195 protein-coding genes and 1 riboswitch (1 of these 196 only partly in view) are annotated in these 228,638 nt (G+C 65.4%); of the genes, 118 read left to right on the plus strand and 77 right to left on the minus strand.

Going from position 1 to position 228,638, the window contains the following annotated elements:
* Window positions 1–92 precede the first annotated feature (92 nt).
* Window positions 93–611, plus strand: coding sequence for a YqgE/AlgH family protein (locus ACLIMP_RS06410; protein WP_491716055.1), 519 nt, complete (start codon window positions 93–95; stop codon window positions 609–611).
* A 25-nt stretch (window positions 612–636) separates the two neighbouring features.
* Here ACLIMP_RS06410 and ACLIMP_RS06415 read toward each other — a convergent pair whose 3' ends face one another.
* From ACLIMP_RS06415 to ACLIMP_RS06435, 5 genes are all read right to left on the minus strand, one after another.
* Window positions 637–1,224, minus strand: coding sequence for a nucleotidyltransferase family protein (locus ACLIMP_RS06415; RefSeq protein ID WP_324698252.1), 588 nt, complete (start codon window positions 1,222–1,224; stop codon window positions 637–639).
* On the minus strand, window positions 1,221–2,222 hold the full coding sequence (locus ACLIMP_RS06420; protein ID WP_324698254.1) for an XdhC family protein: 1,002 nt from the start codon (window positions 2,220–2,222) through the stop codon (window positions 1,221–1,223). The genes ACLIMP_RS06415 and ACLIMP_RS06420 overlap by 4 nt, the downstream gene beginning before the upstream one ends.
* A gap of 1 nt (window position 2,223) precedes the next feature.
* On the minus strand, window positions 2,224–2,826 hold the full coding sequence (locus ACLIMP_RS06425; RefSeq protein ID WP_185997970.1) for a TetR/AcrR family transcriptional regulator: 603 nt from the start codon (window positions 2,824–2,826) through the stop codon (window positions 2,224–2,226).
* 91 nt (window positions 2,827–2,917) lie between these two features.
* Window positions 2,918–3,454: a murein L,D-transpeptidase catalytic domain-containing protein gene (locus tag ACLIMP_RS06430; protein WP_231636079.1), complete on the minus strand. Its 537-nt coding sequence runs from the start codon at window positions 3,452–3,454 to the stop codon at window positions 2,918–2,920.
* A 302-nt stretch (window positions 3,455–3,756) separates the two neighbouring features.
* Complete coding sequence (locus tag ACLIMP_RS06435; protein WP_324698257.1) at window positions 3,757–5,001, minus strand: polyhydroxyalkanoate depolymerase; 1,245 nt, start codon at window positions 4,999–5,001, stop codon at window positions 3,757–3,759.
* A gap of 189 nt (window positions 5,002–5,190) precedes the next feature.
* On the opposite strand from ACLIMP_RS06435, the gene ACLIMP_RS06440 reads away from it, so the two are divergent.
* The 8 genes from ACLIMP_RS06440 to ribA all read left to right on the plus strand — a co-directional run bounded on the left by ACLIMP_RS06440 (window position 5,191) and on the right by ribA (window position 14,408).
* Window positions 5,191–7,041, plus strand: a complete 1,851-nt coding sequence (locus ACLIMP_RS06440; protein WP_324698259.1) for an ABC transporter transmembrane domain-containing protein — start codon at window positions 5,191–5,193, stop codon at window positions 7,039–7,041.
* A gap of 129 nt (window positions 7,042–7,170) precedes the next feature.
* Window positions 7,171–9,336, plus strand: a complete 2,166-nt coding sequence (locus tag ACLIMP_RS06445) for a M13 family metallopeptidase (RefSeq protein ID WP_324698261.1) — start codon at window positions 7,171–7,173, stop codon at window positions 9,334–9,336.
* A gap of 75 nt (window positions 9,337–9,411) precedes the next feature.
* Window positions 9,412–10,224, plus strand: a complete 813-nt coding sequence (locus ACLIMP_RS06450; RefSeq protein WP_054439948.1) for an undecaprenyl-diphosphate phosphatase — start codon at window positions 9,412–9,414, stop codon at window positions 10,222–10,224.
* Between the two features lie 15 nt (window positions 10,225–10,239).
* Complete coding sequence (gene ppk2, locus ACLIMP_RS06455; protein WP_054439951.1) at window positions 10,240–11,034, plus strand: polyphosphate kinase 2; 795 nt, start codon at window positions 10,240–10,242, stop codon at window positions 11,032–11,034.
* A gap of 146 nt (window positions 11,035–11,180) precedes the next feature.
* Window positions 11,181–11,348 (plus strand): 50S ribosomal protein L33, encoded by a 168-nt coding sequence (gene rpmG / locus ACLIMP_RS06460; RefSeq protein WP_039391223.1) that lies wholly within the window; start codon window positions 11,181–11,183, stop codon window positions 11,346–11,348.
* 60 nt (window positions 11,349–11,408) lie between these two features.
* A complete protein-coding gene (locus ACLIMP_RS06465) occupies window positions 11,409–12,065 on the plus strand; it encodes a LolA family protein (protein ID WP_324698266.1) in 657 nt (218 codons plus the stop codon).
* Window positions 12,066–12,522: 457 nt separating this feature from the next.
* On the plus strand, window positions 12,523–13,329 hold the full coding sequence (gene xth, locus ACLIMP_RS06470; protein WP_443478118.1) for an exodeoxyribonuclease III: 807 nt from the start codon (window positions 12,523–12,525) through the stop codon (window positions 13,327–13,329).
* On the plus strand, window positions 13,278–14,408 hold the full coding sequence (gene ribA / locus ACLIMP_RS06475; protein ID WP_082370482.1) for a GTP cyclohydrolase II: 1,131 nt from the start codon (window positions 13,278–13,280) through the stop codon (window positions 14,406–14,408). Before xth ends, ribA begins: the two co-directional genes overlap by 52 nt.
* Window positions 14,409–14,521: 113 nt before the next feature.
* On the opposite strand, the gene ACLIMP_RS06480 is transcribed toward ribA, so the two are convergent.
* The 6 genes from ACLIMP_RS06480 to ACLIMP_RS06505 all read right to left on the minus strand — a co-directional run bounded on the left by ACLIMP_RS06480 (window position 14,522) and on the right by ACLIMP_RS06505 (window position 17,739).
* Window positions 14,522–14,821, minus strand: coding sequence for a hypothetical protein (locus tag ACLIMP_RS06480; RefSeq protein ID WP_054439957.1), 300 nt, complete (start codon window positions 14,819–14,821; stop codon window positions 14,522–14,524).
* A gap of 63 nt (window positions 14,822–14,884) precedes the next feature.
* Window positions 14,885–15,244, minus strand: coding sequence for a hypothetical protein (locus ACLIMP_RS06485; protein ID WP_054439959.1), 360 nt, complete (start codon window positions 15,242–15,244; stop codon window positions 14,885–14,887).
* A gap of 76 nt (window positions 15,245–15,320) precedes the next feature.
* Window positions 15,321–16,268, minus strand: coding sequence for a right-handed parallel beta-helix repeat-containing protein (locus ACLIMP_RS06490; protein ID WP_324698269.1), 948 nt, complete (start codon window positions 16,266–16,268; stop codon window positions 15,321–15,323).
* Window positions 16,269–16,335: 67 nt separating this feature from the next.
* Window positions 16,336–16,605 carry a hypothetical protein gene (locus tag ACLIMP_RS06495; protein WP_324698271.1) on the minus strand — a complete coding sequence of 90 codons (270 nt, stop codon included), beginning with the start codon at window positions 16,603–16,605 and terminating at the stop codon, window positions 16,336–16,338.
* A complete protein-coding gene (locus tag ACLIMP_RS06500) occupies window positions 16,602–16,811 on the minus strand; it encodes a type II toxin-antitoxin system antitoxin (RefSeq protein ID WP_324698273.1) in 210 nt (69 codons plus the stop codon). Before ACLIMP_RS06500 ends, ACLIMP_RS06495 begins: the two co-directional genes overlap by 4 nt.
* Window positions 16,812–16,824: 13 nt before the next feature.
* A complete protein-coding gene (locus tag ACLIMP_RS06505; RefSeq protein ID WP_054439968.1) occupies window positions 16,825–17,739 on the minus strand; it encodes an SPFH domain-containing protein in 915 nt (304 codons plus the stop codon).
* A gap of 287 nt (window positions 17,740–18,026) precedes the next feature.
* On the opposite strand from ACLIMP_RS06505, the gene ACLIMP_RS06510 reads away from it, so the two are divergent.
* From ACLIMP_RS06510 to ACLIMP_RS06520, 3 genes are all read left to right on the plus strand, one after another.
* Complete coding sequence (locus ACLIMP_RS06510; RefSeq protein WP_054440127.1) at window positions 18,027–18,212, plus strand: DUF465 domain-containing protein; 186 nt, start codon at window positions 18,027–18,029, stop codon at window positions 18,210–18,212.
* 71 nt (window positions 18,213–18,283) lie between these two features.
* Complete coding sequence (locus tag ACLIMP_RS06515) at window positions 18,284–19,267, plus strand: TerC family protein (protein ID WP_185997960.1); 984 nt, start codon at window positions 18,284–18,286, stop codon at window positions 19,265–19,267.
* Between the two features lie 44 nt (window positions 19,268–19,311).
* Window positions 19,312–19,860, plus strand: coding sequence for a pseudouridine synthase (locus tag ACLIMP_RS06520; protein ID WP_185997959.1), 549 nt, complete (start codon window positions 19,312–19,314; stop codon window positions 19,858–19,860).
* A 22-nt stretch (window positions 19,861–19,882) separates the two neighbouring features.
* Here the strand turns inward: ACLIMP_RS06520 and nadA are convergent, their stop codons facing one another.
* The 3 genes from nadA to ACLIMP_RS06535 form a co-directional block, all read right to left on the minus strand.
* On the minus strand, window positions 19,883–20,869 hold the full coding sequence (nadA, locus tag ACLIMP_RS06525; protein WP_054439973.1) for a quinolinate synthase NadA: 987 nt from the start codon (window positions 20,867–20,869) through the stop codon (window positions 19,883–19,885).
* Between the two features lie 112 nt (window positions 20,870–20,981).
* A complete protein-coding gene (locus tag ACLIMP_RS06530; protein WP_324698279.1) occupies window positions 20,982–21,701 on the minus strand; it encodes a hypothetical protein in 720 nt (239 codons plus the stop codon).
* A 76-nt stretch (window positions 21,702–21,777) separates the two neighbouring features.
* Window positions 21,778–22,665 (minus strand): MBL fold metallo-hydrolase, encoded by an 888-nt coding sequence (locus tag ACLIMP_RS06535; RefSeq protein WP_324698281.1) that lies wholly within the window; start codon window positions 22,663–22,665, stop codon window positions 21,778–21,780.
* A gap of 62 nt (window positions 22,666–22,727) precedes the next feature.
* On the opposite strand from ACLIMP_RS06535, the gene glpK reads away from it, so the two are divergent.
* Window positions 22,728–24,206, plus strand: a complete 1,479-nt coding sequence (gene glpK, locus ACLIMP_RS06540) for a glycerol kinase GlpK (RefSeq protein WP_324698282.1) — start codon at window positions 22,728–22,730, stop codon at window positions 24,204–24,206.
* Here glpK and ACLIMP_RS06545 read toward each other — a convergent pair.
* Entirely contained in the window at window positions 24,172–24,672 is a 501-nt protein-coding gene (locus ACLIMP_RS06545; protein WP_054440131.1) for a DUF1465 family protein, read from the minus strand. The two genes, glpK and ACLIMP_RS06545, sit on opposite strands and share 35 nt — an antisense overlap.
* Before the next feature lie 136 nt (window positions 24,673–24,808).
* Window positions 24,809–25,006, minus strand: a complete 198-nt coding sequence (locus tag ACLIMP_RS06550) for a YdcH family protein (protein WP_054440133.1) — start codon at window positions 25,004–25,006, stop codon at window positions 24,809–24,811.
* A gap of 222 nt (window positions 25,007–25,228) precedes the next feature.
* Here ACLIMP_RS06550 and ACLIMP_RS06555 point away from each other — a divergent pair, with 222 nt between their 5' ends.
* The 5 genes from ACLIMP_RS06555 (at window position 25,229) to tilS (ending at window position 31,125) form a co-directional block, all read left to right on the plus strand.
* On the plus strand, window positions 25,229–25,384 hold the full coding sequence (locus ACLIMP_RS06555; protein WP_082370483.1) for a DUF465 domain-containing protein: 156 nt from the start codon (window positions 25,229–25,231) through the stop codon (window positions 25,382–25,384).
* Between the two features lie 220 nt (window positions 25,385–25,604).
* A complete protein-coding gene (gene ptsP / locus ACLIMP_RS06560; protein ID WP_054439983.1) occupies window positions 25,605–27,881 on the plus strand; it encodes a phosphoenolpyruvate--protein phosphotransferase in 2,277 nt (758 codons plus the stop codon).
* A gap of 223 nt (window positions 27,882–28,104) precedes the next feature.
* Window positions 28,105–29,037, plus strand: coding sequence for a helix-turn-helix domain-containing protein (locus ACLIMP_RS06565; RefSeq protein WP_443478119.1), 933 nt, complete (start codon window positions 28,105–28,107; stop codon window positions 29,035–29,037).
* Between the two features lie 140 nt (window positions 29,038–29,177).
* Window positions 29,178–30,125: a tetratricopeptide repeat protein gene (locus ACLIMP_RS06570; RefSeq protein ID WP_324698289.1), complete on the plus strand. Its 948-nt coding sequence runs from the start codon at window positions 29,178–29,180 to the stop codon at window positions 30,123–30,125.
* Window positions 30,106–31,125, plus strand: coding sequence for a tRNA lysidine(34) synthetase TilS (tilS, locus tag ACLIMP_RS06575; protein ID WP_443478120.1), 1,020 nt, complete (start codon window positions 30,106–30,108; stop codon window positions 31,123–31,125). The genes ACLIMP_RS06570 and tilS overlap by 20 nt, the downstream gene beginning before the upstream one ends.
* A gap of 38 nt (window positions 31,126–31,163) precedes the next feature.
* On the opposite strand, the gene ACLIMP_RS06580 is transcribed toward tilS, so the two are convergent.
* Both ACLIMP_RS06580 and ACLIMP_RS06585 read right to left on the minus strand, forming a co-directional pair.
* The gene (locus ACLIMP_RS06580; RefSeq protein ID WP_054439992.1) at window positions 31,164–31,805 is read right to left on the minus strand and encodes a L,D-transpeptidase family protein; all 642 of its coding nucleotides are present in this window, start codon (window positions 31,803–31,805) and stop codon (window positions 31,164–31,166) included.
* A 134-nt stretch (window positions 31,806–31,939) separates the two neighbouring features.
* A complete protein-coding gene (locus ACLIMP_RS06585; RefSeq protein WP_443478161.1) occupies window positions 31,940–32,539 on the minus strand; it encodes a TetR/AcrR family transcriptional regulator in 600 nt (199 codons plus the stop codon).
* Between the two features lie 193 nt (window positions 32,540–32,732).
* Between ACLIMP_RS06585 and ACLIMP_RS06590 the strand changes: the two genes are divergently transcribed.
* From ACLIMP_RS06590 to ACLIMP_RS06675, 18 genes are all read left to right on the plus strand, one after another.
* Window positions 32,733–35,081 (plus strand): TonB-dependent receptor, encoded by a 2,349-nt coding sequence (locus tag ACLIMP_RS06590; RefSeq protein ID WP_443478121.1) that lies wholly within the window; start codon window positions 32,733–32,735, stop codon window positions 35,079–35,081.
* Between the two features lie 89 nt (window positions 35,082–35,170).
* A complete protein-coding gene (locus ACLIMP_RS06595; protein ID WP_324698295.1) occupies window positions 35,171–36,040 on the plus strand; it encodes an alpha/beta fold hydrolase in 870 nt (289 codons plus the stop codon).
* Window positions 36,041–36,116: 76 nt separating this feature from the next.
* Complete coding sequence (locus tag ACLIMP_RS06600; RefSeq protein ID WP_231636089.1) at window positions 36,117–37,322, plus strand: spinster family MFS transporter; 1,206 nt, start codon at window positions 36,117–36,119, stop codon at window positions 37,320–37,322.
* Between the two features lie 274 nt (window positions 37,323–37,596).
* Window positions 37,597–37,755, plus strand: coding sequence for a hypothetical protein (locus ACLIMP_RS06605; RefSeq protein WP_156336725.1), 159 nt, complete (start codon window positions 37,597–37,599; stop codon window positions 37,753–37,755).
* The gene (locus ACLIMP_RS06610) at window positions 37,752–39,095 is read left to right on the plus strand and encodes an AtzE family amidohydrolase (protein WP_324698297.1); all 1,344 of its coding nucleotides are present in this window, start codon (window positions 37,752–37,754) and stop codon (window positions 39,093–39,095) included. The genes ACLIMP_RS06605 and ACLIMP_RS06610 overlap by 4 nt, the downstream gene beginning before the upstream one ends.
* An 11-nt stretch (window positions 39,096–39,106) precedes the next feature.
* Window positions 39,107–40,474, plus strand: coding sequence for an NCS2 family permease (locus tag ACLIMP_RS06615; RefSeq protein WP_054440136.1), 1,368 nt, complete (start codon window positions 39,107–39,109; stop codon window positions 40,472–40,474).
* The gene (locus tag ACLIMP_RS06620; RefSeq protein ID WP_207906125.1) at window positions 40,474–41,400 is read left to right on the plus strand and encodes a 5'-methylthioadenosine/S-adenosylhomocysteine nucleosidase; all 927 of its coding nucleotides are present in this window, start codon (window positions 40,474–40,476) and stop codon (window positions 41,398–41,400) included. The genes ACLIMP_RS06615 and ACLIMP_RS06620 overlap by 1 nt, the downstream gene beginning before the upstream one ends.
* A 4-nt stretch (window positions 41,401–41,404) precedes the next feature.
* The gene (locus ACLIMP_RS06625; RefSeq protein WP_324698299.1) at window positions 41,405–42,988 is read left to right on the plus strand and encodes a gamma-glutamyltransferase family protein; all 1,584 of its coding nucleotides are present in this window, start codon (window positions 41,405–41,407) and stop codon (window positions 42,986–42,988) included.
* On the plus strand, window positions 42,982–44,292 hold the full coding sequence (locus tag ACLIMP_RS06630; protein ID WP_443478122.1) for an allantoate amidohydrolase: 1,311 nt from the start codon (window positions 42,982–42,984) through the stop codon (window positions 44,290–44,292). The genes ACLIMP_RS06625 and ACLIMP_RS06630 overlap by 7 nt, the downstream gene beginning before the upstream one ends.
* A 43-nt stretch (window positions 44,293–44,335) precedes the next feature.
* Window positions 44,336–45,541, plus strand: coding sequence for a pyridoxal-phosphate-dependent aminotransferase family protein (locus ACLIMP_RS06635; protein WP_324699007.1), 1,206 nt, complete (start codon window positions 44,336–44,338; stop codon window positions 45,539–45,541).
* Window positions 45,542–45,555: 14 nt separating this feature from the next.
* Window positions 45,556–46,437 carry an allantoinase PuuE gene (puuE, locus tag ACLIMP_RS06640; RefSeq protein ID WP_324699008.1) on the plus strand — a complete coding sequence of 294 codons (882 nt, stop codon included), beginning with the start codon at window positions 45,556–45,558 and terminating at the stop codon, window positions 46,435–46,437.
* Window positions 46,434–46,814 (plus strand): oxalurate catabolism protein HpxZ, encoded by a 381-nt coding sequence (gene hpxZ, locus ACLIMP_RS06645; RefSeq protein WP_324698303.1) that lies wholly within the window; start codon window positions 46,434–46,436, stop codon window positions 46,812–46,814. The genes puuE and hpxZ overlap by 4 nt, the downstream gene beginning before the upstream one ends.
* A complete protein-coding gene (gene uraD / locus ACLIMP_RS06650; RefSeq protein WP_324698305.1) occupies window positions 46,811–47,251 on the plus strand; it encodes a 2-oxo-4-hydroxy-4-carboxy-5-ureidoimidazoline decarboxylase in 441 nt (146 codons plus the stop codon). The genes hpxZ and uraD overlap by 4 nt, the downstream gene beginning before the upstream one ends.
* Window positions 47,248–48,675, plus strand: coding sequence for an NAD(P)/FAD-dependent oxidoreductase (locus tag ACLIMP_RS06655; RefSeq protein ID WP_324698307.1), 1,428 nt, complete (start codon window positions 47,248–47,250; stop codon window positions 48,673–48,675). The genes uraD and ACLIMP_RS06655 overlap by 4 nt, the downstream gene beginning before the upstream one ends.
* A complete protein-coding gene (gene uraH / locus ACLIMP_RS06660) occupies window positions 48,672–49,004 on the plus strand; it encodes a hydroxyisourate hydrolase (protein ID WP_132469494.1) in 333 nt (110 codons plus the stop codon). The genes ACLIMP_RS06655 and uraH overlap by 4 nt, the downstream gene beginning before the upstream one ends.
* A gap of 36 nt (window positions 49,005–49,040) precedes the next feature.
* Complete coding sequence (gene guaD / locus ACLIMP_RS06665) at window positions 49,041–50,327, plus strand: guanine deaminase (protein WP_324698309.1); 1,287 nt, start codon at window positions 49,041–49,043, stop codon at window positions 50,325–50,327.
* Complete coding sequence (locus tag ACLIMP_RS06670; protein WP_324698311.1) at window positions 50,324–51,343, plus strand: adenosine deaminase; 1,020 nt, start codon at window positions 50,324–50,326, stop codon at window positions 51,341–51,343. Before guaD ends, ACLIMP_RS06670 begins: the two co-directional genes overlap by 4 nt.
* Window positions 51,340–52,446 (plus strand): nucleoside hydrolase, encoded by a 1,107-nt coding sequence (locus ACLIMP_RS06675; protein WP_324698313.1) that lies wholly within the window; start codon window positions 51,340–51,342, stop codon window positions 52,444–52,446. Before ACLIMP_RS06670 ends, ACLIMP_RS06675 begins: the two co-directional genes overlap by 4 nt.
* 58 nt (window positions 52,447–52,504) lie before the next feature.
* Here the strand turns inward: ACLIMP_RS06675 and ACLIMP_RS06680 are convergent, their stop codons facing one another.
* Both ACLIMP_RS06680 and ACLIMP_RS06685 read right to left on the minus strand, forming a co-directional pair.
* Window positions 52,505–53,038, minus strand: a complete 534-nt coding sequence (locus ACLIMP_RS06680) for a phosphoribosyltransferase (protein ID WP_054440022.1) — start codon at window positions 53,036–53,038, stop codon at window positions 52,505–52,507.
* Window positions 53,039–53,150: 112 nt separating this feature from the next.
* Window positions 53,151–54,071 carry a LysR family transcriptional regulator gene (locus ACLIMP_RS06685; protein WP_054440025.1) on the minus strand — a complete coding sequence of 307 codons (921 nt, stop codon included), beginning with the start codon at window positions 54,069–54,071 and terminating at the stop codon, window positions 53,151–53,153.
* A 307-nt stretch (window positions 54,072–54,378) separates the two neighbouring features.
* On the opposite strand from ACLIMP_RS06685, the gene ACLIMP_RS06690 reads away from it, so the two are divergent.
* The 4 genes from ACLIMP_RS06690 (at window position 54,379) to ACLIMP_RS06705 (ending at window position 60,828) form a co-directional block, all read left to right on the plus strand.
* On the plus strand, window positions 54,379–55,464 hold the full coding sequence (locus ACLIMP_RS06690) for a purine nucleoside permease (RefSeq protein WP_443478123.1): 1,086 nt from the start codon (window positions 54,379–54,381) through the stop codon (window positions 55,462–55,464).
* Entirely contained in the window at window positions 55,461–57,023 is a 1,563-nt protein-coding gene (locus ACLIMP_RS06695; RefSeq protein WP_324698318.1) for an adenosine deaminase family protein, read from the plus strand. Before ACLIMP_RS06690 ends, ACLIMP_RS06695 begins: the two co-directional genes overlap by 4 nt.
* A 131-nt stretch (window positions 57,024–57,154) precedes the next feature.
* Window positions 57,155–59,650, plus strand: a complete 2,496-nt coding sequence (locus ACLIMP_RS06700) for a TonB-dependent siderophore receptor (protein WP_443478124.1) — start codon at window positions 57,155–57,157, stop codon at window positions 59,648–59,650.
* Between the two features lie 68 nt (window positions 59,651–59,718).
* The gene (locus tag ACLIMP_RS06705) at window positions 59,719–60,828 is read left to right on the plus strand and encodes a purine nucleoside permease (protein ID WP_324698322.1); all 1,110 of its coding nucleotides are present in this window, start codon (window positions 59,719–59,721) and stop codon (window positions 60,826–60,828) included.
* On the opposite strand, the gene ACLIMP_RS06710 is transcribed toward ACLIMP_RS06705, so the two are convergent.
* Entirely contained in the window at window positions 60,804–61,706 is a 903-nt protein-coding gene (locus tag ACLIMP_RS06710; RefSeq protein WP_443478125.1) for a LysR family transcriptional regulator, read from the minus strand. The genes ACLIMP_RS06705 and ACLIMP_RS06710 overlap by 25 nt on opposite strands.
* Window positions 61,707–61,824: 118 nt before the next feature.
* On the opposite strand from ACLIMP_RS06710, the gene ACLIMP_RS06715 reads away from it, so the two are divergent.
* Entirely contained in the window at window positions 61,825–62,985 is a 1,161-nt protein-coding gene (locus tag ACLIMP_RS06715; RefSeq protein ID WP_054440029.1) for an isovaleryl-CoA dehydrogenase, read from the plus strand.
* 101 nt (window positions 62,986–63,086) lie between these two features.
* Here ACLIMP_RS06715 and ACLIMP_RS06720 read toward each other — a convergent pair whose 3' ends face one another.
* The 5 genes from ACLIMP_RS06720 to ACLIMP_RS06740 form a co-directional block, all read right to left on the minus strand.
* Window positions 63,087–63,941: an acyl-CoA thioesterase gene (locus tag ACLIMP_RS06720; protein WP_185997936.1), complete on the minus strand. Its 855-nt coding sequence runs from the start codon at window positions 63,939–63,941 to the stop codon at window positions 63,087–63,089.
* Entirely contained in the window at window positions 63,934–64,347 is a 414-nt protein-coding gene (locus tag ACLIMP_RS06725; RefSeq protein WP_185998849.1) for a MerR family transcriptional regulator, read from the minus strand. The genes ACLIMP_RS06720 and ACLIMP_RS06725 overlap by 8 nt, the downstream gene beginning before the upstream one ends.
* A 71-nt stretch (window positions 64,348–64,418) precedes the next feature.
* On the minus strand, window positions 64,419–66,128 hold the full coding sequence (locus ACLIMP_RS06730) for a long-chain-fatty-acid--CoA ligase (RefSeq protein WP_054440032.1): 1,710 nt from the start codon (window positions 66,126–66,128) through the stop codon (window positions 64,419–64,421).
* Window positions 66,128–67,426 (minus strand): OmpP1/FadL family transporter, encoded by a 1,299-nt coding sequence (locus ACLIMP_RS06735; RefSeq protein ID WP_185997935.1) that lies wholly within the window; start codon window positions 67,424–67,426, stop codon window positions 66,128–66,130. The genes ACLIMP_RS06730 and ACLIMP_RS06735 overlap by 1 nt, the downstream gene beginning before the upstream one ends.
* A gap of 59 nt (window positions 67,427–67,485) precedes the next feature.
* The gene (locus ACLIMP_RS06740) at window positions 67,486–67,932 is read right to left on the minus strand and encodes a DUF2147 domain-containing protein (protein ID WP_054440036.1); all 447 of its coding nucleotides are present in this window, start codon (window positions 67,930–67,932) and stop codon (window positions 67,486–67,488) included.
* A 188-nt stretch (window positions 67,933–68,120) separates the two neighbouring features.
* On the opposite strand from ACLIMP_RS06740, the gene ACLIMP_RS06745 reads away from it, so the two are divergent.
* The 3 genes from ACLIMP_RS06745 to ACLIMP_RS06755 all read left to right on the plus strand — a co-directional run bounded on the left by ACLIMP_RS06745 (window position 68,121) and on the right by ACLIMP_RS06755 (window position 73,441).
* The gene (locus tag ACLIMP_RS06745) at window positions 68,121–69,257 is read left to right on the plus strand and encodes a thiolase family protein (RefSeq protein WP_324698331.1); all 1,137 of its coding nucleotides are present in this window, start codon (window positions 68,121–68,123) and stop codon (window positions 69,255–69,257) included.
* A complete protein-coding gene (locus ACLIMP_RS06750) occupies window positions 69,254–71,581 on the plus strand; it encodes a 3-hydroxyacyl-CoA dehydrogenase/enoyl-CoA hydratase family protein (protein ID WP_324698333.1) in 2,328 nt (775 codons plus the stop codon). Before ACLIMP_RS06745 ends, ACLIMP_RS06750 begins: the two co-directional genes overlap by 4 nt.
* 69 nt (window positions 71,582–71,650) lie before the next feature.
* Entirely contained in the window at window positions 71,651–73,441 is a 1,791-nt protein-coding gene (locus tag ACLIMP_RS06755) for an acyl-CoA dehydrogenase C-terminal domain-containing protein (RefSeq protein WP_324698334.1), read from the plus strand.
* A 77-nt stretch (window positions 73,442–73,518) separates the two neighbouring features.
* Here ACLIMP_RS06755 and ACLIMP_RS06760 read toward each other — a convergent pair whose 3' ends face one another.
* The 3 genes from ACLIMP_RS06760 to ACLIMP_RS06770 all read right to left on the minus strand — a co-directional run bounded on the left by ACLIMP_RS06760 (window position 73,519) and on the right by ACLIMP_RS06770 (window position 75,891).
* Window positions 73,519–74,190: a cytochrome b/b6 domain-containing protein gene (locus tag ACLIMP_RS06760; RefSeq protein ID WP_324698336.1), complete on the minus strand. Its 672-nt coding sequence runs from the start codon at window positions 74,188–74,190 to the stop codon at window positions 73,519–73,521.
* Window positions 74,187–74,696 carry a c-type cytochrome gene (locus ACLIMP_RS06765; protein ID WP_207906124.1) on the minus strand — a complete coding sequence of 170 codons (510 nt, stop codon included), beginning with the start codon at window positions 74,694–74,696 and terminating at the stop codon, window positions 74,187–74,189. The genes ACLIMP_RS06760 and ACLIMP_RS06765 overlap by 4 nt, the downstream gene beginning before the upstream one ends.
* Window positions 74,697–74,817: 121 nt before the next feature.
* Window positions 74,818–75,891 carry a 4-oxalomesaconate tautomerase gene (locus ACLIMP_RS06770; RefSeq protein WP_054440045.1) on the minus strand — a complete coding sequence of 358 codons (1,074 nt, stop codon included), beginning with the start codon at window positions 75,889–75,891 and terminating at the stop codon, window positions 74,818–74,820.
* 102 nt (window positions 75,892–75,993) lie between these two features.
* Between ACLIMP_RS06770 and ACLIMP_RS06775 the strand changes: the two genes are divergently transcribed.
* The 14 genes from ACLIMP_RS06775 (at window position 75,994) to ACLIMP_RS06840 (ending at window position 89,372) form a co-directional block, all read left to right on the plus strand.
* On the plus strand, window positions 75,994–77,148 hold the full coding sequence (locus ACLIMP_RS06775) for a LysR family transcriptional regulator (RefSeq protein ID WP_054440047.1): 1,155 nt from the start codon (window positions 75,994–75,996) through the stop codon (window positions 77,146–77,148).
* A 78-nt stretch (window positions 77,149–77,226) separates the two neighbouring features.
* Window positions 77,227–78,090, plus strand: a complete 864-nt coding sequence (locus tag ACLIMP_RS06780) for an NAD(P)-dependent oxidoreductase (RefSeq protein WP_324698339.1) — start codon at window positions 77,227–77,229, stop codon at window positions 78,088–78,090.
* Between the two features lie 2 nt (window positions 78,091–78,092).
* The gene (locus ACLIMP_RS06785) at window positions 78,093–79,118 is read left to right on the plus strand and encodes an amidohydrolase family protein (protein ID WP_054440050.1); all 1,026 of its coding nucleotides are present in this window, start codon (window positions 78,093–78,095) and stop codon (window positions 79,116–79,118) included.
* Window positions 79,115–79,567, plus strand: coding sequence for a protocatechuate 4,5-dioxygenase subunit alpha (gene ligA, locus ACLIMP_RS06790; protein WP_324698341.1), 453 nt, complete (start codon window positions 79,115–79,117; stop codon window positions 79,565–79,567). The genes ACLIMP_RS06785 and ligA overlap by 4 nt, the downstream gene beginning before the upstream one ends.
* Before the next feature lies 1 nt (window position 79,568).
* Complete coding sequence (locus tag ACLIMP_RS06795; RefSeq protein ID WP_324698343.1) at window positions 79,569–80,468, plus strand: class III extradiol dioxygenase subunit beta; 900 nt, start codon at window positions 79,569–79,571, stop codon at window positions 80,466–80,468.
* Window positions 80,469–80,533: 65 nt separating this feature from the next.
* Window positions 80,534–81,490, plus strand: a complete 957-nt coding sequence (locus tag ACLIMP_RS06800) for a Gfo/Idh/MocA family oxidoreductase (protein WP_324698345.1) — start codon at window positions 80,534–80,536, stop codon at window positions 81,488–81,490.
* 2 nt (window positions 81,491–81,492) lie between these two features.
* A complete protein-coding gene (locus ACLIMP_RS06805; protein ID WP_324698347.1) occupies window positions 81,493–82,482 on the plus strand; it encodes an aldo/keto reductase in 990 nt (329 codons plus the stop codon).
* A gap of 51 nt (window positions 82,483–82,533) precedes the next feature.
* Entirely contained in the window at window positions 82,534–83,439 is a 906-nt protein-coding gene (locus ACLIMP_RS06810; RefSeq protein ID WP_054440056.1) for a formate/nitrite transporter family protein, read from the plus strand.
* A gap of 38 nt (window positions 83,440–83,477) precedes the next feature.
* Complete coding sequence (gene fdhD / locus ACLIMP_RS06815; RefSeq protein WP_324698349.1) at window positions 83,478–84,314, plus strand: formate dehydrogenase accessory sulfurtransferase FdhD; 837 nt, start codon at window positions 83,478–83,480, stop codon at window positions 84,312–84,314.
* Window positions 84,315–84,406: 92 nt separating this feature from the next.
* Window positions 84,407–85,621 (plus strand): toxic anion resistance protein, encoded by a 1,215-nt coding sequence (locus tag ACLIMP_RS06820; protein ID WP_054440060.1) that lies wholly within the window; start codon window positions 84,407–84,409, stop codon window positions 85,619–85,621.
* A 5-nt stretch (window positions 85,622–85,626) separates the two neighbouring features.
* Window positions 85,627–86,349 carry a hypothetical protein gene (locus ACLIMP_RS06825; protein ID WP_054440062.1) on the plus strand — a complete coding sequence of 241 codons (723 nt, stop codon included), beginning with the start codon at window positions 85,627–85,629 and terminating at the stop codon, window positions 86,347–86,349.
* Window positions 86,342–86,980, plus strand: coding sequence for a YqiJ family protein (locus ACLIMP_RS06830; protein ID WP_324698352.1), 639 nt, complete (start codon window positions 86,342–86,344; stop codon window positions 86,978–86,980). Before ACLIMP_RS06825 ends, ACLIMP_RS06830 begins: the two co-directional genes overlap by 8 nt.
* Before the next feature lie 165 nt (window positions 86,981–87,145).
* The gene (locus ACLIMP_RS06835; protein WP_054440066.1) at window positions 87,146–88,837 is read left to right on the plus strand and encodes a flotillin family protein; all 1,692 of its coding nucleotides are present in this window, start codon (window positions 87,146–87,148) and stop codon (window positions 88,835–88,837) included.
* Window positions 88,838–89,003: 166 nt separating this feature from the next.
* Window positions 89,004–89,372 (plus strand): EthD domain-containing protein, encoded by a 369-nt coding sequence (locus tag ACLIMP_RS06840; RefSeq protein WP_324698355.1) that lies wholly within the window; start codon window positions 89,004–89,006, stop codon window positions 89,370–89,372.
* 30 nt (window positions 89,373–89,402) lie between these two features.
* Here the strand turns inward: ACLIMP_RS06840 and ACLIMP_RS06845 are convergent, their stop codons facing one another.
* Window positions 89,403–90,194: an SDR family NAD(P)-dependent oxidoreductase gene (locus ACLIMP_RS06845; RefSeq protein ID WP_324698357.1), complete on the minus strand. Its 792-nt coding sequence runs from the start codon at window positions 90,192–90,194 to the stop codon at window positions 89,403–89,405.
* Window positions 90,195–90,395: 201 nt separating this feature from the next.
* On the opposite strand from ACLIMP_RS06845, the gene ACLIMP_RS06850 reads away from it, so the two are divergent.
* From ACLIMP_RS06850 to ACLIMP_RS06865, 4 genes are read left to right on the plus strand one after another with little or no spacing between them, the layout of a single operon-like run.
* Window positions 90,396–91,139, plus strand: coding sequence for an SRPBCC family protein (locus tag ACLIMP_RS06850; RefSeq protein WP_132469489.1), 744 nt, complete (start codon window positions 90,396–90,398; stop codon window positions 91,137–91,139).
* Window positions 91,136–92,005 (plus strand): FAD binding domain-containing protein, encoded by an 870-nt coding sequence (locus ACLIMP_RS06855; RefSeq protein WP_324698360.1) that lies wholly within the window; start codon window positions 91,136–91,138, stop codon window positions 92,003–92,005. The genes ACLIMP_RS06850 and ACLIMP_RS06855 overlap by 4 nt, the downstream gene beginning before the upstream one ends.
* The gene (locus tag ACLIMP_RS06860) at window positions 92,002–92,505 is read left to right on the plus strand and encodes a (2Fe-2S)-binding protein (protein ID WP_324698362.1); all 504 of its coding nucleotides are present in this window, start codon (window positions 92,002–92,004) and stop codon (window positions 92,503–92,505) included. The genes ACLIMP_RS06855 and ACLIMP_RS06860 overlap by 4 nt, the downstream gene beginning before the upstream one ends.
* Window positions 92,502–95,252 (plus strand): xanthine dehydrogenase family protein molybdopterin-binding subunit, encoded by a 2,751-nt coding sequence (locus ACLIMP_RS06865; RefSeq protein ID WP_324698364.1) that lies wholly within the window; start codon window positions 92,502–92,504, stop codon window positions 95,250–95,252. The genes ACLIMP_RS06860 and ACLIMP_RS06865 overlap by 4 nt, the downstream gene beginning before the upstream one ends.
* Before the next feature lie 215 nt (window positions 95,253–95,467).
* Here ACLIMP_RS06865 and ACLIMP_RS06870 read toward each other — a convergent pair whose 3' ends face one another.
* Window positions 95,468–96,346 carry a hypothetical protein gene (locus ACLIMP_RS06870; protein ID WP_324698366.1) on the minus strand — a complete coding sequence of 293 codons (879 nt, stop codon included), beginning with the start codon at window positions 96,344–96,346 and terminating at the stop codon, window positions 95,468–95,470.
* 627 nt (window positions 96,347–96,973) lie between these two features.
* Window positions 96,974–97,444, minus strand: a complete 471-nt coding sequence (locus ACLIMP_RS06875) for an Lrp/AsnC family transcriptional regulator (protein WP_324698368.1) — start codon at window positions 97,442–97,444, stop codon at window positions 96,974–96,976.
* Between the two features lie 98 nt (window positions 97,445–97,542).
* On the opposite strand from ACLIMP_RS06875, the gene putA reads away from it, so the two are divergent.
* On the plus strand, window positions 97,543–101,136 hold the full coding sequence (gene putA / locus ACLIMP_RS06880; RefSeq protein WP_324698370.1) for a trifunctional transcriptional regulator/proline dehydrogenase/L-glutamate gamma-semialdehyde dehydrogenase: 3,594 nt from the start codon (window positions 97,543–97,545) through the stop codon (window positions 101,134–101,136).
* A 77-nt stretch (window positions 101,137–101,213) separates the two neighbouring features.
* On the opposite strand, the gene ACLIMP_RS06885 is transcribed toward putA, so the two are convergent.
* The 9 genes from ACLIMP_RS06885 to ACLIMP_RS06925 form a co-directional block, all read right to left on the minus strand.
* The gene (locus ACLIMP_RS06885) at window positions 101,214–102,428 is read right to left on the minus strand and encodes an MFS transporter (RefSeq protein WP_324698372.1); all 1,215 of its coding nucleotides are present in this window, start codon (window positions 102,426–102,428) and stop codon (window positions 101,214–101,216) included.
* A 204-nt stretch (window positions 102,429–102,632) separates the two neighbouring features.
* Window positions 102,633–103,433 carry a phosphoadenylyl-sulfate reductase gene (locus ACLIMP_RS06890; protein WP_324698374.1) on the minus strand — a complete coding sequence of 267 codons (801 nt, stop codon included), beginning with the start codon at window positions 103,431–103,433 and terminating at the stop codon, window positions 102,633–102,635.
* A 25-nt stretch (window positions 103,434–103,458) separates the two neighbouring features.
* Entirely contained in the window at window positions 103,459–103,893 is a 435-nt protein-coding gene (locus ACLIMP_RS06895) for a DUF934 domain-containing protein (RefSeq protein ID WP_054440087.1), read from the minus strand.
* A complete protein-coding gene (locus ACLIMP_RS06900; RefSeq protein WP_185997912.1) occupies window positions 103,886–105,520 on the minus strand; it encodes a nitrite/sulfite reductase in 1,635 nt (544 codons plus the stop codon). The genes ACLIMP_RS06895 and ACLIMP_RS06900 overlap by 8 nt, the downstream gene beginning before the upstream one ends.
* Window positions 105,520–105,816: a DUF2849 domain-containing protein gene (locus ACLIMP_RS06905; RefSeq protein ID WP_054440091.1), complete on the minus strand. Its 297-nt coding sequence runs from the start codon at window positions 105,814–105,816 to the stop codon at window positions 105,520–105,522. Before ACLIMP_RS06905 ends, ACLIMP_RS06900 begins: the two co-directional genes overlap by 1 nt.
* Window positions 105,813–106,583, minus strand: a complete 771-nt coding sequence (cobA, locus tag ACLIMP_RS06910) for a uroporphyrinogen-III C-methyltransferase (RefSeq protein WP_054440094.1) — start codon at window positions 106,581–106,583, stop codon at window positions 105,813–105,815. Before cobA ends, ACLIMP_RS06905 begins: the two co-directional genes overlap by 4 nt.
* Before the next feature lie 91 nt (window positions 106,584–106,674).
* The gene (locus tag ACLIMP_RS06915) at window positions 106,675–107,343 is read right to left on the minus strand and encodes a hypothetical protein (RefSeq protein WP_324698378.1); all 669 of its coding nucleotides are present in this window, start codon (window positions 107,341–107,343) and stop codon (window positions 106,675–106,677) included.
* A 4-nt stretch (window positions 107,344–107,347) separates the two neighbouring features.
* Complete coding sequence (locus tag ACLIMP_RS06920; protein WP_443478126.1) at window positions 107,348–107,731, minus strand: heavy metal-binding domain-containing protein; 384 nt, start codon at window positions 107,729–107,731, stop codon at window positions 107,348–107,350.
* A 104-nt stretch (window positions 107,732–107,835) separates the two neighbouring features.
* On the minus strand, window positions 107,836–110,637 hold the full coding sequence (locus tag ACLIMP_RS06925; RefSeq protein ID WP_443478127.1) for a bifunctional diguanylate cyclase/phosphodiesterase: 2,802 nt from the start codon (window positions 110,635–110,637) through the stop codon (window positions 107,836–107,838).
* 194 nt (window positions 110,638–110,831) lie between these two features.
* Here ACLIMP_RS06925 and ACLIMP_RS06930 point away from each other — a divergent pair, with 194 nt between their 5' ends.
* The gene (locus tag ACLIMP_RS06930) at window positions 110,832–111,533 is read left to right on the plus strand and encodes a helix-turn-helix domain-containing protein (RefSeq protein ID WP_324698380.1); all 702 of its coding nucleotides are present in this window, start codon (window positions 110,832–110,834) and stop codon (window positions 111,531–111,533) included.
* Between the two features lie 319 nt (window positions 111,534–111,852).
* Window positions 111,853–112,746, plus strand: a complete 894-nt coding sequence (locus ACLIMP_RS06935) for a GGDEF domain-containing protein (RefSeq protein WP_231636085.1) — start codon at window positions 111,853–111,855, stop codon at window positions 112,744–112,746.
* A 6-nt stretch (window positions 112,747–112,752) separates the two neighbouring features.
* Here the strand turns inward: ACLIMP_RS06935 and ACLIMP_RS06940 are convergent, their stop codons facing one another.
* The 3 genes from ACLIMP_RS06940 to ACLIMP_RS06950 all read right to left on the minus strand — a co-directional run bounded on the left by ACLIMP_RS06940 (window position 112,753) and on the right by ACLIMP_RS06950 (window position 116,462).
* Window positions 112,753–113,802, minus strand: coding sequence for a mechanosensitive ion channel family protein (locus tag ACLIMP_RS06940; protein ID WP_324698383.1), 1,050 nt, complete (start codon window positions 113,800–113,802; stop codon window positions 112,753–112,755).
* Entirely contained in the window at window positions 113,799–115,013 is a 1,215-nt protein-coding gene (metC, locus tag ACLIMP_RS06945) for a cystathionine beta-lyase (protein WP_324698385.1), read from the minus strand. The genes ACLIMP_RS06940 and metC overlap by 4 nt, the downstream gene beginning before the upstream one ends.
* 135 nt (window positions 115,014–115,148) lie before the next feature.
* Complete coding sequence (locus tag ACLIMP_RS06950; RefSeq protein ID WP_443478128.1) at window positions 115,149–116,462, minus strand: hypothetical protein; 1,314 nt, start codon at window positions 116,460–116,462, stop codon at window positions 115,149–115,151.
* Window positions 116,463–116,654: 192 nt separating this feature from the next.
* Between ACLIMP_RS06950 and queF the strand changes: the two genes are divergently transcribed.
* The gene (queF, locus tag ACLIMP_RS06955; RefSeq protein WP_185997907.1) at window positions 116,655–117,116 is read left to right on the plus strand and encodes a preQ(1) synthase; all 462 of its coding nucleotides are present in this window, start codon (window positions 116,655–116,657) and stop codon (window positions 117,114–117,116) included.
* A gap of 171 nt (window positions 117,117–117,287) precedes the next feature.
* Here the strand turns inward: queF and ACLIMP_RS06960 are convergent, their stop codons facing one another.
* Window positions 117,288–117,554, minus strand: coding sequence for a hypothetical protein (locus ACLIMP_RS06960; protein ID WP_324698389.1), 267 nt, complete (start codon window positions 117,552–117,554; stop codon window positions 117,288–117,290).
* A gap of 117 nt (window positions 117,555–117,671) precedes the next feature.
* Between ACLIMP_RS06960 and ACLIMP_RS06965 the strand changes: the two genes are divergently transcribed.
* On the plus strand, window positions 117,672–119,231 hold the full coding sequence (locus ACLIMP_RS06965; protein ID WP_054440105.1) for a bifunctional GNAT family N-acetyltransferase/carbon-nitrogen hydrolase family protein: 1,560 nt from the start codon (window positions 117,672–117,674) through the stop codon (window positions 119,229–119,231).
* A gap of 9 nt (window positions 119,232–119,240) precedes the next feature.
* Here the strand turns inward: ACLIMP_RS06965 and ACLIMP_RS06970 are convergent, their stop codons facing one another.
* Window positions 119,241–119,804 carry a nucleoside 2-deoxyribosyltransferase domain-containing protein gene (locus tag ACLIMP_RS06970; RefSeq protein WP_324698391.1) on the minus strand — a complete coding sequence of 188 codons (564 nt, stop codon included), beginning with the start codon at window positions 119,802–119,804 and terminating at the stop codon, window positions 119,241–119,243.
* Between the two features lie 50 nt (window positions 119,805–119,854).
* The gene (locus ACLIMP_RS06975; RefSeq protein ID WP_443478129.1) at window positions 119,855–121,510 is read right to left on the minus strand and encodes an alpha-amylase family glycosyl hydrolase; all 1,656 of its coding nucleotides are present in this window, start codon (window positions 121,508–121,510) and stop codon (window positions 119,855–119,857) included.
* A gap of 277 nt (window positions 121,511–121,787) precedes the next feature.
* On the opposite strand from ACLIMP_RS06975, the gene ACLIMP_RS06980 reads away from it, so the two are divergent.
* The 5 genes from ACLIMP_RS06980 to glgX are packed head-to-tail and all read left to right on the plus strand — an operon-like array spanning window position 121,788 to window position 130,921.
* Window positions 121,788–124,169, plus strand: a complete 2,382-nt coding sequence (locus ACLIMP_RS06980; RefSeq protein ID WP_443478162.1) for a glycogen/starch/alpha-glucan phosphorylase — start codon at window positions 121,788–121,790, stop codon at window positions 124,167–124,169.
* Window positions 124,166–126,340 carry a 1,4-alpha-glucan branching protein GlgB gene (gene glgB / locus ACLIMP_RS06985; RefSeq protein WP_324698393.1) on the plus strand — a complete coding sequence of 725 codons (2,175 nt, stop codon included), beginning with the start codon at window positions 124,166–124,168 and terminating at the stop codon, window positions 126,338–126,340. Before ACLIMP_RS06980 ends, glgB begins: the two co-directional genes overlap by 4 nt.
* A gap of 27 nt (window positions 126,341–126,367) precedes the next feature.
* Window positions 126,368–127,630, plus strand: coding sequence for a glucose-1-phosphate adenylyltransferase (gene glgC, locus ACLIMP_RS06990; RefSeq protein ID WP_132469479.1), 1,263 nt, complete (start codon window positions 126,368–126,370; stop codon window positions 127,628–127,630).
* Between the two features lie 16 nt (window positions 127,631–127,646).
* Window positions 127,647–129,110 (plus strand): glycogen synthase GlgA, encoded by a 1,464-nt coding sequence (glgA, locus tag ACLIMP_RS06995; protein ID WP_324698396.1) that lies wholly within the window; start codon window positions 127,647–127,649, stop codon window positions 129,108–129,110.
* Window positions 129,107–130,921 (plus strand): glycogen debranching protein GlgX, encoded by a 1,815-nt coding sequence (glgX, locus tag ACLIMP_RS07000; protein WP_443478130.1) that lies wholly within the window; start codon window positions 129,107–129,109, stop codon window positions 130,919–130,921. The genes glgA and glgX overlap by 4 nt, the downstream gene beginning before the upstream one ends.
* Here glgX and ACLIMP_RS07005 read toward each other — a convergent pair.
* The 3 genes from ACLIMP_RS07005 to ACLIMP_RS07015 are packed head-to-tail and all read right to left on the minus strand — an operon-like array spanning window position 130,905 to window position 134,335.
* Entirely contained in the window at window positions 130,905–131,978 is a 1,074-nt protein-coding gene (locus ACLIMP_RS07005; RefSeq protein ID WP_324698397.1) for a glycosyltransferase family 4 protein, read from the minus strand. The two genes, glgX and ACLIMP_RS07005, sit on opposite strands and share 17 nt — an antisense overlap.
* A 4-nt stretch (window positions 131,979–131,982) precedes the next feature.
* On the minus strand, window positions 131,983–132,840 hold the full coding sequence (locus tag ACLIMP_RS07010) for a hypothetical protein (protein ID WP_054440112.1): 858 nt from the start codon (window positions 132,838–132,840) through the stop codon (window positions 131,983–131,985).
* 28 nt (window positions 132,841–132,868) lie between these two features.
* Entirely contained in the window at window positions 132,869–134,335 is a 1,467-nt protein-coding gene (locus tag ACLIMP_RS07015; protein WP_324698399.1) for an oligosaccharide flippase family protein, read from the minus strand.
* Between the two features lie 774 nt (window positions 134,336–135,109).
* Between ACLIMP_RS07015 and ACLIMP_RS07020 the strand changes: the two genes are divergently transcribed.
* A complete protein-coding gene (locus ACLIMP_RS07020; protein WP_443478131.1) occupies window positions 135,110–135,787 on the plus strand; it encodes a sugar transferase in 678 nt (225 codons plus the stop codon).
* Between the two features lie 83 nt (window positions 135,788–135,870).
* Here the strand turns inward: ACLIMP_RS07020 and ACLIMP_RS07025 are convergent, their stop codons facing one another.
* The 7 genes from ACLIMP_RS07025 to ACLIMP_RS07055 all read right to left on the minus strand — a co-directional run bounded on the left by ACLIMP_RS07025 (window position 135,871) and on the right by ACLIMP_RS07055 (window position 145,756).
* Window positions 135,871–137,088 carry a glycosyltransferase family 4 protein gene (locus ACLIMP_RS07025; RefSeq protein WP_324698403.1) on the minus strand — a complete coding sequence of 406 codons (1,218 nt, stop codon included), beginning with the start codon at window positions 137,086–137,088 and terminating at the stop codon, window positions 135,871–135,873.
* Between the two features lie 25 nt (window positions 137,089–137,113).
* Window positions 137,114–137,662 (minus strand): polysaccharide biosynthesis/export family protein, encoded by a 549-nt coding sequence (locus ACLIMP_RS07030; RefSeq protein WP_324698405.1) that lies wholly within the window; start codon window positions 137,660–137,662, stop codon window positions 137,114–137,116.
* A gap of 29 nt (window positions 137,663–137,691) precedes the next feature.
* Window positions 137,692–138,816, minus strand: a complete 1,125-nt coding sequence (locus tag ACLIMP_RS07035) for a glycosyltransferase (protein ID WP_324698407.1) — start codon at window positions 138,814–138,816, stop codon at window positions 137,692–137,694.
* Complete coding sequence (locus ACLIMP_RS07040) at window positions 138,813–141,044, minus strand: GumC family protein (protein ID WP_324698409.1); 2,232 nt, start codon at window positions 141,042–141,044, stop codon at window positions 138,813–138,815. The genes ACLIMP_RS07035 and ACLIMP_RS07040 overlap by 4 nt, the downstream gene beginning before the upstream one ends.
* A gap of 28 nt (window positions 141,045–141,072) precedes the next feature.
* Complete coding sequence (locus ACLIMP_RS07045; protein ID WP_443478132.1) at window positions 141,073–142,326, minus strand: outer membrane beta-barrel protein; 1,254 nt, start codon at window positions 142,324–142,326, stop codon at window positions 141,073–141,075.
* Window positions 142,327–142,556: 230 nt separating this feature from the next.
* A complete protein-coding gene (locus tag ACLIMP_RS07050; RefSeq protein ID WP_443478133.1) occupies window positions 142,557–143,918 on the minus strand; it encodes an HlyD family type I secretion periplasmic adaptor subunit in 1,362 nt (453 codons plus the stop codon).
* Window positions 143,915–145,756, minus strand: coding sequence for a type I secretion system permease/ATPase (locus ACLIMP_RS07055; RefSeq protein ID WP_324698419.1), 1,842 nt, complete (start codon window positions 145,754–145,756; stop codon window positions 143,915–143,917). Before ACLIMP_RS07055 ends, ACLIMP_RS07050 begins: the two co-directional genes overlap by 4 nt.
* A 291-nt stretch (window positions 145,757–146,047) precedes the next feature.
* Between ACLIMP_RS07055 and ACLIMP_RS07060 the strand changes: the two genes are divergently transcribed.
* The 3 genes from ACLIMP_RS07060 (at window position 146,048) to ACLIMP_RS07070 (ending at window position 149,140) form a co-directional block, all read left to right on the plus strand.
* On the plus strand, window positions 146,048–147,499 hold the full coding sequence (locus tag ACLIMP_RS07060; RefSeq protein ID WP_324698421.1) for a TolC family protein: 1,452 nt from the start codon (window positions 146,048–146,050) through the stop codon (window positions 147,497–147,499).
* A gap of 101 nt (window positions 147,500–147,600) precedes the next feature.
* Complete coding sequence (locus ACLIMP_RS07065) at window positions 147,601–148,173, plus strand: acyltransferase (protein ID WP_292636229.1); 573 nt, start codon at window positions 147,601–147,603, stop codon at window positions 148,171–148,173.
* A gap of 58 nt (window positions 148,174–148,231) precedes the next feature.
* Window positions 148,232–149,140: a glycosyltransferase family 2 protein gene (locus ACLIMP_RS07070; RefSeq protein WP_324698424.1), complete on the plus strand. Its 909-nt coding sequence runs from the start codon at window positions 148,232–148,234 to the stop codon at window positions 149,138–149,140.
* A 22-nt stretch (window positions 149,141–149,162) separates the two neighbouring features.
* Here the strand turns inward: ACLIMP_RS07070 and ACLIMP_RS07075 are convergent, their stop codons facing one another.
* A complete protein-coding gene (locus tag ACLIMP_RS07075; RefSeq protein ID WP_443478134.1) occupies window positions 149,163–150,914 on the minus strand; it encodes a sensor domain-containing diguanylate cyclase in 1,752 nt (583 codons plus the stop codon).
* A 277-nt stretch (window positions 150,915–151,191) separates the two neighbouring features.
* Between ACLIMP_RS07075 and ACLIMP_RS07080 the strand changes: the two genes are divergently transcribed.
* The gene (locus ACLIMP_RS07080) at window positions 151,192–152,490 is read left to right on the plus strand and encodes a hypothetical protein (protein WP_324698428.1); all 1,299 of its coding nucleotides are present in this window, start codon (window positions 151,192–151,194) and stop codon (window positions 152,488–152,490) included.
* Between the two features lie 31 nt (window positions 152,491–152,521).
* On the opposite strand, the gene ACLIMP_RS07085 is transcribed toward ACLIMP_RS07080, so the two are convergent.
* From ACLIMP_RS07085 to ACLIMP_RS07115, 7 genes are all read right to left on the minus strand, one after another.
* Window positions 152,522–153,304, minus strand: a complete 783-nt coding sequence (locus ACLIMP_RS07085; RefSeq protein ID WP_324698430.1) for an EF-hand domain-containing protein — start codon at window positions 153,302–153,304, stop codon at window positions 152,522–152,524.
* 261 nt (window positions 153,305–153,565) lie between these two features.
* The gene (locus ACLIMP_RS07090) at window positions 153,566–156,766 is read right to left on the minus strand and encodes an autotransporter outer membrane beta-barrel domain-containing protein (RefSeq protein WP_324698432.1); all 3,201 of its coding nucleotides are present in this window, start codon (window positions 156,764–156,766) and stop codon (window positions 153,566–153,568) included.
* Between the two features lie 66 nt (window positions 156,767–156,832).
* Entirely contained in the window at window positions 156,833–159,229 is a 2,397-nt protein-coding gene (locus ACLIMP_RS07095; RefSeq protein ID WP_443478135.1) for a TonB-dependent receptor, read from the minus strand.
* Between the two features lie 41 nt (window positions 159,230–159,270).
* On the minus strand, window positions 159,271–160,221 hold the full coding sequence (locus ACLIMP_RS07100; RefSeq protein ID WP_324698436.1) for a FecR family protein: 951 nt from the start codon (window positions 160,219–160,221) through the stop codon (window positions 159,271–159,273).
* 54 nt (window positions 160,222–160,275) lie between these two features.
* Window positions 160,276–160,812 carry an RNA polymerase sigma factor gene (locus tag ACLIMP_RS07105; protein ID WP_443478136.1) on the minus strand — a complete coding sequence of 179 codons (537 nt, stop codon included), beginning with the start codon at window positions 160,810–160,812 and terminating at the stop codon, window positions 160,276–160,278.
* Window positions 160,813–160,901: 89 nt separating this feature from the next.
* Window positions 160,902–161,075, minus strand: coding sequence for a hypothetical protein (locus ACLIMP_RS07110; protein ID WP_156336406.1), 174 nt, complete (start codon window positions 161,073–161,075; stop codon window positions 160,902–160,904).
* Window positions 161,076–161,248: 173 nt separating this feature from the next.
* Window positions 161,249–161,677: an organic hydroperoxide resistance protein gene (locus ACLIMP_RS07115; protein ID WP_054434663.1), complete on the minus strand. Its 429-nt coding sequence runs from the start codon at window positions 161,675–161,677 to the stop codon at window positions 161,249–161,251.
* A gap of 112 nt (window positions 161,678–161,789) precedes the next feature.
* Here ACLIMP_RS07115 and ACLIMP_RS07120 point away from each other — a divergent pair, with 112 nt between their 5' ends.
* From ACLIMP_RS07120 to ACLIMP_RS07130, 3 genes are all read left to right on the plus strand, one after another.
* Window positions 161,790–162,248: a MarR family winged helix-turn-helix transcriptional regulator gene (locus ACLIMP_RS07120; protein ID WP_185997885.1), complete on the plus strand. Its 459-nt coding sequence runs from the start codon at window positions 161,790–161,792 to the stop codon at window positions 162,246–162,248.
* Window positions 162,249–162,371: 123 nt separating this feature from the next.
* A complete protein-coding gene (locus tag ACLIMP_RS07125; protein ID WP_324698442.1) occupies window positions 162,372–164,879 on the plus strand; it encodes a TonB-dependent receptor plug domain-containing protein in 2,508 nt (835 codons plus the stop codon).
* An 8-nt stretch (window positions 164,880–164,887) separates the two neighbouring features.
* Complete coding sequence (locus tag ACLIMP_RS07130) at window positions 164,888–166,018, plus strand: cytochrome-c peroxidase (protein ID WP_324698444.1); 1,131 nt, start codon at window positions 164,888–164,890, stop codon at window positions 166,016–166,018.
* On the opposite strand, the gene ACLIMP_RS07135 is transcribed toward ACLIMP_RS07130, so the two are convergent.
* Window positions 166,005–166,364, minus strand: coding sequence for a hypothetical protein (locus ACLIMP_RS07135; protein WP_324698446.1), 360 nt, complete (start codon window positions 166,362–166,364; stop codon window positions 166,005–166,007). The genes ACLIMP_RS07130 and ACLIMP_RS07135 overlap by 14 nt on opposite strands.
* A 56-nt stretch (window positions 166,365–166,420) precedes the next feature.
* Here ACLIMP_RS07135 and ACLIMP_RS07140 point away from each other — a divergent pair, with 56 nt between their 5' ends.
* The 7 genes from ACLIMP_RS07140 (at window position 166,421) to ACLIMP_RS07170 (ending at window position 175,958) form a co-directional block, all read left to right on the plus strand.
* On the plus strand, window positions 166,421–167,176 hold the full coding sequence (locus ACLIMP_RS07140; protein ID WP_324698448.1) for an energy transducer TonB: 756 nt from the start codon (window positions 166,421–166,423) through the stop codon (window positions 167,174–167,176).
* 315 nt (window positions 167,177–167,491) lie between these two features.
* The gene (locus tag ACLIMP_RS07145; RefSeq protein WP_132469033.1) at window positions 167,492–168,304 is read left to right on the plus strand and encodes a ferredoxin--NADP reductase; all 813 of its coding nucleotides are present in this window, start codon (window positions 167,492–167,494) and stop codon (window positions 168,302–168,304) included.
* Window positions 168,305–168,428: 124 nt separating this feature from the next.
* The gene (locus ACLIMP_RS07150) at window positions 168,429–169,040 is read left to right on the plus strand and encodes a TetR/AcrR family transcriptional regulator (protein WP_054440163.1); all 612 of its coding nucleotides are present in this window, start codon (window positions 168,429–168,431) and stop codon (window positions 169,038–169,040) included.
* Window positions 169,041–169,573: 533 nt separating this feature from the next.
* Window positions 169,574–169,993 carry a hypothetical protein gene (locus ACLIMP_RS07155; protein ID WP_054440165.1) on the plus strand — a complete coding sequence of 140 codons (420 nt, stop codon included), beginning with the start codon at window positions 169,574–169,576 and terminating at the stop codon, window positions 169,991–169,993.
* 50 nt (window positions 169,994–170,043) lie between these two features.
* Window positions 170,044–171,279: an efflux RND transporter periplasmic adaptor subunit gene (locus ACLIMP_RS07160; RefSeq protein ID WP_491716056.1), complete on the plus strand. Its 1,236-nt coding sequence runs from the start codon at window positions 170,044–170,046 to the stop codon at window positions 171,277–171,279.
* Window positions 171,280–171,345: 66 nt separating this feature from the next.
* Window positions 171,346–174,531: an efflux RND transporter permease subunit gene (locus ACLIMP_RS07165; RefSeq protein ID WP_443478137.1), complete on the plus strand. Its 3,186-nt coding sequence runs from the start codon at window positions 171,346–171,348 to the stop codon at window positions 174,529–174,531.
* Between the two features lie 17 nt (window positions 174,532–174,548).
* Complete coding sequence (locus ACLIMP_RS07170) at window positions 174,549–175,958, plus strand: TolC family protein (RefSeq protein WP_324698456.1); 1,410 nt, start codon at window positions 174,549–174,551, stop codon at window positions 175,956–175,958.
* Between the two features lie 77 nt (window positions 175,959–176,035).
* On the opposite strand, the gene ACLIMP_RS07175 is transcribed toward ACLIMP_RS07170, so the two are convergent.
* Both ACLIMP_RS07175 and ACLIMP_RS07180 read right to left on the minus strand, forming a co-directional pair.
* Window positions 176,036–178,471: a TonB-dependent receptor gene (locus tag ACLIMP_RS07175; protein ID WP_185997877.1), complete on the minus strand. Its 2,436-nt coding sequence runs from the start codon at window positions 178,469–178,471 to the stop codon at window positions 176,036–176,038.
* Between the two features lie 267 nt (window positions 178,472–178,738).
* Window positions 178,739–180,073 (minus strand): MFS transporter, encoded by a 1,335-nt coding sequence (locus ACLIMP_RS07180; RefSeq protein WP_443478138.1) that lies wholly within the window; start codon window positions 180,071–180,073, stop codon window positions 178,739–178,741.
* 195 nt (window positions 180,074–180,268) lie between these two features.
* Here ACLIMP_RS07180 and cyoA point away from each other — a divergent pair, with 195 nt between their 5' ends.
* The 18 genes from cyoA (at window position 180,269) to ACLIMP_RS07270 (ending at window position 199,468) form a co-directional block, all read left to right on the plus strand.
* A complete protein-coding gene (cyoA, locus tag ACLIMP_RS07185) occupies window positions 180,269–181,579 on the plus strand; it encodes a ubiquinol oxidase subunit II (protein ID WP_324698460.1) in 1,311 nt (436 codons plus the stop codon).
* A 7-nt stretch (window positions 181,580–181,586) separates the two neighbouring features.
* On the plus strand, window positions 181,587–183,593 hold the full coding sequence (gene cyoB / locus ACLIMP_RS07190) for a cytochrome o ubiquinol oxidase subunit I (RefSeq protein WP_054440174.1): 2,007 nt from the start codon (window positions 181,587–181,589) through the stop codon (window positions 183,591–183,593).
* 21 nt (window positions 183,594–183,614) lie between these two features.
* A complete protein-coding gene (gene cyoC / locus ACLIMP_RS07195; RefSeq protein ID WP_132469107.1) occupies window positions 183,615–184,238 on the plus strand; it encodes a cytochrome o ubiquinol oxidase subunit III in 624 nt (207 codons plus the stop codon).
* Window positions 184,238–184,615, plus strand: a complete 378-nt coding sequence (gene cyoD, locus ACLIMP_RS07200) for a cytochrome o ubiquinol oxidase subunit IV (RefSeq protein ID WP_054440178.1) — start codon at window positions 184,238–184,240, stop codon at window positions 184,613–184,615. The genes cyoC and cyoD overlap by 1 nt, the downstream gene beginning before the upstream one ends.
* Before the next feature lie 37 nt (window positions 184,616–184,652).
* Window positions 184,653–185,396 carry an SURF1 family protein gene (locus ACLIMP_RS07205; RefSeq protein WP_443478139.1) on the plus strand — a complete coding sequence of 248 codons (744 nt, stop codon included), beginning with the start codon at window positions 184,653–184,655 and terminating at the stop codon, window positions 185,394–185,396.
* The gene (locus ACLIMP_RS07210) at window positions 185,384–186,712 is read left to right on the plus strand and encodes an ATP-binding protein (RefSeq protein WP_132469036.1); all 1,329 of its coding nucleotides are present in this window, start codon (window positions 185,384–185,386) and stop codon (window positions 186,710–186,712) included. Before ACLIMP_RS07205 ends, ACLIMP_RS07210 begins: the two co-directional genes overlap by 13 nt.
* Window positions 186,709–187,260, plus strand: a complete 552-nt coding sequence (locus tag ACLIMP_RS07215; protein ID WP_054440180.1) for a response regulator transcription factor — start codon at window positions 186,709–186,711, stop codon at window positions 187,258–187,260. Before ACLIMP_RS07210 ends, ACLIMP_RS07215 begins: the two co-directional genes overlap by 4 nt.
* 87 nt (window positions 187,261–187,347) lie before the next feature.
* On the plus strand, window positions 187,348–188,283 hold the full coding sequence (locus ACLIMP_RS07220) for a LysR family transcriptional regulator (RefSeq protein ID WP_054440382.1): 936 nt from the start codon (window positions 187,348–187,350) through the stop codon (window positions 188,281–188,283).
* A 101-nt stretch (window positions 188,284–188,384) separates the two neighbouring features.
* A complete protein-coding gene (locus tag ACLIMP_RS07225) occupies window positions 188,385–189,620 on the plus strand; it encodes an amidohydrolase family protein (RefSeq protein WP_324698467.1) in 1,236 nt (411 codons plus the stop codon).
* A gap of 15 nt (window positions 189,621–189,635) precedes the next feature.
* On the plus strand, window positions 189,636–191,159 hold the full coding sequence (locus ACLIMP_RS07230) for a bifunctional 3-(3-hydroxy-phenyl)propionate/3-hydroxycinnamic acid hydroxylase (RefSeq protein ID WP_420719876.1): 1,524 nt from the start codon (window positions 189,636–189,638) through the stop codon (window positions 191,157–191,159).
* On the plus strand, window positions 191,156–191,587 hold the full coding sequence (locus ACLIMP_RS07235) for a GlcG/HbpS family heme-binding protein (protein WP_185997873.1): 432 nt from the start codon (window positions 191,156–191,158) through the stop codon (window positions 191,585–191,587). The genes ACLIMP_RS07230 and ACLIMP_RS07235 overlap by 4 nt, the downstream gene beginning before the upstream one ends.
* On the plus strand, window positions 191,584–192,468 hold the full coding sequence (locus tag ACLIMP_RS07240; protein ID WP_324698472.1) for a VOC family protein: 885 nt from the start codon (window positions 191,584–191,586) through the stop codon (window positions 192,466–192,468). Before ACLIMP_RS07235 ends, ACLIMP_RS07240 begins: the two co-directional genes overlap by 4 nt.
* Before the next feature lie 46 nt (window positions 192,469–192,514).
* Window positions 192,515–193,348, plus strand: a complete 834-nt coding sequence (locus ACLIMP_RS07245) for a fumarylacetoacetate hydrolase family protein (RefSeq protein ID WP_324698474.1) — start codon at window positions 192,515–192,517, stop codon at window positions 193,346–193,348.
* Window positions 193,349–193,408: 60 nt separating this feature from the next.
* Window positions 193,409–195,745 (plus strand): TonB-dependent receptor, encoded by a 2,337-nt coding sequence (locus ACLIMP_RS07250; protein WP_324698476.1) that lies wholly within the window; start codon window positions 193,409–193,411, stop codon window positions 195,743–195,745.
* An 83-nt stretch (window positions 195,746–195,828) separates the two neighbouring features.
* Window positions 195,829–196,821 (plus strand): MBL fold metallo-hydrolase, encoded by a 993-nt coding sequence (locus tag ACLIMP_RS07255; protein ID WP_185997869.1) that lies wholly within the window; start codon window positions 195,829–195,831, stop codon window positions 196,819–196,821.
* On the plus strand, window positions 196,818–197,273 hold the full coding sequence (locus ACLIMP_RS07260; RefSeq protein ID WP_324698478.1) for a hypothetical protein: 456 nt from the start codon (window positions 196,818–196,820) through the stop codon (window positions 197,271–197,273). The genes ACLIMP_RS07255 and ACLIMP_RS07260 overlap by 4 nt, the downstream gene beginning before the upstream one ends.
* Window positions 197,270–198,130, plus strand: a complete 861-nt coding sequence (locus tag ACLIMP_RS07265; protein WP_132469037.1) for an alpha/beta hydrolase — start codon at window positions 197,270–197,272, stop codon at window positions 198,128–198,130. Before ACLIMP_RS07260 ends, ACLIMP_RS07265 begins: the two co-directional genes overlap by 4 nt.
* Before the next feature lie 12 nt (window positions 198,131–198,142).
* A complete protein-coding gene (locus ACLIMP_RS07270) occupies window positions 198,143–199,468 on the plus strand; it encodes a glycoside hydrolase family 1 protein (protein ID WP_443478140.1) in 1,326 nt (441 codons plus the stop codon).
* A gap of 126 nt (window positions 199,469–199,594) precedes the next feature.
* On the opposite strand, the gene ACLIMP_RS07275 is transcribed toward ACLIMP_RS07270, so the two are convergent.
* Genes ACLIMP_RS07275 through ACLIMP_RS07290 form a run of 4 tightly spaced genes read right to left on the minus strand, consistent with a single transcriptional unit; the run spans window position 199,595 to window position 204,223 of the window.
* Complete coding sequence (locus tag ACLIMP_RS07275) at window positions 199,595–200,371, minus strand: DeoR/GlpR family DNA-binding transcription regulator (protein WP_054440198.1); 777 nt, start codon at window positions 200,369–200,371, stop codon at window positions 199,595–199,597.
* On the minus strand, window positions 200,344–201,645 hold the full coding sequence (locus tag ACLIMP_RS07280) for an MFS transporter (protein WP_156336735.1): 1,302 nt from the start codon (window positions 201,643–201,645) through the stop codon (window positions 200,344–200,346). Before ACLIMP_RS07280 ends, ACLIMP_RS07275 begins: the two co-directional genes overlap by 28 nt.
* 2 nt (window positions 201,646–201,647) lie before the next feature.
* A complete protein-coding gene (gene lldD / locus ACLIMP_RS07285) occupies window positions 201,648–202,796 on the minus strand; it encodes an FMN-dependent L-lactate dehydrogenase LldD (RefSeq protein WP_324698483.1) in 1,149 nt (382 codons plus the stop codon).
* Window positions 202,796–204,223 (minus strand): FGGY-family carbohydrate kinase, encoded by a 1,428-nt coding sequence (locus ACLIMP_RS07290; protein ID WP_324698485.1) that lies wholly within the window; start codon window positions 204,221–204,223, stop codon window positions 202,796–202,798. The genes lldD and ACLIMP_RS07290 overlap by 1 nt, the downstream gene beginning before the upstream one ends.
* 125 nt (window positions 204,224–204,348) lie before the next feature.
* On the opposite strand from ACLIMP_RS07290, the gene ACLIMP_RS07295 reads away from it, so the two are divergent.
* The 5 genes from ACLIMP_RS07295 to ACLIMP_RS07315 all read left to right on the plus strand — a co-directional run bounded on the left by ACLIMP_RS07295 (window position 204,349) and on the right by ACLIMP_RS07315 (window position 213,399).
* On the plus strand, window positions 204,349–206,460 hold the full coding sequence (locus ACLIMP_RS07295; protein ID WP_443478141.1) for a bifunctional rhamnulose-1-phosphate aldolase/short-chain dehydrogenase: 2,112 nt from the start codon (window positions 204,349–204,351) through the stop codon (window positions 206,458–206,460).
* An 82-nt stretch (window positions 206,461–206,542) separates the two neighbouring features.
* Entirely contained in the window at window positions 206,543–207,835 is a 1,293-nt protein-coding gene (locus tag ACLIMP_RS07300) for a sugar isomerase (RefSeq protein ID WP_324698489.1), read from the plus strand.
* A 156-nt stretch (window positions 207,836–207,991) separates the two neighbouring features.
* Window positions 207,992–211,411, plus strand: coding sequence for a glycosyl hydrolase (locus tag ACLIMP_RS07305; RefSeq protein ID WP_443478142.1), 3,420 nt, complete (start codon window positions 207,992–207,994; stop codon window positions 211,409–211,411).
* Between the two features lie 157 nt (window positions 211,412–211,568).
* The gene (locus tag ACLIMP_RS07310) at window positions 211,569–212,576 is read left to right on the plus strand and encodes an LLM class flavin-dependent oxidoreductase (protein WP_324698493.1); all 1,008 of its coding nucleotides are present in this window, start codon (window positions 211,569–211,571) and stop codon (window positions 212,574–212,576) included.
* Between the two features lie 16 nt (window positions 212,577–212,592).
* Window positions 212,593–213,399, plus strand: a complete 807-nt coding sequence (locus ACLIMP_RS07315; RefSeq protein WP_324699011.1) for an IclR family transcriptional regulator — start codon at window positions 212,593–212,595, stop codon at window positions 213,397–213,399.
* 18 nt (window positions 213,400–213,417) lie between these two features.
* Here the strand turns inward: ACLIMP_RS07315 and ACLIMP_RS07320 are convergent, their stop codons facing one another.
* Both ACLIMP_RS07320 and ACLIMP_RS07325 read right to left on the minus strand, forming a co-directional pair.
* Window positions 213,418–214,488 carry a glycosyltransferase family 4 protein gene (locus ACLIMP_RS07320; protein WP_185997863.1) on the minus strand — a complete coding sequence of 357 codons (1,071 nt, stop codon included), beginning with the start codon at window positions 214,486–214,488 and terminating at the stop codon, window positions 213,418–213,420.
* Window positions 214,485–215,390 carry a UDP-2,3-diacylglucosamine diphosphatase gene (locus ACLIMP_RS07325; RefSeq protein ID WP_324698496.1) on the minus strand — a complete coding sequence of 302 codons (906 nt, stop codon included), beginning with the start codon at window positions 215,388–215,390 and terminating at the stop codon, window positions 214,485–214,487. Before ACLIMP_RS07325 ends, ACLIMP_RS07320 begins: the two co-directional genes overlap by 4 nt.
* Before the next feature lie 184 nt (window positions 215,391–215,574).
* On the opposite strand from ACLIMP_RS07325, the gene ACLIMP_RS07330 reads away from it, so the two are divergent.
* Window positions 215,575–216,249, plus strand: coding sequence for a response regulator transcription factor (locus tag ACLIMP_RS07330; RefSeq protein WP_054440211.1), 675 nt, complete (start codon window positions 215,575–215,577; stop codon window positions 216,247–216,249).
* Between the two features lie 117 nt (window positions 216,250–216,366).
* Here ACLIMP_RS07330 and ACLIMP_RS07335 read toward each other — a convergent pair whose 3' ends face one another.
* From ACLIMP_RS07335 to ACLIMP_RS07345, 3 genes are all read right to left on the minus strand, one after another.
* Complete coding sequence (locus ACLIMP_RS07335) at window positions 216,367–216,942, minus strand: TMEM165/GDT1 family protein (RefSeq protein ID WP_054440213.1); 576 nt, start codon at window positions 216,940–216,942, stop codon at window positions 216,367–216,369.
* 89 nt (window positions 216,943–217,031) lie between these two features.
* Window positions 217,032–217,163: riboswitch (yybP-ykoY riboswitch) on the minus strand.
* Between the two features lie 108 nt (window positions 217,164–217,271).
* Window positions 217,272–219,974, minus strand: a complete 2,703-nt coding sequence (locus tag ACLIMP_RS07340; protein ID WP_324698499.1) for a TonB-dependent receptor domain-containing protein — start codon at window positions 219,972–219,974, stop codon at window positions 217,272–217,274.
* Between the two features lie 102 nt (window positions 219,975–220,076).
* A complete protein-coding gene (locus ACLIMP_RS07345; RefSeq protein ID WP_054440217.1) occupies window positions 220,077–221,693 on the minus strand; it encodes a beta-helix domain-containing protein in 1,617 nt (538 codons plus the stop codon).
* A gap of 296 nt (window positions 221,694–221,989) precedes the next feature.
* On the opposite strand from ACLIMP_RS07345, the gene ACLIMP_RS07350 reads away from it, so the two are divergent.
* The 7 genes from ACLIMP_RS07350 to ACLIMP_RS07380 all read left to right on the plus strand — a co-directional run.
* Entirely contained in the window at window positions 221,990–222,364 is a 375-nt protein-coding gene (locus tag ACLIMP_RS07350) for a tetratricopeptide repeat protein (protein WP_185997860.1), read from the plus strand.
* Window positions 222,365–222,641: 277 nt separating this feature from the next.
* Window positions 222,642–222,947, plus strand: coding sequence for a TrbC/VirB2 family protein (locus ACLIMP_RS07355; RefSeq protein ID WP_324698502.1), 306 nt, complete (start codon window positions 222,642–222,644; stop codon window positions 222,945–222,947).
* A 9-nt stretch (window positions 222,948–222,956) separates the two neighbouring features.
* Window positions 222,957–223,238 carry a VirB3 family type IV secretion system protein gene (locus ACLIMP_RS07360; RefSeq protein ID WP_054440221.1) on the plus strand — a complete coding sequence of 94 codons (282 nt, stop codon included), beginning with the start codon at window positions 222,957–222,959 and terminating at the stop codon, window positions 223,236–223,238.
* Between the two features lie 48 nt (window positions 223,239–223,286).
* Window positions 223,287–225,728: a VirB4 family type IV secretion/conjugal transfer ATPase gene (locus tag ACLIMP_RS07365; RefSeq protein WP_324698504.1), complete on the plus strand. Its 2,442-nt coding sequence runs from the start codon at window positions 223,287–223,289 to the stop codon at window positions 225,726–225,728.
* A gap of 7 nt (window positions 225,729–225,735) precedes the next feature.
* Window positions 225,736–227,013, plus strand: a complete 1,278-nt coding sequence (locus ACLIMP_RS07370) for a TrbL/VirB6 family protein (RefSeq protein WP_324698506.1) — start codon at window positions 225,736–225,738, stop codon at window positions 227,011–227,013.
* Window positions 227,010–227,873 carry a TrbG/VirB9 family P-type conjugative transfer protein gene (locus ACLIMP_RS07375; protein WP_324698508.1) on the plus strand — a complete coding sequence of 288 codons (864 nt, stop codon included), beginning with the start codon at window positions 227,010–227,012 and terminating at the stop codon, window positions 227,871–227,873. The genes ACLIMP_RS07370 and ACLIMP_RS07375 overlap by 4 nt, the downstream gene beginning before the upstream one ends.
* A 3-nt stretch (window positions 227,874–227,876) precedes the next feature.
* A protein-coding gene (locus ACLIMP_RS07380; protein ID WP_324698510.1) for a TrbI/VirB10 family protein crosses the window boundary here: on the plus strand, window positions 227,877–228,638 show its 5' portion. Its footprint extends 336 nt past the window's final position; only the first 762 of its 1,098 coding nucleotides appear in the window; the start codon lies at window positions 227,877–227,879; the stop codon falls past the right edge of the window.

Here is a 228,638-nt window from a genome sequence, read left to right on the forward strand (position 1 = left end):
GAAAGCGCAACCGGCTTGCCGTCCCCTGCGAAGCGCTTACATTTGCCGGTGTGACAGAGAAACAATACTTATCCGGGCGACTCCTTCTCGCGATGCCGGGCATGTTCGACCCCCGCTTCGATCACACTGTAAGCGTGCTTTGCGTGCACGACGAAAGTGGCGCTCTGGGCATCGGCGTCGGCAGGCTGCGCGAAGGCGTGCGCTTCCATGAAATCCTGGAGGAACTGGGCATCGATCCCGGCGTCGCCCCCGATTGCGAGGTTCACGACGGCGGCCCTGTGGAGCCGGGCCGGGGCTTCGTGCTGCACTCGACCGATTGGGGCGGGAGCGACACCGTGGAAGTGCAGCCGCTTTGCGCGCTTTCGGCCTCGATGGACGTGCTGCGCGCGATTGCCGAAGGCCGTGGACCGAGCCGGTGGCTCATGGCGCTCGGCTATGCGGGGTGGGCGCCCGGTCAGCTCGAAGGCGAGATGCGGCAGCACGGATGGCATGCGGCCGATCCGCATCCGGAGATCCTGTTCGATACGCCGGTCGATTCCCGCTGGACCGCGACCTGGCGGGCGGAAGGGATCGATCCGGCGCTGCTGTCGAGCCAGACCGGCCGCGCCTGATCGCCTGTCTTGCGGCTGTCCCGGATCAGGTCCGGGCGGGCGAAGGGGGCGTGCTTTCCGAGAGGGCGGAGAGATCCTCCGGGCGATCGATGTCGAGATGGATGGCGGGATCGTCGCATTCCACGAAGATTACATCGTCGCGGCCGCGCAGCAGCCGTCCGGCGCCTTCGTCTCCGGTCAGCCCGGCAAGCTCCGGCAGAAGCCGCGCGGACAGCAGGACCGGATGGCCTGGACGGCCCTGGCGGCAAGGCATCGCAGCGGCGCCGCTTCCCAGCGCATCGGCAAGACGGGCGGCCTCGCCGTGAGGCAGGCGGGGCATGTCGCCCAGGAACACGAAGACATCGCAGGGTTCGCCGAGAGCCGCGATGCCGGCCTTGAGGGAATCGGAAAGGGCATCGCTCTCCACGCGCAGCACCTCTACCGCCGGCGCGCCGTCCCACGTTCCGCAATCGAGGTCGGGGCGGGCGACGATGAGAATGCGCGACACCGGCGCCGCGCGCGCGGCGTGGACCGCGTGAAACAGCAGTGGCTCGCCCTCGAACGGTGCCGACAGCTTGTCGCCCCCGAAGCGGCGCGACGATCCTGCGGCAAGGACGATCGCCGCCCGGTTCATGCGCGTTCCCGCGCCGGGTTCAGGGCCTGCATGATCTCTGCCATGATCCCCGTCGCCACTTCCCAAGGCGATTTTCCGAGACCGGGTACACCCGGCGAGAGGTGAAGCCGGTCCAGTTCCTCCGGCGTGGCGCCCGCGGCGCGCAAGGCGCCGAGCCTTGTCTCCGCGCGCGATCTGGCGCCGATCATGGCGACGTAACCGGCGCCGCCCCGCAGCGCGGCAAGGCAGCCGCCGAGGTCGTGGTGATCCTCATGCGTGGCGCCGAGGTAGGCTGTCCAGCGATCGACGCCGAGTTCATCGAGCGCAGTGGTGGGATCGGCGCGCAAGTAGCGCGAAACCGGGAAAGGCGGCGGCTGGTGCGGCCCGTCCGGCCGGAGCAGGATCGTCTCGAACTGGGCGAGCGCGCCGAGCTGTGCCGCGGCCAGAGCGCCGGGATCGCCGCCGGAAACGACTAGGCGGCGGGGCGGATCGTAGCGGCGCGAAAGCAGGAAGGGTTTCTCCTCCACGGCCAGCAGGGGGCCTTCGTCCACCGTGACCCATTGCCGCGTGCCGTCGCTGTGCCAGCGGCAGCTCCGACGTTCGGCGGCATGGCGCAGCAATTCGGTGGCCGCCGGACTATCCGGGGCGATGCGTTCGACCATGACGTGGAGCGCGCCGCCGCAGCGCAGGCGGATGTCGATCCACGGGCTTCCGGCGCCGTAATGGAGGTGCCGGGGCTCACCATCGGCCAGGACCTGCGCGGCGTGGCTGGCCACGTCGCCTTCGATGCAGTCTCCCGAAAAGTAGCCGCTGGCGGCAATGTCGCTCCCGCCGCCGGCATTCTCCGGCGCGACGAACAGCATTTGCGCACCGGGGCCGCGCGGGGCGCTGCCGCCGACCCGATAGAGCGTGGCAAGGGCGACGGGATGCCCGGCACCGAAAGCCTCCGCCAGTGGTCGCCGAATGTCGTCGATCCAGCCGAACAGCGGCCAGTCCGCACTGTCGATGCTACCGCTCACGTCATCCTGCCGAGGCGCGTGCCTCTACGCGGTCGCCGACCAGCGGCGCGATCACCAGGCGGTGGAGGATGCGGGCCGTGGCTTCCGGGGTCTGGTCCTCTCCATGCGTGAGCCACCAGGCGAGGATGTCGATCGTCGAACCGGTACCATGGATGACCCCCAGGTCCTGTGGCAACCAGTCCGCCGGATTGGCGACGCCTTCGATGAGGCGGCGGGCTTGCCGGATGAACTCATCGCGCACGATGCCCGCGGCGCCGCCTGCCAGAAGCGCGGACCACAAGGCCTTGTGCTGGCCGACGTGGCTGCAGAGCGCCAGAGTGGATTCGTAGCTGTTCGAGGCGTGGAGGATCGGGATCGACAGCGCCAGCAGTCCGGCGATTTCCTCGGAGGCGACATCGCCCAGCAGCGCTTCCTTGGTCGGGTAGTGACGGAAGAAGGTGGCATAGCCGGTGCCGGCACGGGCCGAGATTTCGCGGATGGTGATCTGGTCGAAGGCCTTTTCCTCAAGCAGCGAAAGCATGGCCGCGTTGAGCGCCTTGCGCGAGCGTACCTGCCGCGCGTCGGTAGGCGCGTCTTTCCTGAATCCCGCGAGATTTCCGTTCATGATCGATCCGTAACACCCTGCTGCAAGGGTGTCTAACCCGCCTGCGCAGACTTCGACATGGCGGATTTCGGCATGAAGCCATGAATGGGGTTCAATATTCCCCGATGCGATCCGCGAAGAGCAGGCGCCCGCCCGAGAGGTGCCACAGCGCCTCGTTGAAGTCTGCATTGCTCATGGCGAAGCAGCCTTCGCTGCGGCCGAGCTTGCCCCATTTCTCGATCATCGCGGCATCGACGTACCACGCCGGATGCATCACGATGGCGCGTTCGAGCGCCATGGAGTTATCCGGGTCAAGCCCCTTGAGGCGGATCGAAGTGCCGTATTTGCCGGTGTACCATTCGCAGGTGAGGAACGCCCCGCGCGAAGTGGCTTCCGAGCCGGGCATGTTCGAGAAGCTCTGCAACCAGCCGCTGTGCGCCGGGTCCGATCCGCGCCCGTGGGCCAGCAGGAAAGAGCGCACCGTCCCGTTCTCGATATTGACGAAGTGCAGGCGCGGTTTCCACGAAGGCTGGGCGAAATCGGCGATACCGACGAGATCGGTGCGCCAGATATGGCCCTGCGTCCGCTGGACCTGCTGCGTGGCGACATCGAGGACGCGGCGCTGATATGGCGTGAGGGCGCTCGGCACCGCGGCAACCGGGCCAATCTGTCCCGAAGCTGTTCCTGCCAAATTTTCCGCTGCCAGCACACGCGAAGGTATTGCCAGGCTTGCGCCCGCAACCAATCCGCCCATGAGGACAGCACGCCGACCCAACGTCTGTTCCATCGCAGTAAGTTAACTCAATTGGATCGGAAGCGCCAGTTACTCCGACAGGAAGAGTTCCCGGCGCGAAGGCGGGCCATCGTATCGTTCCCACGATTCGCCGATTGCGGCGAGTCGCCGGGTGGGCAGATGCCGTGCGAACCCGCCCGGCACCTGCCAGCGATTCGTCAGGCCACGACCTTGAGCGGCTTGCGGGAATGCTGGTGGATCCAGTCCTCCAGCACCGGCGCGATCCGGGTGCGCCACTTGCTGCCGTTGAAGATACCGTAATGTCCGACATTTTCGGCCAGCACGTACTTCTTGCGGCTCTCGGAAAGATGCGTCGCCAGCGTGAGCGCTGCCCTGGTCTGGCCAATGCCCGAGATGTCGTCCCGCTCCCCCTCGACTGCCAGCAGCGCGGTATCGCGAATGGCCGAGGGATCGATTCGCTCACCGCGATGGACGAATTCGCCCCTGGGCAGCGAATGCTTCTGGAACACGTGCTCGATGGTCTGGAGATAATAGTCGGCGGTCATGTCGCAGACCGAGCGATACTCGTCGTAGAATGCCTTGGTCGACGCCGCGCCCTCGCCGTCGCCTTCGACAAGGTGCTTGAACATGCCGTAGTGGCTCATCATGTGGCTGCCGAGATTCATCGCCATGAAGCCGGCCAGTTGCAGGAAGCCGGGATAGACCCTGCGGCCGGCCCCCGGATAGGCCAGCGGCACGGTGGCGATGACGTTGTTCTCGAACCAGGAAAGCGGCTGGTCCATGGCGACGTCGTTGACGCTGGTGGGCGCCTCGCGGGTGTCGACCGGGCCGCCCATCATGGTGAGCGTTGCCGGGCGGCAGGGATGCTCCTGCTTGCCCATGATCGCCGCAGCGGCGAACGCCGGGACCGAGGGCTGGCACACTGCGAGCATGTGCGTGCCGGGGCCGATATGTTCGAGGAAACCGATCAGGTAATCGATATAATCGTCAAGGTCGAAGTGCCCGGCGGCGGCGGGGACCATCTTCGCGTCGGCCCAGTCGGTGATGTAGACCTCGCAGCTTTCCACCATCCGCGCCACGGTGCCGCGCAGGAGAGTGGCGAAGTGGCCGCTCATCGGGGCGACGATCAGCAGCTTGGGCGCATCCTTGGGCAGGCCGGGATGATCGAAGCGCAGCAGGTTCCCGAATGGGCGGTGCAGCACGATCGATTCGGTGACGGGCCAGGTCTTGCCACCGGTGGTCACGTCCTCGATGTCGAAAGCGGGCTTGCCGCGCGGGGCGGCGGCATGGGCGAAGACGTCCAGTGCGGAGGCCATCACCGGGCCGAATCCGAAGTAACCCATCGGCAGCGCAGGGTTGGCAAGCAGTTCAGCGCCGACCGAGGCCCATGCGGCGGCGCCGCTCAGCATCGTGCGCTGCAATTCGTAGGCATTATAGAGCAAGGTGCGTCTCCCGGACGGTGAAGCGACCCTTCCGTCCTGCAAAGGTTATGAAAGCCATTTGGGGCCGAAACGTTACCGGCGCAATGCGGCGCACCCGATTTCGGCATTCGAGCCGCCCGATCACTCTGATCGTAAAGGCGCTTTTCATATATCTTTTCCTGAAGCCATGGACAGGATAAGGCCGCGCGCATGGACGCCAACGCGGGGCAGGCAGGATTGCCTGAGAACGAGAACGCCACCACCGATGCCAAGGCTCCGCGCCGAAGGAGCCTTGGGGCGCTGCGCATGGTCTGGCGGGAACTGTTCCACTATCCCGGCCGCATGGCGGTTGCGGGGCTCGCGCTGCTGACCACGGCAACTTCGACCCTCGCGATTCCCTATGGGTTCCGCCAGATCGTCGACCAGGGCTTTGCGCAGGGCGCCGACCCTTCGGCAATCCGCTGGTGGTTCATCATGCTGCTGGGCGTGGTGATCGTGCTTTCGGTGGCCACGGCGGTGCGTTTCTACAGCGTTTCCTGGCTTGGTGAGCGCGTGGTGGCGGACGTTCGCCTGCGCGTGCAGAGGCACCTGCTCACGTTGTCGCCCAGTTTCTTCGAGGAAAACAGCCCCAAGGAAATCGCGTCCCGGATGACGGCGGACACCGCGATCATCGAAACGGTGGTCGGCACCACGGTCTCTGTCGCGCTGCGCAATGCCATCATGGCGGTGGGCGGGGTGATCTACCTCTTCATGCTGGCGCCGCACCTGACGCTGGGGCTCGTCGTCGCCATCCCGGTGGTGATCCTGCCGATCGCCGCCTTCGGCCGCCGCCTGCGCACCGTGGCGCGGGCGAGCCAGGATCGCGTGGCCGATATCGGCGCTACCACCAGCGAAGTCTTCGGTGCACTGCGGGTCGTGCAGGCCTTCAACCAGGAAGGCCGCGAGATGGAACGCTTCGCCGGCGCAGTGGAGCGCACGTTCGAGACCGGAAAGCATCGCATCACCATTCGCGCCGCGATGACGGCGGTTATCATGTTCCTGATCTTCGGCTCCATCACCGTCATCATGTGGCGCGGTGCCATCGGCGTTGCCGAAGGTTCCATCACGGGCGGTACGATCGCCGCTTTCGTGGTGACGGCCGGCATCGTGGCGGGCGCCTTCGGCTCGCTCACCGAAGTCTACGGCGATCTCGTGCGCGGCGCCGGCGCGGCCAGCCGCCTTGCCGAACTGCTGGGCGAGATGCCTGCGATCACCGCTCCCGCCCGCCCGCAGGCGCTTCCTCTGCCGGCGCGCGGCAAGCTGGCCTTCGAGCGCGTGACCTTCCGCTACCCTTCGCGCCCGGAAATGGCGGCGCTGCATGATTTCAGCCTGTCGATCGAACCGGGCGAGACGGTGGCGATCGTCGGCCCTTCCGGGGCCGGCAAGTCCACGCTGTTCCAGCTCGCCGAGCGGTTCTACGATCCGCAGGGCGGGGCGATCAAGATCGACGGCGTCCCGCTGACTTCCGCCGATCCCGGAGAGATCCGCCAGCGCATCGCACTGGTGCCGCAGGAGGGTGTACTGTTCGCCGCCTCCGCGCGCGACAACTTGCGCTACGGCAACTGGAAAGCGGACGACGAGGCCATCTGGGCCGCCGCGCGCGCCGCCAATGCCGAGCGTTTCCTGCGCGAATTGCCGCAGGGGCTCGATACTTTCCTTGGCGAGGACGGCGCCCGCCTGTCCGGCGGCCAGCGTCAGCGCGTGGCGATTGCCCGCGCGCTGCTGCGCGACGCGCCGATCCTGCTGCTGGACGAGGCCACGAGCGCGCTTGATGCCGAAAGCGAGCGGCTGGTGCAGGACGCTCTCGAACACCTGATGGAGAACCGCACGACTCTCGTCATTGCGCACCGCCTCGCCACCGTGCGCAAGGCGGATCGCATCGTCGTGATGGACGGAGGGCGGATCGTTGAACAGGGCACGCACGAAAGCCTTGGCCAGGCCGGCGGGCTCTATGCGCGGCTGGCTTCGCTGCAATTCGATATGGATACCGCATCGGCCTTCGCGCGTTCGACGAACGCCTGACCTGCGACGACGAACGACATTTCAGGGCTGGCGTTGCCGAATATGGCAATTATGTTGCGCCGCTATCGACGGGCCGTTCCGGTCCGTCGCCAGACCGTTCGTGTCATTGCAATTCAGAAAGGTGGGACCATGACCCGCATTCTCGGCCGGGTGCTCGCTTCGACAGCGCTCGTTTCCGCATTGAGCTTTTCCGCTGTTCCGGCTCTTGCCGACGCTCCGGCGCCGGCGTCGGCAGGCGCGTCCTCCGATGCGATGCAGTTCGATCCCGGCAAGATGGATTGGGGCAAGGCCGGCATCCAGACCCAGTGGCAGGAAAAGACCGCCAGGCCCGGCGCGGACTTCGACAAGTTCGTGAACGGCAAGTGGGAAGCCGCTGTCGTGCTCCCGGCCGACCGCACCAACTGGGGGTCGTTCACCGCCCTGCGTGACCTTTCGGAACAGCGCGTTCACGGAATCATGGATGGCCTGATCGCCTCGAAGCCCGCCGCCGGTACCGACGCTGCCCGCGTCGAGGCGGCCTATGCGGCCTTCATGGACGTTGATGCGATCAACAAGGCCGGGCTCTCTCCGGCGCAGCCTTACCTCGAACGCATCTTCGCGGCCAAGACGCCCGACGACCTGATGAAGATCTTCGCGGCCCCGGGCTTCGCCTCGCCGCTCGGCGCTTATGTGACGGCCGATGCCAAGCAGAGCGATGTGAATGCCTTCGAAGTCGGCGTCGGCGGTCTCGGCCTGCCTGACCGTGACTATTACCTGAAGATCGACAAGCGTTCGCAGGACATCCGCGCCAAGTATGTCGAGTATCTGACCTTCGTCCTCGGCAAGGCCGGTTATGCCGACCCGTCGAGCGCCGCCAAGGCCGTGCTCTCGCTGGAAACCCGGCTGGCGCAGGCAGACTGGGACCGCGCAGCCAGCCGCGATCCGGACCTGACCTACAACAAGCTTTCCGTCGCCGAGTTCGAGGGCCTTGCCGCACCCGGCCTGATGCGTACTTTCATCGAGACGATGGGCGCCGGGAAGGCCGCCTATATCCTCGTCGATCAGATGCCGCCCACGGCCGAGGAACTGAAGGTCGCCCGCATCGATCCCGCCAAGGCGCAGACGCTGTTCGGCGGTGGTGTGCCGGAAGTCGCCCGGCTGGTTTCCGAGGTTCCGGTCTCGACATGGCAGGCCTGGCTTGCCGCGCACTTCCTGCGCGGCCATGCCTCGGTTCTTCCCACCGACATCGATGACGCCACCTTCGCCTTCTACGGCAAGACCATGAGCGGCCAGCCGGAGCAGCGCGCCCGCTGGAAGCGCGGCGTCGCCGCAGTCGAAGGCATGGCCGGTGAACTGGTCGGCAAGATCTACGCCGAGAAGTACTATCCGCCCGAAGCGCAGGCGGCGATGACCGACCTCGTCTCGAACTTGCGCAAGGCCATGGCGGTGAACCTGCAGAGCCTCGCCTGGATGGGCCCGGAAACCCGCAAGGAAGCCGAAGCCAAGCTCAATGCCTTCACCCCCAAGATCGGCGCGCCTGCGAAGTTCAAGGAATACGAGGGCCTGACCTTCTCGGCCACCGATCCGCTCGGCAATGCCATTGCCGCGGGTTCGTGGGAGAACGACGACCAGATGAAGCGCATCGGCCAGCCGGTCGACAAGACCGAATGGTTCATGCTGCCCGAGACGGTCAACGCCTACTACAACCCGCCCTACAACGAGATCGTGTTCCCCGCCGCCATCCTCCAGCCGCCGTTCTTCAACGTTTCGGCGGACCCCGCGGTCAATTATGGCGGCATCGGCGCGGTGATCGGCCACGAGATGGGCCACGGTTTCGACGACCAGGGCGCCAAGTCGGACGGCACCGGCAACCTGCGCGACTGGTGGACCCCGGCCGACAAGGCCAACTTCCAGAAGCTGCAGGACAAGCTGGAAGCCCAGTACAACAGCTTCTGCCCGTTCGACGACGGCAAGACCTGCGTCAACGGCAAGCTGACCATGGGCGAGAACATCGGCGATCTCGGCGGTCTCAGCCTCGCCTACCGCGCCTACAAGCTCTCGCTGAACGGCAAGGAAGCCCCGGTGATCGACGGCCTGACCGGCGACCAGCGCTTCTTCATGGCCTGGGCGCAAGTGTGGCGCAGCAAGTACCGCGAGGAATCGGTGCGCCAGCAGCTCATCACCGACCCGCACTCGCCGGCGCATTACCGCATCAACGGCATCGTCCGTAACTTCGACGAATGGTACAAGGCGTTCGACGTGAAGCCGGGGGATGCTCTCTATCTTCCGCCTGCCGAGCGCGTGCGTATCTGGTGATTTTTATCGCCTAAATGCCTCATGCCGCACGCTTCGGGTTGACTTGCCCGGTGTGTGCGGCATGACCTCTCGCCGATGAGCTTGACCCTAACCGCGATCCTCCTCGGCATTGTCGAGGGCCTCACCGAGTTCCTGCCAGTCTCTTCGACCGGGCACCTCATTCTTGCCACGCAGCTGTTCGGGTACGACGCTTCGCAGTGGGCAACCTTCAACATCGTGATCCAGCTCGGCGCGATCCTGGCTGTCATCGTGCAGTTCTGGCGCACGTTCTGGGCGGTGGGCGTGGGTCTGCTGCGGCTTGACCCGGTATCGATCCGCTTCGTGCGCAACGTGTTGCTGGCCTTCATCCCCTCGGCGGTGCTGGGCCTGATCCTCAAGGACCATATCGAGGGCCTGCTGGGCGAGCCTTCGGTCGTCGCCTGGGCGCTGATCGTGGGCGGCATCGCCATCCTCGCCATCGAGAAGGTGGCAAAGCCCGGTCCGCTCACCGGCGTTGCCGAGCTGCCGATGGTGAAGTGCATCGGCGTGGGCATCGCGCAGTGCCTTGCCATGGTGCCGGGTGTCAGCCGTTCCGGCGCGACGATCATGGGCGCGCTGGCGATGGGCGTCGAACGCCGTACTGCGGCGGAATTCAGCTTCTTCCTTGCCGTTCCCACGATGATGGGTGCCTCCACGCTCGAACTGCTGGGCGCGCGCGAACAACTCATGGCGGGCACGGGCCCGGTCGGCTGGGGCGAGATCGGCATCGGCTTCGCCGTTTCGTTCGTGGTGGCGCTGGTCGTCATCAAGGCCTTCATGGCCTTCGTCAGCCGCTCGGGCTTTGCACCGTTCGCCTGGTATCGTATCGTCGCCGGCGCACTCGCGCTCTTCCTGCTTTCGCGGGTCTGATCAGGGGTTTGAACCATGGCCGAGAACGATCACAGGAAGCTCGGCCGCAAGGAATACGAAAAGCTGCTGGAGCCGATGCAGGAGGAGCTTGTGGGGATGGCCCGCTGGGCTTCCTCCACCGGCGCCCGCATCGTGGTCCTGTTCGAGGGGCGCGATACGGCGGGCAAGGGCGGGGCGATCAAGGCCGTAGGCGGCCAGCTCAATCCGCGCCAGTGCCGCACCGTCGCCCTCACCGCACCGGGCGAGCGGGAGCAGGGCCAGTGGTACTTCCAGCGCTATGCCGAACATTTGCCGACGCGGGGCGAAATCGTCCTCTTCGACCGCAGCTGGTACAACCGTGCCGGCGTGGAGAAAGTCATGGGTTTCGCCACCGGCTCGGAAGTGAAGCGCTTTCTCCAGCAGGCCCCCGTGTTCGAGCGGATGCTCGTCGATGACGGTATCCTGCTGTTCAAGTACTGGCTCTCCTGCGATCAGGAGAAGCAGGAGGAGCGCCTTCACGAACGGCTCGACGATCCGCTCAAGCGCTGGAAGCTGTCGCCGATCGACGTGGCGGCGCGTGAGAAGTACGAAGAATATACCAAGGCGCGCGAGGTCATGCTCAAGGCCACGCACAAGAAGCACGCGCCGTGGACGGTGGTGGACTTCAACGACCAGCGAATCGGTCGACTCACGCTGGTGCGCGATCTGCTGGACCGGCTGCCCGATACCAAGGTCGAGCCGCAGACGATCAAAATGCCGAAACTGAATCACTCGCCCTACAATGAGAAATTCGGCGTTCTGAAGCCGATCACGCCTTTCGACACGGAGTAAGTCGGGCCTCTTCCGCTTGACTTTGGGCTGTCACTATCGCATGGGCCGCAACCTTGGGGGGCGGCGCTCGATTGCCGCCCTGAAATTTTTCAACGGAACATGCCGGCCGGCCAGGGCGGCTGAAACGAGAGATACAGGAAACCGCCATGGCGAAGCCCGCAACCGTCAAGATCCGTCTTGTCTCGACCGCCGACACCGGCTTCTTCTACGTCACGAAGAAGAACCCGCGCAACACGACCGAGAAGATGAACTTCCGCAAGTACGATCCCGTCGTGCGCAAGCACGTCGAGTTCAAGGAAGCCAAGATCAAGTAAGGTTTTTCGGAACCTTACAATTCAGGGGCGGTTCAAGCCTGCAAACCCAATGGGAGCATCATGAACCGCACCTTCAAGATCTTTCGCTCTTGCGTAGGCGCGGCCAGTTTGGCCGCGCTTTCCGTTCCTGCCCTCCTTCCGGCGACGCCCGCACTGGCCGCGCCATCCGATGATTCGGCGCAGTTGAGCCAGGCCGTCGAGGCGCTGCGCGCGATCTCGACGATGAAGGCCGATTTCGTCCAGACTGACCGTAACGGCCAGAGCCTGACCGGCCAGTTGACGCTGATGCGTCCCGGCAAGATCCGCTTCCAGTACGAGAAGAGCGCCCAGTTGCTGATCGTCAGCGACGGCAAGGCGCTGACCATGATCGACTACTCGGTGAAGCAGGTACAGCGCTGGCCGATCAGCAATACTCCGCTGGGACCGATCATCGACCCCCGGCGCGACATGACGAAATACGGCACGGTCCGGCAGACCGGCAATCCCAATGTCGTCAGCATCGAGGTCCGCGATCGTTCGCACCCGGAATACGGCGTCATCACCCTGATCTTCACCCGCAAGGCTTCGGCGCCGGGTGGGTTGGAGCTGAGCTACTGGGTCGCGCTCGATTCGCAGAACAAGCGCACCACGATCTCGCTTTCGAACCAGCGCTATGGCGTGCCGGTTGGCGATGCGGACTTCCGCTGGAACGACCCGCGTCCCCGCAACCGTCGATAGAGTGCAACGCTTTGTCGCGAGCTGAGTGCTCCGTGCGACGGAATGCGACACTTTTCTGAATTCCGTTCACTTGGCAGCAAGCCAACAGCGCCTAGATTGAAATGGTCAGAGCGGTTCGAGGCGGGTTTCCCCCCTGTTGCCCACGCCTCCCACAGGGCCCTCTGATTTAGCGTGACGAACGCTTACATGAACCCTCGGTCCTCTGCCCCCGGACCGAGGGTTTTTGTTTTTCTGGCTGCTTTTTCCGCCCAGCGGGGCTGCGAACGCTACCGCTCTGCGCTTCCGGTGCTCACGGCCATCAAGGCCGCTCCGCTCCGGTTCTCAATCGGCAGCATTCTCGCTCCCGCCGGACGAAAAAATCGGCCAGAAAAACGCGCTCGTGATTTGGGTCATATGTTGCCCGCGAAGGCAGGGGGCCCGCTTTCTTGCGGCGTGGCTCTGGAAATTCGCCAAGGGCATGCCTAAAGCCTGCGGCATGAAGATCGCCACCTGGAACATCAATTCTGTCCGCCTTCGCATCGACCAGGTCGAGCGTTTCCTGACCGAACAGTCGCCCGACGTTCTTTGCCTTCAGGAGATCAAGGTCGCCGAGCCGCTTTTTCCGCACGAGATGTTCGAGCGACTCGGCTACACGCACCGGGCGATCCACGGGCAGAAGGGCTACCATGGTGTCGCCACCGTCAGCCGCGTGCCTTTCACCGAGTTCAGCCGGCATGACTGGCAGGACAATGGCGAAGCCCGCCATGTCGGCGTGGAGCTTCAGGGCGCCGGGCAGGGGATGATCCTCGAAAACGTCTACATCCCCGCAGGCGGCGACGTGGCCGACCGTGAGGTGAATTTGAAGTTCGGTCAGAAGCTGGACTTCCTCGAACGGATGACGCGCTGGGCCGACAAGGTCGACCGGCCGACCCTGATCGTCGGCGATTTCAACATCGCCCCGCTGGAATCGGACGTCTACAATCACAAGGCGCTGCTCAAGGTCGTCAGTCACACGCCGGTCGAGGTTGAGACGCTGACCCGTTTCAAGGATGCGCACGGCTGGGTCGATCTCGGCCGGGAGTTCATTCCCGCGCCCGAACGCAACTATTCCTGGTGGTCCTACCGCAGCTATTGGCGCCAGAAGGACCAGGGGCGCCGGCTCGACCACATGTGGGCCTCTCCCGATCTCGCGAAGCAGGCGCGTGCACACAGCTTCGTGGAGGAAACCCGCCGCTGGGAGCAGCCCAGCGATCACATCCCGCTTATTACGGAGTTCGCGCTCTGAGCGCGGCGCAACCTTCGGCCGGGGCTCGCCGTGTCGCACTGGCGCTCGATGCGCTGCGTCACGGCTGGGCGATTCGAATCGGTGACGGCCAAGGCGGGGGCGCCATCCTGTTGCCGGCCGAAACCGGCTTCGCGCCGGGGGTAACCGCGCCGCGGATGCTGATCTCGGCCGCCCGCGCGGTGACGCTCAAGCTGGCCAACCAGCGCGAGGCCGCCGTGCCCGAGGCACCGGTGCTGATTCGTGCTGCCGAGCCTTTCGATCTGGAAACCGCCCGCGCGGTGGCCGATCCCGCGCTGGACCTCGCCCATCCGATGAAGGGGCCGTTCGCGGCCGAGCACATCGGCGACATGGACATGGCCCGCGCCGCAATGGAGCTGGCACGCCTTGCGGGCATCCTGCCCGCATTCCTGATCGCACCCGAACTGGGCGGTGAGGTGCAGCCCGTTTCGCCGGCCGATCTGGCCGAATGGAAGGATACCGACCGGCTTGCGATCGCTTCGCGTGCGCGCCTGCCGGTTGCCGCGTGCGAGGAGGCCGAGATCGTTGCCTTCCGCGCGCTCGATGATCTTCGCGAGCATGTGGCCCTTGTGATCGGCACGCAGGACGGCGATCGCGCCCCACTGGTGCGGCTTCATTCGGAATGCCTGACCGGCGATATCCTGGGCAGCCTCAAGTGCGATTGCGGGCCTCAGCTCGATGCCGCCCTGCGCGCCATGGCCGATGAGGCGAAGAACGGCGGCTGGGGCGTGCTGCTCTATTTGCGTCAGGAAGGGCGCGGGATCGGCCTCGTCAACAAACTGCGGGCCTATCGTCTGCAGGATCTCGGTTATGACACCGTAGATGCCAACAACCGGCTGGGCCTGCCGACCGAGGCGCGCGATTTTCCCGTGGCGGCGCGGATGCTGGACCTGCTCGGCGTATCGTCGATCCGGCTGATGACCAACAACCCCGCCAAGGTCTCCGCGCTAGAGGGTGTCGGCGTGGACGTGGTCGAGCGGGTTCCGCATCAATTGCCGGCCAACCCGCACAATGCGCGCTACCTGGAAACCAAGCGCGATCGCACGGGGCATATCCTCTGATTCGTCCGCCCGGGTGCGATCCGGGCGAACATACCGTCAATGCGGCGGTGCATCCGAAAAAAGGCCGGGGCGCGAACGAGGGGTGAGGGGGATGCCGCGCCCCGGCACCGTCGTCAGGGGATCATGAGTACGATCGATCCGACCACGGCTGCGACCGCGCCTATGAACAGGGCTGCCTTGCCGATGTCGCTCGGCTTGAAGCGGTCCTGATGCTGGGCGCGGTAGTCCTGGTATTGCTGTGAGATTTCCGGCGTTCCGGCGAGAATGCCGAGGTCCAGAGAACTGGCCCTGCGCTTGAACCAGATGTCGATTTCCTGAAGTTCCGCTTCGGTCAGCGCCGGATAGCGGGATAGCAGCGCGGAGATGCGCTCTCGATCTTCAACGCGCGCGGCGTCGCTGATTTCTGGTGACATGGTATGACCCTTGATCTGCATTCGTGTGCGGCGCGCGTCTGGGCGCGCCGGGCGAGGAGCGGATCAGGCCAGCGGCGGTGCGGTGCTGTCGGGAACCCGTGCGGGGTGGTGGCGCGGCGGGGGGCCGCGCACATCGGGTTGCAGGTGCCTGGGCGATGCCGGAACCAGCGTTGTCAGCCGGACGACGGCAATCTCGCGGATGGCTCTTGGCGGCGCGGGCGGCATCGGGACCGCCTGTACATGGCCTGCTTCGACACGGCGGCCGGAAGTCAGCGCAAGATCAAGCGTGGCCGCGCTGAACGCCGATCCTTGCGTGCGTTCCAGGGGTGCGCGAATCGGATCGCCGGCCTGAAGGCCGATCGCGGCCAGCAGGAGAAGCGCCCAGAAGTGAAAGCGCGGGAACGAGGCGAAGCCCAGGGGCATGTGATTTAGCTAGGGGTTCGCGGCGCGCGTGACAAGCCGGCGGCACGGCATCCATCGGCCCGGGCGATGCAGGGGCTCAGCGTTTCTCGTAACGGACCAGTCCGGTGCCGAGCGTGTTGGCACCCAGTTTCACCGCATCGCCCGACCAGTCGGCCACGAAGGCGCTCTTGCGGTCGATACCGGGTGCGAAGCGGGCGTTGTTGCCGTCCACGACCAGCCCTTGCGAGGTGTGGTTGCGGTGTTCGGCGGCGACGGCGATGAAGGCGGAGTAGTTCTCCTTGTCGCGCCCCTGGACGAACCAGTTGTCCACGACGCGCCCGGTTGCACCGTCTGCCAGGTCGATCATGTAGTTGGTGGAGCGACCGGCCGCATCGTCGAAGCTGGAATCGAGCACTTCGATGCGGGCGGCGCGGCTTTTGAGGTAATGGCCGCCGGTGCCTGCCTCGAACCGGCTGCGGGTGACGGACAGCGCGCCGTAGTTGCCGACATAGATCGAGTGCGCGCAGCCCGACCCCTCGCAAGTGCCGAGGCGCGAAAAGGTCGACTTGTCGATCGCGATTGAGCCTTGCGGATCGTCGCCGGTCAGCAGGCCCTGTTCGCTGTCGCGGAACCAGGCCTGCGATATCGAGAGGTTGCCGTGTTCGAGGCGCACGCCGGCGCCATTCTTGTCCGAAACGCGAATATTGGCAAAGACCATGCCTTCTATCCGGGCGTTGCGCCCGCGCAGGACCAGTGCGGCCTTGTCCTCGCAGGCGACCCCATCAAGCACCGACTGGCCGGGAGCCTGCGCCTGGTAAGTCACGTCCCCCTTGCCCTGCACCGCGCAGTCGGCAAACCGCATGGAGGCGAAGCGGATGGTTCCGCGCCCTTCGCCGATGGCGTCCACCGCATCCTGAAGGCGCGTGTAGCTGCGGCCGGTTTCGACCACGGTGTACGGCGCGCCTTGCCCGAAAGACAGGGTGGCGGGAAGGGCGGTCAGCAGCAGGGCGCCGGAGGCGAGAGCGAGTCGAACTAGGCGGTTCATGCCCCTGCCTAGCGCGGCGGAAGCGCCTCTGTGTTAACGGCTTTTGCTGCGTCCCGGAACAGGACGGTCAGTCGCGCTTGCCGGAGCGCCACTTCCATCCGCCGCGTGTGCGCTTTGCCGCGATGACGACGAACAGTCCCGTCACGAGCAGGAACAGAGCTAGGGCGGCCATGCGCGCGCCTGTGGTGCCGGCACGGTTGAGCAGCGCGATTCCGGCGACCGAGGCCACATAGAGCAGCAGTAGCGCCCAGCCCTGCCATGCGATCGGCACGCCCGCGCCGTAGCCGAAGCGCTTGGGCGCGAACCAGGCGCCGTCTTTCGTCGATTCGTGCATCATGCTTCGTCCTCCTGAACCGGTGGCCGGCCGCGCCGGGCCGGCTCGCTGGCCTCGACCTTGATCCCGCGCCGGGCAAGCGCTTCGCGCAGCAGCACCTCGACCTGGGCGTTGACCGAACGGAAATCGGCTGCGGCGCAGCGCTCCAGTGCGGTGTGGAGCACCGGGTCGAGCCGCAGCGCGAACGCCTTCTTGCCGGGACTGGCCATTCGCCCGAAAGCCTTACTGGTAGAGCGTGCCGGTATTGACCACCGGCTGCGTGTCACGTTCGCCGCAGAGCACCACCATCAGGTTGGACACCATCGCTGCCCGGCGTTCGTCGTCGAGTTCGACCACGTTCTTTTCCGAGAGCTGTGCCAGCGCCATCTCCACCATCGAGACCGCGCCTTCCACCAGCTTGCGGCGCGCGCCGATCACGGCTTCGGCCTGCTGGCGGCGCAGCATGGCGCCGGCAATCTCGGGGGCGTAAGCCAGGTGGGTGAGGCCGCATTCGTCCACGGTGAGGCCGGCGACGTGCAGGCGCTCGATCAGTTCGGCCCGCAATTCGGCGTTCACTTCGGCATGGCTGCCGCGCAGGGTGATCTCGGCATCCTCGACATCGTCATAGGCATAGCGCGAACCGATCGAGCGGACCGCCGCCTCGATCTGCACGTTCACGAACGCTTTGTAGTCGTCCACGTCGTAAAGTGCCTGAGCGGTGTCCGCGACGCGCCAGACAACGTTGGTGGCGATTTCGATCGGATTGCCGCGCAAGTCGTTCACCTTGAGCTTTTCCGAAACCACGTTGTTGGCGCGAACCGAAATCCGGCGTTTTGCCATCCACGGCCAGACCCAGCGCAGTCCGGCGGCGCGGTCGGTACCACGGTATGAGCCGAACAGAGTGATCGCGGCCGCCATGTTGGGCTGGATCATGTAGAACCCGGAGGCGATCAGAATTGCCACCACAACGAGCGGGACGATCAGGGCGAGGGTTGCGAACACCGTGCCCGCCGCGGGATCGTTGCTGCCCGCGAGCATGGCGATGCTTGCCACCGCCAGCACCAGAAGCGCGACGAGAACCGCCAGCATCAGATATCCGCTTATGCTCGAAGCCACCGATTCCCGGCTGGAATTGATGGGCAAATGCGACTCGGACATCGAAAACGCTCCCTTGAAAGTGATATCACTTTAATATCAAATGTGCACATTCGGTCAAGCGGGGTTGAAAAACAGACGATTCGCCGCTATCTGGGCGTTGCGGGCCGGGCCCCTCTGGCGCGGCGTCGGTCGTGGTTTCATCCACGCGGGCGCCTCGTGATGTCGGACCGCATCGGGTGAAACCGATGCAGGTTCCGGGGGTCTTCCAAGCCCAAAATAGCTCCGGCACAGGAACCTTGCTTCGGGTCATCCGATCGAACCAACTCAAGTTCGATAGGGTTTTGACAATGACCGATCATATGTTCCGACTGCTCGAGCGCCATCAGAAGCTCGATGCCCTGCTGCGTTTCGCGCAGGGCAGGCCCATCGCCGATCCTCTCGAGATCGCGAAGCTGAAGAGAAGGAAACAGGAGTTCAGGGGCAGGCTGGCACGGTTGCTACTCCCCCCCAGCGCCGTTGCGCACAGCCTGTAACCCTTGCGCCGGCGTGATCCCCCCCCTTTTCGCGCCGGCGCTTCCTTCTTCTCCTGCTTCAGGTGATCGCCGTGGATTTTCTTTTCTATGACTGGTTGGGTACGCCCGCCTGGTTCTGGCTGGCGTTTGCCGGCCTCGTTTTCGTACTGACCGCGTTCGATCTCGGCTTCCTGCACAAGGAAGACCGGGAAATGGGCATTGCCGAATCGCTGCGGCTCTCGGTCTTCTACATTGCCATCGCCTCGGTTTTCGGGGCGTGGGTCTGGTGGGCCAAGGGCTCGGAAGACGGCATTGCCTATTTCACCGGCTACTTCATCGAGAAGGCGCTCTCGATCGACAACGTCTTCGTGATCTCGATGATCTTCGGCTTCTTCGCGATTGCGCCCAAGTACCAGTACCGCGCGCTTCTCTGGGGCATCATGGCGGTGATCGTGCTGCGCGGACTGATGATCGCGGGCGGCGTGGCGCTCGTGTCGCAGGCGCACTGGGTGATGTACATCTTCGCCGCGTTCCTCGTGTTTACCGGCGTGAAGATGCTGTTCGCGAAAGAGCAGGATCCCGATATCGGCAACAACCCCGTGATCCGCTGGATTTCACGCCACATGCGCGTGACCAAGGCGCATCACGCAGAGCACTTCTTCGTGCGCGAGAGGAATGAGGCAGGCAGGCTCGTCTGGGCGGCCACGCCGCTGTTCCTGGCGCTGGTCATCATCAACCTGGCCGACCTGGTGTTCGCAGTGGATTCGGTGCCGGCGATCTTCTCGATCACGACCGACACTTTCATCGTCTATACCTCGAACATCATGGCGATCCTCGGCCTGCGCGCGCTATACTTCGCGCTGGCGGCGATGGTGCACCGTTTCCATTACCTGAAGTATGCCCTCGCACTCGTGCTGGTGTTCATCGGCGCCAAGATTCTCGTTGCGGACTTCGTGATGGGCGGGGCGAAGTTCCCGCCGCTGATCAGCCTGGGCGTCACGTTGGCGCTGATCGCGGGCGGCGTGGGCTGGTCCTTGTGGAAGACGCGCGGGGAGGAGCCCCGGATCGGACACTGACGCGTGGCTATGAACGGATGAGGCGCCCTGCTAGGGCATAGGCCATGGCGCGCCTCATCCTGTTCAACAAGCCCTACGATGTCCTCTCGCAGTTTACGGATGTGCGCTCGCCCACGCCGCGCGCAACTCTTTCGGACTATATCGACGTGCCCGGAGTCTACCCGGCAGGCCGGCTTGACCGTGACAGTGAGGGATTGCTGCTGCTGACCGACGATGGGCGGCTCCAGTCACGGATCGCCGACCCGAAATTCAAGATCGCCAAGACCTACTTCGCACAAGTTGAAGGAGAGCCCGATGAGCCTGCTCTGGAAGCGCTGCGCAAGGGGGTGATGCTCAACGATGGGCCGACCCGCCCGGCAAGGGCAAAGCGTCTGGACGATCCGCAGCTCTGGCCGCGCAATCCGCCGGTGCGTTTCCGCAAGACGGTGCCGGACTGCTGGATAGAGCTGTCCATCACGGAAGGTCGCAACCGGCAGGTGCGCCGCATGACCGCGGCGATCGGCCATCCCACCCTGCGCCTCGTGCGCCAGCGGGTGGGCGAGTGGGCGCTGGATGGCCTCGCGCCGGGTGAATGGCGCGAGGTTTCTGTCTGACGACCTGAGTGCGCGTGGACGCTCAGCGGGTGCCGAGATCGCCCTTGCCCACCGTGCCGCTGGCCATTTCCAGCATTCGGTCGAGGCTGCGCTTGGCATCGAGGCGGAGCTGTTCCTCAATCTCAATGCGTGGCTCCAAGTCGCGCAGGGCGACGTAGAGCTTCTCCATCGTGTTGAGCGCCATGTAAGGGCAGATGTTGCAGTTGCAGTTGCCGTCCGCACCCGGCGCGCCGATGAAGGTCTTGTTCGGGATCGCGAGCTGCATCTGGTGAATGATGTGCGGCTCGGTGGCGACGATCAGCGTATCACCGGGAATCGTCTTCGCATACTGAAGGATGCCGCTGGTCGAACCGACGTAATCGGCATGGTCGACGATGTGCGGGGGGCATTCCGGATGCGCGGCGATCGGCGCCGTGGGATGTTGCGCCTTGAGCTTGAGCAGTTCGGTTTCCGAAAATGCCTCATGCACGATGCAGACGCCGGGCCAGAGCAGCATTTCGCGGTCGAACTTGCGGCTGAGGTAGCCGCCGAGGTGGCGGTCCGGGCCGAAGATGATCTTCTGGTCGGCGGGAATCTGCTGGAGGATCGTCTCGGCGCTGGAACTGGTGACGATGATGTCGGACAGCGCCTTCACCTCGGTCGAGCAGTTGATGTAGGTGAGCGCGATGTGATCCGGATGCGCTTCGCGGAAGGCCTTGAACTTCTCCGGCGGGCAGGAATCCTCAAGGCTGCAACCGGCTTCGAGGTCGGGCAGGACCACGATCTTGTTCGGCGAGAGGATCTTGGCGGTTTCGGCCATGAACTTCACGCCGCAGAAGGCGATCACTTCAGCGTCGGTTTCGGCGGCCTTGCGGCTGAGTTCGAGACTGTCGCCCACGAAGTCGGCAATGTCCTGAAGCTCGGGGCGCTGGTAGTAATGCGCGAGGATGACCGCGTTGCGTTCCTTGCGCAGCCGTTCGATTTCGGCGCGCACGTCGATACCGGAAAGGTCGGCGGGCATTACGGTCATGGTATCCCTCTGTCTGGTCGCTCCGGTCACCTGCCGGAATCCGGCTGCCGGGATTTGCGGCCTATCTAGGGATGCTTGCCGTAATGCCCAAGGGAAATATGCGCCTCCCCGGTCAATCGCTGGCGAGGGCTATCCGGCCGACGAAATCGCCCCACCACGGCATGACCGCCAGCAGTTCCACCAGAACGTGCGTGAGGACTGCGCAGATCGCGACGGCCAGCGTTGCCGGATGTGTACGGCCCGTCGTTTCGCGGTCATGGCGCGCGACGATCGCCACGACGCCAAGCTGGATCGCCAGCGAGAGCCATTCGCCCCAGGGCATGATGAAAGGCATCGGCAGTACCCGGCCCAATGCGGGGTCCAGCAGGATCACGGTCGATCCCAGCATGAGTCGCCGGTGCCAGTCCGGTTGGCCGCGCCGGGATACGGCCATCGTCACGAGCAATGCGAACATCGTCACGCTGACGATGCCGAGCGCAAGGAAGTAGGCCGGGCTGAAGAACGGCGGTTGGATGCCGAGCCTGATCGCCGTCACGTTGAGCGTTATGACCAGCACGAAGATCAGCGGCACCATCACCGCGCTGGCCCAGCCGAGTCGGCGGTGGAGGGCTATCCCGCCATGTCCGGCGAGTAGCGATTGGGTCACCAGCAGGCCGAGCCACGCCAGCATCGCCGCGCCGTGCAGGTGCATGACAAGTGGAGCATGACGATAATCGGCCATGCCTCTAAGTGCGAACTGCGCGAAAGCCAGGACGATGAAGGCCGACAGGCCGATCGCCATTTTCTGCCAGAACGACAAGGTGCCAAGGCGCACGCGATGCAAAGTTGCCATGAAGATTTCCCCGCCATCCCAGGAGTGGCGGAGTTTTAATGGATGTTCTCAAGTAAAAATACGGTAATTCCACAGATTACTGTAATTTATCCATCAGAGACCATGCCTCTTCATGGCGCTTTACGAGGTTTCGTCTTTCCAGATCAAGGAGATGCGCCAGCACCGAGCGCCCGGCGGCAGGCCAGAGCCTTTCGTCCACGCCCTTGTACATGAGCGGTACCATCTCGGCGATGGTCTCTCGGCCGGCCTCGATCTGCCTGAGTATCTGCCGTTCGCGCTGGCGGCGATGGCCGATCATGCCGCGCACGAGCTGGCGCGGCTTTTCCACGGCGGGTCCGTGGGCGGGGAAGTAGATCGCGTCCTGCTCCCGCTCGTAGAGCTTCTGGAGGCTGGCGAGATAAGCGGTCATGTCGCCATCCGGAGGGGATACGACGCTGGTGGACCAGCCCATGACGTGATCCCCGGTGAACATGGCCCCGGTTTCGGGCAGTGCGAAGCACAAGTGGTTCGAGGTGTGCCCGGGTGTCGCCACGGCTTCGAGCGTCCAGCCCTCTCCCGAAATCGTTTCGCCGTCCGCCAGAACACGGTCGGGGCGATAGTCGGGGTCGAAGGCGGCGTCGGCGCGGGGGCCGTCGTCATCGAGCGTCAGCGGTGCGCAGCCGACGATCGGGGCGCCGGTGAGTGCTTTCAACGGCACGGTGGCCGGCGAATGGTCGCGGTGCGTATGCGTGCAGCAGATCGCGGCGATCCGCGCCTTGCCCACGGCTTCGAGGATCGCTTCGATATGCTCGGGATCGGCGGGACCGGGATCGATCACCGCTACGTCCGCGCCGTCGCCGACGAGATAGGTCTGGGTGCCGGTATAAGTGAACGGCGAAGGGTTGCGCGCCAGCACGCGGCGCACCAGCGGGGCGATCCGCTCGGATACGGCATAGGGCTTGTCGATGTCTTTCAGCGCGTCCATGTGGCCGATATGGTCATTCGCCGGGCATGTGTCGAGACGCCCGGGTGGGGAGAGAAGCAGGCATGGCGTCCGAAGCCGAGTTGATTCTGGTCATCGATGCGGGGACGACCTCGAACCGGGCCATGGTCTTCGCGCCTGACGGAGCCTTGCGGGCGCTGACCCAGCGGCAATTGACGCAGCACTATCCGCGCGCAGGCTGGGTCGAGCATGATGCCGAGGAAATCTGGCAGGGGGTGCTTGCCTGCGCCCGGCAGGCCGTGGCGCAAGTGGGCGGCGCGGCCCGGATCGCGGCGGTCGGCGTGACGAACCAGCGCGAAACGGTGGTTGCCTGGGACAAGAAGAGCGGCGCCCCGCTCGCCCGCGCTCTGGTCTGGCAGGACCGGCGCACCGAACCGGCCTGTGCGCAGCTGCGCCGGGACGGGCACGAGGCGGTGGTCCAGGCCCGCACCGGCCTGCTGCTCGATCCTTATTTTTCCGCCACGAAGATGCGCTGGCTGCTGGATGAAGTGCCTGAAGTCCGTGACGCGGCAGATGCCGGAAGGCTGGCTTTCGGAACCGTCGATTCATGGCTGTTGTTCCGCCTTACCGGCGGCGCGCACCTGACAGATGCCACCAATGCCAGCCGCACCGCGCTTTTGCCGCTTGAGGGCGCTTGCTGGGACGAGGCGCTATGCGACTTGTTCGGGGTGCCGCGCGCGGCCCTTCCCGAAGTCTGCGACAGCGCGGGAGACTTGGCCATGGTTGAGGCGCAGTGGTTCGGCGCGGCCGTACCCGTCACCGGGATCGCGGGCGATCAGCAGGCGGCAACGCTGGGGCAGGGCTGCCTTGCCCCCGGCGCGACCAAGGCGACTTACGGCACCGGTGCTTTCGTGCTGGCGAACATGGGCGACAAAGTGCCTGCCTCGCGTCACCGCCTCCTGGCGACAGTGCTGTGCCAACTTGGCGGCGTGCGGACTTATGCGCTCGAAGGTTCGGTCTTCGTGGCGGGTAGCCTTGTGCAATGGCTTCGCGACAGTCTCGGCCTGGTCGATGCTGCGGCCGAAACCGAAGTTCTCGCCCGCTCGGTGCCGGATTGTGGCGGCGTGGTCATCGTACCGGCGCTGTCGGGATTGGGGGCGCCGCACTGGCGGGCGGAGGCGCGGGCTTCTATCACCGGGCTCTCCTTTGCCAGTTCGCGCGCGCATCTGGCCCGTGCGGCGCTGGAGGCCATGGCGATGCAGACCCGCGACCTTGCCGAAGCGTTCGCCGCAGACGGTGCGCGCTGGACTTCGCTCAGGATCGATGGCGGCATGAGCGCAAACGACTGGATGGCGCAGGATATTGCCGATGTGCTCGACCTCACGGTGGAGCGTCCGGAATTCGTCGAAACCACTGCGCTTGGTGCTGCGGTGCTGGCTGCGCACGGCGCGGGGCTGTTCCCGTCGTTGGAGGCAGCGGTAGAGGCCATGGGCGGAAAGCGCCGGGCATTTTCGCCCGATATGGCGGGAGCGGTGCGCGACGAGCGCGTCAGGTTGTGGGAAAAGGCGCTGGCTTCGGTTTGAGCGTATCGGCGAGCCGGCGTTCGATCCGTTCGCGCAGGCGCTCGATCCCGCTGGGCTCGGCCTCTTCGGTGAGCCGCCAGCGCTGGTCCAGCCTCATGAGCCGGTCGTAGAACCGGCGGGTCGTTTCCACCAGTTCGGCAACCTGCGGTTCGAGCAGGGCGAGCTGGGCGGGTTCGGAGTTGCGCAGCATGGACGAAAGCCGGCCATGGCGGCGAAGCTGGAATTCGGTAAGTTCGCCCATGAAGTACGCCCGGTGGTTCAGCAGCCAGGCAATCGCGTGCATCATGCGGGTGGTGGTGCGCAGGCCCTCGCTCGAGAGCGCGACACGGGCGAGATCCTCTTCCGCCATCGAGCCTTCAAGGCGGCGCGCCAGCGTGAAGGCGTGGCGCACCTCGTCCGAAAGCACCAACGCCTCGCAATAGAGCGCCTCGACGATGCGCGGGTTTATGGTCGCGGAATTGGGCATCGGCATTCATATTTCGGAACAGCGAGTCCCGGGCAACTGGCCGAATGCCATTTTCCGAAGCAAATCCGGGCGTTGTCCCCGTTCGGCACGCTTTTCCGAACCTGGCGTCCGGTTCGCCTTGTCGTGATTGTGCCAGTCAGGCGATGATGTCGGGGATCAGATAATCTTCGATCACCGAAATCTGGTCCTTGAGCCTGAGCTTGCGCTTCTTGAGGCGGGCGATCTGCATCTGGTCGCCGGCACCAGCGGCGTTCAGCGCATCGATCGCGGCATCGAGATCGCGGTGTTCAATCCTGAGAATTTCCAGGCGCTTGCGCATTTCCTCTTCGGTCACGCCGGAATTCCCTGTCATCGAATGGCTGTCATCATTGCGTCTTTCGCCGCCTCCCGCTTGACGCAGCAGGCGTGCGATTCACCGATATGTAGCATTAGCGGTCTTCGCAAGATGGGCAGGATGTGGTTCCATCCTTTTTGCGCCGCATCGATGATGCCGAGTCGCCAACAATGGTCGCCGGCAAGGATACGGCCCACCCCCCGGAAAAGAGGAGAACCGTCCATGGATAGTTCGCACGTCAGCGCCTTGCAGCTCAAACATGCCGGAATCGAAAGACAGATTCATGACGAGTTGAGCCGACCCATGCCTGACGCCGTCATGATCCAGGCCCTCAAGAAGCGAAAGCTGAAGCTGAAGGAAGAACTCTTGCGTCATTGAGCCGGCGCGTCCCCCACGGGTCTGCCTGAAGGGACCGGGCGCCGCTCCAGAGGTGCCCCCGGTGCGTCGACGCATCGGGGGTGCTGCGCAAATGGGGGGATGCTGCGCGAATGATCGCCGGAGCGCGGGCTTGATCGCTGTGCGCGCCAAGGCGAACTAACTGATCTTTTAACCGCACGCTGCGTTCCCAAAGCGGACTCTTTGGGTTACTCGGGTTGCCATGACCAGCGGAGCCGTAGAAGCAGCACGAAACATCCTCACCCGCCTCCATGAGGTCATGGCGTCGCGCAACCACGCGCAAGCCAAGCTGAATACCGTGGTGGAAGTGATCGGCGAATGCCTCAACAGCGAGGTCTGTTCGATCTATCTCCTGCGCGAGGGGATGCTGGAACTTTTCGCCACGCGCGGCCTGGCCCAGGAAGCCGTCCACGTTACCCGCATGGCCATAGGCGAAGGCCTTGTTGGCATGATCGGGGAACGGATCGAGACGCTCAACCTCGCCGAAGCCGCCACTCATCCGGACTTTTCCTATCGCCCGGAAACCGGGGAAGACCGTTTCCACTCCTTCGCAGGCGTGCCGATCGTGCGGCGCGAACGCGCCGTGGGCGTGCTCTGCGTCCAGCACGTAGAGCCGCGCCGCTACGAGGAAGTGGAGATCGAGGCGCTTCAGACCGTCGCCATGGTCCTGTCCGAAGTCATCACCAATGCCGACCTCATCGACGAGGTGGATGTTCATGCCCTCGGCTCCGCGCAGACGGGGCCGGAGCAATTGCGTGGGCTCACGCTGGTGAAAGGTCTTGCCTCGGGACAGGCCGTCTATCATCAGCCGCGCGTCAATATCGAGCATGTCGTTGCCGAGGATACCGAGGCGGAGCGGCAGCGCGTTATCCACGCCTTCGACAAGATGCGCGAACAGATCGACCGGATGGCCAGCCAGGCCGAATTCGGCATGGGGGGCGAGCATGAGGAAGTGCTCGAAACCTACCGCATGTTCGCTTACGATGAAGGCTGGACCCGGCGGATCAACGAAGCCATCGATTCCGGCCTCACCGCAGAAGCCGCGATCGAGCGCGTGCAGCAGCGCACCCGCATGCGCATGCGCCAGATCGACGATCCGCTGCTGGCGGACCGCATGCACGATCTGGAGGATCTGGCGAACCGCCTGTTGCGGATCGTGTCCGGCCAGATGGGCACGGCTGCATCGATGGGCCTGCGGAACGACGCGATCCTGATCGCGCGCAATCTCGGCCCGGCCGAACTGCTCGAATACGACAAGCGCCGCCTCAAGGGCGTGATCCTGGAGGAAGGCTCGCTCACCAGCCATGTGGTGATCGTCGCGCGGGCCATGGGCATCCCGGTACTCGGCCGTGTGCGGGGCCTGCGCGGCGTGGTGAGGGAAGGCGACCAGCTCCTGCTCGATGCCGACCAGGCCAGCGCCATGGTGCGCCCTCCGGCCGGCGTGGTCGAGGCGTTCGAGGCCCGCTTCGCCAAGAGCCGGCAGCGCCAGGCGGCCTATGCCGCCCTGCGCGAAGTCCAGCCCACCACGCTGGACGGCACGCGCATCCAGGTGATGATAAACGCGGGGCTGCGCGACGATATCGCCAATCTCGCCATGACCGGGGCCGACGGCATCGGCCTGTTCCGCACCGAGTTCCAGTTCTTGGTATCGGCCACGCTACCCTCTCGCGAACGCCAGACCCGCCTGTACCGCGATGTCATGGAAGCGGCGGGTGACAAGCCGGTGAAGTTCCGCACGGTCGACATCGGCGGTGACAAGACGCTGCCCTACCTGCGCCACGACGACGGCGAGGGGGAGGAGAACCCGGCGATGGGCTGGCGCGCGCTGCGCGTTGCCCTCGAACGCGAGGGATTGCTCAAGGTGCAGGCCCGCGCGCTGCTTGAGGCGGCTGCCGGTCGCACGCTTCATGTCATGTTCCCGCTGGTGGCCGAACCCTGGGAATTCGACCAGGCCAAGGCCGTATTCGAAAAGCAGCTCGCCTACTTGCGCGGCCAGAAGAAGCTGCTGCCCGAGGCGATCCACTACGGCATCATGCTGGAAGTGCCTGCGCTGGCCGAGCAACTCGATCTCTTGGCGCCGAAGATATCGTTCCTGTCGATCGGGACCAACGATCTCACGCAGTTCCTCTTCGCGGCCGACCGGTCGAACCCCAAGCTGGCCGAGCGCTATGACTGGCTGAGCCCGGCGATCCTGCGCTTCCTGCGGCGCGTTGTGCGCAGCCTTGAAGGGCATGACGTGGAAATTGCGGTCTGCGGCGAAATGGGCGGGCGCCGGCTGGAAGCTCTCGCGCTGCTGGGGCTGGGAATCAGGCGCCTTTCGATCACGCCGGCCTCGGTCGGGCCCACCAAGGACCTCGTCGCGAAGGTCAATCTCGCGGAGATCAGCGCGGCGATGGAGCAATGGCTTGCCGCGCCGCCAGCGGACATGCGCGCGACGCTCACGGCCTGGGCTGTGGAGCGGGATATCCCGGTGGACTGAACGGAGCCGTGGATCGAACGGGGCAGCAGGCTGATCCCACGGGATTTTGCACCGTGGTGCGATTGACACGAAGGAGTCTTGCGGGAATGCTACTCGCCGTACACGGGGTCGCATCCACCGCAAAAAATTCGAACAATCGCCCGCGTCGTGATTGACTTTGGATTCTCGCGCGGTTTGGTAGATTCCGTTCATCATCAGATTTACCAGTCCCTTCGGGAGCGGAATGGAACACGTTGAAAATCAGGGCCCGTCCGAAGGTTTGGCCAGTGTCTCGGCCGGCGGCTCGGCGTCCACCGTCGGTGCGACCTTGCGCAAGGCGCGCGAAGCCAAGGGCCTGAGCCTTCCTGACATCGCCGCGCAGACCCGCATCGCCGAGCGTCATCTTGCCGCGATCGAGGAAGATCGGCTGGGTGACCTTGCCGCACGGACTTATGCGGTGGGCTTCTCCCGCACATATGCCCGCGCGCTCGGGCTCGATGACAAGGCCATTGCGGAGCAGGTGCGCCGGCAGCTTGATGCTGAAGGACACAGTCGCGAACCGGTCATGGTTCCGCATTTCGAGCCGGGCGATCCCGCGCGCGTGCCTTCGGTGCGCCTCGCCTGGGTGGCCGCCGCCGGAGCGCTGGTGGTCATCGTGCTGCTGCTGGTGTTCTGGAGCAGCTATCTCGCGCCTGAAGGCAAGTTGCCCGACCTGATCTCCGATGCGCCCAAGCCTGCTCCGAGCGCAGTCGTGGCCGCGAAGCCCGCTGCGCCTGCGGTGCAGCCCACCAACGGTCCGGTGGTGCTAGCTGCCACGGTCGAGGGCGTCTGGCTGCGTGTCACCGATGCCAAGGGCAAGCTGGTGGAGAAGGTGCTGAAGCAGGGTGAAACCTGGACCGTGCCCGAGGGCGCGCAGGCTCCGCAGCTTCGTACCGGCCGTCCCGATGGGCTGGCGATCACGGTCGGCGGAAAGGCCATTCCGGCGCTCGCGGCCAAGCCGATGACGATGTCGAGTGTTTCGCTGGTTCCTGCCGACCTGCTGGCGCGTGGACAGGCCGGGGCGCCGGCAGGCGCAACCGGAATCGCCGCTCCAACGGCTGCGGTTCCCACTGCCGGGCCTACTGTCGGGCCGAATGCGGGACAGACTGCCGCGCCGCTTTCCACGACTTCCCAATAGGCCCGCCTCGACAAGGGGGCGGGGCTTGCGGCACATCGGTCGCAAGACAATTCTGGTTAACGAGCGGTTCTGTCGCGCCCCTGCATGGCGTGACGGAACGCGATGGGCGCGGGGCGCCCCGATACGGAGTAGACCTGGCGATGAATCGTTCCCTTGTGGCAATCCGCTCGATGCGCCTGGCCGCGACGAGTGCCGTTGCTTTGGCGCTGGTCGGCATGAGCCTGCCGGCCCAGGCCCAGGAATCCACGGATTCCCGCCTCAAGAAGGTGGAGTCCGAGGTTCGCGCACTTCAGCGCAAGGTGTTCCCGGGCGGAGACGGCAAGTTCTTCCAGCCTGAAATCACGCCCGGCACGCCGGTGCCTGCCCCGGCACCGGGCCAGCCCGCGACCACGCCGGTCAGCGATATTCTTCTGCGCATGGATTCGATCGAGGCGCAGATCCGCGGTCTGACCTCGCAGGTCGAACAGAACACCAACCGCATCAACCAGATTGAGGCGCGCCTTGCCGCAGGTGTGCCGGCTCCGGCGCCTCTGTCGGGGGGCCCTGCCGCGCAGTCCAATCTCAATGCGATGAGCGGCGGGGCCAGCCCCGCGCCGACTTCGACGACTCCTGCCGCGCAGCCCTCCACGCCGCGTCCGGCGGCACCGTCGAACTCGCGGATCGAGGCGGTGAAGGCTATCGTGAAGCCGCAGTCCGCCGATCCGGGCGATGACGAGTACAGCTACGGCTTCCGTCTCTGGGAAGCGAAGTTCTATCCCGAAGCACAGCAGCAGCTGAAGCTCTACCTTGAAAAGTACCCGCGTCATGCCCGCGCGAGCTGGGGCCGCAACCTGCTGGGCCGTGCCTATCTCGATGACGGCAACCCTCTGGAGGCCGCCAAGTGGTTCGTCCAGAACTACCAGACCGACAAGCGGGGCGATCGTGCGCCTGACAGCCTGCTCTATCTCGCCGTGTCGATGAAGCAGCTCAAGGACAACAAGCGGGCCTGCATCGCTCTCGCCGAGTTCAGCGAGACTTACGCCAGCGAGGCCGCCGGTCGCCTGAAGGGCACGTACGATTCCACGCGCAATGGACTTGGCTGCGCCTGACCCGATGCTGATGCCGACGCCCGAAGCCGTTGCACGGTTTCGGGCGGGGCTGGCTGCGATCTGGGGCGAAGCGATCGATGAGCCGCGGGCGCGGCTTGCGGTTGCGGTTTCCGGCGGGCCGGACAGTACGGCCTTGCTGCTGCTGGCGCAGGCCGCCTTGCCCGGCCGGATCGAGGCCGCAACCGTCGACCATCAGCTTCGCGCTGCGAGCGCGGCGGAAGCTGCGGCGGTCGCAGCGCTCTGCGCCCGGCTCGGCGTGGCTCATGCAACGTTGCAGGTTGAGGTTTCGCCCGGCAACGTACAGGCCGAGGCCCGCGCCGCCCGCTATGCGGCCATGGCGGAATGGATCGCGGAGCGCGGTCTCGCCGCGCTCACGACCGCGCATCATGCCGACGATCAGGCCGAGACCCTGCTTATGCGCCTCAACCGGGCGAGCGGGGTCAGCGGCCTTGCCGGAACGCGCGGGCGGGGGCAGGTGCCGGGAACCGCCATTCCCCTGCTGCGCCCGGTACTGGGCTGGCGGCGGGAGGAACTGGCCGAGGTGGTAGCGGCCGCGGGCGTCGTTCCGGCGGAAGACCCCAGCAATGCCAACGACCGGTTCGACCGCGTGCGCATCCGCAAGGCGCTTGCTTCGGCCGACTGGCTGGACGTTGCCGCCATTGCCCAGAGCGCGGAACATCTTGCCGAGGCCGATGCTGCGCTGGATTGGATGGCGGCACTGGAATGGCGGTCCTGCATCACCCGAGAGCCCATGGGACTGCGCTACCGCCCGCAGGCGCCGCGCGCGGTGGTCCTGCGCGTGCTGGCGCGCTGCGTGGTCGAACTTGGCGGCGAGGAGCCGCGCGGAAGCGCGGTGGCGCGCTTGCTGGTAAGCTTGCAGGAAGGGCGGCCCGCCTCGATCGGAGAACTGGTCGTGCGGCCCAATGCCGGCGGCTGGAGTTTTGCGAAGGCGCCCGTTCGGGCAGCGAAGAGAACCCGGCCGGTGAAGAGCGAGGGTTAGGTTTCCGGTCAGCGAGTGCCGGTGACGCGAAGGATGCCTTAGCCGCCGACCAGGTTGTCTCCAAGCCCGACCTGCTTTCCACGGGTGATGTAGACCTTGTCGCCGATCTTCGTCGTCGCGAAAAGCTTGGCGGCGAAATCCTCGGGCATTCCCACGCAGCCATGGCTGGCATAGCCCAGTTCGACCTTGGAGCCGTGAAGGGTGATGCCGTCGTCGGTCAGGCGCTGCATGTAAGGCATCGGCGCGCCGGTGTAGATGTTGGAGACGTGGTCCTTGTCCTTCTGGGTGATCGGGAACACGCCGAGCGGGGTGGGCTTGTCCTCCGTGCCGAGCAGGACCGCGGTTGTGCCGATCTCGTAGCCGCCTCGGAAAACCGAGAGGACGCGTGCTTCGAGATCGACGGTGACGACGATGGGCCCGGCGGGAACTTTCGCCTCGTCCCAGTGCCATTCGCCATACTTGATCGGCCCTTCGATCGGCAGGATGTGCTTTATGACGAAGGGTTCGTCCCTGGCGGCAGGCGATGGGGACGGTACCGGTGGCGGAGTTACCGGTGCGGGCCGGGCAACGACAGGGGCAGGCGTGTGGTCACGGGCTGTCTGGCGCGAGGTGATGATGAACACGCCCACGATCACGGCGATGGCCAGCAGGCCCGAGGTGAGCAGAAGGCGGGGTGTCACCTGGCGGGAAATCCTGTGGTTGAGGCGCTTGTCACGTCGTTATCATCGCGCAGGAGGTGGGCGAGCGCCAGTGCGGCTTCAGCGGTGTCCCGCAAGGGGACTTGGCCGGGCTGAAAGTTAACGCGGGGAAGGCGTCATTCCGGGCCGGGCGCGGCGATCCCGGAGCGGAGGATCGAATTCGCCAGATCGGCCAGTTCCTCCGGCGTACCGTCGTTTGACCATACGGCATAGCGCAGACCGAGAAACACATTCATGCCCATGATCGCCCAGGCATGGGCTTCCCCAAGACCTTCGCGCAATTCCCCCTTGCTTGCACCGTCGGCGAGTCGTTCGCGGATGCGGCGGGCGGTCGATTCGTAGTGGATGCGGAAACTGGCGGGATCGACGAATTCGCTCTCGTCGATGATCCGGTAGATTTCCTTGTGTTCGCGGGCAAAGCGCAGGAACGCGGTCAACGCCGCCTCTTCCGCTTCCAGCGCAGGCATCGGCTCGGCAAGCGCTTCGCGCGCGGCCTGCCGGACCTTGCTGCTGAGGTCGTCCACCAGCGCGCGGAAGATTTCATCCTTTGAATCGAAGTACGTATAGAAACTGCCGAGCGCCGTGCCCGCCCGTTTGGTGATCCCGGTTATCGAGGCTTCGTGAAAGCCGCGTTCGCCGAACTCCACGGCGGCCGCATCCAGCAGCTTGCGCAAGGTTCGCCGGCCCCGTTCGGTACGCGGCACTTTGGCCGAGATCGCCGGTTCGCGCCCCGCATCCTGCCGGCGGGATTCTTCCCTGGGTTCGGGCAGAGGGGGCTGGGTGTCATCTGTGATCACAAGAGCACAGCTAGACCCAGATCGGCAGCTTGGCAAACCTTCAATGTTGAAACACGGTTCAACTTTCAATATCAGGGGCGGACAACAACAAGGTTCATTGGGAGTAACGGGGATGCAGCAGGTGCGATTCCGCAGCATGGGTTCGAGTTGTCTGGCGCTGGCCGCCGCGATCGGCGTTGCCGTTCCCGCCCTGGCTCAGGAGCAGGGGCGTCAGTCGGCCGAGGCATCCCGTTCCGGCGAGGAAGTGAGCGTGGGCGAGATCGTCGTCACCGCGCGCCGCCGTGAGGAGCGCCTCGTCGATGTGCCGATCGCCGTGACCAGCTTCAGCGGGGAGCAGCTTGCGAAGTCCGGCGCGATCGACATCACCGACATTGCCCAGTCCACCCCGAACGTGACACTGGAAGTTTCGCGCGGCACCAATTCCACGCTTTCCGCCTTCATTCGCGGCATCGGCCAGCAGGACCCCGTCTCGGGCTTCGAGCAGGGCGTGGGCATCTATCTCGACGACGTATACCTGAACCGCCCCCAGGCCGCCGTGCTCGACATCTACGATGTGGAACGGATCGAGGTGCTGCGCGGACCGCAGGGCACGCTTTACGGCCGCAACACCATCGGCGGCGCGGTGAAGTATGTGACGAAGTCGCTCCCGGACCGGTTCTCGCTCAAGCTTCGCGGCACTTACGGAACGTATGACCAGGCGGACGGCGTGCTGACCGTTTCCGCTCCGATCACGGATATCCTGCGGGTCGGTGGATCGGTGGCGCGCCTGTCGCGCGGCGGTTTCGGCAAGAACCTGACCACCGGCGAGGACAACTACAACAAGGATATCTGGGCCGGACGCGGCACTGTGGAGATCGGCGGCAACGGCCAGCCGGTCCTGATCCGTATTTCGGGCGACTACACGCGCGACAAGTCCAATTCACGGGGCGGTCACCGGTTGATCCCTGCCCTGGTCTCGGGCACGCCGGTGCTTGACGATGTGTTCGACAGCCAGGGTGGCCTCGACGATCCCCGGCAGGACGTGAAAGCCTATGGCCTTGCCGTCAACGCCAGTGCCGAACTGACCGATGCCCTGACGTTCCGCTCGATCAGTGCCTGGCGCAAGGACAAGAGCGCTTCGCCGATCGATTTCGATGCGCTGCCCGCCGTCGATGTCGATGTGCCGGCGTTCTACAACAACGAGCAGATCAGCCAGGAATTCCAGCTGCTTTATGATAACGGCGGCTGGCTCCAGGGCATGATCGGCGGCTATTATCTCGCGGCCAAGGCCGATACCGCCTTCGATGTGCGACTTTTCACCACGCTGAACGGGCTTACCGCCTATACCCAGGCCGATGTCGATACCGATACCTGGGCGGTCTTCGGTGACTTCACGTTCGACTTCACCGACCAGCTCAGCCTCGCGGTGGGTGGGCGCTACACCTGGGACCAGCGCAAGGCGCAGATCCTCCGTCAGAACTATCTCGGCGGCGGATCGCCCGTGTTCGGCGGGCTTGGCGTGCCGTTCGGGGCGCCGAGCACGGACTTTTCGGGCAAGGCGACCTTCAAGAAGTTCACGCCGCGCGCCTCGCTCAGCTTCAAGCCGACGCCCGACCACAACCTCTACGCCAGCTTTTCGCAAGGCTTCAAGGGCGGCGGCTTCGATCCGCGCGGTGTCGGCGTGAACGCGCCGACCACCAACCCCAGCGGCATTCCGAGCGATGCTGAGATCGCCAGCTACCTCAGCTTCAAGCCGGAATCGGTCGATAGCTATGAGCTTGGCTACAAGGGCAACCTGTTCGGCGGCGGCCTCTATATTGCGCTGGCGGCGTTCCACATGGACTACAAGGACGTCCAGGTTCCCGGATCGGCGGGCTGCACGGTGGGCGGGATCGCAACGTTCTGCGGTGTCATCACCAATGCCGGCAAGGCCAAGATCGACGGTATCGAACTGGAGGCGAATGCCCGTCTCGGCCAGAATCTGGCAAGTTCGGGCGACAGGGTGAACCTGTCGGGCTCGCTGGGTTACATCAATGCGCGCTACAAGGAATATATCACGCAGGTTCCCGGTGTCGGCCCGGTGGACGTTGCCGATGCCCGCAAGGTGCAGAACACCCCCAAGTGGAACGGCAGCGCGACGCTGGCCTATACCTCCCCGGTGGGCGATGGCGACGTTTCGCTGAACACCACGCTGTCTTACCGCAGCAAGACCTACCAGTTCGAGATTCCCAATCCCTATATCGACCAGAAGGGCTATGTCCTGCTCGACGCCAGCCTCGTCTATACCGCTCCGGGCGGTCGCTGGAGCCTTGGCGTTCACGGCAAGAACATTTTGGACAAGGAATACAAGACCTCGGGCTATACCTTCGTCGGCACCGGCGCGGACGGCAGCCTGATCCCGACCCTGGGCAAGGAAGGAACCCTGACCGCGTTCTACGGCAACCCCCGGCAGGTCTTCGTGACCGGAACGCTGGAATTCTGATCGCGCCCGGCGGCCTCGGATTTCCCCGGTCTTGCGGGGAGACCGAGGCCACCCGTTCGGCCCGGCAGCGGTGAAAGGACTAGCTTTCGATGGAATATCGCCTCCACCGCTACCGCAGCGCCTGCGGGAGGCTCGATCTTGTCGCGCGCGACTATCCGGCGGCGGAGGCCGGGGCGCCGGTTCTGCTGATGATGCACGGCCTGACCCGCAACAGCGCGGATTTCGAGCCCTTGGCGAGGCATCTCGCCGGGCGCTACCGGCTGGTCGTGCCGGACCAGCGGGGCCGCGGGCTTTCGCAGTGGGACCCCGATCCCGCGCAGTACCGGCCCGACGTCTATGCACAGGATATGCTGGCGCTGCTTGGCGGGCTCGGCATTGCGCGGGCCTGCCTTGTCGGCACTTCGATGGGCGGGCTCATGGCCATGGTGATGAACGCGCTGCGGCCCGGGCTCGCCAGCGGATTTGTGTTCAACGACATCGGTCCGGTCCTCGATCCTGCGGGACTTGCGCGGATACAGGGCTATGTCGGGCCGGGCGGGGCGATGGCTTCGTGGAAAGAGGCGGCGGCGCGGTGCAGGGCGATCAACGCGGTGGCCTTCCCCGATTTCGGCGGCGGGGACTGGCTGGCCTTCGCCCGGCGCACTTGCCGGGAGAATCCCGGGGGGACCGTCTCGTTCGACTATGATCCCGCCATTTCCAGAAGCATGGACGGTGACACCCCGCCAACCGTGCCGCCGGACCTCTGGCCCTTGTGGGACCTGCTGGGCGCCGCGCCGGTGCTGGTGGTGCGGGGGGCGCTGTCCGACCTGCTCGGAATGGAAACCGTCCGCGAGATGGCGCGCCGTCACTCCGGCCCTTATGCCCATGTCGAGGTGCCGCGCGTCGGCCATGCCCCGATCCTCGACGAGTTGCCCGCACTGGCTGCAATCTCGGCGTTTCTCAAGGAATACGTAAGCTGACATGAGCGGCACAGAACACGGCCAGAACGGCACCGAAACGGTACACAAGTCAACCTCGTCCCGGCTGGTGCTGGCGATGCTGCTTCTGGTCTACATCTTCAATTTCGTGGACCGCCAGATCCTCGCCATCCTTGCCGCGCCGATCCAGAAGGAGCTTGCGCTCGACGATGCGCAGATGGGCATGCTGGGAGGTCTCGCCTTCGCCATGCTCTATTCCACGCTGGGGGTTCCGCTTGCCTGGCTTGCCGATCGGACCAGCCGGTCGTGGGTCATCACCGGTTCGCTGGTGATCTGGAGCCTGTTCACCGCGCTGTGCGGTGCGGCCACCGGGTTCTGGCATATCTTCCTTGCCCGGCTGGGCGTGGGCGTGGGCGAGGCTGGCGGCGTTGCGCCGTCCTATGCGGTGATCGGCGATCATTTCCCGAGCGAGCGGCGGGCTTTCGCGCTTTCGGTCTATTCGCTGGGGATTCCGCTGGGATCGGCGGCGGGCGTGCTGGCGGGCGGCTATGTTGCCGCGCGGGTGGACTGGCGGGCGGCCTTCGTCGCCGTTGGGCTGGCCGGACTGCTGATCGCGCCGCTGTTCAGGCTGGTGGTCAGGGACAAGCCCCGTCCCGCCCGCGCCGCGCCCGCCGTTCGTTTCGGCGAAGTGGCCGCGCTGCTCGTGCGCAAGCGGGCGTTCTGGTTGCTGAGCTTCGGCGCCGCGTCCAGTTCGATGCTGGGCTACGGCCTTGCCTTCTGGCTGCCGAGCCTGCTCCAGCGCAGTTTCGGGCTCGATCTCGTGCAGACATCGTGGTTCATCGGCGCGGTCCTGCTGATCGGGGGGACGGTGGGGGTGCTTGCGGGCGGCCTGCTGGCGGATCGTCTCGGCAAGGCCGACCGCGCCTGGTACGGCCGTGTTCCGGCCCTGGCCTATGTCGTTGCGGTGCCGCTTTTCGCGGGCGGAATCTGGACGTCCAGCGTGGCGCTTGCCTTCGCATTGTTCATCGTCCCGCAGGCGCTCGCCTATGTCTGGCTCGGCCCGGTGACGAGCGCGGTCCAGCATCTTGTCGAGCCGCCCGCCCGGGCGACTGCCTCGGCGCTGTTCCTGCTGATCAACAACCTGATCGGCCTTGGCGGCGGCATCTACGCGCTGGGTGCGCTGTCAAAGACGCTGGCACCGGTTTATGGAGCAGAATCGCTGCGTTATTCCATGCTGCTGGGGCTTGGCCTCTACCTGCTGGCGGCGGTGCTCATGAGCCTGGCCGGACCGGCGCTGCGGCGGGAATGGGTCGCCGAGAACTAGGGCGCCGGGCGGGATCGCCCGCAGGTTCCCGCGCAAGCCGGAGCGGCCGGTTTGCAGGCCGCTCTAATTTTTGCAACGATCCATCCCGATCATAGCGTTTGATCGAACACTGGCCAACGGGCAGAGCCTTGGTCATGTCGCGTGTCCTCCCGTTCCGAAACCCGGAAAACCTCCCGAACCCGCTTGTCCGTCCCAGGCCCGCCGGGCATGATCGCGCGGTGTCCGAGGTCCGTGCCCGTCGGCGCGGCGGGCGCTGCTGAGGAGGCCGTTTTTCGTGTCCGACCGTCCCGCGATTCCCCTGACCCTCGAAGAAGTGGCGCGTGCTGCCGACCAGCGCGGGCTCGTCGTCGCGCCGGCCTGCATGGCGGGCGTCATGACCAATCTCGCGCTGCTGGCGCGCCATGCCGAGACCCTTCGCGGGACGACGAAGTGAAATCCGCCCGCGAGATTGCCGAGGCCGTTCGCAGCGGCCGGACAAGCGCCGTGCAGGTGGTGGAGCAGTGCCTTGCCGCGCTGCCCGCCCCCGGCGCCGATCCGCTGGTGGCGATCACGCGGCTGCTGCCCGCGCGTGCCCTTGCCGAGGCGGCGGCGGTCGACGCCGCGATCGCGGCGGGCAAGGACCCCGGACCGCTCGCCGGTGTGCCTTACGGGGTGAAGGACCTGTTCGACGTGGCCGGGCTGCCGACCACGGCGGGCTCCTCGATCTATGCCGAGGCGCCGGCCGCGCTTGCCGATGCCGAGGCTGTTGCGCGGCTGCGCTCTGCCGGCGCGGTGATGGTGGCCACGCTCAACATGGACGAGTTCGCCTACGGCTTCGCCACGATCAACGCGCGCCACGGCACCACCCGCAATCCTCACGATCCCTCCCGCCTTGCCGGCGGTTCCTCGGGCGGCTCGGCGGCGATGGTCGCGGCCGGGCTGCTCGCGTTTTCGCTGGGATCGGACACCAACGGCTCGGTGCGCGTGCCCGCCAGCCTCACCGGGATCTACGGGCTTAAGCCTTCGCATGGCGACCTTCCGCTGGCAGGCGTGTTTCCCTTCGCCGAGAGTTTCGACGACGTGGGGCCGTTCACCGCCACAGCGGCGGACATGGCGCTCGTGTGGGAAGTGCTATCGGGCCGCAGCGCGCAAGACGGGGATCGTCCGCTGCGCCTCGGCCGTCTGGGCGGCCGCTTCCGCGAGAATGCCGATGCCGACCAGCTCGCCGCGATCGACGCCATCGCGCCCGATGCCCCGCAGGTCGAACTGCCGGACATCGCCCGCGCCCGTTCGGCGGCGTTCCTCATTACCGCCTTCGAAGGCGGCAACCTCCATCGCCATGCCCTGACCGAACAGGCCATGGCCTTCGATCCCGCAACGCGGGACCGTCTCCTCGCAGGTGCGTTGCTGCCCCGCGCGCTCTACGAGGAGGCGGTAGCTTTCCGCCATGCCTTCCGGGAACGGATCGCCTTGATGATGGCGGATTTCGATGTGCTGCTGGCGCCCGCAACGCCTTGCGCGGCCCCGCTCATCGCAGATCCGCGCATCGAGATCGACGGCGCGCTTTCGCCCGCGCGGGCGGATCTGGGCATTCACACGCAGCCGATCAGCTTCACCAGCCTGCCCTCGCTTGCCGTGCCGCTGCACCGGCCGGGGCGATTGCCGCTGGGCCTGCAACTGATCGGCGCGCCGGACGGGGAACCGGCCCTGCTGCGCTGCGCCGCGCAGCTTGAACGACAGGGAATTATCGGGGTGAGCGAGCCCATCCGCTCGCTGCAAGGGGCAGACAGGTGACACAAGTGGACATGACGGCGGACGACGAACCGGGCACGCCGCCCGCAGGACCCGGCGCGGGCGCGCTGGAGCGCTGGTTTTCGCTGAAGGAGCGCGGCACCACCGCCCGTACCGAGGTTCTGGCGGGCGTGACCACGTTCCTGACCATGGCCTATATCGTGCTGGTCAATCCGGCGATCCTGGGCACGGCGGGAATGCCGGTCGCCTCGGTCGCGGCCGCAACCTGCTTTGCCGCCGCCTTCGCCTCGATCCTGATGGGCTTCGTGGCCAATACGCCGCTGGCGCTGGCGCCGGGCATGGGGCTCAACGCCTATTTCAGCTTCACCGTCGTCCAGCAGATGGGCGTGCCCTGGCCGGTGGCGCTGGGCTGCGTGTTCATATCGGGCGTGGCGTTCCTCGTCCTGACCGTTACCGGCGTGCGCCAGCTGATCGTCGCCTCGATCCCGCAATATCTCTTCGCGGCGGTGGCGGGCGGCATCGGCCTGTTCATCGGCTTCATCGGCTTCAAGGATGCCGGCATCGTCGTTGCCAATCCCGCGACTTTCGTGGCGCTCGGCGATCTCAAGGCGCCCGGCGCGGCGCTGGCGCTGATGGGGCTGGCGGTGATCGGCGCGCTCAGCGTGTGGAACGTGCGCGGGGCGATGCTGATCGGCATCCTGGCGACCAGCGTGGTCGGCTGGCTCTGCGGGATGGTCTCGGTCTCGCCGGAACCCTATTCGCTCGAAGCCCTGACCGGCACGGCCTTCAAGCTGGACCTTGCGGGCGTCTTCGGCCTTTCCGGCAGCCATGGCCTGGGTCTGCTGGAGATCCTTTTCGTGTTCCTCTTCGTCGACCTGTTCGACAATATCGGAACCCTCGTGGCGGTGACCAAGCGCGCCGGGCTGATGGACGAGAACGGCCGCATCCCGCGCCTCAACCGCATCCTCATCACCGATGCCACCGCCACCATCGTCGGCTCGATGGCGGGCACCAGCACGGTGACCTCCTATGTGGAAAGCGCGGCGGGCGTGCAGGAAGGCGGGCGCACCGGCCTGACCGCCGTGGTCACCGGCCTGCTGTTCCTGGCCACCATGTTCGTGGCGCCTTACGCCCAGCTCATTCCCCTGGCGGCAACCGCGCCCGCGCTCATCATCGTCGGCGGGCTGATGCTGCTGCCGCTGACCGAGGTGGAATGGGAAGATCCGCTGGCGGCGATCCCCGCCTTCCTCACGGTGGCGATGATCCCGCTCACCTTCTCGATCGCCAACGGCCTCGCCTTCGGCATCACCGCCCATGCCGGGCTCAAGATCGTGCGCGGCACCATCGAGAAGAAGGACTGGTTCCTGCTGGTGCTGGCCCTGCTGTTCATCGCCCGCTTCGTCTGGATGGGAGCCGCCTGATGCGCGCCATTGCAATGTTCCTCGCCCTTGCCGCCGTCTGCGGCGCCGTTCCCGCCGAAGCGAAGCGGCTTGACGATACGCCGCGCACCGTGGTGATGACCGCGTTTTCGCCCGAATGGGACGCACTCGCCCCGGCCATCAGCAAGCCGCGCGAATACAAGGTCAACGGGCTTACCTTCCTCACCGGCAAGCTGGAGGGCAAGCCGGTGGTGCTGATGGCCAGCGGCGTGTCTATGGTGAACGCGGCGATGAACACGCAGCTCGTGCTGGATCGCTTCAACGTGCGCCGGATCGTCTTTTCCGGGATCGCCGGCGGCGTCGATCCCGAACTGTCCATCGGCGACGTGGTGGTGGCGCAGGACTGGGCCCAGTATCTTGAGGTTTCCTTCGCGCGCCAGACCGAACAGGGCTGGGTCGTGCCCGAGGAAGTCGATGCCGGGGCGCCGAAGAACTGGAACATGATGTTCCCGCGCGGCGTGCGGCTGGGCAATGCGGCGGAACCGATGCAGCGGCACTATACGATCGCGGTCGATCCCGGCCTCGTCGATCTTGCCCGCAAGGTCACGTCCGAAGTCACGCTGCGCCGCTGCGCCAAGGATGGTCCGCCCGAGCAGGCCGGGCCGTGCCTGCCGCAGACGCCGCGCATCGTCGTGGGCGGAACCGGGGTGAGCGCGGGCGTCTTTGCCGACAATGCCGAGTTTCGCGGCTATCTCCAGCAGGCCTGGCACGCCCGCGTGCTCGACATGGAAAGCGCGGCGGTGGCGCAGGTCGCTTATGCCAACCGGGTGCCGGCCATCGTGTTCCGCAGCCTTTCCGATCTCGCCGGGGGGGATGCCGGGGCGAACCAGATGAATGCCTTCATGGCGCTGGCCTCGGTCAATTCCGCCCATGTCGTGCGCGCCTTCGTCGCCGCGCTGCCGGACTGAGGCGATGGAACTGACGACGGTTACCGGAACGCGCGGCATCGTCACGGCGCCGCATCGCGTTGCGGCCGAAGCGGGGCTGGCGGTGCTGATGGACGGCGGCAATGCGGTGGAGGCTACCGTTGCGGTGGCCGCCACGCTGGCGGTGGTCTATCCGCACATGACCGCGATCGGCGGAGACGGTTTCTGGCTGATCCGCGAACCGGACGGCGCCGTGCATTCGGTACACGGCTGCGGCGGCGCGGCGGGCAGCGCCGACCTTGCGCTCTATGCCGGGCTGGACGCGGTGCCCACGCGCGGGCCACTGGCGGCCAACACGGTGGCGGGGACGATTTCCGGCTGGGCGGCGGCGCTGGAAACCTCGGGAGGGACACTGCCGCTCGAACGCCTGCTGCGCGATGCGATCCGGCATGCCGGGGAAGGTGTGACCGTGACCGCCGGGGGCGCTGCGATCGCCGCTGGCAAGGGCGCCGAACTGCGCGCCGCGCCGGGAGCCTATGCCGCGGTGTTCGAGCCGGAAGGCCGCCCGCTTGCCGAGGGTGACGTGCTGCGCAATCCCGCGCTTGCCGAAACCTTCCGCACACTGGCGAGAGAGGGGCTGGACAGTTTCTACCGGGGCGAACTGGCCGCCGCGATCGCCGAGGACCTTGCCGCGCTGGGCAGCCCCGTTTCGGCGGCGGACCTTGCCGCGCATCGCGCCACCCGGCCGCAGCCGCTTTCCGTCCCCATCCGCGGCGCGCGCCTCTACAACAGCGCCCCGCCGACGCAGGGCTTCGCCTCGCTGGTGATCCTTGCGCTGTTCGACCGGCTCGCCGCCGATGGGCCGGACGGTTTCGCCCATGTCCACGGGCTGGTCGAGGCGACCAAGCAGGCCTTCCTGCTGCGCGACGCGCACGTGGGCGATCCGGCCTATACCGATTACGATTTTCAGGCCCTGCTTGACGATCCGCAGGCGCTTGATGCCATGGCGGCGCGGATCGATCCGGCCCGCGCGCTGCCCTGGCCGCAGCCGCCGCAGTGGGGCGATACCTGCTGGTTCGGCGCGGCGGACGGGGAAGGGCGCGTGGTCTCCTCCATCCAGTCCACCTATTTCGAGTTCGGTTCCGGCCTGGTGCTGCCGCGCAGCGGGATCGTCTGGCAGAACCGGGGCAGCTCGTTCCGTCTGGCCGAAACGGGGTGGAATGCGCTCAAGCCCGGTCGCAAGCCGTTCCACACGCTCAACCCCGCGCTCGCCGTGTTCGAGGACGGGCGCGTCATGGCCTATGGCACCATGGGGGGCGAGGGGCAGCCACAGACGCAGGCGGCGCTGTTCAGCCGCTATGCCCGCTACGGCGCCGACCTCCAGGCCGCGATCAGCGCGCCGCGCTGGCTGCTGGGCCGGACATGGGGTGAGGCGACGACCTCGCTCAAGCTGGAGGACGGTTTCGACGAGGCGCTCTACGCCGCGCTGGCGCAGGCCGGGCACGACGTCGAGCGGGTCGGCCCGCCGACCGCGACGATGGGCCATGCGGGCGCCGTGGTACGTCTGCCCGGCGGCACGTTCGAAGGCGCCACCGACCCTCGCAGCGATGGCGGCGTGGCCGCATGGTAGAGGCCGGCGGAGCCCGCGCCGTCGCCCGCTGCGATGCCCTTGGCGCGGCGCCTTACAGCGAGCTGGAGCAGGGCCTCTATCGCGGCTACCTGACCCCGGCCTACCATGCCACGGTGGACCTCGTCGGCGCGTGGATGGTCGATGCGGGGATGGATGTCGATCTCGATGCGGCCGCCAATCTCCATGGCCGCTACGAAGGCGAGGCGCCCGGCGCCCCGGCGCTGGTGATCGGCAGCCACCTCGATTCCGTGCGGGACGGCGGCTGCTACGATGGCCCGCTGGGGGTCATGCTCGGCATCGAATGCGTCGCCGCGCTCAACGAGCAGGGCCGCCGCCTGCCTTTCGCCATCGAGGTCTACGGTTTCGGGGACGAGGAAGGCTCGCGCTTTCCCGCCGCCATGCTGACGAGCCGCGCCGTGGCCGGAACGCTGGACGTCGATCTCGGCGCGATTGCCGATGCCGAGGGGGTGTCGATGGAAGTGGCGCTCGGCTCGTTCAAGACCGATTATGACGTGGTGACGGCCAAGACGCCGACGAACACCTTCTCGACACGGACCTACCGCGCCGCGCGCCGCGCGCCGGAAGACATCGTGGCCTATCTCGAAGCCCATATCGAACAGGGTCCGGCGCTGGAGGCGGAAGGGCTGGCGCTTGGCACCGTCACCGGGATCGCCGCGCAATTGCGCTATGCCGCCACCGTGCGCGGCATGGCGGGCCACGCGGGCACGAGTTCGATGCCGCTGCGCCGCGATGCGCTGGCCGGGGCGGCCGAAATGGTGCTCGCGATCGAGGAGATCGCCCGCGCGGATGGATCGGATCTCGTCGCCACCGTCGGCAGGCTGGAGGCCATGCCCGGCGCTGCAAACGTGATCCCCGGCGAAGTGCGCTTCACCATCGATGTGCGCTCGGGCGAGGCGGCCCGGCGGGACCGTGCGGCGGGGGAAATTCTCTCGCGGCTGGAGCAGATCGCCTCGAAGCGCGGCCTCGTGCTCGATCTGGCGCTGGTCCACGACCTGCCTGCCAGCCCTTGCGATCCCGTGCTGATGGACCTTCTGGACGCGGCCATGATCGAGGCTGGCCAGCCGGTGCGCCGTCTCGTCTCGGGTGCGGGGCACGATGCCATGGTCATGGCATCGCTCTGCCCCACGGCGATGCTGTTCATCCGCTGCAAGGACGGCGTGAGCCACAATCCCGCCGAGCATGTCGAACCCGCCGACGCCGATGCGGCGCTGCGGGTCATGCGGGGCTTCATCGAGAAACTGGGCCAGAAACACTTGGGAGACAGCTTTGCCGACCGAACTTGATCCGCTGCTCTTCGGCGAGATCGACCCGCCCCAGCGCCTGCTCATGGGGCCGGGGCCGATCAACGCGCACCCCCGCGTGCTGCGGGCGATGAGCGCGGACCTGCTGGGCCAGTTCGACCCGGAAATGACCGGCTACATGAACCAGGTCATGGCGCTCTACCGTCCGATCTTCGGCACGCGGAACCAGTGGACCATGCTGGTGGACGGCACCGCGCGTGCGGGGATCGAGGCGGCGCTGGTCAGCCTCGTGGCGCCGGGCGACGTGGTGCTGGTGGTGAACTTCGGGCGTTTCGGCCTGCTGCTGGCCGAAATCCTCACCCGCATCGGCGCGGTGATCGAGACGGTGGACGCGCCCTGGGGCGAGGTCGTGCCGCTGGAACGCGTGGCCGAGGCCATCGCCCGCTGCCATCCCAAGGTTGTGGCCACCATTCACGGCGACACTTCGACGACGATGGCGCAGCCGCTCGACGGCTTCGGCGAACTCTGCCGCCAGGCGGGCGCGCTCAGTTATGTCGATGCCACGGCGACCATCGGCGGCATGGAACTGGCGGCGGACCGCTGGGGCGTGGATGTCGTCACCGGCGGCTTGCAGAAGTGCATGGGCGGCCCCTCCGGCTCGGCGCCGATCACGATTTCGGACAAGGCGGCCGAGCACATCGGACGCCGCCGCCACGTGGAACAGGGCATCCGCCGCGACGACATCGTGGACGGGCAGGGGCCGCGCATCGGTTCCAACTATTTCGACCTTGCCATGGTGATGGACTACTGGTCGGACAAGCGGCTCAATCACCATACCGAGGCGACCTCGATGCTCTATGCCGCCCGCGAATGTGCGCGCATCGCATTGGGGGAAGGGCTGGAGGCCCGCTATGCCCGCCATGCCGCTGCGGGCCGGGCGATGGCGGCGGGGCTGCGCGCCATGGGGCTCTCGCTGTTCGGCGACGATGCCCACCGGATGACCAACGTCACCGGCGTGTTCATTCCCGAAGGCGTGGACGGCGAAGCGGTGCGCATGGCGATGCGGCAGCAGTTCGAGATCGAGATCGGCACCGCCTTCGGTCCCCTGCAGGGCCGGATCTGGCGGATCGGCGCGATGGGGTACAATGCCATGAAGCACAAGGTGCTGCTGACCTTGGCGGCGCTGGAAGCGTGCCTCGGCATGGAAGGCTTCAGGCTGCCGCCGGGCAAGGCGGTTCCGGCGGCCATGGCTGCATGGGACTTTCCGCAAGTTGGGGAGCAGCGGGCATGAGCAAGGGGGCGGACATGGCCCGCGATCTCGTCGGCTATGGCCGCACGCCTCCCGATCCGCAGTGGCCCGGCGGGGCGCGCGTGGCGGTGCAGTTCGTCATCAACTACGAGGAAGGCGCGGAGAATTCCGTCCTCAACGGCGACGAACGCTCCGAGGCCTTCCTCAGCGAGATGGTCGGCGCGGCCAGCCATGCCGACCGGGCGATGGCGATGGAGAGCCTTTACGAATATGGCAGCCGCGCAGGGTTCTGGCGGCTGCACCGGCTGTTCACCGGGCGCGGGTTGCCGGTGACGGTGTTCGGCGTGGCCAGGGCCATGGAGATGAACCCCGAAGCCGTCGCCGCGATACTGGAGGCCGGCTGGGAAATCGCCAGCCATGGCCTGCGCTGGATCGATTACCAGAACGTGCCCGAAGCGGTGGAACGCGCTCACATCGCCGAAGCCATCGCGCTTCACGAAAGGCTCACCGGCAGCCGCCCGCTCGGCTGGTATCAGGGCCGCACCTCGCCCAATACCGCGCGGCTCGTCGCCGAGGAGGGTGGCTTCCTCTACGATGCGGACAGTTATGCCGACGACCTGCCCTATTGGGACAGGCGGCACGGCAAACCGCAGCTCGTGGTGCCCTATACGCTCGACGTGAACGACATGAAGATCGTGGCGCTCAACGGCTTTACCGAGGGGGAGCAGTTCTTCCGCCACATGCGCGACACTTACGATCAGCTTCGCGAGGAAGGCGGGCGGATGATGTCGGTGGGCCTGCACGGCCGCATTGCCGGCAAGCCCGGCCGCGCCCGCGCCGTTGCCCGGTTCCTCGATCATGTCGTCGCCAGCGGTGACGGATGGGTTGCCCGGCGCATCGATATCGCGCGCCACTGGCAGGAGCGTTTCCCGGCATGAAGATCGACGATCCCGTGCTTCACGCCGAAGTGGCCGCTGCCTTTCGCGCCTACGAGCGCGCGCTGATGGCGGACGATGTTCCGGCGATGGACGCCCTGTTTCATCAGGCGCCCACCACCAACCGCTACGGCGTGGGCGAAGTGCTTTACGGGATCGAGGAAATCCGCGCATTCCGCAAGGGACGCGGCGGCTCGCCGCAGCGCCGGCTCGGGCGTGTCGCCATCACCGTCTATGGTGACAGCTTCGCCACCGCCGATGCCGAATTCTTCCGCGAGGGTTCCGACAGTCGCGGCCGCCAGACGCAGAGCTGGGTGCGTTTCGATGACGGCTGGAAGGTCGTTTCCGCTCATGTCAGCCTCGAAGGGAGCACGTCGTGACCGCGCTTTTCGAACATAGCCCCTGGGTGGAGGAGCGCGCCGATGCGCGGCCTTTCTCGGGGGATCGCCATGCCGATCTCCTGGCGGTGATGCATGAGGCCAGCGCCGGGGAACAGCTCGCCCTGATCCGCGCGCATCCCGAACTGGCGGGCAAGGCGGCGATCGACCGGACCCTGACCGAGGCTTCGGCCGCCGAACAGGCCAGTGCCGGGCTCGACCGCCTGACGCCGGGGGAATACGAACGCTTCCACGCGCTGAACGCCGCCTACCGCGCCCGGTTCGGCTTTCCCTTCATCATCTGCGTGCGGTTGACCGACAAGGCGGGCATCCTTGCCGCGATGGAGCGCCGCCTCGGCAACGAACGCGACGCCGAAGTGGCGACGGCGCTGGAACAGATCGGCGAAATCGTGCGCTTGCGGCTGGAGGATGCGGCATGAGCGAGGTCGGACTGGCCGCGCTCGAAGAGCGGCTGGCGCGCGAGCTGGAGCTGATCGGTCATGACCGGCCCGAATGGGTACGGCCGCGCATGTTCGAGGGCGCGGACGTGCTTGACGTCGCGGTGATCGGCGGCGGGCAGTGCGGGCTTTCGGCCGCCTTCGGGCTGCGTTCGCAAGGCGTGCGCAATGTCATGGTGTTCGACGAGAACGAGCCCGGGTTCGAAGGGCCGTGGGAAACCTATGCGCGCATGGTCACGCTGCGCACGCCCAAGCATCTCAACCCGATCGATTTCGGCATTCCCTCGCTCACTTATCGCGCATGGTGGGAAGCGCAGCACGGCGCGGAAGGCTGGGCGGCGGTGGACAAGATCGCCCGTGGCGACTGGATGGAATACTTGCGCTGGTATCGCCGCGCGCTCGCCCTGCCGGTGACGAACGGCGCGAAGCTGCTGCGGATAGAGCCTTTGCCCGAAGCCGGGCTGCACCGCCTGCACTTCGCGGACGGCAAAGTGGAACAGGCGCGCAAGGTCGTGCTCGCCACCGGCATCCAGGGCGGGGGGGAATGGCACACGCCCGCCATGGTGCGCGACAATCTGCCGGGATCGCTCTGGGCGCATACCAGCGAGCCGATCGATTTCGCCGCGCTGCACGGCAAGCGCATCGGCATCCTGGGCGGCGGGGCTTCGGCTTTCGACAATGCCAACTTCGCGCTTTCGCAGGGCGTGGCGGCGGCGGAAGTCTTCATTCGCCGCAAGGCGCTGCCGCGCGTCAATCCGATCCGCTTCATGGAACGGGTGGGGTTCACCGCGCGCTATCCCGCGCTGGACGATGCCACCAAGTATGCGGCGATGGACTGCTTCCTGGGCCACAACCAGCCGCCTACCAACGACACTTTCGAACGTGCCGCCGCATGGCCCGGCTTTGCGCTGCACCTTGGCGCGCCGTGGCTCGACGTGACGGAGCACGAGGGCCGCGTGCGGGTGACGACGCCGCAGGGCTTCCACGAATTCGACTTCGTGGTGGTTTCCACCGGTCTCGTCAGCGATCCGGGCCTGCGCCCCGAACTGGGGCAAGTGGCCGGGCTTATCCAGCGCTGGGGCGAGCGGGTGGTCCCGACCGGGCCGCGCAATGCCCTGATCGACGCACATCCCTACCTTGGCCCCGCGTTCGAGTTCACCGCGCGGCAGGGCGTGGACCCCGCGCCGCTGCACGGGCTGTTCGCGTTCAACTATTCCGCGCTCGTCAGCCTCGGCCTTTCCGCATCGGCGCTTTCGGGCCTGCAGAACGCCCTGCCGCGCCTTGTCAGGGGCGTGGCGGACCAGTTGTTCCTCGATGACCGGGAGGTGCTGGTGGCCGAGTTCCTGACTTATGACGAGCACGAGTTCCTGGGCGCTTGGCCGGTGCTGCCGGAGTTTGCCGCATGAGCACGCTTTCCACGCACGTTCTCGACACGGCCCATGGCTGCCCGGCCGAGGGAATCGCGCTGGAACTCGCCGGCGCCGGCGGGGCGGTGCTGTTCACCGGCACGACCAATGCCGATGGCCGCTGTCCGGGCATTCCCGCGCTCGATCCGGGGGCCTACCGCCTGACTTTCGCGGTGGCCGCCTATTTTCGCGGCAGGGGCATGACCCTGCCGGAACCGCCGTTCCTTGACCGTGTGTCCATCGACTTCGGCGTGGCGGACGGGCAGGGGCACTATCACGTTCCGCTGCTCGTCTCTCCCTTCGGCTATTCGACTTACCGGGGAAGCTGAGATGGCGCCGCGTCCGATCCTGAAGAGGCCTGCTGCATGATCCGCGCCTTTCGCGGCGAATTCCTGTCCGTTTCCCGAGACCCGCGCAGCGATCCCCAGGCCGTCCGCCACGAAGCGGACGGGCTGCTGGTGGTCGAGGACGGCGTGGTCGCGGCGCGCGGCCCCCATGCCGAACTGGCGGAGCGATATGCCGGTGTCCCGGTGGAAGCGCTGCCGGGCCTCGTCGTGCCGGGCTTCGTCGATTCCCATGTCCATTATCCGCAGACGGACCGCATCGCCTCTCATGGCGAACAATTGCTCGACTGGCTGGAGCGCCACATCTTTCCGGCGGAAAAGGCCTTCGCGGACAAGGCCCATGCCGATGCCGTCGCCGCCTTCTTCCTGGGCGAACTGCTGAGGAACGGCACCACCAGCGCGCTGGTCTTCCCAACCGTGCACGAGCAGTCCGTCGATGCCCTGTTCGAGGCCGCGCTTGACCGGGACATGCGGCTGATCTCGGGCAAAGTGCTGATGGACCTCGGGCCCGACGGCCTGAACGACACCGTGGCCTCGGGCCGGGCGGGCAGCGAGGCGCTGATCCGCCGCTGGCGCGGACGCGGGCGGCTGGGCTACGCGGTGACGCCGCGTTTCGCGCTGGCTTCGTCCGATGCCCAGCTTGCCGATGCGGGCGCCCTGCTGGCCGAGCATCCGGACGTGCTGATGCACACCCACCTTGCGGAGAACCGCCGCGAATGCGCCGAAGTGGCAGCGCGCTTCAGCGCGGCGGCGGACTATCTGGACGCTTACGACCGGTTCGGCCTCGTCACCGGCCGATCGGTGTTCGCGCATGGCATTCACCTGCCGGATCGCGCCTGCCGGCGGCTGCACGAAAGCGGGGCGGGGATCGCGGTCTGCCCCAGTTCCAACTTGTTCCTCGGTTCGGGCTTCTTCGATTTCGCACAGGCCGACCGGCACGGGATACGCCTCGGCCTCGGCTCGGACGTGGGGGCGGGGACGACCTTCTCGCTGCTGCACACCCAGGGGATCGCCTATCAGGCCGCGCTGATGAAAGGCACCGCGCTCGATCCGTTCAGGGCGCTGTGGCTGGCGACGGCGGGCAGCGCCGCCCTGCTTCATATCGCTGACCGGGTGGGCAGCCTCGAAGTGGGGCAGGAGGCCGATTTCGTGGTACTCGATACGCAGGCGACACCGCTGCTCGCCCGTCGCACCCGCCACGCCGACCTTGCCGAACGGCTCTTCGCGTTGCAGGTGCTGGGCGACGACCGCGCCGTCGCGCGCACTTATCTGCTGGGCCGCTGCGCCTGGGACAGGGATACCGAATGACCGACCTCGACACTTTCATCGCCGGCCTGCCGAAGGCCGAGCTTCACCTCCACATCGAAGGCAGCCTCGAACCCGAACTGATGTTCGCGCTGGCGACACGCAACGGCGTGTCGATCCCCTTCGCCACCGTGGAGGAAGTTCGCGCTGCTTATGAATTCTCCAACCTGCAGGACTTCCTCGACATCTATTACGCGGGCGCGAACGTGCTGCTGAAGCGGCAGGATTTCCACGATCTGGCGATGGCCTACTTCGCGCGGGCGGCGGCGGACGGCGTGGTCCATGCCGAATTGATGTTCGATCCGCAGACCCATACCGACCGGGGCGTGCCCTTCGCCGAAGTGATCGAGGGGCTGCTTTCCGCCATGGCCGCCGCCGAAGCGGCGTTCGGCATGTCCAGCAGCCTGATCCTCTCGTTCCTGCGGCACCTTTCGGAAGAGGCGGCCTTCGCCACCCTGGCCCAGGCGGAGCCGTGGCTCGACCGGATCGAGGCGGTGGGGCTCGATTCCTCGGAAGTCGGCCATCCGCCCGAGAAGTTCGCCCGCGTCTTCGCCGCCGCGCGCGCGAAGGGCCTCAGGATCACCGCGCATGCGGGCGAGGAAGGTCCGCCCGAATATGTCCACCAGGCGCTGGACCTGCTGGGCGTCCACCGCATCGACCATGGCAATCGCGCGCTGGAAGACCCGGCCCTGATCGAGCGGCTGGTGCGCGAGGAGATGACGCTGACGGTCTGCCCGCTTTCCAACCACAAGCTCTGCGTGGTGGACGACCTGGCCGATCACCCGATCGACGCGATGCTGGCTCACGGGCTCAAGGCTACCATCAATTCTGACGATCCGGCCTACTTCGGCGGCTATGTCGCGGACAATTACCGCGCCGTCGCGGCGGCTCGCGGGCTTGGCAAGGAAGCGCTGGCCACGCTGGCGCGCAACAGCTTCACCGGCTCGTTCCTGCCAGAAAGCGCGGTAGCGGCGCATCTCGGCGCGCTTGACGCCTACATGGCGGACCATCGCCGATGAAGGCCCTGCTTCGCGCCGTATTGCTGGCGGTGCTTGCGGCTCTGCTGCCGGTTGCCGCCCATGCCGACGGCGCGAGGCGCAAGGTCATCATCGATGACGAGGGCTTCGCGCTCATGCACCTGATGTTCCTGGAAAGCGATCGGGTCGATGTGCTTGGCATCACCACCGTCTCCGGCAATACCTGGGCCAATCGGGCAACCGCGATGGCCTTGCGCGGGCTGGAGATCGCCCATCGCGGCGATGTGCCGGTGGTTCAGGGCGCGACTTATCCGCTGCTCAATTCCGAAGCGCTGACGGAGCGCTGGGAAGCGCTCTACGGCAAGCTGACGTGGAAGGGCGCGTGGATGAAGCAGTGGGTCGAGCCTACCCGGCAATCGACGCCTGCCTACCATGGACCGACCGATCCGGTGGACCTGCCCTGGGGCAATCCAGGACTGAAGGCCTCGCCCGAAATCGCGGCGAACTTCCTGATCCGCATGGTCCACAAGTATCCGGGGCAGATCACCATCGTCGCCTGCGGCCCGTTGACGAACCTTGCGCTGGCGCAGCGGCTCGATCCCGAGTTCGCCGCGCTGGCGGGAGAGCTGGTCTACATGGGCGGGAGCCTCAATCCGCAGCAGCAACTGGACAACGTTTCGGCCGCGCAGTTCGCGCGCGAATATGCCAATTCGCCGCGCCGCGAATTCAACGCCCGTTTCGATCCCGAGGCGGCGAGCATCGTTTCGCGCAGTCCCTGGCGCAAGATCACGGTGGTGCCCGCCGATCCCGCCACCGGCACGCAGCTGACCCCGGAACTGGTCAAGGCGATGAGCGCGGCGGCCGCGCCGGAACTGGGCCGGTTCATCGGCGGCATGGAGGCAGGCTTCCCGATGTGGGACGAGATCGCCGCCGGTGTCCTGCTCGACCCGGGCATGGTGACCGAGGCGGAAGAGCTTTACGTTGACTACAACGCGCAGTTCGGCGCGGGCTATGGCGACATGCTGAGCTGGCGCGAAGGATATCAGCCCGGCCTTGGCGAACGCAAGGCAACCGTGGTGCGCAAGATCGACGCGGCGCGGCTGGACGCGCTGATGGTGCAAGTGATGGCCGCCAGCCGCCGGTAAGCTGGGCCACCGGCAAGCTGGGCGCTCGGCCCGGCTCACCGGTGCTTGAAGGAAGCGTTCAGGCCAGCCGTTCGGGGACCGAAAGCGCTTCTTCCACGATGCTGTCGCGGGTGCCCACCGATTCCCAGGGGAACACGAACCAGCGCTTGTCGTCGGCGCGGTCGATCACTTCGGACCAGAGGTCGACTTCGACCTTCGAGCTCTTGTTGTTGATGACGACGGCGAAGCGCAAGTTGTCATGATCGCCGCCGCCCTGCGTGAGCTGGCCGCGGATATATTCGATGGTGCCGCCGGTATCGTTGATATCGTCCACGAACAGCAGGCGGGTGCCCTGTGCGCTCATCGCCGCGACCTTGGCGATCAGTTCGTCGGCAAAGCCCGGGATCTTGGCCGAATGGTCGATCGAGAGCATCGGCAGGCCGAGCTGGTGCGAGATGTAGACGGCCGGCACCAGTCCGCCGCGCCCGACGCCGATCACGAACTCGGGTTGCCACTCGTTTTGCTGGATCTGCCGCGAAAGCTGGCGGACCTTGGCGAGGAAATCTTCGTAGTATTCGAGGAAATGGAGCTGGGGCTCGGCGGCTTCACTCATGCGGGGCGAATCCTGAAACGATCATGTCGGGAAAGTAGCCCGGTTATCGATTTCATGCGGAATTCGCAATCACGGCAATTTTCCGCACGTCGCGTAATCGAATATGTCGCACCTAAGTCTTTGATGCGGCGTGTCCAAGCTGTGCAAAGCCGTTCTCGAATTCACCCAGGACCATGGTCGCGGCATAGGACGGAGTGCGTGCCGTGGCGGTGCAGAGGGCCAGAGTCATGGGTCTGAGCAGCGAATCGGAGATGCGCGTGAAGTTCAGCAGTCCGCGCTGGACCTCGGTGCGCACGTCCAGCGAGGTGAGCACGCCGATGCCGGTGCCCTGGAGCACCAGCGAGGTGATCATCTGGATATTGTCCGAACTGGCCTTGCGGTCGAGGGTGATGCCGGTGGCGCCTTCGAGCACCGCGATCTGCTGGTAGACTGCAAGCGGGTCCGCCGGGACGATCATCGGTTCGCCCGCGCAGGCCGAGAAACGCGCTTCGGGAAGGGTGGCCAGCCGGTGCTCGGGCGGGGTGATGAACCCCAGCACGACTTCGGTGAAGGCGCGGACCGAAAGGTCGCGATAGGAATGCGGTTCGAACAGGATGCCGCAATCGACGGTGCCGTCGCTCACCGCGCGCCGCACCGCGTCGTTGCCCAGCACTTTCACGCCGATGGTGATGCCGGGATAGCGCTGCTGGATCGCGTGGATGGTGGCGGGAACGTGCCCCTTGGCCAGCGCGTCGATCACCGCGATCTCGACGTGGCCGCGCTTCAGCCCGCGCAAGTCCTCGATCCGCGTGCGCAGGCTGACCATGCCCTGCTGCCACTGCGATCCCGATGCCATCATCATCTCGCCCGCCGCCGTCAGCCGGAGGCCGGTGGGCAGGCGTTCGAACAGCGGCAGGCCCAGTTCGGCCTCGACGTTGAGGATCTGCCTGTCGATCGCCGAGGCGGAAACGTTCAGTTCGTCGGCGGCCTTGCGGATCGAGCCGAGGCGGCCCACCGCCATGAAGTACCGCAGGAAGCGCGAAAATGCCGGCATGGTGGTGTTTCTGGACCCGCTCTAATTTTTGCAATGATGTGTCGAATTCATTGCGTTTGCTCGCACCGTGTCAAGCCCTTACGCAATGGGCAACACCGAAACGTGCGACGGCACCGGCAGCGATTTCTCCTCTCCCAACAGAGGTGGCGGCCGGTGCACGAGCGCATGACGGTAGGGGGCGCATCTTCCGCGAAGGGTTGTAAAAGGGACACCCGACGCGGAGGCGCCCCCGCTTGCGGGGTTCAGGGCAATGATGAGGGTTTGCGAAAAACGTCCCCGGTGGGGGCGGCTTCTGGCTGCGCTGGCGATGGCCGGTTCGGTTCCATGCGCTACGGCATCGGCTGCCCAACCGCCGGTGCCGCAGCTTCCGAAAATCGCGCCGATTCCGGTGAAGGTCGTGGTCGTCGCCAATTTCGAACCGGGCGAGGACAAGGGCGATGCCCCCGGCGAATTCCAGCTCTGGGCCGAGCGCGAACATCTGGACGAGAAGATCGCCGTGCGCGGCGTGCTTCATCCACTGCTGCGTAACAAGGATGGGCTCTACGGCATCGTCTGGGGCAATGCCGGTTCGCTGCTGAGCGGCGTGGGTGAACAGCGTACCGCGCTGCTGCTCGATCCCCGTTTCGACTTTTCGAAGACCTACTGGCTGTTCACCGGCATCTCCGGGGTCGATCCGCAAGTGGCCTCGGTCGGCAGTGCGGCCTGGTCGCGCTGGGTGGTCTCGGGCGATACCCTGCGCGAGTTCGACGACCGCGAGGTGGCCAAGAACTGGCCTTACGGGCTCTTCGCCATCGGCGCCAAGGCTCCGAACCAGCTTCCCGACAATCCCGACAGTTTCGCCGGCATGACCGATGCGGGCGCGCTGTCGATGGCGGTCACGCTCGACCAGGGGCTTGCGCAGTGGGCCTTCGACATGACGAAAGCCGTGCCGATCCCCGACAACGCCGATCTCGCCAGGGCGCGCGCTGCGTGGACCGGATATCCCAATGCCCAGAAGCCGCCATTCGTGCTCATGGGGGAGACGCTGGGCTCGGTGCGCTACTGGCACGGCCCGGCCCGCACGCAATGGGCGCGCGACTGGGTCAGGCTGTGGACCGGCGGCAAGGGCCGCTTCGTCATGACCAACATGGAGAGCCAGTCGATGGCGGGCGCCATGCTGAACGGCGCGGCGCAGGGGCTCGTCGATCCCCGGCGCGTGCTGGTGCTGCGCACGGCCAGCAACCCTTCCATGCCGCCGCCGGGCGTCGATGCGCTGAACAGCGTGGGTGACGAAGGCCCCGGCCAGCTTGTCGCCTATGAGGCCAATTACCGCGTTGGCGGGCCGGTGGTGCATGAACTGCTGGCGGGCTGGGCGAAGTATCGCGATACCGTTCCGGGAGCGCCCCGGCCGTGAAGCCGGCCCCGAGACGCGCGCTTGCCAGGGGGCTTGCCGCGGCGGCGGTGCTGGCGGCGGCGCTGGCGTCGGCGTCGGTCGCTCATGCCGATGCGGCGGGCGAGGCGAAAGCCTCGGCGCTGTTCGACGAACTGTCCGGCAACGCGGCGATGCTGCGCCTGTTCCTTCAGGCGATGCCCAAGGGCGGCGACCTGCACAACCACCTTGGCGGCACCCCTTCGGCGGAGGACTGGCTGGACTGGGCGGGCAAGGCGGGCTTCTGCGCCGGAAGCGATCTCAAGCTGCTGCCGCCGCCCTGCGCCGATGCCGACAGGATCACCCGCATCGCCGCCGAACGGCCCTTCGACTATGCGCGGCTGGTCGATCACCTCGGCACGCGCGGCTGGCAGAAGGGGATCGGCCGGGACGAGGTTTCCGGGCACACCCAGTTCTTCATCAGTTTCGAGCGCTTCGGCCCGGTTGCGCCGGGGCATACGGTTCCGGCGATGGAAGTCGCGCTGCGCACGTCCGCGGGCGACAGCGCGACGTACCTCGAACTGATGCACAATCCGGATGCGATGATGGCCTATATCCTCGCCGCGCCTGATGTGCCGCTGGACGAGACGGGGCTTGAGGCGCGCTATGCGCAGGAACTGGCCGGTCTTGCCCCGGCGATCGCCAAGGCCCGCGCCGAACTGGACCGGGACGAGAAGCAGGTACGGGCCGACATGGGCTGCGGCACGTCCTCGGCCGAGGCAGCCTGCGGCCTTGCGGTCCACTATCTTGCCAGCGCCTTCCGCGCGCTGCCGCCCGCGCAGGTGTTCCGCTCGCTGATCGCCTCGTTCGCGCTGGCCGATGCCGATCCGCGCTATGTCGGGGTCAACATCGTCCAGCCCGAGGACTGGCCGGTCTCGATGCGCGACTACGACCTGCACATGGCGATGTTCCGCTTCCTCGAAGGCAAGTATCCGCGCGTCCACCGCACGATGCATGCGGGCGAGCTTGCCTTCGGACTGGTGCCGCCTGCCGGTATCCGCAATCACATGCGCAAGGCGCTCGATGCCGGGGCGGAGCGCATCGGCCACGGGGTGGCCATCGCTTACGAGGACGATGCCGCCGGCACGCTGCGCCGAATGGCGCGCGATCACGTTGCGGTGGAGATAAACCTTTCCAGTAACGACGTGATCCTGGGTGTTCGCGGGGGCGAGCATCCGATCCAGCTCTACCGCCGCTTCGGCGTGCCGGTGACGCTTTCCACCGATGACCAGGGCATCCTGCGCACCGATCTTACCCAGGAATACATGCGCGCCGCGCGCGAGCAGGGGCTGCATTATGCGGACCTCAAGCAGGTGACGCGCGCCAGCCTCGAATTCGCCTTCGTGCCCGGTGAGAGCCTCTGGCGCGGGCGCGTGCCCGGTGAGCCGGTCGCCGCCTGTACCGCCGGGTTCGATGCCGCGCCATGCCGCGCGCTGTTGGCGCGCAGCGAGAAGGCTCGGCTTCAGGTCACGCTGGAACAGCGGCTCGACGCGTTCGAGCAGGGCCTTGAACGGCTCATGCCCGCACCGGGCGGCAAGGGATAGTTTCGAGTACCCGGCGCGCCCGGTCACGGTGCGCCGCAACAATCACAACCTCACGGGAGACGGGGTTCAACAACAGGCCGGCGGAACCGCGAGGGGCGCGATTATCCGTACGGTTTCAGGGGGCTGGCACGATGGCCGCATCGATTGATACGCACATGGAATCCCGTACCGCGCCGCGGCGTCATGCCTTGCGCAGATCCGCCTTGAGTTTCGCCGCCACGCTGCTGTGCTGCACGGCGATCCAGGCTCCCGCCTTCGCGGCGGAAGCGGCGGCAGAAGAACCCGCGCCTGAAGAGGGCAAGGAAATCGTCGTCACCGGTTCGCTGGGCGCCTTGCCGGTTGCCGATGTCGGATCGGTCTTCGGCTTCGACAAGACGCTGACCGAGACGCCGCGCTCGGCATCGACGATCAGCAGCGAGCAGATCGAACGCTTCGGCATCAGCGACATCTACGATCTCGTCGCGCAGGCGCCGGGCACGTTCACCAACTCGTTCTTCGGTGTCGGCGGCGCGCTCGACATTCGCGGCACGCCGGGCGAAGTCTACTTCCGCGGCATGCGCCGTCTCGACAATCCGGGCAACTACCCGACCCCGATCGGCGCTTCCGACCGCATCGACATCGTGCGCGGCCCGGCCTCGCCGATCTATGGCCCGTCGAAGACCGGCGGCTACATGAACTTCGTTCCCAAGACCGCGCGCGTGAAGGGCGGTTCCTATCTCAGCCACCCGGAAGGCGAAGTGAGCTTTACCGGCGGTTCGTGGGACAAGGCCGACCTCAAGGCCGAAATGCGCGGCCCCGGCAAGATCGGCTCGCAGGAATTCGGCTACAGCCTGTTTGCCGAGGTAGAGGATTCGGGCAGCTACTACCGCAACATCTCCACCAAGAACACCGTGCTCCAGGCCGCGTTCGATACCGACTTCACGCCGAACCTGCGGCTTGAATTCGGCGGCATGTACCAGAACTTCAAGGGCGTGCAGAACGGCGGCTGGAACCGCCTGACGCAGGATCTCGTCGATAACGGCACCTACATCACCGGTTCCGCGCAATCGATCGACGACAACGGCGACGGCCAGATATCGGCGGGCGAATTCATCGCGCACGGCAACAACTTCGGGCCGTTCGGCGTCCCCGCCTCCTCCTTCACCGACAGTTCCTTCAACCCGCTCATGGCGCTTACCGATACCGGCACCGCCAAGCTCAGCCGCCGCGACGTGCTGGCAGGCAAGAACGACCGCCTCGATACCCGCGCCACCACGCTCTATGCCGACCTGATCTGGGAAGGCGACGACGACTGGAGCGTCAAGAACCAGGCGTTCTACGACAGCTACGAGAACATCAACGAGAACAGCTACGGCTTCGCGCAGTTCCACGATTCCTGGGTGTTCGAGGACAAGATCGTCGTCGCCAAGAAGTTCGAGAACGACCTCGGCAAGTTCGCCTTCCAGCTCTCGCCGTCGATCCGCTACACCAACTTCAAGCACGGTGACGATTTCGACTACGAATACTTCCACCGCGTGGACCTGACCAAGGGCTACACCGCCGCCTCCGACCGCCTGCTGGCCACCGAATGCCCGCTCAGCGACGAGCCCGGCTATACGGCGGCGGATTGCGGCTACAACAATTACGTCAGCGGCCATTATACCGACTATGCGATGGCCGGCCTTGCCGACATCGACTTCGCGTTCGGCCTCGGGATTACCGTGGGCGCGCGCTACGATTACGTGAAGGCCAAGTCCACATACGACATCACGAAGATGCTCCCGGCGGACGTCGCCGACCTTGGCGGGCTCTACAGCGCCAGCGGCAGCAAGGGTGCCTGGTCATGGTCGGCCAGCGCCAACTACAAGCTGCCCTTCGGCCTGATCCCCTATGCCACGATCGCCCGCCAGTCCACGGTGATCGCGGGGCAGGGTGCCGAGCTTTACGCCGGGGACATCGCGGGCAAGACCTTCATCTCGGCGTCGAAGCTCTATGAAGGCGGCATCAAGGGCAGCTTCCTCGACGACCGTCTCTACGCTGCGCTGTCGGTCTACAAGCAGAAGCGTACCGACTACAACATCCAGTCGATCACGGTAAACCAGTCGGTGGAGACCAAGGGCCTCGAAGCCGAGGCGCGCTGGTCGGTCAACGACCACCTGCTCATCACCGGCGGCTATACCCGCACCAAGGTCTACAACCTGACCGCGCTGGAGAACGGCACGCTGTTCAGCTTCTTCGGCATCGAGGATCTGGTCAACGTCACCGACCCCACGCTTTATCTCGGCGGGCAGCCGATCGGCCTGGTGCTGATCCCCGACAAGAACGCCTCGCGCCGCGCGGGCATTCCGACCAACCTCTACTCGCTGACGGCCACTTACGCCTTCGACAACGGCATCGCGCTCAGCGCCAGCGCCGTGAAGGTGGATTCGGTCTATTCGGGCCAGTCGCAGGTCGTGAAGCTGCCCGCCTATACCAAGGTCGACGTCTCGGCATCTTACGAGACCGGGCCGTGGCTGTTCCGCGTGGTGGTGAAGAACGCCACCAACGAACGCTACTTCCGCGCGAACTTCACCGAACTGTTCGGCTCGACCATCGTGCTGCCGGAAACCCCGCGCAGTTGGCAGGGCTCGATCGTCTACAAGTTCTGACCTCAAAGCGGCGGGGGCGCCTCCCTACCGGCGTCCCCGCTGCCATCGACGAAAAGATGAATCCTGCGATGACATTCCTGACCCGCGCCGTGCTGCTTGCCGGTGCTTCCGCTTCGCTGGCCTTCGGCGTCTCCGCCCAGGCCGCCGCGCCGGTTCCCGATATTTCCGCCTGCGAGCCCGGCAAGCCCTGCGCCGCGCCGCTGCCGGTCAAGGTCGTGGTCGTCTCCCTGTTCGAGATCGGCAAGGACGAGGGCGACACTGCCGGAGAGTTCCAGCTCTGGAAGGAACGGCGGGGGCTGACGATGCGGATTCCCTTCCCGCAATCGTTCCACGATCTCTACTACAATCCCGAGACGCAAGTGCTGGGGGTCGTCACCGGCGTCGGCACCGCACGATCGACCGCGGCGACCATGGCGCTCGGCCTCGATCCGCGTTTCGACCTGTCCAAGTCCTATTGGCTCGTCGCGGGCATTGCCGGGATCGATCCCCAGGATGCCTCGATCGGCTCGGCCGCCTGGGCGCGCTGGGTGGTGGACGGCGACCTTGCGCATGAGATCGATGCGCGCGAAATCCCGAAGGACTGGAAGAGCGGTTTCTTCCCCAGACACCTCAAGGGGCCGAACGACAAGACCACCCCGATCGATACCTCGGGCGGCGAAGTCTACCAGATCAACCCCCGGCTGGAGCGCTGGGCCTTCAACCTGACCAAGGACGTGAATATCCCCGACAGCCCGGAAATCCGGGCCGAGCGCATGCGCTTCACCGGATATCCCAATGCACAGAAGCCGCCGTTCGTCCTGGAAGGGGAGCAGCTTTCCGCGATGACCTTCTGGCACGGCAAGCTGCTGACCGATTGGGCCAACGACTGGGTCCATTACTGGACACAGGGCAAGGGCGAGTTCGTGACTTCCGCGATGGAGGACACCGGCGTGCTTCAGGCGATGACGTATCTCGACCGGATCGGCCGGGCCGACAAGGACCGCGTGCTCGTGCTGCGTGCGGGCTCGAACTACACGATGCCGCCGCCCGGCGTGGATGCGGCCTCCTATCTGCTGCGGGAAAACGAAGGCTACGCCGGGCTCCAGGCCTCGGTCGAGAGCCTCTATCTCGTCGGCTCGAAGGTGGTCGATGCGTGGCTGGCGGACTGGGATCGCTACAAGGACGAACTGCCGGAATAAGCGGCGGGATCACGAGCCAGGGAGGGAAGACTGGCGGCGGCGATCTCCAGCGCTGCCGTCAGTCGTTCTCCCGCCTCGGCCGGGAGGCCGGGGCCGCGCAGGAAACCAAGCCGGCGGCGCAGCCCATAGCCTGTGATGGCGGCCGTGACGGTGCCTTGCCCCGCCAGCGAGCGCGGCGCCACCGTCACCCCGAGCCCCGCTGCGACCATCCTCAGGCAGCGGTCCTCGTTCTCGCTGCGCAAGGCGAAGCGGGGGCGGACGCCGGCATCGGTGAAGAAGCGGCTGGTCCGCTGCAGCACCTCGCAGGAGCGGCGCGCGATCATGATATCGCCGGCAAGTTCCTGCGGAGCGACCTCCCCTCGCCCGGCAAAGCGGTGCGCGGCGGGCATGACCAGCAGGTAAGGCTCCTCCAGCACCTCGCCCGACGCTCCTTCGTCTTCTGCCATGAGCGTGAGCGCGAGGTGGATCTTGCCGCTGGCAAGTTGCCCGCGCAGATCCCGGTCGTCCCCCTCGACCAGTTCGATCCCGAATTCGCGGGCCAGTTCGCGGGCCACCCGCTCCAGCATCGCGCCGGACACGGTGGGAATGACGCCCAGCTTCAGTCCCGGCCATTGTTCCTGGACTGGCCGGGCGAATTGGTCGGCGCGGCGGAAACCCGCTTCGAGGTCGCGGGCGATCGGCAGGAAGGCCCCGCCGGATTCCGTCAGCCGGACATGGCGCCGGTCGCGCACGAACAGCGGCGTGCCGACCAGTCGTTCCAGTTCGGCTATGCTGGTCGAGACGGTGGGCTGGGTGACATGCAGCCGCGCCGAGGCCTGCTTGAAGCTGCCGGAATCGGCAACGGCAAGGAAATGGCGGATATGCGCGCGCTTTATCATTGGAAAAATCTATTCAAATGCCGTGCAAGTTTCAATTTGTTTGCGTGAAGGGGTTTCGATAGCTTGCCGGCAACGATGGCCCGCATCTCCGGCGGGCCTTGAAAGTTTGGGAAGAGAGATGAAAGCCACCCCCGATTTCGATTTCGGCCTGAGCGAAAGCGCCGTGATGATCCGCGAAAGCGTTGCCCGCTTCGCCGACGAACAGATCGCCCCGCTTGCCGTCAGGGTCGACGCCGAGGACTGGTTCCCGCGTGAGCTCTGGCCTGCCATGGGCGAGCTTGGGCTGCACGGCATCACCGTGGAGGAGGAATGGGGCGGAACCGGCCTCGGCTATCTGGAACATGTGATCGCGGTGGAGGAAGTCAGCCGCGCTTCGGCTTCGGTGGGGCTGTCCTATGGGGCGCACTCCAACCTCTGCGTCAACCAGATCCGCCGCTGGGGCAACGATGCGCAGAAGGCGAAGTACCTGCCGGGGCTGATCTCGGGCGAGCACGTGGGAAGCTTGGCCATGTCCGAAGCGGGCGCCGGGTCCGATGTCGTGGGCATGAAGCTGCGGGCGGACGCGGTGGAAGGCGGCTACCGCCTCAACGGCACCAAGTTCTGGATCACCAACGGCACATATGCCGATGTGCTGGTCGTCTATGCCCGGACCGATGCCGAAGCGGGATCGAAGGGTATCACCGCCTTCCTGATCGAGAAGGACATGGCCGGATTCTCCATCGGCCAGAAGATCGACAAGATGGGCATGCGCGGTTCGCCGACCTGCGAACTGGTGTTCGACGATTGCTTCGTGCCCGCAGGGAACGTCATGGGCCCGCTGAACGGCGGCGTGAAGGTTCTCATGAGCGGCCTCGATTACGAGCGCGTGGTGCTTGCGGGCTTGCAGATCGGGATCATGCAGGCCTGCCTCGACACGGTGATTCCCTATGTGCGCGAACGCCGCCAGTTCGGCGCGGCCATCGGCACGTTCCAGCTCATGCAGGCCAAAGTGGCGGACATGTACGTCGCGCTGCAATCGGCGCGGGCCTATGTCTATGCGGTGGCGCGGGCCTGCGATGCCGGGCAGACCACCCGCTTCGACGCGGCCGGCGCGATCCTGCTGGCGAGCGAGAACGCCTTCCGCGTCTCGGGCGAGGCGGTGCAGGCGCTGGGCGGTGCAGGCTATACCAAGGACTGGCCGGTCGAACGCTATCTGCGCGATGCCAAGCTGCTGGATATCGGTGCGGGCACCAACGAGATCCGGCGGATGCTGATCGGGCGGGAACTGATCGGGGCTTGAGAACAACAGCGTTTCCGGGGGCGATCCCCCGGAACTCGCGGAATCGCTGCCTTGCCTCTGAATTGCGCGCCGCCGAATCGCGGCGCGCTTTCGTGTTCGTCCTACCCTTGCTTCACCCGCAGCAACCCTTCCTGCGCCACGCTTGCTACCAGCATCCCGCCGCGCGAGTAGATCGCCCCGCGTGCGAAGCCGCGCGCATGGCCGGACCAGGGGCTGTCCATCGTATAGAGCAGCCAGTCGTCCATCGGCGGGGTCTGGTGGAACCACACCGCGTGGTCGAGGCTCGCGCCCGAGACGCCGGGCGAGAAGAAGCCGAGCCCGTGCGGCATGAGCGCGGTGGAGACCAGCGCGAAGTCGCTCGCATAGGCAAGGATCACGCGCTGCATCGCCGGCTCGGCATCCAGCGGGTGCGCCAGGCGGAACCACTGGTGGCGCTGCGGCAGCTCGCCGCCGCGAACCGGCGGGCAGGGCCGGATGTCGAACGAGGCGAGGCGGTCCACCAGGAACGGCGGCAGTTTCTGTCCGGCGGCGGCCAGCGCATCGCGGAAATCCGGGCACTGCTCGGGCGCGGGTACGTCCGGCATGGCCACGGCGTGGGAAAGCCCTTCCTCGTGCCGGTGGAACGAGGCGGCGAGGTTCAGGATCGGCTTGCCGCCCTGCATGGCGACGACGCGGCGGTTGGAGAAGCTGCCGCCATCGAAATCGGGCAGGACGCGGTAGATGATCGGGCGGCCGGAATCGCCCGCACGCAGGAAATAGGCGTGGAGCGAATGGGCCTGCCGCTCGGGATCGATCCCGCGCGCGGCGGCGTCCAGCGCCTGGGCCACGACCTGCCCGCCATAGACCCGGCCGGGCTGCTCGGCGGAAGCGGCGCCCCGGAAGATGCCGGTGTCGATTTCCTCGACGGAGAGCAGGCCGCGCAGTTCCGCCACGGCAAGGCGGGCGTCATCAGTCATCGGCATGGTTTTCCCTGAGCGCGGCCTCGATCGGTTCGACCGGCGTGCCTTTCAGCCAGGCGAGCGACTGGCGTTCGATCGAGAGCAATTCTTCCAGTGTCTGTTCGATCGCGGTCTTCTGCTGGCGCAGCTCGTTTACCCGATCCGTGACCTTGACCAGAAGCGCGCGCACTTGCTCGTGATGCTCGGGGTCGACGTCGTAGAGGTCGAGGAATTCCTTGATCTCCCGGATGGAGAAGCCGAGCCGCTTGCCGCGCAGGATCAGCTGCATCCGGCCCATCTCGCGGCGGGAGTAGATCCGCGTGGTGCCGACGCGCTGCGGCGCGATCAGGCCCTTGTCCTCGTAGAAGCGCAAGGTGCGCATGGTAACGCCCAGCTCGGTGGCCGCTTCCTGGATGCCGAGCATATCGGGGTTCACGCCGCCCGCCTCGGCGGCCGGCGTGTTCTCTTCAGGTGTCAAGGCTGCCCCGGTTCCGGTCACGCAGCGGACCCTTGGGCCGATCCCGCGGCCCGGCGCGCGGCTTCTTCCTCGACCAGTTCCTTCTTGGAGAGCTTGCCGACGAGCGTCTTGGGCAGGCTGTCGCGAAACTCGATGCTGCTGGGCATCTCGATCTTGTTGAGCCGCTCCTTGAGGAAGGCCATCAATGTATCCTGGTCCAAGACGTCCCCCGGGTGCAGCGCCACGAATGCCTTGGGGGCTTGCCCGCGATAGGCGTCAGGCACGCCGATCACGATCGCCTCGTGAACCATCGGATGCTCGTAAAGCGCATCCTCGATCGTTCGCGGATAAACGTTGTATCCCCCACACAGGATCATGTCCTTGATCCTGTCCACGAGGAAAAGATAGCCGTCTTCGTCGAGATAGCCAACGTCTCCGGTGCGCAAGGCGCCGAAGATGAAGGTCTTTTCCGATTCCTCGGGACGGTTCCAGTAGCCGGACATGACCTGCGGCCCGCGCGCGCAGACTTCGCCGCGCTCGCCCTGGGGCATGATCCGGTGCGGATTGTCGGGATCGCGGATCTCCAGCGCGGTGCCGGGGAAGGCCGGTCCGCAGGAGTTGTCCTTCACATCGCCTTCCAGTGGATTGCAGGCGATGATCGGCGAGGCTTCGGACAGGCCGTAGCCCTCCACCACGCGCACGCCGGTGCGCTGCTCGAACTTCTGGCGCACTTCCAGCGGCAGCGGCGCGCCGCCGGAGATGCAGACGCGCACCTGGTCGAATTCGCCGTGGAGCTGCTGGTTGTTGAGCGCGGTGTAGAGCGTGGGCACGCCGAAGAACTGCGTGGGCTTCGTGCGCTTGGCGGTCGCGAGGAACGACTTCATCTCGAAGCGCGGCAGGAGGATCATCTCCGCCGCGGTGTCCACCGAGTAGTTGAGCACGGTGGTCAGCGCAAAGACGTGGAACAGCGGCAGCACGCCGAGCGTGCGCTCCTGCTGTTCGGGCATGTGGCCGACGTGCGCGATCATCTGCGCCGAATTGGCGGCGAGATTGGCGTGGCTCAGCATTGCCCCCTTGGGCACGCCGGTGGTCCCGCCGGTGTACTGGAGCACGGCAAGGTCGGAAGGCGAACGCTCCACCGGATCGGGATCGGCATCGCGCGCGATGAGGTCAGCGAAGCGCAGGAAGCGCAGGTCATGCGGCTCATGCGCGATGTCCTTGCGCTTGAGCAGGCGATAGGCGCGGCCCTTGAGCCGGGGCAGGGCATCGGCGATCGGGCAGACCACGACCCGGCGCAGCGCGCCTTTCCCCACGAGCGGCTCGATCTTGGGAAGCGACAGCGCAAGGTCGGAGGCGACGATGAATTCCGCGCCCGAATCGTCCACCAGATGCGCCATCTCGCGCTCGGTGTAGAGCGGGTTGAAGTTCACCACGATCCCGCCGATGCGCAGGATCGCGAAGTAGCAGATCACGTAATAGGGCGTGTTGGGCAGGCACAGCCCCACCCGCGTCCCCCGCTTGACGCCGAGGTCCTGGAACCCCCGCGCCGCGCGGCGGGACAGGTCGCCGATCTCCCTGTAGGTCCACTTGCGGCCCATGAAGTCGATCGCCGGCCAGGCGCCGTGGGCTTCCACGGCATGGTCGAGCAGGTCGGTGAGCAACCGCGGCGCGATCGGCGGCATCTCTTCCGGGTGTTGGGAGGAGGTTTCCGGGACGGAGTGGCCGCCGATCGTCGCCGCGGCGCCCATCAGAAGGACACCCGCGCGCCGAGCGAGAACACCAGAGCGGAAGCGTTCTGGAGGCTGCCGTTGGTGATGACGGGCGTTTGCGCGGCGGTGCCGGGATAGGCCGCGGTGATGCGGTCGATCGGTGCATCCTTGAAGGTGATGTACGATGCGGCCGCGTCGATCGCGATCTTCTCGCTCATGTTGTAGGTGGTGCCGGCCGAGAAATTCCAGCGGTTGCTGTCAGGCACGCGGGCATCGCGGTTGCCGTTCGAGGTCGGGGTCTCGCCGTACTGGACGCCGCTGCGAACCGTCCACTTCGGGCTCACGTCGTAGTCCACGCCGAACGCGTAGGAGAAGCCGTCCTTGTAGTTCTCGGGGATCGACTGGTTGATCGGCGCGCCGAGGTCGATCGAATCGAACTTGCTCCAGCCATAGGCCACGACCTGCGCATTGAGCGTGAGCTGCTTCGTCGCCTTGATGCGGCCGGACATGATCGCCTGCCACGGGGTTGAGAATTCGGCGTTGGCGTCGAGCGAGGTGTTCTGCGGGGCGAGCGGGCCGAGCAGTCCGTCGATGGTCAGCGTGCCCTTGAGCTTGTGCTTGATCGCCGACTTGTAGGCGACGCCGATCGAGGCCGGGCCGTTGTGGTACTGCGCGCCGACCGACCAGCCCACATCCCAGCCATTGCCCTTGAGCTGCTGATGGCCGTCCGCGAGCAGGGGCGAGAGGTTGGGCAGGTAGTTGCCGAGGGTCGCGTCGACATATTCGACATTGGCGGCGGCGCCGACGTAGAAGCCTTCGAAGGGCTGGAAGGCCACGCTCGGCTGGATGTCGATCGTGCGCAGCTTGGTCTTGTCGGCCGAGTAGCGCGCCCAGCTGTCGGCATCATAGTTGGTGGTGAACGAATAGGGCGAAGTCACCGTCAGGCCGAAGGCGAACTTGCCGGTGCCATAAGCGATCGAGCCCGAAGGCAGCACGCCGTTGTTGATGGGGTTCTTGGCCACGCCGTTACCGCCGACGGGGGCGGGAGCCTGGCCGGGGCGGACGATCACGGTGCCGTCGTCCACCACTTTGCCGCGCGGCAGGATGACGCTGGCGTGGACCGAGGCCTGGCCGCCATCGAGGCCGCCGATTGCCGCCGGGTTCCACCAGAGCGAGTCGACGCCGGTATCGGCGGCCTCGCCCGAGAAGGCGCGTCCCTGTGCGCGTACCGACTGTTCCTGAAGGTAGAAGGCCTGTGCATGGGCCGAGCCGGCGAAGCCGAGCACGATGGCCGATGCGGTACCTGCAAGAAGGATGCGGCCCGAAGTGCGTTTCATGTCCCTAATCTCCCAATTCATCTTCATTCCCTGAACCTCTGTCGTTTTCCCGGCGCGCCTCAGGGAATGCGCGTCCAGGTCTGGGTCTTGCACAGGGGCCAGACGATGCAGCCCTTGAGCTTGAGGGTGTCGGCGCCGACAGGCGTTATCGTCGCCTTGTAGGTGCCGCCGTCCTCAGGGTTGTAGATCTGTCCTTCGACCCATTCGTTCCCCTTGGCCTTGAACCCGCCGACGATCTGCAGGCCCTTCACCTTGCGGGTGCGCTTGGTGGTGTCCTTGTTGTTGATGTCTCGAAGGTCGGGGTTGGCCTTCAGCCCATCCGAATCGACGATTCGTCCGCAGACCGATTCGCCGCAGCGGCCCAGTTCGACCACGCCGTGCTTCGAAGGCGTGCGCCACTTGCCGACGACGGAGTCGTTTCCGGCCGCGAACGCCGGATTTATGCCGGGAGCGAGCAGCACCGCGCCGGCAACCAATGCCAGCCCCACGGGTTTCCAATTTCTCATGAGCGACCTCTCCATCGTCTCTCCAATCGGACATCTTCTCACCGGCGGGACGGGGCCCTTACGGTGGGATGCTGATTTGTCGTAACCCAAAATTTGCTTGACGTATAGGGAAAGAATTGCACCCTTAGGGAAGACGACGACGCAGCTTCGGGAAAAGCCCAAGGCGCGTCCGCCCACGGAGAGAGTGCATGCAAAGTGTCGTGATCGCGGGTTACGCCCGCTCGCCCTTCCACTTGGCCAACAAGGGCGCGCTGGCCCGCGTCCGCCCCGACGACCTTGCCGCCCAGGTGATTCGCGGCCTGATCGCGAAGACCGGCGTGGAAGCTGCTGATATCGAAGACGTAATTGTCGGCTGCGCATTCCCCGAAGGCGAGCAGGGCTTCAACGTCGCACGCCTCATCGGCCTTCTGGCAGACCTGCCGATCTCGGTCGGCGGCATGACCGTGAACCGGTTCTGCGGCTCCTCGATGAGCTCGATCCACTACGCCATGGGCCAGATCGCCATCGGCGCGGGCGAAGTGTTCGTTTGCGCGGGCGTCGAATCGATGAGCCGCGTGCCGATGATGGGCTTCAACCCGCTGCCCAACCCGGCGCTGGCGGCGAAGAGCGCGGCCTACATGTCGATGGGTGAGACCGCCGAGAACGTCGCCACCAAGTACCAGATTTCGCGCGCCGATCAGGAAGCGCTTGCGGTCTCCAGCCAGCAGAAGGCCTCGGCCGCGCGTGACGCCGGCAAGCTGACCGACGAGATCGTGCCGATCCAGACCAAGACCGGCCTCGTCAGCGAAGACGGCACCATTCGCGGCGAAACCACCGCAGAGGGCCTTGCCGGCCTGAAGCCCGCGTTCGATGCCGCAGGATCGGTGACCGCCGGCACCTCCTCGCCGCTGACGGACGGCGCCAGCGCCGTGCTCGTCACCACCGAGGAATATGCCCGCGCCCACGGCTTGCCGATCCTCGCCCGCATCAAGTCGGTCGCGGTGTCGGGCTGTGCGCCGGAAACCATGGGCCTTGGCCCGATCCTTTCCAGCCAGAAGGCGCTTGAGCGCGCGGGCATCGCTGCCGGCGATCTCGACGTGGTGGAACTGAACGAAGCCTTCGCTTCGCAGGCGCTGGCCTGCATCAAGGACCTCGGCCTCGACACTGCCAAGGTGAACATCGACGGCGGCGCGATCGCCATCGGCCACCCGCTGGGCGCCACCGGCGCGCGCATCGTCGGCAAGGCGGCCTCGCTGCTGAAGCGCGAAGGCGGCAAGTATGCACTCGCCAGCCAGTGCATCGGCGGCGGTCAGGGCATCGCCACGATCCTGGAGTCGGTGGAATGAGCGACACCATCAAAAAAGTCTGCGTGATCGGCGCCGGTACCATGGGTGCCGGGATCGCCGCTCAGGTCGCCAATGCCGGCGTGCCGGTGCTGCTGCTCGACATCGTTCCAAAGGACGCGACCAACAGGAACGTGGTGGCCGAAGGCGCGGTGGCGAAGATGCTGAAGACCGAGCCTGCGCCGTTCATGAGCAAGTCCGCCGCCAAGCTGGTCGAAACCGGCAACATCGAAGATCATCTGGACAAGGTTGCCGAGTGTGACTGGGTGATCGAGGCGGTGATCGAGCGTCTCGACATCAAGCAGGGCCTCTACGCCAAGCTCGAAGCAGTGAAGCGCGACGGCACCGCCGTTTCGTCGAACACGTCGACGATCCCGCTTGCCAATCTGGTCGAAGGGCGTTCGGATGCGTTCAAGCGCGACTTCCTGATCACCCACTTCTTCAACCCGCCGCGCTACATGCGCCTGCTGGAGATCGTCACCGGCCCCGCCACCGACGCTGCCGTTGCCGCCAGGGTCGAACGGTTCGCCGACATTTCGCTCGGCAAGACGGTGGTCAAGGCCAAGGATACCCCGGGCTTCATCGCCAACCGTATCGGCACCTACTGGATCCAGCTTGGCCTTAACGCCGCGTTCGACATGGGGATCACCGTCGAACTGGCCGACGCCATTGCCGGAAAGCCGATGGGTGTGCCCAAGACCGGCATCTTCGGCCTTGTCGATCTGGTCGGCATTGATCTGATGCCGCACCTGCAGGCCAGCCTCACCTCGACGCTGCCCGCAGGCGACCTCTATCACGGCATTGCCCGCGACATCCCGCTGATCAACAAGATGATCGGCGAAGGCTACACCGGCCGCAAGGGCAAGGGCGGTTTCTACCGCCTCAACAAGGAGGCCGGTCGCCGCAAGGAAACCATCGACCTCCAGACCGGCGAATATCGCCCGACCGTGACCGCGCAGGGCCCGCGCGGTGCTGCCGCCAAGGGCGACCTCAAGGCGCTGGTCGAAAGCAAGGGCGATATCGGCGCTTACGCCTGGGCCGTGCTCGGCGCCACGCTGGCCTATGCCGCCAGCCTCGTGCCCTCGGCCGCCGATGACGTGGTTGCCGTCGATGATGCGATGAAGCTGGGCTACAACTGGAAGGCCGGCCCGTTCGAGATGATCGACAAGCTCGGCGCCAGGTATCTTGCCGAACGCCTCGCCGCCGAAGGCAAGGCCGTGCCGGAGATTCTGACCGTGGCGGGAGACCGCACGTTCTACCGGATCGAGAACGGCAAGCGCCAGTTCCTCGGCCTTGACGGCGAATACCGCGACATCGTCCGCCCCGAAGGCGTGATGCGCCTTGCCGACGTGAAGCTTTCGTCGAGGCCCATCCTCAGGAACGCCTCGGCGGCGCTCTGGGATATTGGCGACGGTGTCGTCTGCCTTGAATTCACCGGCAAGATGAACGCGCTCGACGGCGAAGTCATGAAGCTGATCGGGCAGGCCATTCCGCTGGTGGCGGCGCAGTACAAGGCGCTCGTCGTCTACAACGATGCCGATACCTTCTCGGCAGGCGCCAACCTTGGCCTCGCGCTCTTCGCGGTGAACATCGCGGCGTGGAGCGAGATCGAGAAGCTCGTTGCCGGCGGCCAGCTGGCCTACAAGGGCCTGAAGTACGCTCCGTTCCCCGTCGTCGGCGCGCCTGCCGGCATGGCGCTGGGCGGTGGCTGCGAGATCCTGCTGCATTGCGACGCGATCCAGGCCTATGCCGAACTCTACTGCGGCCTCGTGGAATGCGGCGTCGGCCTCGTTCCGGGCTGGGGCGGCAATGGCGAGATGATCGACCGCTGGCGCAAGGCCCCGGGCATGCCCAAGGGCCCGATGCCGGCGGTGGCCAAGGTGTTCGAGATGGTCTCCACCGCGCAAGTCTCCAAGTCTGCCCAGCAGGCGCGCGAGATGATGATCCTGCGCAAGGATGACGGCATCTCGATGAACCGCGATCGCCTGCTCTACGATGCCAAGCAGAAGGCGCTGTCGCTGGTGGAAGGCTACACCCCGCCCGAAGCACCCGAGTTCAAGCTGCCCGGCGCCGGTGGCCGCACGGCGCTTGGTCTGGCTGTCGAGGGCTTCCACAAGCGCGGCATGGCGACCGACTACGACGTGGTCGTCTCCGGCGTGCTGGCCGACGTGCTGACCGGCGGCGACGAGTTCGACCTCGTCGACACGGTGAGCGAGGGCGAACTGCTCAAGCTGGAACGCGATGCCTTCATGGGCCGCCTGCGCGATGGCCGTTCGGTCGCCCGCGTCGAGCACATGCTCGAAACCGGCAAGCCCCTGCGGAACTGATGCTGCGTAACTGATAAGGTATGAATGCGCGCCCGTCGGTGATCCGGCGGCGCGCGCGAGGAGAGTGACATGCAAGTCTACGAAGCGCCCCTGCGCGACATGAAGTTCGTGCTCCACGAACTCCACAACGATGACGGCTTCGGCAATCTCGAAGCCCTGGCCGAATTCACGCCTGATCTGGTGGACGCCGTGCTGGAAGAGGCCGCCAAGGTGGCGCAGGAAGTCCTGCTGCCGCTGAACCGCAGCGGCGACATCGAGGGCTGCACGCTGGAGAACGGCGTGGTCCGCACTCCCGCAGGCTTCAAGGAAGCCTACGACATGTTCCGCGAAGGCGGCTGGTGCGCGCTGGCGTCCGATCCCGAGTGGGGCGGGCAGGGCCTGCCCGAAGCGCTGAACAAGCTGACCGAGGAGATGATCTGCTCCTCCAACCTGTCGTTCAGCCTCTATCCCGGCCTCACCCACGGCGCGACCACCGCGATCGAGGGTTACGCCAGCGACGCGTTGAAGCAGGCCTACCTGCCCAAGATGGTCGAGGGCACATGGTCGGGCACGATGTGCCTTACCGAACCGCACTGCGGCACCGACCTCGGCATGCTGCGCACCAAGGCCGTTCCTCAGGGTGACGACAGCTACAAGATCTCCGGCGCGAAGATCTTCATCTCGGCGGGCGAGCACGACCTGACCGAGAACATCATCCACCTTGTCCTCGCGCGGCTTCCCGATGCCCCGGAAGGCGTGAAGGGTATTTCGCTGTTCCTCGTGCCCAAGTATCTTCCCAAGGAAGACGGCACGCCCGGCCCGTCCAACGGCGTTTCGGTCGCGGCGATCGAGCACAAGATGGGCCTCAAGGCCTCGGCCACGTGCCAGCTCAATTTCGACGATTCGATCGGCTGGCTGGTCGGCACCGCGAACAAGGGCATGGAAGCCATGTTCAAGATGATGAACACCGAACGTGTTTCGGTGGGCATTCAGGGGCTTGGCGTGGGTGAAGCGGCCTATCAGTCCGCCGTGTGGTACGCCAAGGACCGCGTGCAGGGCCGCTCGCTGTCAGGCGTGAAGAACCCCAAGGGCCCGGCCGATCCGATCATCGTCCACCCCGACGTGCGCCGCATGCTGATGACCGCGCGCGCTTACAACGAAGGCTGCCGCGCGCTCGGCGCCTGGGTCAGCCGCGCGCTCGACGCCGAAAAGCACGCGACCGATCCCGCCGTGAAGGCCCGCGCGGAAGACTTCATCGCGCTGATGACCCCGGTGGTGAAGGCGCTCTTCACCGACTGCGGTTATGAAAGCGCGAACCTTGCCGTGCAGGTCTACGGCGGCCACGGCTACATCGCCGAAAGCGGCGTGGAGCAGTTCGTGCGCGATGCCCGCATCGCCATGATCTACGAAGGCACCAACGGCATTCAGGCGCTCGACCTCGTCGGCCGCAAGATGCCCGCGCACGCGGGTCGCTACCTGCGTTCGTTCTTCCACCCCGTTTCGGACTTCATCGAGGCGAACAAGGCGGACGAAACCTTCGGCAAGATGATCGAGGGGCTGGAAAAGGCCTTCGGTGCGCTGCAGCTCTCGACCGGCACGATTGCCCAGAAGGGCATGAAGGACCCCGAGGAAGCCGGTGCCGCCGCGACCGACTATCTGCGCCTGCTCGGTCTTGTCGCCATGGGTTACTGCTTCGCCAAGGCGGCGCTGATCGCCAAGGCGCGGCTGGACGAAGGCACGGGCGAGGCGGCGTTCTACACCGCCAAGATCGCGACTGCCCGGTTCTTCTTCGACCGTCTGCTGCCACAGGCCACTGCAGCGTTCTTCGCCATCAAGTCGGGCAAGGCTTCGATGATGGCGCTCGAAGCGGACATGTTCTGAGGTAGCGCGTTCAGGATCGCCGAAATGAAAAGGGGGGGCGGGCATCATTTGCCCGCCCCCTTTTTTATAGCGCAATCTCAGGCCGCGCCGACCCAGACCACCCAGCCTGTCAGCCAGGCCGCGACGATGCAGGCGATCAGCCGCCAGACCGGTGCCTTCACCATGCTGGTCGTCCCGGCGGGCATGGCGCGGGCGCCGGTAATCATCGGTGCGATCAGGTTGTCGCGCTTGATGACGCGGTAATAGATGATCGCCGCAAGGTGCAGCACGATCATCGCGAGGATCAGGTAGAACACCGTTTCGTGCAGGTCGGTCACGCGGCTCGCCGCCGTCGAGGAGACGAGGTGATTAAGCGGCCCCGTCGTGCCGTCGTCGGGATCGCCCGCAAAGAGGCCTAGCCCGATTTGCAGTGCCATCAGGCCGAGCAGGACGACGACGCTCCAGCCGCCTGCGGGGTTATGCCCGGCGGTCGGCGTGTCGTTCTGTGAACGCAGATGTCCCAGCACCACCCGCGGCCCGCGCACGAACGAGGAGAATCGCGCCGTCGAACTGCCCACGAAACCCCAGAGCACGCGTATCACCACCAACTGCATCAGGATCGTGCCGATGCTGGTGTGCCAGCCCATCTCGCCGTTTTCGGCCGTCCACCAGAGCGCCGGGATCAACAGGGCGAAGCTCCAGTGGATGATTCGGACGGGCCAGTCCCACAGCGGGGTGCGGACGGTCGCCGCACCCTTGTGTGAACTCACTGCTTCTTCTCGCGGAAGGTGTCGTGGCAGCCCTTGCAGGCTCCGCCGATCTCACCCATCGCCAGTGTCGCGGCCTTGGCGTCCTTGGCGTCGGCCGCAACCTTGAGGTTGCCGGCTGCGGTTGCCAGCTTGTCGGCCGCAGCCTTGAATTCGGCAGGCTTCTGCCAGATCGTGGGCAGGGCCTCGGTCTTCTCGCCCGATTCCTTGCCGCTGCCGTCAGGGAACAGGCCGACGATCTTGCCCGCATCGGTCTGGATCGAGGTTGCCGAGGCGGCGACCGTGGCGAAGTCGGGGCTTGCGGCCTCCAGTGCGGACTTTGCGGCCTTGTTGGCCTTGCCGATCGCCTTGAAATTGGCTTCGCGCGCCTCGATCGTCTCGGAAACGTCCACCGGCTCGCCCGAGGCGTTCGTCGTGGTCGCGGCGGGTTCGGAGCCCTTGCAGCCGGTCATGGCGGCTGCCAGCGCAAATGCGGCTAGGGTTGTCGTCAGGATGGTCTTCGATGCCATGTCGCTGCTCCTGGCAGGTATCTTCCAAAAAGCGGGGAGGCCGTACTTGTTTGCCCGTCGGCCTTGGTCCCAAGCGCTTGATAACCGTTGTTGTTGCCATGCAGCGAATGGTTTTTGATGCTTACCCGAAAACCACCCCGTCCATCAGCTTGCGCGCGGTACGAAGGAGGGCGGCGCTCTTGACGGCGCCGCCCTCGTCCGTGTCGAGGACACAAGACATCTCGCCGGTCGGATGTTCGACCGACAGCGTCTTGCGGCGACCCTCGGGGATCTGGGCGACTTCGGCGGCGGGCGAGCCTTCGATCAGGCAGGCCGTGGCCACCGAGACCGCGCCGAGCACGCCGATCGTGGCGTGGGCGCGGTGGGGAATGAAACTGCGCACGGTCACCGCGCCGCCGTGCTTCGGCGGGGCGACCAGCATCATCTTGGGAACCGACTTGTCCTTGACGTCGCCCAGGTTCATCCGTTCGCCCACGGCAAGGCGGATGGCCTCGATCCTGGCCTTCAATTCGGTATTGGCGTCAAGGCTCTCGCGGTCCTCGTAGCCGGTTACGCCCACGTCCTCGGCTTTCATGACGACGCAGGGCATGCCGTTGTCGATCAGGGTCACGCGCACGCCGTTCACTTCGTCGGCCGCGTTGCCGCTGGGCAGGAGCGAGCCGCAGGAAGAACCGGCGGTGTCGCGGAATTCCAGCGGGATCGGGGCATGGGTGCCGGGAACGCCGTCGATCGCGGCCTCGCCCTTGTAGGAGACCATACCGCCGGGCGTCTGCACGGTGGCGACGGCGACCTGCCCGGTATTCTCCATGAAGATGGCTACGGCGGTTTCGTCACCCCGGGCCTCGATCAGCCCGCGCTCGATGGCGAAAGGGCCGATCCCGGCGAGGATGTTGCCGCAGTTCTGCTGGTCGCTGACGAGCGCCTGATCGACGAAGACCTGAAGGAACAGGTAGTCGACGTCGATGCCCTCGCGCGTGGATTTGCTGACGACGGCCACCTTGCTGGTCAGCGGATCGGCGCCGCCCATGCCGTCGATCTGGCGCGGATCGGGGGAGCCCATGATGGAAAGCAGGAACGCGTCGCGGGCCGCGGTGTCTTCGGGAAGGTCGCTCTTGAGGAAATAGCCGCCCTTGGAAGTGCCGCCGCGCATCCACATGCAGCGAACGCCCTGCTCGACCGGCCCGGTTGCACTCATCACGCCATCTCCTTGTCCCGCAGTCGGCTTCCTGCCGGAGCGTGCGGGAAGGGGGAAAGAGAAACTTTGGACGCGCCATAGGATTTGGCTAAGAGTGGCCCCATGGACATCTGGAACTTCAACCTTCGGCATCTGCGTGCAGTCGCCAAGATCGCCGAATTGGGGACGGTCAATGCCGCCGCCCTGGCCGTAAACCTCAGTCAGCCTGCGATAACACAGGCGTTGGGGCGGCTTGAGGCAATGATAGGGCTGCCGCTGTTCGAGCGTCGTCACGATGGCATGATCCCGACCCGGGCCGGAGAAATCCTCGCCCCCCGCATCGGCGCGGCGCTTTCCCATATCCAGAGCCCGCACGTCACCATGTCGCGCCTGCGGGCGCTGCTCGCGCTGGCGGAAACGGGCAGCTATGCCGGGGCCGGACAGGAAACCGGGCTGTCGCTTCCTTCGATCCACCGCGCCGTCAACGATCTGGCGCTGGCGCTGCGGCGGCCGCTGGTGGCGCGGCAGGGCAAGTTCGTGATCACCACCGAGGCCGGCACCCAGCTCGCCCGCGAATTCCGCCTGGCGAAAGTCGAACTGGAGGCCGGTCTTTCCGAGGTCGAGGCGCTGCGCGGGCTGGAAACGCGGCGCATCGCCATTGGCGCCATGCCGCTTTCCCGTGCCCGCATCCTGCCCGCCGCCGTGGCCCGATTCCTGTCGCGGCGGCCCAGGGTGAAGCTCAACATCGTCGAGGGATCGCGCGCCGAGCTGGTCGAACCGCTGCGCAACGGCACGCTCGATCTCATGGTCGGCGCCTTGCGCGATCCGCTGGTGGAGGGCGACCTGATCCAGCATCCGCTTTTCGAGGATCGTCCGGCGGTCTACGGCCGCAAGGGGCATCCGCTGGAAGGTACGAACCCCCGCGCTGCCGATGTCGCCCGCTTTCCCTTCACGCTGCCGCCGCGCGGCACGCCGCTGCGCGACAGTTTCGAGCGTTATTTCGAGGAGCACGGCGTGCCGCTGCCGGAAGTGCCGGTCGAATCGGGATCGGTGATGATGATCCGGCAAGTGATGATGGGCGGTGATTTCCTTACTGTGCTCTCGCCCGATCAGGTGACGGTGGAACTGGAAGCGGGCTGGCTCTGCGAGTTATCGCGGCTTCCGGCCGAATTCACCCGCCATATCGGCATGACGACCCGCGCTTCCCTGCGTCCGACCGAGGTTCAGAGCGAATTTTTCGCCGATCTGGAATGGGCGGCGCGGGAGGTTTCGCGCTGAGCTGCTTTTAGGCAGGGCTTATAGCTTCCGGGTGGTTCCAATTGGCCGCTTTCAGCCAATCGGGGCATGACAGGAGGCATGGACAGATCGATCGCCCTTATCGGGTTTGGAGAAGCCGGATCGACGTTCGCGGGAGCAGGAGATTGGTCGGCGCAGGCTCGTGCCTTCGACATTCTTCCCGCGTGCCGTGACGTCATGGCCGAACTCGGTATCACCGCCTGCGACAGCGCGGCCGAGGCGCTTGCGGGCGCCTCGCTGGTGCTCTCGCTCGTCACCGCAGATGCTGCGCCGCTGGTGGCGGAACAGGTCGCACCGCTCCTGGGCGAGGGCGCCTTGTTCTGCGACATGAACTCGGTCGCGCCGGGCACCAAGCGGGCGGCCGCAAAGGTGATCGCTCAAGGCAAGGGCCGCTATGTCGACGTGGCCGTGCTCGCGCCTGTGAACCCCGCGCGGATGAAGGTGCCGCTGCTGGTGTCCGGCCCCGATGCCGCAGAGGCGGAAAGCGCGCTGACGGCGGTGGGCTTCACCAATGTGCGTGTCGTCGGCGATGCGGTCGGCCGGGCTTCGGCGATCAAGCTGGTGCGCTCGGTCATGGTCAAGGGGCTTGAGGCGCTGACCGCCGAGATGATGATGGCCGCCCATGCCGAAGGCGTGGCGGACGAGGTACTGTCCTCGCTCGACGCCAGCGAGAAGACCATTCCCTGGGCAAGCCGCGCGGACTACAATCTCGACCGTATGCTGGTCCACGGCCGCCGCCGCGCCGCCGAGATGGATGAGGCGGCGGAAATGCTGCGTTCGCTGGGCATCCCGCCGCTCATGACCGAAAACACCGTTGCCTGGCAGCAGGCGCTGGGCGCGCTGGGCTTGGTGCCGCCGCCCGAAGGATTCGAAGCCAAGCTCGCGGCGGCAGTCGCGGCAGGCGTACTCAAGGGAGAGAATTGAGCATGTCGCTCATCATCGACTGTCACGGACATTATACCGTCCTGCCCAAGGCGCATGACGCCTGGCGCGAAGCCCAGATCGCCGCGTTCAAGGCCGGTGAAGCCGCGCCGCCCTACCCGGAAATCTCGGACGCCGAGATCCGCCAGACCATCGAGGACAACCAGCTTCGCCTCATCAAGGAGCGCGGCGCCGACCTTACCGTGTTCAGCCCGCGCGCCAGCGCGATGGCGCACCATGTCGGCGATCAGGCCATGTCCGAGGCATGGGCGGTCCACTGCAACAATCTTATCGCCCGCGTGGTCCACATGTTCCCCGAGACGTTCGTGGGCGTGTGCATGCTGCCGCAGAGCCCCAAGGCGGACCTTTCCGCCTCGGTGAAGGAACTGCGCCGCTGCGTCGAGGAACTGGGCTTCATCGGCTGCAACCTCAACCCCGATCCGGGCGGCGGCCACTTCGAGCATCCGCCGCTGACCGATGAATACTGGTTCCCGATCTACGAGGCGATGAGCGAGCTGGACGTTCCGGCGATGATCCACGTCTCGGGTTCGTGCAACCCGGCGATGCACGCCACCGGCGGCTTCTACATCGCGGCGGACACCGTGGCCTTCATGCAGCTGATGCAGGGCGATCTTTTCGCGAAGTTCCCCAAGCTGCGCTTCATCATCCCGCACGGCGGCGGCGCGGTGCCGTACCACTGGGGCCGTTATCGCGGTCTGGCGGACATGCTGAAGAAGCCTTCGCTTGACGAATACATCATGAACAACGTGTTCTTCGACACTTGCGTCTACCACCAGCCGGGCGTGAACCTGCTGGCCGACGTGATCGACAACAAGAACATCCTGTTCGGCTCCGAAATGGTCGGCGCGGTGCGCGGGATCGACCCGCAGACCGGCTTCTACTTCGACGACACCAAGCGCTATGTCGATGCGCTCGACATCTCCGACGAGGAGCGCCACGCGATCTTCGAAGGCAACGTGCGCAAGGTCTTCCCGCGCCTTGACGCCAAGCTCAAGGAACGTGGCCTGTGACCGACAAGAATCCGACCGACAAGAATCCTTGCGAGAATGCGGGTGGTCCGATCGACATCCACGCCTATCTCGGCGAGTTCGACGATATTCCGGGCACGCGCGTCTACACCGCTAAGCGCGCGCGGCAGGGCTATCACCTGAACCAGTTCGCGATGAGCCTGATGAAGGCGGAAAACCGCGAGCGCTGGAAGGCGGACGAGCGCGCCTATCTCGACGAATGGCCGATGACCGAGGACCAGAAGCAGGGCGTTCTCACCCGCGATTACAACCGCCTGCTCGATCTGGGCGGCAACATCTACTTCCTCGCCAAGGTCTTCTCGACCGATGGCCTGAGCTTCCTTCAGGCCGTCTCGACGATGACCGGCATGAAGCTGGAAGACTATCAGGCGATGATGATCGCCGGGGGCCGCTCGCCCGAGGGCCAGCGCTCCATCAAGGAGCACCGTTGAGATGGCCCGCATTACGCACGGCATCGCCTGCAGCCACATCCCGGCGCTCGGCGTCGCGTCGGACTTCGACAAGTGGGAAGATCCCTACTGGAAGCCGATCCAGGAAGGCTTCGCGCCCACCCAGAAGTGGGAAGCGGAGAACCTGCCGGACGTCGTGATCCTGGTCTACAACGATCACGCTTCGGCCTTCGACATGAAGATCATCCCGACGTTCGCGATCGGCTGCGGCGAAAGCTACAAGCCGGCGGACGAGGGCTGGGGCCCGCGCGCGGTGCCCGACGTGGAAGGCCATCCGGACCTTGCCTGGCACATCGCCCAGAGCCTGATCCTCGACGAATTCGACATGACCATCATCAACGAGATGGACGTCGATCACGGCCTTACCGTTCCGCTGTCGATGATGTTCGGCAAGCCGGAAAAATGGCCGGTGAAGGTGATCCCGCTGGCGGTCAACGTCGTCACCTATCCGCCGCCGTCGGGCAACCGCTGCTGGGCGCTGGGCGAGGCGATCGCGCGCGCCGTCGAAAGCTTCGATGAGGACCTGAACGTGCAGGTCTGGGGCACCGGCGGCATGAGCCACCAGCTTCAGGGTCCGCGCGCGGGCCTCATCAATGCCGAGTGGGACAACATGTTCCTCGACAAGCTGTCGGGCGACACGCAGGAACTGCGGTGCATTCCGCATATCGAATACCTGCGCGAAACCGGCAGCGAAGGCATCGAGATGGTCATGTGGCTGATCATGCGCGGCGCGCTGGGCAAGGAAACCCGCGAACTGCGGCGTTTCTACCATGTGCCTGCCAGCAACACGGCGGTCGGCCACATCGTGCTGGAGCCGGTGAATGGCGACGTGCCGTCCTCGACGACCGTCGAAGGCGCGGCCTCGCAGCATCTCGCAGACTGATTCCGCGTGCCGGTGCTTGACGCCGGCACGCTCCTTCCCTTGATAGAGTTTCCAAGGAGATTTCCATGCGTATTGCCCTCGTAGGCGCGGGTGCTTTCGGTGAAAAGCATCTCGACGGCCTGAAGAACATCGATGGCGTAGAGATCGCCTCGGTCATCAGCCGCTCGGCCGAGCAGGCTGCCGAAGTCGCCGCCAAGTACGGCGCGCTGCACTCCGGCACCGATCTGGCCGAAGCGCTGGCGCTGCCCGACGTCGATGCCGTGATCCTCTGCACCCCCACGCAGATGCACGCGCAGCAGGCTATCGCCTGCATGAACGCGGGCAAGCACGTGCAGGTCGAGATTCCGCTGTCGGACAGCTGGGCCGATGCCGAAGCCGTCGTGGCGAAGCAGAAGGAAACGGGCCTCGTCTGCATGGTCGGCCACACCCGCCGCTTCAATCCTTCGCACCAGTACGTGCACAACAAGATCACCGCGGGCGAATTCAACGTCCAGCAGATGGACGTGCAGACCTACTTCTTCCGCCGCAAGAACATGAACGCCAAGGGCCAGCCGCGCTCGTGGACGGACCACCTGCTGTGGCACCACGCCGCGCACACGATCGACCTGTTCGCCTATCAGTCGGGCAAGATCGTTGCTGCCAACGTGCTGCAGGGGCCTAAGCACCCGGAACTGGGAATCGCCATGGACATGTCGATCCAGCTGAAGGCTGAGACCGGCGCGATCTGCACGCTCTCGCTCTCGTTCAACAACAACGGCCCGCTCGGCACCTTCTTCCGCTACATCGGCGACAGCGAGACCTACATCGCGCGTTACGACGATCTGGTGAACGGCCGTGAAGAGCCGATCGACCTCACCGGCGTCACCGTGTCGAACAACGGCATCGAGCTTCAGGACCGCGAATTCGTCGCCGCCATCCGCGAAGGGCGTGAGCCCAACTCGTCGGTCGGCAAGGTGCTCGATTGCTACCGCGTGATCGGCGAACTGGCGCAGAGCCTCGAAGCGCAGGACGGCTGGTCCTGATCATGGCAAAACGCCTCCTCGCGGGCCGTCCGGTCCACTCCGTCGGTCTCGGCTGCATGAATGTGGCCTGGGCCTACGGCAATCCGCCGTCTCGCGAGGAGGCGGCCCGCCTGTTCCGCCACGCGCTGGACGCGGGCTGCGATCACTTCGACACCGCCAATATCTACGGCATGGGGCTGAGCGAGGAAATCCTCGGCGAAGCGATCATGGACCGGCGCGGCGAGTTCCTGCTGGCCTCCAAGACCGGCATCCTGATCGACGGCGCCCGCCGCGGCATCGACTGCGCGCCGGAGAGCATCACCGCCTCGCTTGACGCCAGCCTGAAGCGGCTGGGCACCGATCACATCGATCTGTTCTACATGCACCGCTTCGATCCCAAGGTGCCGATTGCCGAGTCGGTGGGCGCCATGGTGCGCGCGATCGAGGCGGGCAAGATCGGCGCCTATGGCGTGTCCGAATGGTCCACCGCGCATATCCGTGAGGCACACGCGGTGCATCCGGTGGCGGCGGTGCAGACCGAATATTCGCTCTGGACGCGCAATGTCGAACTGGGCGTGCTGGACGCCACGCGCGAACTCGGGATTGCGCTCGTCGCCTTCTCGCCGGTCGCGCGCGGGGCGCTGGGCGGCGAGCTGGCCGATGTGAACACGCTCACCGAGAAGGACCTGCGCCGCAATTTCCCGCGCTTCGTCGGCGAGAACTGGACGCATAATCTGGCGCTGATCGAGGAATTCAACGCTCTCGCCTCCTCGATCCGCGTCACCCCGGCGCAGCTGGCGCTGGCCTGGGTCCTCGCGCAGGCCGGGCACGTCCATGCCATCCCCGGCACCCGCTCGATTCCCCACTTCGACCAGAATCACGCGGCCGCCGCGCTGGAAATCGACGCGGCCGTTCTGGAGAAGGCGGGCGCGCTGATGAACCAGCAGACCATTGCCGGCCATCGCTACCCGGACATGATCAAGCCGACCATCGATACCGAGGACTACGCCTGACCGGCCGATAGCCCTGACGGAACATAGGCTCTCCGGGACGGTTCTGACGGCATGGACAATGCCGCCCAGACCGACCCGGAAACCGACGACGCCAGCGATCTTTCGCACGACGATCCCGAGCGCCGGCAATCCGACCGCGAGATCGAGGCCGACGAATCCGGCCTGACCGGCCACGAACGCGGCCAGATCAAGGACAACCTGCGGCTTTCGGCGATCACCGTCTTCTCGGTGATCCGGCGCGAGGGCGAGGAGGAACTCCACCGCCCCGCCATGTCGCTCTGGTGGTCCGGCATCGCCGCGGGCATCGGCATTTCCACATCGGTCTTCGCGCAGGGCCTGCTCCACCAGTCTTTCGCGGATCACCCCCAGCGCGAACTCATTTCCGCGTTCGGCTATGCCATGGGCTTCGTGCTGGTGGTGCTCTCACGCCTGCAACTCTTCACGGAGAACACGCTCACGGCCGTGCTGCCGCTGCTGGCAGGGCCGAATGTGGAGCGGCTATGGCGCACGGCAAGGCTCTGGGCGATCGTGCTCGCCGCCAACCTCGTGGGCACTTTCCTGACAGCGCTGTTGATCGACATCTTCGCCGATCCCGCGCATCCCACGCTGGCGGGCATGCTCGATGTCTCTCGCAAGGCCGCGCAGGCCAGCGGCTTGACCGCGCTGCTGGACGGCATTCCCGCGGGCTTCTTCATCGCCGCATTCGTGTGGATGCTGCCCAGTTCCAAGGGCTTCGAGATTTTCGTGGTCGGTCTTTTCGCCTGGCTGATCGCGGCGGGCGGCTTCGCGCATGTCGTGGCGGGATCGACGGAGATGTTCCTCCTCGTCCTTCACGGCGAGATACCGATGCTCGATGCCTTCGCTCTCCATCTGGCGCCCACGCTGGTCGGCAATGTGATCGGCGGCACCGGTCTGTTCGCGCTTCTGGCCTTTGCGCAGATCAAGGCCGAAATCTGACGGATGACCTTGCCCGGCATGCAGGCTAGGACGGCGAGATGAATGGTGCAAAGACGATCACGGTCCGCCGCAATGCTTACGGGACGGACCTGCGCGCGGGAGAACGTTTCGCCATTCCGGTAGAGGCGCCCATCGCCATCGAGACCAACGGCATCGCCTATGCCGTGATGATGGCGACTCCGACCGCCATCGAGGATTTCGTGACCGGCTTCCTGATGGCCGAGGGGCTCGCCGAGGCGGACGAAGTCGGCGAAGTGGCCGTGCACCGGGTGGAGAACGGCGAATGGGGCACCGGCTACGTGGCCCGCGTGAACCTGCCGCCTGAGCGCATCGGCGCGATCGTGGCGCGGGCGCGGCGGCGCGTGGGAGACAGTTCCTGCGGCATCTGCGGCATCGAAGGCGTGGAAGCGGCATTGCGTCCGCTGCCGGTGCTGAAGCGGCCGAGCAGGGCGACGGCAGCGGCGATCCGGCGCGGGCTTGACGGTTTGCAGGCCGGGCAGGCGCTGGGGCGCGAGACACATGCCACCCATGCCGCCGCCTTCTGCGACGAGTCCGGCCGCATGGTGCTGGTGCGCGAGGACGTGGGGCGGCACAATGCACTGGACAAGCTGGTCGGCGCGCTCGCCCGGGCCGGGATGGATCCGGGCGCGGGCTTCATGATCGTCACCTCGCGCTGTTCCTACGAACTGGTGGAGAAGGCCGCGCGCGCCGGTTGCCCGTTGCTCGTCGCGATTTCCGCACCCACCGACCTGGCCGTTCGCCGGGCGCGGGCGGCGGGGCTGAAGCTGTGCTTCGTGGCGCGGGACGATACGATGCTGCTGGTACACGACTGCGACGAGACCGACGAACGTGCCATGCGGCTCGTCGAACCGTAAACCGGCGTCTTCCTGTTTTGCTTGCAGTATTCGCGCGCAATCCTAGATTCGCAGACGACGACTACACTTCTTGAAGGACGGGACTTTCTTCCATGGCCACTACGACCGATCAGGCGACCACAGGCGAGCTGAAGCTGACGCCTCCCGATCCGGTGCCGGTGGTCCAGCCAGAGAAGGCGGCCGGTCTCGTCCCCGTGGGCGACGAGCAGAAGTCCAAGTTGCAGGTCCGCGTCGATGAATTCGTGAACGACCTGGTGTCCCAGGACGTTAACTCGCCCGAATTCGGCCGCCGTGTCGACCAGATTACCAACATGGGCCGCAAGGAGATTTCCGAGGCCGCCGGCCAGTCCAACCGCTTCCTCGATCGTCCGGTGCGGGCGATGGACAAGGACGCCGGCGTCGGCGCCGACCTTGCCGAGCTGCGCCGCACGGTGGAAGACCTCGACCCCTCGACCAAGGGCGACCTGCTCTCGCGCCGCAAGATCTTCGGGATCATCCCGATGGGCAACAAGCTGCGCAACTACTTCGACGGCTATCAGAGCGCGCAGGGCCACATCAGCGCGATCCTCGCCCGCCTGCAGGGGGGCAAGGACGAACTGCTGATGGACAATGCCGGTATCGACGTGGAGCGGCAGAACCTCTGGGCGGCGATGGGCAAGCTCGAACAGATGATCTTCATGTCGAAGGCGCTGGACGAGACCTTGGAGCAGAAGGCCAACGATCTCGACCATACCGACCCTGCCAAGGCCAAGGCGGTGCGCGAATCCGCGCTGTTCTACGTGCGCCAGCGGACGCAGGACCTGCTGACGCAGATGGCGGTTTCGGTGCAGGGCTACCTCGCGCTCGATCTGGTCAAGAAGAACAACGTCGAACTGATCAAGGGCGTGGACCGGGCTTCCACCACCACCGTCGGCGCGCTGCGCACCGCGGTTACCGTGGCGCAGGCGATGGCCAACCAGAAGCTGGTGCTGGACCAGATCACCGCGCTCAACACCACGACCGCGCGGATCATCGACGGCACCGGCCAGATGCTGAAGGACAACACCGCCCGCATCCACGAGCAGGCGGCGAATTCCACGATCCCGCTGGAAACCCTCAGCCGCGCCTTCCAGAACATCTACGACACGATGGATTCGATCGACACCTTCAAGATGCAGGCGCTCGATTCGATGAAGCAGACGGTGCAATCGCTCGAAGGCGAGGTCACGAAGTCCAAGGCCTATATCGCCCGCGCGCAGGGGCAGGCCGAAGGCACCGCGCTGGGTAGCGACAAGGCGGCGAAAGCCATGCTGGAGGCGCTCGACTGACCGCCATGGCCAATCCCGTCACTCCCCGCAATCGCAGTGCCGTGAACCAGGAAATCATCCGCGCCGCCCGCCGCCAGCGCGCGGCGCGGCTTTATAACGCGCGCAAGGAGCGCTGGAACTTCCGCTGGCGCCGCATTCGTCGGGCGTTCCTGGCGCTGTTCGGCATCTTCATCGTGGCGTTGACGGCGGGCCTCATCCTGGGCGGGCTTTCCTTCACGACGACGGTGCTCACCACGCTGCTTGCCTTTGCGGTGTTCATCGTTCTCTCGATCTATCCTTCTTCGCCCCGGCCCCGTGCCGAGCAACTCGGCAGCGCGACATTGCCGGAACTGGCGGGATCGACCGAACTCTGGCTGGAAAGCCGCCGCCGCGCCCTGCCCAATGCCGCGGTGGACGCGGTGGACATGATCGGCGTGCGCCTGGAGCAATTGGCGCCGCAACTCGCCACGCTGGAGGATAGCGGCCCCGCCGCGCGCGAGGTGCGGAAGCTGCTGTCCGAACACCTGCCCTCGCTGGTGGACAGCTATACCCGGATTCCCGCAGAACTGCGGAACAAGCCCCATGCCGGGGGAACCACGCCTTCGCAGCAACTGGTCGAGGGCCTCGATGTCATCGCCGGGCAGATCGAGACGATGAGTCTGGATCTGTCGCGCAACGATCTCGACGCGCTGGCGACGCGCGGACGCTTTCTCGAAACCAAGTATATCGACGCCCGCGACGATGGTTGACCTGCTGACGCGGGCGGGGAGCCTGCCGTTCTCCGTCGCGCTGGCGCTGATGCTGATGTTTGCGCTGCTCCAGATCGTGGGCGCGGGCGACTTTCTGGGCGGTGACGCGGATGTCGATGCCCATGCCGGCGTCCATGCGCATGGCGGGATCGACGCAGGCCTGCTTTCGGTTCTCGGCATCGGCCGCGTGCCGTTCCTGATGTGGTTGATGCTGCTGCTCACCGTATTCGGGCTGGTGGGCATTTCGGCGCAGGAACTGCTGCTCTCGCTGACGGGCCACACCTGGAGTGCATGGCTGGTCGCCCCGGTCGTCGGCCTCGCTTCGCTGCCGGTCAGCGGCATGCTGTCGCGCGGGCTGGGGCGGATCATCCCGCAGGACGAGACGACCGCGATCGACATTTCCGCCCTCGTCGGCCGGGAGGCGGAGATTCTCGTCGGCACGGCAACGCCGGGCAGTCCCGCGCGGGGCCGGGTGGTGGATTTCCATGGGCAGCCCCACAATGTCATGGTCGAGCCCGACGAGCACGGCCAGCGCTTCGTGCAGGGCGAAAAGGTCCTGCTGGTCCGCCGCGATGGCGATGTATTCAAGGGCATCGCCCGGGGCGACCACTATCTTCCGCGCCTTGACTGAATTGAGGATGGGAAACTCCGGATCGGTTCGATTAAAGCACTGAAAATCGAGCAAACCGGCCCGGTTTTTATGGAAGATTTTGCGAATTTCGGATAAGAACTTCCGTGAAATTCAATGCTCGCGCGCCATTTTTCTCGGGCGGGCATCAACGGGAGAATTCTTAACATGCAAGACCTCGTCGGCATCGCGATTCTGGCCGGCATCGCTCTGGTCCTGTTCCTGGCGCTCGGCCTCATGCTGGCGCGGCTCTACAAGCGTGCCTCGAAGGAAATCGGGTTCGTTCGCACGGGCTTCGGCGGTGAAAAGGTCGTGATGAACGGCGGCGCGCTGGTCCTGCCGGTATTCCACGAGACGATGCCGGTGAACATGAACACCGTGCGTCTCGCGGTGGAGCGCAAGAACCAGGATGCGCTCATCACTCTCGATCGACTGCGAATTGACGTGAAGGCGGAATTCTACGTCCGCGTCCGCCCGGATGCGGGCGCCATCGCCATGGCGGCGCAGACGCTTGGCGCGCGGACCATGCATCCCGAGGCGCTGAAGGAACTCGTCGAAGGCAAGTTCGTCGATGCGCTGCGCTCGGTGGCGGCAGGCATGACGATGAACCAGCTTCACGAACAGCGCGCGGATTTCGTGCAGAAGGTGCAGCAGGTCTCCTCGTCCGATCTCGCGATGAACGGGCTGGAACTGGAATCGGTCTCCTTGACCGGCCTCGACCAGACCTCGATCGAACACTTCAACGCAAACAACGCTTTCGATGCCGAGGGTCTGACCAAGCTGACCGAGCAGATCGAACTGCGCAAGAAGGCCCGGAACGACATCGAGCAGGACACCCGCGTCCAGATCGAGACGAAGAACCTCGAAGCGGAGCGCGTTTCGCTTTCGATCCAGCGCGACAACGAGTTCGCAAAGCTGGAGCAGGAGCGCGAGATCGAGATGCGCCGCGCGGAACAGGCCGCGGAAGTGGCGCGCGAACAGGCGCTGCGCAGCCGTGAGGCGGAAGAAGCCCGGATCATCGCCAAGCAGCAGGTCGATTCCCAGCAGATCGAATCGGACCGCACCATCCAGCAGGCCAAGATCGCGCAGGCGCAGGCCGTCGAACTGGCGCGGCAGGGCCAGCAGATCGCGATCCAGAACAAGAGCCGCGAGGAAAGCCAGGCCAAGGCGGAGGCCGATGAGGCGCGCGCCAAGGCGGTCGCCGCAGAGGAACAGGTCGTCACCAGCCGTGAAACCGAGGTGGCGGAGCGCGTCAAGCGTATCGAACTGATCGAGGCCAGCAAGGAAGCCGAGCGGCAGGCGATCTCCATCAAGGTAGAGGCCGAGGCGGAGCGCGAGGCGGCTGCCAACCGGGCGGAAGCCTTCCGGCTGGCCGCCGAAGGTGAGGCCGAAGCGGAAAAGCTCCGCGCCGAAGCGTCGCGCGTGCGCTTCGAGGTCGAGGCGGCCGGTCAGCGTGCCGTCAACGAGGCGGCGAACCTCCTTTCGTCCGACCAGATCTCGCTCCAGATGAAGCTGGCGCTGCTCAAGGTACTGCCGGAAATCGTGCGCGAATCCGTGCGGCCGCTGGAGGCTATCGATTCGATCAAGATCGTGCAGGTTGACGGGCTGACCCAGAAGGGCGGCGCGGGAGCTTCCCCGGCTGCGGCAGGTGGTTCGGGCAATCTGGCCAACGACGCGGTCAGCGCGGCGCTGGCCTATCGGGCACAGGCGCCGGTGATCGACGGGCTGATGAAGGAACTGGGGCTCGACGGTGCTTCGCTTGCGAATCTGGTGCAGGGCGCGGTGCAGGCGCCCGCTTCGGTTCCGATCGTAGCCGCCGCAAATGATGCCAGGGGCGCGCCGCTCGGCGAAGCCGAATGAGGTGATCGGGCGGCTGGAATGGTTTGCCTGACAGAATAAAGGGACGCCGGACCGCCTGGCGTCCCTTATCGCCGTGGCGGCACGGCCCGCCCTGCCTTCCGGAGAAAGGCCATGTTAGGCCATCCCGCGAACGCCGGACGAACCGGTGGAACGGGAGATATGCGTCATGGCCGGGCCATTCCACAAGATCCTGCTGTTCATGAAGCGTCGGCCCGATCTGACGGTCGAGCAGTTCCGCGCTTATTACGAGACGCGTCATGCGCCGCTGGCGGAACGCTATTCGCGCGGGGTCAGTCGCTACATCCGGCGTTATGTCGATCCGCAAGTCCATCCCGAAACCGGCGCCTTCCTTGATGGGCCGGACGTCATTACCGAACTCTGGTTCGAGGACGAGGCGATCTATCGCGCCACGCTCGGCTATATCACCACCAGCCTGATGCCGGATGAGATCGTTGCCGATGAGCGCAATCTGTTCGACCGCGCCTCTTTTCGGATCGCGACGGTGGTGGAATACGAAAGCGCATCGACGGGGTGAAAGCCGCGGGCAATCACCCCGGCGGGGGGATCAGATTCCCAGCCGCCCCATGATTCCGCCATCCACCTTGATGTCGCACCCGCTGACGTAGCTTGCCGCCGGAGAGCAGAGGAATTCCGCGACCGAGGCGATTTCGTCGCCCACGCCGAGGCGGCCGAGCGGGGTCATTCCCATCATCCGCACCATCTGTTCGCTGGCCTTGGCTTCGGCGCGGCTCATTTCGGTATCGATGAAGCCCGGCGCGATCGAGACGATCCGCACGCCGCGTGCACCGTAGGCTGCAGCTTCGCGTCCGACGAGGCCGATCACTGCGCGCTTGGAAAGCGTGTAGCCCATGCCGGGATTGGTTGCGTGCCCGTCCACCCCTTCGCGGCCCTTGCCGGCGACGAGGTCCTGCACAGCCGATACCATGGCGGGGTCGCCCAGCAGATAAGCCGACATCGACGAGATCAGCACCGCGCATCCGCCCGCTTCGAAGCGGGGCAGGAGGGCGGCGACAAGCCTTTCGGTGGCGAAATAGTTCACTTCGAGAATGCGCGGCGCTTCTGCCATGGTGGGCGAGAGCCCGGCGGTGTGAACGAGCGCGAACAGCGGGGCGTCGCCCAATGCGTCCAGCAGCTGCTGCGGGAACTCCGCTGCGGAAATGTCCCCGGCGAGGGTCGAGACTTCGGTGCCGCCCGCGCGAAGTTCCGATGCGAGCGCGGCAAGGCGTTCGGCGTTCACATCGCACAGGAGCAGGGAATAGCCCTGCGCGGCGAAACGGGTTGCGGCCGGGCGGCCCATGCCTCCGGCGGCACCAGTGATGATGACGGTTGCGCTCATGACCTCTCCTTTTCGCGCCGTTCCTTCGGCATCGGGCGAAGTGGTAACGGGCGCCGGGAGGTCTAGCCAGCGCCTGAGGCACTCATCGCCCCGGGGAATAAGATACAGTGTCGCTCATACTTCTTGCATTGAACCGCATCCCGTCGTTTCATCCGCGCCTATGGGCCGCGGGCAAGACGGCAGCGATCTGGGAGTGCGCGGATGCAGATGAATGGCGAGCAGAGGGTCGCAGCACCGCGCCGAAAGGTTTGGGAGGCGCTGAACGATCCGGCAGTGCTCGCACAGTGCATTCCCGGCTGCCAGAGCCTCGAACGCGATGGCGAAGACCGTTTCGTCGCGGCGGCCGAAGTGAAGATCGGGCCGATCGGTGCGCGGTTCAAAGGGCAGGTGCAGCTTTCCGATCTCGATGCGCCCAACGGCTACAGGATCACGGGAACGGGTAACGGCGGGATCGCCGGAAGCGCCAAAGGCGGCGCGAACGTCCGGCTGAGCGACACCGGCGATGGCGGTACGCTGGTTGTGTATGAGGTGGAGGCGGAAGTGGGCGGGCGCATGGCGCAGCTTGGCGGTCCGATCATCGACGCCACGGCAAGAAACCTTGCGGGGAAGTTCTTTTCGAAGTTCGGCGATGTGGTCACGGGGGGCGCTCCGGCGCCGGTTGCTGCGGGGGAGCAGGCAACCGGCGCCGGACAGGCAGAGCCTGAGGCAGCCGCAGCGGCAGCGGCACCTGCCGCCTTCAGGCCCGTCGTTACCGATGCGGCGGCTGGTCGCGGCACCATCTGGGGCTGGATCGCCGCACTGGTGCTGGCACTGCTCGCCGGCTTCACGCTGGGCGCGCGCGGCCTCCATGCGGAGATGCTGGTGGTGCTCATGCTGCTCGTGGTGACTGCGGCAGCGGCTTTCGAGGCCGGGCGACGCGGAAACGTTGGAGGTGCGCGCCGATGAAGCCTGCTCCCTTCGACTATGCCCGGCCATCCAGCGTGGCCGAGGCTTGCCGCATACTTTCCGAGGCCGGCGGCGGCGCAACCGTGATCGCGGGCGGGCAAACGCTGATGCCGCTGCTCAATCTCAGGATGAGCCAGCCCTTCATCCTGGTGGACATCAACCGCATTCCCGAACTCACCGGCGTGTCCCACGTCACGGGCGGCATCCGCGTCGGGCCGATGACAAGGCAGGCCGATGCCCTGGCCGATGCCACGCTGGCGCGCCATCTGCCGGCGATGGTGACGGCGCTTGGCCATGTCGGGCATTACCAGACGCGGAACCGGGGAACGGTGGGTGGTTCGGTGGCGCTGGGCGAGCCTGCAGCCGAAATGCCGGCCACGGCGGTGGCGCTCGGCGCGACGCTGGAGATCGCCTCGGTGCGCGGCAGTCGAACGGTTGCCGCCACGGACTTCTACATAGGCCCTTACATGACTGTGCTGGAGAGTGACGAACTGCTGACCGGCATCGTCTATCCCGACTGGCCCGAGGGCCACCTCGTGCTGTTTCGCGAAGTGGCGCAGCGACCGGGCGATTTCGCGCTGGTCGGCATGGTGGGCTGCGTGGTTCTGGATGGCGGCGTCGTTTCCCGGGCCGGGCTGGCCTGGTTCGGCATGGGCCCGACCCCGATCCGAATGCGCGGGGCAGAAGCCGCGCTGATCGGCAGGAGCCTTTCCGAGATCGATCCCGGCGCCGTGGCGGAACTGGCCGTGGCCGACGCCGCACCGTTCGACGATCACCACGCCAGCGCCGAATACCGCCGGACCGTGGGCCGCAGGATCTTCGCGCGGACGCTTCGTGAAACACTCGACCTGAGGGATGCGGCATGAGCGAGCCTCAAAGCGAATGGCGGATCGAATTCGCCGTCAACGGCCAGCATCGCAGCGCCACCGTCGAGCCGCGCACGAGCCTTGGCGATTATCTGCGGCTGGAGGCGGGCTGCACCGGTGTCCACCTCGGCTGCGAGCACGGGGTTTGCGGTGCCTGCACGGTGCTGGTGGACGGCAGGGCGGTACGATCGTGCCTGATGCTGGCGGTCCAGGCCGATGGGGCGGAGGTGACCACGGTGGAGGGCCTTGCCGCGCCTGACGGCACTTTCCACCCGGTCCAGCAGGCGATGCGCGATGCGCACGGGCTCCAGTGCGGCTTCTGCACGCCCGGCGTGCTGATGACCTTTGCCGCGCTGACGGCGGGAGAGGCCGCCGCGGGCGAGCAGGAGATGATCGAGGCGATGTCGGGCCATATCTGCCGCTGCACCGGATATCAGGGCATACGCCGCGCGGCCAAGGCACTGGCCCAATCCGTCTCCGGCGCGGGAGAGGCGGCATGAACGCAGAACCCTCGGGCATTGGCGCTGCGCGCTGGATCGGGAAGCGGGTTCCGCGCAAGGAAGACGCGCGCCTGCTGACGGGGCGCGGCCAGTTCACGGATGATGTGGTGCTGCCCGGCATGCTTCACGTCGCGTTCGTGCGCAGTCCGGTGGCGCGCGGCAGGCTGGTTTCGATCGATGGCGCCGCAGCGGTGCAGATGCCGGGCGTCCACGCGGTGCTGACCGCCGCCGACCTGGCGCTGCGGCCGATCACGATGATGAGCTTCTTCTTCACGCCCTCGGAAGTGCCGGTCGCTCCATTGGCGGATACGCTGGTGCAATACGTGGGCGAGCCGGTGGCGATGGTCATGGCCGAGACCCGCGCCCAGGCGGAAGATGCCGCTTCGCTCGTCGAGGTCGAGATCGAGGAACTCGAACCGGTTGTCACCCTTGCCCAGGCGAAGGCGGCAGCGCCGATCCATCCGGGCACCGAGAGCAATGTCGCGGCGGAGATCGGCGACGAGGAGCTTGACGAGGAGCTGGAAGCGGCGCTTTCGGGCGCGGCGCTGCGGGTTAGCCAGAAGGTCGTCCACCAGCGCATCTCGCAGTCGCCGATGGAAAACCGCGCGATCCTGGCGAGCCGGGACGGACCCGAGGAGCTCAACCTCTGGATCACCTGCCAGAGCCCGCACAACATCGCGCGCTGGGTCAGCCTGGCGCTTGGCCTGCCGGATGCCGCGATCCGGGTGATCGCCAAGGACGTGGGCGGCTCCTTCGGGCTCAAGAACACACCGTGGAAGGAGGAATGCGCAGTCATCTGCGCGGCCATGCTGCTGGGGCGTCCTCTCAAATGGACCGAGGATCGCTACGAGGCGCTTACCGCGTCGAGCCAGTGCCGGGAAGCGGAGATGAGCCTCCAGGCCGGGTTTGACGGCGAGGGGCGGCTGATCGCCAGCCACGGCATCTATGATTGCAACAACGGCGCTTATCCTCAGGGGGCGGACAGCAATATCGCCGTCCATATGTTCGTCTGGGCGGCCTACAGGATGCCCGCCTACGCTTTTGTCTCACGCGGGTGGTACAGCAATACCAACGGGCTGGCGGCTTATCGCGGGCCGTGGGCGATGGAATCGCTCATTCGTGAAACCTTGCTGGACAAGGCGGCGAGGAAGCTCGGCATCGATCCGATCGAACTGCGCCGCCGCAATCTCGTCTATCTTTCCGATCAGCCGGCGGTGTCGAGCATGGGCATCCCGCTGGAGGATATCACGCCCGGCGAATGTCTGGAAAAGCTCGTTGCGCATTTCGACGTGGCCGCGTTCCGCCGCGAACAGGCGAAGGCGCGGGGGGAGGGGCGCTATCTCGGCCTCGGCGTTGCCGCCTATATCGAGCCGACCGGCTCGGCGGGCAGTATGGTGACGATGACCGGGGAACTGGCGCAAGTGCGGATCGAGCCGACCGGCAAGGTAGCCGCCCTGATGTCCACCCATTCCCAGGGCCACGGCACCGCCACGACCATGGCGCAATGCATCGCCGACCGGCTCGGCGTGGCTTACGACGACGTGACCGTGTTCGAGGGGGACAGTTCGCGCGGCGGCTTCGGCCCCGGCGCGGCGGGTAGCCGTCAGGGGGTGATCGGTGGGGGCGCGGCGATCCGTGCATCGGAACTGCTGGCGGACAAGGTAAAGGTTCTGGCAGCCCACTTGTACAACGCCTCAATCGACACCGTGACCATCGAGGACGGCATGGTCCACATCGCCGGCGCCCCGGAAATGTCGCGATCGCTGGGTGAGATCGCGAACATCGCCTATGGCGAACCGCACCGTCTGCCACCCGGTTTCGAGGCCGGGCTGGAAGCGCAGTTCCGTTACCAGCCCCCGCCGATGACCTTCACCAGCGCGGCGCATGCCTGCGTGGTGGAAGTCGATGCGGAAACCGGCTTCGTGAAGATCTTGCGCTGGATATCGAGCGAGGATTGCGGGACCGTCATAAACCCCGGCGTCGTCGAGGGGCAGATATCCGGAGGGCTGGCGCAGGCGATCGGCATGGTCCTGCTGGAAGAGATGCCATACGATGCGCGCGGCAATCCCCAGGCGGCGACGTTCAAGGACTATCTCCTCCCGTCGATCAGCGACGTGCCGGTGTTCGAGTTCGTCCATGCCAATACCCCGTCGCAGACGATCGGCGGCATGCGCGGCGTAGGTGAAGGCGGTGCCATCATCGGCCCGCCGACGCTGGTGAACGCCATCGCCGATGCGCTCAGCCCCTTTGGCGAGATCGAGGACCTGGTGCTTCCGCTCACGCCTGCCCGCATCCTCGACGTGATCGAGCAACGCGATGTTTCAGGCGTGCGCAAAGATGGAGGGCAGTCGGGTATGGTGTCGGGAGAAGCCCCGGCGCCAGTGCCGGCGATGGAGCCCGTCATTCAGGCCGAGCCGGCCTCGGTTCCCGAACCCGAGGCGCCGCCCGCCGGGCTCGACGGTGACTGGAACATGGTGCTCAAGACCCCGATGGGGCCTCAGGCGATGGTCGTCACCTTCCGTACCGAGGGCGCAGCCGTTTCGGGCCGCTTCACCAGCCCGGAAGGCACGCAGGACTTCGAGGGTGGCACCGTCGATGAAAACCGCGTTCGTTTCGACCTCAAGGTCGAGAAGCCGATGAAGATCACCCTGAAATACGACCTGACCGTGACCGGCAACACCATCGCAGGAAAGTGCAAGATGGGCATGTTCGGCTCGGCCAAGGTGACGGGCGAGCGGGCCGGCTGAAGCAGGCTCTTTCCGAGCTGGTGGGATTAACAACAGCATTGCGCCCAAGTCGGTCGCGCCAGGGCCGATTGAACCCGCCGGAGAGCCGACCGTCCGCTTCCCCGTGCAGGCATGATCGATGAGCAGCTGAGAAAGGTGATGAGCGGACCTTCCAACGTGGAGCGAGCTATGTCGGGACCGCTCGATCAGGCTTCAGACCATCTCGGTATCGGCTCTCATTTCTTGACCACAGGCGTAATTTCCAGGCCATCCGGCTCGACGATATTCACTCCGGAGAAGACCATCATCCCGCCGCGGAACTCGATCAGCCTGTAATCATTATAACGGCCCATATCGAATCCCCTCCACTTCAAAGACTTACCGACGAACGGTAGAAAGCCGTTGGTATCGACCTTCGCTTCATCGTTCCGAGGGAGAGGCTGCGAACGATCTAGCAGCATCACGTTGATGGCGGTGTCTAGCTCGCGAGTCAGCAAGTCCTTCAGACCGGCGCCGTCATTTTCGATCAAGCTCGCGAGCGGAAGCGGCTTACCTTCGCAGCAGAAATATTTGATCGTCTTGCCGGAGTCGCTGTCGGTCGCGACCTTCGTTTTCAGCACGATATAGGGACGAACATCCTCGGTCTTTTTGACGAACGTAAGCACGACATACGGTGTCACCGTCATCGTGCTGCCGCCCGGCTGGGGTGCGAGCGTATAGGCAGTCCGGAATTTGTCGCTCGCCATGAGCGTGTTGGTCATCTCGATCGCCTTTGCCCGGACGTCAAAGCGCAGGTCATCCTCGACATTGTGGACTTTGCCCGTGCCGCTCTCGGCGTTGATCGAACTTTGTACCAGCATGCCGACCGGGCCTAATAGCATCCCGATTGCGCCGCCACCCTGATGCCCCGAGATGACAACGTTGCTATCAGGGATGCGATGGACGCCCATGGGCAGATCGCTCATCCCGTTCGCGCCCTTTTCCGAAAAGACGACAGCCGTCGGCAGAGCCGATGCGGGAGCCGACGCTACCTCCGAGTTATCCTGCGCGGCGACCGCCTGCGGCGCCAATGCGAATGCACCCGCGAGCATCGCGAGAATGACTGTACGCTTCATCTAATTCCCCCTAGACTTTGGATCGAGATGCCGCCCTCGGACTTGTTCTCGGCCACAGCATCAATTGCTAGTCCAAGGCCTCCGCCGAGACAACCTCGCGAACGTTGAATTCCGAAGCGGTTTGCGCGTTACTGTATGAATTGGATGTTCTTTGCCGAGCGCTTCCTCAGATAACAAACGCTTCTGACAACGATAATAATTTGGTGCAAATTGACCGATCGCGGATCCGTAGATGGAGCGCAGACTATCTTCATTCGGGAATGAGAATTTTCCCTCTGAGCGTCCTTAATAGGGGAGAGCTACCATCTCCAAGCCGTCGTCCCGGACTTGATCGGGAACCGCTGGCAAAGCCGCGCGCGGATGCGTGAAAACGCCGCGTCGCAGCGACCGATCGAAACCTATAGCCTAAAGACGCTTCAGCGGTCCCGGATGAAGTCCGGGACCGCTGAACAGAATATGTCTGCTTGGGGGAGGAGGCCGTCAGACAGCTTTTCCTAATCGAAGTAAGGTAGTTGGTCAGCGGACGGGCAGCCATCTGCCCTTCCCCCAAAGATGAGCCGCCATTCCGCAACCGGCCCCCTCATGACGCCAAGGCTATCTTGCGCATGGCCTGCTTGTCCTTGCCGCCTAGCTGCTTGCATCCTTCACGGTTTCCATCGCCACATAAGTTGATGTGCTGGAAACGTGGGGCAGGTTCGACAGCTTTTCGCCCAACACCTCGCGGTAGCGGCGGATGTCGGTGGTGCGGACTTTCAGCAGGTAGTCGAAATGGCTGGCGAGCATGTGGCACTCCTCCACTTCGGGAATGCGGCGGACGGCGGCGTTGAATTCCTTCAGCGCCTGTTCGCGCGTATCCGACAGTTTCACTTCGGTGAAGGCCACGTGGTCGAACCCGAGGGTGGCGGGATCGACGACCGCACGAAAGCCGCGGATCACGCCCGAATCGATCAGCCGCCGCATCCGCACCTGACAGGGCGTCTTTGACAGGCCCACCACCTGGGCGAGTTCGGTCACGCTCATGCGGCCATCTGCGCGCAGGGCGGCAATGATCTTGCGGTCAAGCTCATCCAGATTGACCTGTTTCTGGCTATTTACCATTCATTTGGCCTGCATGATGCCGAAATATAAGTTCATATGGTCCGATCTGTGCCTGTGAAAAGGCGGATTGCCAAGCGGTCTTGGGATATTGGCGATTCATGACCCACACGCCCCGCTTCGCCGCATTCGCCCCCGCCGTCAGCGAGCCCACCCCGCTGCGCCGTGCCATCACCGAGGCTTTCCGCCGTGACGAGGCCGCCTGCATGGCACCTCTGCTCGAAGCGGCGACCTTGCCCGATGCTCAGCGCCGGGACGTGCGTGAGACCGCGAGCGCGCTCGTCACCACGCTGCGCGCCAATCACAAGGGCACAGGCGTCGAAGGGCTGGTTCAGGAATACTCTCTCTCCAGCCAGGAAGGCGTCGCGCTCATGTGCCTCGCCGAAGCGCTGCTGCGCATTCCCGACAATGCGACCCGCGATGCGCTGATCCGCGACAAGATTTCCGATGGCGACTGGAGCGCGCATCTCGGCGGCGGCAAGTCGATGTTCGTCAATGCCGCGACCTGGGGCCTGGTGGTGACCGGGAAGCTGGTGGGATCGGTCGACGACACGGGACTGGGCGCGGCGTTGACGCGCCTAGTCGCCCGGGCGGGCGAGCCGGTGATACGGCGCGGCGTCGATCTTGCGATGCGGCTGATGGGCGAGCAGTTCGTGACCGGCGAAACCATCGGCGAGGCCGTGAAGCGCGCCCGCGAACTGGAGGCCAAGGGCTTCCGCTACAGCTATGACATGCTGGGCGAAGCGGCCACCACCGCCGCCGATGCCGAACGCTACAACACCGATTACGTCAATGCGATCCACGCCATCGGCAAGGCCGGCGCGGGGCGGGGCATCTACGAAGGCCCGGGAATCTCGATCAAGCTCTCGGCCCTCCACCCGCGCTACAGCCGCGCGCAGGCCGGCAGGGTGATGGCCGAATTGCTGCCGCGCGTTAAGGCGCTGGCGGTGCTGGCCAAGGGCTACGACATCGGCCTCAACATCGATGCCGAGGAAGCCGACCGCCTCGAACTCTCGCTCGACCTGCTCGAAGCGCTGGCGCTCGATCCCGAACTCAAGGGCTGGGATGGCCTCGGTTTCGTGGTGCAGGCCTATGGCAAGCGCTGCCCCTTCGTGCTTGACTGGATCATCGATCTCGCCCGCCGTTCGGGCCGCCGCATGATGGTGCGGCTGGTCAAGGGCGCGTACTGGGATGCCGAGATCAAGCGCGCGCAAGTGGACGGGCTTGCCGACTTCCCGGTCTATACCCGCAAGGTCCATACCGACGTGTCGTATGTTGCCTGCGCGAAGAAGCTGTTGGCGGCGCCGGACGCCGTGTTCCCGCAGTTCGCCACGCACAATGCGCAGACGCTGGCGACGATCTACCATCTCGCCGGGCCGGACTTCGTGGTTGGCCGCTATGAGTTTCAATGCCTCCACGGGATGGGCGAGCCGCTCTATTCGCAGGTTGTCGGCAAGGACAATCTCGACCGTCCCTGCCGTATCTACGCCCCGGTGGGAACGCACGAGACGCTGCTGGCCTATCTCGTGCGCCGCCTGCTGGAGAACGGTGCAAACTCCTCGTTCGTGAACCGGATCGCCGATCCTGCCGTGCAGGTGGCGGACATGGTGGCCGATCCGGTGGACGTGGTTCGCGCCATGCCCGATCCCGGTGCCCGTCACGACCTGATCCCGCTTGCCGCGGATCTCTACCCCGGCCGCCGCAATTCGGACGGGATCGACATGGCCGACGAGACTGCGCTTGCCGCGCTTTCGGAAGACTTGCGGCGGTCCGCCGCGCGCGAATGGTTCGCCATGCCCGCCAATGCACAGGGTGAGGCGCGTGCAGTTCTCAATCCGGCGGATCATGACGACGTGGTGGGCAAGGTGATCGAGGTCGCGCCGGAAGCGGCTGCGGTTGCGGTTGCGCGGGCCGCGATCAGCCGTTGGGGCGGTGTGCCCGTTGCCGAGCGTGCCGCCATGCTGGACGCTGCCGCCGATGCCATGCAGGAGCGGATCGGCCTGCTCATGGGCCTGGTCATCCGCGAGGCCGGAAAGTCCGCCGCCAATGCCATCGCCGAAGTGCGCGAGGCGATCGACTTCCTGCGTTATTACGCGAAGCAGGCGCGCGAGACTTTCGGCGCCGAACAGGCACCGCTGGGCCCGGTGGTCTGCATCAGCCCCTGGAATTTCCCGCTCGCGATCTTTGCGGGGCAAGTGGCCGCCGCGCTCGTGGCGGGCAACCCGGTCCTGGCAAAGCCCGCCGAGGAAACCCCGCTGATCGCTGCCGAGGCCGTTCGCCTGCTGCACGAGGCGGGCGTTCCCAAGGACGCGCTTCAGCTGGTTCCGGGCGATGGCCGGGTCGGGGCGGCTCTGGTCGCGGCACCGCAAGTGGCTGCGGTGATGTTCACCGGTTCCACCGAAGTGGCGCGCCTGATCCAGAAGCAGCTTTCGGGCCGGGTTTCGGCAGACGGGCGCGCGGTTCCGTTTATCGCGGAAACGGGCGGCCAGAACGCGATGATCGTCGATTCCTCCGCGCTTGCCGAGCAGGTCGTGGCCGACGTTATCGCCTCGGCCTTCGATTCCGCCGGGCAGCGTTGTTCGGCGCTGCGCGTCCTGTGCCTTCAGGAGGACGTGGCCGATCGCACGCTGACGATGCTCAAGGGCGCGCTTGCCGAACTGCGCGTGGGCAATACCCAGGAACTCGCGGTGGATATCGGGCCGGTCATCACCGCCGAGGCCAAGGGCGCGATTGACGGCCATGTCGCGCGGATGAAGTCGCGCGGCTGCAAGGTGGAACAGGTGGCGATCCCGGCGGCATGTGATGCCGGCACGTTCGTTGCGCCGACCATCGTGGAGATCGCGAGCATCGCCCAGCTCGAACGCGAAGTGTTCGGCCCCGTGCTCCATGTCGTGCGCTTCAAGCGCGATGAACTGCCCAAACTGATCGCGGCCATCAACGACACCGGCTACGGTCTTACCTTCGGCCTGCACACCCGCCTCGATGCAACGGTGGAGCAGGTCACTTCCGCGATCCGCGCCGGCAACCTCTACGTCAACCGCAACACGATCGGTGCCATCGTCGGCGTCCAGCCGTTCGGCGGGCGCGGGCTTTCGGGCACGGGGCCGAAGGCGGGCGGACCGCTCTATCTCGGCCGCCTCGCCAAACAGGCTCCGCAAGTGCTGGATGCCCCCGCCCGCGCCGCTCCGCTGGTCGAGGCTTTCGCGACCTGGCTGAGCGGGCAGGGCGATGCGGCCTCGGCAGCAGCCGCGCGCGCGCTTGCGAGCGGTTCGGCACTGGGCCTCGAAGTCAGCCTTCCGGGGCCCGTGGGCGAAACCAATCTCTACGCCCTTCACCCGCGCGGCCGCGTGCTGCTGCGCCCGGCAACGCAAGAGGGTCTCTACGCGCAGATGGCGGCGGTGCTGGCCAGCGGCAATACGGCGACGGTTGTGGGCATGGCGCTTCCGGGCGGGCTGCCCGAGGCGGTCGCCGCCCGTTTCGCGCCGGATGCGGCCGAGCATTTCTCCGCCTGTCTCGTGGAAGGCGATGCCGAGGCGGTTCGCGCGGCCTGCGAGGCGGTTGCGGCGATGCCGGGGCCGATCGTTCCGGTCCATACCTCGGCCGGGCCGAACCTCGTCTGGCTGCTGGAGGAGGTGTCTACCTCGATCAACACCACGGCAGCGGGCGGCAACGCCAGCCTGATGATGATCGGCTGACGTTCAGCCCCGGTCAGGATACGAAAAGGCCCGCGAGTGACGAACTCGCGGGCCTTTTTCTTGCGGCGTAGGGCCGGTCAGCCGCAGGCGGGAACGGCCTGGCCGCCGACTTCGCCCTCGCGCTTGTGCAAGGCCAGCGTGACGAGGAAGATCGCGAGACCGCCCAGCGACAGGCCCATGCCGATCCACCCGGTCGAGGTCAGGCCATAGCCCGCCGAGATCGCGAGGCCGCCGAGCCACGGGCCCAGCGCATTCGCCATGTTGAAGGCGCTGTGATGCGCTGCCGCTGCGAGCGCCTGCGCGTCTCCGGCAACGTCCATGAGGCGGGTCTGGAGGATCGTGCCGAGGCCGCCAGCGAAACCGATCATGACGACGACCACGCTGAGCGTCCAGACGTTGCCGGCGGCCATCGGGAACAGGGCGAGCGCGAATGCGCTGAACAGCAGGGCGCCGATGGCAGCCTTGTTCAGCGATCGGTCCGCGGCCCATGCCCAGAACAGGTTGCCCACCGTCATGCCCACGCCGAAGACCGCGAGCACCACAGGGACGAGGTGTTCGGACACCCTGGTCACTTCGATCATGGTCGAGGCGATGTAGGTGTAGACGGCGAAGAGGCCGCCGAAGCCGATGGCCCCGGTCAGCAGGGTCAGCAGGACTTGCGGGCGGCGCAGGGCGCCCAGTTCGCGCATCGGGCTGGCGCCTTCGGCCGCCTTCTGGTGCGGAGCATAGAGCGCGACGAGGGCCATGGTGATGATGGCCAGCACGGAGACGATGGCAAATCCGGTGCGCCAGCCGAACGCCTGTCCCAGCCAGTTCGCCAGCGGCACGCCGATGATCGTCGCCACGGTCAGGCCCGACATGACGAGCGCCACGGACTGCGCTCGCCTGTTCGCGGGCACCATGGAGGCGGCCACCAGCGCGGCGATGCCGAAGTAGGCGCCATGCGGCAGGCCGCTGATGAAGCGGAACAGCAGGAGCAGGGGATATGTCGGCGCCATCGCGGAAAGCGCGTTGCCCACCGCGAAGAGAGCCATGAGCCCGATCAGCAGCGCCCGGCGCGGCAGCTTGGCCGCCAGTACGGCGATCACCGGCGCCCCGACGACGACGCCCAGCGCGTAAGTGCTGATGGCATGGCCCGCCTCCGGCTCCGTCAGGCCGAGATCGCGCGCGAAATAGGGCACGAGGCTCATGGCCGCGAATTCGGTGGTGCCGATGGCGAAGGCACCCATCGCCAGCGCCAGAATGACGAGCGCGGGGTGGGTGTGGCGGGGAGTATCGAGCTGATCGGTCATGTTGCACTGCAATATTGGGGGCATCTGCGATCTAGTCCAGCGCTTGGCAATGCCAACCCGCCGGGCCGTGCAATATTTGCACGCCTTGTCGCGTTCGTTGCAATGTGTTGCCCTGATCGTCGCCGAAACCCCGGCGTGCGCCTGGCCGTCCCGGTCTTGCCGGAAAGGAGAAAGGCCCGCCTGATCGGGGGCAGGCCTTCCGGTTCAGAGCCCGGGGTCGAACTCCGGTGCGTTCTTGGTGGTGTGTTCCGAGAGGGTGGCGACATGGATGCCGCACTCGGTCTTGTTCCATCCGCGCCAGCGACCCGAACGCGGGTCCTCGCCTTCGGCGACCTTGCTGGTGCAGGGCATGCAGCCGATCGACGGATAGCCCTGCGCCACCAGCGGGTGCGGAGGCAGATCATGCTCGGCGATATAGGCGGCGATGCGCTCGGGCGACCAGTCGATCAGCGGGTTGATTTTCAGGCGGCCCTGTGTGTCGGTCGTGTCCACCTCGAAACGCGGCAGGGTGGCGCGGGTGGAGGCCTGGAATGCCTTGCGGCCGGTGAAGGAGGCGTCATAGCCCAGCAGCGCCTTCTCCAGCGGCTTGACCTTGCGGATCTCGCAGCAGCCGTCGGGGTCGTAGGACCAGCGCAGGCCGTTCTCGTCCTTTTTCGCCAGTTCCTCGGCGTCGGGCAGCAGGTTGATGAGATTGGTCAGCCCCAGCCGCTCGACGAGAAGATCGCGATAGGCGAGCGTTTCGGGGAAATGCTTGCCGGTTTCAAGGAACAGCACCGCCACGCCCGGATCGACGCGGCAGACGAGGTGCAGCAGCACCGCCGATTCCGCACCGAAGCTGGACACGATAGCGACATCGCCCGCCATGCCTTCCTTGAGCACCGTTTCGAGCATTTCGGTCGTTTCGGTGCCGCGGAAGAGGCGGTTGAGGCGAACGGCATCGGCCTCGTCGAAACGAGGACCGGTGTCGATCAGGTCGCGGATACGTGCAACTTCGGTGTGGGGCATCGATTGTTCCCTTCCGGAAGGACGGTTACGCCGGGTGGCGCTTTGCCCAGATCGCCTGGCGACCGTCGACGACGGTGGCCTGGTAGACGTTTTCCCAGCGATCGAATGCGTTCTGCGCATCTTCCGCGTTGAGTGCCTTGTCGGGCGCGAAAGCGTCAAAACCGCAGCGCTTGAGGTGCGAGAGCATGTCGATCACCAGATCGCCCACGGCCCGCATCTCGCCCTGGTAGCCTGCTTCGCGCAGAAGCCGGGCGGAGGAGTATCCGCGCCCGTCGGTCCACGCCGGGAAGCTCACTTCCACGAGGGAGAGCCGGTCGAGATGCGGCAGGAGATCGCGGGCATCGTCGCCCGGCTCGATGCGCACGGCCGTGGCGTTGGTCTGCTCCGAGAAGGCGTCGACCGTGATGGCCGGGTCGTTGACCGCCTCGTCGTCACGGAAGCGGAATTGAACGTCAACCATAGATCGCCTCCTTGAACGGGGCCATGCCGATACGGCGATAGGTGTCGAGGAAGCGTTCCTCGCCCTGCTTGTTGGCGAGATAGACCTCGGTGGCCTTCTCGATGGCATCGACCACGCCGTCCTCGGTGAAGCCGGGGCCGGTGATCTGGCCGAGCGAAGTGTCCGCGCCCTCGCTGCCGCCAAGCAGGAGCTGGTAGTTTTCCAGGCCCTTCTTGTCGACGCCGAGGATGCCGATGTGGCCCGCGTGGTGGTGGCCGCAGGCATTGATGCAGCCCGAGATCTTCAGCTTCAGCTCGCCAATCTCGGCCTGGCGTTCGGCGCTGCCGAAACGTTCGGAGATCTTCTGCGCCACCGGGATCGAGCGGGCATTGGCCAGCGCGCAATAGTCGAGGCCGGGGCAGGCGATGATATCGCCCACGGTGTCGAGATTGGCGGTGGACAGGCCTGCTTCGTCCAGCGCCTGCCACAGGGTGTAGAGGTCTGCTTTCTTCACGTGCGGGAAGACGATGTTCTGCGCGTGAGTGACGCGCAGTTCGTCGAAGCTGTAGTCCTTGGCGAGCTGCGCCATCAGGCGGATCTGGTCTGCCGTGGCATCGCCCGGAATGCCGCCGACGGGCTTGAGGCTGACGGTGGCGATCACATAGCCGGCCTGCTTGTGGGCGTGCGTGTTGCGCTCCACCCAGAGGCGGAAGTCGGGATCGGACAGGTCCAGATCGTTCGAAGCGCCGGCTTCGAAGTCGGGTCCGGTGAAGTGCGCCTCGATGCGCTCCAGCTCGGCGAGCGGGGGCTCGATCGGCTGGGTCAGCAGGTGCGCGAATTCTTCCTCGACCTGGCGGACATATTCGTCGCGGCCCAGTTCATGGACGAGGATCTTGATGCGCGCCTTGTACTTGTTGTCGCGGCGGCCGTAGCGGTTGTAGACGCGCAGGCATGCCTCGGAATAGGTGATGAGCTGGTCCAGCGGCACGAATTCGCGGATCAGCGGCGCGATCATCGGGGTGCGGCCCATGCCGCCGCCCGCATAGAACTGTGCGCCGATCTCGCCGGAATCGTTGCGCACCATCTTGATGCCGATGTCGTGCAGGCGCATCGCCGCGCGGTCCGTTTCGGAGGCGATGACGCAGATCTTGAACTTGCGCGGCAGCACCAGGAATTCCGGGTGGAAGCTGGACCACTGGCGCAGCAGTTCGGCGTAAGGGCGCGGATCGATGATCTCGTCGGCGGCCGCTCCCGCGTACTGGTCCGAGGAAATGTTGCGGATGCAATTGCCGCTGGTCTGGATGGCATGCATCTCCACCTTGGCGAGTTCGGCCAGGATGTCGGGCGTGTCTTCCAGCTTGATCCAGTTGTACTGGATGTTCTGGCGGGTGGTGAAGTGGCCGTAGCCGCGATCGTACTTGTCCGCGATATCGCCGAGCAGCTTCATTTGCGCGGAGTTCAGCGTGCCGTAGGGCACGGCGACGCGCAGCATGTAGGCATGAAGCTGGAGGTAGAGGCCGTTCTGCAGGCGCAGCGGCTTGAACTGGTCCTCGGTAAGGTCACCGGCAAGGCGGCGGCGCACCTGGTCACGGAATTCCGCGACGCGCGTATCGACCATCTGCTGGTCGTATTCGTCGTACTTGTACATCAGATCACCCAGTTCACGGCTTCGGGGTCGGACGGCTTGAGCGTCAGGTCTAGGCGCACGGTCGGCCCGAGGGCGCGGATGCGCTCCTTGATATGGGCGGGACGAATGCCTTCCTCGGTCTTCGCACCATCGACGATATAGCCGCCGACGACATTCTGGGCGCCTTCCTCGCGCGCGAGGAGCGCGGCGCCATGTTCGCCCACGTCGGCGGATTCGTTGACGTCGAGCGACCAGCCCACGCCGGTCCACCAGATGACCGCTCCGGTCTTCAGGTCGTTGCCCGTCAGGATCTTCACTTTGTTGCCTCCAGCGCAAGGGCGCGAATGGTGTTGTCGGGTTCTGCGGTGACGTGCCCGATAACGATAAGCGCCGGACTTTGCACCTTCGCATCGGCGATCAGGTCGGCAAGGCCCGCAAGCGGACCGCGCAGCACACGCATCCGCGAACGGGTGGCGTTTTCGATCACCGCAACCGGCACATCGGGCGCGAGCCCGTCGGCCATGAGCTTTTCCGCGATCTGGGCCGAGGTGGCGATTCCCATGAAGATCACCAGCGTACGGCCCTTGCCGGCAAGTCCCGACCAGTCCTGATCGGTCAGCCCCTTGCACTGGCCGGCGACGAACGTGACGATCGAGGCATGGTCCCGGTGCGTCAGCGGTATCTGTGCGGCAGCGGAAGCGCCCAGCGCCGAGGAGATTCCCGGCACCACTTCCACCGGCACGCCGGCGGCATGGCAGGCTTCGGCTTCCTCGCCGCCACGGCCGAAAACGAAGGGATCGCCGCCCTTGAGCCGTACGACGTCATTGCCGGCGAGGGCTTCGCGCACGAGGAGGGCGTTGATCTCCTCCTGCTTCATGGTGTGCCGCGCGCGGCTCTTGGCGACGGAAATCAGCCGGGCAGACGGACGCGCCATGGCGAGGATCGCCGGATCGACGAGGCCGTCATGCACGATGATCGCGGCATTCATCAGCAGCCGCGCGGCGCGCAGGGTCAGGAGGTCGGGATCGCCGGGACCGGCGCCAACCAGGAAGACTCGACCGACAGAGGCGGGATTCGCTTGCATGGTGGCGCAGATGATCCCCCTTGCTTCCGATTGCCAGCCAGAATGGCTTTGTGCGGGGCAAGAGGGGCTTTAGACTGCCGCTAGGTGCCGTTCAGGCGGCCGGTTCCGGCGGTTCCGAAAGGGTTTGCGGTGATGCCTCGGTGCCCGGACCGACCGGAGGGGTGGCTGGCAGCGAGGTTTGAACAGGCTCGGCGATCCTGTCCACATAGGCGGTGATCGTCTGGCCGCCCTTGAAGCGGGCGCTGTCGCCCGCAGTGAGCAGGCCGAGCAGCCCGAAACCGACAACGGCGAGCACGACGCCGGCTCCGTTTCCAGCGCCCCGCTCGTTCATGTCTCCGCGCAAGGGCAGTTTCATGCCATCCGCCAGCTCAAGCTCGACGAAACGGGCGGCAAGACGTCCGCCCTTGCCGACCGCGCGGTTTCCTTCGAGGCTGACGATCTCGCCCCAGGCCTTGGTGCCGACCGGAATGACCGGCCTCCCGTCGATGTAGACCGGTTCGTCGACCCTCAGGAGAAATCGGTCTCCCGCCTTGGCCGTGCGGCTGGAAATTTCCCGCAGAACCATGAGCCGAACCGGGGTTCCCGGCGGCACCGACTGAGCGCTGGCTCCGCCTGTGACAGCGATCGTCGCGGTTGCAGGCGGAACGGACTCTGCCGATGTGCTCGGCGCCGGCTGGGCAGGAGCCGGCTGGGCAGAAACCGGCTGGGCAGAAACCGGCGCGGCGACGAGCGCCGCTCCGGTCAGCAGTGCCAGAACCACGAAATTACTGGGCCGGCTTGTCGGTGAAGCGGACAGCCACTCCGGTGGCCGTCACGGATCCCCAGCTCATCGCGGTGACGTGAGCGTCGCCGTACTGGGCCTTGATCACGGCATCGGCGCCGAGTTTCTGCGCGCGTTCCCACAGTTCGCGGTAGATCTTGCCGTGATCGGGGGCCTTGCTGAAGATGGTGGCCTTGCGGACCCCGGCCTTCACTTCTCCGACGACCTCGTAAGGGCGGTCGGTCATGTCGTAGGGGAATACGGGAACGCCGAATTCCTCGTTGACCAAAGCGGGAGCCGAAGCAGGCTTGTCTGCCGCGAGTGCCGGAACAGCAGGCAGCAACAGTACGGCTGCGAAAGCAGCCTTGATGGTATTTACGGATTTCATGAATTTCCCCCTCGTGAAATGCCCAATGCGAGACATATGCCGAATATGCGTTCCGTCAATTGGGTAATTGAGAGGGTTTTTATTTTTCAATCCAGCGATGCTGCCTAGCCGGCTTCGGCCGCGACTGGCTGCCATTTTTCCGAAAGGGACATGCTGGGCGCGCGGTCGGGGCGGCCGAGGAAATAGCCCTGCGCTTCCTCGCAGCCTTCACGGATAAGGAGGTCGAACTGGCTCTCGGTCTCCACGCCTTCGGCCAGTACCGGGATGCGCAGCGATTGCCCGAGGGCGAGCACCGCGCGGATGATGGCGCGGGCCTGTTCGTTGTCGTCCGATTCGAGCAGGAACGACTTGTCGATCTTGATCTTGTCGAACGGAAACGAATGGAGCGTGTCGAGCGAGGAATAGCCGGTGCCGAAATCGTCCATCGCGATGGCGACGCCGAGTTCCTTCAACTGGCGCAAGTTGTGAAGTGCGCGGGTCTTGTCGGAAATGATGGCGCTTTCAGTGATTTCCAGTTCGAGCCGGTGGGCAGGCAGGCCGGTCTCGATCAGGATGCGGGCGACGATCGGCGCCAGATCCTGTTGGACGAGCTGGATCGGAGAGACGTTTACGGCGATCCGGTGTTCGGAATGCCAGCTAACCGCTTCCCGGCAGGCCTCTTCGAGCACCCATTCACCGATCTGGAGGATCGCGCCGGATTCCTCGGCGATGGGAATGAATTCATCCGGCGAGACGAGCCCGCGCAGCGGGTGGTGCCAGCGGACGAGCGCCTCGTAGCCGGAAGTTTCGCCGCTGCGCAGTTGGCATTGCGGCTGGTAGAGGAGGACGAATTCCTGCTTCTCGACGGCCTGCCGCAGATCGTTGGCAAGCTGGCGGCGGGCACGGGCGGTTTCGTCCATGCCGGGCTCGTAATAGCAGATGCGTTCGCCGATCTGGAGCTTGGCGCGGTACATCGCGAGATCGGCGTTGTTGAGCAGGGTCTCGCGGTTCGCGCCGTCATGCGGGTAGGCGGCGATGCCGAGGCTGCCCCCGAAGACGAGTTCCTGCCCTTCATGCTCGACGGGAGAAGCGAAGCAAGGCTCGATCCTGCGGAGGAAGTCCGCGAGTTGTTCGTCGGTGTCGAAAAGCTTGGCGAGCCCGAATTCGTCGCCGCCGAGGCGCGCGGCGATCTCGTCCTCGCCGATCACCGACTGGAGCCGCCGGGCCAGTTCCGCAAGCACGACATCACCCCAGGCGTGGCCATAAGTGTCGTTGATTTCCTTGAAACGGTCGAGATCGATGGCGGTCACGCCCAGCCGCTTGCCGTAGCGCGATGCCTGTTCGAGCATCTCGTCGATCCACAAGTTGAAGCGTGTGCGATTGGGCAGGCCGGTGAGGCCGTCGTGCATGGCCATGTGCGCGATGCGCGCTTCCGATTCGTGCTGGCGCGTGATGTCGTCGAACGTCGAGACCCAGCCACCATCGGGCATGGGGCGGTTGGCGATAGAAACGACCTGACCGTCGGGATACTGGGCGAGGATCGGGGGATGCAACGGTGCGGCGAGATTGTCGCGGATCATCCGCCGGACATGCGCGACACGTTCGGTGACGGCCTGCGGCTCGAAGCGGTTCACGCTGCAACGGCCGATCACTTCCTCCAGCAGGAGGCCGGGGGGCAGTGCGCCGTCCGGCAATCCGTACATTTCGAGGAAACGGGGGTTGCACAGGACAAGGCGTTCTTTGGCGTCGAACAGGCAAAGTCCCTGGTGCATGTGGCCCAGGGCGGCGTCGCGCTGGCGGCTGGCCTCGGCAATGCGGTCCTGCGCCTCCTTGAAACGGGTCATGTCGCGGGTGATCTTCGCAAAGCCGATCGATTCGCCGTGCTCGCCAAGCATCGGCTCGATCGTGACATGGGCCCAGAAGCGGCTGCCGTCGCGGCGAACGCGCCAGCCCTCGCCATAGAAGCGACCTTCCGTTCGCGCGGTTTCCAGTGCCAGCCTGTCCAGCTCTGCGGCGCGGTCCTCAGGCGTGTAGAAAGTGGCGACGGGCAGGCCCAGGGCTTCGGATTCGGCATAGCCCTTGAGGCGCTGGGCACCGGCGTTCCAGTTCACGACCCGGCCTTCGCGGTCCAGCATGTAGATCGCGCAGTCGGAAATCCCGCGCACCAGGAACGAGAACTGGCGCTCGCTGGCCGCCACTGCGGCTGCGGTGCGACGGCTGATGGCAAGCGAGATCGCCGAGAGCGCGATGATGAGCAGGGTCACGGTGGTGACCGCGCCGATCATCTCGCGCGGGGAGATAGACTGTTCGGTGATGACGACGCGCGCCGGTGTAAGCGAAAGTGCCGTCATGCCGGTGAAGTGGAGGGCGACGACGGCGCCGGCGAGCAGGGCCGTTGCGCCGAGCAGGCTGCGCAAACGGCCGTCGCGCAGTGCCAGCGTCAGCGCGGGGTAGAGCGGCAGGATGGCAAGGGCAACAGAGGCTGCGACATAGCCGGTGTTCCAGTGCGGCGCTGCCGGAAGCTCCATCGCCAGCATGCCGGTGTAATGCATCGCGGCAATGCCCGAGCCGCAGATCGCGCTGGCGAACGCCACCGTCCTGCGACCGGGCTTTCCGAGGGTCAGAGCGAAGGCGAGGCCGGTCGTCATGATCGGGATGATCAGTGACACGAGCGTCAGCGCCGGGGAATAGCCGACGATCATGCCGGGGACGTATCCGAGCATGGCCACGAAATGCGTGGCCCAGATGCCGAAGCCCGCGCTGGCGCCCGCCATGGTCCACCAGCGTCGGCGGACCGCTCCTTCGCAGCGTTTTGCCTGGCGTAGGAGAAGCAGCGCCGTCAGCGAAGAAAGCAGACAGATCAAGGCGGCGAGCAGGACCAGTCGCAGGTCATGCCCATCGCGGATGCAAAGATAGATATCGAACACTGCAACCCCGTTTAATTGCCCGGAAAGCTACGGATATCCCGGTTAGAAAGTCCTTAACGCCGGATTCTCGATTTCGTCGCACCTGTGGCCCCGAGGCCTCATATTTCCGTGCTTTTGCGTGCCGAAATTAGCTGTTCTGCTAACGGAATTTTAATCCCCTGCGCTCACGTTGCGATTCTCGTGGAGAATGCGCCATGCCCATAGCGGCACATTTTGAAGAAAATCTCGCTGAAAACGGTCCCAGGGGCGACCAGCAGGGTGTTAAGCCGCGCGCGCAGCGCCGCCGCCTGCTCCTGGAAACGCAGGGTGCGCTGGCATCCGGCGTGGAGATGCCGGTGGTGATCCACAATTTCTCGGAAAGCGGGATGTTGATGGAGAGCCGCATCGATCTGGAGATCGGCGAGACCATCGACGTCGAGCTGCCGCAGGCCGGTATCACGCGGGCTCGCGTCGTATGGGCCAGTGGCAAGCTGTACGGCTGTGCCTTCGATGCCCCGATTTCCTCGTCCGTCCTCAGTGCGGCGCAGCTGCGCAGTGCAGTGCAGGAGGTCGATCTCGGCGCCTCTCCCATGACCAGTGCTCCGGCCGCAATCGGCGGGGAGAGCTTCGGAGAGCGTCTTCACCGGCTTCGCAAGCTGCGCGGTTTCACCCAGGGCGAGCTGGCTGCGCGCCTCGGCGTCAGCAAACCCACGGTCTGGGCCTGGGAGCAGGGCCGGGCCCGGCCCATCGAAGAGCGTCTGGACGCCATTGCCGAGGAACTGGGCGTAACCGCGGCGGAGCTTCGTCCCGGACGCACCGTTGCCGGGTTGCCCGAACTCATCGCCCGCTGCCGTGAACAGATCGCCGCCGCCGTGGAGACCAGCCCGGACAAGGTCCGGATCATGATCGAACTCTGAAATCAGCACCGGATTGATCAAGTTCCCATAGATGGGGACAAGCCTCTTTCCGACTCAATCCTCTGATGGTAAATGCATAAATAACAATACTTTGTATTAAAGTGAGTTAGATAACGGGGCTAATTCTTTTTTTGCGAAGTTATTGCAGGGTCGCTGGATTTCGGAAGTTGGATGGCTGGATTTTCTCATTTCAATGAGGGGTTTTGGCTAACAGGTTCGGCGATCCAAGCGTCGAATTTATTTGGCCGGGTTCCTTTCGGCTGAACCTTCTTTGGATCGAGTTGCGATCCCTCTGATCCGGGGCGTTACCAAGATGGGCATGAATTTCACCGTTCAGGAAAGTTCCGCTTTGTACGGGCTGCTGGCGGAAACCACGTCTGACATTATTCTGAAGACCAATCGCGAAGGCCTGATCCTTCATGCTTCGCCGGGCATCGGCAAGCTCGGCATTCGCCTGCTGCCGGAGCCGATGGGGCCGCATCTGCTGGACCTCGTGGCGGAGACCGGACGGGGTGTGGTCTCGCGCGCGCTGAAGGCGGCCATCGCGGGCGAGCAGCCCGACCGCTGGGTTGAATTCCCGGCCATCACCGCCGATGCGCGGGAAAGCTGGTTCGAGATGCAGATTCGTCCGCTGCGTAATGACGACGGCACCGTCTACGGGGCACTGGCGGTGATGCGCTCCATCGATGAGCGCCGCGAACTGCGCGACCAGCTTTTCGCCGCGACCTACACCGATCCGTTGACCCGCCTTACCAATCGCGCGGCGTTCATATCGATGCTGGAGCATATGATCGCTTCCGGCATGGAAGGGTGCCTGGCGATGTTCAGCATCGACTTCTTCCGCACCATCAACATGAAATACGGCCAGACCACCGGCGACGATGTGCTGCGTGTCTTTGCCGATCTGCTGCGCGAGATACTTCGCTCGGACGACATCATCTCGCGGATCGGCTCGGAGCGTTTCGCCGTGCTGTTGCCGCGTACCACGCCGGAACAGGCGCAGGCGATCTGCAGCCGCGTGGTTTCCACTCTGGCGGACCTGCGGCAGAAGATCGGCGAGAGCCGCTTCGCCATTACCACCAGCGGCAGCGTGGCCCGCATTGCGGACAGTCTCGACAGCACTATCGAGCGGGCAGAACTCGCGTTGTTCTGCGCAAAGGCCAAGGGGCGCAACCGGCTGGAAATGGAGAAGCCGAAGCGCATGGCTTCGTGATCCCGGTCAGCGGGACGGTTCCTCGTTGCGGTTCTTCATGGCATCCAGCAGGGCGCGGAATGCGTCGGTGTCGCGCAGGTTGATGTCTCGCTTGGCATAGGGGACTTCGATCCCGTGGTCCCGGAACAGTTCCCATAGCTTCTTGAGGACGTCGGATCGCACGTTGCCGACGCCTTCCTCCGGATCGGTAATCCAGCAATGGATCACGAAGCGGACGCCGTTCTCGGTGAAGGAATCCAGCCACACCGTGGGCGGCGGCGCGACCAGCACGCGCGGTACGCTGCGTGCCGCTTCGAGCATGAGCTGTTCGGCTTTCACGATGTCCGCCGAAAACGCGACGCCCACCGGCACCTGGATGCGGACGTTCTTGCTGGAATAGGACCAGTTTTCGACCTGATTGATCATCAGGTTCTCGTTCGGGATCAGGTATTCCTTCTGATCGCGTGTCGTCAGAGAGACGGCCCGGATGCCGATCCGGCGGATCTGGCCGAATGTGGACATGCCGCCGGCATCGGTGATGGTGATGACGTCGCCCGGCTTGATGGACTTGTCCATCAGGAGGATGATGCCCGCGATCAGGTTGCCGAAGGTCTTCTGCAGGCCGAAGCCGATGGCAAGGCCGAACGCGCCCGAGAACACCGTGAGCGCCGTGAGGTCGATGCCCAACACGTCGATGCCGACGAGGATCGCGATCGTCCATATCAGCAGGCTGACGAGCTTTTCCGCCAGCAGGCGCTGCGTCTGGTCCAGACCCGTGGCAGAGCGGAGCAGGCGGCTGGAGAGCCTGCTGGCGAACCATGCCGTGGAAACCACCAGCGCGAGCACCAGCAGCAGCACGACGAGATCCCAGACAGATACGCGGCTGGAGCCGACCTGCACGGCCAGCCGGTCCAGCGTGTCCACGAAATCGCTGAGAAAGCCGCCGCGCGAGGTCACGGCGTGCTTCAGCCCGTCCGCCCCTGCCAGAGGCTGATCGACCGGCCGATGGGCGGCCGCCGAAGCCGTGGCCGAAGGCGTCGGGCTGGCCATGACCATGCGGGCGACCGGGTTGCTCATCCCTGCGCCATCACCGCGAGCGCCTGCTCGATGTCGGCAATGAGGTCGTCGGTATCTTCGAGGCCCACGGCGAGGCGCACGCCGAAGCGGTTGGCCTCGTCCTGCGCTTGGGGCGGCCAGGGCATGATGCTGCGGTGCCTGGTAGGCTCGATCGGCACCACAAGGCTTTCGAAGCCGCCCCAGGAGTAGCCGATCGCGAAGAGGTTGAGAGCGTCGATGAAGCGGTTGCGGTCGGCCAGTGTGCCGCCCTTGAATACGAAGCTGAACAATCCGCAGCCGCCCGTGAAATCGCGCGTCCAGAGGTCATGGCCAGGCGAGGAGGGGAGCATCGGGCAGAGCACTTGCGCCACTTCCGGCCGCGCATCGAGCCATTGGGCGATCCTGAGGGCGGATTCGGCCTCCTGTCGCAGACGCACGCCCAGCGTGCGCAGCCCGCGCAAGGCGAGGGCGGCATCGTCCGGAGACACCACGATGCCAAGCTGCTGCGCGCGTTCGCGCAGCTTGCCGTAGAGTTCCTCGCCTGCACTGGCGCTGCCCATCATCAGGTCGGAGTGGCCGCCGACATGCTTGGTCAGCGCCATCACGGTGATGTCCACGCCCTTTTTCAGTCCCGCGAAGCCGAGCGGGCTGGCCCAGGTGTTATCAAGCACCGACACCGCGCCCTTGCTCCGTGCGATCCGGGCCATTTCCGGCACGTCGCAGACTTCCATCGACAGGCTGCCGGGAGCTTCGATCAGCACTGCGCGTGTGCGCTCGCAGAACATCGCTTCGTATGCGGCAAGGTCCAGCGGGTCGAAGAAGCGGGTCTCGATGCCGAAGTCGGCGAGCATTCCCGTGCCCATGGAGCGGGTGGGGTCATAGGCATTGTCGGTGATCATCACCACGTCGCCGGGCCGCAGCAGCGTGAGCATGACGCCCGCGATGGCCGCTACGCCCGAAGGGTAGATCACCGTGCCGTGAGCGCCGGGTTCGATCTTGGTCAGCGCCTCGCAGAGTGCCCACTGCGTCGGCGCGCCGCGGCGACCGTAGAAGAAGCGGCCGTCCTCGTTGCGGCGCGGGCCTTCGGCCAGCGCTGCGGTGTTTTCGTAAAGGTGCGTGCTGGCCCGCCAGACCGGCGGGTTGACGACGGCTCCGGTCCACTCCTTGCGGCGGCCACCGCCGACCAGCTTGGTGAAGGTGGCGAGGTCGTCGAAATTGTCCAAATCGCTCAAAGTGCTCTCCGCTAGGGGCTGGTCGAGAATGCCCCGGGAGGCATTTTTCGTGTGGCCGGCATCGTCAAGTTCCGCAAGGCGCGGGGCTATCGGAAACTGACTCTTGCGGGGAGGAGCCCGCTTGCGCGGAAAGGCTTAAACCGCTGCGCGGCGCGGGTCGAGAGGCAAGAGGCCGGTAGTATCGACGCCCATCGTGCGGGCTGCCTCGATTTCGCGCGAGGCAATCTGGGCATGATCGCGCGGGCCGGTATCGAGACGCAGCGGAGACACCCCCGGTCCCTCTCCGGGAAGGCCGAGCGTGAAGACGCGGCGTGCGGAAAGGCCATGTTCGCCAAAGAAGGACAGCCGCACCAGCGGCACGAAGAGGCTGGCCTGTCCCTGCCGCATCACGCGGATGGCGCTGAGCGGCAATTGCAGTTCGCCCTTGAATTCGCGCGTTTCTCCGGCTGTCAGGGCCTCTACGCTGTGCCGGAGCGGCTGGGCCGACGGATCGGGGGCGAGTTGTTCCGCCTGCGAGAGCGAGGCGTGAGCGGAGATCATGTCGGCCAAAATGCGAAGGCCTCCGGGCAGGCCCGCAGGCGGTGCGGTAACCGCGAGGCGGTATTGCAGCGTGGCGTAGACCAGCGACAGGCGCAGGGCGACCGGCTCGAAGACGATCTCGATGTCGTTGCCCTGAACTTCACCGGAGAAGGACTGGGTAACAGGAACGGGTCCGGGGCCAGCCGGGGCAGCGGTCGGCGGCGGTTCAAGGGCGGTCACGGCGGCAGGTGCGGCAGGCTTCGCCGGTTCGTCGAGAAGTTCGTCCTCGGGTTCCGCCTCAGGTTCGAGACCGGCTTCTTCCCATGCGGTCGCAGGTGTCCGGCGGCGGCGCAGCAGAACGAATACGCCCCCGGCAGCGGCAAGGAGCGCAGCGGGAATGGCCAGCCACCATTCGGGCCAGTGCGGCGAGGCGGCGGGTTCCGACGGAGCTTGGGAGGCCGTTGCCGGACTGCCTTCGGAAACCGGGGGTTCGCTCGCGCTGGGCGCCGGCATGGCTGCGGGTGAGGCTGAGACTTCCGGGGAAGGGCTTGCCGGTTCGGGACCCGCCGATGGCGGGGTTTCGGGTGCGATCGCCGGGCGTGCCGGGGTGGCCGAGGCAGCAGGGCGCGGCTGCGGGCGCTCGGTGGCGCGCGCGGCGGGGGGCGGCGGCGGCGTTACCGTGGGCACGGGGCCTGGCCGCGCCGATGGCGTGCTGGCTGGCGGGGTTGCCGCTGCGTCAGGCGCGGTTTCGCGCGGGGCAACGACCGGCACCTGCGGATCGACCGGTCCCTGCGCGCGGGGCGGGTTCTGGCTGTCCTGCGCGCCGGGCGGCAGGCTCCAGGTCGTCGATTGCGCATGAACTGCAACCGGTCCCGCCAAGAGACCCAGCGTCAGTGCCGCGCGTGAAAGAGTGGTCGCGATTTCAGTCACAGTGCCCCGCATCATCCTCCCAAGCCCCAAAAGGGCTCCGCGCTGAACCCCGAGTTAATGCCCTTGGGCCGCGCGGCGAGACGTTGGCGATCATAGCCGAAACAAGCCATGCGGGGCAATCGCGCCGCTGGCAGCTTTCCCCAAGGACCGGGCGGGTTGAAGCGCGGGCTCGCGGCTCCTATCAAGACGGGCATGACTGACATTTCCATGAACCCGCTGCACCTCGGCCAGAACAGTGCCTTGCCTGCCTCGCCCGAGGAGGCCGTGCTTGATTATGTGCCGAACCCGCGTCAGGGCAGCCTCTATCTCGTGCGTTTCGCGGCGCCGGAGTTCACCTCGCTTTGCCCGGTGACCGGACAGCCGGACTTCGCGCATCTCGTGATCGACTATGCGCCCGGCGAAACGATCGTCGAATCGAAGAGCCTCAAGCTGTTCCTCGGCGCGTTCCGCAACCATAACGGTTTCCATGAGGACGTGACTGTCGGCATCGGCCAGCGCCTGTTCGACGAAATGAAGCCTCGCTGGTTGCGTATCGGCGGCTACTGGTATCCGCGCGGCGGGATTCCCATCGACGTGTTCTGGCAGTCCGGCGCGGCCCCGGAAGGGCTTTGGGTGCCGGATCAGGGCGTACAGGGTTACCGCGGCCGGGGCTGACCCTTTCCAAGGCCCCGGCCAATTCCGGCCCGGAGCTTCTGCGCAAGGCCGGGGTGGGCCAATTCACCAAATAGCAGGGGCGCCGACATCCCTGTGCCCCCGGACTTTCCCTCAGGTGACGGCAGGGCGTGGCTACCGATTTCCAAGGTCCGTGCCGGGATACGTATTTCATCATCTTGCCGCGAACTGAACTCCGTTGATCTGCCGGAGATCGACCGTTCCCTTGCCGAGAGCGGCAAGCTGGCTGTTCGACAGGCACTGCGCATAAACGGTCGGAGCGTCCGCCTTCAGCGCGGCATCGGTGGCCAGGGCGCCTTCGATGCCAGCCGCACAGGCAGCGCGCGATTCATAGGTCTGCAAGGGAGCAGGCAATCTTTCGCAAGCCGCTCCATCATCGCTGCAACCAAACAGGGCGAGGGCAATGAGTGTGACGCTCATATCTCTCTCCTTTCGAGAGGGATAACGAGCGACCTGGCAAAAATATCCCGCAAGCGACGGGAAAAGAGTCATTTTCAGGACTGGAACCCCGAGCCCCGCCGCGCGTAGTGTTGGGCCATGGACCAGACCAAAGCCAAACTCATCATCCGCGCCGCCACCGTCGCCGATGCTCCGGCCATCGCGAGGCTCTCGGTAAAAGTCTACGGCAAGGCGGACGCCTTCACCCGCGCCGAAGTTCGCGGGCAGATCATCAATTTTCCCGAGGGCCAGTTCGTGGCCGAATACGACGGCAGGGTGGTCGGCCATTGTGCGACGATGATCGTCACGGCGGAGCAGGCCTTTCGCCCGCATAGCTGGGAGGAGATCAGCAACGGCGGCTACGGTCGCCCCCCCGCTGACGACGGGGATGTGCTCTACGGCTTCGAGGTCTGCGTCGACCCCGACTATCGGCGCTTGCGCATCGGCCAGCGGCTCTACCGCAAGCGGAAGGAACTGTGCCAGTACTTCGAACTGAAGGGCATCGCCTTCGCTGGACGCATGCCGGGCTATTCGCGCCGCAGGCGCCAGTATCCCAACCCGGCTGACTATGTGCAGGCGGTGAAGGACAAGAAGGTCCGCGATCAGGTCATCCAGTTCCAGATGAACGAGGGTTACGAGCCGCGCGGGATTCTGCCGGACTACATCCCCAACGACAAGGAAAGCGGCGGCAATGCCGTCATCATGTACTGGACCAACCCGCTTGCGCCGCGCGATACCGGCAAGGCTGTGCCGGGATTCAAGGAACGCGTGCCGTCCACCGTGCGCGTCGCGACCGTCCAGTTCATGATGCGCAAGATCGAGGCGATCGACCAGTTCGAGGAGCAGGTCGAATACTGGATCGACGTGGCCGCCGATTACGAGAGCGACTTCGTGGTGTTTCCGGAACTGTTCACGCTGGAGCTGCTTTCGATCGAGGAGACCAAGCTCGAACCCGCCGCCGCCATTGAAAAGATTGCGGATTACACCGAGCGCTTCGTCGAATTCATGCAGCGCATGGCGGTGAGCTACAACATCAACATCATCGGCGGATCGCACCCGACCAGGGTGAAGCTGGGGCAGGGCAAGAGCGAGATCCGCAACATCGCCTATACCTTCCTGCGGGACGGCGCCGTGCACGAAACGCAGAAGCTTCACCCCACCCCTTCGGAGCGCCGCTGGTGGAACATCAAGGGCGGCTACGGCGCCAATGTGATCCCCACCGACTGCGGACCCATCGGGGTGATGATATGCTATGACAGCGAGTTCCCGGAGCTTTCCCGCCACCTCGTCAACCAGGGCGCGCTCATGCTGTTCGTCCCTTTCTGCACGGACGAACGGCGCGGCTTCCTGCGCGTTCGCTACTGCTGTCAGGCACGGGCGGTGGAGAACCAGTGCTACGTCGTCACCTCGGGCGTCGTGGGCAATCTGCCGAACGTCGAGAACATGGATGTCCACTACGCCGAGAGCGCGATCCTGACCCCTTCGGACTTCCCCTTCGCGCGTGACGGGGTGGCGGCGGATACGGCGCCGAACACGGAGACGATCGCCATCGCCGACCTCAGCCTCGACGCGCTGCTCACCGCGCGCCAGTCGGGCGCGGTGCAGAATCTCAAGGATCGCCGTTTCGATCTGTACCGCGTGGAATGGACCCAGCAGTAAAGGGCCGGGCTATTTCGCGGCCTTGAGGCGCGCGGCGGCGTGTGCCACGCGCTTGCGCGTCGCGGCGATCAACTCGTCCAGGCTTGCGACCTGCTCCACGCCGTAGCGCTCACCCGTGATGTCGACGTTGCCCTTGCGCCAGAAGCCGGGCGGGCAGAGCAGCACGACCTTGCCTGTCCGTGCGTGGAGGCCGAGTTCGAGCAGGCTCACCGGGCTCTGCGATCCCGGAGCGAGATAGAGAACGATCACGTCGGCACTTTCCAGCGCGGCGAGTTCCCATTCCACCTGTTTGCGGAACTCCGGTTCGTCCGCCTCGGGCTTCCAGGCCGGGTTCCAGTCCGGACGGCGCGGGTTGAGCAGGGTCACGTTCTCGTCCTGCAGAGCCGCGATCACTTGCTTCTGCCAGTCCGGGGCAGAACCCATGTCGATGCTTCCGCCCAGGAACACGCGCGGACGGTCATGAGCGGCGGGAAGCGCTTGCGGGGACGTGACTACGATCGCTTCAGCCATGGCAGGGGCCGGCATCAGGATCGCACAGAGCGAGGCAGCAGCGGCGAGGAGGACTGGTCTCATGGCCCGCCTCTAGCCAGAGCAGCGTGCTGCGGGCCAGTGAAAACGTCATCTCATATCGTAAGCCAGAGCGCGGCATAGGCAGGAAGACCGGCCTTCGTTGCCCCGTTCACCGCGAGCAGCACCTCGCCCTCGGCGGGCAGGGCAAAGGCTATCGGATCGGCGGAGAGATTGAACAGGCATCGCACGCGCTCCCCACCTTCTGCGCGGTCGAACGAGAGCAGAGCGCCATCGGCAGTGCATTCGGCCAGCGTGCCATGGTGAAGCGCCCGGCTTGCATTTCGCAGGGCCAGGACGTTGCGGGTGAAGTGCAGGAGCGAGGCAGGATCGGCTTCCTGCACAGACACCGCGCGGGTGAGGTTCTCGGCCGAAAGCGGTAGCCACGGCTCGCCGCCTGTAAAGCCGCCCAGCGGGGCATCGTCCCACGGCAGGGGCGTTCGGGCGCCGTCCCGCGAAAGGGTGAGGGGCCAGTTGGCAATGGCTTCCGGGTCCTGGAGCTGTTCGAACGGAATCTCGTCCTGCACGAGGCCCAGTTCCTCTCCCTGGTAGAGGATAACATTGCCGCGCAGCGCCATGAGCAGTGCCATCTTCACGCGTTCGAACGGCGCTTGATCCTGCGGGGCGCTCCAGCGTGAAACGGCGCGGGGCGCATCGTGGTTCTCGAATGCCCAACTTGGCCAGCCGCCGGTTTCGCCCGGCGCGAGCTCCCAGCGCCGGAGCGTGTCGGCGACGAACTGCGCCGTGAGCGCGGGCGCATAGAGGAAGTCGAACCCGTAGGCGCTATTGAGGCGGCGTTCGCCTTCGGTATAGGCGCGCCGGTCCGCCTGCGGATGATCTCCGCCAATTTCGGCTACGGTGTGAACCGCGCCATGTTCGTCGCACACCGCGCGCAGGCGTTCGACGAAGCGCACCATATCGGGGTGGGACTGGCTGTAGGTCTTGAGCTGGAAGTCGAAGGGCCGGGTACGCAGGCGGCCATCTGCGGGGGCGGGCGGATTGTCGCGCAGGAGCGGGTCGTGCATCGCGTGGTTGAGCGCATCGAGCCGGAACCCGTCGACCCCGCGCTCCAGCCAGAATCGCGCTACGCCGAGCACCGCGTCCTGCACGGCCGGGTTATGCATGTTGAGCTGGGGCTGTTCCTTGAGGAACGTGTGCATGTAGTACTGGCGGCGGCGCCCGTCCCAGGTCCATGCGGGACCGCCGAACACCGACTGCCAGTTGCAGGGCGGGGTACCGTCTTCCTTCGGATCGTTCCAGACGTACCAGTCCGCCTTCGGGTTGCCGCGGTCGGAGCGGCTTTCCGCGAACCAGGGGTGCTGGTCCGAGGTATGGGCGTAGACCTGGTCGATGATGACCTTGAGCCCGAGGGCATGGGCGTGCGCCACCAGCGCGTCGAAATCGGCCATGGTGCCGAACACCGGGTCTATCCCGCAGTAATCGGCCACATCGTAGCCGAAGTCGCGCATCGGGGAAGTGAAGAAGGGCGATATCCAGATCGCATCTACACCCAGCCGGGCAACATGGTGCAGCTGCCGCGTGATCCCCGCGAGATCGCCCACGCCGTCTCCGTTGGTGTCCTGGAAGCTGCGCGGGTAGATCTGGTAGATCGATGCGCCCTTCCACCACGGCATGTCGGGGGCAGGGGCGGAGCAGGGCTCCGCGGACGCGCCGGGCGCAGGCAGGGCATCTTCGGTTTCGGTCAGGCTCATGCACACCTTCCGCGATGGGATTGCCCTTCGCCCATACCATCGAGCGGCCGCTTGCGCGAATTTTTTGCGGCGCTGCACAATGATGCTTGCCGCAAGGCAGCGCTGTGGTAGCCATTGGATGAAAGCATGGGAAAATGCGGAGGCGACCTCTTCGGATCCCGGCTCTAAACTATACTGATTGCAGGGCTTTTTCGAACGCGCCTGCGACGGCCAGATCAGGAGTGCGCCCGTGGCTACCGATCCTGTTGCCAGCAGCAAGGCTGCAATTCCCTCGGAAATGGACAAGCATATCGTCAGAGTGCTTCGCCAGCGCGTCGGAAAGGACGAGCGTGCCGCCAAGCAGCATGACTGGTACACCGCCTCGATCCTCGCCCTGCGTGACGAGATCATCGAGAAGTGGATAGATTCCACCCGGCGCACCTACGATTCCAGCGGGAAGCGGGTCTACTACCTCTCGATGGAGTTCCTGATCGGCCGCCTCCTGCGCGATGCCCTCTCGAACATGGGCATGACGCGCGAGTTCGAGGCGGCCCTTCGCGCCCATGGGCTCGATCTCGCCGCGCTGGAGGAGCTGGAGCCTGATGCGGCGCTCGGCAACGGCGGCCTTGGCCGTCTCGCCGCGTGCTTCATGGAGAGCCTCGCGACGCTCGACATCCCGGCTTACGGTTATGGTATCCGCTACGTGAACGGGATGTTCCGTCAGCGCATTGACGACGGCTGGCAGGTGGAACTGCCGGAAACCTGGCTGGCCCACGGCAATCCATGGGAGTTCGAGCGGCTCGAAAGCACATACCGCATAGGTTTCGGCGGCGAAGTCGTGGCCGAGGGGGACGGCGTTTTCTGGCATCCGGCCGAACATGTCGAGGCGACCGCGATCGATACCCCTGTGGTGGGCTGGCGCGGCAAGCGCGTGAACACCCTGCGCCTCTGGACGGCGAGCCCGCTCGACCCAATCAAGCTCGATGCCTTCAACGCAGGTGACCATTTCGGTGCCCTGTCGGAACAGGTGCGGGCGGATAGTCTCGTGCGCGTGCTCTATCCCGCCGATTCCAGCTCCGCCGGACAGGAACTGCGCCTGCGGCAGGAGTATTTCTTCACGGCCGCCTCGATCCAGGACATCGTGCGCCGCCATATCCAGTACGAAGGCGATATCCGCACCCTGCCGGACAAGGCGGCGATCCAGCTCAACGACACGCATCCGTCAGTGGCCGTGGCCGAACTGATGCGCCTGCTTGTCGACGAAACTGGACTGGAGTTCAACGAAGCCTGGGACATCTGCCGCCGCACGGTGTCCTATACCAACCACACGCTGCTGCCGGAGGCGCTGGAATCCTGGCCCCTGCCGCTGTTCGAACGGCTTCTGCCGCGCCACATGCAGATCATCTACGCGATCAACAGCCGCGTCCTTCGCGAAGCGCGCAAGGCGGGGTGCAGCGACGCGGAGATCGCCGCGATCTCGCTGATCGACGAGAACGGAGAGCGCCGCGTGCGCATGGCGAACCTTGCGTTCGTCGGCGCACATTCGGTGAACGGCGTGGCGGCGCTTCACACGGAGCTGATGAAGGAGACGGTCTTTGCCGATCTCCACAAGCTCTACCCTGACCGGATCAACAACAAGACCAATGGCGTCACCCCCCGCCGCTGGCTGCAACAGTGCAATCCGGGGCTCACCAAGGTGATCCGCGAGGCGATCGGCGATGCCTTCCTCGACGATGCGGCCCGGCTCGCTGACCTCAACGCCTTCGCGGACGACAGGCAGTTCGGCGAGCGGGTGGCCGAAGTGAAGCGGGCCAACAAGGTCGTGCTGTCGGACTACATCAAGAAGACCATGGGGATCCGTCTCGATCCGGACGCGCTGTTCGACGTCCAGATCAAGCGCATTCACGAATACAAGCGCCAGCTTCTGAACCTGATTGAAACGGTTGCGCTCTACGACCAGATCCGCAGCCATCCCGAGCGGGACTGGGTGCCGCGCGTGAAGATCTTCGGCGGCAAGGCTGCGTCCAGCTATCACAATGCGAAGCTGGTGATCAAACTGGCCAACGACGTGGCGCGCCGCATCAATGCCGACCCTTCAGTGGGCGGGCTGCTCAAGGTCGTGTTCGTGCCGAACTACAATGTCAGCCTGGCGGAACGGATCATTCCCGCCGCTGACCTGTCGGAACAGATTTCGACCGCGGGCATGGAGGCTTCGGGCACGGGCAACATGAAGTTCGCGCTCAATGGTGCGCTTACCATCGGCACGCTTGACGGCGCGAATGTCGAGATCAAGGATCATGTCGGCGACGACAATATCGTGATCTTCGGCCTTACCGCCGAGGAAGTCGCCCACAAGCGCGCCAACGGATACAATCCGCGCGAAGTGATCGATGGTTCGCGCGAACTGAGCCAGGCGCTAACCGCCATCGCATCCGGCGTATTTTCGCCCGATGATCCGGACCGTTACAAGGACCTGATCCGCGGCATTCATGAGCATGACTGGTTCATGTGCGCCGCCGATTTCGACAGTTACGCCGCTGCACAGCGCTCCATCGACGCCCGGTGGGAGGATGTCGTCGGGTGGCGCGCTGCCGCGATCAGGAACATTGCCAACGTCGGTTGGTTCTCTTCGGATCGGACGATTTCCGAATATGCCAGAGATATTTGGAAAGTCCTGTGAAACCACCAGAAAGCGCCATCGAATCCCTGCTGGAAGGCCTCAACGCCGACCCGTTCTCGCTTCTCGGCGCGCTTTCCGGTCCTGACGGGACGTATGCCCGCGCGATCCTGCCGGGCGCAGAGACGGTGGAGGCCTTCAGCCTCGACGGCCGCCGGCTGGGCATGCTGGGCAAGGTCGATGACCGGTTCCTGTTCGAAGGCAAGCTGGTGGGAAAGCCCCAGCCGATCCGCTATCGCTGCACGGCGCGGGACAGCGACTGGCTTGTCACCGATCCCTATACTTTCGGCCCGGTGCTGGGCCCTGTCGACGACCTGCTGATCGCGCAAGGCACGCATTTCCGGCTGTTCGACAAGCTCGGCGCTCATATCATCCGCCACGAAGGCGCGAACGGCGTTCACTTCGCGGTCTGGGCGCCCAATGCGCAACTGGTAAGCGTCGTGGGGGACTTCAACGACTGGGACCCTCGCCGCCATGTCATGCGCGATCGCAGCGACATCGGCGTCTGGGAAATCTTCATCCCGGATATCGCGGATTACCGTGCCTACAAGTACCATATCATCGGTGCCGACGGTATGGTCCAGCCGCTCAAGGCCGATCCCTTCGCCTTCATGTCGGAAATCCGGCCCGCCACCGCCTCGATGACCGCGCACCCCGCCAAGCTGGACTGGGGTGACGAAGCGCACCGCGCGCACTGGGCCTCGATCGATCCACGCAAGGTTCCCGTCTCGATCTATGAAGTCCACGCGGGTTCGTGGCAGCGGGATCGCTTCAACTGGTTCCTCAACTGGGACGACCTTGCCGACCGCCTGATCCCCTATGTCGTCGAGATGGGTTTCACCCATATCGAATTCCTGCCGATCAGCGAGCATCCCTACGATCCATCCTGGGGTTATCAGACGACCGGGCTCTACGCCCCCAGTTCCCGTTTCGGGGAACCGGCGGGCTTCGCGCGTTTCGTGGATGGCGCGCACCGGGCCGGAATCGGCGTGATCCTGGACTGGGTTCCCGCCCATTTCCCGACCGACGACCATGGGCTGGTCCGTTTCGACGGCACCGCGCTTTACGAACATCAGGACCCGCGACTTGGCTTCCAGCCGGACTGGAACACGCTGATCTACAATTTTGGTCGGCGCGAAGTGGCGAGCTTCCTCGTCAACAACGCGCTGTTCTGGGCAGAGCGCTATCACATCGACGGGCTGCGCGTGGATGCGGTGGCCTCGATGCTCTACCGGGATTACTCGCGCAAGGAAGGGGAGTGGATCCCCAATGCCCAGGGCGGACGCGAGAACTGGGAAGCGGTGGACTTCCTGCGCGCGACGAACCGGGCGATCTATGCCCAGCATCCCGGCGTCTTCACTATCGCCGAGGAATCGACGGCCTGGCCGGGCGTCACTCAGCCCGCCTACGACGTGCCCGAGGGAGAACGGGCTTCGGCGCTGGGCTTCGGCTTCAAGTGGAACATGGGCTTCATGCATGACACGCTGCGCTACATGGCGCGCGATCCCGTGCATCGGCGCTATCACCACGACGATCTGACCTTCGGGCTGATGTATGCCTTCTCGGAGAACTACGTCCTGCCGCTCAGCCATGATGAAGTGGTGCACGGCAAGGGCTCGCTGCTCAACAAGATGAGCGGAGACGACTGGCAGAAATTCGCCAATCTGCGCGCCTACTACGGCTTGATGTGGGGCTATCCGGGCAAGAAGCTGCTGTTCATGGGGCAGGAGTTCGCGCAGCGCCGCGAATGGAGCGAGGAGCGCGCGCTCGACTGGGAGCTGCGGGATGCGCCTGCGCACGAGGGCATCCGCAATCTCGTGAAGGACCTCAATCGCATCTATTGCCAGAAACCCGCGCTCCACGCCGGGGACTGCGAGGGCGAGGGGTTCGAGTGGCTGGTGGTGGACGATGCGCAGAATTCCGTCTTCGCCTGGCTGCGCAAGGCGCCCGGTTCCAGGCCGATCGCGGTGATCTCCAACATGACCTCGGCCATGCATACGGGGTATGGACTGCCGCTGCCGCATGACGGCAAATGGAACGAAATCCTCAACAGCGATTCCCGTCATTATGGCGGGACCGGCAAAGGCAACTTGGGGCAAGTCAAGGCCGCGGACGGGCAAGCCATGGTAACACTGCCGCCATTGGCAACGATCATGCTCGAATACGCAGGCTGAAACGAGATACGAAGGAGAGTGAGTGCAATGAGGACGCCGACCGGATCGCCACTCGCGCGCGATGCCATGGCCTATGTCCTTGCCGGCGGACGCGGCAGCCGGCTTAGTGAACTGACCGACAATCGGGCCAAGCCGGCAGTCTATTTCGGGGGCATGAGCCGGATCATCGATTTCGCGCTGTCGAACGCGATCAATTCGGGCATCCGTCGCATCGGGGTCGCCACGCAGTACAAGGCGCATAGCCTGATCCGGCACATGAACCGTGCCTGGAACTTCATGCGGCCCGAGCGGAACGAGAGCTTCGACATCCTCCCCGCCAGCCAGCGCATATCCGAGTTGCTGTGGTACGAGGGCACGGCCGATGCGGTGTTCCAGAACATCGACATCATCGCCTCCTACAGCCCGAAATACATGGTGATCCTTGCAGGCGATCACATCTATAAGATGGACTACGAATTGATGCTGCAACAGCACGTCAATTCGGGGGCGGACGTCACGGTCGGCTGCCTCGTCGTGCCGCGCAAAGAAGCGACCGCTTTCGGCGTCATGCATGTCGACGAGAACGACGTGATCACCTCGTTCCTCGAAAAGCCCGCCGATCCGCCCTCGATCCCGGGCGACCCGGGCAATTGCCTCGCCTCGATGGGCATTTACGTCTTCGACACCGAGTTTCTGTTCGAACAGCTTCGCAGGGATGCCGCAGATCCTGATTCCCGGCGCGATTTCGGCGGGGACATCATTCCCTACATCGTCAGGCACGGTAAGGCACAGGCCCACCGTTTCACCAATTCCTGCATCCGCGCGGCCGAGGAAATCGAGGAGTACTGGCGCGACGTCGGAACTGTCGATGCCTACTTCGACGCCAACCTGGACCTGACCGATACCGTTCCCAAGCTCGACATGTACGATCGGGACTGGCCGATCTGGACCGACACTGTCGTCGCCGCGCCCGCCAAGTTCGTGCATGACGAGGAGGGGCGGCGCGGGCAGGCGATCTCGTCGCTGATAAGCCAGGACTGCATCGTCTCCGGCGCGCTCGCGCGGCGCTCGCTGCTGTTCACCGGGGTCAAGATGGGCAGCTTTTCGTCCGTGAACGAGGCAGTGATCCTGCCCTATTGCAACATCGGCCGCCATGCCCGCCTCTCGCGCGTGGTGATCGATTCCGGCGTCCGTATCCCCGAGGGGCTCGTCGTTGGCGAGGATCCTGAACTGGACGGCCGGCGCTTCCGCCGAACCGACAACGGAGTATGTCTCATCACCAAGCCGATGATCGACCGGCTCGGCCTGTGATCGGGTTGGATAGCGAATGCCGTTGAAGGTTCTATCCGTCGCTTCCGAAGCGGTGCCGCTGGTCAAGACCGGTGGCCTCGCCGATGTCGCAGGGGCACTTCCCGCAGCTCTCGCCGAACACGACGTGGAGATGACGACGCTGCTTCCGGGCTATCCTTCAGTGATGAAGGCGATCGGCCGGGCCCGCCCCGTCCATTCGTGGGACTCGCTGGTAGGGTCGCCCGCGCGGCTACTTTCGGCAAGGATCGACGGTTATCCGCTGCTCGTGCTTGACGCGCCGGCGCTTTATGCGCGGGAGGGCGCGCCCTATGCCGACACGGCCGGACAGGACTGGGGCGACAACTGGCAGCGTTTTTCCGCGCTCGGGCGTGCGGCTGCCGATATCGCCGGCGGCGCCGTGGTCAGCCGGGGCAAGCCTAAGCGCTTCGATCTTGTCCATACGCACGACTGGCAGGGGGCGATGGCCAATGCCTACCTCCATTTTGCGCCTTATGGCGGTGAGGGCGGGCGTGTCCCCTCGGTCGTGACGATCCACAACATGGCCTTCCAGGGCTGGTTCGGTGCGGAAGTCTTTCCGCGCCTCGGCCTTCCGCCAGAGGCATGGACGCTGGACGGGGTGGAGTATCACGGCGGCATCGGCATGTTGAAGGCGGGGCTGGCCTGCGCAAACGCCGTGACGACCGTAAGCCCCACTTACGCGCGTGAAATCCGCTCGGCTGCTTTCGGCATGGGGCTCGAAGGCCTAATCGCCGCGCGTGGTCATGCGGTTTCAGGCATTCTCAACGGGATCGATACCGCGCTCTGGAACCCGGCGAACGACCCGGCGCTGGCCGTTTCCTACAATGCTCGCCAACTTGATAAGCGGATCGCGAACAAGCGGGCGCTCGAAGCCGAGTTCGGCCTGGAAATCGACGATGGCCCGCTGTTCATCGTCGTGACCCGCCTGACCTGGCAGAAGGGCATGGATGTCCTCCTGGAGGTGCTGGATCACCTCGTCGGCATCGGCGGGAGACTGGCGCTGCTGGGCTCCGGCGATCTCGCGATCGAACGGGCCCTGCACGAAGCGGCGGCGCGCCACCCCGGGCGCATAGCCGTGCGGATCGGTTACGACGAGGATCTTTCCCACCGGATGCAGGGAGGGGGCGATGCGATTCTCGTCCCTTCACGCTTCGAACCCTGCGGCCTGACCCAGCTTTACGGGCTCGCATATGGCTGCGTGCCGGTGGTGGCGCGGACCGGCGGACTTGCCGATACGGTGATAGATGCCAACCCGGCGGCCTTGGCGGCAGGTGTGGCCACCGGGGTCCAGTTCGATGGCGTGAACTACGATGCCTTCGCGGCTGCACTTACCCGCACGGTGGAGCTTTACGAACGTGGCGATCTCTGGCGGGCGATCCAGAAGAACGCGATGAAGAGCGATTTTTCCTGGAAGGCCAGCGGGGCCGCCTATGCCCGGCTCTATCGTTCCCTGATCGCATGACCGCACTGGGAGCGACAGTCGGGAAAGGCTGCACGCGATTTGCGGTGCGCGCGCCGCGCGCCGACATGGTCTGGCTCTGCCTTTTCGCAGGGGAGCATGAGGTCCGCCATCCGATGGAGCGAAGCGGGCCTGACTGGGTTCTGACACTGCCGGAGGAAATGGCGGGCGGCCGTTACGGCTACCGCGCGGCAGGCGAGTGGGCGCCGCCGAAAGGGCTCTGGTTCGATCCCGCGAAGCTGCTGGTCGATCCCTATGCAGTCGAACTCGATCGGCGTTTCGTGCAGGATGGCACTTTGGCCGAATTCGGGTCGGATACCGCGAACATCGTTCCTCGCGCCATTGTCCCGGCTCCGGCCGAACCGCTCATGTCGGGGCCGCCGCACTTCGCGCCCGGCGGGCTGATCTACGAACTCAACGTGCGCGGTTTCACGCGCCTTCATCCCGACGTGCCGGAACATATGCGAGGCACAGTTGCCGCCCTCGCGCATCCCTCCGTGATCGCGCACCTCAGGAAACTGCATGTGAGTGCGGTGGAACTGATGCCGGTGGTCGCCTGGATTGACGAGCGGCACTTGCCGCCACTGGGGCTCGTCAACGCCTGGGGTTACAATCCGGTGGCGATGATGGCGCTCGACCCCGGCCTGTGTCCGGGCGGCATCGCCGAACTGCGCGAAACAGGGGCCGCACTTCACGCCGAGGGCATCGGCGTTCTGCTCGATCTCGTGTTCAACCACAGCGGGGAGAGTGACGTGGCGGGCGGTGTTATTTCGCTGCGTGGGCTCGATAATGGCGCATATGCCCATGCCCCTGACGGTTCACTGATAAACGACACCGGCTGCGGCAATATGCTGGACTTCGCCAATCCCGCAGTGCGGCGCCTCGCGCTGGACGCCATGCGCCATTTCGTCACGCGCTGCGGTGTGGACGGCTTTCGGTTCGATCTTGCGCCGGTGCTGGCGCGCGGGCCCGGTTTCGATCCAGCCGCTCCGATCTTCGCGGAAATCGCGGCGGATCCGGTGCTTTCCACCCGCGTGATGATCGCAGAGCCGTGGGATATCGGGCCGGGCGGCTATCAACTCGGCAATTTTCCAGCGTCATGGCTTGAATGGAACGATCGCTTCCGCGACGATGTGCGACGTTTCTGGAAGGCCGAGGAAGGTATCGGCAAGCTGGCCACGCGGCTGGCGGGCTCCAGCGATGTGTTCGGCCCGGTCACGCCCGATGAAGCGTGCCGCTCCATCAATTTCCTGGCCGCGCATGACGGTTTCACTCTGGCTGACACCGTATCTTACGAAAACCGTCACAACTGGGCCAATGGCGAACAGAACCGCGACGGTCATGGCGATAACTTCAGTTGGAACAACGGCGTAGAAGGTTCGAGCGACGATCCGCAGGTGCTTGCTGCCCGCCATGCCGACATCAAGGCCATGCTGGGCACGCTGTTCGTTTCCACCGGAACGATAATGCTCACTGCAGGAGACGAGTTCGGGCGAACCCAGCACGGTAACAACAATGCCTATTGCCAGGATAACGCTATCGGTTGGATCGACTGGGAACGGCGCGATTGCGAACTGGAAGATCACGTCGCGGAATTGGCCGCATTCCGCGCGGCTAACCGGACCGAGTTCGCGCGCCAAGCCGAAGATCTGCGCTGGGTCACATCCAATGGCGAGGATATGACGGTGGCGGATTGGGAAAGTCCCTTCGCAGAGACCCTTTGCTGGCAATTGGGCGGCGGGGCCCTGAAGGTAAGCGTCAGGCGCGAGGCTCGGGAAGTTCTGCTCGGCCAGGAGGTTACACCAGCCCGCTGATCAGGGAGTGAAGGCGCTCTCCTGCAGTGTCCCAGGTCAACGCTGCGGCTCGGCGGGCGCCACGCGCACGGAAATCGTCAGCGAGCATGGGATCATCCAGAATGGCGCTGATTGCCTGCCGATATGCCGACGGATCTTCAGCATCGACCAGCACCGCAGCACCTTCGCAGACTTCCGGCATGGCTCCCGCGCGCGCGGCCACAACCGGGGTGCGGCAATGCATCGCCTCGACAGGTGGCAGGCCGAACCCTTCCGTCAGGGAGGGGAAGACGAATACCGAGGCGGCGGAGTAGAGCGCCCGTAGTTCGGCATCGGATACGAAGCCCGTGAAAACCGTGCCCGGAGGCGGCGTCCAACCAGCCATGCTGTACCGATCGCCGGATGGTCCGCCAGCAACGACGAATCGATATCCTTCGGGCAATGGCTGGTGCATGGCGCGGAACAGGCTGCGCATGTTCTTGTAGCCCTTGATCGAACCCATTGTCAGGACGAAGCGCCCCGATTGCAGCCCGAGCCGCTGCAGTATCGTGCTATCAGCGGGCACGCCGAGCAGGTGATCCGTGCCGTTATGCACGACATCGATCTTGTCGTGGTGCCCGATGCCATGTGCGGCCAGCGCATCGCGAGCGAAAGCGGATACGGTCAATATGCGGCGGGCCCGCCGTCCGATCCACGGCAGCATGCGGCGATAGGCAGCCGCCTGGCGGCCGGAATAGTCTTGCGGATAGAGGAACGTCTGCGCGTCATGGATCATGACCACGCTGTTGCCATGAAGCAGCGGAGCGAGATTGCAGAAATTGACCAGCAGGTTGCTGCGCGCCAGTTTCGGCAGCGTCAGCATTTCCCAACCCTGCCCGCTGCCGCAACGCCCGCGAGCCTGCGTGGGGGTAAGATGTGCAAATTCGGCGGCCGATGCTGCGGCAAACGGCGAAAGCAGGCGAACATCATGTTCGCCTGCGGTTCGCTTGATGAGCTGTTCGCAGTAATGGGCGGCGGTACGATGAACCCCGTTTAGGCCGGCGCCCAGGAACTTGCCGTTGATATCGATGCTGGCCATTGCTTCACGCTACCTTGCGTTTGCAGAAGGCTTCGGCGTTGTCCTTCGCTTCCCGGTAAAGCGTTTCGTCGCGGGCGTAATATTCGGCGATAAACCGTTCCACTTCGTCGCCCAATGTGATTGAGCCGTAGCGGTTCGCGGCCTTGGCGAAGGCGCCGCTTTTCATCCAGAAAGGATAGATCGCCTGCTTCAGGGATGGGGGGAGCAGCTTGCGGCCAACGAAACGGGCCGCTGGCTGGATGGGACCCGCCCATTTTCGCGGCTCGTGCCGGGCATGATCGTGCGGGATGTCGATCGTGAGGCCGGTCTCTGTCTTCACCCAAAGCGCGGCGGCATCGATGCGGTCGATCGGGAAAATCTTGGTCACGATGCGTTCGCCGCCCAACTCGGCATAGTCACACTGGCGGGAGAAGTGGATATATTCCATGTCGCAGAAGTGCCCCCGGGCATCGAGCCAGTCACACACATGCCGTGCCTCCTCTTTCAATATGGGGTCGTCCGCGCGCAGTGCTGTCATCCCGCGATGTTCTCGAAGACGCTGCAAGAGCGCCGAAAAGAAGCGATCGCGTGGAGGGCGCGCCAGGATGAAGCTGCGAGAACCTACCAGGGTGGACCACGTCGCCGGAAAGTGCCTTTCGAGAAAGGCGAGCGGCACATGTTCTGGCTGGACCCGGCCCAGCCCCGGCATGCCGGTTACGCCGGCCTCCATGAGTCTCTCCGCTTCCGGTTCGTTGACGCCGAGGTCCGTGGCCATCGCGGCAAAACACAGCGCATCGCATTGGGCCAGAGCATTGCGAACGCTTTGGCCTGCGTTCTTGGGAATGTGGATGAATGCCAGGCGGGCAGCTTGGATATAGAGCACGGTTTCATCTCCTTCGTAGGGTCTGAATTTAACCGGAAAAGACCTCCAGGCTGAAAATGCGCAGCCGGTAGGCCATGGCGAGGAACACGAGTCCCAGCATCGCGGAAGCGAGGAGGCCGATGACAAGTGTGGTGATGGGGGGAGCGGACATTATGAGGAACCCACAGTGGCGCAGCGCGTAAAGCATCAGGAAATAGGCCAGACCGAGTGCGCCGGCGGCGATGAATTTCCTGACCGCGGGGCCGACGCGCACATGGCCTTTCCATCGAATGAGATGAAAGCCCCAGATCGTGGTGATAAGCACCACGAATGCTTGCGACCATGCGAGCGCCGCGATGCCGAAAGGTGTGGCGATGAGGATCGCCGCCACGGACAGGGCGGCAGCGATCAGATTGAACATCATGACCCAGTGCGTCCGGTCCAGCGCCGCGAAGGCGGGTTCAACCAGTAACTGGCCCGCACCTGCCACGCCGCGCAGGCTCATCGCATAAGTGACGACCAGCGCGGCAAGATAGGAAGGTTGGAAGAATGCGGAAACGATGTCTCGTCCGAAAACTATGATAACGGCACCCGCCATGCCCGTCAGCAAGGCGACGGTGCCCGAGAACCGGGCCAGCGGTCCGGCCAGATCCTGCTCCTGACGCGCGGAATTGCCGAATTGGGTTGCGGCGAAGTTGCTCATCGGCTGCGTCAGAATGTCAGTTGCGCCGGTAGCGATGCGATTGCCGAAACGGTACAGCCCTACATCGGCGGGCGAGTGGAACAGGCCGAGCATCACATCGCCGGCATATCGCGCTAGAAACGCCAGAAAGCGCGATCCATAGAGATTGCTGGAAAAGGCCGTGGCCTTGCGCGCCAAAGCCATGCTGAACTGGAACATCGGCCAGGTTCGGCCCGCCACGACGAACAGCACTGCGCCGAACAGAATGCGCACATAGCGCGCGGCGACCAAGGCATAGAGCGAATGCCAGTACCACAGCAAGATTGCGCCGCTGATCAGCGCAACCAGGTTCTCTACGAAGACGAACTTGAAGTTAAGTGCTACCGCCTGCCGCCGCAGCAATGTCGCCGAAGACCAGGCAACGATCGAGGCGACGGGCTGTGCCATTGCGAGCAGCAGCAGAACAAGGCCGAGTTCTTTGGCGCCGAAAAGCCACTCCAGGGGAAATGCGATAGCGGCCAGGAACAGCGATGCTGCCCCGACCAGCGCAAGTATCAGCCAGAAGCACGTTGATACGACCAGCGAATCTTCCGCTTTCGCAACGAGGACGAACTGGAATATTCCTGTATAAGTGAGCGTCTGAACGAGAATGACGAAGACGTTCGCGAGGCTGAACACCCCAAAATCGGCTGGCTCCAGAAATCGCGCGGCGAGGAGCGTTATGACCAGGGTCGAGACTTGTTCCAGCGCACGGGCTGAAAACGCGAACAAGGCGAACCCACCGCGATTGCGAACGATCCGAAGGTTGGCGCGTCTCAGAACCGCAACGCTCATGCCGCTGGGGCCCTATCGGGTGAACGTGCACCTTGCACCCGCGTTTGCTGGCGGCTCTTCATGTGGGAACGTTCCCGATCCTGCCACGACTTGGCTCGCGTTGAACGGTCGAGGGCGGGAGGCTGTCATGAGGATGATTCAATTGACAATAGTCCTGCGTGATTTCGGGGCGTGCAGCGATTTCGACTTGATTCTGAAAGCCATTCCGATCGCTGGTGAGGGTTAACCCTATCATCAAGCGAAGTTTCCGTTCGTGAAACTCCCCCCAAGTTGGATGAAGATTGTTCGGAGTTACGATTGCGCACCACACGGTTTCGTGGGTCGCATTTTCGCTTATCAACGACGTATTTTGGTCGTTTCGGCGATTGATGTCGCCGGGTTTCAGGCAATCTGCAAGGCGGACGCACGTTGAATTCGACGAATTCGGCGCAGGTTGCTGACCACAGATCTTTCTCGGAGAGCGGAGCGCTTGTCGATCTACGCAGCGAGCAACGAATAATCCGTCGTTGACGAGAATCTGCTTTTACGTGCCTAATTCTCGGATTTTTACTACGTGATTTTGCGCAGAAATGACCATCATGTCGCTATTTTGGCGGGTTTTGTTTTACGCGTCCAAAGTGGAGCCAGATCATGTTGCGGATGCGAAGAGGGGGGTGATAGCTCTGATTAACCAAGCAGTAAGGATGCTCGTCAGGCTTCCTGAGCGTTGTCAGAGGGAGTGATTGAGTGGCGGAAACGGCACTACGCACATTGTGTCTGCAGGAAGATGTGTACTTGGCTGACGGTCTTCGGCCAAGCAATGCACGCCCTTCTGTTGCACAACCCAGGTCGATCAACTTTGGGGAAGCGATGCTCTGGCGGCTTTTTGATGTACTGGTGGCCAGCGCAATCCTGATGTTCATGCTGCCCTTCCTGATTGTCCTGGCCATTGTCACTTACCTCGGTGATCCTGGCCCCATATTCTACCGGCATCGCCGCATCGGCTGCCGCGGACGCTACTTCGGCTGTCTTAAATTCCGCACGATGAAGGTTGATGGCGATGCGATCCTGAAGGAGCATCTGCAAAGCAATCTCGCAGCGCGTTTCGAGTGGGAACGCACCCGGAAACTGCGCCGAGACCCGCGCGTGACACCCATTGGGGCAATCGTGCGAAAATTGAGCCTTGATGAGTTTCCGCAGCTTTTGAATGTTCTGGCCGGAGACATGAGTATCGTTGGGCCTCGCCCTATAGTTGAACAAGAAGTTCTTCGATATGGCCCATATTTCGAATACTACTGTCAGGTCAGGCCGGGGCTAACCGGAATATGGCAGACAAGCGGTCGTAGCGACACATCCTATCAACAGCGCGTTGACATGGACGTATCTTATGTTGAACGAAAAGGTCTCGCTTTAGATGCATGGCTGCTTTTAAAAACTCTCCCGGCAGTCATGTTTGCCCGAGGATCATATTGAGCTGCGCACTTCAGGGAAGTGGGGGGAAGGGGCTTTGTGCCCCTTTTTTGTGCGAACAGGAAATGTGGCGTGGATTTTAATGTTCAGAGTAATGCCTGTTCATATTGATTCACGATTGTATTCGCCCAGCTCTCTGGTGTGTTGCACAGATTGAGATAGTTCTTGTGCCCATGGGTGGACATGCGTTTGACCCGCGCATTGTCGGCATGGAGGTCCAGCAGGGTACGCGCGAATTCTTCCAGATTTGCAGTATTAGCGGAAAGCCCAAACCCGGCGCGCTCGATCTCGGGCGCAACGAGCGCGCGGTTGCTTACAATGACCGGCACACCTGATCCGATGGCTTCGAGCGCAACCAGCCCGAAGGGCTCTGCCCAGCGACTGGGCATTACGGCAAGCTTGGCGCGAGACAGTGCCTTTGCTGCGCCTGCACGATCCTGACGACCGAGCATGATCGCGTCTGGATTTATTGCACGCACATGATCGACTTCGCTGCCGTCTCCCACGAACGTAATTGGAATTCCTGCCATGGCAGCAGCCTTGGCAGCGAGATCGGCGCCTTTCTCGGCTGAAATCCGGCCAATGTAGATGATCCCGTTGTTTCGTTCCGCCTCGATGCGCTGGGGTGCAAGGGGGGTGACGGGGTTTCGCACCGCGACCAATTTTTCGGCAGGCCAGTGACCAAGTGCGAAATTTCGGGCCTGGCCAGGGTGGATCAGTAACATGCGATTAGCATTCGCACCTACCGTTTGCACTCGCCGGACAGCCTCCCGGCCTGAGCGCCAGAGCTTGTGTGCGTATGATGATTTATCGCACCGACAGCTGAGGCATGCCGCCGAAAGTGGGGTAAGCGAACAGTCCTGCTCGGTCACATAATTGAAAAAGGCTCCGTTGGGGCAGCTGTTGAAGTAATCGTGTCCATGCAGAATCACGCGCAGCGACACATCGCGAAGAGCGCCGAACACCGCGGGGGACAAAATTTTCGTCCAGCCATGAACGTGATAGATCGTCCCCGGCGTATCGTTTTTCCGTATCCAGTCTCGCACGCGGAATAGTGATGGCGGATTGAAAAGGCCTTTCGTCAAGGCGCCTATCGTGGAGCGGTCCAGCAGGGACTTCCCGTTCAGCGGGATGAACTCGACATCATCTCTGCCGAAATTCGTGCCGGTGTCTCCCGCGAAGAAGGTGACGGGTACGTCACGGCTCCGGAGTTCTTCGATCAGAACCTGCACAAGATAGGAAGCACCACCCAGCGCTTCGCTGTAATCGTGGAATAGAACCACGCGCTCGATCTTGTCTGGCATAAAGGGTGCGGCCTTGGTCTGAATATCAGAAGAAGCGTTGTTCGATCCGGATCGTGTCGCCGGGAAGAACCGCTGCTCCGCTTGTGAGCTTATAGGAATGTTCCGCGCCCTCTCGGGAATGGCGGATATAGACCATTTTCTCATTGGCCCGATAGGTGAAGCCGCCAGCTTTCGCGATCAAAGCGAATAAGGACATGCCTTCGGAATATGTATATTCTCCCGGTTTCTGAACTTCGCCAAGGATATAAATTGGCTGATAGCTGACAAGGTCGAGCGTGATCTTCGCGTCACGGACATATTCAGTGCCGAAAAGGCGAGTAAGTTCGCCGCGCAGTTCGGCAGGGGTTTTCCCCGCAGCCGTTACATTGCCGACCATAGGCAGCCCGATCAGGCCTTCGTCGTTTATGACATATTCTCCCGAGAGATCTTTCTCGCGAAAGACTTCGATCTTGATCCGATCCCCGGCGGCAAGGCGATATTGCACGACGTTGACGCTTGGCAATTCGTTGGAAGCTGCCGTTGTGCATCCGGTCAGGCAAACGCCGAGGATGAGAGCGATCGCGCGTAGCATCATGATTTCTCCTAGGCTCGTAAGGCGCAGCTTCAGGCGAACTCGCCAATGGGGCGGTATGACCGGAGTGCGTCCAGAATGCCGTTGTCGAACACTTCCGGCGCGAAACGGCGTGCGTTGTGAATGGCGTCTTCAGGCTGGAAGGTGGGCAGCCACTGGTCAAAACGCTGCAGCGCTTCGCAGAGAGCGGAAACGGTCTGTTCCTGAAAGAACAGCCCGGTTTTCCCGTCCAGAATTGAGTCTGTGACGCCGCCGTGACCATAGGCAATGACCGGGCGGCCACTGGCGTTCGCTTCGACGGGGACGATGCCGAAGTCCTCTTCAGGCGTGAACACGAGAGCCCTGCAGGTTGCGTAGGCTTCCTTGAGTTCCTGGAATGACAGGCGTTTGCGCACTTCCACGTTCGGGCCGGCATTGGCAGAGATGAATTTGAACATCTCGCCATCGCCAACCATCAATGCGGGTACACCAAGGCGATTGAAGGCTTCTAGGGCGATATCCGCCCGCTTGTAGGGGGTCATTTGGCTGGCCCAGAGGTAGCGGTCGGAAATCTGGCCGGAAGGTGTGAAGGCATCGACCATGACCGGGGGGTGCACAACCCGCGCTTCCCGGCCCCATACCTTCCGGATACGGCGGGCAACGAACGAACTGTTCGCGACCAGCGTGTCGACGCGATTGGCAGAGCTGACATCCCACTGACGCATCCGGTGAAACATCGCGGGCATCATTATGCGGCTGACGGCCCCCGCCGACGCTTTATAGTCCTGATAATGATCCCACAAGTAACGCATGGGGGAATGGCAATAACAGAGGTGAAGTGTGTCAGGGCTGGTGATGACGCCCTTGGCTGGACCGGATTCGCTGCTGATAACGAGATCGTAACCGCGCAGATCAAGTTCTTCCAAGGCCATGGGCATGAAAGGAAGATATTTCTGATAGTGACGCCGCGCACCGGGGAGGGCGCCGACGAATGTCTGGCGGACGTTGGCAGACCTTATTTTCTGCGAAACCCTGGCCGGATCGTAGACGTGCGTGAAGATGTCCGCGTGAGGGAACAGATCCAGGAGGCGCTCCAGCACGCGCTCGCCACCCCGCATCGAAACCAGCCAATAGTGGATCAGCGCCACGCGCTTGAATGGGAGGCCTTCGCGCGTCATGCGTAATAGCCGCGATAGTGCTTGTAAAAGCTGGCGATGTCGCTTCCCCCAAAGCGGACCTGCTTCTTCATGTCGACCTTGTTGAGGACGATGCCGAGGCCTTTGATGGCACGGATCGGCAATTGCCGGATCGCAGCCTTGGCCACGCGATCGACGGTTTTGCGCCAATGGACGACAAGGACGACATGGTCGGCCAGCGATACGATTTCACGGGATTCTGCGATGGGCAGAATGGGCGGACAATCCAGCACGATAATGTCGAAGTCTTCGCGAAGGCGGGCGATGACGCGGTTGAGGCGGCCTCTTTCGGTCAACCGCTCACCCTTCGCGAAGGGGCGGGTGATCGGGATGATGCGCATCGGGGAATCGGAATCCGTGTACTGGGCGATTGCGCCGCTTTCCGAATGCAGCGCCTCGTAGAGACCCTGTTCGCCGCTGATGAAGCCGAACTGTTTGCTCAACTGCGCACGGATGACATCGCAGTCGATCACGACGACCCGCTCGTTGGCCATGGCAAGCGAACGGGCCAGGCAAGAGGCGATTGTCGATTTGCCTTCGCCGGGCAGTGCCGAAGTGATGGCGATTACCTTGCTGCTCGAAGGGCCGGACTGGCGGACCGAGACGATTACGTTGCGCAAGGCTTCGGAAAAGGCGCCGTCGGAATGGTCTCGCACGGTATCGAGGGGCGTAGCAGCATGGGGATCGACGGAGCGATGCGAGGGAATGAAGCCCAGTGCGCGGATGCCGAGGCGGTTCTCGATATCGTCCAGGGTTGTGAAGCCGCGGTAGGAAAGCTCAGAGACGACCGCGAGCGTTGCGCCTGCGAGAAGCCCGACCACGAAGCCAAGTGCCAGGTTGAGCGGCAGGTTGGGTGAAATCGGCAGCAGAGGCGTAGTCGCTGCGGATACCAGGCGAGCGCTCGGCTGCTCCGAGCCGCTTTCGGCAACGACCGAATTGTAACGTTGCAAATAGGACTGGTAGAGCAGCTGGGTCGCGTCTGCGCGTTTTTCCAGGTCTGCCAGAGCTACCAGCGCGGTATTGTCGGTGCTGAGCTGGGCGCGGGTTCCGCTGCGGCTGGACAGCAGGGAGGACAGGCGTTTTCCGGACGAATCCGAGCGGCTTTCCAGTGCCTTGATCGATCGTGTGACTTCCGTGGCGATCTGCCGGTCGATATCGGCAATTTGCTGGCGAGTGGTCACGAGGTCCGGGTTGTTGTCGAAGTAGCGCTGCGACAGGTCCCGTTCGCGGATGACGAGTTGGGCGCGTTCCGCGCGAAGGGACGTGACGACAGGGGAACTGACAGCCTCGCCCACTCCGTTTGCGCCGCTTCTCTGCAATTGGCGGCGTGCGCTGGATAGGGAAGCGGCGTCGCGGGCGGCTTCTGCACGGGCCTCGGCGATCTGCTGGTTGTAGGTCGAGATTTCCTGCTCGGTGAGGCTTGTTGCGGCGGAACTGAGCAGCCCTTTGCGAATGCGATAGTCTTGCACGGCCGCGAAAGCCTCGTTCGCGGATTTGCGCAGTTCATCGACGCGTGCCTTCAGGACTTTGGCTGCAGTGGCATTTGTCCTGGCAAGTTCGCGGGCGTCGTCCGTCGTATAGAGGCGTGCGAATGCGTTGGCGACGTTTGTCGTTCTCTCCGCGCTGGAATCGGTGAACGAGATGCGCAAGTTGAAGGACTCGCCTACCCGCGCGACATTGAGGTGCTTCAGGAGATAGGTCGTGGCCCTTTCGATCAGCACGGCGCGATCTGTTTTGGCGAGCGCGGTATCGTCGCTGCGGTCGATCCCCAACGAGGCCAGGAAATTGTCCAGGAAGGAACGCGGGGCTATGACATCAGACAGGAAAACGCGGTCCTTCAACAAGCCGGTTGTTTCCAGGACCTGGGCGGCCATTTCGCGCGATGCGATCAACTGGATCTGCGTTTCCACGTCTTCGGAGCGGACTGGCCCTGGAGTGTCTGAATCCTTGTCCTGGGGAACGAGCTGGGTCGATTTCGTGATCATGACGACGTCGGCGGTGGAAAGGTAGGTTTTGGGCAGCGCCGTGGTCCACAGCAGTGCGAGAAGCACACAGATGGCCAGTGTCAGCACAAGCACTTCCCTGCGCCTGCGCAGCATCGCCATCAGATAGCGCACAGTCATCTGGTCGTCCGAATAGCGATAGCTCTCGGACCCTTCGATGACCTGCGGGACCGCTCCGGACGCTTCATAGATCGCGGGAAGGTTCAAAATTGAGCACTCCTTCGAGTTCGCCTGATCATGGCGTGATGGTGATGCCGATCCCCGCGTTGAGGGCGGTGAACTCGCTCACCAGCGGGGTCCCCCGGACCTCCTGGTGAAGGAGCGAGACGTAGGCACCCAGCGAGATGCCCCGGTTCATGCGGTATTGGGCGTTGAGGCGGGCCATTCCGCGCGTGGTCCGTGTATCGACCTCACGGTAGCGGCCCCGTTCGAGAGCGGTGCTTGCCGCGATCCTGAAGTTGCGCAGTGGATCGTAGTAGGCGCTGACCTGGAAGGTGTCGGTCAGGATGCCTGCTACGGAGCGGTCGCCGCTGTTCTGGAAGATCCGGTTGGCCTGCGCGCGCAAGGTAAGCAGCGGCGTTGCGAACCACTGCATGTCGGCCCTGAACGTGAATCCGGCAAAGTCGCGATAGATGGGCAGTTCGAAACTGCGCGACTGATAGCCCAGTCCGATTTCTCCCGTGACAACGGGGCTCAGCGCTCCCTTGAGACCGACGATGGCCATAGTGTTGCGGGCATCGCGCCGGATATCCGCCGGCGCGGAGGTCGAGTGGATGGCACCATAGGAGGCAGCCGCATAAGCCGCGACCATGCCGGAGAAATCGTAGCTGATCCGTACTTCGCCCTGAAGCGTTCTGGCATCGCGAAACGACTGGTCTATCCTGGTCCCGGAACTAAGCGGCAGGCTGGCATAGCGGACCTGTTGATAGCCTGCAGATGGCGAAAGCCTGAAGTTCCCGAACTCCAGATCGGTCCCGAGTTTGCCGGTGGCGCGCGAATAGTTCACGGGTTCTTTGGCATCTGCGGCCGTGCCGGCGCTGCTGCGCGGTTCGATGAGGTGGGCGTAATCGGCGGTGGCGGTGATCGCGTGACGGGGCGACAGGTTGAGGCGCCCCTTCCCAGTTACGTCCCATTCTTCACTGTTTTCCGACTGATACCGTGCGAATCTGCGTATCGTTCCGGCGGCCGTCATCTTGAGTTCGTGCCGGGTGGTGTCTGCCGTCAACTCAAGCGCGGGCATGACCATCGCCACCGCATCCGTGCGCGCATCGGCCTTGTTGAAGACGTTCGAGGCATAGGCCGATGCCAGCGACAGGGCCGGCTGCGCAAGAAACGGGCCGAGCCTGATTGTCCGGGGTTGGTATTCCGGTTCGATGCGGGCACCGGCAACGTCATTGCGATCCAGTTCCGGAGCGATCACGATCGTTGTGCCTGCGCCAACGGTTTGTGCGAACGAGGTGGCTGGCGTCAGGACGATGCCTGACGTCAACAATCCTCTGATAGCGTCACGAACCATCGATCAGGCCTCGGCTGCGTGCAGGCGCCCGGGCGCCGCGAAGCAGCTGCGGCCAAGGCGATGCAGGATGAGAAAAATCAGTTACTATTCCGGCGCAGTCAGATGCGTTCGCTGCCCGTTGATCCGTTTCTTTGATTAATAAGTATGGAATAACGGGAAGGTCCGATGACCGACTTAGGGAATATGTCTATTTACTACATCGGCTATTCGCGCAGTGCGCGCTGAAATTGGTCCGAAAGCGGTCTAATAATATATTGCAGGATGGTTCTCTGGTCGGTTCGAATGAAGGTTTCCACGGGCATGCCTACGGAAATTCGCACATTTCCGAGCTTCCTGAACTCTGCGTCCGAAATGGTGATTGTGGCAGGATAGAAGGCGGAATTAGTGACGGTGTCGACGGTTCGGTCTGCCGCGACCTGGCTGACTGTTCCTCTGATTTCAGGGGTGGTGCGCGCATTCAGGGCGGTGAAGCGCAGCCTTGCCGGCTGGCCCTTCGAGACTTTGTCGATGTCGATCAGACGGACATGTGCGCGAACGACCAGGCGATCACGCAAGGGCACGATCTCCATCAGGGTGTCGCCAGGGCGGACCACGCTTCCTATGGTCCTGACCTGAAGCTTGTCGACGATGCCATCCTGCGGTGCACGGATCACTGTTCGGTCGTTCTGATCGCTGGCGGAGGCATCCTCCTTTCGCAGGTTCGAAATCGCGCTTTGTACCTGAGCGAGTTCCAGCGCCGCCTCGCTTCGAGCGCCACTGCCTATGAGTGCCATCTGGGTGCCGAGTTCGGCAATTCGCGCGTTCGCTTCGACGATGCCTGATTGTGCCGTCGAGCGCTGCGCGTCCACGCCGACTGCCGATCTTTCGAGCGCATTGAGCCGATCGAGAGTTGTCAGGCGGCCTTCGTAGAGTTCGCGGGTCTGTTGTAACTCCTGCCTCACGAGATCGGCCTGACGGTGATAAGCGCTGGACTGGCTTGCGAATGTCGCCACTTCCGCGCGGGTCTGGGCAATACGGGCCTGGAGTTGGCGAATCTGGTCGAGCCTTGCGTTGCGGGCGAGGGCGAAGCTGCGCCGCTCATCCTCTATCGCCGCTCTGGTTCCCGGGTCGTGAGTTGCTTTCCTGACCAGTTCCGCAGGGAACGTCACGTCGCCCGCGCCATCCTGGATTGCCCGCAGGCGGGCGGCCTTTGCAACAAGCTGGTCCAGGTTCAGGCCTGTGTACTCCGCAACGGCCCCGGCAACTGTGTTGTCGAGCCGGATCAGCGGTTGCCCCTTGCGGACAGTGTCGCCATCCTTGACCAGAATTTCAGCCGCTACGCCGCCGAATGGGTGTGAAATTTCCTTCACGTGCGTTTCGACCGTTACTTCACCCGGTGAAATGATCGCACCAGCCATGGGCAGGAATGCGATGAGCCCGCCAAAGCCCAGCACCAGAACGGCTACCGAGATCATTCCTCTTCGGAGCAGTCGGGAAAGGCCTGCGTCGTCCGCCGGAGGTGGCGGAGGTTCGGCAAGTGTGGATGTCGTCTCGGCTGGCTTCAGAAAATCTACCGCTTGGTTCATTCCCTGATCTCCGCAGGAATATCGGTTCGCTCGCCGGCGTCGTCCATGGCTTGTTCACGCGCTTGTGTGCCTGAGGGCTGTTGAGTTGCTGCGTCACTTTTCCCTGTCTGCCTTCTCTCCCCGGTGGGCCGACCGGGTTTGGCGATCGGTGCGGGCGGGCGGATGCGTTTCTCGAAATCCTCGCGCGTCTCGAAGCGTTCGACCTTGCCCTGGTTCATCACCAGAATGTGGCTGACGTTGGCAATGACGCTGGGACGGTGCGCGATGACCACGACTATGCCGCCGCGCTCGCGTACGCGGCCTATCGCTGCACCGAGGGCTACTTCGCCATCGTAATCCAGATTGCTGTTCGGTTCGTCCAGGATGACGAGGAACGGATCGCGATAGAGAGCCCTTGCGAGCGCGATGCGCTGTTGCTGGCCTGCTGAAAGCCCTCCGCCCTGAGGGCCGATGAGATGATCGTATCCATTTTCGAGACGAATTATCAGATCGTGACAGTCAGCGGCTTGCGCGGCTTTCAGGATGGCATCCCGGTCTGGCGGTGTCTGGAAGCGGGCGATGTTCTGTGCGATCGTTCCTTCGAAAAGTTCGATCGATTGCGGCACATATCCAATGATCCGCGCAATCTCGTCTGCAGACCATTGGTCGATCGTGGCCCCGTCCATGCGCACCGTTCCGCGCAGGATCGGCCAGACACCGCAGAGAACCCGCGCCAGTGTCGTTTTGCCTGAACCGCTGCGGCCCACGACAGCAAGAGCATCTCCGGCCTGCAATTTGAAAGTCACGTCCGCGAGCGTCACCCTGCGGGTGCCGGGCGGGGCAGAGGAAAGTGCCTTGACGTCGAGCTCGCGGCCGGGACGATTCAGCCCCATCGGCTCCACCCGGTCGGGCATGGCTTCCATGATATCGCGCATGCGGCCGAGCGCGAGACGGCTGGCAATGAGACCTTTCCAGTTGGCGATCACCTGTTCGACAGGGGCGAGCGCGCGCGCGGACAGGATGGACCCGGCAATGATCACGCCGCCGGTTGCCTCTCCTTCGATCACGAGGAAGGCGCCTAGCGCCAGGGTCGCGGATTGGAGGAACATCCGGAAGGCCTTTGTCAGGCCGCTCATCGTGCTGGATATGTAGGAAAAGCGGTCGTTCGCGCGAAGGTAGTCCGCTTCGGCGGCAGACCACTGGATGCGCCTGGCGCTTGCCATGCCCAGTGCCTTTATGGTTTCGGCATTGCGGCGGGTGGTTTCGGCGAGATTGCTGCGGCTGGCCGATGCGCGCACGGTTGCCTGCGCGAGCGGCGCGGTAAGGCGATTGTTGACCAGCATCAGCGCGACCAGCGCTGCCACGCCGATTAGCGAGAGCAGCCCGATGCTCCAGTGGAAAACGCTGAGAATCAGGAGGTAGACCACGATCCACGGCAGGTCGAGGATCGCCAGCGGGCCGGGGCCGGAGAGGTAGCCGCGCACGGTCTCGACATCGCGGACGATCTGGGTGCCCTGCGGCATGGGGCCGCGGTTCAGCTCGAACTCGGAGACAAGGTCGAGAATTCGCGTGCTGACCGACCGCATGAACATCGAGCCGACATGAACCATGATCCGGCCCCGCGTGACGTCGAGCAGGGCCTGGAAGCCATAGGCTATCATCACCAGCACCAGCAGGCTCACGAGAGAGGGCACGCTGTGGCTGGGCAGAACGTCGTCGTAGACAAGCAGCATGAAAAACGAGCCGGCAAGCAGAAGCACGTTGTAGACACTGCTGATCAACAGGATCGGCAGGAGCGTACGTCTGAGCGGAGCGACCGCGGTCTTCAGTTCGGAAGAGAGCCGGACGGCAAGGATCACGGGAATGTCCTTATTGAATTCGGAGAGCGACGAAGGCCCCTCGGAAGCGATCTTCCGGATAGATCCGATTTGATCGCGAGAAGCGTGTGAAGCTGCATGATTACGTCCTCTCTGGAACAATCTCGCGCTGCATTAGATCAGGGCGGGTTGTAGAGAACTAGGGCCGATGCATCAGTTTTGGCGCTTTCCGCCGGGCACGTTCCGAAAAGTTCCGCGTAATATAGGGGGTATTACTTAGTGAATTCGATCAGAATTCGCGTGCTTTGCGCTTTGGCTTGCCTCTGCTCGGGGGTGAGGGCTCATGCAGATACTCTTGAGGACGCTCTTGGTGCAGCCTATCGGAATAATCCTTCGCTTGAGGGCGCGCGCGATCTGGCCAGCGCGGCGGACGAAGGGCAGGTGCAGGCGCGGGCGGCTTATGGTCCCACGTTGAGCCTCAGTGCGCAGCATGAATACACGTCTGCGCGCATCCGGGGGTATATCCTGCCATCGGAACAGGATGGTTTCGCCACGAGCGCCTCGCTTTTTCTCTCGCAGCCGCTGCTCACTTCCGGACGGCTGGCTGCGGGTGTTGACTTCGCGGCTGCCAACAAAATGGCGGTAAGGGCCCGTCTGGACGTCGTCAGCCAGCAGGTTATCGCGGACGTGGTTGCCGCTTATGTCTCGCTCCGCCGCGACATGGAACTCTACGGCGTCGCGGTGGAGATTTACGATCTCCTCCTGCAGCAGCGCAACGTTACCGCCTCACGCTATCGGCTGCGGGATTCCACCGCGCCCGACCTCGATCAGACGCTGAACCGTCTCGAACTCGCAGCGGGCCGCGTGATTTCCTCTCGCGCCAACGTGGAGGTGAGCGCGGCGCGCTATCGCAATCTCGTCGGCCACTATCCCGAAGACCTCATGCCGCTACCGGCCTTGCCGGCGCTGCCGGTTCTCGAAACACTCTATGTCGAAGCGGAAACGCACAGCCCGGCTCTGGCCCTGTCGAAGTTCACCGAAGCGGCATCGCGGGCGAGAGTGGCGGAAGCACGCGCAGACATGCTGCCGCAGGTCCGGGCCTACGCCTCCGCGGCGCGGGTTCCGGTCACGCCTTACCAGAATACGTACCGTGAAGAGGCGGTGTCCGCCGGTGTGAACCTGACGATGGCTCTCTATTCCGGCGGGCAGATGTCGTCCCGTCTTCGGGAGGCCAAAGACCGGAACCAGGCCGATCAGCAGTATGTGGAACAAGCGCGCCGAGACATGCGCGAAAGGCTTGCGTCCGACTGGACCTCTCTCAAGGCTGCGGGGGAATCCCTGCCGCGCTACGAAGCTGCCGTGGAAGCCGCGGAGCGGGCGGTGGACGGTGTAAAGCGCCAGGAGACTTCGGGCATTCGAACCTTGCGAGACGTTCTGGACGTCACGAATGACTTGCTGTCTGCTCGCACGGCGGCGGTTCAGGCACGCGCCGAGGCATACGTCCTGACCGTTTCAGTCCTGCGCGACGCGGGATTGCTCCAGATCGGCATGTTCTCTCGCGAGCGGCCCTACGATCCCAATTCGCGGAAACACGCGATTGCGGGGTTGGCGGGTCTTCCGCTGAGACCGATCCTCGAACCTGTCGATCGCCTCATCAAGAATGACAGGGTCGCCGCCGCGCCGGTCCAGCTCGAATATTCCACCGACTTCGACTGGGCGGTCGAAACCGGATCGCCGCTGCAACCGGTGTCGAGCGCGGCGGATCGCGACCCTGCCGCGCCGTAGCCGCCGCGGTGCGGCACTTCGCTCTCGAAGCTGGTGCACGAAATGGCGAAGGTCTGTTTTGCAGCGGAAATGGATGCACCCCGCCTTGAGCGCGCGCCGCGATGGCCGCCACTCTACGCGCCGTTCGGCGGGCGTTCCGCCCGGCCAGCAACCATGTGAGGGTCATGATGCGGGAAGCGTTCTTCGTATGGCTTGCGAACCACTTTTCGCGGGGCAAGGTCGGTACCAAGGCGCGATATTTCGCCTTGAAGCTTGCAGGGCTCAAACTCTCGGGAAAAGTCATCGTCATGGGCCCGGTCACGGTCATGCCGCCCGGGGCCGGGAAAATGATCGTGATCGGGACGCGCACTTTTCTCAACACCAATGTCCGCTTCGGTGCGGGCGGTGGGATCACCATCGGGAAATTTGCGCAGATCGCGCCCAACGTTTCCTTCGAGACCGGATCGCACGAACTGGACTTCGCGCCGGGGCGGAGCCGTGCCCCCGTAACGGCGCCGATCGTGGTCGAGGATCACGTATGGATCGGTGCGGGCGCGATAATCCTGCCCGGCGTCACGATCGGGCGGGGCGCGGTGGTGGCGGCGGGCGCGGTCGTCACGCGGGATGTGGCTGCCAAAGTCGTGGTGGGCGGCGTTCCCGCCAGATTCCTGCGCCATGTGGACGAGCAACCTTGAGCGGCCGTCGGCGCTCTAACTGCCGCGCGTATGGCCGGCATGATGAAGGATCGTGAGCATGAACGCGATAATCGGTGATCTTGGAAGCGATCTCACGGTGGCCGTGGTCGTCGCCAGCCTCGGGCGGCCGGAACTGATCGGCCAGATCCATGGACTGATAGATCGGCAGACCTGCCCGGCCGACGTGCTGGTCTTTTCCGTGGTCGGAGATGCAGATGTTCCGGAAGGCCTGGAGGAATCGGAGCGGGTCTGGCTTCTGAAAGGGCGCAAGGGGCTCTGTGCTCAACGCAATACCGCGCTCGACGCCTTGAAGGGCGCCTATGATCTCGTCGTCTTCTATGACGACGATTTCGTGCCCTCAAGGCACAGTATCGAGCAGATCAAGCAGTTCTTTATAGCACATCCCGAAGTGGTCGGCGCGACGGGCAATGTCATCCGCGATGGCATCAACGGCGCCGGCATCTCTTTCGAGGATGCGCAGGAACTGGTCGAGCAGCACGAGGAGCGCAATTTCAGTCCGAACTGTATCGTGACAGGTCTTGACGGTCTTTACGGTTGCAACATGGCCTATCGTTCCTCTGCCATCGGCTCTGCGCGGTTCGACGAACGACTGAGCCTTTATGGCTGGCAGGAAGACGTCGATTTCGCCGCTTCGATCAGCCGTCACGGAAGGCTGGTGAAGACTTTCGCCTTTGCCGGTGTGCACCGCGGGGTGAAGTTCGGGCGCACGTCCGGTGTAAGGCTCGGTTACTCGCAAGTGATAAATCCATCGTACCTGGTGAAGAAGGGCACGATGTCGAAGCGCTTTGCCGGACGGCTGATAATCCGAAACGTCCTGGCCAATCACGTCAAATGCCTGAGGCCCGAACCTTGGGTCGATCGTGCGGGCCGGGCCAAAGGGAACTGGATCGGCATGTTCGATCTGATGAGAGGTCGCCTCACTCCCGAGCGGATCGAAGGTCTATAAGGCGCTGGCCCGATGCCGCGGCTTATGCCGCTTGCGCGGACTGGTTTCGGCCGGCCTGTTTGGCACTGTAGAGGGCGGTGTCGGCGGTCCTGAGTGCTTCTTCGCAGCTTTGGCCGGGAACGAGAGAGGCGATGCCCACGCTGACCGTCGCGCGAAGGGTATCGCCGGCATAGGGTATCGCGGCTTCTTCGAGGCGAATACGAACCCGTTCACAAACGACGCGAGCCTGAACCGCTTCCATTCCGCCGAGCACCACGGCGAATTCCTCGCCGCCGAGCCGGGCGACCAGATCGCCGTCCCGAACGGACGAGCGAAGAATCTCTACAAAATGAATCAGTACGACGTCGCCTGCGGCATGACCGTGCAGGTCGTTGATCCGCTTGAAGTGGTCGAGATCGAAGACGGCAAGGCATCCCAGCACTCCGTCGGCCGGGATCGAGGCGAGCAGGGCGGGGAGGGCTTCGTCGAAGATACGGCGGTTGTAGATTCCGGTCAGGGGATCGGTCATGGCCTGGTGGGCGAGGTCTTCCATGAGCTTTCGGCGGCCGGTGACTTCGCGCACGATGCTGACGGTGCCCATAACCCGGCCGTCATCGTCGATGGTGGCGCGCATATGGCTTTCAACCCAGACGACTCCGCCGTCCTTGCAACTGACCCGGTACTCCACGATCGCCGTTTCGTCCGGATTGGCCAGGGCTCGGCGGCGTGCATCGAGGACGGAAGGCAGGTCGTCGGGCGAGACGAGATGGAACATCACCTTGCCGGTCAGCTCTTCCGGACGATAGCCGAGTACGCGTTCGGTTGCGGGAGAGGCATAGCGCAGGGTGCCGTCATAGCCGAGGCGCATGATAATGTCGCTCGTGCGGTCAAGCACCAGCCGGTGCAGTGCCTCCACCGCGTGCAGCCGGTCCAGCAGGCGGCGGCGGGCGCGCAGCTCGGCCGCCAGCGGCAGGAGGATCAGCACGATAGAGGCAAAGTAGATCTGCAGCACCTGCAGTTTCAGCGTCATGCTGACGTGGAGCAGAGTGGTGGGTCCGCTGCCTGCGAGCGAGCAGGGCAGGCCGATCGCCAGAAGGACCACGATGGAGGAGACCGCGCCGAAGCGCCCCAGCCTGAGGGTTGCGGCGACCATCGGCAGGAACGGGATCAGGACCAGCGGGATGCGATTCTGGCCGAAAGTCAGCAGCGAGGCCAAGGCGACCAGCAGCAAAAGCCCGGTGGCTTCTCCGCGTTTCCGGTTTCCGGCGGAGGCGATCCACTGCCGGGTTTCTCCGCGCAGGGTGAACAACAGGGGCGGTCCGAACGCCACGAGCCCGAGCGCATGTCCGGCGTACCAGTCCCGCCATGCGGACCAGTAGGGGATGTCGCGCGCGACATGCGCGCACAGCGCTCCGAGGAAAGCCGTGGTGGCAGGCACGATCAGGCCGGCAATGATGAGGAAGCGGGCAACTTCCGGGACAGATTCGAACCGGCCGAACCGGGGGAAGCATCGTCTGACGAGCCAGGCCGCGGCGTGGGCCTCGGCGATGCAGATAAGCGGCAGCGGGATCGCTACCGGTCCCCGGAATCCGAACAGGAAGGACGCGAGGAGCCCGGCAGGCACGCATGCCAGAGTGATCTGGAGCCAGCGCCGGCGCGGCGTGGCGCAGAGCTTCGCAAAGAGCAGCGCGCCCGCCAGCCACATGATCGCGACACCGCCGTCGAAGCGGGTCAGTTGCAAGGCTATGGAAGCGCAGACAAAATAGGCTGTCGCGGTGAGGACTGCTTCGCGCACGGCATGTCTGGAATCGGGAGCGGCGAAACGTGGCATCGCCCAGTAATACGAAAATATGGTTAGTACAGCGTTAAATCTACGGCCTTTGTTCCATGGGATTTGGGACATGTGCTCATTATAGGCGGCGCAGTTCGTGTCCCGAAGCATGTCGCGCGTCTCGATCGCGACAAATATCGGCGCTGGCCTTGGCGTCCCCCGAAATAGGATGCTCCTTTCCCTGAGTTTGGCCGACTGTGCGGGGCGGGGAATGTTAATCCTGGGTTTGGGAGAGCAGCCGATGCGTATCGTTCCCGTGTTCAAGGGGGTGGCCCTGGTCGCTCTGGGTGCGGCGCTTTTGCAGGCAGGCGGTGCGGGCGCCGAAGCGCCGTCGGTGCCGGCGCCCGCAAGCACTGTTCCCGGGTGGAGCGACTTTCTCGATGGATTGCGCGATCTGCCGGACCGCATTCTGGCCCGCATTCCCGCAGAGCAGCGCAGCGATCCGCAGGTCCGGCAGGAAGCGGGCAGGCTGGCGCTTTCCGCCGTGGCTGCCGCGACCATCGATGCTCTGGCAGCCGATCCCGACCATCCGGCCTTCATCCCGCAGATCAACAACTACATCACGACCGGCCAGCCCAATGCTGATACCAATTACCGCGCGGCGAAGATCGCGCCGGGAGGAATCTATCGCCTGAGGGGCCTGCGAGGTTCGATGAACCAGGCCCGCATAGCGGAGGCGGGCCCTCGGCCCCAGCAGACGGCGGGTTCCGTGAACCTCGGCGCGCCAAGGCCGGTTCACGACATCAACGCACTCAAAGTCGATGCCGAGGGGCGCTACGACGTCATTCTCAGTCCCGAGCGTCCGCCGGGCCATGTCGGGGACTGGTGGCAGCTCGATCCTACCACCAACATGCTGCTCGTTCGCATGGTCGCATCGGACTGGAACGCAGAGAAGGAACCCACTCTTTCCATCGAGCGGCTCGATGTTCCGGCGGTGCGTCCGCGCCCGGCGGCGGCGGTGCTCGAGCAGAAGTTGCGCGGTATTCCGGTGGCGGCGGGGTTCATTGCACCGCTGCTTGCCGACCGGCCGGCGAAACTGCGCGGCGAAGGCTATGTGAACAGGCTGAAGGCCGTCGATTTCAGCCAGATGGGCGGCCTTGCGGGCCAGTTCTATTTCGAGGGTGCTTACGATCTCAAGGATGATGAGGCGCTGCTGATCGAAACCAAGCTGCCGGAGAAATGCACCTACCAGTCACTGATCCTCACCAACGACCTCTACGAGACGACCGACTGGTACAATAACCAGAGCAGCCTCAACGGTGCGCAGACACACCTCGACAGCGACGGGGTTCTGCGCGTGGTCGTGGCGGCGAAGGATCCCGGCGTACCGAACTGGCTCGATACTTCGGGCTACCGGACCGGCGTGGTGCAAGGGCGGTGGATGGAGTGTTCCAGCCAGCCGGTGCCCGCCGCCCGCAAGATCGCGCTGAAGGATCTGCGGGGCGCTTTGCCGGCCGATACGCCGACTGTCACGCCGCAGCAGCGCGAGGCCATCTTGCGTGACCGGCGCGCCACCCTTCAGCAGCGTCCGCTATGGTAGGAGGGGCCGTGGGCCGTGATCGGCAGGGTGGTCAGCAGGTCTGGCCGGGAGGGCAGGGCGGCTTGCCGCCGGGCGCACCGAAGCGGGGGCCTTGTCCCGGGCCTTCCCCGGCTCCGGGCCCCTTGGCGCCGCGATCCGCCGGACGCAGTTCCTGCATGGACAGCACGCCGTCCTGGTCCTTGTCTGCCGCTTCGAACTTCCTGCCTTCGTAAGCCAGCAGTTCGTCCAGCGAGACGCCCGCATCGTAATTTGTGTTGGCGTGGGCGATCGTCGTCCCGTTGAGCGGTTCGATCATGGCGGCAAGCATGTAATCCTCCGGTCCATCCCCGGCGACCGGGAGGATGGCGTCGGCGATCGGGCCGTCGCGGTCCCCGAAGGCGCCGGCCTCGTTCGAGGCGACCGAACCCATCTGCTTTTGCCAGACCATGAATTCGGCCTGGGAGATCGAACCGTTGCGGTCGGTATCGACGGCGGCGAAGCGGCTGCGGATGGTGGTCTCGCGCCGGGCTTCGACGACGGCGTGCAGTTCGTCGATCGTGACGATGCCGTCACGATTGGCGTCGGCCTCGCGGAACATGGCGGTGACGAGCTTGTCGTACTGCTTGCGGGTGACCGGCTTGGGCGCGCGGGGCTTGCCGCCGCCCGGACCGCCGGGGCCCCCGCCATCCGGGCCGCCCCCGGGACCGCCGCCTCCGCCGCCGCCTCCCATGTCGCCCATTTCACCGCCCATTCCGCCGCCCATTCCTTGCGCGAGCAGGGCGGGGGACTGGACGAGCAGGAGCGATGCCATGAGGGCGAGGGAGATCTTGCGCATGGAAGGCTGTCTGCCTTCGCCGTTTAGCGCGAAGATTTCAGTGCGGGCGCGAATGTAGCGGCCCGATTGCAATATCGAGCATGCCCCGGGAAACGACCCGGCCCCGGCCGCATTGGGGGCGACCGGGGCCGGAGGCTGGGCTGGAAAGCGCCTGCGCCGTGGGTGGCGCGGGGTTGGGGTGGGGGGGCAGCGCTTTCCTGCAGCGAGCCGGACCGGCTGGGGCGCCGGTCCGGTTGCTTTTCCAGCCGTTCCTTGAGCGGCTTACCAGCCGATCGTCACCGAGCCGCGAAGCGCGAGGTCTACCCGGCCGTGACGATCCTCGGCGGCGAGTTCGCCGCCCATCGTCAGGCCCAGCGTGCCGCCGATCGCGCGGAGGCGGGCGAACCAGCCACTGGTGGCTTCGTCGCCGTCGAGCGTGAAGTTCTGGCCGCCCGCGAAGTGCGCGGTCGTCGAACCGATGCCGCCGCTGACGATTTCGCGCCAGCCGCCTTCGGTTTCGATGCGGAACCAGTTCTCGTCACGGCGCTCCATGCCCATGAAGTCGACGCCGAGCGTGACGCCGCCGTTGACGCCGAGTTCGTCGCTGGTGCGCGAGGCGACCGTCAGGTCGAGCGCCTTGCCGCCGCCGTTCTCGGTGTAGCCGTCTTCCTTCAGGCGCACGTAGTCGACCGAGACTGCGGGGCGATAGAAGAAGTGGCTGCCGCCGCCCTCATAGGAAGCGCCGCCCGCTGCGGTCACGAAGGTGCCGTCCCACTTGCCCTTGATCGTGCGGTTCACCTTCTCGGTGCCGATCGCGCCGATGAACTGGCGTTCGCTGTCGTAGTTCGAACGGCCGATGGAGGCGCGGCCGAAGCCCTGGACGGCGCCGAACTGTCCGCGCCAGTGGCCGGCGAGTTCGAAGGAGTTCGACTTGATCTCGCTGGTGCCGCCGCTGGTGTGGCGGTTCCACAGGTACGAGAAGGTACCGCCGAACCGGCCGATCCCGGTCAGGTACTCGGCGCCGAACGACATGGCGTAACCCTGGAGGTTGTAGGCGGCGCTGCTGCCGGCCTTCTTGTCGCTGCCCCAGAACGAAAGGTTCATGGTGGTGCTGAAGCGGCCTTCACCCCAGACCGGGTTGGTCGGTTCCATGAGTTGGCGGGCGAGCGTGCGGGTGCCCAGGCTGATGCCTTCGAACGAGCCGCCGGCGTGGTCGGGCAGCATCTGGCCGACCGTCTGGCGGAACTGGTCGCCGTTGGTGATGCCCAGGAACACGTCCTCGATCTTCTCGTCCTGGCTGAGGGCGGTGAAGATCGCGTTGTAGGCGGTCGCCTGCGAGCGGTTGAGACCGAGTTCGGCCACCGTGCGGCGGGCGATGTCGACGACCACGGTGTTCGCGGCGGCGTCCTCGTCGAGGGTGGCCTTGAACATGAAGGGCACCAGGTCGGTCGAGGCTTCGAGGTTGTCGCGGCCGAGGATCGTTCCGGCGGTCAGCACCTGGTAGCTGCCTTCCGCGGTCGAGACGTCGGCCAGCTTGATCGAGAGCTTGGCGCCGTCCTCGAAGGAGGCGGTGCCGGCGACGGTATAGGCCGAACCCTGGCCCGCCGCCTTGTTCAGGGTGACGGCCAGGACGCCGTCCTTGGACACGTCGAGCGAGCCGATCGTGGCGGGCTTGTTCACGTCGAACGTGCCGCCGGTGATCTTCACCGCGAGATTGCCCGAATTGACCAGCGAGCCCGAGAAGACCGAGGTGCCGGTCAGCGTCAGGCTGTCGGCACCGCCGCCGAAGTCCGCCGTGCCCACGAAGCGCGAGGTTCCGGCGAGGGTCATGGTATCGGTGCCGCCGCCGAAGGTGACGTTGCCGGTCTGCACCGCATCCCCCGACAGCGCGAGCGTGTTGTTGCCCGCGCCGAACATGACGTTGCCGGTCACGGTGCCATCGGCGATGTCCACCGTGTCGTTGCCGCCGCCGAGCAGCACGTCGCCCACGATCGAGGGGGCGGTGAAGCCCGCGCCGACCTGGGTCTGCTTCACCGTCACGCTGCCGCTGGCGTTCGAGAGGTCGATCGCGATGTTGCGGCCGGAACCTGCCTTGGCGCCGGTGGCGGAGATGGTGCCGCTGTTCTCGACGAGGTTGAGCGTGCCGCTGGCGTCGCTGATCGCGGTGGCCGAACCGTTCTCACCTGCGGCCACGGCCTTGATGGTGCCGCTGTTGCGGATCGTCGGCAGGCTGGCGCCGGCGTCGATGCGGATGGCGGTCGTCTGGGCGCCGGTGGTGTTGCCGCCCGCCGCGCCGATGGTTCCGGAGTTCTGGAGGAGCGGCGTGCTGGCGCCCGCGCCGAGGCGGATCGCGGTGGCATTGGCGTCCTTGGACGTCGCCACGACCGTGCCGGAGACGCCGATGCCGTTGGCGATCGTGACGTCGCCGCCGAGACCGCCGATGGCAAGGCCGTTGCCGTCGATCCCCGCGTAAAGGCCGTTGCCTTCGATGCCGCCCTCGATCTGGAGGCCGTATTTGCTGGCGGTGCCCGCGACCGGGCCGATCGCGATGTCGTTGGTGGCCGAGCCGATCACCATGGCCGGGGCCTTGCCGTAAGTGACGACCTTGGCCGAGCCTTCCGTGGCATCGGGGATGCCGTCGGCGTCTTCGTCGGCGTTGTTGGCGTCATTGTCCTTGGGCGGCACGGCGAGCACGATGCCGCCGGTCACATTGCCTTCGACGATGACGGCCGAACCGCCCTGCAGCAGGTCGTCGGCGTCGAGCTTGGAGGGATCGCTGGGCGGGGTGGGATAGCGATAGCCGGTCGAGACGATCGAGCCCTGCACGACCATGGCACCGTTGATGTCGCCGCCGAAGTGCGCGCCGACAGCGTTCTTGCCCTGGGCCTGCACCGTGCCCGCGAGCCGGACGTTGCCGTCGATCTGGCCGGCCTTTACGCCGACTGCGTTGTCGCCCAGCACGCTGGTCTTGCCGTCATGCGTGAAGTTGCCGGTCAGCTTGCCGCCGAGCGAGACACCGGCGGAATCGTTGCCCTCGACGACGATCGTGCCGCTCTGGGTGATCTTGCCGGTGTGATCGCCTTCGGTGCGAATGCCGATGCGGTTGGAGCCGAGCGCGAAGGGTCCGTCGAGGTCGCCGTCCTTGTCATCGTCGGTGGGGGCGTAGGGTTCGTCGAGCGTGATGGTGCCGGTGTTGACGATGTCGCCCGTCGTGCCCGCATTGGCGACGATGCCGCGCGCGCCGTTGGAGTTGGCGATGGTGATCGCGCCGGCATTGGCGACGTTGTTGTTGCTGTCCATCGTCACCGCGGTGCCGGAGGTCAGCACGACCGAGCCGTCCTTGGTGATGTTGATCGCGTCGGCGGCGCCGTTCTTGATCGTGGAGGTGAGGAGAGGCGTGGTCTTCTTGGTGGTCACGTCCTCGGCATGAGCGGCGGTCGCCAGTGCGAGGAGCGCGGTGGAAGCAAGCAGGTAGCGAGGCATCTTCGTCCCTTCAGGTCGATATCGAGACCTGAGACGGAGGCACTGGCCGCCAGCCTTGGAAAAAATTCAAAAACGCGCGTCGAGGCCGATACGGGCGGTGCGCGGGCGCAGCGGCGTCACCTGATCACGGCCGATGCTGAAGGGCGTGCCGAGCGAGAAGCGGTTGCCGCGCACGTCGGCAAGATTGGTCACGCTGAGCGTCACGCCGTAGCTGGATGTGCCGAAGCGGATGTCGAAGCCGCTGTCGAGGTAGTTGCCCTGCGGCTCGCCCAGTTCCGGCCCGATGCCGAGGCGCGAGCGGCCGAGGTAGTTCGCCCAGCCATTGGCGGTCAGGCCCCAGTCCCCGTCCGCGAACTCATGCGTCCAGGCGATTCCCGAATGACCGGCGAAACGGGCGATGTTCGGCACCTGCATGGCCCGCATCGCCACGGCCCGCGCAAGATCGGCCTGCGTGTAGCTGGCGGCCTGGGCGGCGGAGAGCGCGACGTACTGGAGCAGGCTGGGCGAGGGTTCGTCCACCTTGCTTTCGTTCCATGTCGCGCCCAGTTCCACGCGCAGGCCCGGTGCCAGCAGCAGGCCGCCCGACAGGCTGACGGACCAGACGCGCCCGTCGCCGATATTCGCGGTGCTCGGCAGGCCGGAATTGTCGATGAAGTCCGCCTGGATGTCGCGCCAGCGGGTGTAGGACAGGCTCATCGAAAGGTCGAAGGGGCTGCTGCCCGCGCGGCCGTGGCGCGCGCCGATCTCGAAAGTGCCGGTACGGTCGCTCTGGAAGCGCCGCACGGTGTCGCTCTCGATCGCGAAGCCGCCGGGGCGGAAGCCCTCCTGATAGCGCAGGTAGAACGAATCTTCGGGCGAGAAGCGGGCATTGAGCGCGAACGAGGGCAGGAACGTGTTCAGCGAGCGCTGCGCGGTCACCCCATTGGCGATGAGCGCCATGGCCTTGGCGGGCGAGATATCCTCGCCGTCGCCGCTCAGCCGTGAACGGGTGAAACGCCCGCCAGCCGTGGCGGCCAGCGGACCCATGAGGTGCAGGCTCGCCTCGCCGTAGAGCGTGACTTCGTCGATGGTGTTGCCCACGCCGGTTGCGGCGGTCCGTGCGTCGAGCAGCGGCGTCTGGAAGCTGCGGTTCAGCGTGGTGCGGTTGTGTGTGTAGCTTGCGCCCAGCAGCCAGCCGAACCCGCGGCGCTCACGCTGCCAGATCCGGGTCTCGTGGACGATCATCTGCGTTTCGTTGACCTGCGAGAACAGGCGCGGCGGGCCGCCGGGCTCGCTGGCGTCGTAGCGTTCGTGGAGGTCCTGGCTGACGATCCCGGTGGTCGACCGCAGGTTCACATCGCCGATGCGGCCGGAGACCACGAACTGGCCCAGCGTGTAGTGCGCGTTGGCGCGTTCGGCCACGCGGGCCGAGCTTTCCAGTGGCTTGCCGTCGCGGTCGGCATATTGGCTGTCGTCCGCCTCGGTGGACTGGGAGAGGCCGATCAGGTCGATCGTCCAGCCGGGCGCGAGATGCGCGCGCAGGGCCAGCTTGCCGCCGAGGATATCGGTGCGGTTGACGTTGCTGCGGCCAAGCTCCGGCTTGTCGATATAGCCGCCGAGGCTGGCGGAATCGATGGTTGCGCGCAGGGCCACGCTTTCTCCCGCGAGCGGCAGGTTCACGGTGGCGCTGGCATCGGCTCCGGGTGCGCCGTGCTGCGTCAGCGAGCCGCCGATCATGACCGAGCCGCCGGTTTCGCCCATGACCGGGGCATTGGGCACGAGCCGGATGATGCCGCCCAGCGATCCGGCGCCGTAGAGCGTGCCCTGCGGACCCTCCAGCACTTCCACGCGGGCAAGGTCGGACAGGCGCAGGTCCGGGTCCGGCGCATTGTAGGTCAGCCGCATGTCGCCGAGGTACTGGCCGACGGTGGCCTGGGTCGGCCCGGTGAAGCTGGAATCGGCGATGCCGCGAATGAACAGCTTGTTCCGTCCGCTGCCGAGGTGCGTGGAGGACACCGTGGCGAGCTGGCGGGTGATCTTCTCGGTCCCGCCGACGCCGCCGGCTTCCAGGGCCTTGCCGTCAAGGATGGCGAGCTGGCCCGGCACGTCCTCGATGCGCAAGTCGCGCTTGGTGGCCTGCACCACGATAGGTTCGCCGTGCGGTTCGGCAGGCGGCGCCGCCTGTGCCGGGCGGGTTGCGTCGCGGCGGGTTCGGGTGATCGCCACGGCAGGGGGCGCCGCTTCCAGCCGCCATGCGGAAGGCCCGACCGGGACGGCGCGGGCGCCGGCGGAACGGGCCAGCCGGTTCAGCGCTTCGGAAACCTCCATGCGCCCGCGCAGTGCGGGGATCGAGCGGCGGGCGATGGCGGGATCGGCGATGACGATGCTGGTGCCGGTCTGGCGGGCGAGGTCGATCGCGGCTTCGCTTGCGGTGCCGGCGCGCGTCGTCACGCTCGCCTCTCTGGCGAGGGCGGGGAGGGGCATGGCCGCAACGGCCGCCAGAAGCCAGGCCGCACCTCTCACGATCAGGGGACGCCGATCATCCAGCGTTGTCCTTCGGCGCGAACCGCGACGCCGAGGAGCGGGCCGAGCGCGGCGGGATCGCTGCGCAGCGGGGCGACGAGCAGGGAGCCCGAGACTTTCCGCTCCGCGCTGCCGGGCGCGACGGCATAGGCCACGCCGGTCGCGCGGGCGAGATCGGCGGCGACTTTGCCCAGCGGCGCCTCGTCGAACGTCACCCGGCCCTCGCGCCATTCGCCGACCTGTTCGGGTGCGATCCTGCCGAGCGTGTAGTCTCCGGACTTGCCGTGCCGCTGGAGAACTTCGCCGGGCGAGATGCGCAGGTCCTGCGCCCTGGGATTGAACTGAACGGCGCCTTCCGACACCGCCACGCTGAGATCGCCGCCGTCATGGCGCACGTCGAACACGGTGCCGACATCGACCAGCGTGTCCTCGCCAACGGCCACGCTGAAGGGGTGGGCCTCGTCATGGCGGACGGTGAAGAGCGCCTGTCCGCTTTCGAGCCGGGCGAAGCGCGGGTCCTTGCGATCGAACTCCATGGCGGTGCCGCCGGCAAGGTCCACGCGGGTCTGCGCGTCCAGCGAGACGGTGCGGACCTGGCCGGGCGCGGTCTCGATCCGATAGAGATCGCGGCTGCCCGCCTGCCACATCCAGAGGCCCGCGACGAGCGCAAGCGAGGCGGCCATGGCGCCGCCGATCCACGGACGGGCGGAGCGGCGCGGCGCCACCGCGGGAGCGGCCAGGGCATCGTCGTTCGCCGGCCGGGCCGATGCGATCCGTTCGGCGCCCTCCGCCACTGCGGCCGAAACCCTGTCATAGGCGCGGGAATGGGCAGGATTCTCGCCAAGCCAGAGCGTGAAGCCTTCCCAGTCCTCGAATCCCGGATCGCCGGTGCGCAGCGCCCAGTCCAGCGCCGCATCGAGCGTCTCGGCTCGAATCTTGTCGTCTTCAGTCATCGCGCGCTCCTTCTGCGGCGAAGACGGAGACGATCGGCGCGGGCCTTGTCGGCGTCAGGCCTCATCGCTGCGTTCCTTCCATTCGGTGAGGGCCCGATAGGCTACGCGCAGATCGCTTTCCACCGTGCTGAGGCTCACGCCGAGTTCTGCGGCGACCTGCTTCTGCGCCAGCCCGTCGATCCGGTGGCGACGGAAGATCGCCGAGGCCCGCGGACCGAGGCTTTCCAGCAGGGACAGCACGCGTCCGGCCTCCTGCGCCGCGGCGAGGCGGCGTTCCGCCGAAGGTTCGGGAGAGGCGCCGGCTTCGTCTGCGTTGGCATCGGTCCAGTCGCGTTCGCGGTGGCCGGATTGGCGGGCGGAGCGGAACCGGTCGATCATCAGCAGGTCGGCGGTGCGAAACAGGTACGAAAGCGGGGCGGCCACCGGGCCGGGGGTGCTGCGCGAAATCTTCAGCCAGACTTCCTGCACCAGGTCTTCCGCCGAATCTCCCGCACCGCGGGCGTGCAGGAAGTGCAGCAGCTTGTCCCGATTCTCGAGAAAAGTCGCTTCGAGACCCGATCGGGTGGGGGAAGAGGGCGCGGACGGAGGCATGGTGGCTTGTTCGCGGGGACAGATAGACTGTCCGCAGCCTCGGGGAAAGCCTCTGCCCTCATGCTGGATGCGAGGAGTGGCGGGTTTGCTCAGCGGGCGGCGTTGGCCGCGGCGCGGGACTGGATGGCACGGTCGGTGAAGAGGGCGAGAGCGGCCATGGCGCCGCCGGTCAGGCCCGCGGTTCCCATGGCGATGATGACCGGCTGGGCGGCGTCGGCGAGGCGGCTGGCACGGTCGTGGATGGGTTCGAAAAAGCGGGACATGGCGGGGGACTTTCCTGGCTGCGTCTGGGCTGGCCTCTTCTTCCTCTTTTCGAGGCTTTCAGGGTATCGGGATAAGTTGGTTCGAATTGTTCCAGATTGTTGAAATGTCATGCCGGGGAGACCTGCTCCCCGGCATGGACAAAGGTACTGGGACAAAGGGGACTGAGCGCCGTTCAGGCGACCGAGAGCGACACCGAGATATTGCCGCGAACGGCATGGCTGTAGGGGCAGATGGTGTCGGCTTCGGCGACCAGCGCTTCGGCTGCTTCGCGCTCGACACCGGGCAGCGTGACAACCAGTTCGACTGACAGGCCGAAGCCCTTGTCGCTGCGCGGACCGATGCCGACCGTGGCGTTCACGGTGGTGTCTGCGGGCACGCGGGGGAGGTTCTTGTCCTGGCTGGCGGCGAACTTCATCGCGCCGAGGAAGCAGGCGGCGTAGCCCGAGGCGAAGAGCTGTTCCGGATTGTTGCCGAGGTCGTTGCCGCCCAGTTCCTTCGGCGTGCCGAGCGTGACTTCGAAAGCGCCGTCGTCCGTGCGGGCCTTGCCGTCGCGGCCGCCGGTTGCGGTGGCGCTGGTCTTGTAGATCGGGGTGATGGACATCGGGTTCCTCCATTTACATCGTTAGTGATTAGATCGTGTGCGATATAAATGCGTGAGTCGGGTGCCAGTGTCAAGCATTGCGATTCAATCGCGCGCGATTTATATTGAGGCCATGGACCAGACACCCTCATCGCCGCCGGAAGACGCTCTCGACCCCTTCGAGGATTTCCTGTGCTTTTCGGTCTATTCCACCGGGCTCGCCTTCAACCGGATCTACAAGCCGCTGCTGGACCGGCTGGGCCTGACCTACCTGCAATATCTCGCCATTCTCGGTCTTGCCCGGAAGGACGGGCAGACGGTGAGCGAACTGGGCGAGAAGCTGTTTCTCGAATCGAACACGCTGACCCCGCTGCTGAAGCGACTCGAGGCGGCAGGGCTGGTGGAACGGCGGCGTTCGACCGAGGACGAGCGCGTCGTGCGGATCACCCTGACCGACAAGGGCCGCGCCACTGCGGCGGAGGCGCGCTGCGTGCCGGCCGAACTGGTGGAGGCGACCGGGGTTTCGATAGACCGTATCGCCGATCTCAATCGCGAACTGAAAGCGCTGCGCACCCAGTTACGGGGCGGTTGAGCGCGCAGCGCATGGGCTGATGCAGGAAGAGCAAGCATAGCCCTGAAATGATATTGAGAATCGCTTGCAATAACGCAGGCGTCTGGTTAGAGGCCGCCCCCAACGAACAACAGGGGTCGCTCAATGCATCTTACTCTCGCGCGGGCGCTGCTCGCAGCGGCTGTGGCCGTGCCTTCCATCCAGGCCCATGCGCAGGACCAGTCCGTCGGCGGCGCTGCCGAACAGCAGTTGCCGGAAGTCGTCGCCGATGGTGAGCGCGCCGATGAGAGCTATGTCATGGGCACCGGCGCGGAGGCGGGCACCACGCGCATCACCGAAAAGGAAATCCGCGCCCGTGCGCCGGGTTCGGGCGACGCCAACCAGCTTCTGAAAGCCCTGCCGACCGTCCAGTTCCGCCGCGACGAGTACATGGCGACCGAAGAGGACATCCAGGATATCCGGCCTTCCGATATCTCGATCTCGGGCGGGCGCTATTACGAGAACCTCATCACGCTCGACGGGGTCGACGCCAATGCCCGCGTCGATATCACCCAGTCCAACCCCCAGCACTTCGCCGAACCGACCGGCGCCAGCGCGCAGTCGCTTTGGGTAGATACCAACCTGATTGGTGAGATCACCCTGCGCGATTCCAACGTTTCGGCGGAATATGGCCGTTTCACCGGCGGCGCGCTCGACATCAAGACGCGGTCTCCCAAGAAGGAGTTCGGCTTCACCAGCACGGTCTCCTACAGTTCGGATGCGCTCACGCACTACAAGCTCTCGGACGGTTCGCGCGAGTCGCTGGATGGCGATCTTCCCGAAAAGCCGTCGTTCGAGAAGTGGCGCTTCGGTGCCACCGTCGACTTGCCGGTAAGCAGCAATGTCGGCCTGCTGCTGGGCTATAACCGTTCGCGTGCCGATGTCGTATACACGCGGGGCGCGAACTACGGGAGCACCCGCTATGGCCAGTCCAGCGTCAGCGATAACTTCCTTGCCAAGGCCGAGGCAGACCTCGCCGGCGACCTGAAGTTGACCGGGCAGTTCGTCTATACGCCTTATGAAAGCGAGTCGTCCTCGGCCAGCGGCATAGACAACAAGGTGACCTCGCACGGCGGCGGCATTACCAGCCGGCTGGAACTCGCGAAGTCGGGCACCACGAACTGGTCGATCTCGGCGAGCCTCTCGCACAGCGACACCAGCCGCGATGCATCGGCCAACAACTATTCGATTCCTTCGTGGACCGAAAACGGCGGCGTCTGCACCGGTACCAACTGCACCATCGGCGGATTCGGCGATGTCGACCAGTGGCAGAACAACTACGCCCTGACCGGGCGGTGGTCGGCGCCCGTGGGACCGGGCCGTCTGGCGATCGGCTTCGATTATCAGCGCATCGAGGCGATGCGAAGCCGTCCCGCCGACAACTATGCCTATTCGCGTGGAACGGCGCAGAGTGCGGCGGCCACGATTGCGTGCGGCGATGCGAACAGCCTGACCTGCGTTGCCGGCGAATATGCGCTTACGCAATATTCGCTCTATGCGGCCTACCGTGCCCGCGTGAACCTCGACAGCGTGGCGGGCTGGGCGGAATACAGCGCCGATCTTGGCGATTTCTCGCTGCGCGCGGGTCTTCGCTACGATTACGAGAGCTTCCTGGGCAATCATAACTTCTCGCCGCGCCTTTCGGCCACTTATGCCCTGCCGTGGGACGGGTGGAGCTTCACCCTGGGTGCGAACCGCTATTACGGACGTTCGATGCTCGCTTATGCCCTGCGCGAACAGTACCCCGATAACTTCGTCTATCGCCGTAACGGCACGACCAGCGGTGGTATCACGACTTACACTGACGGCGACTGGTATCTCTATTCCACCAGCCATTCCGCCAGCTATTCGGATGGCGACAAGAAGACGCCCTATTCCGACGAACTGTCCGCCGCGCTTTCGGCGCGCGTGCTGGGGGGAAGCCTGAGGGTCAAGGGCATCTACCGCGAAGGGAATGATGAGTTCGTCCGTTCCGCCGAGACGCTGACGACCACTCTCGCCAATGGCAATACCACCACCTATACCAACTACTTCGTCACGAACGAGGGCTATAGCAAATACCGGGGGCTCTCGTTCGAGTGGACCCGCACTTTCGGCAAGCACTCCTTCGCGTTCAACACCAATTTCTCGAAGACCACCTCGAGCAACGACACGTATCTCGTCGATTCCGACGATCTGGTGGAGAACCCGTTCGTGGCGTTCCAGGGCAAGGTCGTCACACTTGCCGATATCGTCAGCCTGACCCAGCGTGACGACATGGCGGTGCCGTTCATGGCCAACATGACCTGGACCGTGCTCTGGCTGAGCGATCGGATCACCACCAACGTCAACGTGCGCTATACCGACAAGTTCAAGCGCATCGAGGATACCGGCCGCAGCGAGACGATCGACGGTACGGCCTACGATCTCTACGACTATGTGAAGTATCCGCGCTCGATCGACGTGAACCTCAATGCGCAGGCCGAACTCATCCGTTCCAGCTACGGCGTGCTGACTGCCGACCTGCGCGTGGCGAACCTGTTCGACCGGATACCCTCGCCGAACAGCACGGCCACTTCACAGCCCTATCAGTATGGGCGCTCGTTCTGGGTCGGTCTCAACTACCGGTTCTGACCCGCTCCATGTCCCGTTTCCAGCTGCTGCCGCGCCTTGTCATGACGCTCGCGATTCTCGTGATCGGGGGGAGTGTCGCCGGGCGTGCGCAGCAGGTGGCGGGGGAGGGGGCGGTGGGGGAGGGAGCGGTGGGGGAGGGAGCGCCGGCAGCGGGGGCGCTGCGGGCACTCTATGCGGGGAAGCCGGAATCCTGGCCTCGTCCGCGCCTGGGGGAGGGGGCCCGCTTCGCCGAGTTCGGCCCGCTCCCCCGGCTCCCCGAAGCCTCGCCCCGCGAAAAGGCGCTGGCGGAGATCGGCAGGCGGATGTTCGACGATCCCGCGCTGTCACGATCCGGCCAGATCGCCTGTGCCTCGTGCCACAGCCCGGAGCTGGGCATGGCCGACGGGCTGCGCACCGCGTTCGGCCATGACCGCCAGCGGGGGCGGCGCAATGCCCAGTCGCTTTACGCCGCCGCCTGGATGACCCCGCTGTTCTGGGACGGCCGCGCGGCGACGCTGGAGGATCAGGCGATCCACCCCGTGCTCGACGGCAAGGAGATGGCGGGCACCGCACGCCTGATCGAGCCGCGCATCAACCGGGATGAGACCTACCGGTCGGCCTTCGAGGCGCTGAATGGCCATCGCCGCGTGACCTTGCAGGATGCCGCCGCTGCCATCGCCGCTTTCGAGCGGACCTTGCGGCCGCCGCGCTCGCGCTGGAGCCGGGTCATGGAACGCGGGGTCGCGGTGCTGACTGATCAGGAACTCGAAGGGTTGCACCTGTTCCGCACCAAGGCAGGCTGCGCTGCCTGCCACAACGGCCCGCTGCTGAGCGACGGTCGGTTTCACAATCTCGGCATCAGCTTCTACGGCCGCGCCCGCGAGGATCTCGGCCGTTATGAGGTCACGCAGGATCCGGCCGATGTCGGCCGCTTTCGCACGCCCTCGTTGCTGGGGGTGAGCCGCAGCGCGCCTTACATGCACAACGGCCTGTTCCTCACGCTGGAGCACGTGGTGGCGCTCTACAATGGCGGGGGAGGGCGGGACCGGGCGCAGCAACCGGGCAGGGCGCCTGCGCCCCGGCCCGATCCGCTGGTGTTCAGGCTTGACCTTACCCGGGAGGAACAGGCCGCGCTGGCGGCGTTTCTCAGGACGCTCTAGCGTGCCTGGCCCAGAGGTAAGTGAGGGCCGGCGGCAGGGTCACGAGCGGTGCCAGCCAGGCTACCGGGTCCGCGAAGCCGACCAGCAGTCCGAGCACGCCGAGAAGCAGCGCGGCGCCGTTCAGAAGCGCTTGCGGCAGCGCGCGGCGGCGCAGCGGGCACACAAGGCGCGCGGCATTGGCGAGCCAGAGCATCGTCAGCAGCGCGAGGCCCGCGACCAGTTCATGTTCGGGCGCATTGCCGCGATGGCCCGCCAGCCAGAGCAGGTTGGTCACACTGGCCAGGCAGAACAGCGCGAAGGCCGCATTGACGGAGAGGGCGACCCGTTCGAACCGGCGCGAAATCATCGGGGCTCCTTAGTATGCTATTGCGAGTCGATAGCAGTACTGTTAGGCGGCGCGCAATGATTTCCTCACGACCTCTTTCCCTGGCGATGACCGGCGCCGTCCACGCGGTGGTCTTCGCGCTCGCCTGGAGTGCTTTCGGGGCGAGCCAGCCCGTGGGTGCCCCCGGCCGCGGCGCGGGGCTCGTATCGTTCCGCGCGGTGGACCTGTCGCATCGGGACGAGGACCGCAAGGAAACCGCGCGCAAGGAGGAGGCGCAAAGCGAGCCGCCACGTCCGGCGCTGGCGCCTCCTCCGAAAGCCGAACTGGCGGCAGTCGCGCCTGCCCGTCCGCAGGTGGTGACCGTCCAGCCGGTGGCGGCGCCTGCGATCCGGTTGTCGCAGTTGGCCTTGGCAGCTTCGCCGGCGATGCCGCCCGCCGCCCCGGTTTCCGCCTCTTCGGGCGAGGGCGCCGCTAGCGGCGCGGCGTCCGGCGAGGGGGCAGGCCGTGCGCAGGCCGCCGCGACGGCATCCGGCGGCAGCCGGGGCGAGGATACGTATGCCCGCCGCGTGTTCACGTGGATCGGCCGCCACAAGGGCTATCCCGGCCGGATCGCGCGCGAAGGCCGCGAAGGGACCGCGCTGGTTCGCCTCCTGATAGACGAGCATGGACGGCTGGAGCGCGCCGAACTCGCCCGGAGCAGCGGCCATGCCGCGCTGGACGCGCTGGCGCTGGAGCAGATTCGCGAGGCGGTGCCTTATCCGCGCCCGCCGCGCGGCCTTTCCTCCTCGCAGCGCGGGTTCCTCGTGCCGATGACCTACCGGCTCGACGGCTGATGGCCGCGCGGGCGCCAAGTCTGGCTTTCGGCCGTGAAAATGCAATTGCGTTGCATGGCGGCGCGGGACGGCTACTAGGCGGAACCTCCGGCCCATGAACCATTTCGGCACCTCCCGGCACCGGGCGCTTGCGCCTGCGAATGCGTCTGCTATGCGCGGACACCGCGTGCAGATTGCGCGGAGGGAAGCCGGCCTTGCGGTCTACGCAAGCACGCGGGCCGTTGCCGTTTCCGCGAAACGCACCGAAAACTGCCTTGACTCTGCGGGCTCGCGCCTGTCTGGGCTTTGCCACTCTACCACCCGAGGAATGAATTGATGAGCGACGGTCAGGCCGTGATGCCCACTCTTGAACCCACTGCCGCCCTGACGGTCGAGGAAGTTCTTACTGTCCGGCATTGGAACGAGCACCTGTTCAGCTTCACGATGTCGCGTCCGGCATCGTTCCGTTTCCGCTCGGGTGAGTTCGTCATGCTGGGCCTCCAGGGTGAGAAGCGCCCGCTGCTGCGCGCCTATTCGATCGCCAGCCCTTCCTGGGCCGAGGAAATCGAATTCCTCTCGATCAAGGTGCCGGACGGCCCGCTGACCTCGCGCCTCCAGCTCGTCCAGCCGGGCGACCAGATCTATCTTGGCCGCAAGCCCACCGGCACGCTCGTCACCGACGCGTTGCTGCCGGGCAAGCGCCTGTTCATGCTTTCGACCGGCACGGGCCTTGCGCCGTTCATGTCGCTGATCCGCGACCCGGACGTCTATGATCTCTATGACGAGATCGTGGTGGTCCACTGCGTCCGCCGCGTCAGCGACCTTGCCTACCGCGAGGAACTGGAAAGCCAGCTGGCCGAGGATCCGCTGGTTGCCGAGCAGGCACTGGTGCAGCTTTCCTACGTGCCCACCGTCACTCGCGAACCGTTCCACACCACCGGCCGCATCGGCGCGCTGGTGGAAAGCGGCCGCCTGTTCGAAGGCCTGAAGGGCGATGCGCGCTTCAATCCCGAGACCGACCGCGTGATGCTCTGCGGCTCGATGGACATGATCAAGGACTTCTCGGCCGACCTCGAATCCTGGGGCTTCACCGAGGGTTCGAACGCCAAGCCGGGCGACTTCGTCATCGAACGCGCGTTCGTCGGTTAAGAAGGCGTCGGTAAACAGGGCGTCGGTTAGAGAACAGGGCGCCTTGCCGTTGCATGTCACGCTCGGTCTGTGAGCGAGCGTGACACTTTACGGACAGCAGCCTCCTACCTATATACCGACCGGTATGAAATGTTCAGCTCCCACATCGACTCGGGGTCGCCCGCGCGAGTTCGACCCTGAAGAAGCCCTGACGGCTGCGCTTCGGGTGTTCTGGCAGCGCGGCTACGAAGGCGCGTCAATGGCGGAACTGACCGAGGCCATGGGCATCACCAAGCCCAGCCTCTATGCCTGTTTCGGCAACAAGGAAGCGCTTTTCAAGAAGGCGCTTGATCTCTACGAGCGCGACAAGCTGGCCTATGTCGGCAAGGCACTGGAAGCGACCACCGCGCGCGGTGTTGCCGAAAGGCTGCTGAACGGCGCGATCACCACGCATTGCGGCGGCAGCGATCCACACGGGTGCCTGGGCGTGATGTCCACCGTCACCTGCACGATGGAGGATCCCTCCATCCGCGACTTCGTGACGGAACGCCGCATCGCCACCGAAGACGCCCTGATCGAACGGTTCGCGCGCGGCAAGGAGGAGGGCGACCTTCCCGAAACCGTCGACCCCCGCTGCCTGGCGCAATGCCTGACGACGGTGCTTCAGGGCATGTCGGTGAAGGCCCAGGGCGGCTCCTGTGCGCAGGAGCTGAAGGGCGTGGTCGATACCTACCTGACGATGTGGCCCGGGCGGTAAACGCCTCGGGGCACGTGTCCCGGCCACCTTCCCGGAAAGCCGGGCTCCGACTCGGTTCTCCCTTCGGATCGGCAAAATGGACCTTTACGGCGCACGGTGGCTCGCAAAACCTTCGTGCCGCCTGAAAAAAGTTCATTCAACTGGCGTTCAGGCCCTTGAAAAGGGCGCTTTCGAACAAATCTTACCAAGCGGTACAGAAAGTCGCTTGACGAGATACCGCACCGCAATATATACCGCTTGGTACAGAACGAGGTAACCCGACTCGCCGCTTGATGGGAGTTCGGGGGCCAAGTTTCCGCGGCCGGTGAATGCCGGTCGGCCCTCGGTGCTGCCTGTCCCCCCGCAGGTGGCTCCATACAAAAACGAACCCGTGCAGTCGGCATGCAGGACTTCGATGGAAATCGGATGTTCGTGTGGTGTCCGCCTGTGCCCGAAGACTTTCCGACGCCCCTTGCGCCGGAACGCCCCGGCGCGCGCCCTTTCCCCCTCCTGTCCCGAGGGCGCGCGCCGGGCACTTTCAGGGAGCACGAAACATGGCCTTCATCGACTTTACCGATGCGGCGCTCCAGGCGCTGCCCGCAACTTCCGCCTTTTCCGGGCGCCCCATTCCTGCCGAGACTCCTTTCGGCGCCGTTTCCGAACCCCTTTCGCGCTTCGAGCGCAGGATCGTGGAGCTGGCGCGCGAGGATGGCCTCGCCACGCTCCGGCCGCAGCGCAAGCGCGGCTGGTTCGCCCGCCTGATCTTCGGCCCGCAGCCGCCGTCCCCGATGCTCGCCAACGAGCAACTGGAGGCGCTGCGCCGCCTGGCCGTGCAGGCCTGGCACCATGGCTACACGCTGCCCGCTTCCGTGATGAAGGAAGCCCGCGTGGCCGGCCACAGCGAGGCCAAGATCGGCGCCGTCATCGACTTTATCGGGCGCTCCCGCGCCCCGTTCCGGAGGCTTGCCGCGTGAATTTCCCCGTATCTCCAGAAACGCTCGCCGCGACGGCGACGGAGGCCGAACTGCCCGATGGCAGCCAGGCCAGCCGTCCTCGCCGCGGACGACACGTCGCCATTGCCGCCATCGCGCTGATCGCGGTGGCCGGCATCGGCTGGAAGACCTTCAGCCATACGCAGGCCGACGCGGCGCCGATGGCGCCTGCCGTCGTTCAGGCCGCAACCCCGCTGATCCGCGACGTGACCGAATGGGACGATTATGTCGGCCGCTTCGCACCCAGCAAATCGGTGGAAGTGCGTCCGCGCGTCTCGGGCGCGATCACGCAGCTCTTCTTCAAGGACGGCGATTTCGTCCGCGAGGGGCAGCCGCTGTTCACCGTCGACCCGCGCCCCTACCGCGCCGCCCTGGCCGAGGCGCAGGCCGAAGTCGCCTCCGCCCAGAGCGCTCTGGTCCTCGCCAGGTCGGACTATGCCCGCGTTGCCGGGCTCAAGGGTGACGAGGCCATGGCCGCCAGCGAGGTCGACCAGCTTCGCGCCAAGGTCCGCGCCGCCACCGCCGCGCTGGCGGGGGCCGAGGCCCGCGTGCGCCAGCGTTCGCTCGATGTCGAATTCGCCACCGTGCGCGCGCCGATCTCGGGCCGCATTTCCGACCGCCGGGTGGACGTGGGCAACCTCGTCTCGGGTGAGAACGGCACCGGCGCCACCCTGCTGACCACGATCAACGCGGTCAGCCCGATCTACTTCACGTTCGATGCCTCCGAAGCGCTGTTCCTCAAGACCCAGCGCGAGAAGGCCGAGCACAAGAGCGCCGCCGACGTGCAGGTCCGCCTTCAGGACGAGACCCAGTACCGCTGGAACGGCAAGCTGGACTTCACCGACAACGGCCTCGACCCGCGCTCGGGCACGATCCGCGTGCGCGCCGTGCTCGACAATTCCGACGGGTTCCTGACGCCGGGCATGTTCGGCAACATGCGTCTGGCGGAAGGCGGCACGGTCAAGGCCATGCTGGTGCCTGACGACGCCATCCAGTCCGACCAGGCGCGCAAGGTCGTGCTGACGGTGGGCAAGGACGGCGTGGTCGCGGCCAAGCCGGTCGAACTCGGCCCGCTGGTGGACGGGCTGCGTGTCATCCGCTCGGGCCTTGCGCCTGCGGACCGCGTGGTCATCTCCAACTACCAGGCCGCCATTGCCGGCGCCAAGGTCAATACCCGCCGCGGCCAGATCGCGGTGGACCCCAAGGCGGCCAATGTCGCCTCCGGCCCCAATGCGCCGATTGCCGCGCAGGCCACGCTCGCCAACTGACATTCACCCATCGGGGGAGCGGTCCTCGACCTGAGTGACCGCTCCCCGTGACAGGGGCATATTCCCATGCGATTTTCCCGGTTCTTCATCGACCGGCCGATCTTCGCAGGCGTCATCGCGGTGATCCTCACCGTGGTGGGTGCGCTTGCGTTCTTCGGCCTGCCGGTCAGCCAGTATCCCGACATCGTCCCGCCGACGGTGACGGTGACCGCCCAATATCCCGGCGCTTCCGCCGAAACCGTCGCCGACACCGTGGCCGCTCCGATCGAGCAGGAAATCAACGGCGTCGACGACATGCTCTACATGTCATCGCAGTCCACCGGCGACGGCAAGGTGACGATCACCGTCACCTTCAAGATCGGCACCGACCTCGATGCCGCGCAGGTTCTGGTACAGAACCGCGTCGCCATTGCCGAACCGCGTCTTCCCGACGCCGTGCGCGCAATGGGCGTGGTGACGCGCAAGACCTCGCCGGAATTCCTGATGGTGGTGAACCTGCAGTCTCCCGACGGCACGTTCAACCGCGACTACCTGTCGAACTATGCCCTCACGCAGGTCAAGGACCGGCTCTCGCGCCTTGACGGCGTGGGCGACGTGCAGCTGTTCGGCTCGCGCGACTACGGCATGCGCATCTGGATCGACCCCACCAAGGCCGCCGCCATGAACCTGACCGCGGGCGAGATCGTCGATGCGCTCAAGGCCCAGAACGTGCAGGTCTCCTCGGGCGCGATCGGCGCGCCGCCTTATGACCGGGGCAATGCCTATCAGGTCGGCGTCGAGATGCAGGGCCGCCTGACCACGCCCGAGCAGTTCGGCGACATCGTCGTGCGCACCGATGCCGAAGGCCGCCAGGTCCGCGTGCGCGACGTGGCGCGTGTCGAACTGGGCGCGCAGGACTACACCACCAACACTTACCTCTCGGGCAAGCCCACGGTCGTGATCGCCGTGCTCCAGCGCCCGGGCTCGAACGCGCTCGATGCCGCCAAGGCCGTGCGTGCCGAGATGGACGACGTTGCCAAGGCCTTCCCCAAGGGCCTCGATTATTCCGTCATCTACAACCCCACCGAGTTCATCGGCCAGTCGATCGACGCGGTGTACCACACCCTGTTCGAGGCGGTGATCCTCGTCGTCCTCGTCATCCTGGTGTTCCTCCAGAACTGGCGCGCGGCGGTGATTCCGATCATCGCGATCCCGGTCTCGCTGGTCGGCACCGCGATCATGCTGGCGGCCGTCGGCTATTCCCTCAACAACCTCTCGCTGTTCGGGCTGGTGCTCGCCATCGGCATCGTCGTCGACGACGCGATCGTCGTGGTCGAGAACGTGGAACGCTACATCGAGGAGGGCATGTCTCCGCTGGAGGCCGCCCGCCGCTCGATGGACGAAGTGACCGGCGCGCTGATCGCCATCGTCCTGGTGCTCTGCGCGGTCTTCGTGCCGACGCTGTTCATCACCGGCATGTCGGGCCAGTTCTACAAGCAGTTCGCCGTCACCATCACCACCGCCACGGTGATCTCGCTGGTGCTCTCGCTCACGCTGTCTCCGGCGCTCGCCGCGATCCTGCTGCGCGAACGCCATGCCCTGCCGGAGGGCGCCCCGCGCTGGAAGCGGACGCTGCAAGGCGCCGCCGACAGGTTCAACCGCGGCTTCGACCGGATGAGCGACGGCTATGCCCGCCTCACTCTCACGCTGGTCAAGCGCCCGGTGAAGATGATGGCCGGTTATGCCGCGCTCATCGCCGCCACCGTTGGCATGTTCTGGGCGACGCCTGCGGGCTTCATCCCGAACCAGGACCAAGGCTATTTCCTTGCCGCGATCTTCCTGCCGCCGGGCTCCTCGCTCACGCGTACGGACGAAGTGACGCAGGAAGTCGCCAAGCGCATCCTGCCGATCAAGGGCCTGCGCGGCGCGGTGATGTTCGCCGGCTTCCACGGTCCCTCGCAGACGGCCGCGCCTGACGCCGCCGCCATCTACTTCCCGTTCAAGAGCTTCGCGGAGCGCAAACAGCTGGGCGTGACCTATGAAGGGATCATGGCCCAGGCCCAGGCCGCGATGCAGGGTTACGACAAGGCGCAGGTCCTGCTGATCCCGCCGCCGACCATCAACGGCATCGTCCCCCCGGGTGGCTACCGCATGGTCGTGGAGGACAAGGAAGGGCGCGGTCTGGCCGAGCTTCAGAAGGCTGCCGGCGCGCTGATCGCCAAGGCCAACCAGGCCCCCGAACTGAGCCAGGTCTATACCCTGTTCACCATGAACACCCCGCGCGTCTATGCCGACGTCGACCGCCGCAAGGCGGACATGCTGGGCGTTTCTCCGGCCAAGATCTTCGAGGCGATGCAGGTCTACCTCGGTTCGGCCTATATCAACGACTTCAACCTGCTGGGACGCACCTATCGCGTCACCGCGCAGGCTGACGCGGCCTATCGCGGTTCCACCGCGGATATCGCCAACCTCCAGACCCGCTCGGAATCGGGCGCGATGGTTCCGGTCGGCTCGGTCGCGACGTTCAAGGACCAGACCGGCCCCTACCGCGTGGTGCGCTACAACCTGCACCCGGCGGTGGAAATCGACGGCAGCTACGGCAAGGGCTATTCCTCGGGCCAGTCGCTGGCGACGATGGAGCAGATCGCGGGCGAAACCCTGCCCACCGGCTATGACACCGAGTGGACCGGCATCGCCTATCAGCAGGCCACTGCGGGCAATACCGCCGGAATCGTCTTCGGCATGGCGGTGCTGTTCGTCTTCCTGGTTCTCGCCGCCCAATACGAAAGCCTGACCCTGCCGCTGGCGATCATCCTGATCGTGCCGATGTGCCTCTTCGCCGCGATGACCGGCGTGAACCTCAGGGGGATGGACAACAATATCCTCACCCAGATCGGTCTGGTCGTGTTGATTGCCCTTGCCGCCAAGAACGCGATCCTCGTGGTCGAATTCGCCAAGCAGGCGGAAGAGGAGCGGGGCTATTCGCCGGTGGAGGCAGCCGTCTATGCGGCCCGCACCCGCCTGCGCCCGATCCTGATGACCTCGCTGGCCTTCATCCTCGGCACGGTGCCGCTGGTGATCGCCGATGGGGCAGGCGCCGAGCTTCGGCAGGCGCTGGGCACGGCGGTGTTCTTCGGGATGACCGGCGTTACCGGCTTCGGCCTGCTGTTCACGCCCACCTTCTACGTCGTCTGCCGCAAGCTCGCAGCAGCGCTTCGCCGGAACCCGGCAGCGCCGCATCACCAGAGCCACGCGGTGGTTCCGGCGGAATGAAAGGACGGATGATGTCCATGAATATCAAGAACCTGGTTGCGGGACTTCTCACCGCGACCGCCCTCTCGGCCTGCGCCGTCGGACCCGACTATGTCGCGCCGACGCCGCCGGTCGCGGCAGCGGCGCCCTTCGTGGGCGTCCAGACTGCCGAAGTCACCGCCGCCGCGCCCAATGACAATTGGTGGCGGCTCTACAACGACCCGGTGCTTGACGGTCTGGTTGCCGATGCGCTCGCCGCCAACACCGACGTGCGCGTGGCCGTGGCCCGGATCGAGAAGGCGCGGGCCAGCCTGCGCGGATCGCGTTCCGACCGCCTGCCGCAGACGAACATCGATGCCAGCGGCACTTATGGCCGGGTTTCGGAAAGCCAGGTCCTGCCGGGCTACGACCGTGAAGGTCGCCGCGTCGACGGCGAGTTCTCGGTGGGCTACGAACTGGACCTGTTCGGCCGGGTTTCACGCGGGATCGAGGCTTCTCGCGCCGATCTCGCCGCTGCGCAGGAGGATGCCGACGCGGTGCGGGTGACGGTCGTGGCCGACACCGTGCGGGCCTATGTCGATGCCACCAGCGCCGCCGACCAGCTCGGCGTCGCCCAGCGAACCGTCGACCTGCTCGACCGTTCTGCGCGGATCACCAATGCCCGTTTCGAGCGGGGGCTCAACCAGAAGCTCGACGTGATCCGCGTTACCCAGCTGCGCGAGCAGCAGGCGGCCATGATCCCGAGCCTTCAGGCAGCCCGCGACGCGGCGCTGTTCCGTCTCGCGACGCTGACCGGGCGGACGCCGCAGGACCTGCCGGAAGCGGCGCGGACCCGCACGACGACTCCTGACGTCAGCCGTGCGATTCCGGTTGGCGACGGGGCGACCCTGCTGGCGCGCCGTCCCGACGTGAAGGCGGCCGAACGCCGTCTTGCCGCCGATACCGCGCGCGTCGGCGTGGCGACGGCGGATCTCTATCCGAAGATCACGCTGGGCGGTTCGATCGGCACCACTGCGGTCGGCGCGACCGACGTGTTCGGCGGCGGCCCGCTGCGCTGGCTGCTCGGGCCGATGATTTCCTGGGCGTTCCCCAACCAGGAAGCGATCCGGGCACGGATCGGCGGGGCGAAGGCCGATGCCAAGGCCGATCTCGCCACGTTCGACGGCACCGTGCTGCGGGCGCTGGAAGAAACCGAGACCGCGCTTTCGGCCTATCGCAATGCCTTGTTGCGCAAGGAGCGCCTCGCTTCCGCCCGCGATGCGGCGGAGCGCGCGGCCAACGTCAGCCTGGCGCGCGAGAGCAGGGGGCAGATCGATTCGCTCGACGTGCTCGATGCCCAGCGTACCCTTGCACAGTCCGAAGCGGACTATGCAGCGGCGACCCGTGCGGTGGCTTTCGCGCAGGTCGATCTGTTCCGGGCGCTTGGTGGAAGCTGGCAGCAGACCTGACGCGCCGGCAAGGCAAACGGAAAAGGGGGCGGCAAGGTGTGACCTTGCCGCCCCCTTTTTTCATCCGGCCTGTGCGATCAGCGCGAGCCGAAAGCGTAGCGCACGTTGATGCCGAACTCGCGCGGGGCGGTGGTGGTCACACCGGTGTACGTGCTCGTGCCCGTGGCGGCGGTCGGTCCGGTGAAGATCGGGCGGCCGGTGGTGGGATCGAACTGTCCGGCGAAGCCAAGCTGCTGGTACGAGGTGAACAGCGGGTTGGTACGGGTCAGGGTCTTCGTCGTGTCGAAGACGTTCTTGGCATAGAGGCCCACTTCCCAGGCGCCGTCATCCGCGCGCAGGCCAGCGAAGAGGTTGACCAGGGCATAGGCCCCGACGTTGTCCCAGGCATTGCCCGGATCGCCCTTCGACTTGCCGGTATAGGTCGCGATGCCGCGCAGGTAGGCGTCGGTCCCGCTGAAGGCGGGGAACGCGTATTCGCTCTGCGCGGTGGCCGAGAAGGGCGCCATGAACGAGGAACGCTGCGAGACCTGGCAGGCGGCGATGTTGTTCGAACCGACGGCGCCGATCAGGTCGTCGAGCGAGGGCGCGCTGGTCGTTGCGTCCGGCACGCCGTCGCCGTTGAGATCGTTGCAGGGGACGGTGCCGCCCTTGATCTTGCCCATCGAATAGCTGGCCGACGCGCCGAGGGTCCAGCCCTGCATGACGTCGAACGAGACATCGCCTTCGATGCCGTTGACTTCCACCGGCACGGCGCCGGCGAAGTTGAAGTTGCTGACCTGCTGGGCGGTGCCGGTGACATTTCCGGCCGAATCGCGCAGGGCAACGGTATTGATGAAGAACACGCCCGATCCCGGCACGCGGTAGGGGTAGTTCTTGAACTTCTGGTGATAGGCCGTGAGGTTGAAGCGCATGCGGCCGTCGAGCAGCGTGGACTTCATGCCGATTTCATACGACTTCGAGGTTTCCGCCGGCAGGTGGAGGAACGACTTTTCGAGGTCGGACTGCGCGATGTTGAAGTCGCCGACGACATTGATGCCGGGGCGCCACGAACTGCCGGTCCCCACGTAGACCATCAGGTCCGGCGTGAAGTTGTGCTTGAGCGAGCCGTTGTAGATCCACTTCTTGGCCGACTGCACGTTGTTCGAGATCGTCATGCCGTTGACGATGAGCTGGCTTTCGTCCTTGTAGTCGATCCGGCGCAGGCCGCCCGAGACTTCGGTGGCATCGCCGATGTGCACGGTCAGGTTGCCGAAGAACGACTGTTCGTGCGTCTTGCCCTGGCTGGTGATCGGGGTCTGGACCAACTGTGCGATACCGCCGCCGAACACTTCCGGCAGGGCCACGATGGTCGGGTTGGTGAGATCGGTGTGCGGCTTGTTGCGGCTGTCGAAGAAGCCCACCACGTAATCGACCATGTCGAACAGGCGTTCTTCGTTCTGCAGGCGGATTTCGTGCGACTTCGAGGTGGAGCGGGTGTCGGTGAACTGATTCACGTCACCTTCGAAGAGGTTGCCGCGGTCGAAGTTCTCGGTCGAGTGGATCTTCTGGGTGTAGTACTGGCCCTGGTAGATCAGGCGCTGGCCGAAGCCGCTGGCTTCTGCGCGCCAGTTGTAGACGTCGAACACCTGGCTGACGAGGCGCGGGCTCTCGTAGTTCGAGAGGCGGTCCTTCGAGGAGATGTAGACCGGGCTCTCGATCGCATCGGGATTGACCTCGGAGAACGAGGCGATCTGGTCGTAGCTGCGCTGGTTGCGATCAAGGCGCTGGTACATGCCTTCGAAGCGCAGCCAGTCGGTCGGCGTAACGAGGGCGGAGATACGGCCGCTCTTGGTGCGGGCGAAGGGATCGCGGTTGCTGTAGATCGAGTGGACGCGGTCCACCTCGTTCTCGTCCCAGACGCCGGCGGCGCGGATCGCGGCTATGCCTTCGATCACCGGGATGTTGAGCGCGCCCTTGAAGTTCATGGTGCCGATGTCGTTGGCGGTCATGTCCACCACGCCGCCCCACGAATAGAGGTCCGGCTTCTTGGTGGTGACGGTGATCGACCCGGACGGCGATGCACGGCCGCGCAGGGTGCCCTGGGGCCCGCGCTGCACTTCGATCTGGCCGATGTCGTACATTTGCTGGAGCACGACGCCGGCGGTGATCGGCGCGTCGTTCATGTAGAATTCGACGGTCGGGTTGTTGCCGCTGGCGTTCACGTCGAAGTTGACGCCGCGCATCTTGGCGTTGCCGCCGATGCCGTTGGCGTTGGTATCGAGCTGGAGACCGGGGGTGAGCGTGGAAACCTCGCGGAAGTCGCGCAGGTTCAGCTTGGAGATGTCGTCCGCGGTGACGGTGTCGATGACGGCGGGAACGTCCTGCACGTCTTCGTCGCGGCGGCGGGCCTGGACGATGATGACGTTCGCTTCGTTGACGTGCGTGGAATCATCCGGCTGCTCCTGCGCGAACGCGGGACTGCCAAGACTGGCCAAGCCTGCCGAGCACAGCAGAAGCTGCTTGAAAGAACGCATTTACTCTCCCTCCGGATATTTTGCTTTTCGATTGGGAGTTTGGGTGCGTTCTGACCCCCGATTCTGTCAAATGAAATGGCTTCATTTCTGCCAAACTACGGCATGGCGTTATTTGAACACTCGCTCAAACATCGGGTAAGTTGTTGAAATATGCCTTCTATTTCGAGTTTTGCGAAAATGGATCGCACGGACGATTGATCCGTGGCGCAAAGAAAAAGGGGGCGCCGAAGCACCCCCTTTCCCGAATTCCGAAGCGATGGCTTGCCGTTAGTTGCGGCTGGCCAGCTCCTTGTTGAGCCAGAGCGCCGCCAGCGTGGCGATCGCGCCCGAGAGCAGGTAGCCGCCCGAAGCGATTAGGCCCCAGTTGCTGGACAGCAGCAGCGCCGCCAGCGGGGCGAAGCCGGCACCGAACAGCCAGGCAAGATCGCTCGTGAGCGCCGAGCCGGTATAGCGGTGCTCGCTCGAGAAGCCCGAGGCGACGACGCCCGAGGATTGGCCGAACGCGAGGCCGAGCAGCACGAAGCCGATGATCATGAAGGCGATCTCGCCGGCCGGGCCGGCATCGAGCAGCTGCGGCGCGAAGCCCGAGAAGATCGCGATGCCCACGGCGCAGGTGCCGAGCAGGTTACGACGGCCGAAGCGGTCGGCGATGCGGCCCGAGGCGATCACGGCGACGACGCCGAAGGCAGCGGCCAGCGCCTCGATCAGCAGGAAGCCGATCGGCGAATCGGCGGTGAACAGGAACACCCACGAGAGCGGGAACACGGTCACCATGTGGAACATCGCGAAGCTGGCGAGCGGTGCGAAGGCACCGATCACGATCGTGCGCCATTCGCGGCTGATCGTGCTGGACACGGCGGCGGGCTGCAGGTCGCGGCTGACGAAGAGGTTTTCGAACTCGTCCGTGACGACGATGCGAAGGCGCGCGAAGAGCGCCACGACGTTGATCGCGAAGGCCACGAAGAAGGGATAGCGCCAGCCCCAGTCGAGGAAGTCCTCGGCGGGGAGGGTGGCGATCATGAAGGCGAACAGGGCGCTGGCCACGATCAGGCCGAACGGCGCGCCGAGCTGCGGGATCATCGCATACCAGCCGCGCTTGCCTTCAGGTGCGTTGAGCGCGAGCAGCGAGGCAAGGCCGTCCCAGGTGCCGCCGAGGGCGAAGCCCTGGCCGAGCCGGAACAGGCAGAGCAGGGTGATCGCGGTGCTGCCTGCCGTCTGGTAGGAAGGCAGGAACGCGATCGCCGCGGTCGACCCGCCGAGCATGAACAACGCGATCGTCAGCTTGGTGCCGCGGCCGTAGGCGCGGTCGATCGCCATGAACACGAGGCTGCCGAAGGGGCGGGCGACGAACGCCAGCGCGAAGATCGCGAAGGAGTAGATCGTGCCGGTCAGCGCATCGACTAAGGGGAAGAACAGCTTCGGGAAGACCAGCACCGAGGCGATGGCATAGACGAAGAAGTCGAAGAACTCCGAGGTTCGCCCGATGATGACACCGATCGCGATCTCGCCGGGCGAGGGCTGATGGTGCTCCTTGAAAGTCGGCAGGCCCAAGGCTTCGCGGGACTGGCCCAAGGCTTCGCCGGATTGGGGAGTGCTGGTCATTTCGATTCTGCGGCCTTCGTTTCGGGTCCGCGAGCGGCCGGTCCTGATACAGCCTTCCGCGCGTGGACGAATCAAGGCGGGCGCGCGAAACGCCCGGCTACATAATGGGGGGCGTATCGTCATTGTCCGGCTTCAAGGGGATTGGACAAAATGTCCTATGTTCGCACTCGCGGCATCGGCCTAGGCGCTCCACCCATGCGCCCACCCGAGTCCAGACCGAAGCCGCGGCAGCTGACCGCGCTCGCCAAAGTCCTTGCCGCCTTGTCCCTGACTGGCGCGCTTTCCGCTTGTAACACCGTCGTGCTCGATCCGGCCGGCGATGTCGCACGTCAGCAGGGGGACCTTGTGGTCATCTCCACGCTGCTGATGCTGCTGATCATCGTCCCCGTCATGATCGCGACGGTCCTGTTCGCGTGGCGTTATCGCGCGTCGAACAAGGAGGCCGACTATCAACCGGACTGGGATCACTCGACCCAGCTCGAACTGCTGATCTGGACCGCGCCGCTCCTTATCATCATCTGCCTGGGCGCCCTGACCTGGGTTACCACGCACCTTCTCGATCCCTACCGCACCATCGGCCGCATTGACGCCACCACCCCGGTCGCCGCCAATGCCAAGCCGCTGGAAGTCGAAGTCGTCGCGCTCGACTGGAAGTGGCTGTTCATCTACCCCGAGCAGGGCGTGGCCACGGTCAACGAGCTGGTCGTCCCGACCGGGCGTCCGCTGCAGTTCAAGATCACCTCGTCGAGCGTGATGAACTCCTTCTACGTGCCCGCCATGGCCGGCCAGATCTACGCGATGCCGGGCATGGAAACGCGCCTGCACGCCGTGATCAACAAGCCGATCGAGACGGTCGGCTTCTCCGCCAACTATTCGGGCGCGGGCTTCTCCAACATGCGTTTCGCCACGCACGCGGTTTCCGATGCGGACTTCGCGAAGTGGGCGCAGGGCGTGAAGGCCGGCGGCGAATCGGCCAACGGCGGCACTGCCGGCGGCACGCTTGACCGCACTGCCTACCTCCAGCTCGAAAAGCCGAGCGAGAAGGTTTCGGTCATCCGCTACGCCTCGGTCTCGCCCGACCTCTATGACGCCATCGTCGACATGTGCGTCGAGCCGGGCAAGATGTGCATGAGCGAAATGATGGCGCTCGATGCGCGCGGCGGTCTCGGCAAGGCCGGCATCCGCAATGTCGAGATGCTGACTTACGACAAGCGCGGCCGCGAAGCCGCTGCTTCCGCCAACGCCAATCCTTCGGCCGCCATCCAGCGCGAGTTGGCCTGGGTCCGCGCGCTTTGCCGCCAGATGCCCGGCGCCGCGCCCGACCATACGGTCAAGGCGCCCGACAGCCTGCGTTCGCTGACCGGCGCCGGCATGAAGGCTCCGCAATCGCTGCCGCTGTTCGGCAAGAGCGAGCAGGCTCTTGCCGAGCCGAAGGCCGCGGAGCCCAAGAAGACCGAGCCCGTTGCCATGGGCGACGCGCACTCCTCCCAGATTTCCCGGAACTGACAGAACAATGGAAGCTGTAGACCATTCGCACTGGAGCCCACTATTGGGCCGCCTGTGGTGGGACGCCATGCCACAGGAACCGATCGTGCTCGCCACGTTCGTCGTCGTCGCCCTCGGCGGCGCGGCGCTGGTGGCGGGGCTGACCTATTTCAAGCTCTGGGGCTATCTCTGGAAGGAGTGGTTCACCAGCGTTGACCACAAGAAGATCGGCATCATGTACATGGTGCTGGGCCTCATCATGTTCCTGCGCGGCTTCGCCGACGCAGTGATGATGCGCATCCAGCAGTCGATCGCCTTCAACGGCAACGAGGGCTACCTCAACGCCCACCACTACGACCAGATCTTCACCGCCCACGGCGTGATCATGATCTTCTTCGTGGCGATGCCCTTCGTCACCGGCCTGATGAACTACATCGTGCCGCTGCAGATCGGCGCACGCGACGTCAGCTTCCCGTTCCTGAACAACTTCAGCTTCTGGATGACGACCGCGGGCGCGGTGCTGGTCATGGCCTCGCTGTTCATCGGCGAGTTCGCGCAGACCGGCTGGCTGGCCTATCCGCCGCTGTCGAACCTGGCGTACAGCCCGTGGGTCGGCGTCGACTACTACATCTGGGCCTTGCAGATCGCGGGTGTTGGGACATTGCTATCGGGCGTCAACCTGATCGCGACCATCGTGAAGATGCGCGCGCCGGGCATGACCATGATGCGCATGCCGATCTTCACCTGGACCTCGCTCTGCACCAACATCCTGATCGTCGCCGCCTTCCCGGTGCTGACGGCGGTGATGACGATGCTGACGGTTGACCGCTATCTCGGCTTCAACTTCTTCACCAACGACTTCGGCGGCTCGCCGATGATGTACGTGAACCTGATCTGGATCTGGGGCCACCCCGAAGTCTACATCCTCATCCTGCCGCTGTTCGGCGTCTTCTCCGAAGTCACCGCCACGTTCTGCGGCAAGCGCCTGTTCGGCTACTCGTCGATGGTCTACGCGACGCTGGTCATCACCATCCTCTCGTACCTCGTCTGGCTGCACCACTTCTTCACCATGGGTTCGGGCGCGAGCGTCAACTCGTTCTTCGGCATCACCACCATGGTGATCTCGATCCCGACCGGCGCGAAGCTCTTCAACTGGCTGTTCACGATGTATCGTGGCCGCATCCGGTTCGAACTGCCGATGATGTGGACGGTCGCCTTCATGCTGACCTTCACCATCGGCGGCATGACCGGCGTGCTGCTTGCGGTGCCGCCTGCCGACTTCGTCCTGCACAACTCGCTGTTCCTGATCGCCCACTTCCACAACGTCATCATCGGCGGCGTGCTGTTCGGCATCTTCGCGGCGATCAACTTCTGGTGGCCCAAGGCCTTCGGCTTCAAGCTCAACCAGTTCTGGGGCAAGGTCAGCTTCTGGCTGTGGGTTCCGGGCTTCTGGTTCGCCTTCATGCCGCTCTACATCCTGGGCCTGATGGGCGTGACCCGCCGCATGCGCGTGTTCGACGATCCGTCGCTCCAGCCCTTCTTCATCGTGGCCGCCTTCGGCGCCGTGATGATCGCGGGCGGCATTGGCGCCATGCTTCTCCAGTTCGCGGTGTCGATCTGGAAGCGCGAGGAACTGACCGACGAAACCGGCGATCCGTGGAACGGCCGTACCCTGGAATGGTCGACCTCGTCGCCGCCGCCGGAGTACAACTTCGCCTTCACGCCGATCGTCCACGACATCGACGCATGGGACGACATGAAGCGCTGCGGCGTGGAACGTCCGACCACCGGCTTCCGTCCGATCCACATGCCCAAGGGCACGGGTACCGGCCTGGTTCTCGCCGGCCTGTCGACGGTCCTCGGTTTCGCGATGATCTGGTACATCTGGTGGCTGGCAGCCGTCTCCTTCGCGGGAATCCTCGGCTACGCCATCTTCCATACCTTCAACTACAAGCGCGACTATCACATCCCGGTCGAGACGGTCGAAGCGACCGAGGCCGAGCGTACGCGCCAGCTTGCAGCAGCGGGAGCCTGATCGATGACTGCCACTGCTGAAATGACCAAGACGCTGACCCAGCCCCAGCTCCAGGCCGCGTTCTACGACCTGGACGAGCACGACCATCCCGAAGGCGGCAGCACCATGCTGGGCTTCTGGATGTACCTGATGAGCGACTGCCTCATCTTCGCGATGCTGTTCGCCGCTTACGGCGTTCTCGGCGGCAGCTTCGCGGCGGGTCCGGGTCCGAAGGATCTCTTCGAGCTGCCGCTGGTGGCGGTGAACACGGCGATGCTGCTGTTCTCGTCGATCACTTACGGCTTCGCCATGCTCGCCATGGAGAAGGACAAGAAGGGCGCGACGCAGCTCTGGCTGCTCGTGACCGCCGTGTTCGGCGCCGCGTTCCTCTCGATCGAGCTCTACGAATTCGCGAACCTCATCCATGAGGGTGCGACCCCGATGCGCTCGGGCTTCCTCACCGCGTTCTTCTCGCTGGTGGGCACGCACGGCCTGCACGTCACGTTCGGCCTGATCTGGCTGTTCACGCTGGTCGTCCAGATCGGCAAGAAGGGCCTGATCCCGGCCAACAAGCGTCGCCTGATGTGCCTTTCGCTGTTCTGGCACTTCCTCGACGTGATCTGGATCGGCGTCTTCACCTTTGTCTATCTCATGGGAATGCTGTGATGAGCGAGCACGTCCACCCCAATCACCACCTCGAGGACGATCACGGCAGCCACGGTTCGCTGCGCGACTATGTGATCGGCTTCATCCTCTCGGTCGTCCTCACCGCCATTCCGTTCTGGCTGGTGATGACCGGCGCGATCACCGACAAGTCGACGACGGCGCTCGTGATCATGGCCTTCGCGGCGGTGCAGATCGTGGTCCACATGATCTACTTCCTGCACATGAACACCAAGTCGGAGAACGGCTGGACGGTGATGGCGCTGATCTTCACGATCGTCATCCTCGTGATCACGCTTTCCGGTTCGCTGTGGGTGATGTACCACCTCAACCACAACATGATGCCGATGACGAGCCACGAGGCGGGCCAGCTGCCCTGATCGTGGTTCGATGAACGAGGCGAAACTGACCGAACACATGCGGACAGAAACGGATCAAACGGAAGCGCGGCGGCCCTGGGGGCTCGCCGCGTTTCTGCTGGTGGCGCTCTGCGGCTTCGTGGCGCTGGGCGTGTGGCAGGTGCAGCGGATGCATTGGAAGCACGCGCTGATCGCCCGGGTCGACGCGCGCGTCCATGCCGCGCCGGTGCCGCTTCCGGCTGAGGCGAGACTGGCGGCAATTGCGCCGAAGGACCTCGAATACCTGCGCGTCCACGTCTCCGGCACTTACGAGGGCAAGGCCACCCTGCTGGTCCGCGCGGCCACCGGCCTCGGCACCGGCTACTGGACGATGACGCCGCTGCAACTGGGCGACGGGCGGCAGGTGTGGATCAACCGGGGCTTCCTGCCCGCCGGAACCAGGGTGCAGGCAGCTGCGGCGACCACGCCGTCAGGCCCGGTCGAGGTTACCGGCCTGCTGCGCCCGACCGAGGCGGGGGGCAGCCTGCTCCAGTCCAACCAGCCCGGCGCCGACCGCTGGTATTCGCGCGATGTCCGCGCCATGGCGCAGGCGCGCGGCGTGGGGGCGGTCGTTCCGGTCTTCGTCGATGCGCAAATGGAGAAGGGCGCTCCGGTGCCCGGGGTGGCCGCGCCGGTGCCGGGCCTTACCCAGATCCAGTTCCCCGACAATCACCTCACCTATGCGCTCACCTGGTTCGCGCTGGCGGCGATGTCGATCATGGCGCTGCTCTTCGTCTGGCGCCGGAGACGATGGAACGGCTGATCGCCCTGTTCGCGCCGCACGGCGTGCCCGGCGGATCGGCGAGCCGGGCCAATGTCGTGCTGCTGACGCAGTTGCGCTGGACGGCGGTGTTCGGCCAGCTCGCCACCATCGTCATCGTCTCGCAGGGACTGGGGGTCAGGTTGGAACTGGCGCCGCTGCTGCTGGCGCCGCTGCTGCTGATCGTCGTCAATCTCGCATCGGCCAGCGTGGTTGCCCGCCGGCGGGACTTCACGCAGGGCGAGTTGTTCTCCGCGCTGATGGTCGACGTGATCGCGCTGTGCTGGCAGCTCTACCACAGCGGCGGCGCGACCAATCCCTTCACCTTCCTGTTCCTGCTCCAGATCGTGATCGCGGCGGTGATCCTCGACCTGGGATGGAGTTCGCTGGTCGCGATCAACGCCTGCCTCTGCATGCTGCTGCTGACGTTCTTCTACGTTCCGCTGCAATTGCCCGCCCGCTATGCGGAGCATCCCTTCGAACTCTATATCTACGGCAGCCTGTTCTGCTTCGTGCTGGCAGCGGTGCTGCTGATCGTCTTCGTGGCGCGGCTCGACTTCACCCGGCGCGAGAGCGACGCCAAGCTGGCGGCACTGCGCCAGCAGGCGGTGGAGGAGGATCACATCATCCGCATGGGCCTGCTCGCTTCCGGCGCGGCGCATGAGCTTGGCACGCCGCTGTCCTCGATCTCGGTGATCCTGGGGGACTGGAGCCACCAGCCTGGCATCGCCGACGATCCCGACCTCGCGGCGGACCTTGCCGACGTGCGCCGCGAACTGGCGCGGTGTAAGAACATCGTCAGCGGCATCCTGATGTCGGCCGGGGAAATCCGGGGGGTGGCGCCGGCGGTGACGACCATGCGCGGGTTCATCGGCGAAATCCTCGAGGAATGGCGCGCGCGCATGCCCGGCGAGCTGCGCTTCATCGACCGCATCGCCGAGGATCGCCCGATCGTCTCCGATCCCGGCCTCAGGCAGGTGATCGGCAACGTGATCGACAATGCCGTCGAAGTCTCGCCCGACCTCGTGGTGATCGAGGCCTGGGTGGAGCACGGCGGGCTGGTGCTGACCGTGAGCGACCGGGGTCCCGGCTTCGCGGCGGACATGCTGCCCCGTGTCGGCCAGCCCTATGCTTCGACCAAGGGACGCGACGGCGGCGGGCTGGGGCTGTTCCTTGTCGTCAACGTGATCCGCAAGCTGGGCGGCAAGGTCGCGGTCGACAATCTGCCCGATGGCGGCGCAAGGGTGCAACTTGCCATTCCCCTTGCTACACTGGCCTACGAGCCCAGGAAGGGCGAGGACACAGCCGGGGCGCCATGACAGAAGCAGCAATGATCGATCCCGACGGCGCGAGCCTGCTGATCGTCGAGGATGATCCCACTTTCGCACGCACCCTGCGCCGCTCCTTCGAACGGCGCGGTTATCGCGTCAGCTCGGCCGGCAGCCCGGACGAGGCCGAGACGCTGAGCGAGGACGAAGTGTTCGACTATGCCGTGGTCGATCTCAAGCTGGGCGCGTCCTCGGGGCTGGCGGTCGTGCAGTCGCTTCACGCCCGTTCTCCCGAGACGCGGATCGTCGTGCTGACCGGCTACGCCTCGATCGCCACTGCGGTGGAGGCGATCAAGCTCGGCGCCTCGCACTATCTCGCCAAGCCCTCGAATACCGACGATATCGAGGCCGCCTTCACCAGCATCGAGGGGGACGCCAGCGTCCCGGTCGACGGGCGGCGCAGTTCGATCAAGACGCTGGAATGGGAGTATATTCACCGCACTCTGGTGGAATGCGAATTCAACATATCCGAGGCCGCGCGCCGCCTCGGCCTTCATCGCCGCACGCTCGCCCGCAAGCTGGAAAAGCGCCAGATCTAGCTTTGGCGTCCTTCGTCCGGCTTGATCGGTTCCCCGATTGCCTCCAGATGCGAAAGCGAATGGATCGACGAGAGGGACGGGACCGGCATGGCGGATGAAACAGCGACGTCGCAGCCGCTTGCGCGTCTTCCCGCGATCGATCCCCGCGCGCTGATGACCTTTCGCACCGTTTGCGAAACCGGCTCGATCAGCGCGGCGGCGCGGGCGCTGAACCTGTCTCAGCCTTCCGTCTCCAATACCATCGCCCTGCTGGAGCGCCGCCTTGGCGTGACCTTGTTCGAGCGCCGGCGCGGCGGCATCGTCCTCACGCGGGAAGGCGAAGTGCTGCGCCGCCCGGCCGAGGCCATGGCGCGCCTGCTTTCCGACGCGGTGAGCGATGTGGAGCATGCCCGTCACCGCATTGCCGGGCCGCTGCGGATCGGGGGAACGCCGGGCGCCTTGCTCACCCTGCTTCCCGGCGCGATCATGCGGGTGGAGCAGGCGGTGGGAGATTTCGCTCTCAGCGCGGTCGAACGGCCGGACGAACAGTTGCTCGACATGTTGCGCAAGGGGGAAATCGAACTGGCCTTCGTCACCACGCGCATCCAGAACGTGCCTTCGGACGTCGCGGAAGTGACCTGCGCGCGCGATCCCTTCGCGCTGATCGTCGGCCCGAGCCATGCCGACCTGGGGGAGCGTGTCTCGCTGCGCGATGTCGAGCACTATCCCTGGGTGCTGCCCGAGGCGCGCGGCGCGTTCCGGCGGCAGGTCGACGCGCTGTTCATCGCCGCCGGCGTTTCGGTGCCGCGCACGACGATCCGCTGCGATTCGCTGCTGACGACGCGGGCCATCGTGCGGGAGACCGACCGCGTCACGGTGCTGCCGCGCGCGGTCGCGCTGGACGGTGCGCCGGACGGTTCGATCCGCGCCATCGCCATCGAGGAAGCCGTTTTCGAACGCAGTGTCGGGGTGCTGCGCCTGGCCGGGCGGCGGCTTTCGCCGCTGGCCGAAGCCATGCTTCATGCCTTGCCGGCCATTCCATAGTCTTTAGCTATGGCAAATCCAAAACTCATTATTTTACTTGAGGGCAGATAGAGCGCTAGAACCACTCTCAATCCGAACGACAAAAACCGGGAGAGAGAGCGATGCGGACCCTGATCCGCCAGGTTTCCATTTTCGACGGCAGCGGCAGCGCTCTCCAGACCGGCTCGGTGCTGGTGGACGGTGAGCGGATCGCCCGTCTTGCCTTCGGCGCCGACGCGCTGGCGGAGGAGCAGGCCGATCTGGTGATCGACGGGCACGGCATGACCCTGATGCCCGGACTGGTCGACGCGCATACGCACCTCACCTGGGGCTCCTCGGTCGAGAAGATCTACCACCAGTTCATCCTCCCGCCTGACGAGTTGAAGGTCGCGGCATGGCGCAATGCGCGGGTGCTGCTGGACCACGGCTTCACCTCGATCTATTCGGCCGGTGCGCTGGGCGACATGATCGAACCGGAGCTGGCGCAGGCCATTGCCGCGGGCGAAACGCCGGGGCCGCGCATGGTGCCCTCCACCCTCGAACGCAGCCCGGAAGGCGACGAAGGCGTCGAGACCGGAGACGTGTTCAACGGGCGCGGGCCCGAGGCGATGCGGCGGTTCGTGTCCTACTGCAAAGACGAGGGCGTAAAGTCGATCAAGCTGGTCGTCTCCGGCGAGGATGCGCTGAAGCCCGGCTCGGCGATGCAGGTGCTCTATACCCGTGAGGAAATGCTCGCCGCCGGCGAAGCGACCCGCGAGGCGGGCATGTGGATCGCCACTCACGCCTATTCGCCGGAAGCCATCGGTCTTGCTCTCGATGCCGGTGCGCGCATTCTCTACCACTGCTCCTTCGCGGACGCGGCGACCGTGGAGCGTATGGCGGCGGACAAGGACAAGTTCTTCTACGCGCCCGGTCCCGGCGTTTCGGTGGCCGCCATCGAGGCCAACCCGCCGCCGCATGTAGACATGACGCACATGAAGGCCAGCGCGCATGAGCGCATGGGCCTTGAAGGCAAGCTGGTGCCTGAACTCAAGGCGCGCGGCGTGCGCATCCTGACCGGCGGCGATTACGGTTTCCCGTTCAATCCGCATGGCCGCAATGCCCGCGATCTGGAGCATTTCGTGCAGTATTTCGGCTTCACACCCGCCGAAGCCCTGCGCTCCGCCACCCAGTACGGCGGCGAGTTGATGGGACTTGAGGTCGGGCTGGTGAAGGAGGGTTGGCTGGCCGACCTCCTGCTGGTCGACGGCGATCCCACGGCGGATGTCGCGGTGCTGCAGGACAAGGACCGGCTGAAGATGATCATGAAGGGCGGGGCGTTCCACAAGGCGCCTGCCGAGATCGAAGCAACCGAGTAACCAAGGGCTAAAATGATGTCGTACGACGTGGTTGTCGTAGGCTGCGGCCCTGTGGGCGCGCTGGCCGCGAACCTTCTCGGCCTGAAAGGGCTCAAGGTACTGGTTCTCGAACGGGAACTGGAACACTACCCGCTGCCGCGCGCGGTCCATCTCGATCACGAGATGATGCGCCTGTTCCAGTCCGCCGGTGTGATCGATCGCGTGCAGGGCGACATGATCGCCACCGACGGGCACCTCCATGTCGGCGCCGACCACGGCGTGATCCGCTACATGGGCACCGTGGGCAAGCCGCGCCCGTTCGGGTGGGCCAACGATTACTTCTTCTACCAGCCCGAACTCGAAGCGCACTTGCGCGAGGGGTTTGCGGACAGGGACAATGTCGAACTCGTGCTGGGCGCCACCTTCCTCGGCCTTACGCAGGACGATGACGGCGTGACTGTCGACTACAGCGAGGATGGCGATGCCGGCAGCGCCCGCGCCCGCTGGGTCATCGCCTGCGACGGGGCGCGCAGCTCTGTCCGCAAGGCACTGGGCGTCGGGCTGGACGATCTCGATTTCGAGGAGCCCTGGCTCGTCGTCGATGCCGAAGTGGAAGGCCCGGTTGCCTTCCCGCAGCTTTCCGGGGTGCCCGAGGGGGCCGATCTCCAGCGTCTTTCGGTGATGATGTGCGATCCTTCGCGCCCGGCCACCGTGGTTCCCGGCCGCCGCGACCATCGCCGCTGGGAGTTCATGCTGCTCCCCGGCGAGGACGACACCGCGATGATGGCGCCGGAAAAGGTAGCTGAACTGGTCGGTGCGTGGATGGCCGATGTTCCGCACAGGATCGTGCGCGCCGCCACGTATCGCTTCCACGGGCTCGTCGCGCATCAGTGGCAGGTCGGCAACGTCTTCCTCGCCGGAGACGCCGCGCACCAGACGCCGCCGTTCTTCGGGCAGGGCATGTGCCATGGCCTGCGCGATGTCGCCAATCTGGCCTGGAAGATGGATGCGGTGGCCAATCACGGTGCCGCGCCTTCCGTGCTGGGCACCTATCAGCGTGAGCGCGATCCGCATGTCCGCGCGGTGATCGGCGCGGCTGTTGCTGCCGGCCGGTACATCTGCGAACTCGATCCTGTCGAGGCTGCCGCGCGCGATGCCCGCATCCGCGAGGAAGCGCGCCAGAAGGCCGGAGAGACAGCGCACGATCTGATCCCCGCCATCGCCGATGGCCTAGTTCTCGCGCAGACCTCTGGCGCAGGCGTGCGCTTCGTGCAGCCGGTGCTGACCGATGGCCGCAAGCTTGACGACCTGACCGGCGGCGACTGGCGCTTGTTCGTTCGCGACGATGCGGTGCCCGGCAGCGCAGAGGGCGTCACCCGCATTTCCGTCGGCACTCTGCCGGACAATGGCGCGGTCACCGCCTGGCTCGACGAACATGGCGCCGATGCCGTGCTGATCCGCCCCGATCACTACGTTTTCGGCACGGCCAGCCACAGCGCCGAAGACCTTCTTGCCGCCCGTGCGGCGCAGCTTTCCAGCCATCAGGAGCTTGCCGCATGACTCTCACGCTGGCTCAGGCCCAGACCATCGTCACCGGCACCCTCGCCGAAGCACGGGCACGCAATGCCAAGAGGCTGGCAGTGATCGTGCTGGACGCGGGCGCGCACCCGGTCGCCTTCGCCCGCGAGGACGGGGCGAGCCTCTACCGTTTCGACATTGCCAAGGCCAAGGCCGAGGGCGCCGTGGGCATGGACGCGGATACCGCCGTGCTGGCCGAGCGGGCCAAGGGCAACCCGATCTTCTTTCAAAGCGTCACCGCTGCCGTCGGCGGCCGCATCGCGTTCTCGCCCGGGGGGGTAGTGATCCGCGATGCCACCGGCACCCTGATCGGCGCCGTAGGCGTCAGCGGTGACACGGGCGAGTGCGATGCCCAGTGTGCCCGCGCCGGTATCCGCGCGGCGGGTCTTCTTCAGGAGCAAAAGCCATGAAACTGCGCAGCATCGAACTGGCGCTGCCCGATCCGGCCGCGGCCGCCACGTTCATGACCGAAATCTGGGGCATGGCCGACGCCGAAACGAAAGGCGATACGCATTACCTGCGCGGCTCCGGCCCGTTCCCCTACCTCGTCGCGTTCGAGAAGTCGGATGACGAGTTCGTCCGCTCGACCACCTTCGTCTGCACGGCCGGGGAACTGGAAGCGCTGAAGGCGCGCATTGCGGCTGCCGGTTGGATGGCTAGCCCGACCGTGAGCGAGGATCTCGGCGGCGGGCACGGCCTGCTGGTCGAACTGCCCGAAGGCACGATCCTGCGCTTCCTGGTGGACGCTGCCGAAGTCGAACCCATCACCGGACGCGACCTGCCGGTGAAGCTCACGCATGTGGTCTTCAACGCCGCCGATGCCGAAGCCTGCGGCCATGCGGTGGAGGACATTCTCGGCTTCCGCGTGTCCGACCGTACCAAGGGCATGGTCTTCGTGCGCTGCAACGACAGCCACCATTCCACCGCCTTTGCCCGTGCCGGTTTTGCCTCGCTCAACCACGTCGCTTTCGAAATGGAGGACATGGATGCGGTGATGCGCGGGATTGGCCGCCTGCGCGATCACGCCCTGGTCCCCGCATGGGGGCCCGGCCGCCACGGCCCGGGCGCCAATGTCTACGCCTATTTCATCGCCCCGTTCGGCCCGGTGATCGAGTTCTCGACCGCGGTCGAAAAGGTGCCGGAGGACTACAAGGCCGGCGCACCGGAAGACTGGACCTGGCCACCGAACCGCATCGACCAGTGGGGCATCTCGGACAAGGATTTCGATGGGCTTCGCCGCGCCGAGGAGCGCTTCCGCTTCCGCCGCGACTGGGAAGCCGCGCCGCTCTGACCATTTGACCGCCGCCGCAGGACACGCGGGGCAGGGGAGAATACGCATGAACCGTTACATCAGCTTCGAACGTCCCGATGGCACCAAGAGCTTCGGCCGCCTCGAAGGGGAAAAGGTGATCGATCTCGGCGCATCCGGCGGTGACGCCTGGCTGAAGGACGTGCTGGCCTGCGATCTTGCCGCGCTGGCCGTGACCGGCGAATTCGCAGCCGATGCCGTCAAGCTGCTGCCCGTCGTTCCGAACCCGGAAAAGATCCTCTGCGTGGGCCTCAACTACGCCACTCACGTTGCCGAGACCGGCCGCGAGCAGAAGGAGCACCCGGCGATCTTCACCCGTTGGGCCGACAGCCTGATCGCTGACGGTGACGCCATGGTCCGCCCGCCCGAAAGCGAGCGCTTCGACTACGAGGGCGAACTGGCCGTCGTGATCGGCAAGGGCGGCCGCCGCATCGCGCCCGAGAATGCATGGGAGCACATCGCCGGTTTCGCGCCTTTCAACGACGGGTCTATCCGTGACTGGCAGCGCCACAACATCCAGTTCACGCCCGGCAAGACCTGGCCCGGCACCGGCGGCTTCGGTCCGTCGATGGTTGTCGCTGCCGATGTGGAAGACCTGGCCTCGCAGCGCGTGCAGACCCGAGTCAACGGCGAGCTGGTGCAGGATCAGCCGGTGTCGGACATGATCTGGGATATCCCCACGGTCATCGCCTACTGCTCGACTTTCACCGACCTCAAGCCCGGCGACGTGATCGCCAGCGGCACGCCCGGCGGCGTCGGCGACAAGCGCAAGCCTCCGCTTTACCTGAAGGCCGGCGACACGGTGGAAGTGTCCATCGGCGTGATCGGCACACTGACCAACCCCGTCATCGACGAGACCTGACGGGTCGCAAAAACAGCCGGGAAACACCGGCAAAAACAATCCGTTTGGGGAGAGACCAACATGAACACCTTCATCAGCAAGTTCACTCTGCTTTCCGGTATCGCGCTCGGCGCGATCAGTGCGCCGGCCATGGCTCAGCAAGCGACGCAGGACACCGCGCCGCAGGCCGCCGAGACACCGGCGATTTCGGGCACGGACATCATCGTCACCGCATCGCGCCGGGCCGAGCGCCTGCAGGACGTGCCGATCGCCGTCTCGGCCATTAGCGGCGAGCAGCTTACCGAAGGCGGCTTCCAGAAGCTGACCGACATCCAGTACCAGTTCTCGGGCGTGCAGTTCGGTTCCTCGCCCAACGATTCCGGCTTCCGTCTGCGCGGCGTGGGTTCGGCGGGCGGCTTCTCCAGTTCGTCGGAACAGAACGTCGGCACCGTGGTCGACAACGTCGTCATTCCCTTCGGCAACCCGATCAACAGCCTTGGCGATCTGGAGCGCGTCGAAGTGCTGAAGGGGCCGCAGGGCACGCAGTTCGGCAAGAACGCCTCGTCCGGCGTCATCAACATCACCACGAAGAAGCCGGACCCTTCGCACTTCTTCGGCAAGGCCTTCCTGAGCTACGCCGAACTGAACGAAGTGAACGCCAATGCCAGCGTCAACGTGCCGGTTTCGCAGAACTCGGCGCTGGCCGTGTTCGGCTTCTATCGCCGCAACGACGGCTTCCTCAAGAACGTCTACCGTGACGAGACCTGGGGCGGCGAGGAAAGCTACGGCGGCCGCGCCAAGTTCCTGTTCGAGCCCAGCGACGACCTGTCGATCTACCTGATCGGCGACTATTCGAAGATCAGCCGCAAGGGTCCGGGCCAGCTCTGGACGCTCAATCGCCTGCCGAGCTTCGCCAACCCGCTCATGGCGGCGCGTTTCGGCAACCTCTCGGCGCTTGGCGTGACGGCGGGCTTCGACAACAACAAGTCGGTCGAGGACTACGGCGGCTATTCGTCGGAGCAGAACTACGGCGCCTCGATGGAGATCAACTACGCGCTGGGCGAGTATAACCTGACCTCGATCACGGCCTACCGCCGGCTTGACGAAGGCCCGCAGGTCTTCGCGATCGACGGTTCGAGCGTCCCGGTCTTCACCGCCCAGCAGACCGGCACCGACCAGAGCTTTCTTTCGCAGGAACTGCGCATCAGCTCGCCCAGCGGCAGCCAGCTCGAATTCACCTCCGGCGTCTATGCCTCGCGGCGCAAGGTGGGTGACGACAACGACTTCAACCGCGCCCAGCTTCGCCCGGCCAACCCGTTCGACAGCTTCATCGTCAGTATCTCGGGCGGGCAGGGCAATACCCAGACGCGGTCGGATTCGCTGGCGGCCTTCTTCGACGGGAAGTTCCACGTCTCCGACCAGTTCAGCCTGATCGGCGGCCTGCGCTATCAGTACGACTGGGTGAAGGCCTCGTACTTCTCGATCCTCGATCCCAACTTCACGCCGGGTACGCCAGCGGCAGACGGTTCCGGCTTCGTCCTGCCCTATACGCCCACCGCGCTGCAGACCGGCAGCACCAAGAAGGGTTCGTGGTCGGGCCGTGGCGGCGCCGAGTTCAAGATCACGCCTGACGTCATGCTGTTCGGCACCATCGCGCGTGGTTATCTCGGCCCGACGGTGACCTTCACCGGCCTCACCGGCACGCGCACCAACGTGAAGCCGCAGACCGTTCGCGACATCACCGTGGGCATCAAGTCGCAGCTCTTCGACCGTGCGGTGACCTTCAACGCCAACCTGTTCTACGACAAGTACAAGAACCTCCAGACCTCGGTGTTCAACGGCGTGGAATTCGTGACCGAGAATGCCGGCGGCTTCACCGCCAAGGGCTTCGAGATCGATGCTTCCTGGCGGGTGAGCCCGGTGCTTTCGTTCAACGGCGGCTTCACCTATTCGGACACCAAGTTCACCGACTACGTGACTGCCTGCCCCGAGGACGTGAAGGCGGGATATGCCTGCTATCTGGCGGCGGACGGCGTCACCAGCCTGGTGCAGGCCAAGGGCGAGCCGCTTTCGGGCGCGCCCAAGTACAGCGCCACTCTTGGCGCCGACGTGAAGCTGCCGATCAACGACAACCTCCAGTTCGATACTTCGGCCAACATCTACTACCGCAGCCGCGTGCAGTACGCGGTGGCCAATGCCTATGCCTATCAGGACGGTTACGGAACGATCGGCCTTTCCGCCGGGATCGGTCATCCGGACGGCAACTGGCGGATCGGCGCCTTCGTGCGCAACCTGCTCGACCAGCGCTTCCACGCATCGGTCATCCACCTGCCCTTCGCGGACTCGGGCGCCTATGTGAACTGGCTGACCCGCGAAGGCCGCCGCACCATCGGCGTCCAGGTCGAAACGAAGTTCTGATCGTGTCCGGCCGGAACCTTGCGAACAAGGTTCCGGCCATATTTCCGAATGGCCCGCAAGAGGCCGCCGAAACAAGGGTGAAGATGCAGGTGAAACGCGCAATGACGGCACTGGCGCTCTCGGCAGTGGCGATCTCTTCCTTTCCCGCGCTTGCGGCCACAAGCTGCCCGGCGCTGCGCTGGACGACGCTGGGGACGGCGGGCGGACCGGTCCCGACCGCCGAGCGTTCGGAGCCGGCCAATCTCCTCACCATCGGCGAGCGGCGGATACTCGTCGATACCGGTGACGGCACCGTGGACCAGCTTGCCCGCATCGGGCTGGACCTCGGCGCCGTCGACACGGTGTTCATCAGCCACAACCATCTCGATCACACCGGCGGCCTCGCCGCAGTGATCGGCCTGCGCTGGATGAACCAGTTTGCCGGTGTCCTGACCGTCTACGGCCCGGTCGGCACGCGGGCCGTCGTTGAAGGCATCGTCGCCTCCATGGCGACGCCGGGGAGCATCGGCTTCGGTCTCGGTACGCCGCCGCCGCGTCCGGCGGACTCGGTGCGGGTGATCGAACTCGCGGACGGGCAATCGCTCGATCTCGGCGCGGGCGCAGGCGTGAAGGTCGCCGCCAACAGCCATTTCGACCATGACGGCAAGCCCGATCCCGACAACGCCTCGCTGAGCTACCGTTTCGTGCTGGGCACGCGCAGCATTACCTACACCGGGGACACCGGTCCGAGCGCCGCGGTCACCGCGCTGGCGAAGGGCAGCGACATGTTCGTTTCCGAAGTCATCGCGCTCGATGCTCTGCTCGGTGAAATCCGCGCGCGCCGCAAGGACGCCTCGCCCGAGATGCTGGCCGGGATGGAGCGCCATCTTTCGACGCATCACCTGCGGCCCGAGGCCGTGGGCGAGATCGCCGCGCAGGCCGGGGTCGGCCGGGTCGTGCTCACGCACTTCGCGGTCCCGCCCGGCCCGCTGCCGCAGTTCGAGCCGGCCATTCGCGCGGGGATCGCCGCGCGCTATCACGGGGCGGTCGATCTCGCCCGCGATCTGCAAAGCTTCGACCTGGGGTGCCGGCCATGAATATCGCAGCCCGGCTGCGGCGGGAGCAGCGCACCAGCGGGGTCATCAACCTCGTGCTGAGCGCGGCGTTCTTCCTCGGCGTGTTCGGGCTGGAAAACCGCCCCCTTCGTTTCGCCGCACCTGACAACCTGGCGCTCGACTTCCTGCCGCAGGCCGCCGCGATCGCGCTGATGTCTTCGCTGGTGCCGCTGCTGGTGGTTTCCGGCAGTCTGCGCAGGTCCGGAGGGCGGACCGGCGGAGGGGCCTTCATCGCGCGGACCGTGCTGAGCGTGGTGCTGGCGGGCCTTGCGAGTGCCGCGCTGCTGGCCGCGCTCTGCCTGTTCGGACCGTGGCGCGAGATCGGCTGGCTTGTCGCACTGGGCATGAAGCTGGTCTATGGCACCGCGCTGGGCGTGGCCGGCACGACATTCGCGCTCACCCGGCTGTTCGCACAAGGGAGTGAACCGGCATGAGCTCTGGTGAAACCGGGCGCGCCATCGCGGCGATGGGCACGAAGCTCGGCCCCGATATCGTGGCCGCCTGCCGGGACCTGTTCGATGCCGAGCAGCAGGCGCTGGCCGCCCGGATTGCGCCGCTGTCGGTGGACTGCGCCTACGGCCCGGACCCGCGCAACCGGCTCGATCTCTACCGCGAGGGGGAGGCCGGGGGCCCGCGCCCCGTCGTCCTTTTCGTTCATGGCGGCGGGTTCCTTGTCGGCGACAAGGGCGGCGAAAGCGGCTGGGCGAATGCCCATGTAGGGCGCTGGGCAGCGGCGAACGGCATGGTGGGCGCAGTGATGAACTACCGGCTTGCCCCGGCGCACATGTGGCCCTCGGGCGCGGAAGACGTGGGTCTCGCGGTCGACTGGCTGCGGGCGAACGTCGCCGCGCATGGCGGCGATCCGGAGCGGATCTTCCTGCTCGGCACTTCGGCAGGCGCGGTCCATGTCTCCGCCTTCCTCAAGGCGCGTGAAGACCACGCGGCACTTGTGCGCGGCGCGGCGCTGCTCTCGGGCCTCTATGGCTTCACCCCGCTCGACGAGCGCGACATGCGCTATTACGGCCCGCAGGACTGCTACGACCTGCGCATGCCGATGGGCGCGGTGATGGCCACGGGCCTGCCGCTCATGGTCGCCTGCGCCGAGTTCGATCCGCCGCGTTTCCAGGCCGAATGGGCCAGCCTCCTGCAAGCCCGCCTCGGTCGCCACGGTCACTTGCCGCGCGCGCATTATGCCTCCGGGCACAACCACTACTCGATGGCCATGCATCTCGGCACGTCGGACCACCGGCTGTCGGACGAACTGCTTTCCTTTTTCGCCGATCTTTCCTGAGGGGCTTTCTCGATGACCAAGATACTCAATCTCGACCGCCGAAGCCTGCTTGCCGTGGGCGCGCTGGCAGCGGCTGCGCCGGTCATGGCGCATGCGGCCTCGAAGCGTCCGGCCCCGGCTTTCCCGAAAGGCTTCCTGTGGGGCGCCGCCACCGCGCCGCACCAGATCGAGGGCAACAACGTTTCCTCCGATCTCTGGTTCGTGGAGAACCAGAAGCCCACCGTCTTCGCCGAGCCCTCGGGCGACGCGGTGAACAGCTTGGAACTCTGGGCGACCGATCTCGATATCGTGAAGTCGCTGGGCCTCACGTCCTATCGCTTCGGCGTGGAATGGGCGCGGATCGAGCCGGAGAAGGGTCTGTTCTCTCAGGCCATGCTCGATCACTACAAGCGCATCGTCGAGGGCTGCCACGCGCGCGGGCTTGCGCCGCTGGTGACGTTCAACCACTTCACCGCGCCGCTCTGGTTCAGCGCGCAAGGGGGGTGGACCAACCCGGAATCGGCACAGCTCTTCGCCCGCTATTGCGATAAGGTGGCCCGCGCGATCGGTGCGGATATCGCCATGGCCATGACGCTGAACGAGCCGAATATCCTGCTCATTCTCAAGAACATCCTGCCGCCGCCGGTATGGGACATGCAGCGCCAGACCCTTGCCGCCGCCACAAAGCGCCTTGGCGTCGAGCGCTTCCTCTGCGCCAATGTCGCCGGTCGCGAGGACGTGGACGCCATCGTCGCGGGCCAGATGGCCGGGCACAAGGCCGCACGCGCCGCGATCAAGGCGGTACGCGGCGACTTGCCGGTGGGCTTCACGCTCTCGGTGCTGGATGACCAGGCTGCCGGCAAGAACTCCCTGCGCGACAAGGTCCGCGCCGAACTTTACGGCGGCTGGCTGGAGATCGCCAAGGGTGACGATTTCATCGGCGTGCAGAACTACGAGCGCGCGGTCTGGAACGACAAGGGCCGTCTGCCCGCGCCCGACGGCGCCGACCGCAACTGGTCCGGCACCGAAGTCTGGGCGCCGTCGCTGGCGGGCGCGGTGCGCTATGTCCACGCTGCCACGAAGGTTCCGGTGCTGGTCTCCGAACACGGCGTGGGCACCGAGGACGACACGCTGCGCGCGCGCTTCATTCCCGCCGCGCTGGAAGGGCTGAAGCAGGCCATGGATGATGGGGTGCCGGTGCTCGGCTACATGCACTGGTCGCTGCTGGACAATTACGAGTGGATTTTCGGCTACAAGCCGCGCTTCGGCCTGTGCAGCGTGGACCGCACGACTTTCGTGCGGACGCCCAAGCCGAGCGCCTCGGTGCTGGGTGGGATTGCGAAGCGCAATTCGCTTTAAAGGGGGAAGAGGAAAGGCAGGGGGGCAGCACCCCCCTGCACCCCCAATACTGTCGAGGTCAGCCGGGCCAACCGCGTTCCGCGCTCCGGAAGACTTACTGGCTGCGCCGCAAGGAGCGGACCTTCCTTAAACCACGATCACCTTCACCCCGAGATCCCGCAGCCGTTCCGCCATATCCTGCGGCACGCCCGCATCGGTGATAACCACGTCCACCTCGTCCAGCCCGCAGACGATCGCGCCCGAGGAGGAGCGGAACTTCGAGCTGTCGACCATGAGGATCACTTCCTCGGCCCGGTCCATGAACCGGCGCTCGGCGGCGACGAGGATCACGTCCTGTTGCATCACCCCCTGAGGTCCGACCGCCGCCGCGCCCATGAACAGCTTGGGCGCGTGGAAGCGCGGCATCGAATCCTCGCCCGCAGGGGCAAGGACGATGTTCTGTTCGCGAAACACAGTGCCTGACGGCAGCAGCACCCGCGTTCCGGTCTGCGGAAGCAGGGTGTGGACGATGTGCAGCGAGTTGGTCAGCACCTGCATGTCCAGCCCGTCGAGATAGGGGCACATCTGGAGCGTGGTGGTGCCGCCGTCGATCATGATCCCCTCGCCGGGGCGGCAGAGCTGGGCGGCGGCGCGGCCGATGGCCTGCTTGGCGGGCAGGTTCTGGGTGATGGACTGCTCGAAGGGCGTGCCTGCCAGACCCTGGGGCCTGTCAGGCTTCTCGTCCTCGGGCAGCTTGGCGCCGCCGTGGACGCGCAGGATGCGGCCGGATTCCTCCAGCCGCGTCAGGTCGCGCCGGATCGTGGCCGGCGAGGCGTCGAGCTGGGCTTCGAGAGCACGGTAGCTCACGAAGCCCGTATCGGCGACGGCCTCGAGTATCAGGCGTTCGCGTTCCTCGGCGTGCATGCGACTTGTGCTTCCTTTTGAGTCCGGCCGGGATCGGCCTGTTCGGCTTCGAGCTGTTCTAGCGACTTGCCTTCGTTGCGCGGCGCCCAGAGTGCGCCGATGATCCCGCTGATGACAAGGAACCCGGTAAGAATCCAGGCAAGGTTCGTAAAGCCCGTGGCGTTGAGCATGGGCACGAAGAAGCTGAACACGCCCAGCGAGATGCGCACGATGGCAAAGCACACGCCCTGCGCGGTGGAGCGCAGCATGGTGGGGAACATCTCCGAGCTCCAGAGCTGGAAGAAGCTCTGCGCGCCGAAGCCGCCGCCGAATTGCAGCAGGAAGACATAGAGCAGCGCGACCGGGATCGTCAGCGGGAATACCGCCAGCAGCATCATGCCCGCGACCTGAATAACCGCGGAGACGATGAACAGCGTGCGCTGGTTCACCTTGTCCGACAGGCGCATGAAGATGAACGTCACCGAGATCATGGCAACGAAGAACGAGACCGCCTGAATGGCGACGCTCTGGGCCTGGGTGGCCGCGCCCATCGTGCGCAGGATATAGGGGAAGAAGAAGCCGTTGGTACCGGCCCAGAGGTTCCAGAACCCGTACATGCCCACGAGCCCGAGGATCGAGGCGAGGTACTTGCCCTTGAAAAGGCTGGAGACCGGCGGGCGCTTTACCTCGGATTTCTGGGCTTCCACCCAGCGCTCCGATTCCTTCATCTTCGAGCGCAGCAGGGTAAGGCCGAGTGCGATCACCACGAGGTGCGCGAAGACGATCCGCGCGCCGAGCACGCCGAGCGAAGTAAGCGCGAGGCTCATCAGCAGCACCACGACCGGGCCGAGATACCACAGCGCCTGCGCCACCCCGGAATGCTTGCCGCGCTTGTTGTCCGGCGCCTGTTCGGCGATCAGCGACCAGCTTGCGGGAATGTCCGCGCCCACGGCGAGCCCGACGATCAGGAAGCCGACCACGATCATCCACGGCGCTACCGCGAAGACCAGCATCGACATGCCCAGCGCGTAGATCAGCATGTCCCACTGGTAGATCTTCTTGCGGCCCAGCTTGTCACAGAGCCAGCCGCCGATCAGCGCACCCACGCCCGCGCCGATGGCGTTGGGGCCGAAGGCGGCGATCAGGCCGACGAAGTCGTTGGAGAGGTGGTAGCTTTCCTGCCAGAGCGCGAGCGCGGCCGAGCCGGCGACGATCGAGCCGGCGTCGATATAATTGGCGAGGCCGGCGAGTATGGTATTGCGCCAGTTGTCCTCTTGTCCCGTGGTTTCAGTCATTTTCAGGTCCCTCCCGCCAGGATCGTTCTGTCGATCTCTGCGATTTTCGTCGTGCCGGTGAGCGCCATGGCGACGCGCATCTCGGCCTCGATCAATTTCAGCATCTTGGTCACGCCCGCCTCGCCCCCGGCGCCGAGCGCCCAGGCCCATGCGCGGCCGAGCAGCACGCCCCTGGCGCCCAGCGCCAGCATCCGCACGACGTCGAGGCCGGAGCGGATGCCGCCGTCGGCCAGCACGGTCATGCGGTCTCCCACGGCGTCGGCGATGGGGGGCAGGGCGCGCGCGCTGGAAAGCACGCCGTCAAGCTGGCGGCCGCCGTGGTTGGAAACGACGAGCCCGTCCGCGCCGAGTTCGGCGGCTTCCTTCGCATCCTCGGGATCGAGAATGCCCTTGATGACCAGCGGGCCCTTCCATTCCGAGCGGATGAAATCGAGATCGCGCCAGTTGATCGAAGGGTCGAAGTTGTTCCGCATCCAGGCGAAGAAATCCTCGATGCCGGTGCGGCCCTGAAGCACGGGGGCGACATTGCCCAAAGTGTGGGGCCGTCCGTTGAGGCCCACGTCCCAGGCCCATGACGGGCGCATCATCGCTTGCGCCGCGCGCCATGCCGCGCCCTTCAGCCCGCCGGTTCCGGCAAGTCCGGTGTGATAGTCGCGGTAGCGGCTGCCGGGGACGGGCATGTCCACCGTGAAGACAAGCGTGGAACAGCCTGCCTCGACCGCCTTGGCCAGCAGGTCCTTCATGAAGGCGCGGTCGCGGATCATGTAGAGCTGGAACCAGAACGGCTTGCTCGCCGCCTTGGCCACTTCGCCGATGGTGCAGGCACCCACGGTGGAGAGCGTGAAGGGAATGCCCGCCTTGTCCGCCGCGCGCACCGCCTGGCATTCGCCGCGCCGGGCATTGAGTCCGGCCAGCCCGATCGGGGCGAGGGCGACGGGCAGGGCGAGCTTCTGGCCGAACAATTCGGTCGAGAGGTCGAGCTGCGAAACGTCGCGCAGCACCCGCTGGCGCAGCGCAAGGTCAGCAAGGTCGGAGACATTGCGCCGGAGCGTTGCCTCGGCATAGGAGCCGCCGTCGATATATTCGAACAGGAAGCGTGGCAGGCGGCGGCGGGCGGCCTCGCGGAAGTCGGGGATGGAGGCGGTGATCATCAGGCAAGCTCCCGCATGTGCGCGCGCCACTTCTCGCGGTAGGCCATGAGATCGCCTTCGAGCGGCTCGACACGGCGCAGCCCGCCTTGCGCTTGCAGCAGCGGATTGATCAGCCGCAGCGCGCCGAACGAGACGTCGTTATGTGCGTTCGCCACATAGACTTCGGTTTCCGGCCGCAGCGCGGCGAGGGCGCGCACGAAGACTTCGGCATCGGCGAAGCGACCCTCGATCAGCAGGCGCTCCTTCGAGCGGATCAGGTCGAGCGAGGTGTCGGCCACCATCGCCGCATAGAGGCAGATCGCGGCACGCCGCGCGTACCAGGTGCCGGCCCATTCCTCGGGCTTGTCCACCCAGTCTGCCTTGCCGTGAGGGAACGGTCCGAAACCCGGCGCGAGCGTGGGCATCATCATCGTCCCGCGTTCGAGCAGGCCCGGCACGGCGTCCATCAGCTTGGGCTGGTCGGGTCGGATGTCGACGCGGCGGGTGTCGATCTGAATTACCGATTCGATCTCCCGCCCGCCCATGAAGCGCGCGGAAGGCACCGGCCAGCCATAGGCATCGACATTGACGAGGGTGTCGCGCGCCTCGGGAAGGGCGGCGATGGAGAAGGTCTCGGCAGCAAGGCGCATGGCGATGAACCAGGTGCCGGTGGAGAGAATCGTCGCCTCCAGCCGTGCGATCTCGGCGAAGCCGCGCGCAGCGAGGAGAGCGGCGTTCGAATCGTGGAGGCCTGCCAGCACCTGGGCCGTGGCCGGAAGGCCGGTCTCGGCGGCGATCTCGGGGCGGAGCGTGCCCACCATGTCGCTCGCCTTGACCACGGGGGCAAAGCGTTCCGCCCAGCCGAATCGTTCGGCCATGGGCGAGAATCGCGCATCGGCGGGGCACCAGAGATCGGTGTGGCAGCCGAGGCTGGTCACTTCGCTCGCGGCCTTGCCGGAGAGGAACCAGGCCCAGTACTGCGCCCAGGGAACGAGCGTGGCGCGGGCCATCTCCTCGGGGTGGCGGCGGGCCATCCAGTAGACTTGCGTGCCGAGGTTGAGGCCGTCGGGCAGGGCGGGGCTGCCGGTGAGGGTGAAGGCGTCACGCTCGCGCCGATAGTCGGCCATCACGTCTTCGGGGACGGCCTGTTCGTAGTCGAGCGGCGGGAACAGCAGGCCCTCATTGCCGCCGGCGCCGTCGAGAGCGGCGAAGCCCGCGCCGTGGGCCACGGGGATGATCGCTTCCACCGGATGGCCGGACCAGCCGCGCAGCGTGGCGCGCAGCCATTGGCCGATTCCCTCGACGTCGAGAACACGCAGCCCGTCATGCTCGCAGGGGACGTTGGGGCGTACCTGACGGTCGATCATGCGCCCGCCGCGCGTCCACAGCGTCACCTTGCTGAGGGTCTTGCCGATATCGACGACGATGAATGTACCGGTACCCGTCATGGCTCTCCAACCATCCTCCAACCCAAACACGCTCTGACCAATTATGATTGACTTTGATGATCGAACGTGATCGTTTTGTAGCGAAACAGATTGCTCATGCAAGCACGAATTGGTAGAGGATGACTATGGATACCATGACCGCTTCCCGCCCGGCTGCGATACCGTTTGCCGTTCCTTCCAGCCGCTGGGACGATTCGCTGGCCGCGACGCTGTCTCCCGAGCAATTGCTGCTTTATCGCTCCAACCTGCTCGGTTCCGATCTGACCGTCACCAACTTCGGCGGGGGCAATACCTCGGCCAAGCTGGCGGAAGTGGACCCGCTCACCGGCGAAACGGTGGAAGTGCTGTGGGTGAAGGGTTCGGGCGGCGACATCGGCTCGATGAAGCTCGACGGTTTCGCCACGCTCTATCAGGACAAGCTGCTCGGCCTTGAGGCGCACTATGCCGGGCCGGAAGACGACGACAAGATGGTCGGCTACCTGCCGCACTGCACCTTCAACCTGAACGCGCGCGCCGCCTCGATCGATACGCCGCTGCACTCGCTGCTGCCTTTCGCCCATGTCGACCATGTTCACCCGGACGCGATCATCGCGCTGGCCGCCAGTTCGGGCGGCGAAGCGGCAACGCAGGAAATCTGGGGCGGCAAGATCGGCTGGCTCGGCTGGAAGCGCCCTGGCTACACGCTCGGCGTCGAGCTTCGCGACTATGTGGCGGCCAATCCAGGCGTCGAGGGCGTCATGCTTGCCGGTCACGGCATCATCTGCTGGGCCGACAGCGCCAAGTCCTGCTACGAACACACTGTCGAGTTGATCGCGGACGCGGCGAACTATCTCAACGCCAAGCTGGGCGAGAAGCCTGCCTTCGGCGGCGCGGCCCATGGCACTGCCGGGAACCGCGCGGAGATCGCCGCCGATCTCATGCCGCGCCTGCGCGGTCTGATGACCGGCGCGCGCCGCAAGCTGGGCCACTTCTCGGACGACGCCGAAGCGCTGGAATTCGTGAACTCGGCGGAGTTCGAGCGTCTGGCCGGTCTCGGCACCTCGTGCCCTGATCACTTCCTGCGCACCAAGATCGCTCCCCTGACCCTCGACCCTACGCGTCTTCAGGACCAGGACTATCTGGCTCAGAAGATTGCCGATTATCGCGACATGTATGCAGCCTATTACGAGCGCTGCAAGCGTCCCAACTCGCCCGCGATGCGCGATGCCAACCCGGTGGTCGTGCTCGTGCCGGGCGTGGGCCGCATCACTTTCGCCACCGACAAGACCACGGCGCGCCTTGCCGGGGAATTCTACGGCAACGCCATCAACGTGATGCGCGGCGCGGAGGCCATCGGCGACTATATCGCGCTCGACGAGCAGGAAGCCTTCGACATCGAATACTGGCTGCTTGAGGAAGCCAAGCTCCAGCGCATGCCCGCACCCAAGCCCTTGGTCGGCCGTGTGGCGCTCGTCACCGGCGGCGCCGGCGGCATCGGTGCCGCCACCGCCGCACGCCTGATGGCGGACGGGGCCTGCGTGCTGCTGGCTGACCGCGATGCGGGTGCCGTGGAGGAAGTCCGCGCCGGTTTCGCCAAACAGTTCGGCAAGGACGTGGTCCGCGCCGCCGTTTGCGATGTGACCGACGAGGCGCAAGTCTCCGAAGCCTTCGCCGTGGCCGCGCGCGAATTCGGCGGGCTCGACATTCTGGTTGCCAATGCCGGTATCGCCTCGTCAGCACCGATCGAGGAGACCACGATCGAACTGTGGAACCGCAATTACGACGTGCTGGCGCAGGGCTACTTTCTCACCAGCCGCGCCGCATGGCCGCTGCTGAAGGGCATGAAGGAGCAGGGCGGCACTTCGGTGGTGTTCATCGGGTCGAAGAACGGCGTCGCGGCGGCCACCAATGCCTCGGCCTATGCTTCCGCCAAAGCAGCGGCGAACCACCTTGCGCGCTGTCTGGCGCTGGAGGGCGCGCCGCACGGTATCCGCGTCAACGTGGTCAATCCCGATGCGGTCATCAAGGGCAGCAAGATCTGGGACGGCGACTGGCGCAAGGAACGCGCGGGCGCCCACGGCATCGACACCGGCAAGGAACTGGAAGAACACTACCGCAACCGCTCCATGCTGAAGCGCGACGTGCTGCCTTCCGACATTGCCGAGGCGGTCTATTTCCTGGCCGGTGACCAGTCGGCGAAATCGACCGGCAACATGATCAATGTCGATGCGGGTAACGCACAGGCGTTCACGCGTTAAGAGATGTTTTTCGGGGGAATGCACGAACCGGCGCATTCCCCTTTCCGGCATCGCGGTGCCGGATGCGGAAGAGGATAAGAGAATGAGCAGACTGCCGATTTCCGATGAACTGATCGCCGAAGCCAATGCCCGCGCGGCAGATGCGCTGGAGGACGAATATGCCTCGCTTGGCCGCAAGCTGGAGCGTTCTGGCATCGCCATCGATGCGATCAAGGACAAGGTTTCCGCCTTCTCGGTCGCCGTTCCCTCGTGGGGCGCTGGCCGGGGCGGCACCCGCTTCGCCAAATTCCCGATTGCGGGCGAACCCACCAACATCCATGAAAAGCTGGAAGACTGCGCCGTCATCAACCAGCTTTCGCGCCTGACCTCCCGCGTCTCGCCGCATTTCCCGTGGGACAAGGTGAGCGATTACAAGGCGCTGCGCGAGGAAGCGGCCAGCCTTGGCCTTGGCTTCGATGCGGTGAACTCCAACACCTTCCAGGACCAGAAAGATCAGGCGCACAGCTATTCCACCGGTTCGCTCTCCTCGACCATCGAGGCGACGCGCCAGCAGGCGGTGGAGCACAACATCGAATGCATCGAGATCGGCCAGCAGCTCGGCTCCACCGATCTCACCGTCTGGGTGGGGGACGGCACCAACTTCCCCGGCCAGCAGGACCTCGGCCGCAGCCTCGACCGCTATCTGGATGCCGCCGCACAGGTCTATGCCGCGCTGCCCGATGACTGGCGGATGCTGCTCGAACACAAGATGTTCGAACCGGCGTTCTACTCCACCGTCATCAGCGACTGGGGCTCCTCGATCCTCGCCGCTCAGGAACTGGGCCCCAAGGCCAAGTGTCTGGTCGACCTTGGGCACCACGCGCCCAACGTGAACATCGAGCAGATCGTGGCCCGCCTCCACCGCTTCGGCAAGCTGGGCGGCTTCCACTTCAACGACAGCAAGTACGGCGATGACGATCTCGATTCGGGCTCGATCAACCCGCACCAGCTGTTCCTGGTGTTCAACGAACTGGTCGAGGCCGAACTGGCTCCGCGTGACGGCTTCAAGCCCAGCTACATGATCGACCAGTCGCACAACGTGACCGATCCGATCGAATCCATGCTGTCCTCCGCCGAAGCCATCGGTTCCTGCTATGCCAAGGCGCTGTTGGTGGACCGCGAGGCGCTGCATCTCTCTCAGGAAGCCAACGACACGATGATGGCCTTCCAGGCGCTGCGCCGTGCCTACAATGTCGATGTCAGCCCGATTCTGGCCAAGGCGCGCGTCGAGGCGGGCGGCGCGGCGGACGTGCTGGGCGTCTACCGCGAAAGCCGCTGGCGCGACCGCAAAGCGCAGGAACGCAAGGCCGTGGGCCTCGGCGCCGGGATCGTCTGATCTCTTTCGCATCCTGAAATACTGCCGGACCAAAGGGTAACAAGCCCTGCCGGAAAACCCTTCTCGCCGGGACTCCCCGTCCCGGCGGCAAGGTGAAGACAAGACTGCTGCAATAATAAAAAATCTACACAACCATTTGGATTTGGGAGGGAAATTATGCCGATCCAATCGTTTCGTACCGTGCTGCGCGCTGCAACCGCACTGACCTCGGCGCTGGCTGCGATGCCTGCCGCCGCGCAGGAACAGGTGCCCGTCGCCGAAGCCGCTGCTTCTACCGCTCCACTTGAGGACCAGTTCCGCGATCCGCCCAATTCCGCCCGCCCGCGCGTGTGGTGGCACTGGATGAACGGCAATATCTCGAAGGACGGCATCGCCAAGGACATGGCGTGGATGAAGCGCGTCGGCATCGGGGGATTGCAGAACTTCGACGCCAATCTTCAGACCCCGCAAGTGGTCGACAAGCGCCTCGTCTACATGACGCCGGAGTGGAAGGACGCCTTCCGTTTCGCCGCGCACGAGGCGGACCGGCAGGGGCTCGAACTCGCCATCGCCGCCTCGCCCGGATGGTCGGAAACCGGCGGCCCCTGGGTTCAGCCGCAGGACGGCCTGAAGAAACTGGTCTGGTCGGAGACCCCGGTAGCCGCCGGGCAGCGCTTCTCGGGCAAGCTTTCCGCGCCGCCTTCGGCGACCGGGCCCTATCAGGCGCTGGGTGCCGCGGTGTCCATCGAGGAGATGATCTCCGGTCATCCCGCCCCTCCGGGGCCGTCGTACTACGGCGATGTCGGCGTCTTCGCTTACCCCGAATCCGTCGAACCCGCAGTCGCCTTGCCGCGCGCGGCGGATGGGCTGGGCAATGTGCTCTCCGCTGCCGCGCTGTTCGATGGCGATCTTGCCAAGGGCGTAACCCTGGCCCGCAAGGAAGGCGAGGCGCCCAGCCTGCGGCTCGACTATGCGAAGCCGGCCCGGATCTCCACCGCGACGGTCTTCGTGCCCGATGTGGTGGTTCCCTTCGCCGGAGCCGCTTTCACGGGCGCGCTGGAATCGAGCGCGGACGGTAACACGTGGACGCCGATCGCCACGTTGACGCTGGGTGCCGTACCCACGACCGTCAGCTTCCCCGCCGTTACCGCCGCGCATTTCCGTGTCGTGCTCAATCCTCGCAAGCAGGACGGCGGCCTCGGATCGCCCGCGCCGGGCATTGCCATGGACGGATTGTTCGACGGCGTCGGCGCGATGCTGGCGAAGAAGCCGCTGGTCGTCGGCACCTTCACGCTCGATGCCGCTCCGAAAGTAGACCGTTTCGAGACCAAGGCCGGCTTCGTGATGAGCCGCGACTATTACGCGCTGGAGGAGCCGAAGGACGGTGCCGCCGGTATCGCCCCCGCCAGCGTTGTCGACCTCACCGGCAAGCTCAAGGCGGACGGCACGCTCGACTGGCAGGCCCCGGCGTTGCCCAAGGGCCAGCGCTGGCGGGTGCTGCGCATGGGCTATTCGCTGCTCGGCACCACCAACCACCCGGCACCGCCCGAGGCGACCGGGCTTGAGGTGGACAAGTTCGATGGCGACGCGGTGCGCCGTTATCTCGATCACTACATCGGCATGTACAAGGATGCCGCCGGGCCGGACATGATCGGCCAGCGCGGCGTGCGTGCGCTGCTCACCGATTCCATCGAGGTGGGAGAGGCGAACTGGACGCCGAAGATGCTGGAGCAGTTCCAGCGCCTGCGCGGCTATGACGCGCGGCCCTGGCTGCCGGCGCTGACCGGCGTGCTGGTGGGCACGCGCGCGCAATCGGACAAGTTCCTCTACGACTATCGCCGCACCCTGGCTGACCTGCTGGCCAGCGAGCATTACGGCACCGTCGCCAGGGTCGCTCACGAGAATGGCCTCAAGGTCTATGGCGAGGCGCTGGAAGACAAGCGTCCGATGCTGGGCGACGACATGACCATGCGCAGCCACACGGATATCCCGATGGCCGCGATGTGGACCTTCCGCGAGGAAGGCCCGCGCCAGACCCTGATCGCCGACATGAAGGGCGCGGCTTCGGTCGCGCATCTCTACGGCCAGAACCTCGTCGCGGCGGAATCGATGACCGCCTCGATGTCGCCCTGGGCCTTCGCGCCCAAGGATCTGAAGCGCTTCATCGACATGGAGTTCGTCAACGGCGTCAACCGCCCGGTGGTCCATACCTCGGTCCATGTGCCGGTGGACGACAAGAAGCCCGGCCTCTCGCTCTTCATCTTCGGCCAGTATTTCAACCGGATGGAAAGCTGGGGCGAGATGGCCAAGCCCTGGGTGGACTATATCTCGCGCTCCTCGCTGCTGCTTCAGGCGGGGCGGAACGTGGCCGACGTGGCCTACTTCTACGGCGAGGAAGCACCGCTGACCGGGCTCTATGGCGACAAGCCGGTGGCTGATGCGCCGGTTTCGCACGCTTACGATTTCCTCAGCTACGATGCGCTCACCGGCTTGCTCACCAACGAGGGCAACGAGGTCGCCGCGCCCGGCGGCGCGCGTTACCGGGCGATCTACCTCGGTGGTTCGTCGCAGCGCATGACATTGGGAGCGCTGAAGAAGCTCGCCGCGCTGGTCGAGGGCGGCGCCACGGTGATCGGCGATGCGCCGGTCTCGACGCCCAGCATGGCAGGGGGCATGATGGGCCCGCAGGACGCGGAATGGTCGGCGCTGGTGGCGAAGCTCTGGCCGGGCAGCGGTGACGCCGCAGTCGGAAAGGGCCGCGTGATCGCCGGCAAGGACGTGGAAGGCGCGCTTAGCAAGCTGTCGGTGGCACCGGATTTCACCTTCACCGGAGCAGAGGCGAATACGAAAATCCCCTTCGTCCACCGCCGCGACGGGCAGGGCGAGATCTACTACCTCTCCAATCCGCAAGGCGCGCAGTCCATCGAGGCGCGCTTCCGCGTCACCGGCAAGGCTCCCGAACTCTGGCACCCGGAAACCGGAACCAGCGAGCCGGTAAGCTACCGCATGGAGAATGGCGAGACGGTCGTGCCGCTCTCGCTGGCCGAAGGTGACGCGGTCTTCGTGGTGTTCCGCAAGGCGGCCGCGAAGCAGAGCCTTATACTGCCCGCCAGGCCGGTGCAGGCGCTGGCTTCGCTCGACGATGGCTGGACGGTGCGGTTCCAGGCCGACCGCGGCGCTCCCGCCTCGATCGAGATGCCGAAGCTTGCCCCGCTCGAACAGAATGCCGAAGCCGGGGTGAAGTACTTCTCCGGCGAGGCGACCTATTCGCGCAGCTTCAACCTGCCGAAGGGTGCGAAAGCGGGGCAGCCGCTTTGGCTGGACCTCGGGCAGGTGGGCGACCTGGCGGAAGTCACGGTGAACGGAAAGCCGGTGGGTGCGGCGTGGCATGCGCCTTACCGGATCGATATCGGCAAGGCCGTGAAGAACGGCGCCAACACCATCGAGGTGAAGGTGGCCAATCTCTGGGTCAATCGCCTCGTCGGCGATGCGCAGCCCGGCGCGAAGCCGATCACCTGGACGGCGATGCCGACCTATCGTGCCGATGCGCCGCTCAGACCTTCGGGGCTGATCGGCCCGGTCAAGCTGGAGAAGTAAGGCAGGAAAGCTCCCGGAGGGCTCTTCCTCCGGGAGCCGCTCCGGTGCCCTGCGGCGGCTGGCGGCGGGCGGGCTTCGCCAACTCATCGCCCCCGCGCCTTGCCGCCTCGGCCCCGGCCGCTAGGCTCCTGCCCGAGAACGAACGGGACAGGGCACGATGGGCGAACTCGGCTTCGGCTACCTTTACGATTTCCGCAATCCCGGCCCGTGGCGACGGGCGCCGGAAGCGCTTTATGGCGAAATTCTCGACGTCGTTGCCGAAACCGAGGCGCTGGGCTTCGACGGGGCCTGGGTGCCCGAACACCACCTCGCCGGGGACGGCTACATGACCTCGCCGCTGGTGGCGCTTGCGGCCATCGCTGCGCGTACGAAGCGGATGCGCATCGGTGCTGGCATCGCGCTTGGCCCGCTCTACGAGCCGCTGCGTTTCGCCGAGGACTGTGCGGTGCTCGACACGCTTTGCGGTGGGCGCTTGGCGATGGGGCTCGCCATCGGCTACCGGGCGCGCGAATATGCGGCCCACGGCCTCGACTTCACCCGGCGCGGTGCGCGGTTCGACGAATTCCTGAGCATCGTCCGGCGGCTCTGGGCGGGCGAGACGGTGGACTTCGAGGGCCGCCATTTCCGCCTCGAAGGCGCGCGGGTTTCGGCGCTGTCGAGCCGGGGACAAGTGCCGCTCTACATCGGTGGCTTCGCGCCCAAGGCGATGGAGCGGGTGGCGAGGTATGGCGACGGGTACTTCGGCAATCTCGATATCTGGCCGCTCTATCGCCAGAAGCTGGAGGAGCAGGGCAAGGACCCGGCGCTTGCGAAGATCTGGCTGCAGGAACTGATGCTGGTCGTCGCGCATGAAAAGGCGGCTGCGGTCGAGGAACTGGCGCCTTATTTTCATCACGTCAGCAACACTTATGCGGCGTGGATGGCGGAGGACCGGGCGATCGGGATCGAGGATGCGGCGATGAAGCCGATGGACCTCGATACCTTCAAGCGCAGCGGCGTGCTTCAGGTGCTTACCCCGGCCGAGGCGGTGGACCGCTTCCGCGCCCTTCGCGACAAGGCGCCGGTTGAGCATTTCACGATGATGATGCCGCCGGGCCTTCCGGCGGAGCGTTTCCTTGCCTATGCCCGGACCTTCGCGGATGAAGTGATCCCGGCATTTCGGTGAGGCAGGCTTGAGCACGGTGACGGAGCAGGACGGAACGGCCGCGGAAGGCGTGGGAGCGCGGGCGGCCTCGCCGCAATCGGTGACGCGCGTGGTCCGCCTGCTCGAAGCCCTCTGCGCGAGCAGCGAGCCGCTGTCGCTGGCGGACCTCAGCCGCCGTCTCGCCACGCCAAAAAGCAGCCTCGCGGCGCTGCTGCGCGGGCTGGCAGAGGAAGACTTCGTGATCGGCGCGGATGGCACCTGGCGGCTGGGCCCCGGCGCCTTCGGCCTCGGCAGTGCACTGGCCGAGGCACGCCGCCGCCTGCAAAGCTCCGATCTGATCCGAGACGGCATGCGCCGCCTCTGCGCCGCGACGGGCGAAACCGTGCTGTTCGCCGTGGGCGACGGGGAGGGCGACCAGCTCACTTATGTTGACATGGTAGAGAGCCGCAACGTCGTGCGCTATTCGGTCAGTGTCGGAGACCGGCGCCCGCTTTACGCGACGGCGGGCGGACGGGCGCTGCTGGCGACATGCTCACAGGATGCGACCGACAGTTACCTGCGCCGCCTGAGCGCGCAGGCCTTTACCCCGGCAACGCTGGTGGATCGCAAGGCCCTGGCCGCTGCCATTGCCGATGCGCGGGAGCAGGGCGTCGCCCAGACCGTCGATCAGGCGGCGGACGGCGTAACCGGCACTGCCTCGGCCATTCGCGATGCCGCGGGGCTGGTGCTCGGCGCCTTGGTCGTGGCCGCGCCCACCCCGCGCGCGCAGGGCCGGCTGGAGGATCTTGCGCGGCTGGTGCAGCAGGAGGCGGCGGATATCTCCCGCAGCCTCGGTTTTCGCTGAGCGCCGCGCCGCAGCGCTTTACGCGGCCGCGCGTCTCGGGCTTTCGGCGGCTTCGAGAGCGGACTGGATCGTCGTCAGGAACTGGCCGGTCGCCCGCTGCCACGAGAAGCGCGAGCCCAGCAGCGCCGCGTCCTCGCGCCGGACCGTGAGCGCGGCCGCGATCGCCCGTTCCAGCACCGCGTCCACCGCGCCTGCCGGAGCGCGAAGGCCTTCGTCCACCCCGCATCCGTCGCGGCCGAGGATGTCGACCGGGCCGGTTACCGGATAGGCGGCGACCGGGGTGCCGCAGGCCAGCGCCTCGATCACCACGAGGCCGAAGGTATCGGTAAGGCTGGGGAACACGAAACAGTCGGCCGCGCGGTAGGCGCTTGCCAGTTCGTCACCCGAAAGCGCGCCGAGGAACAGCACGTCCGGATAGCGCCGTCGCAGGCTTTCCAGGGCGGGGCCGTCGCCGACCACGACCTTGCTGCCGGGCACGGGTGCGTCGAGGAAGGCTTCGAGGTTCTTTTCCGGCGCCACGCGGCCGACGTTCAGCAGGACCGGGCCGGGCAGGGCGGCCATCGCCGGGTGCCGCGTGCCATGCGGGTGGAACTGGGCATGGTCGATGCCCCGGCTCCAGCGGCGGGTGTGGGAGATACCGCGTCCGGCGAGTTCGCGTGCGAGACTGTCGGTCGATACCAGCACGGCCTGGCTCGGGGCGTGGAAGCGCTGCATGATCGGCCAGAACCGCTCGGCGCTGAGCCCGGTGCGCACGGCGGCATATTCGGGGAAGCGGGTGTGGAAGGCCGAAGTGAACGGCACTCCGCGCGAAAGGCACCAGCCGCGAGCGGCCCAGCCGATCGGGCCTTCGGTGGCGATATGGACGATCTGCGGCTGCGCCTTGTCGAGCATCCGGCGCACCCCGAAGCGCGGTGCCATGGCCAGGCGGATCGAGGCATAGCCGGGCATCGGCACCGTGAAAAACCGGTCTGGAGTGAGGGTTTCCACCTCGTGCCCCAGCCGCACCAGTTCATCGAGCGTGGCCGAGAGCGAGCGGACGACGCCGTTGACCTGCGGCAGCCAGGCGTCCGTCGCCAGGGTGAGCTTCACTCCGCCGCCTCGGCGCGGATCGCCTCCACGCCATCCGCCGTGTGGCCGCCGGTCTCGGCGATCCAGTCGACGATGGCGATATGACCCTGGAGGTCCTCGACCAGCGCGGTGCAGCTCTCCACCCAGTCACCGTCGTTGTAATACGTGATGCCGCCGAACTGGCGGATCTCGGCGCAGTGGATGTGGCCGCAGACCACGCCGTCGAACCCGCGCGAGATCGCCTCGTTCGCCACGGCTTCCTCGTAGCTGCAGACGTACTGGACTGCGTTCTTCACCTTCTTCTTCATGTAGGCGGAGAGCGACCAGTACGGCATCTTCAGCTTGCGCCGCACCGCGTTGAACACGATGTTTGCCCGCAGCAACGCGCCGTAGGCCTTGTCGCCGAGGAACGCGAGCCATCTGGCGTAGAGCACCACGCCGTCGAAGGCGTCGCCGTGAGTGACCAGCAGGCGACGACCGTCGAGCGTTTCGTGCACCGCTTCAAGCACCAGTTCCACGCCGCCGAACGTCAGTCCTGCATAGTCGCGCAGCATCTCGTCGTGGTTCCCCGCGACGAAGACCACGCGGGTGCCCCGGTGCGCCATCTTGAGGATGCGGCGGATCACCTCGTTATGGGCATCGGGCCAGTACCACCCCTTGCGCAGGCGCCAGCCGTCCACGATGTCGCCTACGAGATAGAGCGTCCTGCATTCCACCGAGCGCAGGAAATCCACCAGCATCTCGGCATTGCAGCCGCGCGTGCCGAGATGAACGTCGGAGATCCAGATCGTCTCGTACTTGCGTTTGGGCCGGAAGCCTTTCGGGTCCGGCAGGTCGAGCCAGGCGGGAATGTTGGTGCCGGCAAAGGCGCCTGCATTGTCGCCGGTGGTGCGTTCGAGAAGGGTGTCCACGTCTTTCCGCATCGGTTGCGCCCCCGTTCCAGTTGCCGGGATATTCCCACTTTCGCGTTGCGGCGCGGTGACGGTTGCGGGTCACTTCGATGACAGGCGGGTTCGGCCCGTGTTTTCATGGTGATGTCACCGATATGTCACCTGTTCGTCACACTGGCGCGGCAAGTAGCCGCCCGTAGCTAATGCGCAGGGGGCCATGCGGCGGATCGACATATTGCTGGCGAGCGAGCTTTCCGGGGGCCATGCGGCCTTTCGGCACGACGATTTCGACGTCCTCCTTCACCGCTGGACCGACTTTGCTGAGCTTCCGCTGATCGAAGGCGCGCTCTGGGTCTTCATCGACTGGGTGCTGCCCGAAATGTCGGGCCTTGAGCTGTGCCGCCGCCTGCGGGCCGACAGTCTGACCTCGCATGCACATGTCACGATCGTGCTGGAGGAAGACAACGTCGATGATCGCAAGCGTGCGCTGCGCATGGGCGCGGATGACTACATGGTAGGTCCGCTGACCCGCTCGGCCCTGCTGGACCGGGTGCTGGGCGCCAATATCAGCGAGCAGGACACCGCCAACGGCCGCGTCCTCGCGCAGGGTGAACTGTCGGTGGATGTCGCGGCGTTCCAGGCGCGCTGGCAGGGCAGGCCGATCTCGCTGATGCCCAACGAACTGCGGCTGCTGCGCTACTTCATCGAGCATCCGGGCCGGGTCTTCACCCGTACCCAGCTGATCGCCGCGCTGGGCAAGCAGGAGCCGCCAGTGGACGAACGCACGGTGGACGTCTGGATCGGCCGCCTGCGCCGCGCGCTGAAGGGTGTGGGTGCGGGCAATCCGCTGCGCACCGTGCGCTCCCTGGGCTACGTCTTCGACGCGATCTGAGCTGCCGGACGAAGCCGAGGGCTCGCCATCTGCTGCCGAGGCGGCGTCTTTACGGCTCCGCCGTCCCCCGCAAGGCGAAAGATTTACCTCGCGAGGGCGCGGAAACCGCAGGGATCGTCAGCCCAGCAGGCCCGCAGTCTGGGCAAGAAGCCAGAGGCCGATCACCAGGAACAGCAGCGCCGCGATCGTGCGCACCACGTTCAGCGGGACGCGCTTGATGATCTCGTTGCCGAGGAACACCGCGGGCACGTTGGCCAGCATCATGCCGATGGTAGTGCCGGCCATGACAGGGAGCACGCTCTGGAAACGGGCGCCCAGCGCGATCGTGGCAAGCTGGGTCTTGTCGCCCATCTCGACGAGGAAGAAGGCGATGGCGGTGGCCACGAAGGGCCCGAAGCGGCTGGGCTTGGGCTCGTCGTCTTCGTCGAACTTGTCGGGGATCAGCGTCCATGCGGCCATGGCGATGAAGCTGACCGCAACGAGGTAGCGGAACCACTGGCCGTCGAGGAAGGCGGAGGCCTGCTCGCCGACCAGCGCTGCGAGGAAGTGGTTGGCGAGCGTCGCCACGAAGATGCCGCCGACAATGGGCCAGGGGCGCTTGAAGCGAGTGGCGAGGACGATCGCAAGCAATTGCGTCTTGTCGCCGATTTCGGCGAGCGCGACCACGGCGGTGGACGTCAGCAGGGCTTCCAAGTGAATTCTCCGGGCCGGGCAACAGACAAGACAATAGCGCGGCAGAACCCGCCCGGCCGGACGGAACTGCAACGCCATTGGTCTCGCCCGGACGGATTTTCCGTCCTCCTGTGCGCCATGGTCTCTCGACCAAGTATGTTGACGACAGGTCCTGCTGGTCTTGTCCGGGCGATGGCCGGGGCAAGGGGGCGCAGGCGGCTACTCCCCAGATGACAAGCCGGCCCTTAGCGCGGGCGACCGGTGCTGGCAAAGAAAAAAGGACCGGCCGCATCGCTGCGACCGGTCCGTCAGTTGCCGTAGGGAGGGCAGGCGCCTCCCTGGTGAGATCGTCAGAACTTGGCCGTGGCCGAAAGCGAGAAGACCCGGCCGAGGGCGTAAGTGTTGAAGTCCACGCGGCCGTCCTCGAAGGTCTGGTATTCGAGGTGCTTTCGCCCGGTGAGGTTGCGGCCTTCGAGCTTGAGTTCCAGTTCCCTGCCGGCCAGTGCGATCCCCTGGCGCAGCACCACGTCCACGCGCAGGCCGGGGTATTCGATGACGTCGGGCTGGCGGATGCTGCCCACCAGGCCACGGCTGACCGAACGCTTGCTGGCATAGCTGAGCAGGATCGTCTGCTGCGAGAGGCCGGAGGTGTCCTCCATGCCGAGCTGGAAGTTGAGCAGGTGTTCCGACTGCCCGGTGAGCGGCGCGCCGTTCTGGAAGTAGTCGCTGGCAAGCTGGGTCGTGCTGGCGCCGTAGATGTCGGTGGTGTCTTCCGCGCCGACCTTCAGCTTCGACTTGGTGTAGGTGTAGTTGCCGATCAGCACGAGACGGCGGTTCTCGAAGAAGGCGCCGCCGATCGTATCGAGATCGACGTTCTTCTGCACTTCCAGCTCGCCGCCGTAGAGGTCCGCCGCAGGGGCGTTGGCGTAAGTTGTGATGAAGCTTTCGGAGCCGGCGAGGATCGATTCGATCGGGTTCTTGATGTGCTTGTAGAAACCGCCCACCGAAACGCGCTGGTCACGCGCGAAGTACCATTCGAAGCGGGCCTCGGCGTTGGTGAGCTGGCTGTCCTTCAGGAACGGGTTGCCGCGATAGGTGCGGTTGCTGTCGGGATCGTAGAAGTTCTGGTAGACCAGCTCGCGGAACTGCGGGCGGGCGATCGTCTTCGAGCCGTTCACGCGGACCTGCATGCCGGGCTCAAGCTCGTAAGTGAGCGTGAGGGCAGGCAGGAAGTATTCCTTCTTGAGGCCGGTGGTCGGCGTGGCCACCCCGCCGACCGGGCGAAGGACGGTCGTCTGCTTGGCATATTCCCAGCGCACGCCGGCGTCGATCGAGAGGCTGTCGGTGATCTGGCCATCGACCTTGCCGTAATAGGCATGGTTGAGCAGGCGGGCATCGAACTGGCCGACGTTGGCGGTCAGGTCACGCAGTTCGAGGTTGTAGTTGATGCCCGAGGCATCGTTCAGATACCACATCCCCGGCTGCAGCAGCACGTCGAGCCGCAGCAGGCCGAAAGCCTGGATCAGCGACTGGTCGCCGCTGGCATAGACGCCGAACTGGCGGTTGGTGTTGGTGCGCCGGTTCAGCTGATAGGCATAGCCGGCGGTGCCGCGCCAGCCGTCGAAGAACTGGCGCGAGACGTCGACGCCGGCCGACCACACGTCCTCGCTCAGGCGCGAGAAGCTGATCGTGGTGGGATCGACCGCCCCGGTGCCCATGGTGTTGACGAAGTTTTCGCCGAACTGGGTGCCGTCGTTGGTGCGGATATATTCGGAGTCGATCTCGAACGGCGAGAGGCGCTTGGAGTTGGCAAAGCCGGCGCGTACGTCGATCGAGGTCTTGTCGTCCGGCTTGAACTCACCGGTGAACTGGGTGTCGAGCAGCGCGCGTTCGTACCAGGCGGTCTTCTGCGAGATGTAGTCGACGTCCTGGTTGCTCTCCTGGTGGCCGGCGCGAAGGCGCGTGAACTTGCTGGTGTCGTGAATGTAGAGGTTGGTCCAGCGGATGGAGTTGTCGCCCCATTCGAGGCCGAGGCCCAGCATGCCGTTGACGATGATCCGGTTGTCGGTGCTGACCGTGCGGTAGTCTTCCCAGAGATTGTCCGGGTTGGCGCTCAGCCCCTGTGTAAGCTGCTGCACGGCATCGCGGGTCTGGGTCTTGTTCGAGTAGCCGGCCGCCGCGATCACGCCCAGCGTGGCGTCGCCGAGTTCGGCGCGCGTACCCGCCGAAAGATCGGCCGAGAAGTTCGGCTGCATCTTGTCGACCTTCTGGACCACCGAGTTGCGGCCCCGGAACAGCGTGCTGCCGATTTCAAGCGCCTGGTCGCTGCCCGAGCCCATCACGGTGTCGCTCTTCAGGTAGGCCTTGAGCGGGGCGGGAAGCGAGCGGTTGCCGTTGTCGTAGCCGGTCCAGTCGGTCTGGCTGCCGTAATAGGTGTAGCCCAGCTTGTTGGTGGTTTCGGTATCCCAGCCGATGCCGCCGCCGATGGTCAGGAAGCTTTCTTCCGGGATAGACTTGGTCGTCAGGTTGATGACGCCGCCGCCGAATTCGCCGGGGAAGTTGGTCGAATAGCTCTTCTGTACCAGCGACGAGGCGATGATGCTGGTGGGGAAGAGGTCGAGCGGGACGACACGCTTGAGCGGCTCGGGGCTGGGCAGCGGCGAACCGTTGAGCAGTGCGAGCGAGTAGCGGTCGCCGAGGCCGCGAACATAGACGTAGCCGTTGCCGACCACCGAAAGGCCGGTGACGCGGCCCAGCGCGCCGGCAATGTCGCCTTCGCCGGTGCGCGCGATCTGCTCGCTGGAAAGGACCGAGATGACCTGCGGGGCCGTGCGCTCGATGTTGCGGCTGCGCTGGCCGGTAACGATGATCGCACCGCCCGGGATCGAGACGTCGGGCGCCTCTTCTCCGGCCGCCGCGTCATCCGCCGGTTGAGTGGGAACGGCGCCGGCAATGCCGGAGGCGGGAGCGGAAGTGCTGTCCTGTGCCCACGCCGCGGTCGGCGCGAGCAACGCGGTGGAGAGCAGCAGCGTGACGAGCCGCGGCTTGATCATGGATTGTCCCCCTGGAACACGTAACGGATGCGATCGGATCGGATGCGAACGGGGGGCGGCCAGCTTGGACCGCCCCCCTTTGTTATGCTGCGGGCGGTCGGATCAGACGGTGGGCACTGCGGTGCAGGCGCTGTTCGATCCGAGGTTCGCGTTGGTGGTGTCGCAGGTCCAGCCGCGATACCAGGTGTCCGAAGCGTCCTTGACCGCGCCGATATAGGTGACGTTGGTGAAGAAGCTCGAGAGCGTGGACAGGCTGGCGTAAGCCGGGACCGCGGTTTCGCCGGCGCCGTTGACGAACGTGCTCGTCAGCGTCGAGGTGAAGGCGGCGTTGTTGTTGGTGCCGGCGTTGAATGCGGCCTGGACGGCGGCATTGTCGTAAGTGCCGGTGCCGAGGAAGGCGCCGGTGCCGCCGCAGGTCATCACCACCGAGTGGGCGGTGAGGGAGGTCGCGGCAGAGCCGCCTGCGGTGGTGCCGTTCTGGCGGAGGCACTCGTTCGTCGGGGTGTAGACCACGCCGTTGACGAGAGTGACGTCCGAGTTGCCGCGGAACAGCATCGAGGCCTGGTTGCCGCTGTTGCCCGAGCCCACGCTGGTCTGGACAGCGGTGAAGTTGGCGACGGTGATCTTGGTGCGCGGATCGTCGGCTTCGTTGCCGTTGCTGTCGAACTCGAGGAACGAGTCGCCGGCGTTCGGCTTCTGCACGATCAGGGCGAACTGGACGTTCGCCTGGACGCCGGTGTCGAGGTCGAGGCTGTCATCGTCGGCATTGATGGCGACGTAGTGCTTCAGGTTGAGCGCACCGCCGAAGAATTCGGAGCCGTCGTCCGAGCTGTTCACCGACTGGATGTATTCGAGCTGGGTGCCGCTGCCGATGCCGCCGCCGGTAAGCGACTGGAGTTCGTTGCCCGGAGCGAGCGAATAGCCCGAGAAGCGGATCTGCACGTACTTCATGCTGCCGGCGTTGTAGGTGTTGTCCTGGCCGCCGAAGTTCGCGGGATCTGCCGCGCCTTCGGTCACGCGCTCGCAGTTGTTGCCTGCGGTGGTGCCCATGCCGGTCGAGCAGTCGGTGATCTCGCCGCGCCCGAGCAGCACGACGCCGCCCCACTGGCCCATCGAATCGTTGGTGTTCGAGCCCTGGATGTTCTGGAGGCTGGTGAAGATGATCGGCAGTGCGGCGGTACCTTCCGCCATCAGCTTGTTGCCGCGGTTGACGGCGAGCCAGGCCGGAGCCGAGGTGCTGTCGCCATAGACGATCGCGCCCGGCGCGATGGTCAGCGTCACGTTCGTGTCGGCGCTGAGCGTCCGCGCGCCGCAGGCGACGGTCGTGGTGGCGAACGTCGAAGTTGCGGTCGGCGCCTTGAAGCCGCCGTCGCAGCCCACGTCGACGCGGCCGTTGAGGCGATAGACCACGCCGGTGCGCTTGGGCAGCGTCGAGCTGACGTTGACCAGCGCGGGCAGGGTGCAGACGCGCCAGCTGCCTTCGGGGCCTTCGATGGTACCGTCGTTGCTCAGCACGAGGCCGCCGGTGGCCGCGGTGCCGGGGCACTCCGCCGCTGCCTCGACCAGGCCGGTGCCCGGGGTCGGGGTGGGCGTGGGAGCCGGGTTGTTGATGTCCACGTCGATCGAGCCGGCGCCCGGCGAGGAGATGTCGTCGGCGCCGCAGCCGGCGAGAGCGAGTGCGCTGCAGCCCAGAAGCAGCACGCCATGAATGGTCTTCACGTGAATTCCCCCGTTGGTCAGGTCGGAACGAGACGGCGAGTCCGCCTTCGCTGAGCGCGGGGTCTAGGGCTGAGGGGTGACAGTTTGTTGGCGATACCGTGACAGAAATCTGCACTTATACGACGACAGTGTGACCATGAGGGGCAAGTGAGGCTCCCGGCGGGTGCGACTCGCGGTTGTCGGGCCGGTTCACACGTCCATTGCAGTTTTATGACAGTAACGTCATTTTCTTGCGGAGCGACTTGGCTGGGCGGATGTTGCTGATAGTCCACAGATAGAGAAACGGGAGAACCGCCATGTCCCTCACTGCCCTTGCCGCCACCCTCATGCTCAGCCAGGCCGCCGCCACGCCGATGACCGATGTGCCGCGCAACGACCGCGTGGAAGTGGCCTATACCGAGCTTGCGGCCGGGAATGCGGATGCTGCCGTGCGCAAGCTGGAGGGCTCCGGCGCGGCCCGGTCGGACGATCCCGCCACCTTGATAAATCTCGGTACGGCCTATGCCGCCAATGGGCAGACCGAAAAGGCGATAGCGGCCTATCGCGCCGCTGTCGGCAGCTCGGATCGCTACGATCTGCAACTGGCCGACGGCAGCTGGGTCGATTCGCGTGCAGCTGCCCGGCTGGCGCTCAACAACCTGCTGCGCGCCAATGCGCGGGCGTCTCGCTAGGCGATTTCGAAATTAAATCGTTCTAACTTCGGGAGCTACCGAATTTTCCCCAAGGAATTGGCGGATACTGGCCATTTTGAGTACCCCTGAAGTATAAGGGCTCATGCGCAGAGGGATGGGCGCAGGCTGGGATCGCTGAACGGAAATCGGGTGTGACGATTGCAACATGGCTGTCGATTTGGCCGTGTTGTCGTCACACTTCTGTCATCAGGATGGAGCACTGCGCCCTCATACGGAGGGCATGGTGATTCGATACGCTCAGTTTCAGATCCGCAATATGCGCGGTCTTTTCACGATTTTTGCAGCTGCTTTCGGTCTTGCACCGGCAATCGCCCATGCACAGGCGGGCACGCGCGCCGATCCGGCCGGTTCCGGCCCGATCGTGGCCGCGCTCAGCTGGCTCCAGGGGACGCTGCTCGGCAATGTCGCCACGGCGGTTGCGGTCATGGCGGTTGCCGCGGTCGGCTTCATGATGCTGACCGGCCGCATGAACTGGCGGTTCGGTGCCACGGTCATCATCGGCTGCTTCGTGCTGTTCGGCGCGGGCGCGATCGTGACCGGCATCCAGTCGGCGGCGGGCTGAGGACGGCTGATGAGCCTCGCCCGCTATCCGGTGCACCGCGCGCTCACCCGCCCGCAGATGTTCGGGGGCGTGACGTACAGCTTCTTCATCATCAACGCTGCGGTGACGACGGAGATATTCCTCATCACCAAGAGCTTCTGGGCGGTGCCGGCGGCGATCGCAATTCATGGCGCGGGATACCTCGCCTGTCTTCGCGAGCCCCGGGTGTTCGACCTGTGGATCGCCAAGGTCAGCAAATGCCCGCGCGTGCCGAACTGGCAGCGCTGGGGCTGCAACAGTTACGCGCCCTGATCCCGGCCCGGGTACGGGTCTGGATGCGGGGAAGCGGGGGAAATAACGATGGCCGGAAACAGGAAATCGGTTCTCAAGGGTTGGGGAGCCAGGGAAACGCTGGTCGGAGACCGGCTGCCTTACCAGGCGCTGGTGGACGAGAATGTCGTGCTGCTGCGCGACGGCTCGGTCATGCTCTCGCTGATGGTGCCGGGGCTTGCGTTCGAGACTGCCGACAGCGATGAGCTCAACGCGCACGTCGCCACGCGCGAAGTGCTGCTCCGATCCTCGCTGGATGCCCGCTTCGTTCTCTACCATCACGTGATCCGCCGACGTGTGCAGATCGCGATGGGCGGCCAGTTCGAGGACCCGCTCGCCGCGCATATCGACGCGCGCTGGCGGGCCCGCACCGGATCCGGTGCGCTCTTCGTCAACGACCAGTTCATCACCCTGGTCCGCCGCCCCGCACGCGGCAAGGCAGGTTGGCCGGACAAGCTCTCGCGCATGCTCAGGAACAAGGGTTCCGCGCCGGTCGAGGCCGATCTCGCCGACGTGCGGGCCTTGCGCGCGGCCGCCTCGGCCATGGTCGCCTCGCTGGGTGCCTATGGCGCGCGGCTGCTGGGTGACTACGAAGGGCAGGCCGGTGCGTGCTCCGAAGTGCTCGAACTGCTTTCCGCGCTCTACAACGGCGAGATGCGCCCCGTGCGCCGCCCGGCCGAGGGCACCGACATCGGCCACATGCTGCCCTACCGCCGCATCAATTTCGGCATGGACGCGCTGGAGCTGCGCGGCGCGGCCAGCGCCTCGTTCGCCTCGGTCGTCAGCCTCAAGGATTATCCCGACAGCACCGCGCCCGGGCTCACCGATGCGCTGCTGCGCCTGCCTTGCGAACTGGTCCTGACCGAGAGCTACGCGCCTTCGGACCGCCAGATCGCCCGCGAGCGCATCGACCTTGCCATCCGCCGCCTGCGCTCGGCGGACGAGGAAGCCATGGCCGAGCGCCGCGAGATGTCGGCTGCACGCGATGCGCTGGGAACCGGCGCGGTCGGTTTCGGCGACCATCACCTCTCGGTGCTCGTGCGTGCCGATACGCTGGACGCGCTTGACGAGGCGACCGCGCTTTGCGCCGCCTCGCTCGCCGATGCCGGCGCGGTGGCGGTGCGCGAGGACGTCAACATGGAGCCCGCATTCTGGGGCCAGCTTCCCGGCAACGAGGCATTCATCGTGCGCCGCGCGCTGATCTCCAGCGCCAACATGGCCTGTTTCGGTTCGCTTCACGGCTTTGCGATGGGACAGGCTGGCGGCAATCACTGGGGCGATGCGGTGACATTGCTCTCCACCACCAGTTCGACGCCGTTCTTCTTCAATTTCCATCAGGGCGATCTCGGCAACTTCACCGTCATCGGTCCGTCGGGTTCCGGCAAGACGGTGGTCATGAACTTCCTGGCCGCGCAGGCGCAGAAGTTCGGGCCCCGCACGGTGCTGTTCGACAAGGATCGCGGTGCCGAGGTGTTCCTGCGGGGCATCGGCGGCATGTACAGCCGCGTTGCCGCTGGCCATCCGACCGGGTTCAACCCGCTCTCGCTGCCCGACACCGCCGCCAACCGCGCCTTCCTGCGCGACTGGCTGGGCGTGCTGCTCGAAGCGCGCGGCCCCGAGGAACTGGCGACGATCGCGGGCGCGGTGGATGCGGCCTATCACAACGATCCCTCGCTGCGCCGCCTCTCGCACTTCCGCGAACTGCTGGCCGGCGCGCGGCGCCCGCAACCGGGCGATCTCGCATCGCGCCTCGATGCATGGATAAGCCATGGGCCAAACGGGGGAGGCGAGCACGGCTGGCTGTTCGACAACCAGCATGACCGTCTCGACCTTTCCGCCCGCGTGCTCGGTTTCGACATGACGGCGCTGCTGGAAAGCCCGCGCCTGCGCACGCCGGTCATGATGTACCTGTTCCACCGCATCGACGAGCGTCTCGACGGCGAGCCGACGATGATCCTCATCGACGAGGGCTGGAAGGCGCTTGACGACGAAGTCTTCGCCGCCCGCATCCGCGACTGGCTGAAAACGCTGCGCAAGCGCAACGCGCTGGTGGGCTTCGCCACCCAGTCCGCGCGCGATGCGCTGGACAGCAGGATCGCCACCGCGCTGGTCGAGCAGACCGCGACGATGGTGTTCATGCCCAATGCCCGCGCCCGGCATGAGGATTACTGCGAGGGCTTCGGCCTGTCGCAGCACGAGTTGGACGTCATCAAGACGCTGCCAGCGCAGTCCCGCTGCTTCCTGGTTCGCCAGTCCGATGCCTCGGCGGTGGTCAGGCTCGACCTGTCAGGGATGCCCGAGGTGCTCACCGTGCTTTCCGGGCGCGAGAGCACGGTGCGCAAGCTCGACCAGCTTCGCGAGCGTTATGGCGACGATCCGGCGGCGTGGTATCCGCGCCTGACCGGTTTCCCGTGGCCCGGCGAACCCGAAGAGGTCGAGGACGAGGACGCCTGGATCGAGGCGGCGGAGTAACCCGGCCATGAGCACCGCCTGCGAACAGCTCACCGAAGTCGCATCCGCCGGGGTCGCCCCGGCGCTGCGTGCGGTCGATTGCGTGGCCAACGAGATGGCCTCGGCCGCGTTCGGCCGCCTGTTCGGCGCCGAGGGGGCGATGGCCCCGGTGCTGACCATCCTGCTTACCCTCTACATCGCCTTCTTCGCGATCTCGCTGCTGACCGGGCGCTCCAGCCTCGGTATCTCGGCACTGACCCCGCGCATGTTGACGCTGGGCCTCGTACTGACTTTCGCGACGAGCTGGATCGCCTATCAGGGCGTGGTCTGGAAGCTTGCGGTAGGCGGCCCGGACTGGATCGCGTCGCTGCTGATGGGCGCAAAGGGATCGGCCACGCAGATCTTCGGAGACCGGATCGACGTGGTGTTCAACGCCATTGCCGAAGCTTCGCAGAATGTAGGCCAGAATGCGGGCCAGAACGGCGGGGATGCGGCACAGGGTGCAGCTCAGGGCGGCGCAGCGGCCAAGGCGGCCGGTGCCGCAGGGCTGTTCTCGCCCGATAGCGTGATGTGGATGGGCGCGCTTATGCTGCTGCTCGGCACCGTCGGCGTGCTGCTGACAGCGCGCATCGCGCTGGCCATCCTGCTCGCGCTCGGGCCGATCTTCGTCGTCATGGCGCTGTTCGGCGGCACGCGCGGACTTACCGCCGGCTGGCTGCGCGGTGTCGTGCTCACCGCGACGACGCCGCTCTTCGTCGTGCTTGGCGGCGGCATCACTCTGGAACTGCTGGTGCCGATCGTCTCGGCGCTGGTGCAGGGCGCGCAGCTCGGCGAGATCGACGGCCGTGCCGCCATGGCGCTGTTCGTGGTGGCGGCCGTCCATCTCGCGCTCATGGGCATGGTGCTCAAGATCGCCGGTACGCTGGTGTCCGGCTGGCAGGTATTCGGCCTCGCCAGCCCCGAACGCTCGCGCACAGGGCGCGACAACGTGGCGCCTCCCGCACCGGTTTCCGTCATCGGCGGGCAGGTCCAGCCCTTTGCTCCGACTGCCGGCCAGTCCCGCACGGCGGCGGTCTCGGCGGCGAGCGCGGCGGCCATGGCGCCGGTTCCCGGACAGGACCAGGGCACGACAGCGCATTCAAGCGACCGGCGAACCGTGATAACGCAAGTCTCGGGCGGCGGAGTCGAGCCGCTGGGTTCGAGCAATGCATCGCGTGCGCGCGGGATCGGCAGCCGGTTCCGCCCGTCCAACGATGTGGCATCAAACAGCACTGGCCGCGCACCGGCCAAGGAGAAGTTCACATGATTCGCGCCCTGGCCGCGACCGCCGCCGCCCTTGCCTTCGTGCAGGCCGCTGCCGCACAGGCGGACGAGCGCCTCGTCGAACATGCCTTCACCGACAACGAAGTCGTGCGGATCGACGGGAAGACCGGCGTTCAGGCGACCATCGCCTTCGGCAGAAACGAGGCGATCGAGAACGTCGCGGTGGGCGATTCGCAGACCTGGCAGATCACGCCGAACAAGCGTGCCGATCTCCTGTTCGTGAAGCCGCTGGAAGCCAGCGCGCGCACCAACATGACGGTGGTGACCAATCGCCACACTTATTTCTTCGACCTCGTGGCCTCGCCCAAGGCGCGCGCGCTCTACATGCTGCGCTTCACGTACAAGGACGAACCGGCCGAAGCGGTGCCGGGCGCGGTTGGGGCACCGGCGATGGCCGGGCTCGATCCTGCCGAACAGGCGCTGGCGGCGGGCGATCCGGCCGCGACGCCGGTGGATGCCGCCGCGCTCAACTTTGCGTGGAAGCGCACCGGTCTTGCCAAGCTCCAGCCCTCGCGGGTCTATGACGACGGCATTTCGACTTATCTGCTCTGGCCCGACAATACCGCCGTTCCCGCAATCCTCGTGAAGAACGAGAAGGGCGACGAAGGCCCGGTGAACTACGCGGTACGCGGGCAGACCATCGTCATCGCCGAAGTGCCGCGCCAGATCATCCTGCGTTCGGGCAAGGCCGTGGCCACTCTTGAAAATGCACGGTCGGAAGCGGCGCCCGGCATCTCCGCGCCGCCGGCAGCGGCAGGCGGGACGGCCGCCGTCGCCCAGGCCGCACCGGCAGCGGCCCCCACGGCCTCCACCACGATCGCCGCTTCATCGAACGGGAACTGACACATGGCGCCCAACTCCTTCCTGCGTGAGAAGCTCGATTCCACCGAGGCCGCCGACCCGCGCGACGGTGAAGGCGCACAGGTCATCGACCTCGCCAGCCGCAATGTCCTGCCGCAGGTGACGCAGCGCAAGAAGGCGGACGGCCTCGGCCTTGCCGCGGGCGTGCTGATCGTTGCCGCGCTGGGCGGCCTTACGCTGTGGTCGATGGATTCGGTGCGCAATTCGCCCGAAGGCCAGACCGCGCAGCCCGGCGCCGCCGCCGTTCCGCAGCCCGGCGCTCCCGCACCGGCCGTGCCCGCACCCGCCGCAGTCCCCGCGCAGCCGGTCGTACAGGGTGCGCCGCTGGCGGCTCCGGCTCCGGCGCCCGTGCTTGCCGCAGACCCCGGCGCCAATCCCGCAGCCTCGGCCAATCCCTTCGCCAATCCCACGGTGGTGTTCGATGCAGGCGGCAATGCCGTGTCCATGCCGTCCGCCGGTCCGGGGGGAGAGGCCAAGGCGGGCAACGCCAATGACGATTTCGCCGCGCGCATCGGTGGCACCGGCAGCACCGCCGCTGCCGCGCGCACTTTCGACCCGACCACCACGGTCACGCAGGGCACGCTGATCCCGGCCGTGCTTGAAACCGCGATCGACACCGACGTGCCCGGTTACGTGCGCGCCATCGTCTCCGCCGACGTGCGCAGCTTCGACGGGAAGCGCACGCTGATCCCGCGTTCCTCGCGCCTGATCGGCCAGTACAAGAGCGGCCTGACGGCCGGCCAGAAG

Origin of the sequence: Novosphingobium aeonii (genome assembly GCF_052279045.1) — a bacterium.
Lineage (GTDB): Bacteria > Pseudomonadota > Alphaproteobacteria > Sphingomonadales > Sphingomonadaceae > Novosphingobium.

What these genes read in the sequence shown, in the direction of transcription:
- ACLIMP_RS06410 (WP_491716055.1), top strand. Translation starts at nt 93, where the DNA reads ATGCCGGGCATGTTCGACCCCCGCTTCGATCACACTGTAAGCGTGCTT.
- ACLIMP_RS06415 (WP_324698252.1), bottom strand. Translation starts at nt 1,224, where the DNA reads ATGAACCGGGCGGCGATCGTCCTTGCCGCAGGATCGTCGCGCCGCTTC.
- ACLIMP_RS06425 (WP_185997970.1), bottom strand. Translation starts at nt 2,826, where the DNA reads ATGAACGGAAATCTCGCGGGATTCAGGAAAGACGCGCCTACCGACGCG.
- ACLIMP_RS06440 (WP_324698259.1), top strand. Translation starts at nt 5,191, where the DNA reads ATGGACGCCAACGCGGGGCAGGCAGGATTGCCTGAGAACGAGAACGCC.
- ACLIMP_RS06445 (WP_324698261.1), top strand. Translation starts at nt 7,171, where the DNA reads ATGACCCGCATTCTCGGCCGGGTGCTCGCTTCGACAGCGCTCGTTTCC.
- ACLIMP_RS06450 (WP_054439948.1), top strand. Translation starts at nt 9,412, where the DNA reads ATGAGCTTGACCCTAACCGCGATCCTCCTCGGCATTGTCGAGGGCCTC.
- ppk2 (WP_054439951.1), top strand. Translation starts at nt 10,240, where the DNA reads ATGGCCGAGAACGATCACAGGAAGCTCGGCCGCAAGGAATACGAAAAG.
- rpmG (WP_039391223.1), top strand. Translation starts at nt 11,181, where the DNA reads ATGGCGAAGCCCGCAACCGTCAAGATCCGTCTTGTCTCGACCGCCGAC.
- ACLIMP_RS06465 (WP_324698266.1), top strand. Translation starts at nt 11,409, where the DNA reads ATGAACCGCACCTTCAAGATCTTTCGCTCTTGCGTAGGCGCGGCCAGT.
- xth (WP_443478118.1), top strand. Translation starts at nt 12,523, where the DNA reads ATGCCTAAAGCCTGCGGCATGAAGATCGCCACCTGGAACATCAATTCT.
- ACLIMP_RS06480 (WP_054439957.1), bottom strand. Translation starts at nt 14,821, where the DNA reads ATGTCACCAGAAATCAGCGACGCCGCGCGCGTTGAAGATCGAGAGCGC.
- ACLIMP_RS06485 (WP_054439959.1), bottom strand. Translation starts at nt 15,244, where the DNA reads ATGCCCCTGGGCTTCGCCTCGTTCCCGCGCTTTCACTTCTGGGCGCTT.
- ACLIMP_RS06490 (WP_324698269.1), bottom strand. Translation starts at nt 16,268, where the DNA reads ATGAACCGCCTAGTTCGACTCGCTCTCGCCTCCGGCGCCCTGCTGCTG.
- ACLIMP_RS06495 (WP_324698271.1), bottom strand. Translation starts at nt 16,605, where the DNA reads ATGATGCACGAATCGACGAAAGACGGCGCCTGGTTCGCGCCCAAGCGC.
- ACLIMP_RS06500 (WP_324698273.1), bottom strand. Translation starts at nt 16,811, where the DNA reads ATGGCCAGTCCCGGCAAGAAGGCGTTCGCGCTGCGGCTCGACCCGGTG.
- ACLIMP_RS06505 (WP_054439968.1), bottom strand. Translation starts at nt 17,739, where the DNA reads ATGTCCGAGTCGCATTTGCCCATCAATTCCAGCCGGGAATCGGTGGCT.
- ACLIMP_RS06510 (WP_054440127.1), top strand. Translation starts at nt 18,027, where the DNA reads ATGACCGATCATATGTTCCGACTGCTCGAGCGCCATCAGAAGCTCGAT.
- ACLIMP_RS06520 (WP_185997959.1), top strand. Translation starts at nt 19,312, where the DNA reads ATGGCGCGCCTCATCCTGTTCAACAAGCCCTACGATGTCCTCTCGCAG.
- nadA (WP_054439973.1), bottom strand. Translation starts at nt 20,869, where the DNA reads ATGACCGTAATGCCCGCCGACCTTTCCGGTATCGACGTGCGCGCCGAA.
- ACLIMP_RS06530 (WP_324698279.1), bottom strand. Translation starts at nt 21,701, where the DNA reads ATGGCAACTTTGCATCGCGTGCGCCTTGGCACCTTGTCGTTCTGGCAG.
- ACLIMP_RS06535 (WP_324698281.1), bottom strand. Translation starts at nt 22,665, where the DNA reads ATGGACGCGCTGAAAGACATCGACAAGCCCTATGCCGTATCCGAGCGG.
- glpK (WP_324698282.1), top strand. Translation starts at nt 22,728, where the DNA reads ATGGCGTCCGAAGCCGAGTTGATTCTGGTCATCGATGCGGGGACGACC.
- ACLIMP_RS06545 (WP_054440131.1), bottom strand. Translation starts at nt 24,672, where the DNA reads ATGCCCAATTCCGCGACCATAAACCCGCGCATCGTCGAGGCGCTCTAT.
- ACLIMP_RS06555 (WP_082370483.1), top strand. Translation starts at nt 25,229, where the DNA reads ATGGATAGTTCGCACGTCAGCGCCTTGCAGCTCAAACATGCCGGAATC.
- ptsP (WP_054439983.1), top strand. Translation starts at nt 25,605, where the DNA reads ATGACCAGCGGAGCCGTAGAAGCAGCACGAAACATCCTCACCCGCCTC.
- ACLIMP_RS06565 (WP_443478119.1), top strand. Translation starts at nt 28,105, where the DNA reads ATGGAACACGTTGAAAATCAGGGCCCGTCCGAAGGTTTGGCCAGTGTC.
- ACLIMP_RS06570 (WP_324698289.1), top strand. Translation starts at nt 29,178, where the DNA reads ATGAATCGTTCCCTTGTGGCAATCCGCTCGATGCGCCTGGCCGCGACG.
- tilS (WP_443478120.1), top strand. Translation starts at nt 30,106, where the DNA reads ATGGACTTGGCTGCGCCTGACCCGATGCTGATGCCGACGCCCGAAGCC.
- ACLIMP_RS06590 (WP_443478121.1), top strand. Translation starts at nt 32,733, where the DNA reads ATGCAGCAGGTGCGATTCCGCAGCATGGGTTCGAGTTGTCTGGCGCTG.
- ACLIMP_RS06595 (WP_324698295.1), top strand. Translation starts at nt 35,171, where the DNA reads ATGGAATATCGCCTCCACCGCTACCGCAGCGCCTGCGGGAGGCTCGAT.
- ACLIMP_RS06600 (WP_231636089.1), top strand. Translation starts at nt 36,117, where the DNA reads ATGCTGCTTCTGGTCTACATCTTCAATTTCGTGGACCGCCAGATCCTC.
- ACLIMP_RS06615 (WP_054440136.1), top strand. Translation starts at nt 39,107, where the DNA reads ATGACGGCGGACGACGAACCGGGCACGCCGCCCGCAGGACCCGGCGCG.
- ACLIMP_RS06620 (WP_207906125.1), top strand. Translation starts at nt 40,474, where the DNA reads ATGCGCGCCATTGCAATGTTCCTCGCCCTTGCCGCCGTCTGCGGCGCC.
- ACLIMP_RS06625 (WP_324698299.1), top strand. Translation starts at nt 41,405, where the DNA reads ATGGAACTGACGACGGTTACCGGAACGCGCGGCATCGTCACGGCGCCG.
- ACLIMP_RS06630 (WP_443478122.1), top strand. Translation starts at nt 42,982, where the DNA reads ATGGTAGAGGCCGGCGGAGCCCGCGCCGTCGCCCGCTGCGATGCCCTT.
- ACLIMP_RS06635 (WP_324699007.1), top strand. Translation starts at nt 44,336, where the DNA reads ATGGGGCCGGGGCCGATCAACGCGCACCCCCGCGTGCTGCGGGCGATG.
- puuE (WP_324699008.1), top strand. Translation starts at nt 45,556, where the DNA reads ATGGCCCGCGATCTCGTCGGCTATGGCCGCACGCCTCCCGATCCGCAG.
- hpxZ (WP_324698303.1), top strand. Translation starts at nt 46,434, where the DNA reads ATGAAGATCGACGATCCCGTGCTTCACGCCGAAGTGGCCGCTGCCTTT.
- ACLIMP_RS06655 (WP_324698307.1), top strand. Translation starts at nt 47,248, where the DNA reads ATGAGCGAGGTCGGACTGGCCGCGCTCGAAGAGCGGCTGGCGCGCGAG.
- uraH (WP_132469494.1), top strand. Translation starts at nt 48,672, where the DNA reads ATGAGCACGCTTTCCACGCACGTTCTCGACACGGCCCATGGCTGCCCG.
- guaD (WP_324698309.1), top strand. Translation starts at nt 49,041, where the DNA reads ATGATCCGCGCCTTTCGCGGCGAATTCCTGTCCGTTTCCCGAGACCCG.
- ACLIMP_RS06670 (WP_324698311.1), top strand. Translation starts at nt 50,324, where the DNA reads ATGACCGACCTCGACACTTTCATCGCCGGCCTGCCGAAGGCCGAGCTT.
- ACLIMP_RS06675 (WP_324698313.1), top strand. Translation starts at nt 51,340, where the DNA reads ATGAAGGCCCTGCTTCGCGCCGTATTGCTGGCGGTGCTTGCGGCTCTG.
- ACLIMP_RS06680 (WP_054440022.1), bottom strand. Translation starts at nt 53,038, where the DNA reads ATGAGTGAAGCCGCCGAGCCCCAGCTCCATTTCCTCGAATACTACGAA.
- ACLIMP_RS06685 (WP_054440025.1), bottom strand. Translation starts at nt 54,071, where the DNA reads ATGCCGGCATTTTCGCGCTTCCTGCGGTACTTCATGGCGGTGGGCCGC.
- ACLIMP_RS06690 (WP_443478123.1), top strand. Translation starts at nt 54,379, where the DNA reads ATGGCCGGTTCGGTTCCATGCGCTACGGCATCGGCTGCCCAACCGCCG.
- ACLIMP_RS06700 (WP_443478124.1), top strand. Translation starts at nt 57,155, where the DNA reads ATGGCCGCATCGATTGATACGCACATGGAATCCCGTACCGCGCCGCGG.
- ACLIMP_RS06705 (WP_324698322.1), top strand. Translation starts at nt 59,719, where the DNA reads ATGACATTCCTGACCCGCGCCGTGCTGCTTGCCGGTGCTTCCGCTTCG.
- ACLIMP_RS06710 (WP_443478125.1), bottom strand. Translation starts at nt 61,706, where the DNA reads ATGATAAAGCGCGCGCATATCCGCCATTTCCTTGCCGTTGCCGATTCC.
- ACLIMP_RS06715 (WP_054440029.1), top strand. Translation starts at nt 61,825, where the DNA reads ATGAAAGCCACCCCCGATTTCGATTTCGGCCTGAGCGAAAGCGCCGTG.
- ACLIMP_RS06720 (WP_185997936.1), bottom strand. Translation starts at nt 63,941, where the DNA reads ATGACTGATGACGCCCGCCTTGCCGTGGCGGAACTGCGCGGCCTGCTC.
- ACLIMP_RS06725 (WP_185998849.1), bottom strand. Translation starts at nt 64,347, where the DNA reads ATGCTCGGCATCCAGGAAGCGGCCACCGAGCTGGGCGTTACCATGCGC.
- ACLIMP_RS06730 (WP_054440032.1), bottom strand. Translation starts at nt 66,128, where the DNA reads ATGGGCGCCGCGGCGACGATCGGCGGCCACTCCGTCCCGGAAACCTCC.
- ACLIMP_RS06735 (WP_185997935.1), bottom strand. Translation starts at nt 67,426, where the DNA reads ATGAAACGCACTTCGGGCCGCATCCTTCTTGCAGGTACCGCATCGGCC.
- ACLIMP_RS06740 (WP_054440036.1), bottom strand. Translation starts at nt 67,932, where the DNA reads ATGAGAAATTGGAAACCCGTGGGGCTGGCATTGGTTGCCGGCGCGGTG.
- ACLIMP_RS06745 (WP_324698331.1), top strand. Translation starts at nt 68,121, where the DNA reads ATGCAAAGTGTCGTGATCGCGGGTTACGCCCGCTCGCCCTTCCACTTG.
- ACLIMP_RS06750 (WP_324698333.1), top strand. Translation starts at nt 69,254, where the DNA reads ATGAGCGACACCATCAAAAAAGTCTGCGTGATCGGCGCCGGTACCATG.
- ACLIMP_RS06755 (WP_324698334.1), top strand. Translation starts at nt 71,651, where the DNA reads ATGCAAGTCTACGAAGCGCCCCTGCGCGACATGAAGTTCGTGCTCCAC.
- ACLIMP_RS06765 (WP_207906124.1), bottom strand. Translation starts at nt 74,696, where the DNA reads ATGGCATCGAAGACCATCCTGACGACAACCCTAGCCGCATTTGCGCTG.
- ACLIMP_RS06770 (WP_054440045.1), bottom strand. Translation starts at nt 75,891, where the DNA reads ATGAGTGCAACCGGGCCGGTCGAGCAGGGCGTTCGCTGCATGTGGATG.
- ACLIMP_RS06775 (WP_054440047.1), top strand. Translation starts at nt 75,994, where the DNA reads ATGGACATCTGGAACTTCAACCTTCGGCATCTGCGTGCAGTCGCCAAG.
- ACLIMP_RS06780 (WP_324698339.1), top strand. Translation starts at nt 77,227, where the DNA reads ATGGACAGATCGATCGCCCTTATCGGGTTTGGAGAAGCCGGATCGACG.
- ACLIMP_RS06785 (WP_054440050.1), top strand. Translation starts at nt 78,093, where the DNA reads ATGTCGCTCATCATCGACTGTCACGGACATTATACCGTCCTGCCCAAG.
- ACLIMP_RS06795 (WP_324698343.1), top strand. Translation starts at nt 79,569, where the DNA reads ATGGCCCGCATTACGCACGGCATCGCCTGCAGCCACATCCCGGCGCTC.
- ACLIMP_RS06800 (WP_324698345.1), top strand. Translation starts at nt 80,534, where the DNA reads ATGCGTATTGCCCTCGTAGGCGCGGGTGCTTTCGGTGAAAAGCATCTC.
- ACLIMP_RS06805 (WP_324698347.1), top strand. Translation starts at nt 81,493, where the DNA reads ATGGCAAAACGCCTCCTCGCGGGCCGTCCGGTCCACTCCGTCGGTCTC.
- ACLIMP_RS06810 (WP_054440056.1), top strand. Translation starts at nt 82,534, where the DNA reads ATGGACAATGCCGCCCAGACCGACCCGGAAACCGACGACGCCAGCGAT.
- fdhD (WP_324698349.1), top strand. Translation starts at nt 83,478, where the DNA reads ATGAATGGTGCAAAGACGATCACGGTCCGCCGCAATGCTTACGGGACG.
- ACLIMP_RS06820 (WP_054440060.1), top strand. Translation starts at nt 84,407, where the DNA reads ATGGCCACTACGACCGATCAGGCGACCACAGGCGAGCTGAAGCTGACG.
- ACLIMP_RS06825 (WP_054440062.1), top strand. Translation starts at nt 85,627, where the DNA reads ATGGCCAATCCCGTCACTCCCCGCAATCGCAGTGCCGTGAACCAGGAA.
- ACLIMP_RS06830 (WP_324698352.1), top strand. Translation starts at nt 86,342, where the DNA reads ATGGTTGACCTGCTGACGCGGGCGGGGAGCCTGCCGTTCTCCGTCGCG.
- ACLIMP_RS06835 (WP_054440066.1), top strand. Translation starts at nt 87,146, where the DNA reads ATGCAAGACCTCGTCGGCATCGCGATTCTGGCCGGCATCGCTCTGGTC.
- ACLIMP_RS06840 (WP_324698355.1), top strand. Translation starts at nt 89,004, where the DNA reads ATGGCCGGGCCATTCCACAAGATCCTGCTGTTCATGAAGCGTCGGCCC.
- ACLIMP_RS06845 (WP_324698357.1), bottom strand. Translation starts at nt 90,194, where the DNA reads ATGAGCGCAACCGTCATCATCACTGGTGCCGCCGGAGGCATGGGCCGC.
- ACLIMP_RS06850 (WP_132469489.1), top strand. Translation starts at nt 90,396, where the DNA reads ATGCAGATGAATGGCGAGCAGAGGGTCGCAGCACCGCGCCGAAAGGTT.
- ACLIMP_RS06855 (WP_324698360.1), top strand. Translation starts at nt 91,136, where the DNA reads ATGAAGCCTGCTCCCTTCGACTATGCCCGGCCATCCAGCGTGGCCGAG.
- ACLIMP_RS06860 (WP_324698362.1), top strand. Translation starts at nt 92,002, where the DNA reads ATGAGCGAGCCTCAAAGCGAATGGCGGATCGAATTCGCCGTCAACGGC.
- ACLIMP_RS06865 (WP_324698364.1), top strand. Translation starts at nt 92,502, where the DNA reads ATGAACGCAGAACCCTCGGGCATTGGCGCTGCGCGCTGGATCGGGAAG.
- ACLIMP_RS06870 (WP_324698366.1), bottom strand. Translation starts at nt 96,346, where the DNA reads ATGAAGCGTACAGTCATTCTCGCGATGCTCGCGGGTGCATTCGCATTG.
- ACLIMP_RS06875 (WP_324698368.1), bottom strand. Translation starts at nt 97,444, where the DNA reads ATGGTAAATAGCCAGAAACAGGTCAATCTGGATGAGCTTGACCGCAAG.
- putA (WP_324698370.1), top strand. Translation starts at nt 97,543, where the DNA reads ATGACCCACACGCCCCGCTTCGCCGCATTCGCCCCCGCCGTCAGCGAG.
- ACLIMP_RS06885 (WP_324698372.1), bottom strand. Translation starts at nt 102,428, where the DNA reads ATGACCGATCAGCTCGATACTCCCCGCCACACCCACCCCGCGCTCGTC.
- ACLIMP_RS06890 (WP_324698374.1), bottom strand. Translation starts at nt 103,433, where the DNA reads ATGCCCCACACCGAAGTTGCACGTATCCGCGACCTGATCGACACCGGT.
- ACLIMP_RS06895 (WP_054440087.1), bottom strand. Translation starts at nt 103,893, where the DNA reads ATGGTTGACGTTCAATTCCGCTTCCGTGACGACGAGGCGGTCAACGAC.
- ACLIMP_RS06900 (WP_185997912.1), bottom strand. Translation starts at nt 105,520, where the DNA reads ATGTACAAGTACGACGAATACGACCAGCAGATGGTCGATACGCGCGTC.
- cobA (WP_054440094.1), bottom strand. Translation starts at nt 106,583, where the DNA reads ATGCAAGCGAATCCCGCCTCTGTCGGTCGAGTCTTCCTGGTTGGCGCC.
- ACLIMP_RS06920 (WP_443478126.1), bottom strand. Translation starts at nt 107,731, where the DNA reads ATGAAATCCGTAAATACCATCAAGGCTGCTTTCGCAGCCGTACTGTTG.
- ACLIMP_RS06930 (WP_324698380.1), top strand. Translation starts at nt 110,832, where the DNA reads ATGCCCATAGCGGCACATTTTGAAGAAAATCTCGCTGAAAACGGTCCC.
- ACLIMP_RS06935 (WP_231636085.1), top strand. Translation starts at nt 111,853, where the DNA reads ATGAATTTCACCGTTCAGGAAAGTTCCGCTTTGTACGGGCTGCTGGCG.
- ACLIMP_RS06940 (WP_324698383.1), bottom strand. Translation starts at nt 113,802, where the DNA reads ATGAGCAACCCGGTCGCCCGCATGGTCATGGCCAGCCCGACGCCTTCG.
- queF (WP_185997907.1), top strand. Translation starts at nt 116,655, where the DNA reads ATGACTGACATTTCCATGAACCCGCTGCACCTCGGCCAGAACAGTGCC.
- ACLIMP_RS06960 (WP_324698389.1), bottom strand. Translation starts at nt 117,554, where the DNA reads ATGAGCGTCACACTCATTGCCCTCGCCCTGTTTGGTTGCAGCGATGAT.
- ACLIMP_RS06965 (WP_054440105.1), top strand. Translation starts at nt 117,672, where the DNA reads ATGGACCAGACCAAAGCCAAACTCATCATCCGCGCCGCCACCGTCGCC.
- ACLIMP_RS06970 (WP_324698391.1), bottom strand. Translation starts at nt 119,804, where the DNA reads ATGAGACCAGTCCTCCTCGCCGCTGCTGCCTCGCTCTGTGCGATCCTG.
- ACLIMP_RS06975 (WP_443478129.1), bottom strand. Translation starts at nt 121,510, where the DNA reads ATGAGCCTGACCGAAACCGAAGATGCCCTGCCTGCGCCCGGCGCGTCC.
- ACLIMP_RS06980 (WP_443478162.1), top strand. Translation starts at nt 121,788, where the DNA reads ATGGACAAGCATATCGTCAGAGTGCTTCGCCAGCGCGTCGGAAAGGAC.
- glgC (WP_132469479.1), top strand. Translation starts at nt 126,368, where the DNA reads ATGAGGACGCCGACCGGATCGCCACTCGCGCGCGATGCCATGGCCTAT.
- glgA (WP_324698396.1), top strand. Translation starts at nt 127,647, where the DNA reads ATGCCGTTGAAGGTTCTATCCGTCGCTTCCGAAGCGGTGCCGCTGGTC.
- glgX (WP_443478130.1), top strand. Translation starts at nt 129,107, where the DNA reads ATGACCGCACTGGGAGCGACAGTCGGGAAAGGCTGCACGCGATTTGCG.
- ACLIMP_RS07005 (WP_324698397.1), bottom strand. Translation starts at nt 131,978, where the DNA reads ATGGCCAGCATCGATATCAACGGCAAGTTCCTGGGCGCCGGCCTAAAC.
- ACLIMP_RS07015 (WP_324698399.1), bottom strand. Translation starts at nt 134,335, where the DNA reads ATGAGCGTTGCGGTTCTGAGACGCGCCAACCTTCGGATCGTTCGCAAT.
- ACLIMP_RS07025 (WP_324698403.1), bottom strand. Translation starts at nt 137,088, where the DNA reads ATGCCAGACAAGATCGAGCGCGTGGTTCTATTCCACGATTACAGCGAA.
- ACLIMP_RS07030 (WP_324698405.1), bottom strand. Translation starts at nt 137,662, where the DNA reads ATGATGCTACGCGCGATCGCTCTCATCCTCGGCGTTTGCCTGACCGGA.
- ACLIMP_RS07035 (WP_324698407.1), bottom strand. Translation starts at nt 138,816, where the DNA reads ATGACGCGCGAAGGCCTCCCATTCAAGCGCGTGGCGCTGATCCACTAT.
- ACLIMP_RS07050 (WP_443478133.1), bottom strand. Translation starts at nt 143,918, where the DNA reads ATGAACCAAGCGGTAGATTTTCTGAAGCCAGCCGAGACGACATCCACA.
- ACLIMP_RS07065 (WP_292636229.1), top strand. Translation starts at nt 147,601, where the DNA reads ATGGCCGCCACTCTACGCGCCGTTCGGCGGGCGTTCCGCCCGGCCAGC.
- ACLIMP_RS07070 (WP_324698424.1), top strand. Translation starts at nt 148,232, where the DNA reads ATGAACGCGATAATCGGTGATCTTGGAAGCGATCTCACGGTGGCCGTG.
- ACLIMP_RS07080 (WP_324698428.1), top strand. Translation starts at nt 151,192, where the DNA reads ATGCGTATCGTTCCCGTGTTCAAGGGGGTGGCCCTGGTCGCTCTGGGT.
- ACLIMP_RS07085 (WP_324698430.1), bottom strand. Translation starts at nt 153,304, where the DNA reads ATGCGCAAGATCTCCCTCGCCCTCATGGCATCGCTCCTGCTCGTCCAG.
- ACLIMP_RS07090 (WP_324698432.1), bottom strand. Translation starts at nt 156,766, where the DNA reads ATGCCTCGCTACCTGCTTGCTTCCACCGCGCTCCTCGCACTGGCGACC.
- ACLIMP_RS07095 (WP_443478135.1), bottom strand. Translation starts at nt 159,229, where the DNA reads ATGCCCCTCCCCGCCCTCGCCAGAGAGGCGAGCGTGACGACGCGCGCC.
- ACLIMP_RS07100 (WP_324698436.1), bottom strand. Translation starts at nt 160,221, where the DNA reads ATGACTGAAGACGACAAGATTCGAGCCGAGACGCTCGATGCGGCGCTG.
- ACLIMP_RS07105 (WP_443478136.1), bottom strand. Translation starts at nt 160,812, where the DNA reads ATGCCTCCGTCCGCGCCCTCTTCCCCCACCCGATCGGGTCTCGAAGCG.
- ACLIMP_RS07110 (WP_156336406.1), bottom strand. Translation starts at nt 161,075, where the DNA reads ATGTCCCGCTTTTTCGAACCCATCCACGACCGTGCCAGCCGCCTCGCC.
- ACLIMP_RS07115 (WP_054434663.1), bottom strand. Translation starts at nt 161,677, where the DNA reads ATGTCCATCACCCCGATCTACAAGACCAGCGCCACCGCAACCGGCGGC.
- ACLIMP_RS07120 (WP_185997885.1), top strand. Translation starts at nt 161,790, where the DNA reads ATGGACCAGACACCCTCATCGCCGCCGGAAGACGCTCTCGACCCCTTC.
- ACLIMP_RS07125 (WP_324698442.1), top strand. Translation starts at nt 162,372, where the DNA reads ATGCATCTTACTCTCGCGCGGGCGCTGCTCGCAGCGGCTGTGGCCGTG.
- ACLIMP_RS07130 (WP_324698444.1), top strand. Translation starts at nt 164,888, where the DNA reads ATGTCCCGTTTCCAGCTGCTGCCGCGCCTTGTCATGACGCTCGCGATT.
- ACLIMP_RS07135 (WP_324698446.1), bottom strand. Translation starts at nt 166,364, where the DNA reads ATGATTTCGCGCCGGTTCGAACGGGTCGCCCTCTCCGTCAATGCGGCC.
- ACLIMP_RS07140 (WP_324698448.1), top strand. Translation starts at nt 166,421, where the DNA reads ATGATTTCCTCACGACCTCTTTCCCTGGCGATGACCGGCGCCGTCCAC.
- ACLIMP_RS07145 (WP_132469033.1), top strand. Translation starts at nt 167,492, where the DNA reads ATGAGCGACGGTCAGGCCGTGATGCCCACTCTTGAACCCACTGCCGCC.
- ACLIMP_RS07150 (WP_054440163.1), top strand. Translation starts at nt 168,429, where the DNA reads ATGAAATGTTCAGCTCCCACATCGACTCGGGGTCGCCCGCGCGAGTTC.
- ACLIMP_RS07155 (WP_054440165.1), top strand. Translation starts at nt 169,574, where the DNA reads ATGGCCTTCATCGACTTTACCGATGCGGCGCTCCAGGCGCTGCCCGCA.
- ACLIMP_RS07165 (WP_443478137.1), top strand. Translation starts at nt 171,346, where the DNA reads ATGCGATTTTCCCGGTTCTTCATCGACCGGCCGATCTTCGCAGGCGTC.
- ACLIMP_RS07170 (WP_324698456.1), top strand. Translation starts at nt 174,549, where the DNA reads ATGAATATCAAGAACCTGGTTGCGGGACTTCTCACCGCGACCGCCCTC.
- ACLIMP_RS07175 (WP_185997877.1), bottom strand. Translation starts at nt 178,471, where the DNA reads ATGCGTTCTTTCAAGCAGCTTCTGCTGTGCTCGGCAGGCTTGGCCAGT.
- ACLIMP_RS07180 (WP_443478138.1), bottom strand. Translation starts at nt 180,073, where the DNA reads ATGACCAGCACTCCCCAATCCGGCGAAGCCTTGGGCCAGTCCCGCGAA.
- cyoA (WP_324698460.1), top strand. Translation starts at nt 180,269, where the DNA reads ATGCGCCCACCCGAGTCCAGACCGAAGCCGCGGCAGCTGACCGCGCTC.
- cyoB (WP_054440174.1), top strand. Translation starts at nt 181,587, where the DNA reads ATGGAAGCTGTAGACCATTCGCACTGGAGCCCACTATTGGGCCGCCTG.
- cyoC (WP_132469107.1), top strand. Translation starts at nt 183,615, where the DNA reads ATGACCAAGACGCTGACCCAGCCCCAGCTCCAGGCCGCGTTCTACGAC.
- cyoD (WP_054440178.1), top strand. Translation starts at nt 184,238, where the DNA reads ATGAGCGAGCACGTCCACCCCAATCACCACCTCGAGGACGATCACGGC.
- ACLIMP_RS07205 (WP_443478139.1), top strand. Translation starts at nt 184,653, where the DNA reads ATGCGGACAGAAACGGATCAAACGGAAGCGCGGCGGCCCTGGGGGCTC.
- ACLIMP_RS07210 (WP_132469036.1), top strand. Translation starts at nt 185,384, where the DNA reads ATGGAACGGCTGATCGCCCTGTTCGCGCCGCACGGCGTGCCCGGCGGA.
- ACLIMP_RS07215 (WP_054440180.1), top strand. Translation starts at nt 186,709, where the DNA reads ATGACAGAAGCAGCAATGATCGATCCCGACGGCGCGAGCCTGCTGATC.
- ACLIMP_RS07220 (WP_054440382.1), top strand. Translation starts at nt 187,348, where the DNA reads ATGGCGGATGAAACAGCGACGTCGCAGCCGCTTGCGCGTCTTCCCGCG.
- ACLIMP_RS07225 (WP_324698467.1), top strand. Translation starts at nt 188,385, where the DNA reads ATGCGGACCCTGATCCGCCAGGTTTCCATTTTCGACGGCAGCGGCAGC.
- ACLIMP_RS07230 (WP_420719876.1), top strand. Translation starts at nt 189,636, where the DNA reads ATGTCGTACGACGTGGTTGTCGTAGGCTGCGGCCCTGTGGGCGCGCTG.
- ACLIMP_RS07235 (WP_185997873.1), top strand. Translation starts at nt 191,156, where the DNA reads ATGACTCTCACGCTGGCTCAGGCCCAGACCATCGTCACCGGCACCCTC.
- ACLIMP_RS07240 (WP_324698472.1), top strand. Translation starts at nt 191,584, where the DNA reads ATGAAACTGCGCAGCATCGAACTGGCGCTGCCCGATCCGGCCGCGGCC.
- ACLIMP_RS07245 (WP_324698474.1), top strand. Translation starts at nt 192,515, where the DNA reads ATGAACCGTTACATCAGCTTCGAACGTCCCGATGGCACCAAGAGCTTC.
- ACLIMP_RS07250 (WP_324698476.1), top strand. Translation starts at nt 193,409, where the DNA reads ATGAACACCTTCATCAGCAAGTTCACTCTGCTTTCCGGTATCGCGCTC.
- ACLIMP_RS07255 (WP_185997869.1), top strand. Translation starts at nt 195,829, where the DNA reads ATGCAGGTGAAACGCGCAATGACGGCACTGGCGCTCTCGGCAGTGGCG.
- ACLIMP_RS07260 (WP_324698478.1), top strand. Translation starts at nt 196,818, where the DNA reads ATGAATATCGCAGCCCGGCTGCGGCGGGAGCAGCGCACCAGCGGGGTC.
- ACLIMP_RS07265 (WP_132469037.1), top strand. Translation starts at nt 197,270, where the DNA reads ATGAGCTCTGGTGAAACCGGGCGCGCCATCGCGGCGATGGGCACGAAG.
- ACLIMP_RS07270 (WP_443478140.1), top strand. Translation starts at nt 198,143, where the DNA reads ATGACCAAGATACTCAATCTCGACCGCCGAAGCCTGCTTGCCGTGGGC.
- ACLIMP_RS07275 (WP_054440198.1), bottom strand. Translation starts at nt 200,371, where the DNA reads ATGCACGCCGAGGAACGCGAACGCCTGATACTCGAGGCCGTCGCCGAT.
- ACLIMP_RS07280 (WP_156336735.1), bottom strand. Translation starts at nt 201,645, where the DNA reads ATGACTGAAACCACGGGACAAGAGGACAACTGGCGCAATACCATACTC.
- lldD (WP_324698483.1), bottom strand. Translation starts at nt 202,796, where the DNA reads ATGATCACCGCCTCCATCCCCGACTTCCGCGAGGCCGCCCGCCGCCGC.
- ACLIMP_RS07290 (WP_324698485.1), bottom strand. Translation starts at nt 204,223, where the DNA reads ATGACGGGTACCGGTACATTCATCGTCGTCGATATCGGCAAGACCCTC.
- ACLIMP_RS07295 (WP_443478141.1), top strand. Translation starts at nt 204,349, where the DNA reads ATGGATACCATGACCGCTTCCCGCCCGGCTGCGATACCGTTTGCCGTT.
- ACLIMP_RS07300 (WP_324698489.1), top strand. Translation starts at nt 206,543, where the DNA reads ATGAGCAGACTGCCGATTTCCGATGAACTGATCGCCGAAGCCAATGCC.
- ACLIMP_RS07305 (WP_443478142.1), top strand. Translation starts at nt 207,992, where the DNA reads ATGCCGATCCAATCGTTTCGTACCGTGCTGCGCGCTGCAACCGCACTG.
- ACLIMP_RS07310 (WP_324698493.1), top strand. Translation starts at nt 211,569, where the DNA reads ATGGGCGAACTCGGCTTCGGCTACCTTTACGATTTCCGCAATCCCGGC.
- ACLIMP_RS07325 (WP_324698496.1), bottom strand. Translation starts at nt 215,390, where the DNA reads ATGCGGAAAGACGTGGACACCCTTCTCGAACGCACCACCGGCGACAAT.
- ACLIMP_RS07330 (WP_054440211.1), top strand. Translation starts at nt 215,575, where the DNA reads ATGCGGCGGATCGACATATTGCTGGCGAGCGAGCTTTCCGGGGGCCAT.
- ACLIMP_RS07340 (WP_324698499.1), bottom strand. Translation starts at nt 219,974, where the DNA reads ATGATCAAGCCGCGGCTCGTCACGCTGCTGCTCTCCACCGCGTTGCTC.
- ACLIMP_RS07350 (WP_185997860.1), top strand. Translation starts at nt 221,990, where the DNA reads ATGTCCCTCACTGCCCTTGCCGCCACCCTCATGCTCAGCCAGGCCGCC.
- ACLIMP_RS07355 (WP_324698502.1), top strand. Translation starts at nt 222,642, where the DNA reads ATGCGCGGTCTTTTCACGATTTTTGCAGCTGCTTTCGGTCTTGCACCG.
- ACLIMP_RS07360 (WP_054440221.1), top strand. Translation starts at nt 222,957, where the DNA reads ATGAGCCTCGCCCGCTATCCGGTGCACCGCGCGCTCACCCGCCCGCAG.
- ACLIMP_RS07365 (WP_324698504.1), top strand. Translation starts at nt 223,287, where the DNA reads ATGGCCGGAAACAGGAAATCGGTTCTCAAGGGTTGGGGAGCCAGGGAA.
- ACLIMP_RS07370 (WP_324698506.1), top strand. Translation starts at nt 225,736, where the DNA reads ATGAGCACCGCCTGCGAACAGCTCACCGAAGTCGCATCCGCCGGGGTC.
- ACLIMP_RS07375 (WP_324698508.1), top strand. Translation starts at nt 227,010, where the DNA reads ATGATTCGCGCCCTGGCCGCGACCGCCGCCGCCCTTGCCTTCGTGCAG.